Annotated in this window: 156 protein-coding genes (1 of these 156 cut by a window edge); 98 read left to right on the top strand and 58 right to left on the bottom strand. The window is 67.4% G+C overall.

Annotated features, from left to right (window positions below):
- Nucleotides 1-336: 336 nt before the first annotated feature.
- The 8 genes from rpmH (at nt 337) to K8P10_RS15360 (ending at nt 5,374) form a co-directional block, all read left to right on the top strand.
- Nucleotides 337-474 (top strand): 50S ribosomal protein L34, encoded by a 138-nt coding sequence (rpmH, locus tag K8P10_RS15395; RefSeq protein ID WP_208236312.1) that lies wholly within the window; start codon nt 337-339, stop codon nt 472-474.
- Between the two features lie 22 nt (nt 475-496).
- Nucleotides 497-871 (top strand): ribonuclease P protein component, encoded by a 375-nt coding sequence (gene rnpA / locus K8P10_RS15390; RefSeq protein ID WP_224779756.1) that lies wholly within the window; start codon nt 497-499, stop codon nt 869-871.
- Entirely contained in the window at nt 868-1,179 is a 312-nt protein-coding gene (gene yidD, locus K8P10_RS15385; protein ID WP_224779755.1) for a membrane protein insertion efficiency factor YidD, read from the top strand. The genes rnpA and yidD overlap by 4 nt, the downstream gene beginning before the upstream one ends.
- 5 nt (nt 1,180-1,184) lie before the next feature.
- The gene (gene yidC / locus K8P10_RS15380; protein ID WP_224779754.1) at nt 1,185-2,135 is read left to right on the top strand and encodes a membrane protein insertase YidC; all 951 of its coding nucleotides are present in this window, start codon (nt 1,185-1,187) and stop codon (nt 2,133-2,135) included.
- A 10-nt stretch (nt 2,136-2,145) separates the two neighbouring features.
- On the top strand, nt 2,146-2,646 hold the full coding sequence (locus K8P10_RS15375; protein WP_224779753.1) for a R3H domain-containing nucleic acid-binding protein: 501 nt from the start codon (nt 2,146-2,148) through the stop codon (nt 2,644-2,646).
- Between the two features lie 10 nt (nt 2,647-2,656).
- Complete coding sequence (gene rsmG, locus K8P10_RS15370; RefSeq protein WP_224779752.1) at nt 2,657-3,337, top strand: 16S rRNA (guanine(527)-N(7))-methyltransferase RsmG; 681 nt, start codon at nt 2,657-2,659, stop codon at nt 3,335-3,337.
- A gap of 94 nt (nt 3,338-3,431) precedes the next feature.
- Complete coding sequence (locus K8P10_RS15365) at nt 3,432-4,328, top strand: ParA family protein (protein WP_224779751.1); 897 nt, start codon at nt 3,432-3,434, stop codon at nt 4,326-4,328.
- A 2-nt stretch (nt 4,329-4,330) separates the two neighbouring features.
- Nucleotides 4,331-5,374 carry a ParB/RepB/Spo0J family partition protein gene (locus tag K8P10_RS15360; RefSeq protein WP_224779750.1) on the top strand — a complete coding sequence of 348 codons (1,044 nt, stop codon included), beginning with the start codon at nt 4,331-4,333 and terminating at the stop codon, nt 5,372-5,374.
- A 74-nt stretch (nt 5,375-5,448) separates the two neighbouring features.
- Here K8P10_RS15360 and trxA read toward each other — a convergent pair whose 3' ends face one another.
- Genes trxA through K8P10_RS15345 form a run of 3 tightly spaced genes read right to left on the bottom strand, consistent with a single transcriptional unit; the run spans nt 5,449 to nt 9,137 of the window.
- Nucleotides 5,449-5,772 carry a thioredoxin gene (gene trxA / locus K8P10_RS15355; RefSeq protein ID WP_224779749.1) on the bottom strand — a complete coding sequence of 108 codons (324 nt, stop codon included), beginning with the start codon at nt 5,770-5,772 and terminating at the stop codon, nt 5,449-5,451.
- 37 nt (nt 5,773-5,809) lie between these two features.
- A complete protein-coding gene (trxB, locus tag K8P10_RS15350; RefSeq protein WP_224779748.1) occupies nt 5,810-6,778 on the bottom strand; it encodes a thioredoxin-disulfide reductase in 969 nt (322 codons plus the stop codon).
- Nucleotides 6,779-6,836: 58 nt separating this feature from the next.
- On the bottom strand, nt 6,837-9,137 hold the full coding sequence (locus K8P10_RS15345; protein ID WP_224779747.1) for a DUF6049 family protein: 2,301 nt from the start codon (nt 9,135-9,137) through the stop codon (nt 6,837-6,839).
- A gap of 42 nt (nt 9,138-9,179) precedes the next feature.
- Here K8P10_RS15345 and K8P10_RS15340 point away from each other — a divergent pair, with 42 nt between their 5' ends.
- From K8P10_RS15340 to bcp, 3 genes are all read left to right on the top strand, one after another.
- A complete protein-coding gene (locus K8P10_RS15340) occupies nt 9,180-10,610 on the top strand; it encodes a CCA tRNA nucleotidyltransferase (protein WP_224779746.1) in 1,431 nt (476 codons plus the stop codon).
- Nucleotides 10,611-10,615: 5 nt separating this feature from the next.
- On the top strand, nt 10,616-11,377 hold the full coding sequence (locus K8P10_RS15335) for a PIG-L family deacetylase (protein ID WP_224779745.1): 762 nt from the start codon (nt 10,616-10,618) through the stop codon (nt 11,375-11,377).
- Nucleotides 11,378-11,503: 126 nt separating this feature from the next.
- Nucleotides 11,504-11,980 carry a thioredoxin-dependent thiol peroxidase gene (gene bcp, locus K8P10_RS15330; RefSeq protein WP_224779744.1) on the top strand — a complete coding sequence of 159 codons (477 nt, stop codon included), beginning with the start codon at nt 11,504-11,506 and terminating at the stop codon, nt 11,978-11,980.
- A gap of 12 nt (nt 11,981-11,992) precedes the next feature.
- Here the strand turns inward: bcp and K8P10_RS15325 are convergent, their stop codons facing one another.
- Nucleotides 11,993-12,760 (bottom strand): SDR family oxidoreductase, encoded by a 768-nt coding sequence (locus K8P10_RS15325; RefSeq protein ID WP_224779743.1) that lies wholly within the window; start codon nt 12,758-12,760, stop codon nt 11,993-11,995.
- A 160-nt stretch (nt 12,761-12,920) separates the two neighbouring features.
- Here K8P10_RS15325 and uraD point away from each other — a divergent pair, with 160 nt between their 5' ends.
- The 5 genes from uraD to aceE all read left to right on the top strand — a co-directional run bounded on the left by uraD (nt 12,921) and on the right by aceE (nt 19,173).
- Nucleotides 12,921-13,415: a 2-oxo-4-hydroxy-4-carboxy-5-ureidoimidazoline decarboxylase gene (gene uraD / locus K8P10_RS15320; RefSeq protein WP_224779742.1), complete on the top strand. Its 495-nt coding sequence runs from the start codon at nt 12,921-12,923 to the stop codon at nt 13,413-13,415.
- Nucleotides 13,412-13,738 (top strand): hydroxyisourate hydrolase, encoded by a 327-nt coding sequence (gene uraH / locus K8P10_RS15315; protein ID WP_224779741.1) that lies wholly within the window; start codon nt 13,412-13,414, stop codon nt 13,736-13,738. Before uraD ends, uraH begins: the two co-directional genes overlap by 4 nt.
- Nucleotides 13,739-13,742: 4 nt before the next feature.
- A complete protein-coding gene (gene pucL / locus K8P10_RS15310) occupies nt 13,743-14,663 on the top strand; it encodes a factor-independent urate hydroxylase (protein WP_224779740.1) in 921 nt (306 codons plus the stop codon).
- A gap of 127 nt (nt 14,664-14,790) precedes the next feature.
- Nucleotides 14,791-16,380, top strand: a complete 1,590-nt coding sequence (locus K8P10_RS15305; protein WP_224779739.1) for a nucleobase:cation symporter-2 family protein — start codon at nt 14,791-14,793, stop codon at nt 16,378-16,380.
- A gap of 48 nt (nt 16,381-16,428) precedes the next feature.
- Nucleotides 16,429-19,173 carry a pyruvate dehydrogenase (acetyl-transferring), homodimeric type gene (gene aceE / locus K8P10_RS15300; protein WP_224779738.1) on the top strand — a complete coding sequence of 915 codons (2,745 nt, stop codon included), beginning with the start codon at nt 16,429-16,431 and terminating at the stop codon, nt 19,171-19,173.
- Nucleotides 19,174-19,220: 47 nt separating this feature from the next.
- On the opposite strand, the gene K8P10_RS15295 is transcribed toward aceE, so the two are convergent.
- Nucleotides 19,221-19,988, bottom strand: coding sequence for a class I SAM-dependent methyltransferase (locus tag K8P10_RS15295; protein ID WP_224779737.1), 768 nt, complete (start codon nt 19,986-19,988; stop codon nt 19,221-19,223).
- 17 nt (nt 19,989-20,005) lie between these two features.
- The gene (locus tag K8P10_RS15290) at nt 20,006-20,770 is read right to left on the bottom strand and encodes an IclR family transcriptional regulator (RefSeq protein WP_224779736.1); all 765 of its coding nucleotides are present in this window, start codon (nt 20,768-20,770) and stop codon (nt 20,006-20,008) included.
- 254 nt (nt 20,771-21,024) lie between these two features.
- On the opposite strand from K8P10_RS15290, the gene K8P10_RS15285 reads away from it, so the two are divergent.
- From K8P10_RS15285 to rplI, 16 genes are all read left to right on the top strand, one after another.
- Nucleotides 21,025-22,446, top strand: coding sequence for an NAD-dependent malic enzyme (locus K8P10_RS15285; protein ID WP_224779735.1), 1,422 nt, complete (start codon nt 21,025-21,027; stop codon nt 22,444-22,446).
- Nucleotides 22,443-24,047 (top strand): malate synthase A, encoded by a 1,605-nt coding sequence (aceB, locus tag K8P10_RS15280; RefSeq protein ID WP_224779734.1) that lies wholly within the window; start codon nt 22,443-22,445, stop codon nt 24,045-24,047. Before K8P10_RS15285 ends, aceB begins: the two co-directional genes overlap by 4 nt.
- Before the next feature lie 5 nt (nt 24,048-24,052).
- Nucleotides 24,053-25,348 (top strand): aldolase, encoded by a 1,296-nt coding sequence (locus K8P10_RS15275; RefSeq protein WP_224779733.1) that lies wholly within the window; start codon nt 24,053-24,055, stop codon nt 25,346-25,348.
- A 6-nt stretch (nt 25,349-25,354) separates the two neighbouring features.
- On the top strand, nt 25,355-26,170 hold the full coding sequence (locus K8P10_RS15270; protein WP_224779732.1) for a bifunctional allantoicase/(S)-ureidoglycine aminohydrolase: 816 nt from the start codon (nt 25,355-25,357) through the stop codon (nt 26,168-26,170).
- Nucleotides 26,171-26,544: 374 nt separating this feature from the next.
- The gene (locus K8P10_RS15265; protein ID WP_224779731.1) at nt 26,545-27,330 is read left to right on the top strand and encodes a hydroxypyruvate isomerase family protein; all 786 of its coding nucleotides are present in this window, start codon (nt 26,545-26,547) and stop codon (nt 27,328-27,330) included.
- Nucleotides 27,331-27,372: 42 nt separating this feature from the next.
- The gene (locus K8P10_RS15260) at nt 27,373-28,257 is read left to right on the top strand and encodes a 2-hydroxy-3-oxopropionate reductase (protein WP_224779730.1); all 885 of its coding nucleotides are present in this window, start codon (nt 27,373-27,375) and stop codon (nt 28,255-28,257) included.
- A gap of 135 nt (nt 28,258-28,392) precedes the next feature.
- The gene (gene gcl, locus K8P10_RS15255; RefSeq protein ID WP_224779729.1) at nt 28,393-30,192 is read left to right on the top strand and encodes a glyoxylate carboligase; all 1,800 of its coding nucleotides are present in this window, start codon (nt 28,393-28,395) and stop codon (nt 30,190-30,192) included.
- A 21-nt stretch (nt 30,193-30,213) separates the two neighbouring features.
- Nucleotides 30,214-31,356 carry a glycerate kinase gene (locus K8P10_RS15250; RefSeq protein ID WP_224781313.1) on the top strand — a complete coding sequence of 381 codons (1,143 nt, stop codon included), beginning with the start codon at nt 30,214-30,216 and terminating at the stop codon, nt 31,354-31,356.
- 107 nt (nt 31,357-31,463) lie between these two features.
- Nucleotides 31,464-32,996 carry an NCS1 family nucleobase:cation symporter-1 gene (locus K8P10_RS15245; protein WP_224779728.1) on the top strand — a complete coding sequence of 511 codons (1,533 nt, stop codon included), beginning with the start codon at nt 31,464-31,466 and terminating at the stop codon, nt 32,994-32,996.
- 25 nt (nt 32,997-33,021) lie between these two features.
- Nucleotides 33,022-33,750, top strand: a complete 729-nt coding sequence (locus tag K8P10_RS15240; protein ID WP_224779727.1) for an aspartate/glutamate racemase family protein — start codon at nt 33,022-33,024, stop codon at nt 33,748-33,750.
- Between the two features lie 80 nt (nt 33,751-33,830).
- Nucleotides 33,831-35,231, top strand: coding sequence for an allantoinase AllB (gene allB / locus K8P10_RS15235; RefSeq protein ID WP_224779726.1), 1,401 nt, complete (start codon nt 33,831-33,833; stop codon nt 35,229-35,231).
- Nucleotides 35,232-35,319: 88 nt separating this feature from the next.
- Nucleotides 35,320-36,465 (top strand): alanine--glyoxylate aminotransferase family protein, encoded by a 1,146-nt coding sequence (locus K8P10_RS15230; protein ID WP_224779725.1) that lies wholly within the window; start codon nt 35,320-35,322, stop codon nt 36,463-36,465.
- Between the two features lie 166 nt (nt 36,466-36,631).
- A complete protein-coding gene (gene rpsF, locus K8P10_RS15225) occupies nt 36,632-36,994 on the top strand; it encodes a 30S ribosomal protein S6 (RefSeq protein ID WP_224779724.1) in 363 nt (120 codons plus the stop codon).
- A 3-nt stretch (nt 36,995-36,997) separates the two neighbouring features.
- A complete protein-coding gene (gene ssb, locus K8P10_RS15220) occupies nt 36,998-37,528 on the top strand; it encodes a single-stranded DNA-binding protein (RefSeq protein ID WP_224779723.1) in 531 nt (176 codons plus the stop codon).
- Between the two features lie 23 nt (nt 37,529-37,551).
- A complete protein-coding gene (rpsR, locus tag K8P10_RS15215; protein WP_188024779.1) occupies nt 37,552-37,812 on the top strand; it encodes a 30S ribosomal protein S18 in 261 nt (86 codons plus the stop codon).
- A 10-nt stretch (nt 37,813-37,822) separates the two neighbouring features.
- The gene (rplI, locus tag K8P10_RS15210) at nt 37,823-38,272 is read left to right on the top strand and encodes a 50S ribosomal protein L9 (RefSeq protein ID WP_224779722.1); all 450 of its coding nucleotides are present in this window, start codon (nt 37,823-37,825) and stop codon (nt 38,270-38,272) included.
- A 174-nt stretch (nt 38,273-38,446) separates the two neighbouring features.
- Here rplI and mgtE read toward each other — a convergent pair whose 3' ends face one another.
- Complete coding sequence (mgtE, locus tag K8P10_RS15205; protein ID WP_224779721.1) at nt 38,447-39,790, bottom strand: magnesium transporter; 1,344 nt, start codon at nt 39,788-39,790, stop codon at nt 38,447-38,449.
- Between the two features lie 334 nt (nt 39,791-40,124).
- Here mgtE and dnaB point away from each other — a divergent pair, with 334 nt between their 5' ends.
- From dnaB to K8P10_RS15190, 3 genes are all read left to right on the top strand, one after another.
- Nucleotides 40,125-41,501 (top strand): replicative DNA helicase, encoded by a 1,377-nt coding sequence (gene dnaB / locus K8P10_RS15200; protein WP_224779720.1) that lies wholly within the window; start codon nt 40,125-40,127, stop codon nt 41,499-41,501.
- 95 nt (nt 41,502-41,596) lie between these two features.
- Nucleotides 41,597-42,178, top strand: coding sequence for a hypothetical protein (locus tag K8P10_RS15195; RefSeq protein WP_224779719.1), 582 nt, complete (start codon nt 41,597-41,599; stop codon nt 42,176-42,178).
- 46 nt (nt 42,179-42,224) lie between these two features.
- Nucleotides 42,225-42,512: an ABC transporter ATP-binding protein gene (locus K8P10_RS15190; protein ID WP_224779718.1), complete on the top strand. Its 288-nt coding sequence runs from the start codon at nt 42,225-42,227 to the stop codon at nt 42,510-42,512.
- 57 nt (nt 42,513-42,569) lie between these two features.
- Here the strand turns inward: K8P10_RS15190 and purB are convergent, their stop codons facing one another.
- A complete protein-coding gene (gene purB / locus K8P10_RS15185) occupies nt 42,570-43,955 on the bottom strand; it encodes an adenylosuccinate lyase (protein ID WP_224779717.1) in 1,386 nt (461 codons plus the stop codon).
- Between the two features lie 115 nt (nt 43,956-44,070).
- Nucleotides 44,071-44,520: a phage holin family protein gene (locus tag K8P10_RS15180; protein ID WP_224779716.1), complete on the bottom strand. Its 450-nt coding sequence runs from the start codon at nt 44,518-44,520 to the stop codon at nt 44,071-44,073.
- 192 nt (nt 44,521-44,712) lie between these two features.
- Here K8P10_RS15180 and K8P10_RS15175 point away from each other — a divergent pair, with 192 nt between their 5' ends.
- Nucleotides 44,713-47,424 carry a YwaF family protein gene (locus tag K8P10_RS15175; protein WP_224779715.1) on the top strand — a complete coding sequence of 904 codons (2,712 nt, stop codon included), beginning with the start codon at nt 44,713-44,715 and terminating at the stop codon, nt 47,422-47,424.
- Nucleotides 47,425-47,472: 48 nt separating this feature from the next.
- Here the strand turns inward: K8P10_RS15175 and ehuA are convergent, their stop codons facing one another.
- The 4 genes from ehuA to ehuB all read right to left on the bottom strand — a co-directional run bounded on the left by ehuA (nt 47,473) and on the right by ehuB (nt 50,564).
- Nucleotides 47,473-48,210: an ectoine/hydroxyectoine ABC transporter ATP-binding protein EhuA gene (ehuA, locus tag K8P10_RS15170; protein ID WP_370632018.1), complete on the bottom strand. Its 738-nt coding sequence runs from the start codon at nt 48,208-48,210 to the stop codon at nt 47,473-47,475.
- A gap of 61 nt (nt 48,211-48,271) precedes the next feature.
- On the bottom strand, nt 48,272-48,931 hold the full coding sequence (gene ehuD, locus K8P10_RS15165; protein ID WP_224779714.1) for an ectoine/hydroxyectoine ABC transporter permease subunit EhuD: 660 nt from the start codon (nt 48,929-48,931) through the stop codon (nt 48,272-48,274).
- Complete coding sequence (gene ehuC, locus K8P10_RS15160; protein ID WP_224779713.1) at nt 48,928-49,653, bottom strand: ectoine/hydroxyectoine ABC transporter permease subunit EhuC; 726 nt, start codon at nt 49,651-49,653, stop codon at nt 48,928-48,930. The genes ehuD and ehuC overlap by 4 nt, the downstream gene beginning before the upstream one ends.
- A 17-nt stretch (nt 49,654-49,670) precedes the next feature.
- Complete coding sequence (gene ehuB / locus K8P10_RS15155; RefSeq protein WP_224779712.1) at nt 49,671-50,564, bottom strand: ectoine/hydroxyectoine ABC transporter substrate-binding protein EhuB; 894 nt, start codon at nt 50,562-50,564, stop codon at nt 49,671-49,673.
- Between the two features lie 291 nt (nt 50,565-50,855).
- Between ehuB and K8P10_RS15150 the strand changes: the two genes are divergently transcribed.
- The 11 genes from K8P10_RS15150 (at nt 50,856) to K8P10_RS15100 (ending at nt 63,472) form a co-directional block, all read left to right on the top strand.
- A complete protein-coding gene (locus K8P10_RS15150; RefSeq protein WP_224779711.1) occupies nt 50,856-51,944 on the top strand; it encodes a histidinol-phosphate transaminase in 1,089 nt (362 codons plus the stop codon).
- A 46-nt stretch (nt 51,945-51,990) separates the two neighbouring features.
- Entirely contained in the window at nt 51,991-53,184 is a 1,194-nt protein-coding gene (locus K8P10_RS15145) for a thiamine pyrophosphate-dependent enzyme (RefSeq protein ID WP_224779710.1), read from the top strand.
- Nucleotides 53,181-54,209: an alpha-ketoacid dehydrogenase subunit beta gene (locus K8P10_RS15140; protein ID WP_224779709.1), complete on the top strand. Its 1,029-nt coding sequence runs from the start codon at nt 53,181-53,183 to the stop codon at nt 54,207-54,209. The genes K8P10_RS15145 and K8P10_RS15140 overlap by 4 nt, the downstream gene beginning before the upstream one ends.
- 27 nt (nt 54,210-54,236) lie before the next feature.
- Nucleotides 54,237-55,604, top strand: coding sequence for a dihydrolipoamide acetyltransferase family protein (locus tag K8P10_RS15135; RefSeq protein WP_224779708.1), 1,368 nt, complete (start codon nt 54,237-54,239; stop codon nt 55,602-55,604).
- A 167-nt stretch (nt 55,605-55,771) separates the two neighbouring features.
- On the top strand, nt 55,772-56,641 hold the full coding sequence (rfbA, locus tag K8P10_RS15130) for a glucose-1-phosphate thymidylyltransferase RfbA (protein WP_224779707.1): 870 nt from the start codon (nt 55,772-55,774) through the stop codon (nt 56,639-56,641).
- Nucleotides 56,638-57,648, top strand: a complete 1,011-nt coding sequence (gene rfbB / locus K8P10_RS15125) for a dTDP-glucose 4,6-dehydratase (protein ID WP_224779706.1) — start codon at nt 56,638-56,640, stop codon at nt 57,646-57,648. Before rfbA ends, rfbB begins: the two co-directional genes overlap by 4 nt.
- Complete coding sequence (locus K8P10_RS15120) at nt 57,645-59,087, top strand: bifunctional dTDP-4-dehydrorhamnose 3,5-epimerase family protein/NAD(P)-dependent oxidoreductase (RefSeq protein WP_224779705.1); 1,443 nt, start codon at nt 57,645-57,647, stop codon at nt 59,085-59,087. The genes rfbB and K8P10_RS15120 overlap by 4 nt, the downstream gene beginning before the upstream one ends.
- A gap of 6 nt (nt 59,088-59,093) precedes the next feature.
- Nucleotides 59,094-60,245, top strand: coding sequence for a DUF1972 domain-containing protein (locus K8P10_RS15115; RefSeq protein WP_224779704.1), 1,152 nt, complete (start codon nt 59,094-59,096; stop codon nt 60,243-60,245).
- Entirely contained in the window at nt 60,242-61,351 is a 1,110-nt protein-coding gene (locus tag K8P10_RS15110; protein WP_224779703.1) for a Gfo/Idh/MocA family protein, read from the top strand. Before K8P10_RS15115 ends, K8P10_RS15110 begins: the two co-directional genes overlap by 4 nt.
- A 10-nt stretch (nt 61,352-61,361) precedes the next feature.
- The gene (locus K8P10_RS15105) at nt 61,362-62,264 is read left to right on the top strand and encodes a hypothetical protein (protein ID WP_224779702.1); all 903 of its coding nucleotides are present in this window, start codon (nt 61,362-61,364) and stop codon (nt 62,262-62,264) included.
- The gene (locus K8P10_RS15100) at nt 62,264-63,472 is read left to right on the top strand and encodes a glycosyltransferase (protein ID WP_224779701.1); all 1,209 of its coding nucleotides are present in this window, start codon (nt 62,264-62,266) and stop codon (nt 63,470-63,472) included. The genes K8P10_RS15105 and K8P10_RS15100 overlap by 1 nt, the downstream gene beginning before the upstream one ends.
- On the opposite strand, the gene K8P10_RS15095 is transcribed toward K8P10_RS15100, so the two are convergent.
- Nucleotides 63,432-64,049 carry a hypothetical protein gene (locus K8P10_RS15095; protein WP_224779700.1) on the bottom strand — a complete coding sequence of 206 codons (618 nt, stop codon included), beginning with the start codon at nt 64,047-64,049 and terminating at the stop codon, nt 63,432-63,434. The two genes, K8P10_RS15100 and K8P10_RS15095, sit on opposite strands and share 41 nt — an antisense overlap.
- Nucleotides 64,046-65,254, bottom strand: coding sequence for a Coenzyme F420 hydrogenase/dehydrogenase, beta subunit C-terminal domain (locus K8P10_RS15090; protein WP_224779699.1), 1,209 nt, complete (start codon nt 65,252-65,254; stop codon nt 64,046-64,048). The genes K8P10_RS15095 and K8P10_RS15090 overlap by 4 nt, the downstream gene beginning before the upstream one ends.
- Nucleotides 65,255-65,370: 116 nt before the next feature.
- On the opposite strand from K8P10_RS15090, the gene K8P10_RS15085 reads away from it, so the two are divergent.
- Together K8P10_RS15085 and K8P10_RS15080 are read left to right on the top strand one after the other, a co-directional pair.
- The gene (locus K8P10_RS15085) at nt 65,371-65,940 is read left to right on the top strand and encodes a DapH/DapD/GlmU-related protein (RefSeq protein WP_224779698.1); all 570 of its coding nucleotides are present in this window, start codon (nt 65,371-65,373) and stop codon (nt 65,938-65,940) included.
- 465 nt (nt 65,941-66,405) lie between these two features.
- Complete coding sequence (locus K8P10_RS15080; protein WP_224781311.1) at nt 66,406-68,001, top strand: glycosyltransferase; 1,596 nt, start codon at nt 66,406-66,408, stop codon at nt 67,999-68,001.
- Here K8P10_RS15080 and K8P10_RS15075 read toward each other — a convergent pair.
- A complete protein-coding gene (locus tag K8P10_RS15075; protein ID WP_224779697.1) occupies nt 67,935-68,597 on the bottom strand; it encodes a CatA-like O-acetyltransferase in 663 nt (220 codons plus the stop codon). The two genes, K8P10_RS15080 and K8P10_RS15075, sit on opposite strands and share 67 nt — an antisense overlap.
- 4 nt (nt 68,598-68,601) lie before the next feature.
- On the bottom strand, nt 68,602-69,240 hold the full coding sequence (locus K8P10_RS15070; protein WP_224779696.1) for a TetR/AcrR family transcriptional regulator: 639 nt from the start codon (nt 69,238-69,240) through the stop codon (nt 68,602-68,604).
- Between the two features lie 57 nt (nt 69,241-69,297).
- Between K8P10_RS15070 and K8P10_RS15065 the strand changes: the two genes are divergently transcribed.
- A complete protein-coding gene (locus K8P10_RS15065) occupies nt 69,298-70,716 on the top strand; it encodes an MFS transporter (RefSeq protein ID WP_224779695.1) in 1,419 nt (472 codons plus the stop codon).
- Between the two features lie 55 nt (nt 70,717-70,771).
- Here the strand turns inward: K8P10_RS15065 and K8P10_RS15060 are convergent, their stop codons facing one another.
- The 3 genes from K8P10_RS15060 to K8P10_RS15050 are packed head-to-tail and all read right to left on the bottom strand — an operon-like array spanning nt 70,772 to nt 72,080.
- Nucleotides 70,772-71,326 (bottom strand): N-acetyltransferase, encoded by a 555-nt coding sequence (locus tag K8P10_RS15060; protein ID WP_224779694.1) that lies wholly within the window; start codon nt 71,324-71,326, stop codon nt 70,772-70,774.
- Nucleotides 71,323-71,658 carry a transcriptional regulator gene (locus K8P10_RS15055; protein WP_224781310.1) on the bottom strand — a complete coding sequence of 112 codons (336 nt, stop codon included), beginning with the start codon at nt 71,656-71,658 and terminating at the stop codon, nt 71,323-71,325. The genes K8P10_RS15060 and K8P10_RS15055 overlap by 4 nt, the downstream gene beginning before the upstream one ends.
- On the bottom strand, nt 71,655-72,080 hold the full coding sequence (locus K8P10_RS15050) for a hypothetical protein (RefSeq protein ID WP_224779693.1): 426 nt from the start codon (nt 72,078-72,080) through the stop codon (nt 71,655-71,657). The genes K8P10_RS15055 and K8P10_RS15050 overlap by 4 nt, the downstream gene beginning before the upstream one ends.
- 289 nt (nt 72,081-72,369) lie before the next feature.
- Between K8P10_RS15050 and K8P10_RS15045 the strand changes: the two genes are divergently transcribed.
- From K8P10_RS15045 to K8P10_RS15035, 3 genes are read left to right on the top strand one after another with little or no spacing between them, the layout of a single operon-like run.
- Nucleotides 72,370-73,398 (top strand): ABC transporter substrate-binding protein, encoded by a 1,029-nt coding sequence (locus K8P10_RS15045; RefSeq protein WP_224779692.1) that lies wholly within the window; start codon nt 72,370-72,372, stop codon nt 73,396-73,398.
- Complete coding sequence (locus K8P10_RS15040; RefSeq protein ID WP_224781309.1) at nt 73,388-74,446, top strand: iron chelate uptake ABC transporter family permease subunit; 1,059 nt, start codon at nt 73,388-73,390, stop codon at nt 74,444-74,446. Before K8P10_RS15045 ends, K8P10_RS15040 begins: the two co-directional genes overlap by 11 nt.
- Nucleotides 74,436-75,194, top strand: a complete 759-nt coding sequence (locus K8P10_RS15035) for an ABC transporter ATP-binding protein (protein WP_224779691.1) — start codon at nt 74,436-74,438, stop codon at nt 75,192-75,194. The genes K8P10_RS15040 and K8P10_RS15035 overlap by 11 nt, the downstream gene beginning before the upstream one ends.
- Before the next feature lie 56 nt (nt 75,195-75,250).
- Here the strand turns inward: K8P10_RS15035 and K8P10_RS15030 are convergent, their stop codons facing one another.
- The 12 genes from K8P10_RS15030 to K8P10_RS14975 all read right to left on the bottom strand — a co-directional run bounded on the left by K8P10_RS15030 (nt 75,251) and on the right by K8P10_RS14975 (nt 92,480).
- Nucleotides 75,251-75,859, bottom strand: coding sequence for an HAD family phosphatase (locus K8P10_RS15030; protein WP_224779690.1), 609 nt, complete (start codon nt 75,857-75,859; stop codon nt 75,251-75,253).
- Nucleotides 75,807-76,961: a mandelate racemase/muconate lactonizing enzyme family protein gene (locus K8P10_RS15025; RefSeq protein ID WP_224779689.1), complete on the bottom strand. Its 1,155-nt coding sequence runs from the start codon at nt 76,959-76,961 to the stop codon at nt 75,807-75,809. Before K8P10_RS15025 ends, K8P10_RS15030 begins: the two co-directional genes overlap by 53 nt.
- Nucleotides 76,962-77,069: 108 nt before the next feature.
- Nucleotides 77,070-77,762 carry a GntR family transcriptional regulator gene (locus K8P10_RS15020; RefSeq protein ID WP_224779688.1) on the bottom strand — a complete coding sequence of 231 codons (693 nt, stop codon included), beginning with the start codon at nt 77,760-77,762 and terminating at the stop codon, nt 77,070-77,072.
- 251 nt (nt 77,763-78,013) lie between these two features.
- Nucleotides 78,014-79,048: a hypothetical protein gene (locus tag K8P10_RS15015; protein WP_224779687.1), complete on the bottom strand. Its 1,035-nt coding sequence runs from the start codon at nt 79,046-79,048 to the stop codon at nt 78,014-78,016.
- A 66-nt stretch (nt 79,049-79,114) separates the two neighbouring features.
- Nucleotides 79,115-80,575 carry a lipopolysaccharide biosynthesis protein gene (locus K8P10_RS15010; RefSeq protein ID WP_224779686.1) on the bottom strand — a complete coding sequence of 487 codons (1,461 nt, stop codon included), beginning with the start codon at nt 80,573-80,575 and terminating at the stop codon, nt 79,115-79,117.
- 2 nt (nt 80,576-80,577) lie between these two features.
- A complete protein-coding gene (locus tag K8P10_RS15005; protein ID WP_224779685.1) occupies nt 80,578-81,660 on the bottom strand; it encodes a polysaccharide pyruvyl transferase family protein in 1,083 nt (360 codons plus the stop codon).
- A 13-nt stretch (nt 81,661-81,673) separates the two neighbouring features.
- Nucleotides 81,674-83,098 (bottom strand): polysaccharide biosynthesis tyrosine autokinase, encoded by a 1,425-nt coding sequence (locus K8P10_RS15000; protein ID WP_224779684.1) that lies wholly within the window; start codon nt 83,096-83,098, stop codon nt 81,674-81,676.
- On the bottom strand, nt 83,095-84,405 hold the full coding sequence (locus tag K8P10_RS14995; RefSeq protein ID WP_224779683.1) for a hypothetical protein: 1,311 nt from the start codon (nt 84,403-84,405) through the stop codon (nt 83,095-83,097). Before K8P10_RS14995 ends, K8P10_RS15000 begins: the two co-directional genes overlap by 4 nt.
- A gap of 2 nt (nt 84,406-84,407) precedes the next feature.
- Nucleotides 84,408-89,357 carry a PKD domain-containing protein gene (locus K8P10_RS14990; RefSeq protein ID WP_224779682.1) on the bottom strand — a complete coding sequence of 1,650 codons (4,950 nt, stop codon included), beginning with the start codon at nt 89,355-89,357 and terminating at the stop codon, nt 84,408-84,410.
- A 15-nt stretch (nt 89,358-89,372) separates the two neighbouring features.
- Nucleotides 89,373-89,942 carry a DUF4352 domain-containing protein gene (locus K8P10_RS14985; RefSeq protein ID WP_224779681.1) on the bottom strand — a complete coding sequence of 190 codons (570 nt, stop codon included), beginning with the start codon at nt 89,940-89,942 and terminating at the stop codon, nt 89,373-89,375.
- Nucleotides 89,943-90,075: 133 nt separating this feature from the next.
- A complete protein-coding gene (locus K8P10_RS14980; RefSeq protein ID WP_224779680.1) occupies nt 90,076-91,023 on the bottom strand; it encodes a glycosyltransferase family 2 protein in 948 nt (315 codons plus the stop codon).
- On the bottom strand, nt 91,020-92,480 hold the full coding sequence (locus K8P10_RS14975; RefSeq protein ID WP_224779679.1) for a hypothetical protein: 1,461 nt from the start codon (nt 92,478-92,480) through the stop codon (nt 91,020-91,022). Before K8P10_RS14975 ends, K8P10_RS14980 begins: the two co-directional genes overlap by 4 nt.
- An 89-nt stretch (nt 92,481-92,569) precedes the next feature.
- Here K8P10_RS14975 and K8P10_RS14970 point away from each other — a divergent pair, with 89 nt between their 5' ends.
- From K8P10_RS14970 to K8P10_RS14950, 5 genes are all read left to right on the top strand, one after another.
- Nucleotides 92,570-93,310 (top strand): CDP-alcohol phosphatidyltransferase family protein, encoded by a 741-nt coding sequence (locus tag K8P10_RS14970; protein WP_224779678.1) that lies wholly within the window; start codon nt 92,570-92,572, stop codon nt 93,308-93,310.
- Nucleotides 93,303-94,256, top strand: a complete 954-nt coding sequence (locus tag K8P10_RS14965) for a glycosyltransferase family 2 protein (protein ID WP_224779677.1) — start codon at nt 93,303-93,305, stop codon at nt 94,254-94,256. The genes K8P10_RS14970 and K8P10_RS14965 overlap by 8 nt, the downstream gene beginning before the upstream one ends.
- Nucleotides 94,253-95,305, top strand: a complete 1,053-nt coding sequence (locus K8P10_RS14960; RefSeq protein WP_224779676.1) for a glycosyl transferase — start codon at nt 94,253-94,255, stop codon at nt 95,303-95,305. Before K8P10_RS14965 ends, K8P10_RS14960 begins: the two co-directional genes overlap by 4 nt.
- Before the next feature lie 229 nt (nt 95,306-95,534).
- Nucleotides 95,535-96,236: a hypothetical protein gene (locus tag K8P10_RS14955; RefSeq protein WP_224779675.1), complete on the top strand. Its 702-nt coding sequence runs from the start codon at nt 95,535-95,537 to the stop codon at nt 96,234-96,236.
- A complete protein-coding gene (locus tag K8P10_RS14950) occupies nt 96,233-98,128 on the top strand; it encodes a YhgE/Pip family protein (RefSeq protein WP_224779674.1) in 1,896 nt (631 codons plus the stop codon). Before K8P10_RS14955 ends, K8P10_RS14950 begins: the two co-directional genes overlap by 4 nt.
- Here K8P10_RS14950 and K8P10_RS14945 read toward each other — a convergent pair.
- Entirely contained in the window at nt 98,118-98,690 is a 573-nt protein-coding gene (locus K8P10_RS14945; RefSeq protein WP_224779673.1) for an NAD(P)H-dependent oxidoreductase, read from the bottom strand. The two genes, K8P10_RS14950 and K8P10_RS14945, sit on opposite strands and share 11 nt — an antisense overlap.
- Before the next feature lie 80 nt (nt 98,691-98,770).
- On the opposite strand from K8P10_RS14945, the gene K8P10_RS14940 reads away from it, so the two are divergent.
- Nucleotides 98,771-99,358, top strand: a complete 588-nt coding sequence (locus K8P10_RS14940; protein WP_224779672.1) for a TetR/AcrR family transcriptional regulator — start codon at nt 98,771-98,773, stop codon at nt 99,356-99,358.
- 30 nt (nt 99,359-99,388) lie between these two features.
- Here K8P10_RS14940 and K8P10_RS14935 read toward each other — a convergent pair whose 3' ends face one another.
- The 4 genes from K8P10_RS14935 to K8P10_RS14920 form a co-directional block, all read right to left on the bottom strand.
- Nucleotides 99,389-100,351, bottom strand: coding sequence for a sugar-binding transcriptional regulator (locus tag K8P10_RS14935; RefSeq protein ID WP_224779671.1), 963 nt, complete (start codon nt 100,349-100,351; stop codon nt 99,389-99,391).
- Between the two features lie 241 nt (nt 100,352-100,592).
- Nucleotides 100,593-101,123, bottom strand: a complete 531-nt coding sequence (locus tag K8P10_RS14930) for a GNAT family N-acetyltransferase (RefSeq protein WP_224779670.1) — start codon at nt 101,121-101,123, stop codon at nt 100,593-100,595.
- Nucleotides 101,124-101,157: 34 nt separating this feature from the next.
- Nucleotides 101,158-101,571: a metalloregulator ArsR/SmtB family transcription factor gene (locus K8P10_RS14925; RefSeq protein WP_224779669.1), complete on the bottom strand. Its 414-nt coding sequence runs from the start codon at nt 101,569-101,571 to the stop codon at nt 101,158-101,160.
- Nucleotides 101,564-102,811 carry an MFS transporter gene (locus K8P10_RS14920; RefSeq protein ID WP_224779668.1) on the bottom strand — a complete coding sequence of 416 codons (1,248 nt, stop codon included), beginning with the start codon at nt 102,809-102,811 and terminating at the stop codon, nt 101,564-101,566. The genes K8P10_RS14925 and K8P10_RS14920 overlap by 8 nt, the downstream gene beginning before the upstream one ends.
- Before the next feature lie 66 nt (nt 102,812-102,877).
- Here K8P10_RS14920 and K8P10_RS14915 point away from each other — a divergent pair, with 66 nt between their 5' ends.
- Complete coding sequence (locus K8P10_RS14915; protein ID WP_224779667.1) at nt 102,878-103,609, top strand: GntR family transcriptional regulator; 732 nt, start codon at nt 102,878-102,880, stop codon at nt 103,607-103,609.
- A 23-nt stretch (nt 103,610-103,632) separates the two neighbouring features.
- Here the strand turns inward: K8P10_RS14915 and K8P10_RS14910 are convergent, their stop codons facing one another.
- Together K8P10_RS14910 and K8P10_RS14905 are read right to left on the bottom strand one after the other, a co-directional pair.
- Nucleotides 103,633-104,502: a helix-turn-helix domain-containing protein gene (locus K8P10_RS14910; RefSeq protein WP_224779666.1), complete on the bottom strand. Its 870-nt coding sequence runs from the start codon at nt 104,500-104,502 to the stop codon at nt 103,633-103,635.
- Nucleotides 104,503-104,595: 93 nt separating this feature from the next.
- On the bottom strand, nt 104,596-105,450 hold the full coding sequence (locus K8P10_RS14905) for an SDR family oxidoreductase (protein ID WP_224779665.1): 855 nt from the start codon (nt 105,448-105,450) through the stop codon (nt 104,596-104,598).
- Nucleotides 105,451-105,660: 210 nt separating this feature from the next.
- Here K8P10_RS14905 and K8P10_RS14900 point away from each other — a divergent pair, with 210 nt between their 5' ends.
- Nucleotides 105,661-107,079, top strand: coding sequence for an amino acid permease (locus K8P10_RS14900; protein WP_224779664.1), 1,419 nt, complete (start codon nt 105,661-105,663; stop codon nt 107,077-107,079).
- Here the strand turns inward: K8P10_RS14900 and K8P10_RS14895 are convergent.
- Nucleotides 107,046-108,530, bottom strand: coding sequence for an NAD-dependent succinate-semialdehyde dehydrogenase (locus K8P10_RS14895; RefSeq protein WP_224779663.1), 1,485 nt, complete (start codon nt 108,528-108,530; stop codon nt 107,046-107,048). The genes K8P10_RS14900 and K8P10_RS14895 overlap by 34 nt on opposite strands.
- Entirely contained in the window at nt 108,527-109,813 is a 1,287-nt protein-coding gene (locus K8P10_RS14890) for an aspartate aminotransferase family protein (RefSeq protein WP_224779662.1), read from the bottom strand. Before K8P10_RS14890 ends, K8P10_RS14895 begins: the two co-directional genes overlap by 4 nt.
- 148 nt (nt 109,814-109,961) lie before the next feature.
- On the opposite strand from K8P10_RS14890, the gene K8P10_RS14885 reads away from it, so the two are divergent.
- From K8P10_RS14885 to K8P10_RS14820, 14 genes are all read left to right on the top strand, one after another.
- Nucleotides 109,962-111,032, top strand: coding sequence for an isocitrate/isopropylmalate dehydrogenase family protein (locus tag K8P10_RS14885; protein ID WP_224779661.1), 1,071 nt, complete (start codon nt 109,962-109,964; stop codon nt 111,030-111,032).
- 132 nt (nt 111,033-111,164) lie between these two features.
- Nucleotides 111,165-112,817: an ABC transporter ATP-binding protein gene (locus K8P10_RS14880; RefSeq protein ID WP_224779660.1), complete on the top strand. Its 1,653-nt coding sequence runs from the start codon at nt 111,165-111,167 to the stop codon at nt 112,815-112,817.
- The gene (locus K8P10_RS14875; protein ID WP_224779659.1) at nt 112,814-114,709 is read left to right on the top strand and encodes an ABC transporter permease subunit; all 1,896 of its coding nucleotides are present in this window, start codon (nt 112,814-112,816) and stop codon (nt 114,707-114,709) included. The genes K8P10_RS14880 and K8P10_RS14875 overlap by 4 nt, the downstream gene beginning before the upstream one ends.
- 77 nt (nt 114,710-114,786) lie before the next feature.
- On the top strand, nt 114,787-115,461 hold the full coding sequence (locus K8P10_RS14870) for an HAD-IA family hydrolase (protein ID WP_224779658.1): 675 nt from the start codon (nt 114,787-114,789) through the stop codon (nt 115,459-115,461).
- Between the two features lie 55 nt (nt 115,462-115,516).
- Complete coding sequence (locus tag K8P10_RS14865) at nt 115,517-117,028, top strand: ABC transporter substrate-binding protein (protein ID WP_224779657.1); 1,512 nt, start codon at nt 115,517-115,519, stop codon at nt 117,026-117,028.
- A gap of 98 nt (nt 117,029-117,126) precedes the next feature.
- Nucleotides 117,127-118,404 carry an FAD-binding oxidoreductase gene (locus K8P10_RS14860; RefSeq protein ID WP_224781308.1) on the top strand — a complete coding sequence of 426 codons (1,278 nt, stop codon included), beginning with the start codon at nt 117,127-117,129 and terminating at the stop codon, nt 118,402-118,404.
- A gap of 44 nt (nt 118,405-118,448) precedes the next feature.
- Nucleotides 118,449-119,939: an aldehyde dehydrogenase family protein gene (locus K8P10_RS14855; RefSeq protein WP_224779656.1), complete on the top strand. Its 1,491-nt coding sequence runs from the start codon at nt 118,449-118,451 to the stop codon at nt 119,937-119,939.
- A 7-nt stretch (nt 119,940-119,946) separates the two neighbouring features.
- A complete protein-coding gene (locus K8P10_RS14850) occupies nt 119,947-121,056 on the top strand; it encodes an alanine racemase (protein WP_224779655.1) in 1,110 nt (369 codons plus the stop codon).
- Between the two features lie 49 nt (nt 121,057-121,105).
- Nucleotides 121,106-121,582, top strand: coding sequence for a RidA family protein (locus K8P10_RS14845; protein ID WP_224779654.1), 477 nt, complete (start codon nt 121,106-121,108; stop codon nt 121,580-121,582).
- Nucleotides 121,579-122,316, top strand: a complete 738-nt coding sequence (locus tag K8P10_RS14840) for an SDR family NAD(P)-dependent oxidoreductase (RefSeq protein WP_224779653.1) — start codon at nt 121,579-121,581, stop codon at nt 122,314-122,316. The genes K8P10_RS14845 and K8P10_RS14840 overlap by 4 nt, the downstream gene beginning before the upstream one ends.
- A 45-nt stretch (nt 122,317-122,361) precedes the next feature.
- Nucleotides 122,362-123,366, top strand: a complete 1,005-nt coding sequence (locus K8P10_RS14835; RefSeq protein ID WP_224779652.1) for an iron-siderophore ABC transporter substrate-binding protein — start codon at nt 122,362-122,364, stop codon at nt 123,364-123,366.
- Nucleotides 123,367-123,488: 122 nt separating this feature from the next.
- Nucleotides 123,489-124,997, top strand: a complete 1,509-nt coding sequence (locus K8P10_RS14830; RefSeq protein WP_370631903.1) for an ABC transporter transmembrane domain-containing protein — start codon at nt 123,489-123,491, stop codon at nt 124,995-124,997.
- A complete protein-coding gene (locus K8P10_RS14825) occupies nt 124,994-126,745 on the top strand; it encodes an ABC transporter ATP-binding protein (protein WP_224779651.1) in 1,752 nt (583 codons plus the stop codon). Before K8P10_RS14830 ends, K8P10_RS14825 begins: the two co-directional genes overlap by 4 nt.
- Nucleotides 126,746-126,756: 11 nt before the next feature.
- The gene (locus K8P10_RS14820; protein WP_224779650.1) at nt 126,757-127,518 is read left to right on the top strand and encodes an SDR family NAD(P)-dependent oxidoreductase; all 762 of its coding nucleotides are present in this window, start codon (nt 126,757-126,759) and stop codon (nt 127,516-127,518) included.
- Nucleotides 127,519-127,550: 32 nt separating this feature from the next.
- On the opposite strand, the gene K8P10_RS14815 is transcribed toward K8P10_RS14820, so the two are convergent.
- Nucleotides 127,551-128,060 (bottom strand): MarR family winged helix-turn-helix transcriptional regulator, encoded by a 510-nt coding sequence (locus K8P10_RS14815; protein WP_224779649.1) that lies wholly within the window; start codon nt 128,058-128,060, stop codon nt 127,551-127,553.
- Between the two features lie 111 nt (nt 128,061-128,171).
- On the opposite strand from K8P10_RS14815, the gene K8P10_RS14810 reads away from it, so the two are divergent.
- The gene (locus tag K8P10_RS14810; protein WP_224779648.1) at nt 128,172-128,618 is read left to right on the top strand and encodes a DoxX family protein; all 447 of its coding nucleotides are present in this window, start codon (nt 128,172-128,174) and stop codon (nt 128,616-128,618) included.
- A 60-nt stretch (nt 128,619-128,678) separates the two neighbouring features.
- Here K8P10_RS14810 and K8P10_RS14805 read toward each other — a convergent pair whose 3' ends face one another.
- The 5 genes from K8P10_RS14805 to K8P10_RS14785 form a co-directional block, all read right to left on the bottom strand.
- Nucleotides 128,679-129,389, bottom strand: coding sequence for a GntR family transcriptional regulator (locus K8P10_RS14805; protein ID WP_224779647.1), 711 nt, complete (start codon nt 129,387-129,389; stop codon nt 128,679-128,681).
- A 95-nt stretch (nt 129,390-129,484) separates the two neighbouring features.
- Nucleotides 129,485-130,516 (bottom strand): cation diffusion facilitator family transporter, encoded by a 1,032-nt coding sequence (locus tag K8P10_RS14800; RefSeq protein ID WP_224779646.1) that lies wholly within the window; start codon nt 130,514-130,516, stop codon nt 129,485-129,487.
- A 214-nt stretch (nt 130,517-130,730) separates the two neighbouring features.
- The gene (locus tag K8P10_RS14795) at nt 130,731-132,050 is read right to left on the bottom strand and encodes an MFS transporter (protein ID WP_224779645.1); all 1,320 of its coding nucleotides are present in this window, start codon (nt 132,048-132,050) and stop codon (nt 130,731-130,733) included.
- 35 nt (nt 132,051-132,085) lie between these two features.
- Nucleotides 132,086-132,943, bottom strand: a complete 858-nt coding sequence (locus K8P10_RS14790) for an N-acyl homoserine lactonase family protein (protein ID WP_224779644.1) — start codon at nt 132,941-132,943, stop codon at nt 132,086-132,088.
- A gap of 12 nt (nt 132,944-132,955) precedes the next feature.
- On the bottom strand, nt 132,956-134,380 hold the full coding sequence (locus K8P10_RS14785) for an aldehyde dehydrogenase (RefSeq protein WP_224779643.1): 1,425 nt from the start codon (nt 134,378-134,380) through the stop codon (nt 132,956-132,958).
- Between the two features lie 50 nt (nt 134,381-134,430).
- Here K8P10_RS14785 and K8P10_RS14780 point away from each other — a divergent pair, with 50 nt between their 5' ends.
- Both K8P10_RS14780 and K8P10_RS14775 read left to right on the top strand, forming a co-directional pair.
- Nucleotides 134,431-135,414: an NAD(P)-dependent oxidoreductase gene (locus K8P10_RS14780; RefSeq protein ID WP_224779642.1), complete on the top strand. Its 984-nt coding sequence runs from the start codon at nt 134,431-134,433 to the stop codon at nt 135,412-135,414.
- Nucleotides 135,415-135,452: 38 nt separating this feature from the next.
- Complete coding sequence (locus K8P10_RS14775) at nt 135,453-136,160, top strand: GntR family transcriptional regulator (protein ID WP_224779641.1); 708 nt, start codon at nt 135,453-135,455, stop codon at nt 136,158-136,160.
- A gap of 71 nt (nt 136,161-136,231) precedes the next feature.
- Here K8P10_RS14775 and K8P10_RS14770 read toward each other — a convergent pair whose 3' ends face one another.
- The 5 genes from K8P10_RS14770 to K8P10_RS14750 form a co-directional block, all read right to left on the bottom strand.
- Nucleotides 136,232-136,498 (bottom strand): YHS domain-containing protein, encoded by a 267-nt coding sequence (locus K8P10_RS14770; protein ID WP_224779640.1) that lies wholly within the window; start codon nt 136,496-136,498, stop codon nt 136,232-136,234.
- Between the two features lie 36 nt (nt 136,499-136,534).
- Nucleotides 136,535-138,865: a cation-translocating P-type ATPase gene (locus K8P10_RS14765; RefSeq protein ID WP_224779639.1), complete on the bottom strand. Its 2,331-nt coding sequence runs from the start codon at nt 138,863-138,865 to the stop codon at nt 136,535-136,537.
- A 31-nt stretch (nt 138,866-138,896) separates the two neighbouring features.
- The gene (locus tag K8P10_RS14760; protein ID WP_224779638.1) at nt 138,897-139,871 is read right to left on the bottom strand and encodes a heavy-metal-associated domain-containing protein; all 975 of its coding nucleotides are present in this window, start codon (nt 139,869-139,871) and stop codon (nt 138,897-138,899) included.
- 8 nt (nt 139,872-139,879) lie between these two features.
- Complete coding sequence (locus K8P10_RS14755) at nt 139,880-140,095, bottom strand: heavy-metal-associated domain-containing protein (RefSeq protein WP_224779637.1); 216 nt, start codon at nt 140,093-140,095, stop codon at nt 139,880-139,882.
- A 198-nt stretch (nt 140,096-140,293) separates the two neighbouring features.
- Complete coding sequence (locus tag K8P10_RS14750; RefSeq protein ID WP_224779636.1) at nt 140,294-141,046, bottom strand: SDR family NAD(P)-dependent oxidoreductase; 753 nt, start codon at nt 141,044-141,046, stop codon at nt 140,294-140,296.
- A 193-nt stretch (nt 141,047-141,239) separates the two neighbouring features.
- Between K8P10_RS14750 and K8P10_RS14745 the strand changes: the two genes are divergently transcribed.
- The 6 genes from K8P10_RS14745 (at nt 141,240) to K8P10_RS14720 (ending at nt 147,658) form a co-directional block, all read left to right on the top strand.
- A complete protein-coding gene (locus tag K8P10_RS14745; protein ID WP_224779635.1) occupies nt 141,240-141,878 on the top strand; it encodes a GntR family transcriptional regulator in 639 nt (212 codons plus the stop codon).
- The gene (locus K8P10_RS14740) at nt 141,875-143,422 is read left to right on the top strand and encodes an MmgE/PrpD family protein (protein WP_224779634.1); all 1,548 of its coding nucleotides are present in this window, start codon (nt 141,875-141,877) and stop codon (nt 143,420-143,422) included. Before K8P10_RS14745 ends, K8P10_RS14740 begins: the two co-directional genes overlap by 4 nt.
- The gene (gene prpB / locus K8P10_RS14735) at nt 143,422-144,333 is read left to right on the top strand and encodes a methylisocitrate lyase (protein WP_224779633.1); all 912 of its coding nucleotides are present in this window, start codon (nt 143,422-143,424) and stop codon (nt 144,331-144,333) included. The genes K8P10_RS14740 and prpB overlap by 1 nt, the downstream gene beginning before the upstream one ends.
- A gap of 43 nt (nt 144,334-144,376) precedes the next feature.
- Entirely contained in the window at nt 144,377-145,510 is a 1,134-nt protein-coding gene (locus K8P10_RS14730) for a bifunctional 2-methylcitrate synthase/citrate synthase (protein WP_224779632.1), read from the top strand.
- Nucleotides 145,511-145,638: 128 nt separating this feature from the next.
- Entirely contained in the window at nt 145,639-146,304 is a 666-nt protein-coding gene (locus K8P10_RS14725; protein WP_224779631.1) for a GntR family transcriptional regulator, read from the top strand.
- Nucleotides 146,305-146,392: 88 nt separating this feature from the next.
- Nucleotides 146,393-147,658, top strand: coding sequence for a glycosyltransferase (locus K8P10_RS14720; RefSeq protein ID WP_224779630.1), 1,266 nt, complete (start codon nt 146,393-146,395; stop codon nt 147,656-147,658).
- On the opposite strand, the gene K8P10_RS14715 is transcribed toward K8P10_RS14720, so the two are convergent.
- Nucleotides 147,622-149,091 (bottom strand): amidase, encoded by a 1,470-nt coding sequence (locus K8P10_RS14715; RefSeq protein WP_224779629.1) that lies wholly within the window; start codon nt 149,089-149,091, stop codon nt 147,622-147,624. The two genes, K8P10_RS14720 and K8P10_RS14715, sit on opposite strands and share 37 nt — an antisense overlap.
- 167 nt (nt 149,092-149,258) lie before the next feature.
- Between K8P10_RS14715 and K8P10_RS14710 the strand changes: the two genes are divergently transcribed.
- Together K8P10_RS14710 and K8P10_RS14705 are read left to right on the top strand one after the other, a co-directional pair.
- Nucleotides 149,259-149,879, top strand: coding sequence for a hypothetical protein (locus tag K8P10_RS14710; RefSeq protein WP_224779628.1), 621 nt, complete (start codon nt 149,259-149,261; stop codon nt 149,877-149,879).
- Nucleotides 149,876-150,316, top strand: coding sequence for a hypothetical protein (locus K8P10_RS14705; protein ID WP_224779627.1), 441 nt, complete (start codon nt 149,876-149,878; stop codon nt 150,314-150,316). The genes K8P10_RS14710 and K8P10_RS14705 overlap by 4 nt, the downstream gene beginning before the upstream one ends.
- Before the next feature lie 49 nt (nt 150,317-150,365).
- Here the strand turns inward: K8P10_RS14705 and K8P10_RS14700 are convergent, their stop codons facing one another.
- Nucleotides 150,366-151,055 carry a response regulator transcription factor gene (locus tag K8P10_RS14700; RefSeq protein ID WP_224779626.1) on the bottom strand — a complete coding sequence of 230 codons (690 nt, stop codon included), beginning with the start codon at nt 151,053-151,055 and terminating at the stop codon, nt 150,366-150,368.
- A 149-nt stretch (nt 151,056-151,204) separates the two neighbouring features.
- Between K8P10_RS14700 and K8P10_RS14695 the strand changes: the two genes are divergently transcribed.
- The 12 genes from K8P10_RS14695 to K8P10_RS14640 all read left to right on the top strand — a co-directional run bounded on the left by K8P10_RS14695 (nt 151,205) and on the right by K8P10_RS14640 (nt 161,561).
- Entirely contained in the window at nt 151,205-152,377 is a 1,173-nt protein-coding gene (locus K8P10_RS14695) for a metal ABC transporter substrate-binding protein (RefSeq protein ID WP_224779625.1), read from the top strand.
- Between the two features lie 10 nt (nt 152,378-152,387).
- Nucleotides 152,388-153,176, top strand: a complete 789-nt coding sequence (locus K8P10_RS14690; protein ID WP_224779624.1) for a metal ABC transporter ATP-binding protein — start codon at nt 152,388-152,390, stop codon at nt 153,174-153,176.
- A gap of 2 nt (nt 153,177-153,178) precedes the next feature.
- Nucleotides 153,179-154,051: a metal ABC transporter permease gene (locus K8P10_RS14685; protein ID WP_224779623.1), complete on the top strand. Its 873-nt coding sequence runs from the start codon at nt 153,179-153,181 to the stop codon at nt 154,049-154,051.
- The gene (locus K8P10_RS14680; protein WP_224779622.1) at nt 154,048-154,908 is read left to right on the top strand and encodes a metal ABC transporter permease; all 861 of its coding nucleotides are present in this window, start codon (nt 154,048-154,050) and stop codon (nt 154,906-154,908) included. Before K8P10_RS14685 ends, K8P10_RS14680 begins: the two co-directional genes overlap by 4 nt.
- Nucleotides 154,905-155,318 carry a Fur family transcriptional regulator gene (locus K8P10_RS14675; protein ID WP_224779621.1) on the top strand — a complete coding sequence of 138 codons (414 nt, stop codon included), beginning with the start codon at nt 154,905-154,907 and terminating at the stop codon, nt 155,316-155,318. Before K8P10_RS14680 ends, K8P10_RS14675 begins: the two co-directional genes overlap by 4 nt.
- Before the next feature lie 115 nt (nt 155,319-155,433).
- Entirely contained in the window at nt 155,434-156,210 is a 777-nt protein-coding gene (locus tag K8P10_RS14670) for an amino acid ABC transporter ATP-binding protein (protein ID WP_224779620.1), read from the top strand.
- Between the two features lie 56 nt (nt 156,211-156,266).
- Nucleotides 156,267-157,127 carry a glutamate ABC transporter substrate-binding protein gene (locus tag K8P10_RS14665; RefSeq protein WP_224779619.1) on the top strand — a complete coding sequence of 287 codons (861 nt, stop codon included), beginning with the start codon at nt 156,267-156,269 and terminating at the stop codon, nt 157,125-157,127.
- A gap of 66 nt (nt 157,128-157,193) precedes the next feature.
- The gene (locus K8P10_RS14660; protein WP_224779618.1) at nt 157,194-157,844 is read left to right on the top strand and encodes an amino acid ABC transporter permease; all 651 of its coding nucleotides are present in this window, start codon (nt 157,194-157,196) and stop codon (nt 157,842-157,844) included.
- The gene (locus tag K8P10_RS14655) at nt 157,841-158,671 is read left to right on the top strand and encodes an amino acid ABC transporter permease (protein WP_224779617.1); all 831 of its coding nucleotides are present in this window, start codon (nt 157,841-157,843) and stop codon (nt 158,669-158,671) included. Before K8P10_RS14660 ends, K8P10_RS14655 begins: the two co-directional genes overlap by 4 nt.
- A 17-nt stretch (nt 158,672-158,688) precedes the next feature.
- Nucleotides 158,689-159,801, top strand: coding sequence for a pyridoxal-phosphate dependent enzyme (locus K8P10_RS14650; RefSeq protein ID WP_224779616.1), 1,113 nt, complete (start codon nt 158,689-158,691; stop codon nt 159,799-159,801).
- Nucleotides 159,802-159,858: 57 nt separating this feature from the next.
- Entirely contained in the window at nt 159,859-160,626 is a 768-nt protein-coding gene (locus K8P10_RS14645) for an SDR family NAD(P)-dependent oxidoreductase (RefSeq protein WP_224779615.1), read from the top strand.
- Complete coding sequence (locus K8P10_RS14640) at nt 160,623-161,561, top strand: 2-hydroxyacid dehydrogenase (protein ID WP_224779614.1); 939 nt, start codon at nt 160,623-160,625, stop codon at nt 161,559-161,561. The genes K8P10_RS14645 and K8P10_RS14640 overlap by 4 nt, the downstream gene beginning before the upstream one ends.
- A gap of 9 nt (nt 161,562-161,570) precedes the next feature.
- Here K8P10_RS14640 and K8P10_RS14635 read toward each other — a convergent pair whose 3' ends face one another.
- The 4 genes in view from K8P10_RS14635 to murQ are tightly spaced (at most 1 nt apart) and all read right to left on the bottom strand, a layout consistent with a single transcriptional unit that may run on beyond the window.
- Nucleotides 161,571-164,363, bottom strand: a complete 2,793-nt coding sequence (locus K8P10_RS14635) for an FAD-binding and (Fe-S)-binding domain-containing protein (RefSeq protein WP_224779613.1) — start codon at nt 164,361-164,363, stop codon at nt 161,571-161,573.
- Complete coding sequence (locus K8P10_RS14630) at nt 164,360-165,292, bottom strand: N-acetylglucosamine-6-phosphate deacetylase (protein WP_224779612.1); 933 nt, start codon at nt 165,290-165,292, stop codon at nt 164,360-164,362. The genes K8P10_RS14635 and K8P10_RS14630 overlap by 4 nt, the downstream gene beginning before the upstream one ends.
- Entirely contained in the window at nt 165,259-166,059 is an 801-nt protein-coding gene (gene nagB, locus K8P10_RS14625; RefSeq protein ID WP_224779611.1) for a glucosamine-6-phosphate deaminase, read from the bottom strand. Before nagB ends, K8P10_RS14630 begins: the two co-directional genes overlap by 34 nt.
- Nucleotide 166,060: 1 nt before the next feature.
- A protein-coding gene (gene murQ, locus K8P10_RS14620; RefSeq protein ID WP_224779610.1) for an N-acetylmuramic acid 6-phosphate etherase crosses the window boundary here: on the bottom strand, nt 166,061-166,903 show its 3' portion. Its footprint extends 90 nt past the window's final position; 843 of the gene's 933 nt are visible here — the last part of the coding sequence; its start codon lies off the right edge, out of view — the gene reads right to left on this strand; the stop codon is at nt 166,061-166,063.

Here is a 166,903-nt window from a genome sequence, read left to right as displayed (position 1 = left end):
ATATCGTGGTCAGAAATCCCGCGAGCGTTGGGATGTCCGGTTGCGGACACCTCGTCATGCCCACGCTACTCAGAGTTTTCTCCACAGACAAACGCGAGAACGCGGATGAACCATCCGGACCGCTGGCCGGGAGGGTGGACCGCGTGCTCGGGCGGGTCGAATGGGTGAGATGTTTCACACTCGCACGTGGAAGCGATCGGGATTCTTTTGACGGACAGGACATTTGCGCTTAAAGTAGATATCTTGTAGAGGCGGGCCCACTATTGGCCTGCCCGCATCCGACTTCCTCTGCGCCTCGAGCACTGGGGATCCATCCCACAAGTCACGGAGTTCACTATGAGCAAGCGTACGTTCCAGCCCAACAACCGCCGCCGCGCGAAGGTCCACGGCTTCCGTGCGCGCATGCGCACCCGTGCGGGTCGCGCCATCGTTTCGGCTCGGCGAGGCAAGGGCCGCGCCAAGCTCACCGCGTAATTCCTCTCCTTCCTGGTGACTCATGCCTGCACGGCAGCATCGCATCACCCGGGGGGACGACTATCGGCGCGTCTCTCGCGCCGGCTGCCGCGTGGGTGGTGCGACATGCACCACCCACGCGGTTTTGCGTGCCGGGCAAGAACCGGCCCGTTTCGGCTTCATCATTTCTCGGGCGGTAGGGAACGCCGTGACCCGGAACCTTGTGAGAAGACGCATGAAGACCATTGTGGAACGGCGACTTCACGAGGGGTTCCGCGGGAGCGACATCGTCTTTCGTGCCCACCCGGCCTCGGCGGAGGCATCGTTCGCGCAACTCGAACGCGAGATGAACCGTGCTCTCGATCGGGTCGAGCGCTGGCAGGGCGAAGCTGCCCAGCACGAAGGGCCGGAGACATGATGAGGCGCATCGTCTCCGGTATCTGGCTCGCGCCGAGAAATCTCTCGATCGCGATCATGCACGCGTATCGCTTCGCGATCTCGCCGCTCTACGGGCAGGTGTGCAGGTATCATCCATCATGTTCCCGGTACGCTCTGGAGGCGTACCAGCAGCACGGATTCGTCCGGGCTTCGGCGCTGACACTGTGGCGACTGCTGCGGTGCAATCCGTGGAGCCAGGGCGGCATTGACGATGTACCGGCGCCTCGGCGGCGGCTTACGACCACGAACTCCCGCGGATTCGTCCGCGCAATCGACCGAAAGGCCTGATCCCGGTGGACTTCATCGAAACACTCCTCTGGCCGCTCCGCTGGCTCGTCGAGCTGGTGCTGTGGGTATGGCACATGCTGTTCACCTCGGTGGGCATGGACACCGACGGCGGGGTGACCTGGGTTCTTGCGATCATCGGCCTCGTGGTCGTCGTGCGTTCGGCGCTGATCCCCGTCACCGTACGGCAGATCAAGTCTCAGAGGCGCATGATGGAAATCGCGCCGGAGATGAAGAAGATCCAGGCGAAGTACAAGGGCAAGAGCGACCAGTTCTCCCGCGAGGCCATGAGTCGCGAGACCATGGCGATGTACAAGAAGCACGGGACGAACCCGTTTGCGTCGTGTCTGCCGATCCTGATCCAGATGCCGATCTTCTTCTCGCTCTTCTACGTCCTCCGCGGCGCTTCTGAGGGTCGCGCGGGCATCGGATTCATGGATGCCGCCCTGACCGAGAGCTTCAACCACGCCTCGATCTTCGGCGCACCGCTCGCGCTCAACTTCAGCGGCGCTCTCGAGCAGGGGCAGTGGACGGTCGTCATTCTGCTCGGCATCATCGTGGTCCTCATGATCGCCTCGCAGTTCTTCACGCAGCTCCAGATCATGTCGAAGAACGTCTCGGACGAGACGAAGAACTCGCCGATGTACCGGCAGCAGAAGATTCTCCTCTACATCATCCCCTTCGCCTTCCTCTTCTCGGGCTACATGTTCCCGCTCGCGCTCAACATCTACTGGTTCACCTCGAACCTGTGGACGATGGCTCAGCAGTTCATCGTCATCCGCAATATGCCGACTCCGGGCAGCGATGCGTGGCGCGCGCGCCAGGAGCGACTGCGCGCCAAGGGCAAGCTCGACGAAGAGCAGGAGGCCGAGATGGATCGTATCAACGGCAAGAAGACGAGTGAGGGCCAGCGGCAGCAGCCGGTCAGTGCCAAGCGCTCGAAAAAGAAGAAAAAGTGAGGCGGCCGCGATGACCGATAGCGCAGCGAACCAGCAGCTCCGAGAGGACCCCTCGATCGAGGAACTTGAGGGCGAGGGCGATTACGCGGCCGACTACATCGAGGGCCTCCTCGACATCGCCGACCTCGACGGTGACATCGATATCAACGTCGCCTCGGGTCGCGTCTATCTCGCGGTCAACGGAGGCGGGCAGGATCTCGACCGCTTGGCGAACCCCGAGACCGTGCAGGCGATGCAGGATCTTACTCGGCTCGCCGCACAGGCCAAGACGGGTCGCTTCTCGCGCCTGATCCTCGATATCGCGGGATCGCGAGAGGCCCGTGCCGGCGAGCTCAAGGGGCTCGTCGATGCCGCGGTGGCCCAGATCGCCGCCGGACGTACCGAAGTCGCCCTCGAGCCGATGTCGTCGTACGAGCGCAAGCTGGTGCACGACGAGGTCGCCGAACGCGGGTACCGTTCGGAGTCCCGCGGTGAGGGACGGGAGCGTCGCCTCGTCATCACGGCCGCCTGAGGAGTTTCACGTGAAACAGGACGGCACTGCCGGGCCCGAGATCGAGCCCGAGCCAGCTGAGGCGATCGATCTGGCGGGCGACCGGATCGATGTGCTCCGCAGATTTGCCGAGGACCTCGGCACGCGCGGTGAGCTGCTCGGCCTCATCGGTCCGCAGGAGGCCGAGCGGCTGTGGTCGCGCCACCTGCTGAACTGCGCCGTGCTGGCTCCGCTGATCGCTCCGGATGCTCGGGTCGCCGATATCGGCACCGGCGGTGGACTGCCGGGTCTCGTGCTGGCGATCCTGCGCCCCGATGCGCAGTTCCGACTCATCGAACCCATGGAACGTCGGTGCGCATGGCTGACGGAGCAGATCGACGCGCTGGGTCTCGAGAACGCCGAGGTCCTGCGAGGACGTGCTGAGGAGTACCACGGTGCCTTCGAGGTCGATCTGGTCACCGCCAGAGCTGTGACGGCGCTGCGCAAACTCGTTCCGCTGACCGCTCCCCTGCTCCGCGATGGCGGTGAGATGCTCTTCTTGAAGGGCGTATCCGTCGAGTCCGAGATCGACGCAGCAGCGAAGACGCTCCGCAAGCATCGTGTCACCGAAATCGAGGTTCGCGAACTCGGCGTCGGGCAACTCGCCGAGACGACACGGGCATTCCGTGGCGTCGTGCAGCGCTCCGCCCGGGCGGCGGATCCGGTCGGATAGGTTCCTGTCGGGGGCAGGCCGTAAAGTAGTACCGGTTGCACCTGCTGAGCTGCACCACACGACCCTCGATCTCGCGACAGGAGTGCATGAGCGCATGAGCGGAGCCGGCAAATCGCTGGTCGGCGATCACCTCGCCGACAAGGTGCGTCGTCGCCGTCGTCTCGAGGAGATCACGTCGAGCCTGCCTGAACAGACCCGGGTGATCACGGTGTCGAACCAGAAGGGCGGCGTCGGCAAGACAACGACGACCGTGAACCTCGCTTCAGCACTCGCGCGGCGAGGCGCGAACGTGCTCGTCATCGACCTGGATCCTCAGGGGAACGCGTCGACGGCGCTGGGCGTAATGCATCGCCCGGAGGTGACGAGCGTTTACGAAGTACTGCTCGGTGACAGCGGCATCGAAGACGCGATCCAGCCGACCACAGACCACGAGCGTCTCTTCTGCGTCCCCTCGACCATCAACCTCGCCGGTGCAGAGATCGAACTGGTATCGCTCGTGGCGCGCGAGCAGCGCCTACGTACGGCCCTGGAGCAGTACCTGCGCGAGGCCGAGCATCACTTCCACTACGTGTTCATCGACTGCCCACCGTCACTCGGGCTGCTCACCGTCAACGCGTTCGTGGCGGCACGCGAAGTGTTGATCCCGATCCAGTGTGAGTATTACGCGCTCGAGGGGCTCAGCCAGCTGCTCGGCAATATTCGACTCATCCAGAAGCATCTCAATCCGGAGCTGGTCGTTTCGACGATTCTGCTGACGATGTACGACGCGAGGACGAACCTCGCGAACGAGGTGGCGGAGGAGGTGCGGTCGCACTTCCCCTCCGAGGTCATGGACGCCGTGATCCCGCGCTCCGTCAGGATCTCAGAAGCTCCCAGTTACGGGCAGACCGTGCACGCCTACGATCGCGCCTCGATCGGCGCACTCGCGTATCTCGAAGCGGCGGCTGAGCTCGCGGAACGCTCGAAACCCCTCACCCACGAAGGAGCATAACGGTGGCGACGAAGAAGCGCGGCGGTCTCGGACGCGGTATCGGGGCACTCATCCCCCAGGGCTCGCAGACCGAGGACCGGCCGGTGGATGTGTTCTTCCCGCAGCGGGAGCAGGCGAACGCCGCCGATGACGCGCCGGTCGCGACCACCGGCGCCGCAGCTCAGGTAGTGGGCGACACCGTCGGAGCACCGGCTCCGGCCGTCGATGGAGCCGAGGATCTGCAGGAGGTCCCCGGCGCCACGCTGACCCGACTGCGGGTCGACGACATCGTGCCCAACCGTGTGCAGCCCCGTACCGAGTTCGATGAGGAAGCGCTCGAGGAGCTCACCCACAGCGTCCGCGAGTTCGGGGTGTTCCAGCCGATCGTCGTGCGTCCGATCGATCCCGTGCCGGCCGACGGCGAGCCGCGGTACGAGCTCATCATGGGCGAGCGCCGGCTCCGCGCATCGAAGCGCGCCGAGCTCGAGACCATTCCGGCGATCGTGCGCAGTACCGCGGACGAGAATATGCTGCGCGACGCACTGCTCGAGAACCTGCACCGTGCAGAACTGAATCCGCTCGAAGAAGCGTCGGCGTACCAGCAGCTGCTCGCCGACTTCGGGATCACGCAGGAGCAGCTCGCCGAGCGGATCGGTCGGTCGCGCCCGCAGATCTCCAACACCATCCGGCTCCTTCGTTTGCCGGAGGCCGTGCAGGCACGCGTTGCCGCAGGGGTGCTCACGGCTGGCCACGCGCGTGCCATCCTCTCGCTCGATGGCGATGCCGAGGGCATGCAGACGCTCGCCGACAAGATCGTCAACCAGGGGCTCTCAGTCCGTGCTGCGGAAGCCGCCGCGGGTGAGACCCCGAAGCGCAAGTCCCCCAAGGCGCGGGCCGGCGGTGTGCAGGCACAGCTCGCCGACATCGCAGAGCGACTGGGTGACCGCTTCGATACCCGGGTGGCGGTGAAGCTCGGCGCGAAGAAGGGGCAGGTCATCATCGACTTCGCGACGATCGGCGACCTGAAGCGCATTCTCGGTGAGCTCGGGGATTCGGGCTTCAACTGATCCCTCCCCAGACAGCAGTGGGCCCCGCACGCATTCGCGTGCGGGGCCCACTGCGTTCACAGAGCGGTCAACGATCAAATGATGCCGCTGAGACGCTCCTCGATGGCGGGCTTCGGCATGGCGCCGATGATCTCACGGACCTCTTCGCCGTCCTTGAAGACCTTCATCGCGGGGATGGAGGTGATCCGGTACTGCGCGGCGAGGTTCGGCTGCTCATCGACGTTGACCTTCGCGATGCGGATGTTGCCCTCGTGCTCGGACGCGATCTGGTCGAGCACGGGCGCGACGGCGCGGCACGGGCCGCACCACTCGGCCCAGAAATCGACGAGCACGGGCACGTCGCTCTGCAGGACCTCCGAGGCGAAGGTGGATTCGGTGACGGTGATGGCTGCGGACATGCTGCCTCCTTACGGTTGAACGGTTGGGATCGGTGGGTCAGACGGCCGCGGGCGCGGTCACCTCGGTGTCGGCGGACACGGTGGTCGGCCGGGCTGCGAGGTAGTGTTCGGCGTCGAGCGCCGCGGTGGTGCCGGACGCTGCAGCGGTGATCGCCTGCCGGTAGGTGGGGTCGACCACGTCGCCGGCGGCGAAGACGCCGGGAAGCGAGGTGCGCGAGCTGCGACCGTCGACGGCGATGGTGCCGTCGCTCGTCAGTTCCAGCTGGCCGTGGACCAGGTGGACGCGGGGGTCGTTGCCGACGGCGACGAAGAGGCCCTCGAGTGCGAGCTCGCGCTCGCTGCCGTCGACCGTGCTGCGGAGCGTCACACCGGTGACCTCGGTCTCACCGTGGATCGCGGCGACCTCGGAATCCCAGATGAACTCGATCTTGTCGTTCTCGAACGCGCGCTGCTGCATGATCTTCGAGGCGCGGAGCGTATCGCGACGGTGGATCACGTAGACCTTCGTGGCGAAACGGGTGAGGAACGTGGCCTCCTCCATGGCAGAGTCGCCTCCCCCGACCACGGCGATGGTCTTCTCCTTGAAGAAGAACCCGTCGCACGTCGCGCACCACGACAGGCCGTGACCCGACAACCGGTCCTCCTCGGGAAGGCCGAGCTTGCGGTACGCCGAGCCGGTGGCGAAGATCACGGTGCTCGCCTCGTAGACGGTGCCGTCGCTGGCGGTGACCCGCTTGACGTCGCCGTCGAGCTCGACGGATGCGACGTCGTCGTACACGACCTCGGTGCCGAATCGCTCCGCCTGCTGCTGCATCTTCATCATGAGCTCCGGGCCCTGGATGCCCTCGGGGAAGCCGGGGAAGTTCTCGACCTCGGTCGTGTTCATCAGCTCGCCCCCCGGTTCCACCTGGCTCGCGAAGAGCACGGGCGCCAGTTCTGCGCGCGCCGCGTAGATGGCCGCCGTGTACCCGGCGGGCCCCGAACCGATGATGATGATCTGCTGCATGAGACTCCCTGAAGCGTAGGCGTGTCGAGCGGCTCCGCCCGATGAGGTGTAACCCATCTTAGGTGCGCGGTATTCCCTCGCCCTGAGCGGCCTCGTCGTCGGTCGCGTGCCCACGCCCGTGGCGCCGCACGCTGCGCCAGATCCCGAAACCGAGGAGGAGCGCCGCGAGCGTCCCGACGGTGATCAGTGCGATCCGCTCGACCGCCGCGCGGATGCTCAGCGGCTGTCCCCCCGAGTAGAAGACCTCTGTGCCTGCACGGTCGGCAAGCTCGATCATGAGGGCCGACTCTCCGGAGGAGACGCGCGCTCGCACGGGAACGAGCACCGTCTGATTGCCCTCGGCGGGAACGAGCGTCGGTTCGATCTCGCGCTCGGGCGCCGACACCGCGGCGGATGCGGGAGTGACGGTGCCGCTGACCTCGGCGTCGAACGGCAGCGAATTGTGGATCTGGAGCGGAACGCGTGAGGAGGCTCCGAGGAGCTGCGTGTGCTCGGAGCTGATCACGTGGACGCCCTGGAGGAGCTCCCGGTCGCGGGCCTGGAACCGCTCCGCCACCTGATCGAAGCCGCTGTCCGCGGGGGCGTAGCGGGTGGCGAACAGGGGAAGCAGCCTGGCCCGCTGGTAGCCCGCCAGATAGTCGGGGTGCACGAGCAGATCGCCGAGGCGTGTGATCTCCGGTTCGCGTCCCAGGGCGGCCTGCAGAAGTTCCGCGCGCGGCTCCAGAGTGGTGCCGGCGCTGAGCGTACTCGTGCCAGCGGGCTGATCCTCCACTGCCGCAGAGGTGACCCAGCTGATCCCCATGAGGTCCTCGATCACGGCCGCGGCGTCATCTGCGTCGCCGACTGCCGCGCGGTCGAGACCGATCACAATGTTGGCGGCGTCCCCGTTCGTGGTGAATGCCAGGAGCGACGCCGCCGTCGCCAAACCGGCCGCGCGATCGGCTGCTGACTCCTCGCGAATGCCCCTGGCGAGTGCCGCATCAGCGCGTGCGTCGGTGACCACCGCGTCGAGCCCCGCGAGACGACTGCGAGGACCCCCCGACTGCACCACGTTCGCGGAGTTCACCACCACCCGTTCCATGCCGGATGAGGTGACCAGATCGAGCGTGCGCTCGTCGACCTCGCCCGGCGCGGGCCAGGCGGTGGACACAGTGTCGTCCCAGGCGAGCAGCTCCTCCTGCGACGGAGCGTTATGCGGGACATCCTCGGAGACGTCGGCGCCATCGGCGTCTCCTGCCGAGTCCGCGGTCCCCGAATCCTCGGACTCGGCAGCGCTGTCGCTCTCCGCGGCGGCTTTGCTTTCCTCACTGGGATCGGGAGTCTCGGTGGACGGCTCGGTCGTGTCGGCGTTACCCGCTGCGTCCTCCGCTCCCCCCGTCGAGGGAGTGCCGTCGCCCGCCTCGGCGAACGTGCCGTGCCGCGTGACATAGGAGAGGTCCCCGGGCTCCAAGAGCTCATCGAGCCCCAGTGCGGCTTGTGCTGCGGGATCGGCATCCCCGAACTGCAGTGAGAACGTGTCGAGCGACGTCGTCTCCAGTCGGCGCAGCAGTTCAGCCGCGACCTCCGGTGCACGGTCGCCGTAGGCGCGGATGCCTGCGGTCAGCCGAGGGTCGATCGCGAGTGTCGCGTGATGGGCTTCGGCGACGTCGAGCAGTTCGGAGAGGCGAGCCGCGGTGTTGGACAGCTGGGCGCGCGTGGGCATGGCACCGGTCTCGCTCGTCAGTACCAGGGGGATGATGAAACTGACGGTCGCCTGCTTGCTGCTGCCCGGGCCGCGCCAGACGATCGATGAGAGGCCAGGCGCGGGTGTCGGGGCGGTCGTCCGGTCCTCACGCGAGTCGTCAGGTGCGGGGGTGAGTGACGCCTGGATCCGGTACACCCCGGCGTCTGTCTCGACGTCCAGTGGAAAGTCGGATCGGGGCACCGACACCGTGATGCTCTGTTCTCCCTCGGCTTCGGTCGCACCGACCTCGGCCGAAGCGACCTGCAGCGTCTCCTCCGGGAAATCCTCCTCCAGGTCCGCGGGAGCGCTCGCCCGTTCCTCCGCGAGTTCGAGATCGAGTTGGCCGGCTGCCAGTGGCTCAGTGCCCGGGTTGCGGATCAGCACGGTGAACGCGAAGTCGGTGTCCGCTGCGGCGAAGACCGGCTCTGCCGGGGCCACGATCACCTCGGGGTCCGGTGCGAGATCCGGATCCGCCTGCTCGGTCTCCACGGGCTGCTCCGCGTCGTCCGGTGCTGCGGCGGACGCCGGAAGAACGCTCCATCCCGACGCGAGGAGTACGACCGCCAGTGCCCCCGCCGCCGCGGCGCGCACTCGGTCGCGCACCGTGGTTCCTCGGGAGAGCAGGGAGCGGCGCATACGATTCAGTGTAGGAGGCGGTGCGGCCAGTAGGCTGGAAGGATGCGACCTCTCGCTGAATCGATGCGTGCCCTGAGCGATATCGCGGCCTCCGAGCCCGTGCGCACCCTGGCGGCCGCGTTCCATGCCGCGGGACACGAGTTCGCGCTCGTCGGCGGACCGGTGCGCGACGCGTTGCTCGGGCGCCGGGTGACCGACCTCGACTTCACGACGTCGGCTCGGCCGGAGGAGACGGAGCGCGTGCTCGCCGGTGTGAGCGCGAAGATCTGGCACGTCGGCCAGGCATACGGGACGATCGCGGCCCGGGTCGCCGGTGAGACCGTCGAAGTGACGACGTACCGGGCCGAGACCTACCGGGACGACTCGCGGAAGCCCGAGGTGACCTTCGGGGAGACCATCGAAGACGATCTCGTGCGCCGCGACTTCTCCATCAATGCCATGGCGCTGCTGCTGCCCGAGATGAAACTCGTCGATGTCTCGGGCGGCGTCGAGGATTTGCTCGCCGGGCTCATCCGGACGCCGGGGGCGCCGGAGGCCTCGTTCTCCGACGACCCGCTCAGGATTCTGCGCGCCGCCCGTTTCGCAGGTCAACTGGGGTTCACGGTCTCCGATGAGACACGCGCAGCCATGAGCGACCTCGCCGACCGTCTCGACATCGTCTCCGCCGAGCGGATCAGGGACGAAATCGTAAAGCTGCTCGGCGCCGACGACCCGGTTCCGGGAATCCGATTGCTCGTCGACGCGGGGGTGGCCAGACGCTTTCTGCCGGAGCTCACGGAGCTCGTGTCGGCGCAGGACGAGCTCGGCAGACACAAGGACGTCTACGAGCACAGCCTCACGGTGCTCAGCCAGGCGATCGAGCTCGAGCAGCAGCGCAGCCCGGCGAGCGACGCTGCTCCGGACATCGTGCTCCGCCTCGCCGCACTGCTGCACGACATCGGAAAACCGGCGACGCGGCGGTTCGAGCGCGGCGGCGTGACGTTCCACCACCACGATGTGGTCGGAGCGAAGCTCGCCCGCAAGCGCCTGCGCGAGCTGCGCTTCGACAACGCGACGGTCAAGTCAGTCTCTCGCCTGATCGAGCTGCACCTCCGCTTCTTCGGGTACAGCGATCAGCAGTGGACCGACGCAGCGGTGCGGCGCTATGTGCGCGACGCCGGGGAGGTGCTCGACCAGCTCCACATCCTTACCCGCGCCGATGTCACGACCCGCAACCGGCGCAAGGCCGAGCGGCTCGAGCACGCCTATGACGACATCGAACGCCGGATCGCGGAGCTCGCGGAGGCCGAAGAGCTCGCCGCGGTCCGCCCGGATCTCGACGGGGAGCGGATCATGGAGATCCTCGGCATACCGCCTGGTCCCCTCGTCGGAAAGGCCTACAAGTATCTGCTCGAGGTTCGCCTCGACGAGGGGCCCCTCGACGAGCCGGAGGCGACCCGACGACTGCTGGACTGGTTCGCGAAGGAGAAGTGAGAGCGATGACCGAGGATCCGAAGACCTGGTTCGCGGGTGTTCCGCGTGTACTCTTCGTTCACGCCCACCCCGATGATGAGACGATCATCACGGGCGGCACGCTCGCGGCGCTCGCCGCAGCCGGCCAGGAGCCGTTGCTGGTGACGCTGTCTCGCGGCGAGCAGGGAGAGGTCGTCCCGGGGACGACGGAGGCGACCGACCCGCAGGGCCTCGCTGCCCACCGGATGACCGAGCTCGCGGCAGCGCTCGCCGCTCTGGGCGTCGAGCGGCACGTCTTCCTCGGAGCAGGCCCCGCACGGGCGGAGGGCCTCCCGCCGCGCATCTACGAGGACTCGGGGATGTCGTGGGGAGCTGACGGGCGGGCGACGGCGGCCCCGGAGGCGGACGACGAGGCGTTGACGGCAGCGCCCGTCATGGAGGTGCTGAACGACCTCGTGGCCGCTGCGCACGACGCCGGAGCCGGTGCGATCGTGAGTTACGACCACGGTGGTGGGTACGGACACCCGGATCACGTGCTCGCGCATCGTGCGGCCCGTGCGGTCGCGCACGCCCTCGAGGTTCCTTTCTGGGAAGCGGTGCCCCTCGATGCCGCGGCCGACGACGGCTCAGTGGAACGGTACGACATTTCGCCCTGGCTCGATCGGAAGGTCGCCGCCCTGCGCGCGCACGCGTCGCAGGTGACGGTGGACGGTGACGCCCTCGTGCACGTCGGGGGGCAGCGGCAGCCCATCGACACGGTGGAGGCGTTCAGGCGGCTCGAAGCCTGACGGAGCGCGGTGCGTTGCGTCTCGGCGATCGGAGAGATACGGTGTATTTCAGTCAACAGAAGAACTCTTCCATGATGCGAAATATGGAGGGTTGAGTGGGGCGTGCGCCTCGGAAAGGCGTCGAAGATGAGCCAGATCGGTCCGGAACTGCAGCCGGGGGACACGCCCCCCGCTTTCTCGCTGAGCGACGCGGAGGGGCGGTCGGTGTCCTCTGCCGATCTCGCCGGTCGTCAGACCATTGTCTACTTCTATCCCGCCGCGTTCACCCCAGGGTGTACCACTGAGGCCTGCGACTTTCGGGATAATCTGGGGTCGCTCGAGGGTGCGGGCTACGACGTCATCGGGATCTCCGGAGACGATCAGGAGACGCTGGCCCGATTCGCGGAGGAGGACGCCCTCGACTTCACGCTGCTGAGCGACCCCGACCACGCTGTGGCGCAGGCCTGGGGTGCCTGGGGTGAGAAGGTCGTCGGTGGCGAGACCCGTATCGGCGCGCTGCGCTCAACCTTCGTGCTCGACGCCGACGGGCGGGTACGGAGCGCCGAGTATCGTGTGGACGCGGCCGGGCACGTCGGGCGATTGCGCGACCAGCTCGGAGTGTGAGCGACCGGAGCCCTACCCCCTCCCGTCGTACGGCATCCCTGTCGCGGTGATGACCAGCTCGTGGACCGCGGTGGACGCCGGCAGCTCGGCGACGTCGACGACCATGCGCGCGGCATGCTCAGGCGGGAACACGGGTTCGGCTCGGAACGAGCCGTCCGGCTGCGCCGCCCCGGTCCCGGCGCCGATGCCCGAGAGTAACTCGGTCTCGGCGTTGCCGATGTCGATCTGTGTGGCGGTGATGCCGAACGGGCGCCCATCGAGCGCGATGGACCTGGTGATGCCGGTCACGGCGTGCTTGCTCGCCGTGTATGCGACCGAGCGCGGGCGGGGTCGTCGGGCGGAGACCGAACCGTTGTTGATGATGCGGCCTCCACCTGGCTGCTGTTCGCGCATGATCCGGAAGGCCGATGCGGCGCACACGAGTGTGCCGGTCACGTTCACGTCGAGCGTGCGCGCCCACTCGTCGAAGTCGACCTCGTCTACGCGGCCAGAGGGACCGAACGAGCCTGCGTTGTTGAAGAGCACGTCGATCCGGCCGAACTCTTCTCCGATCTGCTGGAACACCGTGTCGACGTCGGCGGGCCGTGTGACGTCGACCGGCAGCACGAGCGTCGGGGCTCCCGCGGCCTCCGCCGTCCGTCGGAGCGGATCGTCTCTTCGTCCGAGGAGTGCCAGCGCCCAGCCGCGCCGCGCGAACTCGAGGGCGGTCGCCCGACCGATGCCCGATCCGGCTCCGGTCACGACGGCCACGCGCCGATCTGTCCACTGCAGGTCATTCATGGGTGCCCCTCCGAAGTTCACGATGGCGCGGCGTCTGCCTCACACGCAGCGTATCGAAACCCGCAGTCCTTCGGGGTTGAAAAATCCTCGGGGACGTGATTCACTCAATAACCACAACCTGGAATTTCATTTCCGGAATGTGAAAACCGAAAGGTCAGCAATGTCGCTCGAATCCTTCAACGCGCAATCCCCGGATGCCGCAGCCGCGGTCATCCGACCCTGCGCGGACATCGACCGGTGGGTCGACGCCATCGTCGCATCGCGCCCCTACGCCTCCGTCGCCGATGCGCTCGCGCTCGCCGACCGCGAGGCACGCACCTGGACGGCAGAGGACGTCGACGCCGCTCTCGCTCTCCACCCTCGCATCGGCGAGCGCGCGGGCGGCGACTCCGCCGAGGCGGCACTCTCGCGCAACGAGCAGTCGAGTGTCGGCGCTGACGAGGCCGCGGCGCAAGCGCTGCTGGACGGGAACCGGGCATACGAGGATCGGTTCGGTCGGGTCTTCCTCATCCGTGCCGCCGGGCGATCCGCTTCCGAGATCCTCGCCGAACTCCGTCGTCGCCTCAACAACGACTCGGAGACCGAGTCCGCCGAGGTCGCGCAGCAGCTCCGTGAGATCGCCCTGCTCAGACTGGAAGGAATCCTGACCGCATGAGTCACATCACCACGCACATTCTCGATGCGTCGCTCGGCCGGCCTGCCGCCGACGTCCGGGTACTGCTCGAGACGGGAGCTGGCGACGCCGTCGCCGAGGGCCGCACGAACAGCGACGGCCGCGTCGGTGAGCTCGGCCCCGAACGGCTCGATCCCGGCCACTACCGTCTGCGCTTCGAGGTCGCCGAGTACTTCGCCGCCAGCGGCACGCCGACCTTCTACCCGGTCGTCACGATCGACTTCACGGTCGCTGACGCCGAGCAGCACTACCACGTTCCCCTACTCATCAGTCCGTTCGCCTACTCAACCTACCGAGGGAGCTAATCCTATGACGAGCAACGTTCAGTCCGAGACCAAGGTCGTTCTCGGTGACAACCAGTACGGCAAGGCCGAGAACCACGTCGTACGTGTCACCAAGAACGGCGACCGCCACTCGATCGAAGACCTGACGGTCGTATCGCAGTTGCACGGCGACTTCGACTCGGCCTACTACGACGGCAACAACGAGCACGTGGTCGCCACCGACACGCAGAAGAACACGGTGTTCGCGTTCGCGAAGGACGGCATCGGGTCGCCAGAAGACTTCCTGCTCCGTCTCGGCCAGCACTTTGTGGACGATTTCGACTGGGTGTCAGGCGGCCGCTGGGGCGCCCGCCAGGTGACCTGGGAGCGCATCGCCGTGAACGGCGAGGGTCACGACCACTCGTTCTTCCGCGGCGGTTCGGGCGGAGAGACCCGCACCGCCATCGTGAAGATCGACGGTGGTCAGCATCATGTGGTGGCCGGGCTGGAGGATCTCTCGGTCCTCAAGACCACGGAGTCCGGGTTCGTCGGATACCCCCGTGATCAGTACACGACGCTCCCCGAGACGACCGATCGCATCCTCGCGACGAGCGTGACCGCCCGGTGGCTCTACAACACCACCGACGTCGACTTCAACGCTACGTACGAGTCGGTCAAGCGGGTGATGCTCGAGACCTTCACGAATCACTATTCGCGAGCGCTGCAGGAGACGCAGTACCTGATGGGCAAGGCGGTCATCGAGGCGCACCCCGAGATCGACGAGATCAAGTTCTCGATGCCGAACCTGCACCACTTCGTCGTGGATCTCGAGCCGTTCGGCCTGGAGAACCCGAACGAGGTCTTCTGGGCGGCGCACAGCCCCTACGGGCTCATCGAGGGCACGCTCCGCCGCGACGGTCTCGGCGACACCGACGCGATCTGGAAGGGCATTCCCGCCTTCGTGTGAGTGCTGACGCCGACAACGGCGCCCTCTCCCATCCCGAGGTCCCCGAGCCCGAGCGCTCGGGGACCTCATCGGGGCTGCGCAGTGCGCGCCCGTTACACATCTGAGCCACGCAGACGAGGAGGTCGCGATGAGCAAGAGCACAGCAGACAAGGGGTCCTTCCCGGGGACCATCGACGTCCAAGGAGAACCCGAGAACGAGAAGCTGGGCGTCGGTAAGTCCTTCGCCTACGGTCTGCAGCACGTTCTCACCATGTACGGCGGGATCATCGCCCCGCCCATCATCGTCGGCAATGCGATCGGCGCTGATCCCGACGCCATCGCACTGCTCATCGCCTCGTGCCTGTTCATCGGCGGTCTCGCCACGATCCTGCAGAGCGTGGGCATTCCGTTCTTCGGATCGAAGCTGCCCCTCGTGCAGGGCACCTCCTTCGCCTCGGTCGCGACGATGACCGCCATCGTCGCAGGCGACGGCACCATCAATGAGATCTTCGGCGCCGTGCTCGCAGCCTCCGTCATGGGCTTCTTGATCACGCCGTTCTTCGCCCAGATCATCCGCTTCTTCCCGCCGGTCGTCACCGGCATCGTCATCACCGCGATCGGCCTGTCCCTGATCCCGGTCGCCGGGAACTGGATCATGGGCGGCAACGCCGCTGCGCCCGACTACGGGTCGGTGCAGGGCGTCGGGCTGGCAGGGCTCACCCTGCTCGTCGTCATCATCCTCAGCAAGGTGGGCAGCGGCATGGTGTCGCGCCTCGCGATCCTCTTCGGACTCGTCATTGGCACCGTGATCGCCATCCCGATGGGGCTCGCCGACTTCTCGGGCGTCTTCAGCGGCCAGATCTTCGCGATCCCGACACCCTTCGCCTTCGGGTGGCCCGAGTTCCACGTCGCCTCGATCATCTCCATGTTCATCGTGGTGCTGGTGATCCTCACCGAGACCGCGGCAGACATCCTCGCCGTCGGTGAGATCACCGGTTCCAAGGTGAACTCGCGACGCATCGCCAACGGCCTGCGCGCCGACATGGTGTCGAGCATGGTCTCCCCCATCTTCAACTCATTTACGCAGTCCGCCTTCGCCCAGAACGTCGGCCTCGTCGCGATCACCGGCGTGAAGAGCCGGTTCGTCGTCGCCGCGGGCGGCGTTATCCTCGTGGTCCTCGGCGCACTGCCGGTCCTCGGACGGGTCGCGGGTGCGATCCCGATGCCGGTGCTCGGCGGGGCGGGCATCGTCCTCTTCGGCACCGTCGCCGCGTCCGGAATCCGCACCCTCTCCAAGGTGTCGTACAAGGACAACATGAACCTGGTGATCGTCGCGACGTCGCTCGCGTTCGGGCTCCTGCCGGTCGTCAAGACCGACATCTACTCGCAGTTCCCGACCTGGTTCGACACCATCTTCCACTCGGGCATCTCGTCGGCCGCGATCATGGCGATCCTGCTGAACATCATCTTCAACGAGCTGAAGTTCGGGGGCGGCCGCAACAAGAACGCGTTCGTCGCCAGTCCTCCGCGCATGGTGCGCGAGGACGAGGTGCAGTCGCTCGAGGACGGAGACACCTTCGTCGGAGGCAAGCTCTACTCGAAGGAGGGGGCTGAGATCCCGATCGTGCGCGTCAACGAGACCGGGACCGAAACCACCTCGCTGCACATCCCGACCGCTGACAAGGTCCGCCCCAATACGCGGAACGTCAGGCTCCCCTGGGGGCGGCGCGGCAACTGAGCCGACCCCATCCACGCACACCTACGCACGCATGAAACGGATTCACCAGTGAACGCACCCTTCGACTCCTCCGCTCCAGGCACCCGACAGACCACCGACACGGATCCGCAGGAGACCGCGGAGTGGGTGGAGTCGATCGAGGGCGTGCTCACGTCGGGCGGACCAGGGCGGGCCTCCGCGCTGCTCGCCCGCATGCGGGAGCGGATCGAGGAGTCCGGGGGGATCTCCGGCCCCTCGGATCCCTCCTCGATCGTGACGGACTACGTCAACACCATCCCGGCCTCGGCCGACGCCAGGTATCCGGGCGACGAAGCGGCCGAGCGCCGGTACCGGGCGTGGATCCGGTGGAACGCCGCCGTCATGGTGCATCGGGCACAGCACCCGTCGGTGGGCGGGGTCGGCGGGCACATCGCCACCTACGCCGGTGCGGCGACGATCTACGAGACCGGCTTCAATCACTTCTTCCGCGGGAAAAACCACCCGGGCGGGGGCGACCACGTCTATTTCCAGGGACATGCCTCACCCGGCATGTACGCTCGATCGTTCGTCGAGGGGCGTCTGACCGAGGACCACCTCGACGGCTTCCGTCAGGAGAAGTCGCGAGCCGGGCATGGTCTGCCGAGCTACCCGCACCCGCGTTTGCTGCCCGAGTACTGGGAGTTCCCGACGGTGTCGATGGGCATCGGCCCGATGAACGCCATCTACCAGGCGCAGGCGAACCGCTACCTCCAGGCGCGCGGCATCAAGGACACCTCCGATCAGCACGTCTGGGCGTTCCTCGGCGATGGCGAGATGGATGAGCCTGAATCGCGCGGCATGCTCCAGCTCGCCGCGAACGACGGACTCGACAACCTGACTTTCGTGATCAACTGCAACCTGCAGCGCCTCGACGGGCCGGTGCGCGGCAACGCGAAGATCATGCAGGAGCTCGAGGGCTTCTTCCGGGGCGCCGGATGGAACGTCATCAAGGTCGTGTGGGGCCGTGAGTGGGACGACCTGCTCGCCCGCGATCACGACCGCGCGCTCGTCGACCTCATGAACAGCACGCCGGACGGCGACTTCCAGACCTACAAGGCGGAGTCTGGCGCGTTCGTGCGCGACCACTTCTTCGGTCGGGATCCCCGCACCGCGAAGCTCGTCGAGGACTACACCGATGACCAAATTTGGAACCTGCGCCGGGGCGGCCACGACTACCGCAAGATGTTCTCCGCGTACCAGGCGGCGATGGCGCACCGCGGACAGCCCACCGTGATCCTCGTGAAGACGGTGAAGGGCTACAAGCTCGGTCCGAGTTTCGAGGGCCGCATGGCGTCGCACCAGATGAAGAAGATGACGCTGCAGGATCTCACGGAGTTCCGCGACCTGCTGCGCATCCCGATCTCCGACGCCGAACTCGGCAAGGACGTCTACCGGCCGCCCTATTACCGGCCTGAAGCAGGATCAGCCGAACTCGAGTACATGCTCGAGCGGCGCCGCGCACTCGGCGGAGCCGTACCCGAGCGACGGTCGAAGTACACCCAGATCGAGCTGCCGGACGCGAAGGCGTACGAGCTCGCGAAGAAGGGTTCTGGTGCGCAGCAGGCGGCCACCACCATGGCGTTCGCCCGCATCCTCCGCGAGATCCTGCGCGACAAGAACATGGGGCACCGGGTCGTCCCGATCATTCCCGACGAGGCGCGCACGTTCGGCATGGACGCCTACTTCCCGACCGCGAAGATCTACAACCCCAAGGGTCACACGTACATGTCGGTGGACCGAGAGCTGCTCCTCGCCTACAAGGAGTCCGCGACGGGTCAGATCCTGCACGTCGGCATCAACGAAGCGGGTGCCGTGGCGGCGTTCACCGCAGCGGGCACCTCGTACGCCACGCACGGCGAACCGCTCATCCCCGTGTACGTCTTCTACTCGATGTTCGGGTTCCAGCGAACGGGCGACTCCTTCTGGGCGGCCGCCGACCAGATGACCCGAGGCTTCGTGATCGGCGCGACAGCGGGGCGCACCACGCTCATGGGCGAGGGTTTGCAGCACGGCGACGGTCACTCACCGCTGCTGGCATCGACGAACCCCGCCGTGGTGTCATACGACCCGGCGTACGGGTACGAGCTCGCGCACATCGTGCGCTCCGGCTTCGAGCGCATGTACGGCGGGGAGCACCCTGATCCGAACGTCATGTACTACCTCACGGTCTACAACGAGCCGATCTCGCAGCCCGCGGAGCCCGAGGGCGTCGACGTGGAGGGGATCCTCCGCGGTATGCACCGCGTGGCGCAGGCCGGTGGCGGCTCGATTCCAGCCCAGGTGCTCGCTTCGGGGGTCGCGGTGCCGTGGGCGATCGAAGCGCAGCGCATCCTCGCCGAGGAGTGGGATGTGGCGGCGGACGTCTGGTCGGTCACCTCATGGAGCGAGCTGCGCCGCGAAGCGCTCGACGCCGACGAGGCTGTGCTGCACGAGCGCGCACCGCGCGAGCCCTACGTGACGCAGCGGTTGCGGGAGAGCAGCGGCGGTCCGGTTGTCGCGGTGAGCGATTACATGCGGGCGGTGCAGGATCAGATCGCCCAGTTCGTGCCGCAGCGGTTCCTGTCGCTCGGCGCCGACGGGTTCGGCTTCTCGGACACCCGTGCTGCGGCGCGACGCTTCTTCCGGATCGACGTGGAGTCGATCGTGGTGCGCACGCTGGAGGCGCTCGCGCTCGACGGCGTGATCGCGGCGGATGTGCCGGCGCGTGCGGCCGAGCAGTATCGTCTGCAGGATGTCAACGCCGGCCACACGGGGAATTCGGGCGGCGACGCTTAAGGGAACGCAGCGCGTTCCCGGCGTCGCCGGAGGAAGCCGGTCCGCGTTCAGCGGGCCGGCTTCCTGGCTTCGATGAGCTGCCGGGTGGAGTGCGCGACGAACGGCCCCGTGCGGGTGATCCGCTCGTGGAGTTCTCTGAGGCGATCGCGGTAGCGTTCGACGGAGAAGTCGGGTACCCACCAGATCACTTTGCGGAGCAGGTAGACGACGGCGGCGACGTCGTGGAGTTCGATCCGCAGCCTGGCGGTCTGCACGTCGATGATCTCGAGTCCGGCCGCCTGAGCCTCAGCGGTTTCGGCGCCGACGTCGCGGAGTTTCCGGGCTTCCGGTTGGGGGCCGAGGAAGAACTCGATGAGTTCGAAGGCGCTGGCTGCGCCGATGTGCTGGGCGAGGTAGGTGCCTCCTGGCTGGAGTACGCGGGCGATCTCGCCCCACCAGATCGTTGCAGGGTGGCGGCTGGATACCAGATCGAAGGTGTCCGAGGCGAAGGGGAGCGGTGGCTCGTCGGTATCTGCGACGACGGTGACACCGCGCGGGTGGAGCAGGCGCGTGGCGCGCGCCACGTTCGGCGGCCAGGCTTCGGTGGCGACGGCGATGGGAGGGAACCGCGGCGCCTCAGCGAGGACTTCGCCGCCTCCGGTCTGCAGGTCGAGTGAGGCCGTAGCCTCGGCGAGTCGTCCGGCCAGCAGGCGTGCGTACCCCCAGGGTGGGCGTTCCTCGGTGGCGCGGCCGTCGAGCCAGGAGAAATCCCAGCCTGTGGTGTCGGCCGCCGACCCGAACGCGAAGAGGTCCTCGAAGGTCGCGTCCGCTCTCATGGGTGTGGGAGGGTGCCTCAGCGGGCGCCGCTGCTGCGGAGTTCCTGCCCGACGCTGGCGGCGATGCTCTGGAGCAGCGGTACGGCCCGGAGGCCGAATGCTTCGTCCACGCGCGAGGTGGGGCCCGAGACGGAGATCGCGGTGGGGGTGGGGGCATTGGGAACGGGGACAGCGAAGCAGCGCACCCCGATCTCCTGCTCGTTGTCATCGATGGCGTACCCGCGTTCCCGGATGCGCTGGAGGTCGGCGAGGAGTTCGTCGACGTCGCCGATGCTCTTGTCGGTCGCGCGCGGCATGCCGGCGCGACTCATGATGCCGCGCACCGTCTCGTCGTCGAGCTGGGAGAGGATCGCCTTGCCGACGCCGGTGTTGTGCATGGGGGCGCGGCGCCCGACCTCCGTGAACATGCGCATGGTGTGCGGTGAGGGCACCTGCGCGATGTAGAGCACCCGGTCGCCCTCGCGGACCGCCATGTTCGCCGATTCGGCGAGTTCGGCGACGAGCGAGGTGAGTTGAGGTTTCGCGTAGGCGCCGAGCTGCGTGCTCGCTCCGTCGCCGAGGCGGATGAGCCTCGGCCCGAGCGCGTACCTGCGGTTGGCGAGTTGGCGCACGTATCCGCGCCCGACGAGCGTCCGGAGGAGGCGGTGAATGGTGGGGAGCGGCAGCTGAGACTGCTCGGCGAGTTCGCTGAGGGTGAGTGATCCGCCTGCCTCGGTGATGGCCTCGAGCAGGTCGAAGACCCGCTCGACGGATTGGACTCCACCGCTCGACTGCTCTGCCATGTGCTCCCTCTCAGATGATTCGTGTGCCGATACGACCCTGTGTCTTGCCCGTCGTCCGTGACGGATGCACCAGTGTGTAGTGTCTCACGCACGAGCCGTCGCCGTGGTGCCTACTGCAGGGTTGTTGCGTCTCACGGGACCTCGTCCTAGTATGATTTCATAAAATAGAAGAAAACATCCACAAAGCGGAAAAGTTGGTCACCGAGGCTCAGCTCACCGCCCCCGTTCGTTCCAGTCGATCAAGGAGGATCACCATGGCAGCTCCGAGTCCCGGATACTCAGTCACCATTCGTCTCAAGACCCCAGCGGGCTTCAGCGTCACCAGCGAGGTCGTCGCAGCCGCGGGCCAGGCGGACGCTCAGATCACGGCGGTGGATGTCGTCGAGTCGCATCCGGACAGCATGGTGATCGACATCACCGCGAACACCTCGTCCCCCGATCACGTCGAGCAGGTCACGTCAGCGGTCAGCGAGGTGCCGGGCGTCGAGGTCGAGCACGTCAGCGACCGCACCTTCCTCATGCACCTCGGCGGCAAGCTCGAGGTCGTGCCGAAGTTGGAGCTGCGCAACCGCGACGACCTCTCCCGCGCCTACACTCCCGGCGTCGCCCGGGTGTCGAAGGCGATCGCCGAGGACAAGGGCCTGGCGCGCAACCTCACGGTGAAGCGGAACACGATCGCGGTCGTGAGCGACGGATCGGCCGTCCTCGGCCTGGGCAACATCGGCCCGGAGGCCGCACTCCCGGTCATGGAGGGCAAGGCGGCGCTCTTCAAGCAGTTCGCCGACGTCGACGCCTGGCCGGTCTGCCTGGACACCCAGGACAGCGACGAGATCGTCATGATCGTGAAGGCTCTCGCGCCCGTCTACGGCGGCGTGAACCTTGAGGACATCGCGGCCCCACGCTGCTTCGAGATCGAGGCGCGCCTCCGCGAGGAGCTCGACATCCCGGTCTTCCACGACGATCAGCACGGCACCGCAATCGTCGTGCTCGCCGCGCTGAACAACGCGCTCCGCGTCGTCGGCAAGAAGATCGAGGACATCCGGGTCGCCATCTCCGGTGTCGGCGCCGCGGGCAACGCGATCATCCAGCTGCTCCAGGCATCCGGTGTCTCCCACATCGTGGCCGCGGGCCGCGCCGGGATCGTCGCCCGCGATCACGAGCACTCCGACCCGCACCGGAAGTGGATCGCCGAGCACACCAACCCGGAGAACCTCACCGGTTCGCTCTCCGACGCCGTGCGCGGAGCAGACGTCTTCATCGGCGTCTCGGCACCGAACGTGCTCACCGAGGCCGATGTCGAGAGCATGGCCGATCAGGCGATCGTCTTCGCGCTCGCGAACCCCGACCCCGAGATCGATCCCGCCCTCGCCGCGAAGCACGCGGCGGTGGTCGCAACGGGCCGCAGCGACTTCCCGAACCAGATCAACAACGTCCTCGCGTTCCCCGGAGTCTTCCGCGGTCTGCTCGACGCCGGCGTCTCCGACGTCACCGACGAGATGCTCGTCGCCTCGGCCGACGCGATCAGCGGGAACGTCTCGGACGAACAGCTCAACTCGAGTTACATCATCCCCAGCGTCTTCGACCGCGATGTCGCCCGCGATGTCGCCGAGGCGATCGTCGCCGTAGCTCAGCGCAACGGCTCCGCAGACACCCCCGCAGAAAGGAACGCGCGATGACCATCGAGGTCTCCGACCACGCACCCACCTCCCGATCCGCGGAGATCCTCACCCCCGAGGCGCTCGCGTTCGTCGAGCAGCTTCACGAGCGGTTCGCCGGTCGTGTGCCCGACCTGCTCGAGCGTCGCGCGGAGCGCCGCGAGGAGTTGGCGCGCAACCCGAAGCTCGACTTCCTCCCCGAGACAGCTGAGATCCGGGCGGGCGATTGGAAGGTGCCGGAGCCGCCAGCCGCGCTGGCCGATCGCCGGGTCGAGATCACGGGGCCCGCCAGCCCGACGAAGATGGCCATCAACGCCCTCAACTCGGGCGCGAAGGTCTGGCTTGCCGACCTCGAGGACGCCTCGACGCCGAGCTGGTTCAACGTCATCGACGCGATCACGAATCTGAGCGATGCCGCACGCGGCGACCTCTCCTTCACCTCGCCAGAGGGCAAGGAGTACCGTCTGCGGACCGACGCGCCCTTGGCGCTCGTGGTCGTGCGCCCCCGAGGCTGGCACCTGCCCGAGAACCACGTCACGGTCAACGGCGAGACCGCCGTCGGCGCGCTCGTCGATTTCGGGCTGCACTTCTTCCATAACGCCAAGGTGCTCTCCGAGAAGGGCGAGGGACCGTTCTACTACCTGCCCAAGATGGAGAGCCATCTCGAGGCGCGCCTCTGGAACGACATCTTCACGTTCGCGGAGGAGGCGCTGGAGATCCCCGAGGGGACGGTCCGGGCCACCATGCTGATCGAGACGATCACGGCGGCCTTCGAGATGGACGAAATGCTCTACGAGCTCCGCCCCCACGCCTCAGGCCTGAACGCCGGCCGCTGGGACTACCTGTTCAGCATCATCAAGAACTTCCGCGACGCCGGCGACTCGTTCGAGCTGCCGGACCGCGCGCAGGTCGCGATGACCGCGCCTTTCATGCGCGCGTACACCGAGCTGCTGGTGCAGACCTGCCACAAGCGCGGAGCATTCGCGATGGGCGGCATGGCGGCCGTGATCCCGAACCGGCGCGAGCCCGAGGTGACGGAGCAGGCGTTCCAGAAAGTGCGCGACGACAAGTCCCGCGAGGCGAACGACGGGTTCGACGGCTCCTGGGTCGCCCACCCCGACCTCGTCCCGGTGTGCAAGGAGATCTTCGACGGCGTCCTCGGCGACAAGCCGAACCAGATCGATCGCCAGCGCCCCGACGTCGACGTCCAGGCGGAAGACCTCATCGACATCTCCTCGCTGCAGGGGACCGCGACGATGGCGGGCCTCCGCACTAACCTCTATGTCGCGGTGGCCTACACGGCCGTCTGGCTGAGCGGCAACGGAGCGGTGGCGATCCATAACCTCATGGAGGACGCCGCGACCGCGGAGATCTCGCGCTCGCAGGTGTGGCAGCAGCTGCGCAACGGCACGGTGCTCGACTCGGGAGAGACCGTGACCCGCGAGCTCGTGGAGAGCGTGCTCGAGGAGGAGCTCGACCGTCTTCGCGGCGAGGTTGCGGTGGACGCCTATGAGCGCTTCTACGCTCCGGCAGGCGAGCTCGTGCACGATATCGTGCTGAGCGAGGAGTACACCGACTTCCTCACGCTGCCGGCGTACGAGCTGCTGACGAAGCAGCGGTGATCCGCGTGACGGAGACTTCGCAGACCTCACTCGCGGCCGCCGATTTCGCGGCGGCCGCCGAAGCCCTCGCACCCACCGACCGCCTCCTGGCGACCTCGTACCCCGGGGACTCGGGGAGCCGGCAGCCGATCCACACGGTGTACGTGGCGGGTGATCGCTACGCCCCTGGTCTCGCCCGCGAGTGGGGGGACGCCGCGCTCGCCGCGGTCGACGGCGTAGGCGGGATCGAGCGTCTCGTTGCAGAGCTCGGGATCGCCGATGCCGATCGCACGATCGTCGCCGAGCGGGTGCTGGTCAAGCTCGGCAGCGAGCCAATCGAAGACCTGCGGATCGACTTCGAGGACGGGTTCGGCGATCGCGGTGACGCGGCCGAGGACGCCGCGGTTGTCGCGGCTGCCGAGGCGCTCGCCGACGACCTCGCTGCGGGAACCGCTCCCCCGTTCGTCGGGATCAGGTTCAAGTGCTTCGAGGCGGATACGCGTGAGCGCGGCATCCGCACGCTCGACCTCTTCCTCACGACGCTCGTGTCGCGCACCGGTGCCGCCGGACTGCCCGAAGGCCTCGTGCTCACCCTGCCCAAGGTGACCACCGTCGCGCAGGTCGAGGTGATGGTGGGGCTGCTCGAACGCCTCGAGGGCGCACTCGAGCTGGCTCAGGGCCGCCTCGGCTTCGAGGTGCAGGTCGAGACCCCGCAGCTGATCATCGGAGCCGGAGGGACGATTCCGGTGGCGGAGCTGCTGCACCGCGGCGCTGGCCGGATTACGGGCCTGCACTACGGCACGTACGACTACTCGGCCTCGCTCGGGATCGCGGCGGCCCAGCAGTCCATGGAGCATCCGGCCGCCGATTTCGCGAAGCAGGTCATGCAGGTCGCCGTCGCAGGCACCGGTGTGCGCCTCTCCGACGGATCGACGAACGTCGTCCCCGCCGGTGACGAGGCGAGCACCATCGCCGTGTGGCAGCTGCACGGCCGTCTCGTGCGCCGATCGCTCGAGCGCGCCTACTACCAGGGCTGGGATCTGCACCCGGCCCACCTGCCGAGCCGGTTCGCGGCCAGCTACGCGTTCTTCCGTGACGGCGTCGAACAGGTCGCCACGCGACTGAGGAACTACGTCGAGCAGAACACCGACGGATTCCTCGACGAGCCGGCCACGGCTCGTGCCCTCGCCGGGTTCCTGGCGAGGGGCGTGCAGTCCGGCGCCGTGAGCTCGGAAGAGCTGGCGGATCGCGTCGGCATCGGCGAGTCAGAGCTCGTCGCGCTCGCCTACCCGCGGCGCGACACCCCCGCAACGAAGGAATGAGGATCGATGTCGACACCCACATACGCCACGATTGACCCGACGCTCCCCCCGCAGACCGACGCGCTCGGTTCCGCGGCGATCGTCACCGAGGCCTACACCGTCATCCCGAACTCGGTGATGCGAGACATCGTCGCCAGCGTGTTCCCGGAGTGGGAGCAGACGCGTGGATGGATCCTGAACCGTCCCGTGTCCGGCGGTGCGACGACGTTCGCCCAGATGATCATGGAGGTCCAGCCGGGCGGGGGTTCGGACGCTCCTGAACCTCAGGTCGAGGTCGAGGGCTTCCTGTTCGTGCTGAGCGGCGAGTTCTCGGTCACGGTCGACGGCACCGAGCACGCGCTCGTCGAGGGCGGATACGCGTTCATCCCGGCAGGCACCGCGTGGTCGGTGCGCAACACGGGCTCGGTTCCAGGGCAGTTCCACTGGTTCCGCAAGCGGTACGAGCCGGTCGCGGGCCTCACGCCCCGGCCGCTCGCCGGCAACGAGCGCGACATCGAGGCCGGAGCCATGGCGGGAACGGACGGCAAGTGGGCGACCACGCGCTTCTTCGACCCCGAGGATCTCGCCTACGACATGCACGTCACGGTGGTGACGTTCGAACCGGGCGCGAAGATCCCGTTCCTCGAGACGCACGTCATGGAGCACGGCATCTACGTGCTCGAGGGCAACGCCGTCTACCGGCTCAACGACGACTGGGTCGAGCTGCAGCCGGGTGACTACTTCTCGCTGCGCGCCTTCTGTCCGCAGGCGTGCTACGCGGGAGGACCGGGCAAGTTCCGGTACCTCCTGTACAAGGACGTGAACCGCCAGATCGCGCTGTAGCGCGTGAGTGTACGAGGGCCCGGGACCGTGGAGACGCGGCCCCGGGCCCTCGTCGTGCGCGGGGTGCCCCTGCGCGAGCCCGTGCTCTCGCGCCCTCCCGCCGCGCCCGTCGCGCCCGTCGCGCCCGCGTGTCGTCTTCGCCGAGTGAACGCAGTTCGTTGTGTTTTTCCCTGAAGTGGAACGATTTGCGTTCACTCGGGGGCGGGAAGGGGGTGCGGTGCGGGAAGGGCGCCCTGGCGTGTGAAGGGTCCTGCGGGGGAGCGGGTTGACACTTCCGCGCAGCCGGGGTTACGCTTCTTTCACACAACAGAACTTGTCTTCCGCATCGTGAAAGTCAAGCCAGTGCCATCGAACCGCGAAAGTGAGGTCGTCCAATGTCGTACACCGTCAACGCGTCCATCCTGCTCACCGATCTCCCGCTCCTCGAGCGCCCCGCCGCGGCCAAGGCCGCAGGCTTCGAGGCCGTGGAGTTCTGGTGGCCCTTCGCCACCGCAACGCCGGCGAGCGACGAGGTCGACGCGTTCGTGGCCGCGATCCAGAACGCCGGAGTCCGCCTCACCGGGCTCAATCTCTTCGCGGGCGACATGCCGGCCGGCGATCGCGGCGTCCTCTCGAACCCAGAGCGCAGCGGCGAGTTCCGCGACAACCTCGACGTCGTCACGCAGATCGGCGAGCGCCTCGGCACACCGGCCTTCAACGCGCTCTACGGCAAGCGGATCGACGGCGTCACGCCTGAGGAGCAGGACGCACTCGGTGCCGAGAACCTGGCGCTCGCCGCAGACGCCGTCGCCCGCATCGGCGGCACGGTGCTCGTGGAGCCGGTCTCTGGCGCCCCCGAGTACCCGCTCAAGACCGCGCAGGACGCGCTGGACGTGATCGCCCGGGTGGGCCGCGACAACGTGAAACTGCTGGCGGACTTCTACCACCTCGCCGTCAACGGCGATGACGTCGCCGCCGTCATCGAAGCCCACGCCGCAGAGTTCGGCCACATCCAGATCGCCGACGATCCCGGTCGCGGTGAGCCAGGCACCGGCCAGCTCCCGCTCCAGCAGTGGATCGACCGCAGCCGCGAGCTCGGGTACGACGGGGTCATCGGCCTCGAGTACAAGCAGTCGCAGGACGATCCGTTCGCTTGGCTCCAGGCCGCGGCCCGCGCCTAACCCCTCTCAGACTCTCTTCGCATCACACCAGAAAGGCCCTCAATGTCGAACATCGCCTTCATCGGACTCGGAATCATGGGACTCCCCATGTCGATCAACCTCGTCAAGGCCGGTCACACCGTCGTCGGTTACAACCGCAGTAGCGCCAAGGTCGAGAAGCTCGTCGCCGAGGGCGGCCAGGGCGCCTCGACGGTGGCAGAGGCCGTCGCCGATGCGGACATCGTCGTCACCATGGTTCCCGACTCCCCCGACGTCGAGGCCGTGGTGTCGGGGGAGGACGGCGTCTTCGCGAACGCGAAGCCCGGTGCCCTCTGGATCGACTTCTCCTCCATCCGTCCCGACGTGGCCTCGCGCCTCTCATCCGAGGCCGTCGAGGCCGGTCTGCGTCCCCTCGACGCGCCCGTGTCAGGCGGCGAGCCGGGTGCCATCGACGGCGTGCTGTCGATCATGGTCGGCGGCGAGGCTGAGGACTTCGCTGCAGCGGAGGAGGTGCTGAACGTCGTCGGCAAGACGATCGTGCACGTCGGCCCCTCGGGCGCCGGCCAGACCGTGAAGGCCGCGAATCAGCTCATCGTCGCCGTGAACATCCAGGCGCTGGCCGAGGCGGTGACCTTCCTCGAGGCCTACGGCGTCGACACCGATGCGGCGCTGCGCGTGCTCGGCGGTGGCCTCGCCGGCTCGAAGGTCCTCGATCAGAAGGGGCAGAAGATGCTCGATCGCAACTTCGATCCCGGCTTCCGCCTCGCACTGCACAACAAGGATCTCGGCATCGTGACCGCCGCGGCGCGCGAGGCCGGGGTGGTCGTGCCCCTCGGCTCCGCCGTCGCCCAGCTCGTGTCCGCCCTCGTCGCCCGCGGCGACGGTGCGCTCGACCACTCGGGCCTCTTCAAACTCGCCGGCGAGCTCTCCGGACGCTCGAACGGCTAACCCCAGCTCGAGGGTCGGACCGGGCGTTATTACTCACACCCTGCCTGGCCGACCCTCGGATCACCCATCGCGGGCGTCCCCCGCACGCGGAGCGAAGAACGACCTTCCCTCCGTCAGAAATAAAGGAGTTTCACCATGGCAAAGATGCGTGCCGTCGACGCGGCAGTGCTGATCCTGGAGAAGGAGGGCGCCACGCAGGCGTTCGGCCTCCCCGGTGCGGCGATCAACCCGTTCTACTCGGCGATGCGAGCGCACGGGGGCATCAAGCACGTGCTCGCCCGCCACGTCGAGGGTGCTTCGCACATGGCCGAGGGATACACCCGTGCAGAGGCGGGCAACATCGGCATCTGCATCGGCACCTCAGGTCCTGCGGGCACCGACATGATCACGGGCCTCTACTCGGCATCTGCCGATTCGATCCCGATCCTCTGCATCACCGGTCAGGCGCCCGTCGCGAAGCTCGACAAGGAGGACTTCCAGGCCGTCGACATCGCCTCTATCGCGAAGCCGGTCACGAAGCTCGCGAAGACGGTGCTCGAGGCCGGCCAGGTGCCTGGCATCTTCCAGCAGGCGTTCCAGCTCATGCGTTCGGGCCGCCCTGGCCCGGTGCTCATCGACCTGCCGATCGACGTGCAGCAGACGGAGATCGAGTTCGACATCGACCTCTACGAGCCGCTCCCCCTCGCGAAGCCCGAGGCGAGTCGTGCGCAGATCGACAGCGTGCTCGCCATGCTCGACGCAGCCGAGAAGCCGGTGCTCATCGCGGGCGGCGGGATCCTCAACGCCGATGCGGCGGACGAGTTCGTGGAGCTCGCTGAAACGCTGGGCGTGCCGGTGATCCCGACCCTGATGGGCTGGGGCGTGATCCCCGACGACCACCGCCTGATGGCCGGTATGGTCGGGCTGCAGACGCAGCACCGCTACGGCAATGAGAACCTGCTCGCCAGCGACCTGGTCATCGGCGTCGGCAACCGCTGGGCGAACCGCCACACCGGCTCCCTCGACGTCTACACCCGCGGCCGCAAGTTCGTGCACATCGATATCGAGCCCACGCAGATCGGGCGCGTGTTCGCTCCGGATCTCGGCATCGTCTCCGACGCGGGCGCCGCCATTCGCGGCCTGCTGGAAGCCGTTCGTGAGCGCCAGAGCGCCGGAACGCTGCCGGATCGCGCCGCCTGGGTCGACGAAACGCAGCAGCGCAAGGGCTCGCTGCAGCGCAAGACGAACTTCGACAATGTGCCGATCAAGCCGCAGCGCGTCTACCAGGAGATGAACCGCGCGTTCGGCCGCGACACGAGGTACGTGACGACGATCGGTCTCTCGCAGATCGCCGGCGCCCAGATGCTCCACGTCTACCGGCCCCGTCACTGGATCAACTGCGGCCAGGCCGGTCCGCTCGGCTGGACGCTTCCCGCAGCGCTCGGCGTCGTCGCCGCCGACCCGAGCACGCCCGTCGTCGCGCTCTCCGGGGACTACGACTTCCAGTTCATGATCGAGGAGCTCGCGGTGGGTGCGCAGTTCAAGCTCCCGTACATCCACGTCGTGGTCAACAACTCTTATCTCGGGCTCATCCGCCAGGCGCAGCGGAACTTCGAGATGGATTACCACGTGTCCCTCGCCTTCGACAACGTCAACAGCCCCGAGACCGAGGGCTACGGAGTCGATCACATCAAGGTTGCCGAGGGGCTCGGGTGCAAGGCGATCCGGGTGCGCGAGGTCGAGGATCTCCACGCCGCGTTCATCCGCGCGAAAGACCTCATGAGCCAGTTCCAGGTGCCCGTGGTCGTCGAGGTCATCCTCGAGCGGATCACGAACATCGCCATGAGCGGGGCCGGGATCGATGCGATCAACGAGTTCGAGGATCTCGCAACGGGTCCGGACGATGCGCCCACGGCGACGATCCCGCTGCAGCCCGCCGCGGTGCCGGCCGGCTAGCGACGGAGTAACGTGACTGCCATGCGCATCGTCATCGCTCCGGACAAGTTCAAGGGCTCCCTCACGGCGCAGGAGGTCGGGGACCACATCGGCATCGGGGTCAGGGCCGCGTGCGCCGACCCCGATATCACGGTGGTCCCGATGGCGGACGGCGGCGAGGGCACCCTCGACGCGGCGCTGGCGAATGGGTTCTCTCGCGTCGAGGTAGATGCCACCGGGCCGCTGGGCGCGCCCGTGCGCGCAGCGATCGCGGTGCGGGGCGACGAGGCGGTCGTCGAAATGGCGGCCGCCTCCGGCCTCGCGCTCGTCGACGAGGGGGAGCGTGATGCGCTGGCCGCTAGTTCCCGCGGCACGGGCGAGCTGATCCGGGCGGCGCTCGACGCCGGGGCTGGTCGGGTCGTGCTGGCCATCGGCGGCAGCGCCTCGACGGACGGCGGCGCCGGCATGCTGGCGGCCCTCGGGGCCCGCCTGCTCGACGCGGACGGCCAGGAGGTCGCAGACGGCGGAGCTGCGCTCGCCGATGTCGTCGAGGTCGATCTCTCCGGTCTCGACGAGCGGATCGCGTCGACGAGCTTTCAGCTCGCCAGCGATGTCGACCACACGCTCCTCGGACCGCGTGGCGCGGCGTGCGTCTTCGCCCCCCAGAAGGGTGCGTCACCCGCGCAGGTGCTCCAGCTCGAGCGCGCGCTGACCGCGTTCGCGCGGGCGCTGCGCGAGGCCACGGGCGGGGAGGACTTCGCGCCGCACGCGGGTGCGGGCGCCGCGGGGGGTGTCGGCTTCGCCGCCCTCGCCGTGCTGGGTGCCGAGCGACTCCCCGGCGTGGATGTCGTGGTCGACTTCACCCGGCTGCGGGCACATCTCGCGGGCGCCGACCTCGCGATCACCGGAGAGGGATCCTTCGATGAGCAGAGCCTCGGGGGGAAGACGCCGATGGGCGTGCTCGCCGCGGCGACCTCCCTCGGCGTGCCGACAGCCGTGGTCTGCGGACGCTCCCTCTTGACGGATGAGGCGTGGCGGGACGCTGGATTCGTCGGCTGCTTCGCGACGGCGGATCGTGCGCCCGACGCCGAAACGAGCATGCGCGAGACCGGCCCACTGTTGCAGGCGATCGGCGCGGAACTCGTCCGTCGTTGGCGCGCCGGAGAGTTCGCTGGAAGCGCTTGACAGCCCCGCCGGCATATGGTGAACTCATTCCCATCTCGTGGAATGTAGTTTCCGCAATGTGAAACAACGAGAATTTTCTGACGAAGATGTCATCCCAAGGAGTACCCATGTCGCAGGACGAAGTCGTCCACGTTCCGAGCCGCGCGTCGGAGGGTCTGATTGACCCGGCACCGTCAGCAGTGTTCGCCATCAACGCGGGGATCAGCCCTCGGCTGTACAACCGCGACCTGGCGCCGACAACGCGCACGGGTCGCACCTGGAGCGCCTACAGCATCTTCACCCTCTGGGCCAACGACGTGCACAGCCTTGGGAACTACGTCTGGGCCATCGGTCTCTTCTCGCTCGGCATGAGCGGGGGCGCCATTCTCGGCGCGCTCGCCTTCGGCGCGCTCTTCCTGTTCCTCCTCCTCACGCTCTCGGGTTACATGGGCGAGAAGACGGGCGTCCCGTTCCCGGTGATGAGCCGCATCTCCTTCGGCGTCTACGGCGCCCAGATCCCCGGTCTCCTCCGTGGCGCGGTCGCGATCGCGTGGTTCGGCATCCAGACCTACCTCGCCTCGCAGGTGCTCCAGGTCGTCATCATCGCCATCGCCCCCTCGGCCGCCGGCATGCAGGAGGGGTCGTTCCTCGGCCTGTCGTCCCTCGGATGGATCAGCTTCCTGGCGCTCTGGGTCGTGCAGACGATCATCGTCAGCTACGGCATGGAGATGATCCGCAAGTACGAGGCCTTCGCTGGGCCCGTCATCCTCTTCACCTTCGTCTCGCTCGCGATCTGGGTGTTCGTACAGGCCGACTTCAGCATCGCCTGGAACAACGGGAACCCCCTGACGGGGGCCGAACTCTGGCTGGGTATGCTCGGCGCCGCGTCCGCCTGGGTCGCGATCTACGGCACCTTCGTCCTGAACTTCTGCGACTTCACACGCGGGGCGATGTCGAAGAAGTCCATCGTCCGCGGTAACTTCTGGGGCATCCCGGTGAACATGCTGTTCTTCGGCCTCGTCGTCCTTGCACTCGCCGGCGGCTCATTCAAGATCAACGGCGTCGCGATCGCCTCCCCCGCCGACGTCGTCGCGGCGCTGCCGAACACCGTGCTCCTCGTCCTCGCGTCGCTCGCCCTCATCGTCCTCACCATCGCGGTGAACCTGATGGCCAACTTTGTGGCCCCCACCTACGCGCTCACGAACCTGTTCCCCCGCCACCTGAACTTCCGTCGGGCCGCACTGATCTCGGCCGTCATCGGCCTCGTGATCCTGCCGTGGAACATGTACAACTCCCCCGTCGTCATCGGCATCTTCCTCAACGGCCTCGGCGCCCTGCTCGGGCCGCTGTTCGGCATCATCATGGTCGACTACTGGCTCATCAAGAAGCAGCGGATCAACGTGCTCGATCTCTACACCGAGAACAACCGGGGCGAGTACCACTACCGGAAGGGGTTCAACCCCCGCGCCGTTGCGGCCCTCGCGATCTCAGGATCGCTCGCGCTGATCCTGACTTTCGTGCCGATCTTCCACGTCATCAGCTCCTTCTCCTGGTTCATCGCCGCCATCCTGGGAGCCCTGACCTACGGCGTACTCGCGGATCGCCGCGGCCCGTTCACCGATGTGGAGGGCGAGGAGATCGCCGTCGCACCGACCCACTGACCCCACGAGAAGGACACACGAGACCATGCGCATTCTGGTTGCGAACGTCAACACCACCGAATCCATGACCGACGGAATCGCCGAGGCAGCGCGCGCCGTCGCCTCCCCCGGCACCGAGATCGTCGGGATCACGCCGGCGTTCGGCGCCGAATCGTGCGAGGGCAACTTCGAGAGCTACCTCGCCGCGATCGCGGTGATGGACGCGATCCAGCGGTACGAGGGCGAGTACGACGCCGTGATTCAGGCGGGCTACGGCGAGCACGGTCGCGAGGGGCTGCAGGAGCTGCTCACCGTTCCGGTCGTCGACATCACCGAAGCCGCCGCGTCGACGGCGATGTACCTCGGCCGCAGCTACTCGGTGGTCACGACGCTTGACCGCACGGTACCGCTCATCGAGGACCGCCTCCTGCTGGCGGGGATGATGGAGCGCTGCGCCTCCGTGCGGTCCTCCGGGCTCGGGGTGTTGGAGCTCGAGGAGGATCCCGAGCGCGCCGTCGAGGCCATCGTCGCCGAGGCGGAACGGGCCGTCCACGACGACCGCGCCGAGGTGATCGTGCTCGGCTGCGGCGGCATGGCGGAGCTCAAGAACCGCGTCGTCGAGCGCTGCGGCGTTCCCGTGGTCGATGGAGTGCAGGCCGCGGTAGCGGTCGCGGAGGGTCTGGTGCAGCTCGGCCTCACGACCTCGAAGTCGCGCACCTACGCACCGCCTCGGCCGAAGCGGGTCACCGGGTTCCCGGTGCCGCGCGCATCCTGACCCGACCGACGCAGCCACCGCCCTGGAGCGGCGGAGCAGACTGAACACCGAGCACACCCCACATCGAGGAGAGGCGAATCATGGCAGAGGAACAGGCAGAGCAGGGCGGCGGGCACTCCGGAGGCACCGGAGCCGAGGGGAGCGAGCGCTTCGATCTCGTTATCCGCGGTGAGCGAGTGCTCACCACGTCCGGGATCCGCGCCCGCGAGGTCGGGGTGCGCGACGGCGTGGTCGTCGCACTGCAGCCGCTCGGGAACGGCCTCGAGGGTGATCGCGTGGTGGAGCTCGCGGACGACGAGACCCTGATCCCCGGCTTGGTGGACACCCACGTGCACGTCAACGAGCCTGGCCGCACCGAGTGGGAGGGGTTCGCCTCGGCGACGAGGGCCGCCGCCAAGGGCGGCGTCACGACCATCCTGGACATGCCGCTCAACAGCATCCCGCCGACCATCGATGTCGCCGCCCTCGAGGAGAAGCGGGACGCGGCGCGCGAGCAGGCCTTCGTCGACGTGGGCTTCTGGGGCGGTGCCGTGCCGGGGAACACCGGTGAGCTCCGCGGCCTGCACGACGCAGGGGTCTTCGGATTCAAATGCTTCCTGCTCCACTCAGGCGTCGACGAGTTCCCTCCGCTCGACGCCGCCGAGATGGAGACGGACATGCGCGAGCTGCAGACCTACGACTCCATGCTCATCGTGCACGCGGAGGATTCGCGCGCCATCGACCGTGCTCCGTCGCCCGAGGGGGACGTCTACGAGCGGTTCCTGCACTCGCGCCCGCGGGGCGCTGAGAACCTGGCGATCGCCGAGGTGATCGAGCGGGCGCGCTGGACCGGCGCGCGCGCCCATATCCTCCACCTCTCATCCTCCGACGCGCTCGCCATGATCCGTACGGCGAAGCGCGACGGTGTGCGGCTGACGGTGGAGACCTGCCCGCACTACCTGACACTCACTGCCGAGGAGGTGCCGACGGGCGGGACCGCGTACAAGTGCTGCCCGCCGATCCGCGAAGCCTCCAACCGCGAACTGCTCTGGGAGGGGCTCGCCGACGGCACCATCGACTACATCGCGAGCGACCACTCCCCCTCGACCCTCGACCTCAAGGATCTCGAGAACGGCGACTTCGCGGTCGCGTGGGGCGGCGTCTCCTCACTGCAGCTCGAGCTGCCGGTGATCTGGACCGAGGCCCGCAGGCGCGGGTTCTCGCTCGAGCAGGTCGTGTCGTGGATGGCGGAGAAGCCCGCCGACAACGTGGGTCTCACCGGCAAGGGACGCATCGCGCTCGGCGGCGACGCCGACTTCTCGGTGTTCGCCGCGGACGACGCCTTCGTCGTCGACGTCTCACACCTCGAGCACAAGAATCCGATCACCCCCTACGCCGGCCGTGCACTGTCGGGCGTCGTGCGACGCACCTACCTGCACGGCGAGGAGATCGACGGCGAGACGCCGACCGGTCGCCTGCTCCGCCGAGGCATGGTCGAGTAACGAGTCCGCTCTGCACGCGGCCCGCGCTTCCTGCGGGGCGCGTGCAGAGCGATGCGATGATAGGGGTTGACGGGGAAGGAGCACGCACATGACCGAGACCCACGAGACCCTGCCGCACGACGACGTCGATCCCGGAGGGCTCCTCGAGTACTCCGTGGTCTTCACCGACCGATCCCTGAACCACATGTCCCAGCGCTTTATCGGGGTGATGCAGGAGATCACCGATGTGTTGCTCGGCACCTACGACGCCGTCGGGGCGGCGATCGTTCCCGGCGGTGGGAGCTATGCGATGGAGGCCGTCGCACGGCAGATCGCGTCGGGGCGGCGCTGTCTCGTGGTGCGGAACGGCCTGTTCTCGTACCGGTGGTCGCAGATCCTGGAGGCGGGCTCCATCGCCGATACCGTGACCGTCTGCTCGGCAAGGCCGGCAGCGGACGGAGACCGCGCGCCGTGGTCGCCAGCCCCCATCAACGAGATCGTGGCGACGATCCGGAGCGAGCGACCCGAGGTCGTCTTCGCGCCCCACGTCGAAACCGCAGCCGGCATCCAGCTGCCTGACGCTGCGATCAGCGCGATCGCCGATGCGGTGCACGAGGTCGGCGGGCTCTTCGTGCTCGACTGCATCGCCTCGGGGGCGCAGTGGGTCTCGATGGAGGCGCTCGGCGTCGACGTGCTCATCAGCGCCCCGCAGAAGGGCTGGAGCGGCTCCCCCTGCGCCGGGTACGTGATGCTCGGACCCGCGGGTCGCGCAGCGGTCGAGTCGACGACCTCCACCAGCTTCGCGGCGGATCTGCGCAAGTGGCTCTTCATCGCCGACGAGTACCGGGAAGGGCGGGCGCCGTACCACGCGACGATGCCGACCGACGCGCTCGCGCACAACGCCGCGCTCATGCGCGAAGCGGTCGACCGGGGCCTCGAGGCGCTGCGCGACGCGCAGACTGAGCTGGGCGGGCGGGTGCGCGCACTCCTCGCAGAGCGAGGCTTTCCGTCGGTCGCCGCTGCGGAGTTCGCTGCCCCGAGCGTCGTGGTCGTGCACACGGATGACGCCGCACTGAAATCGGGCGCAGCCTTCAGGGAGGCCGGCGTGCAGATCGCCGCTGGCGTGCCACTCCACTGCGGCGAACCCGAGAGCTTCTCCACATTCCGCATCGGGCTCTTCGGACTCGACAAGCTGGCCGACATCGACGGCACCGTCGACCGCCTGCGCGCCGCGCTCGACGCCATCGGGAGCTGACGCACGCGGGCGGCCTCGATCCTGCCGCCCTGAATCCACGCGAGAGTGCTAAGCTGTACAGGTTGTCTGTGCGCACTGCACCCTGCAGTCCGCCAGGCACGATGCACAAGTACCCTCCTGCCACGGAAATCCCGTGGCCGCGAAGTCCGAAGGAGGTGGGTCAATAATGCATCCGTACGAACTCATGGTTATCCTCGATCCCGGTATCGACGAGCGCACCGTGGCCCCCAGCATGGAGAAGTTCCTCGGCGTCATCCGCAACGCGGGCGGCGAGATCGAGAACATCGACATCTGGGGCAAGCGCCGTCTGGCCTACGAGATCAAGAAGCAGTCCGAGGGCATCTACGTCGTCGTGAACTTCACCGCGACCTCCGAGGCGACCGACGAGCTCGATCGTCAGCTCGGTCTGAGCGAGGCCGTGCTCCGCACCAAGGTGCTCCGCAACGATGAGCTCATCGCGCAGCGCGCCGAGCAGAAGCAGCGCGACGAGGCCAAGGCCGCCCGCGCAGCAGCGAAGCAGAGCGCCTAGCTCATGGCCGGCGAGCCGCTCATCACCGTCGTCGGTAACCTCGTTGCCGACCCCGAGCCGCGTGTCAGCCAGGCTGGCAAGTCGTGGGTGACGTTCCGCATCGCCTCGACTCCCCGTGTGCGCGACCGCCAATCGGGCGACTGGTCGGACGGCGAAGCGCTGTTCCTCGGCTGCCGCGCATTCGGCGAGTACGCCGATAACATCGCCGCGTCGCTGACGAAGGGCATGCGCGTTATCGTGCAGGGCCGTCTGACGCAGCGCAGCTACACCGACAACCAGGGCCAGCAGCGCACCTCTCTCGACCTCGAGGTCGAAGAGGTCGGGCCCTCGCTCCGCTGGTCGACCGCACAGGTCAGCCGCGGGCAGTCGCGCGGCCAGGGCGGCGGATTCGGCGGCGGTCAGCCGGCCGGTCAGCCGAACTGGGGCCAGTCCGCAGCACCGCAGCAGCAGCAGAGCAACCCCTGGACCAACTCGGGCCAGCAGGGCGGCGGCAGCGACTTCGGTGGCGGCTTCGACGACGATCAACCTTTCTAAGACTCAGGAGAAAAGACCACATCATGGCAGGCAAGTCCAGCGGCGCAGGCCGCAAGCCGGGCCGGGGCAAGAACGCAAAGCCCGTAGCGCCCGCAAAGAAGCAGACCGTCGGCGTCATCGATTACAAGGATGTCGCGACGCTGCGCAAGTTCGTCTCTGAGCGCGGGAAGATCCGCGCGCGCCGCATCACTGGCGTTTCCGTGCAGGAGCAGCGACTGATCGCGAAGGCCGTGAAGAACGCCCGCGAGATGGCGCTCCTCCCCTACGCCGGTTCCGGCCGCTAAGGAGAGCATCATGGCGAAAGTAATTCTCACGAATGAGGTTCAGGGCCTCGGGTCCGCGGGTGACGTGGTCGAGGTCAAGAACGGCTACGCGCGCAACTACCTGGTTCCGCAGGGCTACGGCGTCCACTGGACCCGTGGCGGCGAGGCTCAGGTCGCGCAGCTCCGTGCAGCTCGCGACGCCCGCGCACTCGCGTCCGCCGAGGACGCCCGCGCGCTGAAGACGAAGCTCGAAGAGGGCAAGATCCGCCTGTTCGCGAAGTCGGGCGCCGAGGGGCGTCTCTTCGGCGCGATCCGTCCGGCGAACGTCGCGGCAGCGGTCTCCGAGGCCGGCCTCGGCGAGATCGATAAGCGCAAGGTCACGCTCCCGGCGATCAAGTCGACCGGCGAGTACCGCGCGACGATCCACCTGCACGAGGGTGTCGACGCGGAGATTACGCTGCAGATCATCGCACAGCGCTGATCGACTCGGATCACAGAACGGGGCGGCCCCTTCGGGAGCCGCCCCGTTCTGTTTTCCACAGATGCTTGAACCTTTGGGATAACTCCTCGCACGTACGACAACGATGTAATTACGCGATGTGTTTCCCCAGTTCACGGCGTTATTCGCCGAAAGTACTAAACTGTGGATAACTATTCACAGTTGCAGCACGCTGCGGGCGATCAGGAAGTACAGGATAAGCCCTGTCGCGTCAACGAACGTCGTAATGAACGGGTTCGAGAAGACGGCCGGATCGACGCGTATCGCACGCGCTGCCAGGGGCATGATGCCGCCGACGGCAGCCGCCGTCGTGCAGATCGCGAGCAGGGTCGCACCGATGATGAACCCGATGGCGGGGGAGTAGATGAGCCCAGCGACGGCGAACCCCAGCGCTCCCAGCAGAAGACCCAGGAGGGCTCCTGCGCGGAGTTCGCGGCTCAGGACCCGCAGGATGTCGCGCGGGCGCACGTCGTCGAGCGCAAGCGCTCGCGTGACGGTGGTGGCGGCCTGGTTTCCCGTGTTCCCTCCCGTGCCGATGAGGAGCGGGACGAAGAGCGCCAGTACCGTCACCTGCGCGAGAGTGTCTTCGAATACCTCGAGCACATGCACCGTGAGTGTGGCTCCGACCGCCAGCACCAGTAGCCAGACGATGCGCGAGCGCACGAGGGCCGTGACGGGCGTCGCGAGGTAGGGGCGCCTGAGTGGCTCCACGCCGCCCTGTCGCGCCGCATCCTCGGTCTCCGACTCCTCGATGATCTTCACGGCGTCGTCGATCGTGAGCATGCCGACCAGGCGATCCTCGCTGTCGACGATCGGCAGCGCGAGGAATCCCCGCTCGGTGCACAGGCGGGCCGCGGACTCTGCGGGGTGCGCGACGGTGGCGGTGACGACCTCCTCCATGAGGTGCGCGATGGGGGTGTCTTCTGAGGCTCCGATCAGGTCGCGCAGGCTCACGACGCCGATCACGCGCCGGCCGTCCGCGATGACGGGGATCGTGTAGACCGTCTCCGCCTCGTCGAGGCGATCGCGCACCCTGGCGAGCGTCTGCGCCACGGAGAGCTCGGCCCGTGTGCTGACGTACTCCGGGGTCATCCGGCGGCCCACAGAGGCCTGCGGGTAGCCGAGCATCGACGCGGTGAGCTCGCGGTCGCCGGCCGGGAGGTCGCGCATCAGGCGGGTCGCGAGCACGGCGGGCACTTCGTCGAGCAGCCACACGCGATCGTCGGGATCGAGGTCCGCGAACATCCGGGTCACCTCGGAGTCCTGCAGGCCCTCGAGCAGCTCGCCCTGCAGCGCCGGCGGAAGCTCCTCGAAGAGGTCCAGCGCGCGCTGCTTCTCGAGCAGTCGGTACAGGACCGCACGTGGCTTCTGCTCGAATCGTTCGAAGAGCGCCACGAGGTCGGCGACGCTGAGCGGTGTCAGCTCCTGGGTCGCCGCAGCGAGATCCTGACGGTTCAACTGATCGCGGATGGTATCGATGAGATCAGGGCTGAGAGACACACGTGACCATACCAATTCGGCGTGGTCATTGTCCACAGGAGCGCCACGCGGCAAGCCTCAAGCTTCACCTGAGGGTTGAATAACTTCAGACGCTGGGGATGAGAAAACCCCAGATCCGAGGCTCAAAAAAAGTCTAGACAGAATCCTATTCCACAGGTTATCCCCAGATCTGTGGAAAAGGTTCGGGGTTCTCACGGTCGTTATCCACCGAGTTATCCACAAGGGGAGAACAGGCCGTTTGGCCTCCGTGATAGAGGGGCCTACCGTGAGTGTCTGAGGTGTGGTGTTCACTATCACCGACCACCTCCGTCGCCCATAGAAGAGGAGTCCGTGCGTGTCGATCGCTCACCTGGGAATTCCCGACTCACGCTCCGACGAGTCGCAGTACGGCAACGAGCGCACGCCGCCGTATGATCTGCTCGCCGAGCAGAGCGCGCTCGGCGGCATGCTGCTGTCGAAGGATGCCGTCGCCGACGTGACGGGCATCCTGCGCGGCCCCGACTTCTACGTGCCGAAGCACGAGGTGATCTACGAGGCGGTCCTCGCGCTCTACGCTCGCGGCGAGCCGACCGACGCCATCACCGTCACCGACCAGCTCACCAAGATGGGGGATCTGCAGCGGGCAGGTGGAGCCGAATACCTGCACACGATCACGAGCATCGTGCCGACCGCCGCGAACGCGAGCTTCTACGCGGAGATCGTCGCAGAGAAGGCGCTGCTCCGCCGCCTCGTGGAGGCTGGAACGCGAATTGTGCAGATGGGCTACGCAGGTGAGGGCGAGGCGGTCGATCTCGTCAACAGCGCGCAGTCCGAGATCTACGGCGTCACCGGTGCCGATCAGGCGAACGACTACGTGCCGCTCTCCGACGCGGTGACTGCCGCGATCGAGGAGATCGAGAAGGCGAAGATGTCCGAGGGCGGCATGATGGGCGTCCCCACCGGCTTCGCCGAGCTCGACGAGAAGACCAACGGATTCGCCCCCGGCCAGATGATCATCGTCGCGGCTCGACCCGCAATGGGCAAGTCGACGCTCGCCCTCGACATCGCTCGCTCCGGGTCCGTCGGGGCGGGAGCGACCACCGTCTTCTTCTCGCTCGAGATGGGCCGAGCCGAGATCGCGATGCGACTGCTCGCGGCCGAGGCAAGCATCCCGATGCAGACCCTCCGCAAGGGGGCGCTCGACCAGCGCGACTTCACCAAGCTCGCGGCGACGCAGGCGCGCATCAACGAGGCGCCGCTGTTCATTGACGACAGCCCGAACCTCACGCTGGTCGAGATCCGCGCGAAGTGCCGTCGCCTGAAGCAGCGCCACAACCTCAAGATGGTCGTCATCGACTACCTGCAGCTCCTGTCCAGCGGCAAGCGCGTCGAAAGCCGTCAGCAGGAGGTCAGCGAGTTCTCGCGTGCGCTCAAGCTCCTGTCGAAGGAGCTCGAGGTGCCCGTCGTGGCGCTGTCGCAGCTCAACCGTGCCTCCGAGCAGCGCTCCGACAAGATGCCGGCGATCAGCGACCTGCGCGAGTCGGGTTCGCTGGAGCAGGACGCCGACATGGTGATCCTGCTGCACCGCGAGTCCTCGTACGAGAAGGACAACCCGCGCGCGGGTGAGGCCGACCTCATCCTTGCCAAGCAGCGTAACGGCCCGACGGGCACCGTGACCGTCGCCTTCCAGGGTCACTACTCCCGGTTCCAGGACATGCCGAGCGGGCTGTAAGCGGACTTGGCGCAGACCGTCTGACCCTGTGCGCATCGGGCGCATCATCAGCGGCGAGGCGGTAGACTCGAGGGGTGCCACGAAAGGGGTTGAACGTGACTGCGGTGACCGGATCCGACGAGACGCGTTCCGCGACCCCGGAGGCCGGTTCGCGTGCGGCGGCCCTCGTGCGCGTCGGCGTGCTCGCGGTGGCTGGCCTCGGTATCACGTTCACCGCAACACTTCACGAGCAGCTGACGTTCGATCGACTCGTTGTCGCCCTGACGTTCGCCGCCCTCGCCGCCTCGCACGTGTTCATCTGGACCGCGACCGCCCGTTCGGCGCGCACGTCCGCGAGATTGCTGCTCGCCGTCGTCTCGCTCGTCGCGGCGATCGCGATGCTGTTCGTCGGCGCTCCCATCGCGTTCGCGCTGGTGCTCGCCGCTTGGGCGCTCATCAGCGGCCTGCTCGAGTTCATCGGGGGCGCGCTCGGCGGGGCAGCGAAGCAGGACGCCACGCTCATGGGGGCCACCGGAGTCCTGCTCGCGGTGCTCGCTCTGCTGTTCCGCGACGACCAGGTCGCGGCCCTCGGTTTCTTCGGTGCGTACGCCATCGTCGGAGCCGTATTCCTCGGCATCTCGGCATTCGACGGGAAGCGGCGCCCCGCGTCAGGCGCGGCCCCCGTGCCGGGCAACTGACGCCGCCACTGACGCTCACCTCCCACCACGACGGAGACACCACACCATGACGGAATCCCCTCAGCCCGACGGCACGGACCCCGTGACGCCCTCGCGTCGCGACCGCCTCCGACCGCTCGAACTGATCGGGTTCTCCCTCGTGCTCGCGGTGTTCGCCGCTCTCGTCGTGCTGATGGTGACGCGCAACTGGACCCTCACCGGCATCGCCGCGGGCGTCGCGTTCATCGTCAGCGTGATGATGGTCGCCCTGGTGGGTCTCGGTAAATCGCCGAGCGAAGAGGACCGGAAGGCTCGCGAAGACCTTCAGGGTCCCGACGGCACGCACTACCACTGACGTACCCTTCGGTCGCCGCCCGCGAGTCTGCAGGCGGGCGACGACCGCGCAGGCGCGTCAGCGCTGCAGGTAGTCCAGCAGGTCCGCCGCCGAGCCAACGTAGGTGGCCGGAGTGAGTGCGAGCAGCCGCGCCTTGGCCGCGTCACCGATCTCGAGGCCCTCGACGAACTCGATGAGATCGGCCTGGCCGATCCGGCGCCCGCGCGTGAGCTCCTTCAGCGCTGCGTAGGGATCGGAGATGCTCGAGCGGCCTGCGGTCACCTCGGCGCGGATCACCGTCTGGATCGCCTCGCCGAGCACCTCCCAGTTCGCGTCGAGGTCCGCAGCCAGCACCTCGGGTGCCGCATCGATCTGCCCGAGCCCCTTGAGGATGTTGTCGAGCGCGAGCACCGAGTGCCCGAAGCCGACGCCGATGTTCCGCTGCGCCGACGAGTCCGTGAGGTCGCGCTGCCAGCGGCTCGTCACGAGGGTGGCTGCGAGCGAGTCGAGGATCGCGTTCGAGAGCTCCAGGTTCGCCTCGGCGTTCTCGAAGCGGATCGGGTTCACCTTGTGCGGCATCGTCGACGAGCCTGTCGCACCGGCGACGGGGATCTGCCGGAAGTAGCCGATGGAGATGTAGCTCCAGATATCGGTGGCGAGGTTGTGGAGGATCCGGTTGACGTGCGCGACTCGCGAGTACAGTTCCGCCTGCCAGTCGTGCGATTCGATCTGCGTCGTGAGCGGGTTCCAGTCGAGCCCGAGGCCCTCGACGAACTCCTGGGACACCGCGGCCCAGTCGGTGTCGGGGTCGGCGGCGAGATGCGCGGCGAACGTGCCCGTGGCGCCCGAGAACTTGCCGAGGTACTCGACGTCGTCGATCTGGTGCAGCTGGCGCTCGAGTCGGTGGACGAAGACCGCGAGTTCCTTGCCGAGCGTGGTCGGCGTGGCGGGCTGGCCGTGCGTGCGGCTCATCATCGGCAGTTCGCGGTACTGCTCGGCCTGGCGCGCGAGTTCGGCGATCACGGAGTTGAACTTCGGGCGCCAGACCTGCTCGACGGCGTCCTTGACCGTGAGTGCGTAGGAGAGGTTATTGATGTCCTCGCTCGTGCAGCAGACGTGGGTGAGTTCCGCCAGGCGACCGAGGTCCATCTCGTCGAGCTTGCCGCGCACGAGATACTCGACGGCCTTGACGTCGTGCTGAGTCGTGCGCTCCGTCTCGGCGAGCTGGTCAATCTCGGCCTGGCCGAAGTTCGACGCCCACTTGCGGAGAGTCGCCGTCTCATCCTCCGACAGGGGCGTCCCGCCGAGCAGCGAGTGCTCCGTGAGGTAGATGAGCCACTCGACCTCGACGTGCACGCGAGCCTTGTTCAGCCCCGCCTCCGAGAGGAACTCGCCGAGACCCGACACTGCCGCCTGGTAGCGACCGTCGAGAGGGCTGATGGGCTGCGGGGGGAGAGAGGTCATACGTGTGCTCCGGTCGATGCGAGGGCGGGGGAGAGGTCGCCGTGCGCTCGGCGCCCTCACCATCTTCCCATGGAACGCGGCGGACCCGCGGGTTGCTTGCTGGCCGTCCGTCCGCCTAGCGGTCCTTCTTCTTGCCCGTGCCGAGCAGTCCGTTCACGATCGCCGAGAGAATGCCGAGCACGATGGCCGCCAGCACGCCCCACCAGAATCCATCGACGCGCAGACCGAACCCGGCGAGTGTCGAGAGCGCGGACACCGCGAGCAGCATGAGCCCGTTGATCAGCAGGCCGAACAGGCCGAGGGTGATGATGCGCAGGGGGATCGAGACGAACCGCACCACGCGACCCAGTGTGCCGTCGACGACTCCGAAGACGAGCGCGACGAGAACGAGGGTGATGAGGTACGCGGCGGTCGTCTCCGTCTCACCGGACGCCTCGCTCAGCGTCGGCAGGCGCGATGCTCCGAACGGCTCGATCCAGATGCCGTGCTCACCCGGTCCGCCCACGATGAGCGTGGTGAGCCAGAAAGCGAAGGCACTGACGAGAACACGGATGACGGATCGCATGCCCCCAGTCTCCCATGCCGTCCCGGGAGGCGATATAGACCGCGGTGTGCTGCCTGGGCGTGGCCGCGAATTCGTCAGCGCAACAGGTGATTGTTAGGATTCGGGCTGAGCTGAAAGCAAGCTGAGTGCGCATCGGCATCGACGTGGCCGTCGAAGGACCGTGCGCTGAGGGAAACTGAGGGGACGCAGGAGATGAACCACCGCGAATCGGGCGACGCGCCTGACGGTACGCCGGAGCAGCCGGTGTCGGAGCGCTCACCTGAGCAGCTCCCATCCGATCGGCAGGCTCAGGATGAGGGGGCAACCGCGGAGTGGGCCGCGACAACCGAGCTCCCCGCTGACGAGTGGGCCGCGACCACTCAGCTGCCCGAGGCCGACACGGCAGCGGACTCTGAGTCGCCGACCGAGGCGTTGCCCGCGACGGACGCTGGCCCACTCCCGGGCGGGACGACTGCGCCGCCTCCCGGACCGGGTGCCCCTCCCGCCGCAGTCTGGGGCGCGCAGGGCAACGGGGCCGACGAGCCTGGCCCCGCAACCCCGACGCCCCCGTCGCCCACCGGAGGCTATGTCCGGGCCGTCTTCGGGCCGCAGGGCCTTGTGACCACGGCGTGGATCGTGGCGGTGCCGCTCGTGCTCGGTCTCGTTTCGGCAGCGTGCCTGCTGGGTGCTCTCGGCGCGACGACGGGGGAGATGCCCGACTTCGCCACGGCCGCCGCGGCGATTCTCGTCGCCCTCGGTCTCGTGCTCGGTGGCGGAGTGAGTGCGCGCGGCGATATCGACGCCGGCTTCTTCTCCGCGAGCGGCTCGGCCGCGATCACGGTGTTCGCCCTCGGCACGCTCGTCGCGGTGAGCGCGACGACGGTGCTGGTCGCGAAGCTCCGTGCCCGGCGCGAGGCCGCAGGCCCTTCGACTGTCGCGGAGCTCGCGCGCGCCGCCATTGAGGCTGGCTTCGCGGGGATCCTGATTCTGCTGCTGACGCTCTTCGCGTCACTCGGCGATGCCGCCGGTCTGTCGGGTCTCGTGATCAGATCGCGGGCGCCACTGGCCCTCCTGGTGGTGTTCCTCGTAGTGGGCGTCACGCTTTTCCTCACGCGGGAATCCGCGCGGCGTCGTGCACTGGGGCTGCCCGATGGGCGCTGGGCACGCCCGTTCCGAGAAGCCGTGCGCTACTTCGGTGTTCAGTTCGCTCTGTTCGGGCTGGTCGCGCTCGTCGGCGCAGTGGTCATCGCAGTGCGGGCGGAGAGCATCGGCGCATTCTTCGCACACCTGCCGTTCCTCGGCAACGTGGCCGGGATCGCCGCAGCTCTCGGCCACCTCGGGGGCGTCACCGCTGCGAGCGGCTTCACGGGGACGGAGATGGGGCTCGCCTGGGATCTCCTGGGTTGGCACAGCGCCTGGCTCATTGCGGCAGCGGTCATCGGCATCGTCGTCGGTGCGGTCTTCGTCGGAGCGCGACGCCCGTATGCGACCCATCCCCAGATGCGCCGTCCTGACTGGAAACGCATCTGGCAGCTGCCCCTCGTCGTGTTTGCGATCTGGTGCGTGTTGGCCCTCGGCGTCCTCGGGGCGCGGGCGAGCGGCCAGCTCTCGAGCATGATGGATCTCGTCGGAGCAGGATCGGTGGGACTCGCCTGGTACGTGCCGTTCGCGATGGCGATCGCCGCCGCCGCGACCTCGCTGCTCGCAGAGTTCGCCCCGCTCTGGCTCGCCCGGGTGAACCCGGCTTGGGCCGCCGCGCTCGCGGCACCCGTCGCCGGCGTGCCGTTCGCGTCCGCTGAGACGGTGCCGCAAGCGACGGCGCCTCACACGACGCCTGGCCAGGGGTTCGCGCCCCCGGCAGGTTTCGCTGCGGCTGCCCCGGGCGCGGCCCCGGCCGGGCCGGCGCCAGCGCCTCAACCGATGTCGCGCAAGGCGAAGGGCACCCTCATCGCGGTGCTCGCGTCGGTGGTGGGGGTCGGCGTTCTGATCGGCGCGACCGCGATCACAGTCGCCGTGCTGAACGGGCAGCGTGATCCCGCGACTGCGGTGGAGGACTACCTCTCACTCCTCGAGGACGGAAAGGCCGAGGCGGCCACCGAGCTCGTCGATCCCGGCCTGCAGAACGCGGACCGCGAACTGCTGACCGACGAGGTCATGGCCGGAGCGATCCACCGCATCGAGGTGGTCGACGTCACGACCGAGAACCGCTCCGAAGGGACGGCTACGGTCACCGCGACGCTGTCGCTCGACGGAGAACGGTTCGAGCACACCTTCCCGGTCGTCGAAGGGGACAAGGAACTTCTCTTCCTGGACACCTGGGAGCTTCGCGAGCCGCTCCTGGTGCCGGTGACGCTCGAGTCGGACGGTGCCGAGACGATCACGGTCGGCGACGCCGAGGTGCAGCTCGAATCAAGCGGCGACTCCGGCTTCTGGGGCGGCAGCTACCCGACCCGCGAGCTCATGGTCTACCCAGGCGTCTATCCGGTCGGCGGCGTCGAGAACGAGTTCGTCACGACGTCGGAGGAAGAGCTGCGCGCGCTTCCCGGCAACGGCGAGTGGGCGAGCGTGGCGGTCGAGAGTGCACCGAACGAGGCGTTCGAGGCAGCGATCCTGGAGCAGGTGCAGGCGCGCATCACCCAGTGCACCGAGGTGCCGACCAACATGGATGATGAGTGCCCCTACCTGACGCAGGATGACGACCTCGATGAGCTCACGGTGGTGTCGCAGGCCGAGGGGTTCGACGAGATCTCGCTGACGGACTTCGTGGCGAGTGAGGCCGAGATCGCCGTGCGAGCGAATCCTTCCACGTTCGACGAGGATCCCGACCTGGAGGAGACCTCGTTCACCGCATCGGGCGAGATCGAGATCATCGACGGCAAGCCCACGGTCACCGAGATCAGCCTCGGAGGCGGCTTCTGGTGGTGAGTCGTGGGGGTGCGGCGCTCGCCGCCGCGCCCCCACAACTCCGCCCGGTCAGAGGACGGCGGCGAGGAAGTCCTTCGTGCGCTGCTCGATCGGGTTGCTGAAGAGCTGATCGGGTTCGCCCTCCTCGACGATGCGGCCGCCGTCGAACATGAGGACCCGGTTCGAGACGTCGCGGGCGAACTGCATCTCGTGGGTGACGATGAGCATGGTGACGTCGGTCTCCTCGGCGATGGTGCGGAGGATGTTCAGCACTTCGCCGACCACCTCGGGATCGAGGGCGCTGGTGACCTCGTCGAGGAGCAGGATCTCGGGATCCATGGCGAGGGCTCGCGCGATGGCGATGCGCTGCTGCTGGCCGCCCGAGAGCTGGGAGGGGTGGGCGTTCGCCTTCTCGGGGAGTCCGACCTTCTCGAGCAGTTCGTGGGCGCGGCGCTTAGCGTCGGCCTTCGGTACGCCGAGCACGTGGACGGGACCTTCGATGATGTTCTCGAGCACCGTCATGTTCGGGAAGAGGTTGAACTGCTGGAAGACCATGCCGATCCGCTTGCGGGTGGCGGTCCGATCCTTCTCTTTCACCGCGACGCGCTTCCCGTCGCGCTCGACGTGGGTGAGCGGTCGCCCGTCGATGAGGATGTACCCCTCGTTCGCCTCCTCGAGCGTCATGACGAGGCGCAGGATCGTGGTCTTCCCAGACCCGCTGGGACCGATCAGGGTGACGCGGTCGCCCTTGCGGACCGCGAAGTTCAGGTCGTCGAGCACGACGTGGTCGCCGAAGCGCTTCTGCACGTGCTCGAACCGGATCGCGGGCGTCGTGCCGTCGGGGATCTCGATGGCACCGGTGTGCGTGTCAGGTCTGGTAGGCAAGTCGCTTCTCCAATTTCCCGATGAGGAGTGAGGTGGGGTAGCTGGCGAGCAGGAAGATGACGCCGGCGATGGTGATCGCCTCGAGGTAGCGGAAGTGCTGGCCGCCGAACAGCTGGGCGGCGCGCACGAGCTCCGTCACCGTGATCGCCATGAGGAACGGTGTGTCCTTGAACATCGCGATGACGTAGTTGCCGAGCGACGGGATCGTCGCGCGCAGCGCCTGTGGAATGATGACGGCGACCCAGGTGCGCTGCTTCGACATGCTGAGCGCCGTCGTCGCCTCCCACTGACCCTGCGGCACCGAGTCGATGCCGGCGCGGTAGCTCTCCGCCATATAGGTGGCGTAGTGGATGCCGAAGATCACGATGCCCATGGTGAGCGGCGAGACGCTCGTGAAGAGGTAGTAGGCGAACAGCAGCTGCACGACGATCGGCGTCATGCGGATGAAGTTCACGATGAAGGCGAGGATGCCCGAGAAGGGCTGGGGGAGGCTGCGACGCGCGATCGCGATGACGAGGCCGAGTACGGCGGCGATGGCGCTGCCGACGACCGTGACGAGCAGCGTCACCTTCACGAAGGCCTGCAGCAGGATCGGCAGGGCGTCGAGAGCGTAGTCCCAGTTCCAGAGTCCGTCGTTGTTCATCCGAGCTGGCCCGCCCCCTTCGAGTCGGGCGCCGGCGCCGCGAGCGCCTTGCGCATGGATCCGCCCTGCCCGAGCCGGTGCTTCGCGCGGATCTCGAGCGCGCTCATGCCGAGGTGGAGGACGTAGGCGATGATGAAGTACAGGATCAACCCCAGCGAGTAGGCGAAGAACACATCGGTGTCGATCCGGAGCTTGTCGAGCGACGCCGTGAGGTCGAACATCGTGATGAAGCTCACGATCGCCGTGCCCTTGAGGAGGAGGATCAGGAGGTTGTCGAGTGAGGGCAGCATGAGGGCCCACGCCTGCGGGAAGATGACGCGACGCATCCGGTGCACGGGGGACATGCTGAGGGCGACGGTCGCCTCCCACTGCCCGCGCGGCACCGAGTTCAGCGACCCGCGGACCACCTCAGCGCCATAAGCGCCGTAGTTCAGACCGAGGCCGAGGATCCCGACCAGGATCGGCGACAGCTCGACCCCGAATAGCGGCAGCACGAAGAACAGGAAGAACAGCTGGACGACGAGCGAAGTGCCGCGGAAGAACTCGATGACGAACCGGGCGAGTCCGCGGATCAGGATCTTCTGGGCGCGGGCCATGAGGCCGAGCACGATCGCTACGACGAGCGCGAGCGCGGCGCCGCCGAGGGTGAGGGTCAGGGTGATCCCCATCCCCTCGAGGATCCTCGGCAGCGCTCGCGCGAGCGCCTCAAAATTCTCGGTCACGCGACGCGGTTCCGCCGTTAGCCGAGTTCACCCGAGCAGAGCTGCTCGGTGGTGAGGTCGGCCGGAGGCAGGTTCTCCGCCGTGAAGCCGAAGTCCTCGACGAGGTCGAGGTAGGACTGCTCATCGCTCGTGATGGTGGCGAGCTGCTCGTTGTACGCCTCGAGGAGCTCGGTGTCGTCCTGGCGGAACACGGTCGCGCCTGCGCCGATCTGCTCGACGCCGTCGATGACCTGGACGTAGGGCTCGGTCGCCTCGACATCGTCCATGCCCTCCGTCATCCAGTTGAGCGAAACGCCCGTGAGCGCGAACGCGTCGGCGCGCCCGCTCTGGACGGCCTCGATGCCCGACTGGGTGTCGTCGACGGTGATGGTGTTCGAGATGCCGAGATCCTGGGCGTAACCCTCCTCGATCGCTCCAGACTGCACGGCGAGGGTGACGTCGTCGTTCTGCGCCAGGACGTCATCGAGGGTCTCGAGCCCCTCGGGGTTTCCGGCGGGAACCGTGAGCGCCGTGGTGTACATGATCTCCGGGTCGCTGAATGCGGCCTGCTCGCAGCGCTCGGGGAGGATCGACATCCCGGCGCTGATCGCGTCGAAGCGTCCGGCGTTCAGGCCGGGGATCAGCGAGTTCCAGTCGACCTCCTGCACCTCGATGTTGTCGACGCCGAGGCCGGAGAAGATCTGCTCGTGCATGGCGATGGTGGCACCCGTGGGCTCCCCGTCGTCGCCGACCCAGGAGTACGGCCGCTCCTCGGCGATCGCGAGTGTGACAGTGCCCTCGTCCTGGATCTTCTCGAGGGTGTTGCCCGAGGCCTCATCGCCTCCTCCGCCGCCTGAGCATGCGGTCAGCCCCAGTGCTGCGACGCCGGCGACGGCCAGGGCGATCCTCGTGTGCGTGCGTGTTGCGGTCATTACGTGCCTGTCTTCCTCATCGTCGTGGTGCGGCGGTGGACTCAGTGGAGCGCTCGCCGGACCCGCTGCGGTGCGAACGGACGCCACGATACGGAACGGGTGCTGCCGAGTAAAGGCACTTGCGGCCCCAACCCCCGGTTCAGTTGTGCAATCGTTACTCGGCGGGCGGCTCTTATCAAAAAGGCCGATGGGAGGCCAGAAATGCTCGCAGGTGCGTGTCGCGGAACAGGGATCCCACCATGTGAAACCCGTGGGGGCGAGGGGAGGCCCGGGTGGGTAGACTGGAACACCATGAGCGTTCACGAAGACGTGCCCGTCCGGATGCGAGCCGATGTCCTGTCGGTCCCCGCCTATCGGCAGGGTGCCGCCCCGACCCGTCCCGGCTACAAACTCTCGAGTAACGAGAACCCGTTCGATCCGCTGCCCAGCGTGCTCGCGGCGATCCAGGGGCGTTCAGACATCAACCGCTACGCGGCCGCCGCGATGCCCGACCTCCGCGAGTCGATCGCCGCCAAATTCGGGGTGACCGCCGACCGCGTCCACCTGGCAGCGGGATCGGTCGCGATCCTCTACCAACTCGTCCACGCCGCCGCGACGACGGGGGACGAGTACCTGCACGCCTGGCCGAGCTTCGAGGCGTACCCGTCGCTCGGACTCGCCTCAGGGGCGAGCGCCGTGCGCGTGCCACTCACCGGGGCGGCCGAGCACGACCTCGACGCCATGGCCGATGCCATCACCGACCGCACCCGCGTGATCCTCGTCTGCTCGCCCAACAACCCGACCGGGCCGGCGGTGCGCCGGGCGGACTTCGACCGCTTCATGGCGCGGGTCCCCGCGACGACGCTCGTCGTACTCGACGAGGCGTACCGCGAGTTCGTGACCGACCCCGAGGCAGTGCGCGGCGAGGACGTGCTCGCCGAGTACCCGAACCTCGTGGTGCTCCGCACGTTCTCGAAGGCCTACGGCCTCGCCGGGCTCCGCATCGGCTACGCCGTCGGGCACCCCGCGATCCTGTCCGCCGCCGCCACCACGGCGATCCCGCTCTCCGTCACCGGCCTCGCCGATGTCGCAGCGCGCGCCTCACTCACCCCCGAAGCGCAGGCCGAGCACGACCAGCGGATCACCGAGATCGTGACCAGGCGCGACGCGCTCGTCGCCGGACTCGCGGACCTCGGGGTGCGCGTGCCGCAGGCCCAGGGCAACTTCATCTGGATCCCCGAGGGGGAGCGGGGCATCGACACGGCAGCGCTCGCTGCAGCGTTCTCGGAGAGCGGGACGCTGGTGCGCCCGTTCCCCGGCGAAGGTGTGCGCATCTCGGTCGGAGAGCGCGAGAGCGTCGACGAGGTGCTGCGTATCGTGGGGGCGTTCCTGGGCGAGTGAGCGCATATCCCGGCATCGCGATGACCCCCGATTACACTGGGTCGAGATGACCGAGCAGTTCATACCCCCCGCACCGCAGGCCGACGGCGACCCCGAGCCCGTCCGGTTCCTCGACGACGCCGGCGCGTACGCTCCCTCCGCGACGGCGGCGGAGTTCGCCCAGGAGTTGGACGCGGCGACCGAGGACGATCTGCGGCAGTGGTATCGCGACATGGTGATGACGCGGGCGTTCGACACCGAGTGCACGCACTTGCAGCGGCAGGGTCAGCTCGCGCTGTGGGTGCCGAGCGTGGGGCAGGAGGGCTGCCAGGTCGGCCTCGCCCGCGCCGCCGAACCTCAGGACCACATCTTCCCCGCGTACCGCGAGCACCTCGTCGCTCACGTCCGTGGAGTGAACCTGCTGGACGTCGCGGCGCAGTTCCGCGGTCTGACGCACGGCGGGTGGGACGTCACCGATCCCGCGCACGGCAACTTCCACCTCTACACGCTCGTGCTCGGGGCGCAGACGCAGCACGCGACCGGGTACGCGCTCAGCCAGGTGCTCGATGCGAAGCGTCGCGCGGGAAGCACATCACTCGATGCCGGTGAGCCCGCCATCGAGACAGGTGATGCGACCATGGTGTTCTACGGCGACGGAACGACGAGCCAGGGCGACGCTAACGAGTCGCTGATCTTCGCCGCCAGCTACCAGACCCCCGAGGTCTTCGTCGTGCAGAACAACCGCTGGGCGATCTCGGTTCCCGTGACCAGGCAGTCGCGCACCCCCCTGTACCGGCGTGCGCTCGGCTTCGGCATGCGCAGCGTGCAGATCGACGGCAACGACCCGCTCGCCGCGTTCGCGGTGGGGCGACGCTTCCTCCGCGAGGCCCGCACCGGCGGTGGGCCGGGCTACATCGAGGCGCTCACGTACCGGATCGGTGCGCACACCACGAGCGACGACCCGACGCGGTACCGCGAGGCGGGCGAGCTCGAGGAGTGGCAGCTGCGTGACCCGATCGCGCGATTCGAGGGCTACCTGCGTTCGCTCGGCGTCGAGGACGCCTTCTTCGAGGAGACCCGTGCGTGGGCGACCGCCGAGGCGCGGACGATCCGCGACGGGATCCTCACGCTTCCCGAGCCCGAGGCCGACTCGATGTTCGCCCACGTCTACTCCGAGCCCCACCCGCGCATCGAGGAGCAGCGCGAGTGGCTCGCCCGCTACGAGTCGTCGTTCGCCGAGACGGATGGAGAGCGCGCATGAGCGTGATCGCCGAGACCGAGGCGCCAGCGGGCGTCACGACCCTGACCGAGCGCACCACACTGCCGCTCGCGCGCGCCATCAACGAGGGCTTGCGTGCGGCGATGGCCGACGACGACCGCGTCATCCTCATGGGGGAGGACATCGGCCCGCTCGGAGGCGTCTTCCGGGTGACCGATAAGCTCCAGGCCGATTTCGGATCGGCTCGAGTGCTCGACACCCCGCTCGCCGAGGCCGGCATTGTCGGAAGCGCCATCGGCCTCGCGATGAACGGGTACCGCCCCGTGCTCGAGATCCAGTTCGACGGCTTCATCTTCCCGGCTTTCAACCAGATCGTGACGCAGCTCGCGAAGATCACGAGCCGTCACGACGGCACCCTCTCGATGCCGATCGTGATCCGCGTGCCATACGGCGGGCACATCGGCGCCGTCGAGCACCATCAGGAGAGCCCCGAGGCGTACTTCGCGCACACGCCGGGTCTGCGGGTCGTCGCACCCTCGACGCCGAACGACGCCTACTGGATGATCCAGCAGGCGATCGCCTCGCCCGATCCGGTGCTGTTCTTCGAGCCGAAGGCGAAGTACTGGCAGAAGGGCGAGGTGGATCCCTCTGCCCCGTCCGCGCCCCTGCACGCGACCCGTGTCGCGCGCGAGGGCACCGACGTCACCGTCGTCGGCCACGGCGCCATGGTGACGACGCTGCTCCAGGCGGCGGAGGTCGCGCAGTCGGAGGGGGTGAGCCTCGAGGTCGTCGACCTGCGGAGCGTCTCGCCGATCGACTACGAGCCGTTACTCGCGTCCGTCCGGAAGACGGGGCGTGTGGTCGTGGCGCAGGAGGCGCAGGGCGGTGCGAGCGTCGGCGGTGAGATCGCGGCGCACATCGGTGAGCACGCGTTCTACTCGCTGCAGGCACCGGTGCTCCGCGTCTCCGGGTACGACGTGCCCTTCCCGCCGGCAAAGCTCGAGGGCGTCTATCTGCCCGACGCTGATCGTGTGCTCGAGGCCGTCGACCGCACCATGCACTACTGAGACAGAATCCAGCACCGAGGAGCATCGATGACCGACATGACGTTCCCCCTTCCCGACGTCGGGGAGGGGCTCACCGAAGCGGAGATCGTCACGTGGCACGTCGCCCCGGGTGACGCCGTCGAGCTCAACCAGGTGATCTGCGAGATCGAGACCGCGAAGTCGCTCGTGGAGCTCCCCTCGCCCTTCACGGGGACCGTGACCGAACTCATCGCCGCCGTGGGCGAGACGGTGCCGGTGGGGGAGCCGATCCTGCGCGTGCGCACCGGTGAAGACGGCGAACCCGACGTGCGCGACGGTGCCGGGGCGGTCGGCGAGGTCGGAGACGATGCCGCGGCCGCCGCGGGCGACGCCGAGACCCGCGAGGCCGTCGCCGACGCCACCGCGAGCGTCACCCGCGAATCCGAGGACGAGGGCGGAGCCGTGCTCGTCGGTTACGGCACAGCCGGATCGGTCAAGAGCCGCCGCCGTCGCGGAGGCGAGCCGCTGCTCACGGGATCGCCGATCCATCAGGCGCCGATCCCGGTCGCCGAGGCCACCCCGATCATTGCGAAGCCGCCGATCCGCAAGCTCGCGAAGGATCTCGGCGTCGACCTCAGTGCGGTGAACGGCTCGGGTATCGCCGGGGAGATCCTGCGCGACGACGTCGTGCGCGGTGCGACGCAGGCGAGCCTCTTCCGCAACATCTCGACGCCCGAGGCGTCGCCTGCGCGTGAAGAGCGCGTGCCGCTCAAGGGCATGCGCAAGCAGATCGCGAAGGCGATGGTCGAGAGCGCGTTCGAAGCACCGCACGTGAGCGTCTTCACGGACGTCGATGCCACCCGCACCATGGAGTTCGTCAAGCGGCTGAAGAGCTCGCCCGACTTCGCGGGCGTCAAGGTTTCGCCGCTCCTCATCTTCGCGAAGGCGATGCTGTGGGCCGTGCGCCGCAGTCCCGAGGTGAACTCGACGTTCACCGAGACCGAGATCATCCGCCACCACTTCGTGAACCTCGGCATCGCGGCGGCGACCCCCCGCGGCCTCGTCGTGCCGAACATCAAGGACGCGCAGGATCTCAGCCTGCTCGACCTCGCCCGCGCGATCGAGCAGCTCACGATCACCGCCCGCGATGGACGCACCCAGCCCGCCGAGATGCAGCACGGCACGATCACGATCACGAACATCGGAGTGTTCGGCATGGACTTCGGCACGCCGATCCTGAACCCCGGCGAGTGCGGCATCATGGCGATGGGCACGATCCGCGAGAAGCCGTGGGTCGTCGACGGCGAGGTGCGCCCCCGTATGGTGACGACGGTGGGCGGCTCGTTCGACCACCGCATCGTGGACGGGGACGTCGTGTCTCGCTTCGTCGCCGACGTCGCGTCGGTGCTCGAGGAGCCCGCGCTGCTGCTCGACTAGAGGCGTGGAGAGCCTCCCGAAGGGCGGAAAATCCGGCTACGTGGGATTTGCGTAACTCCCGATTCGGCGCGCAGCGCTCGTGAGACGATCAGATCGCTCGGTTCATCGACGACCGGGCATCAGGGGTCTTGATCGGTGAACACCGGTCTCACGAATTGGGGTACGACGTGCGCGGCATTGTTCTCGCCGGTGGTTCCGGCACGCGCTTGTGGCCGATCACGCGCGGCATCTCGAAGCAGCTCATGCCCGTGTACGACAAGCCGATGGTGTTCTACCCGCTGAGCACGCTCATGGCCGCGGGGATCCGCGAGGTGCTCGTCATCACGACCCCCGAGTACCACGCCCAGTTCCGGGCACTGCTCGGCGACGGGTCGGCGTGGGGCATGCGGCTGGAGTACGCCGTGCAGCCGTCACCCGAGGGCCTGGCGCAGGCCTTCGTCATCGGGGAGGACTTCTTGGACGGGGACGACGCTGCGCTCGTGCTCGGCGACAACCTCTTCCACGGCAGCGGCCTGGGTACGGCTCTGCAGGAGCACGCCGACATCGACGGGGCGCGGATCTTCGCCTATCACGTGGCGAACCCCCGCGCGTACGGCGTCGTCGAGTTCGACGAGGCCGGCCGGGCGCTCTCGATCGAGGAGAAGCCGGAGCGTCCGAAGAGCAACTACGCCGTGCCAGGACTGTACTTCTACGACAACGACGTCGTCGAGATCGCGAAGGGCATCACGCCGAGCGAACGGGGGGAACTCGAGATCTCCGCCGTGAACGAGCACTATCTGCGGGCAGGGAAGCTGCAGGTGCAGGTGCTCGACCGCGGCACGGCGTGGCTCGACACCGGCACCTTCGAGTCGATGATGCAGGCCGCGGATTACGTGCGCGTCATCGAGGAGCGGCAGGGCCTGAAGATCGGGTGCGTCGAGGAGCTCGCGTGGCGCAACGGATGGATCGACGACGCCCAGCTCGCCGATCTGGCCGCTCCGCTCGTGAAGAGCGGATACGGCAACTACCTCCTCCGGCTTCTGAGGGACGCCCGATGAGTGGGCAGCGGTTCCTCGTGACGGGCGGGGCAGGGTTCATCGGCTCCAACTTCGTGCACTACCTCATGGAGCACACTGATGCCACGGTGACGGTTCTCGACAAGTTCACCTACGCGGGCAACGCGGCATCGTTGGACGGTCTCCCGGCGCATCGCGTGCGCGTCGTGCGGGGAGACATCTGCGACACGGAACTCGTCGATGAGCTGGTCAGCGGAGCTGATGTCGTCGTGCACTACGCCGCAGAATCGCACAACGACAACTCGTTGCGCGATCCGCAGCCGTTCGTGGAGACCAACCTCGGCGGGACATTCGCGCTGCTCGAGGCCGTACGCCGGCACGATCGGCGCTACCACCACATCTCGACCGACGAGGTCTACGGCGACCTCGAACTCGACGACCCTGCTCGGTTCACCGAGCGGACGCCCTACCGCCCGTCGTCGCCGTACTCCTCGACGAAGGCGGGGAGCGATCTGCTCGTGCGGGCGTGGGTCCGCTCCTTCGGCGTCAGGGCCACCATCTCGAACTGCTCGAACAACTACGGGCCCAGGCAGCACGTCGAGAAATTCATTCCCCGGCAGATCACGAATGTGCTCTGCGGCGAGCGGCCCCGGCTCTACGGCGACGGACGCAATGTGCGGGACTGGATCCACGCCGACGATCACTCGTCGGCGGTGCTGCGCATCATCGAGGCAGGGAGGATCGGCGAGACCTATCTCATCGGGGCGGACGGTGAACGGGACAACCGATCGGTGCTCGAGCTGATCCTCACGACGATGGGGGAGCGGATCGACGCCTACGACCGGGTCCCCGACCGGGCGGGGCACGACCTCCGCTACGCGATCGACGGGACGAAGCTCAAGGAGGAGCTCGGGTGGCGGCCGGTGATGAGCGACTTCGAGCGAGGGATCCGCGCGACCGTCGACTGGTATCGCGACCACGAGAACTGGTGGCGGCCCCAGAAGGCGACGACCGAGGCGCAGTATCGGGAGCGGGAGCTGCAGCGATGAACGCCGGTCAGACACCTCGGAAGCTCGCGCTCCGCGAGACCGCCATCCCCGGGCTGCGGATCGTGGACCTCCCCGTGCACGGCGACAATCGCGGCTGGTTCAAGGAGAACTGGCAGCGGGAGAAGATGGTGGCGCTCGGCCTGCCCGACTTCGGGCCCGTGCAGAACAACATCTCCTTCAATGCGATGCGCGGAACCACCCGTGGCATCCACGCCGAACCGTGGGACAAGTACGTGTCGGTCGCGGCGGGGCGGATCTTCGGGGCATGGGTAGACCTGCGGGAGGGGGACTCGTTCGGTACGGTCGTGACCGCAGAGCTCGACCCGTCGACCGCAGTCTTCGTGCCGCGGGGGGTCGGCAACGCCTACCAGACGCTGGAGGACGGCACCGCGTACGTCTATCTCGTGAACGAGCACTGGAGCGCGGAGGCGCAGGCGGCGTACACGTTCGTGAATCTTGCGGACGAGACCGCAGGGATCGCCTGGCCGATCCCACTGGAGCACACTGAGCGCTCCGTGCGCGACCTCGGGCACCCCCGACTCGGCGAGGTCACGCCGATGCGACCGAGGCGCACGCTCGTGCTCGGTGCCGACGGTCAACTCGGTCGCGCGCTGCAGAGCGAGATGCCCGACGCCGACTTCGCGGGGCGCTCCCGCATCGATCTGCGCGACCCGGCGACGCTCGACGCGGTGCGCTGGAGCGACTACGACACCGTGATCAACGCCGCCGCCTACACGGCGGTCGACGCGGCTGAAACCCCGGAGGGCCGCGCCGAGTGCTGGGCCGTGAACGTGACGGGTCTGGCCGAACTCGTCGCGCTGACGGCCCGTCACCGCCTGACCCTCGTGCACGTCTCGAGCGACTACGTGTTCGACGGGATGAAGAGCGGACCGTACGCGGAGACCGACCCGGTCGCGCCGCTCGGGGTCTACGGGCAGACGAAGGCCGCCGGGGAATCGCTCGTCGGGCTGCTCGCCGACCACTACATCGTGCGCACGAGCTGGGTGGTCGGGGACGGCGACAACTTCGTCAGCACGATGGCGAAGCTCGCCGAGTGCGGAGTCGATCCCTCCGTCGTCGACGATCAGGTGGGCCGACTCACCTTCGCCGCGGACCTCGCCGCCGCGATCCGGTATCTCCTCGGTGCGCGTCCGGCCAGGGGGATCTATCAGGTCACCGGGTCAGGGGCGCCCAGCAGCTGGGCAGACATCGCCCGGAGCGTCTTCGCACTGCTCGGACACGACCCGGCGAGGGTCACCGGTGTCTCGACCGAGTACTACTTCGGTGGCAAGCAGGCCGCTCCCAGGCCGCGGAACAGCCTGCTGTCGCTCGACCGGATCAGCGCGACCGGGTTCGCGCCGCGCGACGCCGCGGACTCGCTGGCGGACTACCTCGAACCGCTCATCGCCGCACCGGCTGGCACCGGACAGGAAGGCTGAACCATCGTGGCTCCCACCGTACGCATACTCGGCACCCACGGCGTTCCCGCAGCCTACGGCGGTTTCGAGACGGCAGCCGAGAACATCGGATTCCATTTGCGCGACCAGGGATGGAACGTCGTGGTCTACTGCCAGCTGCCGGGGCGCGGACCCACTGAGATCGACGAGTGGCAGGGCGTGCAACGAGTGCTGATCCGAGAACCGCGCGACGGTTGGCGCGGCACGTCGGCGTTCGATCTGACATCGATCAGGCACGCCATGCGGGCGCATCGACCGGGAGATGTCTGGCTGACGTTCGGCTACAACACAGGGCTGTACGACATCGTGCCGAGGCTCCGCGGGATCCCGAACGTCATCAACATGGACGGCATGGAGTGGACCAGGCGGCGCTGGGGGGTGGTGAAGCAGGCGATCCTGCTCGCGAACGAGCGCATCGCCGGCTGCGTCGGCGACGTGCTCATCGCCGATCACCCCGTCATCGCGTCCTACCTCCGCCGCCATTTCGGCCGCCGTCGCGTGCAGACCATCACGTACGGAGCGCACGCGGTGCACGAGGCGGGGACGGGCCCGGTGGAGGAGCTGGGGCTCACGCCGGGGGAGTACGGCATCGTGGTGTGCCGGCCGATCCCCGAGAACTCGGTGCTCGAGATCGTGACGGCGTGGTCGCGGAAGCGGCGGGGGATGCCCCTCGTCGTGGTCGGCCCGTTCGGCGACGAAGATCCCTACCATGTCGCGGTGAAGGCCGCCGCGTCCGACGAGGTGCGGTTCCCCGGAGCCGTCTTCGAACCGGAGCGCACCCGCTCCCTGCGGTTCCACGCCGCCGCGTACCTGCACGGGCACACCGTCGGGGGCACGAACCCGTCACTCGTCGAGGCGATGGCCGCGGGCAACCCGGTGATCGCGCACGGCAACGCCTACAACCGCTGGGTGGCGGGCCCCGAGAACGCCTACTTCACCGACGCCGACGATCTCTCGACACTCCTCGACGAGCTGCTCCCGGACGCGGAGTTGCGCCGGACGATGGGCGAGGCGAGCCGCGCCAGGCACCTCGAGGAGTTCACCTGGGAGAGCATCGGCGACCAGTACGAACGGGCGCTCCACGCCGCCATCGGCAGGCACCCGGCATACGCGCGACACGCGAAGGAGGCGATCTCATGATCGATGTGGCAGTAGTGGGGCTCGGGAAGATGGGGCTCTCCCACCTGGCGATGGTGCGCGCGCACCCCGAGGTCAATCTCGTCGGAGTCTGTGACGCCACCGGCTATCTGCTCGACCTCCTTGCGAAGTACACAGGCGTCGCGACCTACAAGGATCTCACCCGGATGCTGGATGAGGCGAAGCCCCAGGCGATCATCGTCGCGACCCCGACGCACCTCCACGCCGGCATGATCCGTGCAGCCCTCGAGCGGGGGATCGACGTGTTCTGCGAGAAGCCGCTCGTCATCGATCCCGCTGAGAGCGCCGAGATCGCTGCGCTCGCCGCATCGCGCCGCATAGTCACGCAGGTGGGGTACCACAACAGGTTCGTCGGCGCGTTCCGAGAGGTGAAGCGGCTGCTCGAGCTCGGCGCCATCGGCACCGTGAGCACCGCGCTCGCCGAGGCGTACGGGCCCGTCGTGCTGAAGCCAGCCGGCCGCACCTGGCGCAGTCAGCGCGCCACGGGCGGCGGGTGCCTCTACGACTATGCTGCGCACCCCCTCGATCTGCTCTCGTGGTACCTCGGGCAACCCGAGTCGGTGAGCGGCAGTCAGCTCACGAGCATCTTCTCGGCGCAGATCGACGATGCGGTCGCCAGTACTCTGCACTACTCGAAGGGCACCGCGCAGGTCGTCGCCAACTGGTCGGACGAGTCGCAGCGCAAGATGACGACGAAGATCTCCCTCTGGGGTCCGCACGGCCGCATCTTCGCCGACCGGCAGGAGGTGCAGGTCTATCTCAGGGAGACCGCGCCCATCCCCGAGGGGTACCGCGCCGGGTGGAACGTCAGGTACACCACGGATCTCACCGAGACACCGTGGTTCTACCTGAGGGGTGAGGAGTACAGCGCCCAGCTCGATCACTTCGTGCGGCGAGTGCGAGACCGGGAGGTGACCGGGATGAACGACTTCCCGTCGGCCGCCCTCACCGACCGGGTCATTTCGATGATCGGCGAGGACGCCGTCCGCGAGGACGCGCGCCTCGCGACGGACCGGGTGCCCGTTGCGGCGCCGGTACGGCGGGGACGATTCGCGTCGGCGTTCAGCGCGCTGCGCGGGGAGAGGTGAGGACAGGATCATGAGCGCTCTGACGACGCAGACGATGGATCGGTTGCTGTTCGGCGACAACCAGTTCTTCGGCGTGAACCACATGTCCGAGGAGAAGGCCCGTGCGCAGCAGATGCGATTCCAGGATCTGGACTCGATCATGCAGGTGATCGACGGTGCCTACGACGAGGGGGTGCGCACGTTCATGTGTACCACCCACGACCGGATCTCGGAGATCGCCGATCGCGTGCGGGCAGCGCCCGAGCGGTATGCGGGCCTCCAGTTCTTCCCGTGCATGCCATACGCCCACAAGTACGCGAACGCGGTGACGGAGGACGGCTTTCTCGGTGCCGTGCGGAAGTTCCTGCCGGACGACGGCCTGCTCGACAGCGTGATGCGCGGCACGTCCTCGTTCGCGAAGAAGGACATCGAGGGGGTCACCACGCTGCTCATCGATGCGGAGCTCAAGATGTTCTCCGGACTCTCGACACCGGTGATCTGGCTGCAGAACGTCGTCGTCGACCTGCTCTCGGGCCTCGGGTTCACCGAGGCTCTGCGCATCTTCGCCGACTACGTGCGCGATCGCTACGGGGCGGAACCGGGGTTCATCACGATGAACCTCCCGAGACTACTCGATGACCTCGACAGTGTTGGTGTGGAGAACCCGATCGTGTGCGCGAACATCAACAAGCTCGGGTTCCGCATGTCGGGAGGAGTTGACGGGTACCTCGACGCGATGCGCGTGCGTCCGTTCCGCGCCGTCGCCATGTCCGTATTCGCGAGCGGTGCGATCCCGCCGCGCGAAGCCATCGAGTGGGTCTGCGGGTTGCCGAATCTCGAATCGATCGTGTTCGGCGCCTCCAGCCGCGAGCACATCGCGTCCACGGTGCACCTCGTCGAGGAGTACTGGCCGCTGCTGTCGGCGAGGGAGTGATGCGCCCCCCGCCGGGCGATGGGCCGGCGACCGTGCTCATCGCGAACCCGTCTGCCGATCTCTACGGCTCGGACCGCATGGTGCTGGAAGCGGCCCACGCCCTGATCGGCAGTGGTTATCGCGTGGTGGTCACCTGTTCGGTCGAGGGGCCGCTGATCCGCGCAATGCGGGATGCGGGGGCCGAGGTGCGCGTCCTCGCGGTGCCGGTGATCCGGAAGAGCATGCTACGACCGCGCGGAATGCTCGGACTCATCCGACGCATCGTGGTCGACCTGCCGCGGATGCGCCGGCTCATCGCCGAAGTCCGGCCCAGGTTCGTGCTGGAGAACACGCTGACGATCCCGTTCTGGACGCTCGCGGCCCGTACCCGCCGGGTGCCGGTCATCGTCTACGTCCACGAGGCCGAGGCTTCGCTCCATCCCGGGGCGCGCGCGCTGCTCAGGGCACCCCTCCGATGGGCGAGCGGTGCGATCTACAACTCCGAGACGAGCCGGAAGGCGTCGCGCGCCCCCGCCCTCGAACGGATGCGGCGGGCCGCAACCGTGGTCAACGGCGTCGCTGCCCCGGCTGAGGCGCCGCCGCCGCGGCAGGACATCGTCGGACCCCTGCGCGTGGTGTACGTCGGGCGTCTCTCGCCGCGAAAGGGCGTCGACGTCGTCGTGGACGCGGCAGGACTGATGCGCGAGCGCGACCTCGACATCGCAGTCGACCTCGTCGGCGACGTCTTCCCCGGGTACGAATGGTACGAGGAGGAGCTTCGGCGTCGAGCCGAGGAGGTCGGGTGCGGTGACCGGGTCCGCTTCATCGGCTTCCGACCGAGCGTCTGGCCGGAGCTCGCCGCAGCCGACGTCGCCGTCGTGCCCTCACGTGCCGACGAGTCGTTCGGCAATGTGGTCGTCGAGGCGCTGCTCAGCGGCCGACCGGTCATCGTCGCCGACCACTCGGGGCTCCGCGAGGCATCGGCAGGGTTCTCCTCGGCGATCCGGATCCCCGTCGACGACGCTGCGGCGCTCGCGATCGCTCTCGAGAACGTGATCACGAGGTGGCAGACCATGCGGGTGGCAGCGCTTGCAGATGCGGAGCTCGCTCGGAAGCGCCATGATCCCTCGGCATTCCGGGCGCGGTTCGTCGAGGTCGCGGAGGGAATGGTCCCCGCGCGGCGGCCGGTCACTCTCCCGAACCGGTCGCAGCCAGCAACTGGGCGGTGAACTCTTCTGTCTCCAGGCGGACCCGTTTGAGCGTAGCCCGGTGGGGGCCTCGCCTCCGGTGGTGATCGTCGGGGATATCGAGCGGGTGGCTTGACGCGGCAGCCCCGAACCATCTGTGCTCGCGCTGGGGGCGGGGGAAGACGAGCATGCCGCGTTGCGCGTCCAAACTCTGGGCGTAGTCACTGATGGACGCGTCGAAGTCGGTAGCTCCGTTCCGCTCCGCCGCCACGATCCGTCCGAGGAGCACGGCCTCCGGCAGCGTGAAGACGCGCGAACGCAGTTCAGGATCGCGCTTGGCGAGCACCGCGCGTTCGGCGCGCGAAGCCACGATCACGAGATCCGACTGAATGGCCGCCTCGTCGACGAGAGCCGAGTGGTGCTGCTCCGCGAGAGACTTCGACCGGGGGTCGCGCACCTCCGACCGGGCGATCTCGCACATGCGAGCGCCGGTGCGAGCAGACACCCCCGCACTCGATACCGACCAGTCGGGGTGACCTGCGGTACCGAGGAACGTGTAGTGCATGAGCGGTGAACGGCAGACGTTGGCCGCGCACACGAAGAGAATCGAACCCGTCATTCGTGCCTCCTGTGTTGCGCTGCCCTGAGCCGTCGAAGCGTTCCGCGCAGCGTGCGCAGCGCGAGACGCGGGTGCTCGGCTGAGAGGCGGAAGAGGCGGAAACCCCGGTATCGGGGCACGGCCCGCCCGCCGAGTCGCGCGCCCCAGAGTCGGGCGGCGAGGTATTGCCGCCGGGAGGTCTGGAGGGGCTGGGCACCCGCGAGCTGCTCCGGATCGAGTGGACGCAGTCCGATCACCCCTGCGGCCTGCGCGGCGCGAATGATCGCGAGGCCCCGCTCGGTCCGCGCGATGAGCGCGCTCCGCCCCTCTCGCTCGCCGAACGTCGGATACCCCCGGTCGTCCGTTTCCCACGAGTCGGCGGCGGCGATGTCTGCCGACTCGCCGACCCCGTCCGGGCAGATCTTGCAGCGCCACTGCGTGGTCGGCCCCAGTGCGCGACCCCAGGAACTGTCGTAGTCGGTGCTCACCTCGCCGCCGGCCGACACAGCGGTGAAGCGTCCTGGCCAACCGCGGCCCCGGTACCAGAGGTCGGTGATGCCGTCGGGCTCCGGGCCGCCGAGATCGCGTACGAGCTGTTCCGTCGCGTGCTGGCTCGGGGTGCCGGCGCAGAAGAAGGAGAGGAGGATCGGCGCATCGCCGCCCGTCCCGGTCATGGCGCGCACGGCGGCAACCTCGCAGGGCTTGGCGGTGATGGCGTGCGCGGGATCGGACGTCGCGAGCTGCCCGACGGCGACAGGTGCGTAGCGCGATCCGGCTGAAGCGAGGGCCTCCTCCTTCGACATGATGCGAACGGGGACCGTGCGCACGGGTCGTGCAGTGTCTGGGGCGGCGGTCGAGACCTGCGTCGCGAGCCCCGACTCGAGCAGCCACCCCTGGATCGCGGTGAGCGCTCCTCCGCTGCTCGCCCGGTGCCGGATCTCGGGATCCACGGCCCACGCCTCCCACACGGCGAAGTACGATCCGAGCAGCGGGTGCCGCAAGCTTCTTGCGGGCCGCTGGGCGGCTACCTGCCGGCCGGGGCAGACGCGCGAGAAAGACTTGGCGGCGCCATCCGTCTCGTCGAGTGGGCCTGTGGGGGCGGGCCGCACGTAACCGGCGTCGTCGAGTTCCATGACGAGTCCGCGGTCGAGGGTCGTGCACACTCCGCAGCCCGAGCACGCGTCGGCGGCCAGCACCTTCGCCACCTGCTCTCGGACCGTTTTCACTGCGTCGTCTCCCCTGCGTCGGGAGCCCGTTCTCCCTCCCTGCCACCCTATCGCGTGCGGCGGGTCCTCCCGCACGATTCCGCGGGAGTGAGCCCCGTCCGGAGTACACTGACGCCATGTCGCGACTTCGATCCTGGTGGCCCGGCCTGTGGCGCAACATCGTGCTCAACACGGTCGTCAGCTCGTCGCTGGTGCCGGTTCCGCTCCGGTGGAGATTGCTGCGAGCCTACGGGGCCGACGTCGCCCCCTGCACCATCTCGCCAGGGGTGTGGATCGGAAGTCGGCGTCTCACCGTCGGAGCGGGGGCGTTCATCAATACGGGGTGCATGTTCTCGACGCACGCTCCGATCACGATCGGCCCGCGCGCGTACTTGGCGATGCGCGTCACGGTCAGCACATCGACGCACGAGGTGGGGCCGAGCGGGGCCCGTGCCGGGGCCCTCGTGACGGCCCCGGTGACGATCGGAGCGGGCTGCTGGATCGGCGCGAACGTGACGATCCTGCCCGGAGTCACGATCGGTGACGGGACCATCGTCGCGGCCGGTGCCGTGCTGACCCGCGACTGCGAACCCAATGCGCTGTACGGCGGCGTGCCGGCGGAGAAGAAACGGGATCTGCCGGTCGCGAGCGCCACTCCGGCACGAACATCACCACGCTCTGACTCACGGCGAGGTGCACGCGCGTAGGCGCGAGCAGCCTGACCGTCTTGAACGCGAACGGGCTTTGAGTTCTCCCGCATCCCGTACGAGCGATGAGCGAGCCGCAAACGGGCGATGTCCGCGCGGTCGTAGGGTGACTTGTTCGTTCAGCGGTGTGAGGTCGAGGCCCTTCTCCTTGGTCAGGGCTTGCAGCTTCTCCTCGCGGAGTTCGTACCCCACCGATCGGAGCCCGAGTCGCTTGCAGAGAGGGTAGGGCTGTTTCAGTCCCTCGATCATTGGCTCGGGTGATTCCAAGATGCCGGAGTACCGGTCGTCGGTGATCATTCCGGGAATGCCCCACAGATCGGCAGCAGCTTCCGCATCGTACTGCGTCGCAAGAGTCCGTGAGGGACCGCGCCGGAAACGATCGTTATCGGTGCGGAATCAACCAGGGGCATGATGGGTGCATAACACGCTCGATGACGCGATCCCCGGAGGTGACCTGTGAAAGTCATGCTGCTGACCGCGGGATCACGAGGTGACGTAGAACCGTTCATCGCTCTCGCCGCTGCGGTCACTGCTCGCGGAGATCAGGTGCAGGTTGCCGCGCCTGAGCACTCCGGCGTAGCCGCAGATGGGGTTGATCTCGTGAGCCTTGGCGTGGATTACTCTGCGGTGATTGAATCGCAAGGGGTTTCTCCGATTGCTGCGATGCGTTCGTACCGTACGACGGTGCAGCCTCTGATGCGGGGCGTCATCATGGGCGCAGTAGAGACCGCCCTCGCCTTTCGCCCAGACGTCATCGTGGCGCATCCGAGGATTCTCTCGGCGCCGTTGATAGCTGAGGCGCTCGACATCCCGTTTGTTCTCGCTGAACTCGTGCCCACAATGACACCCACGCGGGAGTTCCCTGCTGTCGGAACGGTGTCACGAAACCTCGGCCCCCTCAATTGGCTGACCTACCTCAGCGCCTCGGCCGCGTCGTCACTATTTCGTGGACCATTGAAGGAGGCGAGACGTGCGCTTGGACTCCGCAATGACCAGTTGGCGGGGTCACCCGCCGCAACTCTGATACCTGTCAGTCCGGAGCTGCTTCACCGCCCGCATGACTGGCCCCAGCGCGTGCACCTCACCGGACCTTGGTCAAGGCCGACCGCATCCACAGAACTCGATCCGGCGATCGCCGAGTTTATCGATGACGGGCCGTTCATCTACGCAGGGTTCGGCTCAATGGCTCAGGGTGACGCGGCAGCTCGTGGCCGCGCCCTGGTCACTGCCGCCCGCCGCCGCGGACAACGCCTGCTGATCGCCAAGGGACTTGGCGGCACCGCTCTCGCTCGGGAAGAGCAAGAGCCCACCGCAGCCCAGGCGCGAACCTGGACGGATAGTGAGCTGCGCACCAGGTACGGGATCGACACAGATCAGCTCGACGCCGACCCGGACCGGGTACGCGAGCACCTGGCCCGCATGGAGGCCGAACGCAGCGAACAGCTCGCAGCTCAGGAGCGCCAGCGGGAAGCTGCGGAACGTGAAGAGGCGGCCCGCCTGATGACCGAGAGCGAACGACTCGACGTTGAATCCGGTCGCGCGGCGGCCGCGACGACCCACGGGCCCGACCCCGAGGATCGCGCACAGGCGACCGCTGAGGCGGAGCGATTGAGTCACCGTCCCGAGGCGACTCGGGACGACAGCGGACTCGCTTACGACTCGGCGGAGCGCCGCATCCCGTCCGCCTCGGAACTCGAACGCCAGGGCCACAATGAGCGGCACATCGAGACGAGGATGCGCGCCGACGTCGCTCAGGGACACCCTGCCACTGACGCCGTGAAGCAGCAGAAAGCCACGAAGGCACGCAAGGGCAGGCTAACGCAGAACTCGAGCCGACAGGCACATTTCAACCGAACAAAATTTCATGTGTGGTCGCAGCTATCGTTCCACGACAAGGTCGGCGAGTCCGCAAATTCAGCAGCGCCAGTTCATGATGTGACACGAAACGTAGGGGACGTGCCCCATCTTTCCCCGACGCGTTTCTGCGTCTGTCGTTATGCCTCCAGCCATGAGGGGTCATCGAGGAGATCCCGAAGCTCAGTGACCAGTCGTGCGGTATGAAACCCGTCCGCCGCAGCGTGATGCACTTGGATGGCCAGGGGGAGGAGCGTGCGATCGTCGCGTTCAACGTATCGACCGAGGGTGAAGATCGGAGCGAGATGGTTCGCTTTCGGGTCGACGTTGATGGTGAAGCCGGTGAAGTTGGTCCATGGCAAGCTCGACACGTCGAATGCGTTGCGTGGCGGCGGCCCCTGCGGAAACAGGTCAGTGGCAGACGCGTACTTTGCGATGACGTGCGTAGCGGCGTCGTGGAAGGTGGGGAAGTCTGAGTCGTAGGGGACCCAGACACTGGCGAACGTCTCCCGTGAAGCATCGAACACCGTGAACGAGGGATGCACTGTCGACCAGACGGCCGGACGGTGGGAATCGGTGAGTGCCATCTTGAACTCGTCGTGCCGGTTGACCACGTGGGCAATGGCCCATATCTGGGCGACGTATGTTCGCCGCCCGGATGAGCGCACGGCGTCGACGAAGTTCGTCACATCGAGTTCGACGGTTATCGCGTAGGTGCATGGTACAACGTTGAGGTAGTGCTCGAAGTGTTGACGGCGGGGCCATGCGGTGAGGTCGATGTCGATGAGGTCCGTTTTGTCCACGACGCTAGTCCTTCTGTTTTGGTGACCATTGCTCATGATGTCCTCGCCACTGTTCGGTCGCAACCCCGGAAAGTACTGCAGTAACAACTTCTTCGGCGAGCCCGTCGTGGAGCGGGAGATGGCCGAAGAGTGCGCGATAGTACGCGGGTGCGCCGAGGAGGTCGAGGACAAGTTCGATGTCGGCATCTGGCCGGATTTCCCCACGGTCGATGCCACGTCGCAGGGCACGTGCGGAAGTCTCTCGCCGAGGATGGAAGAGCTTCGTGAAGAACTCCTCACGAAGAGCGGGATCGTTATCGAGATCCGCGACCAGTGCCGGGAGTACTTTGCCGAGATTGCCGTCGTTGAAGCCTTGCGACAAGGTGTTGATGCCCTGGATGAGGTCGCAGTGAGTGCAACCGGTGTCGGGCGTCGGCGCTGATCCCAAACGAGACAGCAGAGCGTCGACGACGAGGTGTTGTTTGGAACGCCACCGTCTCCGTAGAGCCGGTTTGTTCGTGCCGGCCTGCGTCGCAACTGCTTCCAATGTGAGTTGTGAATACCCGCTCTGCTCGAGGACCGCTAATGCGGCGGACCGGATCGCGAGGTCGATGCGAGGGTCGCGGGGGCGCCCCCTTCCCTGCTCGCCAATTTCACTATCCATGTTTCGACCCTAGTATATTTATATTGTTTCGCCACGGAACATAAATAGGAGTGCACGATGTCTACACGAACCCCCCGGGGTCGCTCACCTTTCGGAAACGAGTCCGCTCAATCGCCGGGAGTGTTTGGCCGGGAGTATCGAGCCCTGACGATTGGGATTCTGCTTTCGGTGGCAGTGGTCGCTTTCGAGTCTCTCGGTGTGGCGACGATTCTTCCGGTTGTCGCGAGAGAACTCGACGGGATGGGCGCGTTCGGTTGGGGGCTCGCCGCACTCATGTTGGCGAATGTTCTGGGAACGGTAGTTGCGGGGCGCTCCGCCGATCGTCGTGGACCTGTTCCGGCGATGTGGGCCGGGGTAACAGCGTTTGTTCTGGGCTGCGCGGTCAGCGGGTTAGCTGGTTCATGGCCGCTATTCATTGCGGGTCGAGTGCTGCAGGGAGGGGGAGTGGGCGCGCTCATGGTGCTCGCATACACCGTGATTGGCTTGTCCTACCCCGAAAAGCTACGTTCACGGATGTACGCACTGCTCTCCTCCGCCTGGACGATTCCCGCGCTTATCGGACCTTCTGTGGCGGGGATACTTTCCGATGCTGTCGGATGGCGATGGGTCTTCGGGATGGTCATCCCCCTCACCGCAATCGCCAGCCTCCTCACGGCGCCGGGACTTCAGCGAGTCACTTGTTCTCCGGTGAGAGAGGTCTCAGAAACACACACCGTCAAACCTCAAAGGTGGTGGAGAGGCCACGTGGTGAGCGCTATTCAGCTCGCCGCCGGAAGCGCGCTCCTCCTACAGGCCTTGCTCTTCGAGCGACCCCTGCTCATGCTTATCGGCATCGGAGTCGGAGTCGCTCTCGCGGTGCCAGCGCTGCGGAGAGTGACCCCTTCTGGCACTCTGACTGCACGATCGGGCTTGGGAGCTGGTGTCGTTATTCGCGCTCTCCTCTGTGGCGCATACTTTGGTGCGGAAGCTTTTCTCCCTCTGGGGCTTCAAGAGGTGCGAGGACTGAACGCCACGGTTGCCGGCCTCGGGCTTTCTGTCGGCGCGCTGACCTGGGTGGCTGGTTCACTGATTCAAGCTCGGTGGGACGCATCGCAGGCCAGCCGGCCTCGGAGTGTCGTCATCGGATCTCTCGTCCTTCTCCTCGGAACCACGGGGATCGCCGCCGCCATGAGTTCAACCGTGCCCTGGTGGTTCGCAATCGTGGGCTGGGCGATCGGCGGTCTGGGGATGGGCATCGCATTCAATGCGTCAACCACCGAAACGCTTTCACTCGCTGCACCCAAAGAGCAGGGGCAGGTCAGTAGCGCACTACAGCTCGCACAGACCCTGGCTACAGCGCTCATCGCCGGCCTGGGGGGCGCCGCGATTGCTCATGTCGCTTCGGAGCTCTTGCACGTCGCTCTGCTCGCTGTTCTCAGCGTCACGGGAATGCTCGCCTTCTTCAGCGCCTTGCTCGCGCGACGCGTCACCGACTGACATGGACATTGCGCGGCCTCTCGAAAACCCACCCGCTGTCAACGGTCCTTGCGATCTACAGCAGGGCGATCATTGTCCACACCGGCGGCCGACCTGGCTGAGTGGCCTCGCGAACGACCTTGAAGCCGAACCGCTCATAGAGCCTGACGTTTCGGTGATCAGACGTTTCGAGTGAGACGATTGAACCCCCTGCTGCGCGAACCGCTTCGAGGCCGAAGTCCAAGAGCGCAGAGGCTCGGCCTTTGCCCTGGTGTTCCGGGCTGACTCCGAGCGTTTCCAGGCTCCATGCATTCGGGGGAGATTTCGATGACGCGACCCGGTCGATTCGATCTCCGTGAAGATCAACGATCCGTTCTACGGTCTTAGAATCAGGCTCAGGTGCCGAGGGTGGAATCAGGGCAATGACTCCGTCGCGTGTGCTGGTCACCCCGACGATGCCGTGCTGATGGGCATAGTCGAGATACAGCTTTTGAAGCTCGAGGAGACGTGAACGGTAGTCGGTGTCTGGGATGACGTATCTCGTCCACGCGTAGTCCTCGAACGCAGCCGCGAGCGTTCGTGCGGCAGTATCGATATCGGACGTGTCTGCACGCACAATCTGAGTGGTCATTCTGTCTGCTCTCCTGGGGTGTGGGGGTGCTTGCTCGTGCCGGTACTCACGATGGCCTGCAAGGTGGTGAGGTGTTGCGCGAAGGCTTGTCGTCCCGCGGGGGTGATCGCGACCCAGGTTTTGGTGCGTCGCCCTGAGGGCTCCTTGCGCACAGACACGAGGCTGGCTGACTCAAGAGCAGTCAGGGCTTGCGAGAGAGCGGAATCTGACACCTCGAGCAGGTCGGCGAGGAATCGAAAGTCCACGTCCTCAAGGTTCGCGAGCGCTGCGAGGAGTGAGAACCTCACGGGGGAGTGGATGAGCGTATCGATTTCCTTACGGGGGTGGTTCATCGACGTGAGCTCACGAATAGGCATGCAAGCATCGGAGTGATCGCGACAACACCGGCCAACACCCACCACCATGGCGACGACATGTTGAGAAGCTGGAGGGCGGGATCGAACATCAGTGTGTACAGAGCGAACCACGTAGCCACCGCAATTCCCATATTGCGCAGTCCATACCGAGGGAGCGTCTGTCGGTAGAGGCAAGCGATCATCCAGATCGAAATCGTCGCCACCATCAGAGGTGCGAACGCCTGCCAGTACGGCACCTCGGCGACATCGATCGCCAGAGTAAAGGCGAATGCGTATGCAGCCTGGAGAACGATGAACACTCGAAACCATCTGGTAGCTCGACGGGCCTTTCGTGCGGCCTGGGTGCTGGAGAGCACCATCGTCTCCGCGTCTTCAAGAGGAATAGAGTTCGTGGTCATGAAATAACTTTAGCACTCATAAAGCGAACCACGTCAACCGAAATATTCTCGGCATAAGAACTTCGTTTTCAGCGGTGCTCTCGCAACAAGCCGAGGGCCCCGGGTTGGAAAACTGAAGCCGACTCTCGCGCCTCCAGGTGACTCGGAAGGCGGTGCCGAGTTTCCGCCCGAAGAGGGCCGGGGTTTGTGGGCCTACTGAGGTAAGGGTATCCTCATCAAGGTTCATCGGATGTTTGGGTTGGGAGTAGCTGTGCGAGGAAACGGATCGGCACGAGCGGGGGTGTGGGGAGTGACTGCACTGCTGCTCCTCACCGTGAGTGGATGCGGAGCCTCGGAACCGGTCGAAGCTGCTACCGACCAGTCTGGCGGCGAAGGCACAACGGCGTATCCGCTCACGATCGAGAACTGCGGACGAGACATCGTGTTCGAGCAGGCGCCGCAGCGCACGGCCTCACTCGATCAGAATTCGACGGAGATCCTCCTCTCTCTGGGACTCGAGGATCGACTTGTGGGCACAGCGTCCTGGACCGACCCGGTGCTCCCCACTCTCGAGGCTGCGAACGCCGATGTCCCGCGACTGGCTGATGATGCACCGACCTACGAGGTGCTCCTCGGTGCCGATCCCGATTTCGTCACTGCTTCGTTCGGCCGCCATTTCGCCGAGGAAGGAGGGGTCGCATCACGCGATCGGCTCGATGAGACGGGGATCGCGACGTACCTCTCACCGACCGACTGTGAGAACGATCGCAGTATCAATGGGGGTGGAACCCGGACGAAAGCGTTGACGGTCGATGCGCTCATGCAGGAAATTCGTGACCTCGCTGCGATCTATGACGTCCCCCAACGAGGAGAGGCACTCGTGGACGAACTCGAGGGTCGCGCCGACGCGGCGATTGAGGGGACTGCGCTCGACGGAAAGAGCGTGGCGTTCTGGTTCGCTGATACCCGGACGCCCTACGTCGCCGGCGGTCTCGGGTCGGCTCAGATCCTCGCCGACCTCACCGGTATGGAGAATGTCTACGCAGACCTCAACGATGACTGGCCCGCGACCACCTGGGAGGCGGTAGTCGATCGGGACCCGGACATCATCGTGCTCGGTGACCTGCAGCGGGACCGCTTCCCCGGCGACCGACTGGAGGACAAGCAGCAGTTCCTCGAAGGCGATGCGCTCACGCGCACGCTCCGTGCCGTCGATGACGGGTGTTTCATCGCACTGCACGGCGCCGAGATGAATCCCTCGATCCGCTACGTCGAGGGACTCGAGAAGATTCGCGATTGGTCTGAAGGATCGCGCGCCTGTGCTGCGGATGCGGACTGACACCCGCACCGGGCGTGCGGGTGCGCCGCGCATCGCATGGGTGATCGGTCTGTGGGGTGCGGGGATCGCGGTCTTCCTGTTCTCCGTCGCGGGGGCGGTCACCTTGGGTCCCGCCGATGTGTCACTGGTCAACGTGCGCGACGTGGTGACGAACCATCTGGGTTTGACCGAGATCGCCGTGCGGGTGTCCGAGGATGCCATCGTCTGGCAGGAGCGTCTCCCGCGCGCGCTCGTCGCCGCGTCGTGCGGGATCGGTCTCGGCCTCTGCGGCGCGATCCTGCAGTCCCTGCTGCGCAATCCGCTCGCGGACCCCTTCATTCTCGGCGTTTCATCCGGTGCGTCGACCGGGGCGGTCGCGGTGGGTGTTCTCGGTCTCGGTGGGAGTGCGTTGGGCCTCTCCGGTGGCGCCTTCATTGGTGCTCTCGGCGCATTCGGTCTGGTGCTTCTCTTGGCGAAGTACACCAGTGCGGGATCGAGCAGCGTTGTGCTCGCAGGTGTTGCAAGCACTCAACTGTTCTCAGCTCTGACTTCGCTCGTCATCTTTGCCTTTGCAGATTCCGATGCGACGCGCGGCGTGATGTTCTGGATGCTGGGATCGCTCGAGGGAATGCGGTGGAGCGACGTCGCGCTGACGGGGGCCGCGGCAGCGGTCGCAACGGTGGTCGCCCTCCTGTACATCCGGTCGCTCGACGCTTTCGCGTTCGGTGAGGACGTGGCGTCCTCGCTCGGGATTCATGTCACCCGCACCCGGTTGATCCTGCTCGTGATGACTGCGCTCCTGACCGCCACTCTCGTGAGCGTGACCGGAGCCATCGGGTTTGTCGGGCTCGTGCTCCCACATGCGGCGCGACTCATCTTCGGACAACGGCACTCGCGGGTGCTTCCGGCCACTATCGTGCTCGGAGCGATATTCATGGTGTGGGTGGACGCAGGTTCCCGTGTCGCGTTCGCGCCCACACCGTTGCCGGTCGGTGTGGGTACGGCCCTCGTCGGCGTGCCGGTGTTCGTGCTGCTGCTCGTGAGGAAGGGGCGTGCCCATGTCACTTGAAGCCCGCCGCGTCTCGTGGAGACGAGGCGGAACGCTCGTGGTCGACGGTGTCTCGCTCCGGCCGAACGCGGGAGAGACGATCGGGCTGTTGGGCCCGAACGGGTCGGGAAAATCTTCGCTGCTGCGCCTGATGCAGGGAGTTGCTCGACCGGACGATGGGGCGGTCCTGCTGGATGGGATTGAACTCGCCAGTTGGGGGCGGCGCGCAGTGGCGCAACGCGTGGCTACGGTCACGCAGCACGCGGAGACCGACACCGACATCACAGTTCGTGACGTGGTTCGACTCGGTCGGACGCCGCATCGGTCACCCTGGGGAGCGGCCTCAGAGCGCGACGAACGCGCAGTGGACCGAGCGCTTGAACGTGTCGAGCTCGAGGACCGAGCAGACCGATTCTGGCGATCTCTGTCGGGCGGGGAGCGCCAGCGTGCGCATATCGCTCGGGCTCTCGCTCAAGAACCGCGCGAGTTGCTGCTCGACGAACCGACGAATCACCTCGATATTCGGCACCAACTCGACCTCATGCGATTGATCAGCGAACTCGAGGTCACGACCGTGATCGCGATCCATGACTTGAATCTCGCGGCAATGTACTGCGACACGGTGATGGTGCTGGACCGGGGAAGAGCTGTCGCGGCTGGTACGCCGGCCAAGGTGCTGACTCCCGGCCTGATTCAAGAGATCTATGGTGTCGCAGCTGAGGTCTCATCGCTTGCTGATGGACAACCGCATATTCGCTTCCTTGCGTGAAGTCTGCCGTCCGACCCTCACGGCGCAGTCGCGCCATCTCCGCGGTTGCACCGTTTTCAGTGGTGCACTCGCAGCGTCATCATCCCTGCCGCACGTGCAGCAGCCATACCAATGTCGCTGTCTTCGACGACGAGACAGTCGTGCGGTTCGATGCCGAGATGGGTTGCTGCCCGAAGAAAAAGATCGGGGGCCGGCTTGGGGTGCGCCACCTCATCCGCGGCAATCGACGGAACGCCAAGCAATTCGGGCAGGGCGATCTCAATCGTTCGATCCACCCGCTCTCGTCGACTGTTGCTCGCGATCGCCACTGGTGCCCCTGCCGTTCTCAACTGGCACGCGAGCGCATATGTGCGCGCCAGGGGACGCAGTGCCTTTCGGAAGCATGCCTCTAAGCGGCCCCAATACATCGAGTGGATCTGTTCGGCGGAGATCCCGGTGCGATGCTCCATCATCCGCACTCTCGCGTCCACAGTCGCACCTACGGGTCCTGCCGTCGGGAGCGCGGTGCCCAGTTCGCGGGCGAGTTCATCCCAGGTGCGCGCGCAGTGCGGTTCTGAATCGACGAGCGTTCCATCGAGATCGAAGATGACGGCGACCTGACGGGGCAGTAAGTCAGCGTTCATGAGGCGATGAGGCGAAGTCTGCAAACTGCGGCCGGGTCCCATATCTCTCCAGTGTTTCGCGCTGGAGGGTGATGCCCAGGCCGGGAGCTGTCGGGACGTCAAGAAGTCCGTCGGGTGTGAGCTCCCATCCGTGTTCGGTGAGCGCGTCGACGTACGCGGAACCGGTCTTGTACTCGACGAAATCGGTCATGGCCAGTGCTGAAGCGAGATGCAGGTCGGCCGCGAGTCCTACCGCGGTGTTCCATCCGTGCGGGATGAGTTTCATTCCTCGGTCCTCAGCGGACCAACCGATGCGCCGTGATTCGCTCAGGCCACCACCTTTCGTGGTGTCCGGTTGCACAATGTCAAAGGCTCGATGCGCGAGGAATGGCGCGAATGACTGTCGACGGGTCAGTACTTCGCCTCCGCTGATCGGCACTGTCGAATGTGCGCGGAGCTCGGCGAATCCCTCGAGGTCGTCGGGAGGGAGGGGTTCTTCGAACCAGGCCACTCCGTAGTCGTCGAGCATGCGCGATGTTCGCTTGGCCCAGTTCACGGTGCCGGGGAAGAATGCCTCCGAACCGCCGGCGTCGACTGCGAGGACGCTATTCCCCACGGCCGCTCGTGCCGCCACGACTGTGCGTTCGTCGGTGGAAGGGTCGACACGACCGAACTTCCCCCACCCGATCTTGAATGCTGTGAATCCCGCATCGACGAGAGTGGCGAGGGTGTCCGTCATCGGGCCGACCTCATCGATGAGCACTGACGCATAGGGGCGCACCTGTTCGCGGTACCGTCCCCCCAGGAGTACCGACACGGGTTGCCCGGTCGACTGGCCGAAGATGTCCCAGAGAGCGATATCGATCGCGCTTGCAGCGTGCGTCAGTGTGCCGCCGCGTCCCATCCAAAAAGAAACCTGGTGCAGGGTTTCGCTCAGCTGGGAAACCTGACGGGGATCGCGACCGATGAGGTGCGGTTCGAGGAGCTCGAGCGCGCCGGTGACGAGGCGCTCGCTCGTGAAAGCGCTGCCGATCCCCACCTCGCCAGTATCGGTGTGGACCGCTACCAGGGTGTGGACCACGTCATCTGGCTGCAGCTCGTGTGTCCACCCGCCCTCGGGCGTCGCTCCTCGGAGTCCGCAGGTGTCGATTCTGGTGATCTGCATCGGTGCCCTTCGTTCAGCGCAGGCGTTCGGTGGTGAGTTCGTCATTGCGACCCTAGTCGATTGTCGACAATGATTCAAATGTGTGGTTCACTTCGGGCGGAAGGATCGCTACGCGTCGCTGGTCTCATCGACCGTGCCTGCCGGGTCACGGTCGTCACTGAAGTGGGTGCGGATATGTGCAGCAACTGCATCCCGGAGGAGGGCGGAGTCTGCGCTTCGCAGAGCATGCACGAGGAAGCGGTGCTGCTGAGCGACCGCTGATGCGTCACGGTACAAGCCGGCGTCGCGGTGGAAGTAGGCGCGTACGCGGGGCTGAATCGAGTTCCAGATCTGTAAGCAATGAGGCTGTTCCGACCGTTGCATGATGAACTCATGGAAGCGGACATCGACGTCGGCGAGTGCCTGGAGGTCCCGGTCCCGCGCTGCATCATCCATAGCACTGATGAGGGAGTCGAGATGGGCGTGGTCCTCATCGGTCAGGCGAGGCATAGCCTTTTCGAACGCGAACTGCTCGAGTGTGATCCTCACCGGCACTAACACGTTGTCGATTTCGTCCTGGGAGACGCCGAGTACCTCAGTGCCCCGGTACGGGTGGGAAACGACGAGCCCCTCCTGCTCCAGCTGCCTCAACGCTTCGCGAACCGGTGCGCGGCTGGTGCCGAGCTGCTCGGCGAGGGCGGACTCGGTGAGACGCTGACCGGGTTGGAGCGCGCCCGAGATGACGGCCTGTCGGAGCGTCTCGGCCACCGCATGACGACGCGAAGCAGAAGAGATCGCAGGCAATACGGGAGGCGACTGCATGGATGCAGCGTAGCAAAATAGAGGGGGCCGTTGACTCTTCGGTTATCCGACAACGGGGGAATCGCCCGCGTGCGCTAGGCACGGGGTTGAGGCCGCGAGACGCGGTCGGCGATGAGTTCGACGTTGAACTCTGATGCACAGAGCGCTCCGTGGCTGGCGATCCGCTCCTCTAGCAAACCTAAATGCGAATGGTGAGAGTAATCATCGTGGAGGGCTCGATCCCGCCAGTCCGTGAAGTCTGCATTCACTAGTCAGAGTAGAAGATGAGTGGATTCGATCAGGAACTCGGAGTTGTCTTTCACATCTCGCCACAGAAAACCATAGGCCCGCAACCACTCGGCAAAAAGGTCGGCAAGGTCCTCAACGGCATGCCGCACTTGATAGGTGTAGCCTTTTTCTGCGGGCTGAGGTAGGTTTCGAAGTATCTGTTCGAACTTGAGCCAATGCGGTTCTACCATCAATGACCAGGCATCCGTCACGGTCTCTTCGTCGCTGAACGGAGTTCCCATAGCAATTCCAGCGACACGGCGCGCGGCAGCGACATTACCAAGAGCCTTCCATGGATGCTGCACTGCAGCGACGATATCTTGTGCGAGAAGGCCCACATCGAGATGACTCTGATAGTCGACCATGGCTATGCGAGTCATGGCGTTACGGGCGGCATCGAGTTCAACAATAGGCAAGGTTGTTTCAAACGGCTCCCGGTACTGTTCGGGAACACCCAATTCGGCGCGATACTCGTCGATGACAGTATCTGCCAGGCTTAAGAATGTTCCTCTAGCCCACCCCACCCCCTCAAGAGAGACAGATTTCTCGCCAGCCTGACTCATTGCTGCATGCTGTGCTTCGTGCAGAACTGTTCGTTTCACGTGGAGTTCGCGCCATTCTGCGCTCTCTTCTAGCCACCTCGCGTGTTCGATACTGCCAGCCTCGCGCGCAGCCTCTGGAAGTTCAAACAAACCTGCGGGGAGCACGATATGTATATCCTCACCAACGTTAAGTGTCTTTGCGGCCAATATTCCCGCACCTCGTTCGTCATCGAACGAGTTCCGATACTGCCCCATTGGTAGCCGGCTCTTTATGGACTCAACCAGATTGCCTGCGAGGACAAGGAAAACCTTGTTTGGCTCTGGAACCACACCACCTATCGCGGCACAGCACGCAAGCATGAGTGGAGTCGGCATCGATTTCTCGGGGTCCATCCCTAGTCGCGCAATCTCGATGCCCTCAACGGTGAAGCCCGATAACGGTGTGTCCTCAGTCCTTGAGCCGAACTCTGCATTCATGTACGTATCTTCGCAGAAGGAGGGCTTCCACTAGCTGGCGCTCCTCAGGCCTTTTGTCGCCCCGCCCTACCGGCGCAGCATGAGCCGACCGAAGCCCGTGAGCGTGCGTACATCGCGGTGGAGTGGGGGGATGAGCACAAGCAGACCCGCGGTCGCCGCCGCCGCCGCGAGCCCGGTCACGAGAGCAACCCAGGCCCCCGCGACGGGCATGGCGGCTGTGGACGCTGCCCACGCGGCGAGCGCGGTGACGGTGGAGGCGGACAGCATGCGGAGCGCACCGCCGTAGAGCGGTCGCACCGGGAGGGTCGTGATCCGGGACAACCAGAAGATCGATACCGGCCACGCGATCGCGGGAGCGAGCGCGAACCCGATGCCGACTCCGATCACGCCGAAGAACGAGCCGGCGATGATGCACACGGCGCGAAGGGCGGTCGACACGAGGGAGTACCGCAGCAGTTGGCGGCTGAGACCCCGGGACACGTAGACCCAGTACCCGACGAAGGAGAGCGTCGTCAGTGCACCAGCGATCGCGAAGCACCGCAGGAGCGGAACTGCCGCCTCCCACTGCGGGCCGAGCATGATCGTGACCACGGGATCCGCCATCCCGCAGACCAGGAGCAGCGGGAGGCCCAGCGAGTACCCGAGTGCGAGCTGCCCCGCCGTGACGAAGTGGTCGAATCGCTCACGATGCTCCTGTGCCCGCGACAGCACGGGGAGCGCAACGTTGGTCAGAGGGGAGCGAATCTGGTTGAGCGGCGTCATGATGATCTGGAAAGCGCGGTTGTAGAGGCCGAGCGATGTGGTGCCGAACTTCGCGGCCACCACGATGGTGTCGATCTGGGCGGCCCCGTAGGTGATGAGGCCGGTGACGACGAGGTGCCAGCCGAAGGCGACGAGACCGCGCACGTCGTGCTGCCGCGAGTACCTTCCCGGGAGCCACCGGCCGAACCACACCAGCGTGACGAGCAGGATCGCCGCAGCCGCCAGCTGCTGGACCACCAGCGCCCAGTATCCGGCGCCGAGCAGTGCTGCCACGACGGCACCCCCGAGCGCGAAAGCAGCGGAGACGATGTCGGCGACTGCGAGTGCGCGGAACTGCAGTGCGCGCATGAGCTGCGCACGGTACTGCGTGGCGAGCCCGTTCACGACGAAGACGATGGACAGCACCTGGAGGATGCCGAGAAGATCCGACTGTCCCGTCAGCCACGAGACCGGCCACGCGGCGAGGAACGCGATGCCGGCCAGCCCGGCACCGAGACCCGTGTTGATCCAGAAGAGATTGTCGCGCTGACCGTTCGTCAGGATCGGTGCCTGCACCGATGCCGAAGTGAGGCCGAAATCGCGGAAGATCTCGCCGACTCCGACGACGACGAGGGCGATGGCGAGCAACCCGTAATCATGCGGCGAGAGAAGCCGGGCGAGAATCACCACGGAGAGGAGCTGAAGCAGGATCCTCGCCAGCTGGGCGCCCATGGTGAACAGCGCCCCGCGAGCGGCCGAGTGGGCGAGTTCGTCCGTCATGGTCATCGCTATCGCCCCGACAGGAGTGCCGCGACCGCGGGGCGCAGGTGGTCGATCCGAGAGCGGCCCGCGGCCTGCACCTCGACGGCGCGCTCGGCGAATCCGTACGAACGGGTCGCGGCGAGTACGGCCCGGCTGGTGGTCATGGCGTCCTCGATGTCGACGACGTGCTCCCACCCCAGCTCCGAGAGGAGAGGTCTGAACTTCCGGGAGTACGCCATCGCGATGGCCGGGGTTCCGGTGGAGAGTGCATTGAGGCAGGCGTGCATGCGCGCACCGATCACGACTCTGGCGCTCGCGAGCGTACGACGCGCCTCGTCGAGATCGACGGGAACGACCAGATCGAGGTCTCCTTCGTACTCGGCGTGGAGCTCGCGCGACGCATCGATGTCGCTGTCCGCGGCGTCCGAGGCGAGTACGTGCGGCATGAGCGCGATGGAACGGCCGTCGGCACGCAGGCCGGCGATCACGAGCCGCACTGCTCGCTGATACTCCACATGATCGACGTGGGGGTTCTGCTGCCAGAGGAGGCCGGAGACATTGAGTACCACGTCGTGGGGCACGCCGATCTCCGGCGGATCGATCGCGAAGACCAGGTCCGTCGTCGTGGCGTCTACGGGCCGACCGAGACGCGCCGCAGCATCCGCGCTCCGCGGGTCTCGAGCGAAGACGAGACTGGATCGCTTCAGGGAACGTGCGGCGAGTGCACGGGCCGTGCGCTTGCCGAACGGGCCGATGGTCTGCGGAGCCATGATGCACCTCGCGCCGGCCTGAGCGGCGAACTCGTGGATGAGTGACATCGTGAGGTGCCGGTCCATGCCGTAGATGTCGGCGAAGCTGTCGCCTGAGCGCGTGTCCCAGAAGACATCGAACGAGGACAGCCACTCCATCATCGGCGAGCCGGGGAGCACGCGCTGCTTCAGCAGAGAGCGAGGAGACCACGGGACGGCCGAGGGGCGCGACCCGTAGTTGAGCACCTCGAACTCGACTCCGTCGTGCACCGACGAGATGAGGTCGATCGACCCACGGCCGAGGACGCGAACGCCGAGGTTGGGGGAGACGTCGTCAGCCCAGGCGATGAGGATGCGCATGTTGCCTCGATCCTCAGACCCGCACGCGAGCGGCTCGGCGTGCCGACCTGCCGACGTGCGTGGACGAGGGGCGAGTCGCTTCGACGTAGTACCCGTCGGCGTTGCGACGCTGACGGGCCTTGTTGAGCACCGCGCCGGCGATGCGGCCGCCCGCGGTCTCGAAGCTGGTCACGGCGTGCGCGAGCTGCGACTGGCGCGTGCGCCCGGCGTCGACGACGAGGACGGCTCCGTCGACGAGCGGGGAGGTCAGGTTCGCGTCGGCGACGCTCAGGATGGGCGGCGAGTCGATGATGATGTAGTCGTACTGCGGGGTGACCGCGTCGATCAACTGTCTCATCGCCTCCGATGCCAGCATCTCCGATGGATTCGGCGGGATGGTTCCCGCCGGGAGCAGGTCGAGCGTGGTGCCTTTCCGTTCGATCCGCGCCTGTTCGAAGGACGCATCGCCGAGGAGCACGGAGGTGAGGCCCACTGCCCCCTCTACTCCGAAGAGGTCGGCGATCCGCGGCTTCCGGAAGTCGGCGTCGATGAGCAGTACTCGGCTCCGCGCTTCAGCGAGCGTCAGGGCGAAGTTCGCGCTGAACGTCGACTTGCCCTCACGCTCGGAGGTGGAGGTGACCATGATGCGCTGGAGACGCTCGGAGACCCCGGCGTAGGTGAGCGCGGATCGGACTCGCCTGAACTCCTCCGATGCCCGGCCGAGCGGCTCCTGAGCCACGAGCAGCCCGACGCCGCGCTTGCCGCCGGGGACGCGCGAGATGGAGCCGAGCACCGGGAGCGGCACGGCGGCCTTGAGCGCCGCGGCATTCGGCATGCGCGTATCGAGTACGCCGTAGACGAGTGCTGCCGCGATCCCGGTGAGAAAGCCGACGGCGGTCGCGAGGATGGTATCCCGAGGTTTGTTCGGTGAGACCTGGAAACGTGGACTCTCAGCCGCGTCGACGATCGAAGCCGTGATCGACGGGGCTCCTTCGGCGCTGCGAGGCGAGACCTCCTGCACAGCGTCCGCGAGCTGCTCGGCAATGGCGTTTGCGATCTGCGCTGCGCGATCGGGGGCACCGGCCGCGGCCTGAACGCTCAGGATCACCGTGTTGGTCGGACTCATGACCTCGACGTGCTTGGCGAGTTCGTGGGCATCGACATCGAGCCCCAGATCCTCGATCACCGGGTCGAGTACGCGAGACGACGTGGCGAGCTGCGCGTAGGACTGCATCTGGTTCTGGGCGTAAGTGGTGCCCTGATTGAGGTCCGTCCCACTGCTCCCCTGATTGATGGACACGAAGAGTGTTGCCGTCGACTGAAATACCGGGGTGGCGAGCAGCGAGAACGTGACGCCGAGGATCCCTCCGATCGCGGTAAAGATGACGACGATGTACCACCGCTTCTTCAGCGATGCCCAGATCGTCCCCAACGTCCATGCGGATGTGCTGTCGGTCACCGTGAACCTCCCCTGGTCGGTGCTGGTAGAAGAGCCGGCGACGTGAGTCGCTCGGCGAAGTGGGATGCCTGCGGGATTCCTCCCGGCTCGGGCTGTCGCCGTGCAGCCATGTTCAGCGACACCGCCAGACCCACCGTGAACCAGAAGAACGTCGAGTACTGCGTGATGAACGCGACCGCGAACAGGCCGGGAATCTGCGCCGCGATAGCGATGCTTGCGGCGTTCGCGCCGCCGCGCCTGACGATGGGAAGGATGGTGCACAGGAGCACGACGATGAGCAAGAGGGTGGGCGCCCAGCCGACACGCATCGCCGTCACCAGGAGCGCGTTGTCGATCGAGCGAGCGAACGAGCCGAGATAGTCGCCGTTGACCGTGAGTCCTGTAATGTCGGGCGCCGCACCGACCGGTCGGAGCACCTGCAGGACCGAGAAGAGATCGAGGCGGTAGTCGGCGCTGCCGCCGGCCTCGGTGCCGGCCTCGAGGAAGACACGGCCGATGAACGGCACGATGACGGCCGCCGCGACGATGCCCGCGGCGGCGGTGAGCAACCGTGCTCCACGGGAGAGGGCGGGGAGCACGAGTACCGAGAGCGCCACCGTGATCACGAAGGTGACCAGGCCGATCCGGCTCAGGGTCATGACGATCGCCGCAGCGATCACAACGAGGAGGGCGAGCTTGACGAGTATGCGCCACTTCGTCGCCAGCAGGAACGCGGTGGCGAGGGAGAGCGACGCGCCGAGGGCGATCGAGTGGCCGAACGCGCCTTCGGCGCGAATCAGTCCGCCGCGGGGCTGCAGGGGCGCCCACACACTGGCGAGACTGTCCGAACCGAAGGTGACGAGTGCGAAGAGGTTGGTCCCCGTGAACGCCTCGACGAGCGCCAGGGCCGCGGCGGCGCCCGCGATGACGGCGATCGCGCGGAACAGGAACTCCTGGCTTACCCGGGTGAGTACGAGGCGGCCCCACAGGTACGGGATGAGCCACTCGGTGACGGCGCTGACGGCCCCGGCGAGCGACGTCATCCCGAGCGCATACTGGGCGATCACGAGGACGAAGAATGCGGCCATGAATCCGTCGGCGGGGGAGAGTTCGATGGAGCCCGAGCAGGTCACGATCGCCAGAATCGTGACCAGGGTGATCGCCGACCAGAACGGCCCCACGCTCACGCCGACCCAAATCGGTACGAAGCAGAGTACGAGGAGCCACACCACGACCGTGACCCGGGGTGCGGCGCGGAGCACGAGCACCGCGGTCACCGCTGCGGCGAGACCGCCGAGTGCGATGAGAGCAGTGCTCGTGTCTCCCATGATCAGCCGATCTTCGAGACGACGAAGTTGTCGAAGGTGATCGCGGTCGGTGCGGTCGAAGAACTGGTGCGGCTCGCGCGGAGGCCGACCGGCCCAGCGGTCTGCAGTCCGGGTTCGGCGTCCTGCGCGGTGAGCTGCCAGTTGGCAGGCTCAGTGCCGCCGCTCTTCCACAGCTTCGCCCTGAGCTGCGTCGTGTCCGTTCCTGTGACCTCCACCTTGAGGGTGAACGTGTCACCTGCGCTGTAGGTCAGGCCGGAGAGCGTGGAGGTCTGCAGCACCGTGGACCCTCGCTGGGCGACGAGCCACACGGTGCCGTTCGGGCGCAGCCAGGCGTGCACCAGGTAGGTTCCCGCGGCACCTGCATCCCTCGCGACCACACCGGCGTAGACCGCCCCGCTGTCCGATGCGGCATCGGAGGAGAGATCAACCTGGGCCGTGTACTCGCGCAGCGGCGTCTGCGCGAGCGTCCCGAGCCGGGTGCTGCCGACGCCGAGGTTCAGGCGGGCCTTCCCTCCTGAGACCGAGGCCGCAGCGGTTCCCCCGGAGATTGTCCAGGGGCCGCCCACTTCGGCAGTGCCCCACGAGGCGGTCGCGGTGCGTTCGAAGGCGTCCTTGAGAAGCGGTCCGGCGACCGGTGGTTCGGTGACGGTGACCTGTTTCGCGGTGGAGTGGGTGGCGCCCTGGTTGTCGGTGACGGTGAGGGTGACGTCGTAGTCGCCGGCTGCGGTGTAGGCGTGGGTCGCGGTCTTGCCTGATCCGGCTGCGGTGTTGTCGCCCCAGTCCCAGCGGTAGGAGGCGATGGTGCCGTCGGCGTCGGTCGAGGTGCTGCCGTCGACGGAGACGGTGAGGCCGGTCGCCGAGGTGGTGAACCCGGCCACGGGAGGCACATTCGCGGGTGGCGGGGTAACGGTGACCTTTTTGGCGGTGGAGTGGGTGGCGCCCTGGTTGTCGGTGACGGTGAGGGTGACGTCGTAGTCGCCGGCTGCGGTGTAGGCGTGGGTCGCGGTCTTGCCTGATCCGGCTGCGGTGTTGTCGCCCCAGTCCCAGCGGTAGGAGGCGATGGTGCCGTCGGCGTCGGTCGAGGTGCTGCCGTCGACGGAGACGGTGAGGCCGGTCGCCGAGGTGGTGAACCCGGCCACGGGAGGCACATTCGGCGGGGGCGCGTTCAGATCGCGAACGGTCACCCGGTCGAACGACACCGGTCCGACCGCGGTCGCCGACCCGGCGAGGTTGTAGCGCACGGACGCGTATCCCGCCTGCTGCAGTGCGGCCGTCGTATCGGTCGTGCTGAGCTGCCAGTTCTGCGGCTCGGTGCCGCCGCGGGGCCAGATCTTCGCGCGGAGCGTGGTCGGGCTCGAGCCGGTGACCTGTGTCTTGACGGTGAATTCGTCACCCTGCTTCCAGCTGAGCCCCGAGACGGCCTGGGTGCCGATGACGGTCGTGCCCTGCTGAGCGACCAGCCAGACGGTGCCGTTGTTCCTATGCCACGCGCTGACGGAGTAGCCGGCACTCGCGTTCTGCCTGAGCGTGGCTCCGACATAGCCGGACCCCGTGCTCGGCCCGTAGCCCATGCGGTACTCGAGCGTCGTCTCGGAGTCCTTCACCGACAGGTTCTGCAGGGCCATCTGACGCGTGCTGCCCGGGGAGAGTGCGAGCACTCCGTGCGTCCCGTTCGTCGACGCAACGTTCCCGGATCCGAGCATGGCCGTCCAGAGACCACCGGTCGGTGCCTGACCCCATCCGCTCGAGACCACACGATCGAAGTCGTCCTGAGCTGCGTAGCGCGTCGACTCGACCGTGACCTCACGGCTGATCTCAGCGCTGGAGCCGAGGCTGTCTGTCGCTGTCAGCGTGATCTCGTAGGTGCCGTCCTCCGCGTAGGCATGGGAGGCCCTGGCTCCGGTCGAGGTGGGCGAATCGTCGCCCCAGTTCCATGAGTAGGAGAGCGTCGCTCCGTCCGAAGCGGTCGTTCCACTCGCGTCGGTCGAAACGGTCAGCCCGGCTGCGGAGGACTCGAAAGCGGGAACCGGCGCGGCGTGCGTCACCGTCACCTGGTGTGTCTCGCTCGCCGTACCGCCGCGGTTGTCGGTGACCTTCAGGGTGACCGGATACGTGCCCGCCGCTGCGTAGGCGTGCGATGCGAGGGCGTCAGAACCCGCCGGGGTGTCGTCGCCCCAGTCCCATGAGTAGGAGGCGATCGAGCCATCGGCGTCGCTCGACGCGGTGCCGTCGACGGTCGCGGTCAGTCCCTGCGCCGTCGTCGAGAACGCGGCGGTCGGGGGAGTGTTCGGTGCCTGCACCGTCACGGCCCGTTGCGTCGAGCCGACGAGTCCGCGGTCGTCGCGGACCGTGAGCGTGGCCGTGAAGGTTCCGGATCGCGGATAGTCGTGCGTGGTCGTCGGCGTGGGCCGTGACACGACCGGTGACCCGTCGCCGAAGTCCCAGGCGTACTCGGTGAGGCTGCCGCCCTCCGCCACGGTGGAAGCGGAACCGTCGAAGCCGACAGCGAGGTCCTCGGCCGTCGCGGTGAAGCTCGCCGTCGGTGCCTGTCGCCCCGTGCCGATGGCGTAGTGGGTCGAGATCTGGGCGGAACTCAGGGCCGTCGGGTAGACCGCGACCTCGTCGATCGCTCCGGAGAACCAGTCCGAGCTTGGGCGGTCGGGCCAGCTGCCGAGGTTGTCCCCTCCGACGCGCCAGTACCCGCTGAAGCCCTCACCGTTCGTGACGCTCGGATCCGCCGCGACGAGCTGGCCGTCGACGTAGAGCTTCATGCCGTCCGCACCGAGTGAGGAGGCCGCCTGGTGCCATTTGCCATCGTTGTAGCGCGACGCCGAGGTCACGACCTTCGTGGATCCGGGGTAGACCCCGAAGTTCAGGCGACCGTCGTTGCGCATGTAGATGTGTCGGTCGTAAGAAGAAGATGACCCGCTCTGCGCGTTCCCGTACCCGATGAGCTTGCCGCCGCGGGTCGAGGAGGTCTTGAACCAGAGTTCCGTCGTGAACTCGGTGGGCGTCGCCGGGCGAGACGATGACGACACTCGGCCGTTCGTCGTCCCGTTGAAGTTCGAGAATCCAGTGGCCGATCCCTGGACCGCGCCGGGCTGCTCGGCCTGCACTCCGGTTCCGAAGGCGGGCGGATTGGTGCCCGCCCAGTCGGCGCTGCTGTCGCCCAGCGGGTAATAGAGGTCTGCGCCGTCGTCGATGACCGCGCTCGTGTAGGCCGTGGCGGGTTCGGAGCTCGCCGTCGCGGTCACCGGTTCGCTCGTGACGGTGTTGCCATCGCCGTCCTTGACCGTGATGCGGTAGGTATAGGACTGTCCGGCCTGTACCGACGAGTCGGTGAGGCGTATGGAGGGCACGTTCCACCACCCGTTCGACTTCTTGACGGTGTCGATCACGCCGTTGCGACCGCTCCGCGTCAGTTCGTAGGTGAGATCGCGGTCGTCTCGATCCCAGGTTCCGGCGATCGACAGGCGGATGCGCCCGGGGATCACCGTCGACGCGCTCGGCGCGCCCCAGTTGCCGGTCGTCCGGATGCGCGGCCCGTCCTTGGCGCCGGTCGAGGGTTTGGTGGAGAACCGCACGATGCCCTCGTATCGCCCCTGGTTGACTCCGGGAAACTCGCCGGCGACCGAGATGACATCACCGGCACCCGTGATCGAGAGGCCGGCCTGACCCATGCCGGTGCGTGAGGCGTCGCCGGTGTAGAAGTCCGGGTACCACGCGTACGCCGAGGGTGCGGCTTCGCCCTGCCAGTCCTTGTACGTGGCGCCGGCAGCCGGCTGCCTGCCGAGGGTGCCGCCCACCTCGGCGGTCATCGCGTGGATGTACTTGTGCTCGCGCGGGTTCTGCTCGGGCCACAGGTTCATGGTGCTGCAGGCGTGGGTGTGCGTCGTCGAGTAGACCACCTTGCCCGTCGAGTAGACCCCGTAGTGGTCGCCGAGGCAGTCGGCGATCCACTTCGTGCCTCCTGAGGAGGAGTTCAGCGCCACAATGCCCTCGAGGTTGCCGGTAGCCGCGTCGGCGTAGACCCAGCCGGTGCCGTAGACCGCGGAGGCGTCGGCATTCAGGCCGTAGATCCCTGCCTTGCCTTTGGTGCTGCCAGAACCCCAGCCGTTCTTGACCTTCTCGGTGCCGGCCCAGGTCTCGTTGATCTGGCCGGTGGAGCGCTCGAACGAGACTAGCCCCCGCCACTTCCCGTTCCCGTCGACGTCCGAGAAGCGTCCGCCGTAGACGACGTGGGTGCCGTCGGGGTCCAGGACCATCGCATCGACCTGCTGATCCGTCTGCGAGTCCCAGTCGGCACGGAGCGCGCCGTTCGCGGCGGCGAACGCTGCGACGTTCTTGCGGGCTGTCCCGTTCGCCTGAGTGAAGAGACCGCCGACATAGACGGCGTCGGCGTCGGCCGCGAGCGCGTATACGCCCGAGCCGCCGATGGAGGCATTGAACCCGGGGAGCAGCTCCCCGGTGCGCGCGTCGAGGGCGGCGAAGTTGTAGCGCGTCTGGTCGTTCACCTTGCTGAAAGATCCGCCGATGTAGACACGGCTGCCGTCTGGGGAGGTGGCGACGGCCTTCACCACACCCTCGACTTTGGGCGCGAACGGCAGGAGGCCGCCGGAGTTGATGTCGAACGCGAGCACATTCGATCGCGGGGTCAGCGAGGTGCCGGGTGCCGCGAGGGCGGCGCGGGCGTTGTCGAACTTGCCGACCGCGTAGACCGTGGTGCCCGAAGTGGCCTGCGCCCACACGTATCCGCCGTCGATCTGCACCGTCGGCAGCGGGTCGCTGGTGGCGACGTTCTCATCGCGCTGCAGGAGCGGCGGCGGTGACGGTAGCGGATCAGCGGCCGAGGCCGGCGCAGTGCCGACGCCGAAAACGATCGCTCCCGCGAGCAGCGCCGTGCTCGTGAGCGTCGCGAGGACGGCTCGCAGGCCGCGTCCACCAGATGACATGGGGTACTCCATTGTTCAGGGCGTGTGTCCGGCGAACTGCGCGACGGGTTCTCCCGCCGCGTAGTTCACGGTGACCGTGATGTCCCGGTTTGCGGCCGGTTCGAGGATGAAGAGGTAGCTGCCGGACGCGCTGTCACCGGGGTCCAGTGCTCCGGTCAGCGGACTTCCCCCTCCGGCGTTCGTGGGGATGCCGTGCTCTCCGTCGTCCGCCTCGAGCGTGACGACGGCGGAGTCGACGCTCTGCGGTTCTGATGACGCGTTGGTGACGGTCACTGCGACTTCCACTGCTTCGCCTGCCATGTCTCCCGGCGTCTCGGCCTCGACTGACGTGGTGGCGATGGAGTCGAGCGTGACGGTCACCTGCGTATCGAGCTCGATCTCCTCGTCGCTCTCACCCTCGATCACGGGGAGCTCAGGGGCGGCCGTCGGACCGAGCTCGCCTGCGGTCGGTTCCGGCTGGTTCGCCGCGGCGTCAGAGTTCGCTGAATCGGCCTGCCCGACGCACCCTGAGGTACCGATGATCGCTGCGAACGCGATCGCGACTGAGAGCCACGCACGCGTCCCCTTGCCCCTGTTGCTCGACATGGCGCCGTCCTACTGCTTGGCGGTCGACGCGGTCGAGCTCCCCGTCTCGCTGCGATGACCGATAACGCATGGTAGAAGCGGGATTTCCTGGTGGGCAACGACTTTCAGTAATTGTCACTGACCCCGAAAACGGTCAGTGGTTCGCGCGCGTGGAGTGCGCTCTCCAGATTCGGATTCCAGCGAGACTGCCGGTGATCGCGGGCCACAGCGAACGGCGCGGGCGCGCGAACTGTCGGCGCCCGCCCTGCAGGAGAATACGGTAGGAGACGCGGGGCGTCGCGCGCACCCAGCGCCGACCCGTCGGGCGGGGCAGGAACTTCGCCGCATACAGGAGCCGATTCCGGGTGTTGTAGTAGTAGTAGATCGGCGACTTCGCCCGCTCTTCGCTCGCGACGCGGTGGGTTGTGCCCTCGTCGTGCACCGCCGTGAGCTCGGGGTCCACGCGCACGGTGCCTCCGGCGAGCACGACGCGGCGAGAGAGGTCGACATCCTCCCAGTAGAGGAAATACTCCTCGTCGAATCCCCCCAGGCGCTGCCAGAGGTCTGCGCTCAGCATGCAGCACGCGCCGCTCACCCAGGTGTGAATGAGACCGGGGTCGGCGTCTGCCGGCCGTCGGCTCGTTGCACGCATCTCGCCACGCTCCAGATGGAGGTCGACTTCTGCCGAGTAGAGGCGGCCGTCCGGCCGCAGCACGGTCGGAGCGAGCTGGAGAAGCGGATCCGCGCGCACCTGTTTCTGCATCCTGTGGATCGTGGCTCTCGTCAGCCAGGCATCGGGATTGAGGAGGAGGAGTTCGGTGGCGCCCCGGGCGATCGCGAGCTCAGCACCACGATTGTTGCCACCGCCGAAGCCCTCGTTGGTGGGCAGCGGCACGAGGGTCCACCCGTAGCCGGCGCAGACCTCCTCGATCTCCTCGCGTTCGGCGGCGGAGCTGAAGTTGTCGACCACGATGACCTGGCCGGGAAAATCCTCACCGAGGGAGCGCACGAGATTCGCTTCGACCACCTCGTGCGAACCGTAGTTCACCACGAGTACGGCAACGTGGGCGAGAGCCTCCGCGTCGCGGGCCGGCCGGCTCATGAGCGCGACCGCCGGAACCGGGGCGAGAGCCGGGAGCCGTCGATCGTCTCGATGCCCCCCGCGAAGTTCAGGGTGTGCAGTCTCGAGCCGCTCCATCCGTCTCCGGGCCGGTACTGCGCGATGACCCGCTGCTCGAATCCGTCGTCGTCGAGACGGGTGATCTCCGCGACCGCCATGGCGGCGCCGTACCCGCCGCGGCAGTCCTGCACGGGTCGAAGCAGTCGGCCCCCTTCGGGTATCACGTGCCCGGCTGGCCTGGCGCTTCCGATGTCGACCAGCACGGGATTGTGCGCGTGCGGCGTCCACGGCCCCCAGAGTTCGGGTGCCGACCAGAGGCAGAGGCTGTCCGAGAGCGAACCGCCGAAGTCGACGGTCGCGGTCATCCACCACTTGCCGGCGTGCTGAAACGGGGTCGCGTCGCTCGCTGCGACGCCTTCCAGCAACACGCTGTGCCGTTCCCACTTCCACGGGAACTCCACGGAGCGGTAGAGCTCGATGGTGCGTGCGTTCGAGGTCTCCGGAATCATCCAGACTTCACCGGCGTGGGCGAGCACGCACGGGTACGAGAGGTGGACGTCGTGGGTGAGGACGGGCACGGGCGTGCCCTCCGGACCCTCGGATCCCATCGGTACGGCGGAGATGACTGCTCGTTGCCGGCGGTGGTCGAAGTCTTCGACGAAGAGCACCGTCTGATCCTCGTGCGCGAATGGAAACGGGTCGGCGTAGAAGTGCAGGCCGTCATCGGGGAGGTCGTGCCAACCCGACGAGGGGAGTGCGGGCGCCGTGATCGAACCTGGCCCGGTACTGCGACGCCAGCCGACCCGCCAGTGCGGTGCGCGGTAGGCGAAACGGTAGGCGACCCGGATCGTGCGCCCGAGAACCCGTCGCACGGCGAGTTCGGCGTACGACCGCGGGCGCCGCGCGGCGGTGCGATCCTGCAGGGGAGCCGAGAACGGCGAACCGGTGATCGCCCCGAGGACCAGGGTGGCGACGCCCGCGCCGAGGTCGGGAAGCGCTGTCGCGAGCAGACCCGGTGTCTCGCTGCCCGGTCGTCCGGTGGCGCGTACGCTCCCGGCCGTGTCGACCACCGTGACCACCGGCAGCGTGCCGGACCTGAGCGCGTCGGCAGCGGCCTCCTCACCGGGTGTCCCGTCGTACAGTACGCGCCAGTGACGCTCCCCGGGGGTCGAGGTGAGATCGAGCACGATGTCAGCGCCGGAGGCTGACGAAGTGTCCGTCGATGCGGTGAGACGGCCCCTGGCCATGCCGCCGGGTGGCAGGTGGTGCAGCAACCGCTCGAGGGCGAGCAGTCGGCTCAAACGGCGGGACGCCCGGGAGGGTGGATCAGACAGCAGACGGACCGCGACCTCGCAGTCGGGCAGGTCTCGGAGTCGACGCACGAGTTCCTCGTGCCAGCGGCGCTGCTGAGCCGCGCCCAGCAGCATCTCGATTCGCATTCGTCTCCTTCAACGCCATGCCCTGCCCCGACTATACTCAATCCATCTCGGCGCGGTGCCGGGCGGTCGATGACGACGGCGGAGGTGAGATGCGAGCGGTCAGCGGATCAGAGAACGGCTACCGGGCCGCGCTCGACCGCCTGCGTGCCGCGCAGAAACCGTCAGCCGGAACCCCGCTCTATTCGCGACTCGTGAACCGTCCCCTCGGTCGCAGATTCGCTGCGTTCGCGTACGTGCGGGGTGGGACCCCGAATGGGGTGACGTTCGTGAGCGCCGCGTGCACGTTCTCCGCGATCGCGCTGGTCGCGCTCCTGCCGCCCGCCTGGTGGCTCGGGGTGATCGTCAGCGTGCTCCTCGTGCTCGGGTACGCCCTCGATTCTGCCGACGGACAGCTCGCGAGGCTGCGCGGCGGGGGCAGTGTGCAGGGCGAGTGGCTCGACCACACGGTGGACGCGGCCAAGGTCCTCACCATTCACGTCGCGATTCTCGTCTCCGCATATCGTTTCTTCGATCTTCCGGCCGTCTGGCTGCTCGTGCCGATCGTGTATCTCGTCGTCGATAGCCTGCTGTTCTTCGGCATGATGGAGCGCGACCTGCTCCTCCGCACGGTGCCGAGCGGCGCGGGTGCACCTCCCGCTTCGTCGGGGATCGTCCGGGCGATCTTGATCCTCCCCTCCGACTACGGGCTGTTCTGCCTGATCTTCCTGCTCCTCGGGTTCCCGCCGGCCTTCTTCGCCGTCTACACCGTCATGCTCGTCTGCAACTCGCTCTTCCTCGCGCTCGCACTCGCGAAGTGGTACCGCCAGCTGGGCGGGATCGCCCATGGGTAACCTTCATGGGCTGCCCTCAGTCGTCATCGCGATACCGACGTTCCGCAGACCGGACCGGCTCGCCGACCTGCTCGAGGGACTGCCCAGACGTATCGCTGAGGCCGAGGCGCTTGCCGCTTGCCGAGTGCTCATCGTCGATAACGACCCCGAGGGATCAGCGGAGGCGGTCGCGCATACGGCAGGTGCCGCTGATGCGCTCGCACTGACCTACGTTCGGGAGGACACGCCGGGTATCGCCGCGGCGCGAAGTCGCGCGCTCGCGGAGTCCGCGACCGACGACCTGCTCGCGTTCATCGACGACGACGAGGTACCGAGGGAGGGGTGGCTCTCTGCGCTCCTCGAGACGCACGCGGGCACTGGCGCTTCCGCCGTCATGGGCAGGGTCGTCACTCGGTTCCCCGACGATGTGGACCCGTGGGTACTCGCCGGAGGATACTTCCAACGACCATCCAGGGAAACAGGCACCCGCTTGCCGATTGCGGCGACCGGCAATTTGCTGCTCGACCTGCGCGTCATTCGGCGGCTGGGACTCGATTTCGACGACAGGCTCGGCCTCGCCGGCGGCGAGGACAGCGTCTTCACCCGTGAACTGGTGCGTAGGGGAGGCACCATCGTCTGGTGCCAGGAATCCGTAGCGGTAGATCACATCGAGCCGGACCGGCTCACCCGCGATGCCCTGCTCAGGCGGGCATTCGCCCACGGAAATGTGGAGGCGCGCATCCGGCTCGCCGAGGTCGACGGTGCGGGGAGACGGGTGCGCTGGGGCGTTCGCTCCCGCGTCTTCCTCCGGGGCCTCGCACGCGTGGTTCTCGGCTCGGCGCGCACGGCCGCGGGCCGAGTGACCCGCAATCTCGCCCACGACGCCCGCGGACGACGAACATCGCACCGCGGCGCAGGGATGCTCTCCGCCGCCAGAGGAACCACATTCGAGGAGTACCGACGATGAGCGCCACTGCCGAGACGCCGCGCACCCAGGGAAGCACCACCCCCGTCCTCCGTGTCATGCAGTCGCTCGGCACGCCGAGGCCGACCACGAACCCGTACAACAAGATGCTCGACGAGGCCCTTGGCCGGACTGACGGGATCGAGCATCTGCGCTTCACCTGGGCCGGGGCGCTGTTCGGCAGATACGACGCGTTCCACTGGCACTGGCCCGAGGTGAAGCTGCACGGGAGCACCTGGTGGAAGTCCGTCGTGCTCTCGATGCTCACGATCCTGCTCTTCCTGAGGCACGCCCTCTCGCGACGCATAGCCGTGGTGCGCACCGTCCACAATATCGAGCTCCCCGACGACAATGCGGCGAGACTCTGGATCCTGCGACGTATCGATGCGCACACCGACTACCGGATCGTGCTGAACACCACGACGGCTCTGCCGGAGGGAACGCCCCACAGCCTCATTCTGCACGGTCACTACCGGGACTGGTACGCGCCCTACCCGCATGCCGAGCGGGTGCCCGGGAGGCTCAGCACCTTCGGTGGGATCCGCAGATACAAGGGCATGGAGACGTTCATCGATGCCTATCGAACGGCCGTCGAGCTCGAGCCGACTCTCACCATTCGAGGCGGCGGCAGACCGACGACGCCCGAGCTCGGTGCCGAGCTCTCGGCGCGCGCAGCGGATCTTCCGGGAGTCACCCTGCACCTCGACTTCTTGAGCGACGCCGAGCTCGTCGAGGTCGTGACCTCGGCGGAACTCACGGTGCTGGCCTACCGGTTCATGCACAATTCAGGCAGCGTGCTCGCGGCGCTATCGCTCGATCGACCGGTCCTCGTGCCTCGGAACGCCGCGAATGCGGCGCTCGCCGCCGAGGTCGGGGCGGAGTGGGTCATCATGTACGACGACGAGCTCGACGGTGCGCAGTTGCTCGAAGCGTGGCGGGCTGCCGCTCGCCTCCAGGGGCGCCCTGACCTCTCCCGTCGCGAATGGGGGGACGCTGGTTCGGCGCACGCTGCCGCCTTCCGCGAGGCGGTGCGGGTGAAACGCTCAGGCTGAGTGTTCCGGCCCGACCCGTGTGCGACCCGGTTCTGATGGAAATACCTGATGAGGCTGAGGAGGTGACCCGAGTCATGCGGAGTCCACAACCGATTTGCCGAATGCGTGCCGCAGGCGGATACTGGTGGGCGCCTCGTCGGCGATCTCACGGATGCACCCGTGCCCCGACGCGGAACGGACATGCGGATCGCGCGAAGCGGCGTCGGCGTTCCGCGGAGAGGGAGAGCCGATGCGTGTGCGCGCAACCGCGGTGAGCAAGGGGCCGAAGGGCCGGGCGTTGCCACCCACCGATATCGTCCTGCGATCGGGGACTGCGGTCTTCGTGGAGACGGAGACGGCGCAGCGGCCGACGGTGCTCGGGCTCATCGTGACGGGGCGGATGAAGCCGGACGCTGGCGAGGTCACGCTCGACGGCGTCGAGGATCGGCGGGGCCTGAGGCGGTCGCTCGCCCTGGTCGACGCGCCGGACGTCAGCGAGCCGCACGGCGATGTGCGGCTCGGGGAGGTTGTCGCGGAGGAGCTCATGTTCGCGGGTTTGCCGAACGGCCCGTTCGCGGTGCGTCGCGAACTGGACCGGCTCGATGCCACGGAGCACGGGCGGACGCCGATGGCCGATGTAGCGCCGGGACTCCGCATCCGCGCACTCAGCGAACTCGCTCTGAAGCGGCCGGGCGTCGAGGGCATCGTGCTCGTGTCGCCTGACCGGCACGGCGGCGACCCCGAGGAGTGGTGGACCATCGCCTGCGAGCTCGCAGATCAGGGACCCGCCGTGCTCGTGATCGCCGGCAAGGCGGCACGCGCGGCGATCGAGGCCCAGCCTTCGGGGTGGGGGACTGGTGAAGTGATGCCGCTGCTCGCCGAGCACGCCGCGTTGGGTGAGCTCGCCGCTGGGCAAGGACAGGTCGAGCAGACCGGGGAGGACGCCCGATGAAGATCCCGCAGCTGATTCGCGCCGAGTTCGCGCGGCTCTGGGCGACGCCCATGGCCAGGCTCGCGTTCGTCGCGCTCATGTGCGTGCCGCTCCTGTACGGCGGCCTGTACCTCTGGGCCAATCAGGATCCGTACGCGCGCCTGGACCAGGTGCCGGTGGCCCTCGTCGTCGCCGACGAAGGGGTCCAACACGGGAACGAGGTGCGCTCGATCGGCGACGACGTCGCCGAAAACCTCATCGACGACGGCAGCTTCGACTGGCACCGCGTCAGTGAAGCGAATGCTGAACAGGGTGTCGAAGGCGGCGCCTACGACTTCTCGGTCACGATCCCGAAAGACTTCACGGCGGCGCTCGAGTCCTCGCAGACCGACGACCCGCACCAGGCGGAGGTGATCCTCACCACCAATGATGCGAACAGCTACTTGGCGTCCACGATCGGTGAGCAGGCGGTGAAGCAGATTCGCGAGCAGGTCGTCCGCTCCGTGAACCAGGAGGCCGCGAAGACGATGCTCGACGGGATCGCCGAGATCCGTGTCTCGCTGGTCGATGCTCGCGATGGCGCGTCGCAGTTGGCAGACGGCGCCGCGACGGCGAAGGACGGTGCGCACCAGCTCGCGGCGGGTGCCACGCAGGCCCACGACGGCGCCTCGGAACTGGCGAGTGGTCTCGGTACGCTCCGCGAGGGTACGAGCGGTCTCCCGGCGCAGACCGAGCAGCTGGCGAACGGCGCTGCCCAGGTCGCCCAGGGCAACGCAGAAGTGGCTCAACTCGGGCGCGAGGTCGCCGGGGCGAGCCAGCAGGCGACGAACCGTCTCGCCGCAGACCGGGAGGCGGTCCTGAGCGACCTCCGCGACGCGGGTGTGGACGCCGACGTGGTCGATCAGGTCGCGGATCGCCTCACCCAGGCGGGCGCGGTCGTCGGCGACGCCAACACCCGTGTGCAGGGGGCGAGCCAGCAGTTGGACACCCTCGCCTCGGGGTCCCAGCAGGTGGCCGATGGGTCCCGGACGCTCGCGAATGCCACGCCACAGCTCGCCGCCGGGATCGCGAGCGCTTCGGACGGTGCGAATCAGCTCGAATCGGGGCTCGGAGAGCTCGAGAGCGGGGCGAACACGCTCGATTCCGGGCTCGGGGAGCTGCAGCAGGGCATCGGGCAATTGCGCGACGGGCTCTCCGACGGTGTCGACCAGCTGCCCGACAGCAGTGCGGAGCTTCGCAAGGAGCAGGCCGCGAACATCGCGAATCCTGTGGATCTGCAGACGTCGAAAGTGACTTCGGCCGGTACCTACGGAGCCGGACTCGCGCCGTTCTTCGTGAGCTTGGCGGCGTGGATCGGTATCTACGCCCTGTTCCTCATCTTGAAACCGGTCTCGCGTCGCGCCATGACGGCGCTGCACGCTCCCGTGCGCGTGGCGGTCGCCGGGTGGGCGACGCCGGCGTTGCTCGGCGCCGTGCAGATGGCGGCCCTGTTCGGGATCGTGGCCGGCACGCTCGGTTTCCAAGTCGTCCACCCCTGGCCGGCCTACGGGCTCATGGCGCTCGCCTCGATCACGTTCGCGGCGATCATCCTCGCCCTGAACGTGTGGTTCGGAAGCGTGGGGCAGTTCCTCGGCCTGGTGTTGATGGTGGTTCAACTGGTGACCGCCGGAGGTACGTTCCCGTGGCAGACGCTCCCGGCTCCCCTCGCCGCGCTGCACCACTATCTGCCGATGTCGTTCGCCGTCGATGGACTGCGCCAGCTCATGTACGGGGGCGATGTCGGAGCGGCCGGACAGGATGCACTCAAGCTGCTCCTCGTGCTGGTCGCCGCGATTCTCGTGTCGATCATCGGGGTCTCGCGCACCATGCGGTCGCGTACGCTGAAGGATCTGCAGCCGAGCCTTATCGGGTAGTCGGGCGCTCCGCTCGTGCGAGGCGCTCAACCGTGCGGAGCCACTCTGTCCGCTGTTGCGGTGAGGAGGATTTTACCGGTGCGAACCGGGTGACTCGCACTGGGGCGATGCCGCAGAAGCGTAGCGTGCCGTGCGTGAGCGAGCGCAGCCGTGTGTCCGGCATGAGCGGTTGGAGTGCTCGAGGAGTGTCGGAGGTGGCGAAGACGCGCGCCGTGCGTCCACCGAGGAGGCCCTCCGGGAGGCCACGCTTCGAGTACTGGTACTCCTCGTGCGGAAGAAGCGCTCGATCGAGGAATCCCTTCAGGAGAGCGGGGGTCGACCGCCACCACACCGGCGTCGCGATGACCAGGTGTTCGGCTGCTCGGATCGCGGCGCGCGCGTCGGCCAGGTCGGGTTCGATGGGCATGCGTTGGCGATACCCGTGACGCATGTGGAGGTCGAACTGCAAGTCGCGCAGTGAGATGAGGCGTGCATCCGTCGCATGGGTCGCATAGGTGCGGGCGATGCCTGCGGTCAGGCTCTCCGGGTTGGGGTGGGCATCGATGATGAGCGAAGTGGGCATCGGTTCTCCGGTGGGTTCTTATTTGATCTTGACACTGTCAATTATCTGGGCAGTGCCAAGATAGGCGTAGAATCTGGTCTGTGTCAAGATCGGATCGCGCTTACCACAAGGGCAATCTCGACGCGGTCCTCGAAGAGGCCGCGCTGGAGTTGCTCGCGGAGGAGGGGACGGCCGCGCTCAGTCTGCGCGCTGTGGCTCGTCGGGCCGGCGTCAGTCACAACGCGCCGTATCACCACTTCGGTGATCGGCAGGGGCTCATGAAAGCCGTAGCGGCGCGGGGCCTGCGTGCCTTGCTCTCGGTCATGGTGGCCGCTCGCGACGCTGAGGCAGCTCCGAAGGCGCGTCTGCTCGCCGCGAGTTTCGCCTACGTCGATTTCGCCCGTGACCATCGTCCACTCTTCGACATCATCTTCGATCCCGAGATCTGCGACCCACGGGAGCCCAACGCCATCACGGGCCCCCTCGTGGAGGCGAATGATCGGTTTCTCGCCGAGACCGTCCTTGCCGCACTTCCGGCCGGCACCTCAGAGGGCGTAATCGACGCGACCGTGGGGGCCGTGTGGGCGGCCGTGCACGGTATGGCGGTCCTCGTGGCGGCGCACCACCTGGAGCCGGCGGTGGTGAGGCCGGGACTTGCCGCCCTGTTGGAGACGCGCTTCGTCGACTGAGGATCGGCGTCGGGCGTGGGCGCGCCTGGATTACGCGAGGGGCGCCATTCGGGTAGCGAGGATCGCGCGAGCGGTCGGCTCATCGGTGACGATGGATGAGAGGAGGCCCGAGCGGAGCGCCGCGTGGAGTGCCGGCGCTTTCGCCTCGCCCCAGGCGACGACGATGGTGGCTCCGATTCCCGCCAGACGTGCGGGGTCGAGCCCGACGAGCCTGGGATGCAGCGACGTCGGCACCAGCCGTCCTCTCGCGTCGAGGTAGTGGCCGAGGAGACGCGCGACGGCTCCACCGCGTCTCGCCTCCTCGTCGATGCCTGTCTTCACGTGGTTCTGCAGGAGGTACGGCGCGTTCGCGAGGCGATGCATCGACCCCACGCCGACGAGCGCGAGATCGGCGCGGGCGGCGAGTTCCAGTGCGGCGACCACCTCCGGGTCTCCCCGTGCGCGGAGCGCTGATGGCGCATCGGGCAGCACCATTGGTACGGAGAAGCTCCGGTGGACGCCGGCGATCCGGTCGGCGAGTGCGCGGCAGAGGGCGCTGCTGTCGGCACCGGGTCGTTCCACGTGGAACACTGCTCCGGTCATGGGCGTGACGCAGCAGGATCGCTGCTCGAGGCGGGGCATCGCCTCGACGACGGCCGCCACGGCGGCGCCGTGCGCGAGGCTGACGAGCGTGTGCGATGCCAGACGTTCCGCCACCGCGCGAGCGGCGAGCGGTCCGACGGCCGAGGGGCCGCTCGCGCCGCAGGCGACTACCGCCGCCGCGAGCCCGAACCGTTGCTTCAGGCGCGCTTCGAGTTCGAGGGTCTGCTCGAGGGGGTGCGAAATCGAGAACCGGATGATCCCGCGTTCGCGCGCTTCGGTGAGCAGACGCGAAATGGTGGCGCGAGAGTAACCGACCTCGGAGCCGATGGTCCACTGGTCGGCGCCGTCGAGGTAGTAGCGCCGGGAGACGCGCAGCAGAAGTCGCACGCGCTCGCGGGAACCGCTGAACATCTGTGCAACCTCCCGCGCCCGTGCGTCACCGTGCCGGTGAGATCGCGGTGTGCGGGCTGTGTGCCCGGTTGTGCGATCCACACCTGAACATATGTGCAAACAGTGTATTGCAAACACTGGACGAGCACGGGACACTCGAATCGAGTCGGCTCGAGGAGACGTCCGCACGTGTCGGCTCACTCCGGGTTCGGGCCCGCCACTCCCCCTCGTCGCGGCCCGAACCCGGACCTCCCGAGCCCCCTCAGGTGACGGCCGGGTCGTCCGCCAATCGCTGGAACATGAGGTGATCCTCCCAGGAGCCGGCGATCTGCAAGTACCGCGGAGCGTAGCCGTACTCGGAGAACCTGTTTCGTTCGAGCACACGACGGGATGCGGTGTTGTCGGGCATCACTTCTGCCTGAACCCGATGCAACCCGATTTCGGTGAACGCGTGGTCCACCGCGGCAGCCACAGCGAAGGTCGCGAGACCGCGCCCTCGCGAGGCTCGCGTCAGCCAGTAGCCCACGCTGCAGCTCTGGAACGGTCCGCGCACGATGCCGTTCAGGGTCACTCTGCCGACGACCCGCTCCTCATCGTTGAGCATCACGAACGGAACGACCTCGCCCCGCTCATGCTGCTCAAGCAGTGCCCTGATCTCGGCCTGCTGCCCCGGCGCGGTGAAATATGCGTCGGCCCGAATCGGTTCCCAGGGAAGGAGGAACTCCCGATCCCGAGCGAGGAGCGAGGCGAGCGTCTCGGCGTCAGCGGGCTCGATCAGGCGGATACGGGTCATGCAGTGCAGTCTGCCAGAGGCGCTGGGCTCCGCCCTAAGCGTTCGCCGTTGCGAGCTGCGCCATGGCCCGCACCGCAGCCCCGTCGGGCACGGCGCTGTGGTGCGGAGGGTCGGCGAAGAGCGCGTGCTCGGTGTGCTGCAGCAGGTTCGCGACCAAGTCGGAGACGTGCTCGCCGCCGAGACGATAGTGGATCGAAGTGCCCTCGCGCCGCGTGAGCACGAGGTTGCCGCCCTTCAGTTTGGCGAGGTGCTGCGATACGGCAGGCACGGGGCGTTCGAGCCGCTCGGCGATCTCGCCGACCGCGAGTTCTCCGCCGCTCGCGAGGAGCGCGAGAATGCCGAGGCGCGTCCGGTCCGCGAGCAATTGGAGGACACCGGCCGCGTGCTCGAGTTCTTCGGCACTCGGTTGTCGCGGTGCCGGCGGATGCTCGGCGTCCGGTCTACCCATGGTGCACCTCCGTGCGCTCGACGTTGTTCACCGGGCCGCGTGAGCAGCTGGGCCAGGATCGGAGCGCCCCGACGAGTGCCGCGGCCGCGATGATCGCGAGGACCAGAGAGATGGGCCCGATACCGATGATGGTACCGCCCCACCCTGCAAGTGGGTAGGTGATGAGCCACCACCCGTGGGCGAGGGAGAACTGCGCTGCGAACACATCGGGCAGGTCGTGGTCGGAGATGTGGTCGCGAATGACGCGGCCCATCGGCGCGAGCGTCGCAGAGTACCCGAGACCGAGCGCGAACCAGAGCACGCTCACCGCGGGAATCGCCCAACTCTCAGGGGTGAGGGCGATGAGGGGCCACAGCGCCGGTGTGATCACGATCATGAGCGTGAGGCCGGAGACCATGTAGCGGCGGACGCCGACGCGAGCGATGAGGGTGGGCATCAGCACGGCCGACGTCATGCAGCCGAGGCCGAATGCGGCGAGCACGGAGGCGGACTGGGGTTCGCTGCCGCCGAGTTCGCCGCGGACCATCGGAACGGTGAGTACCTGAATGATGGCCCCGACGGCGGCCAGCGCGAGGTGGAGCAGGAGGATCCCGCGCAGGATCGGCATGCGGAACATCATGCGGCTCCCGCGTGTGAGCTGCTGTCGGAACGGGGGGCGCTCCTCGGCGGGTGGTCGGGGCAGGGCGACCGAGAGGATGAGCGTGGCCGAGGCGGCGAAGCCGACGGCCGTGCCGAAGAACAGCGCGGATGAGGGCATCGCGAGGAGGAGGAGGCCCGCGAGCGCCGGGGAGGCGAGCGTCTCGAGGTCGTAGGCGAGTCGGGAGAGGGCGAGCGCTCCGGTGTAGGCGTTCCGATCGGTGACGACGGTGGGAATCGCGGCCTGGAACGTGGGCGTGAACAGGGCGGATGCCGCCTGCAGTACGAAGATCAGCGCGTAGGCCTGAGCGAGCCCGTCGATGAACGGGAGAGCTGCGGCGACTCCGCAGCGGAGAATGTCGGTGCCGATGAGCAAGCGGCGCGCGCCGATGCGGGCCGCAATAACCGGCGCGAGCGGACCGACGACGAGGTACGTGCACATCTTGATCGCCATGATCGTGCCCAGTACCGCGGATGCCTCGCCCCCGGCGAGGTCGAAGGCGAGGAAGCCGATCGCGATGGTGGCGAGCCCCGTGCCGACGAGTGCGACGATGTGCGCGGCGAAGAGGCGCCGGAAGGTGGGGTACCGCAGTGCGAGGAACATGCACCCAGTATTTGCGTGGTTGCGCAAATATGCAAGAGAAGCGTGAAAAGTGATACTCTGCACACGATGGGTGCGCAGACTCCGGAGGTGACGGGGCACCCGCAGGCGAATCGTCGCGCGGGGGCCGCCCCCGCCGTGCCCGGCCTGGCGCTCACCAGGGTGAGCGCGGCAGAGCAGGTGGCCGAGCTGCTCACGACGCAGATCCTCGAGGGGGTGCTGGGGGCCGGGGAACGATTGCGCGAGAGTGCGCTCGCGACGCAGCTCGGGATCTCGCGGAACTCCGTCCGCGAAGGGATCCGCCTCCTCGAGCAGAGTCGCCTCGTGCGCTACGAGATGCACCGCGGTGCGGTCGTTGCGACGCCCTCGGTGGAAGAGCTCGACGACCTCTACGTGACGCGGAAGCGGTTGGAGGGCGCCGCTGCCGCGGTGACCCCCGATGCCGAGCAGCTCGCTGCGCTGCACCGCGCGTTCGACCACTTCATCGTCGTCGCGGAGCGCGGACAGGCCCGCGAGATCGTCGCCGCCGACCTCGCTTTCCATGCGGAGATGGTCTCACTGCTCGGGAGTCGGCGGATCGACGAGTTCTACGCCGGGGTCTCGACCGAGATGGGCTACTACCTCATGCTGCTCTCCTACGTCGACCACGAGCACGAGCGCCCGTGGGAGACGCTCGTGCCGCATCACCGGGAGCTGCTCGACGCGCTCGGGAGCGGGCGCCCGGAGGTCGCGCGTGCCGCGATCGAGCAGCACCTCGACGAGAATCACGCGAGGATCCGGCAGATTCTGCTCGACGCCTGAGGTGTGGGCCCCGTCGGCTCATGTCATGCTCGAGTCTGCGCTGTTGCGAACGTCGAGCGCATGTGATCCTTCAGATGGGTCAAGGCTTCGTGCGAAGAACTTCCGCGTGCAGCCGTGTAGAGGTAGAGCACTTGAGAGACGTCCCCTGGAAGCGCCAGGGTCTCGAACTCGACATCGAGACGCCCCAAGGCGGGATGGTTGAGACGCTTCGTGCCGTGGGTGCGCTGGTGCACCTTGTGCGCTGACCACCAACGCCGGAATTCGGGACTGGCGAGCGAGAGCTCTCCGACGAGCTGTTGAGTTTCCGTGCTCTCCGGCATGTCGGCCGCGTCGAAGCGTAACGCCTCCACCGCGTTGCGCGCCTGCGTGCTCCAGTCGAGGAAGAGCGCGCGTGCCGCATCGTCGAGGAACATCCAGCGAGCGTAGTTGCGATGCTTCGCGGGCATCGAGTCGAAGTCAGCGAACAGCGCGCGGGCCAGCGGGTTCGACGCGAGAATGTCGGTTCGACGACCGAGAATCAGTGCCGGCTGAGATTCGAACGATGAGAGGAGTTGGTGCAGGCCGGGTCTCACGCGCTGCACCGTCGGCCGAGCGTCACCACTCGCGACTTCGCCGGGCTGGAGGAGTGTTCGGAGGTAGGTGCTTCCCGCGTGGTCGAGATCGAGAGCCCGGATCAGTGCATCGAGGACTTGGTGCGACGGGGTGATGTTGCGGCCCTGCTCCAACCGGGTGTAGTAATCCGTGGATACGCCCGCCAGCAACGCCACTTCCTCGCGCCGAAGTCCGGGAACCCGACGGATTCGACTGTCGGGGAGCAGGCCCGCAGTATCGGGGCTTCGTCTTGCGCGGGCGCGGCGAAGAAACTCGCCCAGCTCCCGATGCCGATCGCTCATGCGAACCATTCTCTCGCGCTTCAGGGCCGGGTGGAACCCGCCCGCTCGCTGGTTGTTGGCGTGCATATCGACGCGCCAACAACCAGCGAATATTTAACGCGCGTAGTCCGTGGTGTGCGCGAGTTCACGTGCGGCGAGAACCTCGGCTTTGAGCGCATCTGCTTTGCTCTCGGCCAAGCTGGAGGAGTCTGAACCGAGTTGCTGACGCAGCGGCCCGCCCGCTCCATGAGCGATGGTGACGAGTGCGGCAGCAGCGCGGTCAGGATCCCCTGGCTGTGTTCCGGGCATCGCCTGGTGCGTGACGATCATCTCCCGAATGCCCGGGTACGCGTCGAAGGCGCTGGAGGTGAGCGCGAGTGAATCATCGGTCAGGAACGAGGTGTTGAAGTAGCCGGGTTCGACGATCGTGACGTCGATGCCGAAATCGACGACCTCTGCGGCCAAGGACTCCGACAATCCTTCGATGGCGAACTTCGCTGCGCTGTAGAGGCCCCATCCCGGGAACGCCACGAGTCCGACGATCGAGGAGATGTTCACGATGTGGCCACTCCGTGCGGCACGCATGTGCGGCAGGACCGATCGGATCACATTCCAGGTGCCGATCAGCTGCACGTCGAACATCGTGCGAATGTCCTCGTTGCTCGTCTCCTCTACGGCGCCCAGGATGCCGTAACCAGCATTGTTGACCACGACGTCGATATGACCGAAACGATCGTATGCCTTTGCGACCGCTGCGCTCACCTGTTCCTCATCTGTGAGTGGCGCTTCAAAGCACAGCAGGTGCGTCGTGTCAGTGTCGCCGAGACCGGCGAGAAGCCGGTCGGAGGAACGCGTGGTTGCCGCAACGTAATCACCGCGGCCGAGCAGATGCGTGATGAGTGCCATGCCGAGTCCGCGGGAAGCCCCGGTGACGAACCATACGGCAGGACGGTCAGTGGGATAGGTCATGAATTCCTCCAAGCTGTTGGAATTCCATCCTCATCCGCTTCGAACTCCCCGCGCGCTCGACCTCTGGCCCCGCTGCGCCTAGGACTCTGAGACCCATGATGATTGCCACGCGCACTCGACGGGCATAATATAAATGGCAGCATCGGCGAGGTCGGTGCCGCTCACGCGCGAGAGCCGACGTGCGGAGCGCTCCCCATCAGAAGGATGAAGATGTCCATCGAACCGTCGCCCCGCGCGCTCGCGCACACCCTCCGAGCCAGGCATTTGTCGATGATCGCGCTGGGCGGGGTGATCGGAGCGGGGCTGCTCGTGGCCTCCAGCGGAGCGATCGTGTCCGCCGGGCCCGCCGTCGTGCTCGCCTATGCCGGAGGCGGGCTCCTCGTCGTACTGGTCATGCGGATGCTCGGTGAAATGGCCTCGGTGTCGCCGGAGACCGGATCCTTCTCGAGCTACGCGAGTCGCTTCATCGGACACTGGGCCGGCACGGCGGTCGGGTGGCTGTACTGGTGGTTCTGGAGCGTGGCGGTCGGCATCGAGGCCACCGCGGCGGCCGTGATCATCTCGGAATGGGTACCCGCGCTGCCTCAGTGGGTGTGTGCGCTCGCGCTCACCGTGCTCTTCCTCGTCATCAACCTCGTCTCCGTCGGATCGTTCGGAGAGTTCGAGTTCTGGTTCTCATCGATCAAGGTGGGCACGATCGTGGCGTTCCTCATCGTCGGGGTGCTGCTGATCGCCGGGGTCATCCCCAATGGAACCGCGTCGCTCGGCAATCTCGTCGGCGAGGGTGCCGGGGGATTCATGCCGCACGGCATCGGTGGCGTGCTCGCCGCCTTCCTGCCCGTCGTGTTCTCCATGTTCGGTGCCGAGGTCGCGACGATCGCCGCGGGCGAGTCGATGCATCCCCGCGATGCCGTGCGGAAGGCCGTGAACTCGGTCGTCGCGCGGATCCTGCTGTTCTACATCGGCTCGATGCTCGTCGTCGTGACGGTGCTGCCGTGGGATCGGATCCAAGCTGGGGTGAGCCCCTTCGTCTCGGTACTCGACGCCGCAGGATTCGCGTGGGCCGGGACCGCCATGAACGTCATCGTGGTGACCGCGCTCCTCTCGACGCTGAACGCCGCCCTCTACAGCTCCTCTCGCATGGTGTTCTCCCTCGCGCAGCGCGGCGGGGCGCCCCGGAGCATGACCCGGGTGTCGCGGCGGGGTGCCCCGTCCGCGGCGATCCTCTTCTCAGCCGTGATCGGACTCGTCTGCGTCGTCCTGAACTACACCGCCCCCGACGCGGTCTTCTCGTTCCTCGTGAACTCCACGGGTGGACTGGTGATCGTGATCTGGGCCGTCATCGCCGTCTCCCAGCTGCGCAGCCGGAGGATCCTCGCCGGGCAGGGGATCGACGCCGCGGCTCAGGAAGGGGTGAGCCGCATGTGGGGATTCCCAGTGCTCAACTGGGTCGTGATCGCCGCGCTCGCCGGACTGCTCATCTCCATGTTCTTCGCCGGAGGGCAGCGACTCGTCGAGGTGACGACGAGCGCGATCGTCACCGCGCTCGCCGTCACCGTCGGTCTCGTACTGCAGCGACGCCGGGCAGTCCCGGATCAGCTCGTCGAGGAGCGCCGCGCCAGGTTGTAGAACCGGATCTCCTGGTACTCCTCGAGTCCCTCGGAACTGCCCTCGCGTCCGAGCCCCGAGGCCTTCGTCCCGCCGAAGGGCGCCGCGACGTTCGACACGATCCCCTGGTTGATGCCGACCATGCCGGCGTCGAGGCGGTCGGCGACGTCGAAGGCACGGTCGATGTTCTCGCTGAACACGTAGCTCGCGAGCCCGAACGGGGTCGAGTTCGCGCGGGCGATCCCGTCCTCCTCGTCGGAGAAGCGGGCGATCGACGCGATCGGTCCGAAAATCTCGGTCTGTGCGATCTCGGCGCTCTCGGGCACGCGGTCGAGCACCGTCGCCTCGAAGAAGTGCCCGGCGCCATCGGGGGCCGAACCGCCGAGTCGCAGGTCGGCGCCCTGGGCGACGGCGTCCTCGACGAGACGGGTGAACCCGTTCACGGCGCGGTCGTCGATCACCGGCCCGAGGGTCACGCCCTCGGCGAGTCCGTTGCCGAGCACCGCGGCGCGCATGCGCTCGGTGAAGCCCTCGACGAAGGCGTCGGCGATGCCGTCCTGCACGAGGATGCGGTTAGCCGCCACGCAGGACTGGCCGCCGTTCCGCAGCTTCGCGACGACGGCACCCTCGACGGCGCGCTCGAGATCGGCGTCGTCGAAGACGAGGAGCGGGGCATTGCCACCGAGCTCCATGGAGCTCTTGATGACGTGCTTCGCCGCCTGCCCGAGCAGCACGCTGCCGACGCCGGTCGACCCGGTGAACGACACCTTGCGCACTCGAGAGTCTGCCATCAGCGCTTCACTGAACGCACCGGCGCGCGTCGTCGTCACGACCTGCACGAGCTCCTCGGGCACTCCGGCCTCGACGAAGATCTCGGCCACGACGAGCGTGGTGAGCGGCGTGAGTGCCGCGGGTTTCACGACCGACCCGCAGCCCACGGCGATGGCGGGCGCGATTTTGCGGGTCGCCATTGCCATCGGGAAGTTCCACGGCGTGATGAGGAGCGCCGTGCCGATCGGTCCACGCGAGGTCAGGATCGTCGACCCTCCCACGGGGTTCTCGCGGTAGTTGCCCGCCGGGCGCAGTGCCTCCTCGGCGTACCAGCGGACGTAGTCGGCGGCGTACTGCACCTCGCCCAGGGCTTCGGCGAGCGGTTTGCCCATCTCGCGGGTGATGACGGCGGCCAGGCGATCCCGCTGCTCGATGAGCAGGCCGTAGGCGCGGTGGAGCACGTCGGAGCGGTGACGCGCCGTCGTCCTGGCCCACGCGGCGCCGGCGCGGTCGGCGCGCTCGAGGGCGATGAGCGCGTCGTCGGTCGAGTGGTCCGGTGGTGTGGCGATGACCCGCTCGGTGGCTGGGTCGCGCACCTCGAAGGTGTCGGTGGTGCCGAGACCGAGTCGGTCGAGCGTCACGCTCGCAAGTGCCTCGTCGGTGCGGCGGAGGAGATCCTGATCGATCGACTGCTCGTTCATCGTGCCACCGCCAGTTCCGGTGCGGGCGCACCGCTCGTAACGTCCAATGCATGGCCGACCGCCGCGACGATCCCCCTGACCTCTGCGTCAGTGCTGGTGAACGGCGGACTGATCTGCACCACGTTCCCGCGCAGAGGGCGCGCGATCCATCCCTGCTCGACCATGGCGTCGGTGACGCGCTCGGCGGAGTGCTCGGGCCGGAGCTCGATGCCGCCGAGGAAGCCCGCGACCCGGGTCGCGGCCACGCGCGGATCTGCGGCGATGCCAGCGAGCTCGTGCGCGAGGACGCCCTCCAGAGTGCGGACGCGCCCGAGGAGCCCGTCGCGCTCGATGATCTCGAGGTTCTTCAGCGCGAGTGCGGCGGAAGTGGCGTGACCCGAGTAGGTGGTGCCGTGGCGGTACATCGGGGCGTCGTCAGCGTAGAACGGCTCCCAGACCTCGGGGGCCACGATGATGCCGCCGACCGCCGAGTAGCCCGACGAGATGCCCTTCGCCATCGTGATGATGTCGGGTCGGATCCCGTAGCGCTCCGAGGCGAACCAGGCGCCCGTGCGCCCGAAGCCGGTGATGACCTCGTCGGCGATGAAGAGGATGTCGTGCTCGTCCGCGATGCGCTGCAGCCCCTCGAGATACCCGGGAGTCGGCGGAATCACTCCGCCGGTCCCCTGAATGGGCTCGGCGATGATCGCGGCGATGCGGTCGGGCCCGATCTCGGCGACCTGCGCGCGGACTCGGTCGATGTCTGCAGTGTCGATGCGCGCCGTCTCGGGGACGAGCGAATCCGTGCCGTAGCCTTCGCGGTTGAAGTCGAGGCCGGCGACGCTCGTGCCGTACGCGTGCAGGCCGTGGTAGGCGAGGTCTCGGCTCAGGACGATCGTCTTCTCGTGCCGACCGCGCAGCTGCCAGTAGCGCCTGGCGAGCTTCAGGGCGACATCGATGGAGTCGGATCCGCCGCTGTTGAGGATCACCTTGGCGTCGTCGATCGGTGCGAGGTCGCTGACGCGTTCCGCGAGTTCGACTGCGCGGTCGTTCAGGTACCTCCCGAAGACGTGGTACGTCTCGAGCGTGCGCATCTGCTCGGCTGCGACCTCGGCCATCTCGGCTCTGCCGTGACCGATATTCGCGTGCCACAGTCCTGCGGTGCCATCGAAGAGCCGTTGTCCCTCGCTGGTGAAGACGTAGTTCCCCTCGCCGCGAGTGATGACGAGCTGGCGTCCGAGCACTGAGGGCATGTGGGCTTGGGCGCTCCAGAGTGCGGGTCCGGTGCGGGCGGGTGCGGTCACGATGATCAGATCTCCTTCGGTCCGAGAGGCCGGAAATCGGCCAGTGCGTCTGATTGTAGGGCAATGCTATGATCTGCGATAGAGCCAGGTCGGTGCGGACCCCGCGACGGCCTCGGCGCACACGGATAACTGCGATGAAGGAGGACGGATGCGCACGCATGCCGTATCAGTGCTGGCCGGCGACGGAATCGGTCCGGAGGTGATGCCCGAGGCGATGGCGGTGCTCGACGATGCCGTCGCGCCGCACGGTATCCGGTTCGAATGGCGCGAACACCCGTGGGGGAGCGACTACTACCGTCGCCACGGCCGGATGATGCCGACGGACGCCATCGAGACGATGGCGGAAACCGACGCCGTCTTTCTCGGGGCGGTCGGCGACCCGGCGGTCTCGGATGTCGAGACGCTCTGGGGCATGCTCATTCCGATCAGGCGCGAGTTCGATCAGTACGTGAATCTCCGCCCGGTGCGCTCGTTCCGCGGGATCGCCTCCTCGCTGGCCGGCGATCCGGAGATCGACCTCGTGATCGTGCGCGAGAACGTCGAGGGAGAGTACTCGGAGGTCGGCGGACGGGCGTACCGAGGCACCCCGTACGAGGCCGCCTACCAGCAGGCCCTGTTCACTCGGTTCGGCGTCGAGCGCGTCGCGCGATTCGCCGTCGAGCGCGCACGCGAACGGAGCGGGCGGATCGTCTCGGCGACGAAGTCGAACGGCATCATCCACACCATGCCTTTCTGGGACGAGGTCGTCGCCGAAGTGGTGGCGCACGCCGACGCGAACCTGCAGCTCGAATCGGTTCTCATCGACGCGCTCGCCGCGCGCATGGTGCGCTCGCCGCAAAGCCTCGACGTCATCGTCGCCTCAAACCTCTTCGGGGACATTCTCTCCGACCTCGCGGCCGGGGCTGTGGGGTCGATCGGGATCGCGCCGAGTGCGAACCTCAACCCCGAGCGGAGGTACCCCTCCATGTTCGAACCGGTGCACGGGTCTGCTCCGGACATTGCCGGCCGGGGCGTCGCAAACCCGATCGGTCAGATCTGGGCCGGCGCCATGATGCTGCGGCATTTCGGTTATTGCGAGATCGCCGAGCAGGTGGAGTCGGCGTTCACCGGGGTGATCGAAGCTGGGATCGTGACCCCTGACCTCGGGGGATCGTCCACGACCGTCGAGGTGGGTTCGGCCGTGCGTGCACGGCTGGCCGATCAGGGTGGAGCGAGCTGAGGTGCATGTTACGAAAGCGAGTCTCGTCCATTTCGTAATTGTTGGATTGTTGACAATCCTCATAGAACGTGTTTATTCTCGCTTCAACACGAGCACCGCAGCCGTGGGTTCACGAATTTTCCGGGAGGGCGCATGCACAGCCTCGAGGTGACGGATCTGAAGATCTCGATCGGAGGCCGCACGATCGTGAACGGCATCTCGTTCGCCGTCGGCCAGGGCCAGCGGGTCTGCCTGCTCGGTCAGTCGGGTTCGGGGAAGTCGCTCACCGCAGCCGCCGTACTCGGCCGCCTCCCCGCCAACGCCGTGACGGAGGGCAGTATCAAGATCAACGGCGTCGAGGTGCTCGGGCGTCCGGCGTCGAAGCGCCCGGACGAGGCCCGGGTGGCCATGGTCTTCCAGGACTCCGCCGTCGCACTGAACCCGCTCGTCCGCATTCGCGAGCAGCTCGTCGAACCGCTGCGGCGGCATCGAGGACTGTCGCGTCAGGACGCCCTCGCCGCCGCCGTGGAGCTGGCCGACTCCGTCGGGCTGCCCGACCCCGAGCACCTCATCAGTCGGTTCTCCGCAGAGCTCTCCGGCGGCCAGCGTCAGCGCGTCTGCATCGCACTCGCGCTCGCCTGCAACACCCGCCTCATGGTCGCGGACGAACCGACGACGGCGCTCGACGTCGTCACGCAGGCCAAGGTGCTGAACGTGCTGAAGCGCTACACGGCAGGTCAGAACACGCCCGCGCTGCTCTTCATCACCCACGACTTCGCCGTCGCATCGGAACTGTGCAGCGACTCCGTCGTGCTCAAGGACGGAGAGATCGTCGAGCAGGGGCAGATCCACTCGATCTTCGCGAACCCCGAGAAGCCGTACACGCGCGAGCTCATCCGGGCGGCGCGGTCCGCGACGATCGAACCCTACATCGAACGGTTTCGCGCCGAGTGCGCGGCAGGGACGCCGTGCGCTCCCGAGCCGCGGAAGGCGTTCTACGACATCGGCGAGGTCAGCCGGGAGTACCGGATGCCGAGGAAGCGCCTGTTCGCGCCCCGTGAGATGAAACCGGCGCTGCACCCGACGAGTCTCACCATCGGCGCTGGAGAGCGCGTCGGCATCGTCGGGGTGAGCGGTTCAGGAAAGACGACGCTCCTGCGGCTCATGCTCGCGCTCGAGGAGACGGACACCGGTGCCGTGACCTGCCAGGGCAAGACGGTGCACCCCGCCGATGTGCGTCACCTCCGGTGGTACCGGCGTCGCGTGCAGTACGTCCCGCAGGATCCTGCGAGCACGCTCGACCCGCTGATGACGGTGCAGGCGCTGGTCAGGGAACCGCTCGTTCGGCTCAACGTCGCGGGCGACCATGACGCCATGGTGCACGAGGCCCTCGACTCGGTGGGACTCGACCAGAAGTTCCTCAAGCGGCGGGCAAACGAGCTCTCAGGTGGGCAGGCTCAGCGCCTCGCCATCGCACGGGCGATCGCGACGCGACCCGACTTCCTGCTGGCAGACGAACCCGTCAGCGGCCTCGATCTCCCGATGCGCGAGTCGATCGTCCGGCTCATGCGCAGCGTCTCCGAAGAGCGCGGCACCGGCATTGCCGTCGTCTCGCACGACCTGGCGATGGTCGCGAGCCTGTGCGAGCGCACCATCGTCATGCACGCGGGCGAAGTGGTCGAGGATCGGCCAACCGCAGAACTCCTCTCGGAGCCGCGGCACCCGCGTACCCGGGAGCTGCGGGACGCGATCCCGACCCTGCATGTTCTCCCTGCAGACCTCACCACCGAAAGGAGGACGGCATGACGCTCTCGACCCAGGCCGTCCCGGCCATGCGGCGCGCGCAGCGCCGCACCTCCCTCTCCAGTACTTCGCGGGCCGCCATCATCTCGACGGTGTCGCGCATCGTCACGATCCTCGGCGTGATCTTCCTCCTCGGCATCCTGCCGATCCTCTCGGGCCGCGATATCGCGATGTCGGTCTTCCGGTCGCGCTACGCCGAGGGCGAGGCCTCGCCCGAGGCGCTCGAGTCCATCCGGGATGAACTCGGACTCGACGGAGGCGCGCTGGGCGCGTTCTTCGCCTGGCTCGGCAACGCCGTGCAGGGTGACTTCGGCGTCTCATGGGCGACGCGGAAGCCGGTACTGCCCGATATGCTCTCCGCACTCGGCGCCTCGCTCACGCTCATGATCGCCGCCCTCGTGGTGGCGCTCATCCTCGGATCCCTGCTCACCATCCCCACGTTCCGCCGTGGCCTGAACGGACGCTCCGACCGCACCGGCGGCGGTCTCGCGGCCGCCTTCACCGCGCTCCCCGAGTTCCTGCTCGCGTCGGTGCTGCTCGTCGTCTTCGCCGTCTGGCTCGGGTGGTTCCCGCCGTTCGGATGGCGGGGCGTGCACTACCTTGTACTCCCGGCGCTCTCCATGGGTCTGCCCGCCGGCGGCTTCCTCGGCCGCCTGATGTCCGACGCGCTCGCGAGTACCTTCAGCGAGCGCTGGGTCGCCACCTGGCAGGTCGCCGGCTACTCGCGGACCCGCATCGTCTTCGCGGCGATCCGGCGCACGCTTCCGGGCGTCACCGCTCCCATGTCCCTGATCCTCGTCGGCATCACGGCAGGCGCCGTAGTCGTCGAGCAGGTGTACGCGATTCCCGGCATCGGCCGAGCCACGCTCGCCGCAGCACAGTCCCAGGATCTCCCGAGCCTGCAGGCCGGAGTGATCCTCCTCATGCTCCTGGCCGTGGTACTCGGAATCTTTGCCACCGGAGTGCGGCGCATTCTCCTCGGCCCGGCGCTCCGCTCGAACTCGCTCCCGGCCGCAGTGCCGAAGACGCCCAGCTCGAAGTGGGCGCTGGTGCTGCCTGCCGCGATGCTGCTCATCCTCGTCGTCATGTTGCTCTCTGGTCTGCCGCGCGATCCGTTCTCGCTCGATTACACCCGTCTGCAGCCGCCGAGCTGGGAGGTGCCGCTCGGCACCGATGCCAACGGTCGCGACGTGCTGGCCCGTATTTCGCACGGTGCAATGTCGACCATCGGATTGGGTGCGATCGTGGCCGCGATCTGCCTGGCGATCGGTCTCTTCATCGGCATGTTCCCGAACCTCGGCGCCGGCCCTATCGAGGTCACCAACGCCGCGCCGCCGATCATCGCCGGACTCATCGTGGCTGCCGTCCTGGGGCCCTCGTCGTTCGGCGCGGCACTCGCGGTCACGGTCGTCAGTTGGGCGCCCCTCGCCGCACACACGGCGGCTCTCGTCTCCGAGGTGAAAGCGCAACCCCACGTGAAGATCGCCCCGGTGCTCGGTGTCGGCAACGTTCGACTCATGCTCCGCTACGTGCTGCCGAGCGTCGTCGGTCCCGTCTTCCGGCACGCCTGTCTTCGTCTCCCTGGCATCTGCCTGGCCCTGGCCGCGCTCGGATTCCTGGGACTCGGGCCGCAGCCACCCCAACCGGACTGGGGCTTGGTGCTCGCCGAGGGCCTCCCCTATGTCGAACGGGCGCCTCTGGTAGTGCTCGTACCGGCCGGTGCGCTGGTGATCCTCTCGATCTTCGCCGTATCGCTGTCGAGCTTGAGCTTCGACTTTCGGAACAACCGCACCCGCCTCGGGCGCCGCCGGAACCGTCTCGCCGGCACCGGCGACCCCACGACGTCGACCCTGCAGACCGTTGCGGCGGTCGATCCCGAAGCGGTGGGCCGCTGATCACTTCCGGTCCTCCATCGCGCACACTTCCCCCCAACGTTTCACTCTCCCGCTCACCCCTCCCCGAAAGGAACACCGTGGCCCTCGAACTGCCCCGCCCGAAGTACATCTCCTTCGACATCATCGGCACACTGATCTACTTCGAAATGCGCAAAACCGTCGAGCCGATCGTCGCCGACCGACTCTCGGCCGATGATCTCGAGGCGTTCTTCGACATGTTCAGCTTCGTCCGGTACGACGAGATCCTGGAGTACCGCCCCTACGACGAGGTGCTCGAGCGGTCGTACCGCCGCGTCTGCGAGCGCTTCGGGCTCGAGGTCGCGGACGCCGACGTCGCGGCGATCCAGCGCGACGTGATGACGTGGGGCGCGCACCCCGATGTCGCGGAGCCGCTCGCGAAGATGGCCGAGCACTTCCCGCTCGTCGCCCTGTCGAACGCGGATAATCGCCACCTCGATGCGTTCATCCCGAGGCTCGGCGCGCCGTTCCACGCCGTCTTCACCGCTGAGCAGACCGGAGCCTACAAGCCGCGCATCCAGGCGTTCGACTACATGCTCGACCAGCTCGACGCTCGCCCGGAGGACTTCCTCCACATCTCCTCGCATCAGCACTACGACCACATCCCGATGGAGAAGCTGGGCTTTACGAACAAGGTCTTCTTCGACCGCGGATACGACCCTGATCTCCCGTACTACGGCGCGGTCCGAGTGACGTCGCTCGACGAGGTCAACCGTGCTCTCGGCATCGCCTGAGCACTGAACTTCCCTCCCCCCCCCCTCCCCTCACCTGACCTTCGAAAGGCACACCATGAACACCAAATTCGGTCGCAGAGTCGCGACCGCCTGTGCGTTGACTGCCGGAGGAGCACTCGTGCTCACCGGTTGCTTCAGCGGTGGCAGCGGAGGTGGCGCGAGTTCAGACGACGCGCGCATCTCGGTTGCGATGCTGCAGCCGCCGAACGCCGGTATGAGCCCGTTCAGCGACGACATCGGCAAGCTCACACGCCTCAGCATCGCCGAGACGCTCGTGAACCTCAACGAAGACCTCGAGATCGAGCCGATGCTCGCCACGGAGTGGGAGCAGACGGACGACACGACCTGGGTCTTCACCCTGCGTGAGAACGTGGTGTTCCAGGACGGAACGCCGTTCACCGCGGAGACGGTGAAGAACTCGCTGGACAAGGCCGTCGCGGCCGCGCCCCCGCCCCGCGCGCTGAACGGCGTCGAGATCTCGACCGAGGTGACGGGCGAGCACGAGATTACGATCACGACCGACGCGCCCGACGCGCTCATTCCGAACCGGCTCGCGAGCGGTCAGCTCTCGATGTTCGCAGAATCGGCCTACGGCGATGACGGCACGGTGAATCCGGCAGGCACGGGTACCGGTCCTTTCGTGCTCACCGAGTTGAACGGCACGACCACCGCGACGCTCGATCGCTTCGAGGACTACTGGGACGACCCCGCGATCCTCGCGGGGATCGACGTGTCGTTCGTGCCGGACGGTGCGGCACGTGCTGCGGCGATCCGATCGGGAGAGGCCGATGTGGCCGAGACGATCCCGGTCTCCCAGGTCAGCCTCCTCGAAGAGGATCAGGTGCACGAGGTCGAGATGCCCCGGACGACGATGCTGGCGCTGAACAACTCGGACGGTCCGTTCGCCGACCCTGCGGTCCGCGCCGCGGCACGGAAAGCGATCGACGCCTCGGGCATCATCGATTCGGTCTATGAGGGTCAGGCGGACTTCTCCGGCGGCCTCCTCGGGCCCGCGATTCCCTGGGCGGCTGACCTCCGCGGAGACGTCGCGAGCGACGTGGAACCCGCCAAGGTAGACGGCGTGCCGATCACGATCGCGACCTACTCGGACCGAGCAGAGAACCCGGAGATCCTGGTGCAGCTCGAGAGTCAGCTCGAAGCCGCGGGATTCGAGGTCACGCAGGATGTGCGCGAGTACATCAGCATGGAGACCGAGATGCTTGATGGATCATTCGATGCCGTCGTGTACTCGCGCGGCACACTGCTCGACACCGGTGACCCGCTGTCGTTCCTCGCGGCTGACTTCAGCTGCGAGGGCGGCTACAACATGGCCCAGCTGTGCGACGAGAACGTTGACGCGATCATCGAGCGCGGGTCCCAGGCGGAGGCCGGGCCGGAGCGGCAGGAAGCCACCATGGACGCCGAGACCGCGATTCTCAGGCAGAACGCGGTGATCCCCATCGTGAACGAGCGCGTGGTGCAGGCCGAGACCGGCACGTTCGTGGACATCGTTCGCGACCCGCTCGAGCGCCGCCTGATCTCCACCGAAACGAAACCGGCTGAGTGATCCCTCGTCGGCGCCGCGGGCACTCCGCGGCGCCGACGATCCCTCCCCGAACCTCGCTACACCCACCCCCGACGAAACCGGAGCACCCGATCGTGAAGATGCACTCCTACTGGCTCGATACCGCGACGCCGAGCGGAGATTACACCCAGACCGAGATTCCGAAGGAGGTCGATGTGGCCGTCGTCGGCGGCGGCTTCACCGGGCTTTCGACGGCCTATCACGCGGCGAAGGCCGGGAAGTCTGTCGCGCTCCTCGAGGCACGGGACGTCATGTGGGGCGCTTCCGGACGGAACGGCGGCATGGCGACCACCGGTCTTGCGGTCGGATTCCGCGACGCGATCAAGCGGTACGGAGAGCAGCGCGCGATCGGCTACTTCCGCGAGTACAACGAGGCGATCGATCTCATCGAGAACTTCGTCAGAGAGCATGACCTCGACGTCGACTACGAGCGCTCGGGCAAGATGACGCTCGCCTACAAGGAGTCGCACTGGGCGGGCCTGCAGCAGTCGGCCGAAACGTTGAAGCGTCTCGTGGACCAGCCGGTGCAGCTCGTCGATCGGGAGAACATCCGCAGCGAGATCGGGTCGGACGTCTACTACGGGGCGATGGTCGATCCGCTCGGTGCCGGCATGCACGTCGGCAAGTTCGGACACGAACTCGCTCGGCTCGCCGTCGAGGCCGGGGCGACGATCCACGAGCGCGCCGAGGTTACCGACGTTCGCCGCATCGGGAACAGCACGATCCACGACCTCACCACCAGCCGAGGAACCGTCAGGGCCGGCAAGGTCGTCGTCGGAACGAGTGGATACACCGGTAAGCCGTTCGGGTGGATGCAGCGACGGGTGATCCCGGTCGGCAGCTTCATCGTCGTCACCGAGCCGCTGCCGCAGGACCTCGTTGACGAGCTCCTGCCGAATCGGCGAATGGCGTCCGACAGCAAGAACTTCATCTACTACTTCCGCATCACGCCGGACAACCGACTGCTGTTCGGCGGACGCGCTCGATTCGCGCTCTCCGACCCGTCGCAGGACCGTGAGAGCGGAGAGATTCTGAAGAAGGCCATGCACTACGTCTTCCCCCAGACGCGCGATGCTCGCATCGACTACATGTGGGGCGGGCTGGTCGACATCTCGATGGATCAGATGGTGCACGCGGGAGAGCACGACGGCCTGTTCTATTCGCTGAACTACTCCGGTCACGGGGTGCAGATGGCGAACTACATGGGCAAGGTCATGGCCGAAGTCGTGGACGGGAATCCGCACGCGAACATCTGGCGCGACCTCAAGAACCCGTGGATCCCCGGGTACTTCGGGCACCCATGGCTCCACCTCCGGGTTGGCGGTGCCTACTTCGGTTTGCAGGACAAGCTGAGCTGACCCGGTCGGGTCGACATTACGACGAGAACGAGGAGGCGAGCACGATGAGTCCGTGCGCGTGCGCAACAGCGGCCCCGCAGAGAGCGGGCGCCGACCCGGGCCTGGATGCGCTGGGAATCCCCGGCGGCGGTTTCGTGGCCGGGAACTGGATCACCGAGGAGCTGTCGCTCGCGGTCACCGACCCCGAAGACGACGGCGTGGTCGCCCAGGTGTACGTGGGGGACGAGGTCGACGTCGAGGACGCCGTCGCCGGCGTCGTGCGGAGCTTCCATGACGATGCGTGGGAGTTGTGGGAGCGGCGCGAGACGCTCGAGCGTGCGGCGCGGCTGCTCCGCGACGAAGCGGATCGTATCGCCGCCATTATCGCGGCCGAGAGCAGCAAGACGATCACGGAGGCGACGCGTGAGACCGCGCGCGCGGCGGAGACGCTGCGCCTGTCGGCGGACTCGGCGCATCTGCTCGAGGGAGAGACGCTGCCGTTCGCTGACACGCCTCGCGGGGTGGGTCGTATGGGGTGGAATCGCCGGTCCGCGCTCGGTGTCATTGCGGCCATCACCCCGTTCAACGATCCACTGAACCTTGTGGCGCACAAGGTCGGACCCGCGCTCCTCGCCGGCAACGCCGTCGTGCTGAAGCCGGCGCAAACGACGCCGCTCTCGGCGCTGGCGCTGCAGGACATCCTGCTCCGCGCAGGCATGCCCCCTGGCCGAATGTCGGTGCTGGTGTGCACGCGTGCGGCCGGAACGGCGCTCGTCAGCGACCCTCGTGTCGCAGCGGTCTCGTTCACCGGCGGCCCGGCGACGGGCGATGCCCTCGCTCGTGCCGCTGGAGCGCGGAAAGTGCTCATGGAACTCGGTGGGAACAACGCTGTCGTGGTCTGCGAGGACGGAGACGTTCCCGCGGCTGCCGCCGGTATCGTCGACGGCGCATTCGGCGTCGCGGGCCAGAACTGCCTGTCGGTGCAACGCGTCTACGTGCACGAGAGTCGCTACGCCGAGCTCGAGCGCCTGATCGTTGACGGAACGGAGCGCTTGATCGTCGGCTCGAAGCGCGATACCGCGACCGACGTGGGCCCGCTGATCAGCCAGCGCGAAGCGGAGCGCGTGGAAACCTGGGTGGACGAGGCGGTCGCCTCGGGCGCACGCCTGCTCACCGGTGGTGAGCGCACCGGCGCGTTCTACGCGCCCACGGTGCTGACCGAGGTGCCGGACGAGGCCCGCGTGCTGCGTGACGAGGTCTTCGGGCCCGTGGTGTCGCTGGTGCCGTACGTCGACCTGGACGACGCGTTGGCGCGCGTCAACGACACTGATTTCGGCCTGCATGCCGGGGTCTTCACGGAGTCGGTGAACACGGCGATGTACGCCGCTGAGCGCCTCAGGGTCGGCAGCGTCCTCATCAACGACACCAGCGACTTCCGGATCGACGCCATGCCGTTCGGCGGGTCGAAGCGTTCCGGCGTCGGACGCGAGGGCGTCGCGAGCGCCGTCCTCGAGATGAGCGAGCCGAAGAACATCATCGTCAATCGATTGGGATAACACGCAGATGACCACAGACCTCTTCACCTCAGTACTCCGCACGATCGAGCCCGAGATCAGCACGCCCGCCCCGGTGGTGCTCATCGACGTGGTGCGCGAGAACATCGCCCGCATGCAGGCGTTCGCCGACACGCACGGCAAGCGTTTGCGTCCTCACGTGAAGACGCACAAGAGCGTGCGGCTCGGTCGGATGCAACGGGAGGCGGGCGCGGTTGGTCTCACCGCTGGCAACCTCAGCGAAGCCGAGATCTTCGCGGCGGACGGCTGCTCGGACATCTTCTTGGCCTACCCGATCTGGGCGGTCGGCTCGAAGGCGGAGCGTCTCCGTCGGCTCGCCGGGATCACTGAGCTCAGCGTCGGTGTCGAGAGCGAGGCTGCTGTGGACGCTTTGGCGACCGCGATGGGCGACGACGCCGGGCAGCTCGGCGTGGTCGTCGAGATCGATTGCGGGGCGGGACGTTCCGGGGTGGAGCCGTCAGCCGCGGGTGACCTCGCGGCGCACGCGAGATCCCGTGGGCTGCGCCCGCTCGGCATCTTCACCTACCCCGGACACGGGGGCACCGTCGGCGCCAGAGAAGGCGCGGCCCAGGATCAGGCCGTCGCGCTGCGCGCTGCCGTCGAGTCATTTGCGCCGCACGGAATTCCGGTCTCCGTCGTCAGCGCGGGATCGACCCCGACCGCTGAGCTCTGCACCGATCCCGTGATCACCGAAATTCGTCCGGGCGAGTACATCTTCAACGATCACGACAACGTACGGATCGGGGACTGCCGTCCCGAGCAGATCGGCCTGTTCGTAGCTTCGACGGTCGTCAGCGACCAGGGGCACGAGCACGTGATCGTCGATGCGGGCACGAAGGCCCTCGCGCGCGAGGGGAATCCGGATCGAGGCTTCGGCAACGTTCCCAGCGTGGACGGGGTCCTCTCCAAGCTCAACGAGTACCACGGATTTCTCGCGCTCCCCGAGGGCGGGACCCGACCGGCGGTCGGAGCGACGGTTCCCATTGTTCCCAACCATGTGTGCCCCGTCGTGAACAGCTTCGAGGAACTGATCATCACCGATCGGACGGGCGCGCTCATCGACCGTTGGCCGGTCGATGCCCAAGGCCAGCTCAACTGACGATGCCGCGTTCGCGCATCGTCGCACTCACCGTGAAAGGACCCAGCACATGAACGCAAGCCAGTCAGAGACCCCGCAGCAGATTCTCGAGCGACTGGGACTCGCGCTTCCACCCGTGGACGACGATCCCCACTACACCAACGCCCGAGAGTCCGCAGGCGGTCAGATCTTCATCTCCGGGCAGCTCCCGTACCGCGACGGCGTCCTCCCGATGAGCGGACGTGTCGGCGCGGAGGTGAGCGTTGACGAGGCTCGAGATTTGATGCTCCAGGCGACGCTGAACGGTCTCGCGGTCGCCGCCCACGCCACCGGCGGCCTCGATCGGGTGCGGATGATCCAGATGCTCGCCTTCGTGAACGCTGTCGACGGGTTCGAGCAGCAGTCACGCGTTGCCGACGCGGGTAGCAACCTGCTGACGGACGTTCTCGGTGATGACGGCCGGCACGCTCGCACCGCGATCGGCGTCGCGAGCCTGCCGCGCAACAGTGCGGTCGAGGTGCAGTTCATCTGCGAGGCGAGGCGGTGACCTGGCCAGGTGCCCGAGTCGTCATCACCGGCGCGACAAGTGGGATCGGCGTTGCGGTGGCGAACCGGTTCCGGGAGGCCGGGGCGAGTTTGGTGTTGACCGGGCGCCGGCCCGAGGAGCCCGACGGGTGTCGTGATGCGGACGTCTATCTTGCAGGTGATCTCGCCGACGAGGGGTTCGTGGCGAGCCTGATCGCACGCGCGGTCGAGGAGTTCGGCGAGATCGACGCGCTCGTGCTCTGCCACGGACTGCAGGGTGATGGAGCCTTGGAGGAGATGCCGCTCCAGCGCGCCGCAGCGCTGCTCGAAGCGAACGTGCTGACCGTCTTCTCCGTCGTGCAGCGCGCGATCCCGCATATCCGTGAGGGCGGGGGGTCGATCGTGTGCGTGAGTTCGAGGTTCGGACTCGTCGGAACGCCAGGCCAGGTGATGTACTCGGCCGCCAAGGGCGGCCTGGCGATGTTCGCGCGCGGGGCGGCGATCGAACTCGCCGCCCGAGGAATCAGGGTGAATGTCGCCGCTCCGGGTCTGACGCTCACCCCGCGGATCGCCGAGGGATTCGGTCGGAAGCCCGACCCTGCGGCGTATACGGCCACTCGCGCCGCCTCGATTCCGTTGGGGCGGCTGGCCGAACCGGCCGAGATCGCCGAGCCCGTTTTCTTTCTCGCCTCGCCGGCGGCTTCGTACATCACGGGAGCCGTGCTTCCGATCGATGGAGGCTTCACTGCCGCGTGAACACCCTCGCGGACTTCATCAGATCTAAGGTAGGCTCGCCTTACTATGATGAAACTGGGTCGATCTCGTGCCATTCTGCCCGTTGCCGTCGTGGCGGGGCTCCTACTCACCGGGTGCGCATCAGGCGGTGGCAAGGCTCCGGCGGAGACCGCTGCGGAATCGCCTGGCACGTTCCCGCAGACGGTCAGCACCGCATTCGGTGACGTCACGATCGACGCCGCACCGCAGCGGGTCGTCGCGCTCGGCTGGTCCGACGCCGAGACGGCGCTCGCCCTCGGCGTGCAGCCGGTCGGGGCGTCGGACTGGATCGAAGCGGGAGGCGACGAGGGCGTTGGACCGTGGGCGGCGGGACTCTACGACCAGGCTCCGGAACTCATCGAAACGCTCGAACCCTCCTACGAGATGATTGCGGCACTGGAACCCGACCTCATTCTCGATGTGAAGGGCAGCGGCGATCCCGATCGGTACGAGCGTCTTTCGGAGATCGCTACGACCGTCGGCGTTCCCGAGGGAGGCGAGAGTTACCTCACGACGGTCGAGGAGCAGGTCGGCACGATCGCGACGGCACTGGGGGTGCCGGAGCGCGGTGACGAGCTGCTCGCCGAGGTCGATGCGGCGTTCGACACGGTCGCAAAGGAGCACCCCGATTGGCAGGGGAGAACGGTCTCGAGCGTCGCGAAGACGAGCGAGGGGTGGGGTGCGTACCTCGAAGGCGGCGGCCGTCTTGAGCTGCTGAACCGGCTCGGGTTCGAGCAGAACCCCGAGATCGCGGCTGCGCCCGCGAACTCCGGCGGGTTCTCCGTCGATGTCTCGGGCGAGAACCTGGGACTCATCGACGCCGACCTCATCGTCGCTTCGCCCATATACCTCGACACGACCGCGATCACCGATGACCCGCAGTGGAAGCAGCTGCCGGCGGTCGAGGACGGCCGGGCGATCGTGCTCGAGGGAGAGGTCGCGAAGGCGTTCTCCGCGAACTCGCCGCTCGCGTCGATCTACGTCGCCGAGCAGCTCACCCCGATGATTGAGGACGCGCTGCCGGCCGACTGACGGTAGTATCCGCTCAGCGCTCCATCCATCTGCTCCACTCCCGAGGCCCGGAGGTCACCATCGCACGCCAGCACTCCGGCGTCCGCCTGCGCCGGCGCACGCTCCGACGTCAGCGACCGCGTGTGGTGGGGGCGTCGCTCTGCCTGATCGGGCATCAGTCCTGCGAAGCGCTCGTGCCCGTCGCGATCGGCCTGGCGATCGATACCGCGGTCACGAGGAGCAGCCCGTCGCTCCTGCTGCTCTGCCTCGCGGGGTTCATCCTGCTCTTCGCCGTGCTCATCACCTGCTATCGCTGGTTCGCGCGGTTCGGCGAGGGTGCGGTGATCGATGAGAGCCACGCGCTGCGCACCGAACTCGCCGCCAGGGTCATGGCGCCTGACGGGCCTCGTCGGCGACACGGCGAACTCCTGTCGATCGCCTCATCCGATGCCGACCAGTCGGCGCGGAGCATCATCTGGCTCTCCGGCCTCTGCGGCGCGGGCGCGGCGCTCGCCGTCAGCTGCGGCGTGCTGCTCACCATCGACCTCATGCTTGGCGCGGTGCTCATCGGCACGGCACTGGTTGTGACGGTCGCCCTCAACCTCGTCTCCCCGCTCATCTCGCACCGCGTCGCCGACCAGCAGCGGACCCTCGCCCAAGCATCAGCGCTCGCGACCGACCTCGTCACGGGTCTCCGGGTGCTCCACGGCCTCGGCGCCCAGGAGAATGCCACCGAGCGGTACCGGGCGGTGAGCCGGTCGGTCGAGACAGCGGGGATCCGAGCCGGTACCGCGAAGTCCCTCCAGCTCGGTGCCAGCGTGCTCGCCGGCACCATCGTGCTCGTCGTCTCGGTCGCATTCGCGGGGCTCCTCGCACTCGACGGCGCCATCAGCGTCGGAGCGTTCGTCGCAGCGGTCGGCGCGGCGCAGTTCATCTCGGAACCGCTCACCTCCATCGGGTTCTACCTGCAGATCGGGGCATCGGCGAAGACGAGCGCCGCCAGGGTCGATGCCGTGCTCAGCGGCGAGGCTGGCGCGCAAGAATCCGAGCCCGGCAGGGCGCCGCGCGCGATCGAGGTGCCGGCAGGGGCATTCATCGGGATCGTCGCCGACCCCGCAGAGGTCGAGCGGATCCCGAGCGAGCTCGTTCTGCCGGCGGGGGCCGGGGTGCACATCGAGCCCCATCGTGCCGACCTCTTCGCCGGCTCCATCGCCGATAATCTCGCGCTCGGCGGCATGGCTGGCGACCCGTCGCGGGCGGTCGACGCCGCAGGCGCACGGGAGTTCGTCGAGGCGCAGCCTGCCGGCGTCGACGAGCACGTGCGCGACCGCGGACTCAGCCTGTCCGGCGGTCAGCGGCAGCGACTTGCACTCGCCCGCGCACTGCACACGGACCCCGACGTGCTCGTACTCATCGAGCCGACCACCGCCGTCGACGCCATGACCGAGGAGTCGATCGCCGCGGGCATCCGCGCGCTCAGGCATGAGACTGACGGGCCGGTCCGCACGACGGTCGTGATCACCAGCAGTCCCGTCATGCTCGCCCACACCGATCGGGTGGTCCTCGCCGTCGGCGACGGCGAGCCGATCCACGGCCCGCACCACCACCTGCTCGCGCAGCACGAGGGCTACCGAGAGAGGATCCTCGGATGACCGCGGCACCTCCGCACGCTCGACTGCCGCTCGCCACCGTACGGGGGGTGCGCCGCGCCATCGGCCGCTACGTCCGCAGACAGCGCGCCCTCGCGATTCTCACGATCGCGCTCGCCGCAGCGGCGGCGCTCGCGGGCCTCGTCGCACCCTGGGCCGTCGGGCTGATCGTCGACGTCGTGCTCGGCGGCGGCGATCGCACCCGGGTGCTGGTGCTCGTCGCGTGGGTGGCGGGCGCCGGCGTGCTGAGCGCTGCGCTGCGCACGGTGAGCGCCGCACTCGTCGCCCGCATCGGCCAGCGCGTGCTCGCGCGCATGCGGGAGGACGTCATGGGTGCGGCGCTGCGCCTCCCGTCCGCGCGGATCGAGAGTGCGGGGCGCGGAGACCTCCTGAGTCGAGTGGGCGACGATGTCGCCGTGGTCGGCGGGGTGGTCGCGGGTCTGCTGGCACCGTGGGTGGGAGCGGCACTCACCGTGGTGCTGACGATGGTCGGTTTGTTCGCGCTCGATCCCTGGCTCGCCCTCGCCGGGCTGACGTCGATCCCGGTGTACGTTCTGGCGCTCCGCTGGTATCTTCCCCGTGCCGCACCGCGGTACAGCGCCGAGCGCGCGGCATTCGGCGACCGCGCCGAAGCGCTTGTCTCCTCGCTCGAGGGCATGCCGACGCTCCGCGCGTACGGCGCCGAAGCGCAGCAGCTCGCCACCATCACCGACGCATCGGATCGCGCACGTCGCCTCTCGCGCGATGTCCTCTGGTTCGCGAGCGGTTGGGGCAAGTGGATGAACCTCGCCGAGCTCGTCGGGCTGGGCGCGATCATTGCGACCGGGTTCATGCTCGTATCGACCGACCTGGTCACCGTCGGCGCGGTGACAGCGGCCGCGCTGTACTTCCACCGGCTTTTCAACCCCCTCGGGCTCATCATCTTCAGCTTCGACGACGTGCAGTCGGCGTACGCGAGCCTGCAGCGCATCGTCGGAGTCATCGAGATCCGCCGGGCCGAAGAATCAGATGCCCCTGGTGAGCACCTGCGAGGGACCCTCACGGGGCGCGGCCTCACCCACCGGTACGACACCCACGCGGCACTGAGAGACGTCTCTATCAAGGTCGACGCCGGTGAGCAGGTCGCGCTCGTCGGGGCGAGCGGCGCAGGCAAGTCCACCCTCGCCGTGATCCTGGCCGGCCTCGCCGACCCGAGCGAGGGATCGGTCACCCTGGACGGAGTGCCGATCGAACGTCTCGCCCGGATCCACCCGAGACCGGTAGTGCTGGTGTCGCAGGAGGCTCACATCTTCGCCGGTCCGCTCGTCGAAGACCTGCGCATGGCCAGAGCGGACGCGAGCGACGCAGACATCGCTGCGGCGCTGCAGCTCGTCGGAGCCGATTGGGTGGGCGGCCTCCCCGACGGCATCCGCACCGTCGTCGGCGAGCTTGGCCACCGGCTCACGCCCGAGCAGTCCGCGCAGGTGGCGCTCGCGCGTGCGGCGCTGGCCGATCCGGCAGTGGTGATCCTCGACGAGGCCACGGCAGAGTCCGGCAGCCGGGGCGCACGGAGGCTGGAGCGCGCGGCAGAGGCGATCCTGCAGGATCGCACCGCCGTGGTCGTGGCCCATCGCCTCAGGCAAGCCCAATCCGCCGATCGGGTGCTGGTAATGGACGACGGCCGCATCACCGAGTCAGGTACCCACGACGAACTCGTCGCACAGGCCGGTGCGTACGCGAGACTCTGGGCGGCGTACCGGTCAGGCGGGTAACATCGGGGAGTATGGCAGGACGACACTCCGACCAGAACTCCACGCGCCCGCTCCGGGTCGTCATCACCGGAGCCTCGAGCGGAATCGGCGAAGCCGTGGCCGAACGCTTCCGCTGGGACGGCGCGCAGCTGCTGCTCACCGGGCGCCGTGAGGCGGAGCCCGCTGGCATGCGCGAGGGCGAGCAGTATCTCTCGGGGGACCTCGGGGATGAGACGTTCGCGCAGTCGGTGATCGCCAGCGCCGTCGACGTGTTCGGTGAGATCGACGCGCTGGTGCTCTGCCACGGGCTCCAGGCAGACGGGGCGCTGGAGGAGATGGAGGTCAGCACGGCGGCGCAGGTGCTCGACGCCAATCTGCTCAGTGTCTTCTCGCTGGTCAAGTACGCGATTCCGCACATGCGCGAGCCGGGTGGCTCGATCGTCTGCGTGAGCTCGCGGCTCGGCATCGCGGGCATTCCGAACGAGGTCATGTACACCGCAGCGAAGGGCGGGCTCATCATGTTCGCCAAGGGGGCCGCCGTGGAGCTCGCGCCCCGCGGCATCCGCGTCAATGTCGCAGCGCCCGGCCTCACCCTGACTCCAACGATCACGGACGGATTCGAGCGCCAGGAGGACCCGGAGGCGCACGCCGCCCGCAAGGCGGCGACGATCCCCCTGGGCCGTTTGGCGACCCCCGAGGAGGTTGCCGAACCGATCTTCTTCCTCGCCGCCCCGGCGTCGTCGTACGTCACCGGGGCGGTTCTGCCGATCGACGGCGGGTACACGGCCGCGTAGCGCGGGCCCGGGTAGCGGGGCCGCTGGGGCGCTCACGGGGTGAGCGGTTCTCCGGAGTCGTGCTGTTCCACGATGGGCCTGAGCGCACCGTGCGGGTCGAGGCGCCCGAGGATCCGCTCGGAGATGTCGTGGAGCTCGTCGACCTGTTCGGGGGTCAGCGCGTCGAGCACGAGCTCCCGGACCTCCCTGACGTGACCCGGAGCGGTCTCGACCACGTGCTGCATCCCCGCTTCGGTCAGGTGGGCGAGCGTCGATCGGGAGCGACCAGGCGCCGGTGCGCGGCGGAGCAGGCCGCGCTCCTCGAGCCGGTGCACGACGTGCGAGAGACGCGGCAGTGTCGAGTTCGTGAGCCGGGCAAGGTCGGACATGCGCATCGAGTGGTCCGCCGTCTCCGAGAGGAGGGAGAGCACGCGGTAATCGAAGTGCGTGACCCCCGCGTCACGCCGCAGCTGCGCATCGAGAGCCCCGGGCAGGAGTTCGAGCACCGAAGCCAGACGCACCCACGCGGAGAGTTCGCGAGGAGAGAGCCAGGGAGTCGTCATGCCATCATTCTGCCCCATGGTGCGGTCGTTCCCAGGAACGACCGGTACCGTCGACGTTGTCGCTACAACCTACAGTGACGTGAACCGCAGACCGCCCCACGAAAGGCTCGTATGACGCTGCTCAACCCCTCCGCCCGCACTCCCGTCCTCCGCGACGTCGCACTGCTCGTCGCGCGCGTCGCGCTCGGGGTGATCCTCATCGCTCACGGATGGCAGAAATTCAGCGAGTGGACGATCGCCGGCACTCAAGAGTCGTTCGCAGGCATGGGTATTCCCCTGCCGCAGGTGAGCGCAGTCTTCGTCGCGGGGGCCGAACTCGTCGGGGGAGCGGCGCTCGTCATCGGACTCCTGACCCCGATCGCCGCGCTCGTGAACCTGATCGCCCAGGTCGGGGCCATCGTGCTCGTGCACGCCTCGGCCGGAGTCTTCGTCGACGACGGAGGTTTCGAGCTGGTGCTCGCGATCGCGGCCGGCCTGTTCGTGCTGCTGCTCGCCGGCGGCGGACGCTTCAGCGTCGACCGGTTGTTCAGCCGCTCAGTCGCGTCGCGCGGCAAGTGAGGCACTGTTCGGGGGAGAGGGTGCCTCGAGCGTCTCTCCCCTGAACAGTGTTTCGCGTGCCTACTCCTCGGGTCGGCCGTGCCGGAGCGAGCCGTCCTCGTCGTGCGTGTGCAACTCGTAGTCGTCGAGCGACAGATGATTGTGGAGGGCGAGGTGCACCGCCTCCATGTCGCCCGAGCGCAGCTTCTCGACGATGTCGAGGTGGCTCGGCACGACACGGTCGCGGGTGGCCGTGCTGAAGCCCGACCACTGCGCCATGCAGATGAGTGCCTCAGTGGCGAGGGTCGAATACGCTCGCACCAGTCGCCGATTCCGTCCGTGCTCGACGAGGGTGGTGTGGAACTGCAGATCGAGGCGGCGGAGGTGGTCCCACTGCTCGGCGGCGAGGGCCTCACCCATCTCGGTCGTCACGGCGGTCAGCTCGTCGGCGATGCGGTCGCGCTCGGCCTCGTCGAGCTTCGTGACGATTTCGGCTGCCGCGCACTCGATGACCTCGCGGGCCTCGTAGATCTCAGCGACGTCGCGGTCCGTGATCTCACGGACGAAGACACCGCGGTTGGGCAGGCCGATCAGCAGGCCCTCCTGGACCAGGCGGTGGAGCGCCTCCCGTACCGGCCCCCGCGAGACGCGGAGCTGGCTCGCCACCTGAGCCTCGTTGATCTGATCGCCCGGTTTGAACGCGCCGTCGATGATGCGCTCTCGAAGCTGATCGGAGATGATGACCGCAGTCGGCCGGTGCTCAAGGGCTGAGAGTGCCTGCACTCCACTCATTGCGCCTCCTCAGGATGCGTGCGGAGTCCCGAATTCGAGGCTCTCGTAGGATTGTAAGCAATCTTCGGCGAGAACGCCAACGAGTGTGACGTCGTCTACGGGTGCACCGTTGACTCGTGCGCCGCGTGGTGCGCGGGTTCGAGCTGGATCGTGCAGTGGCTCGTGTCGAAGTGCTCACTGAGGCAGGCGTGCAGCTCGTCGAGGATCTCGTCGTAGCGACCCCAGTCAAGCGTCTCCTCGTCGATGACGACGTGCGCGGACATCGCGTTGACACCCGAGGTGATTGTCCAGGCGTGAAGGTCGTGGACCACTTCCACACCGGGCACCGAGAGCATGTGCTCACGCGTCTGATCGAGGTCGACGTCCTTCGGAGTGCTCTCGAGCAGGATCCGCACCACGTCGCGCAGCAGGCTGTACGCGCGGGGCGCGATGAGGAGTGCGATGGCGAACGCCGCGATCTGGTCCACCCAGTTCCACCCGGTGAAGAGGATGATGAAACCGGCGACGATGACGGCGACCGAGCCCAGCAGGTCCCCGAGCACCTCGAGGTACGCGCCGCGGATGTTGATGCTCTCCTTCTGCCCCGACTGCAGGATGAGCAGAGACACCAGGTTCGCGACGGCGCCGATGATGGCGGCGATGAGCATCGGACCGGTCTCGATCTCCACCTCGCTGCCGATGCGCTGAATCGCGGTGTACACGATCACGATGCAGATCACGCTGAGGATGATGCCGTTGATCATGGCGGCGAGCACCTCGACGCGCATGAGGCCGTACGTGCGCTTGGAGGTGGCGGGGAGCGCGGCGATGAAGGTGGCGATGAGGGCGATGAGCACGCCGGTCGCGTCCGTCAGCATGTGTCCGGCATCTGCCAGCAGGGCGAGCGAACCCGAGATGAACGCGCCGATGACCTGCACGATGAAGATCGTCGCCGTGATGCTGAGCACGATGATCAGCTTCTTGCGGTGCTTGCCGCCAGCAGTCGCGTGACCCTCGAGGCCGTGATCGTGGCTGTGGCCGTGCCCACCGGCTTCGGCGGCCTCGGGGCGGGCGGGGTGCCCGTCACTGAACTCGGCGCCGTGCGTGTGGTCGTGACCGTGGTCGTCGTGGTGTCCGTGCGTTGCCATGGCATCAGACTACCAGGATTGTAAATTGTTGACAATCCTTCGATATGAGATTCCAGGTCTTAGTATCGGGCTCTATGTCTCGACCTGGCGTCTGGGATCCGCTGTGCGTGGATGCGGGCCCGCACCGCACGCAAGGAGGCCCGGATCCCCGCAAGGGGACCCGGGCCTCCGCAAAGCGGTGCCGCGCTACAGTGCGGTACCGCTTTCTCGGCGCCTAGCCGGCTACCGTCGTCGCGCCTTCGGTGACCGTCAGTACCTGGCGCTTGCGAATCGTTCGCGCTGCGAGGACTCCGGCGATGGTCGTCACGATCGACATGAGGACCATGTATCCCGGGATCAGCCAGCCGTAACTCGGTGAAGTGAGCATCGACGTGAAGATCAGTGGCGTGAAGCCCCCGACCACGCCTCCGAGCGAGAAGGCGAGTGACACTCCCGTGTAACGGACGTCAGTCGTGAAGAGGTCCGCGAACATAGTCGAGAGCAGCGCGTAGGTCAGCGGATGCACGAGCGACATGACGAGCACCATGATCGCAAGCAGCACGAATTTGTTGCCGGGGTTCGCGATGAGCAGGTGCACCATCGGGAATGCGACGATCGCCAGAAGGACAGCGCCGACGACGAAGACTCTGCCCTGGCCGTATCGATCTCCGAGGTGTCCGGCGATCGGCATGGTGACCAGCTCCAGAGATGCTCCGAGCACGACCGCCCACAGCAGGAAACTGCTCTCAAAACCGAGGTTGTTCACGCCGAACGTCAGGATGAACGTGGCGAGGAAGTAGAAGAACATGAAGGGTGCGAGAGTGAGCGCGACGCCGCCGAGCACCTGGATCGGCGCATGGCGAAGGGTCGCGAACAGGGGGATCTTCTTCTCGTCACCGGTCTCCTTCACCTGAGCGAACTCGGGGGATTCTTCGACCTTGAGACGGATGAAGAGGCCGATCAAGACGAGCACTGCACTCAGCAGGAAGGGGACGCGCCATCCCCACTGTAGGAAAGCGTCCCCGGGCAGCCCGCTGAAGATCGCGATCACGAGTGTGGAGAGGACGAGGCCCGCCGGGGATCCGACTTGAACCAGGGCGCCCGCAAGGCTCTTCCGGCCGACCGGTGCGTGCTCCACTGCCATCAGCATGGCACCGCCCCATTCGCCCCCAACGCAGAAACCTTGGATCAAGCGCATCGCGACCAGGAGAACGGGTGCCCAGACCCCGATCTGGTCGTAGGTGGGGAGGCAACCGATCAGAAAGGTTGCGACTCCCATGCCGGTCAGGCTGTAGATCAGCATGCGCTTGCGGCCGATGCGGTCGCCGAAGTGACCGAAGACGATTGCTCCGACCGGGCGTGCGAGGAATCCGACTGCGAACGTCGCGAATGCTGCGATCGTTCCCACGAGGGGTTCTTCGGCAGAGAAGAACAGCGCTCCGAGTACCAGGGCGGATGCGGTGCCGTAGACGTAGAAGTCGTACCACTCGATGATGGTGCCGATGACGCTCGAGACGGTGACTTTACGGTCGAGCTTGCGGGATTGGATCTGCATTGATCCGGGTCCTTTCTGATGAGTGTGTTGGAATGTTAGGCAATGCGCCACACGCGACCGTCGAAACGAGGGTCGTTGGTGAGCGCAGGGGTGAATTCTTCTCTTGCGACTGGATCGTGGCCGGCGACGATAATCCCGGTTTTCCCGGATCGGGTGATGGAGAGTCGACGCACCTCTTCGAAGGCATCGAACATGTCGGGCACGTGGTGCGCGATCGAGAAGGGCCGATCGGTCTCGATGTTCTCCTTGAAGTGGCTCGCATCCGAGGCGAGGACGACGGTCGAATCATCATCGAGGGTCACGGTGACGACCTGCATGCCCGGGGTGTGGCCCCCGACGAGATGTGCCGCGACCCCAGGAACGATCGTGTCGACACCGTTGCTCTGGTGCACTCGCCCTTCGTGGTTCACCCGAACGAAGTGCACGATGTCGTCGATCTCGACGATGTGCTGGTAGGGGCCGCGATGGGCGTGACGTCCCGTCCAGAACGCAAGTTCCTGCTCCTGGACGTGGACCCGTGCCTGGGGGAGCTGGGAGGCATATCCGGTGTGATCGTAGTGGAGGTGCGTGATGACGAGATCAGTGATCGCTTCCGGCGGATAGCCCAGTGCTTCGGCGACTTCGAGCGGCGAGCCGAGATGGATCCGGCCGGGTCGCTTGGAGGCGGTCTCCGGAGTGAAGCCCGCATCGATCAGGATCGCGTGACTGCCTCCCGTGACGAGCCACACGAAGTAGTCGATCGGCATGCTGTCGGTTCCGCAGGCGTCGAATCCGTAGAAGTGTTCTCCGCGAACCGCGCTCGGGCGCGTGGCGTATCGGATGAGATACACCGCCTCGGGAGTCCACGTTTCGGGGAGCGCACCTGATGCGCTCATGCTGTTTCGAGACGTCATTTCACGTTCTCCCTACTGCTTCGGAAGGGTGTGATGGGTCACGATGGCTTTCACTTGGGTGTAGCCGATCAGTGCCTCGAACCCCTTTTCGCGCCCGTGACCCGAATGCTTGTACCCCCCGAACGGGATCTCCATGCCCGCGCCGATGAAGCCGTTGATCTGCACCTGACCCGCGTGTATCTCTCGGGAGAACCGGCTCGCCACTCGCAGATCGTTCGTGAAGACGGCTGCTGCGAGACCGTAGTCGCTGTCGTTCGCGATCTCCAGGGCGTCCGCTGCGCTGTCGAACGGGATGATGCACTGGACCGGTCCGAACACTTCGGTACGTGCGATCTCCGAGGCGGAATGCACGCGCAAGACGGTCGGGGCCGCGAACGTCCCTGCGCTGAGGCCGGGCGCTCCAGGCGCTGCGGCGGACCCGATCAGGAGTTCCGCCCCGCTCTCGATCGCCCGTTGCACCAGTTCGAGCACCCGGTCGCGTTGCGACGCGGTGATGAGTGGACCGACGTCGTGCCCGTCCACGCCCGGCCCCACCGTCAGCTTGCGAACATTGTCCAGTACCAGCTGCGTGAACTCTGCTTCCACGTCGCGATGAACGAGGAAGCGAGTCAGTGCCGAGCACGACTGCCCGGAGTTTCGAATGAGCGCGTTCGTAGCTGCCTGCGCGGCGACGGGCAGGTCGGCGTCGGGGAAGACGATAGCGGGGGACTTGCCCCCGAGCTCGAGGTTGGTGGCGACCAGGTTGTCCGCGGCGGACTTGGAGACCGTGCGTCCGGTGCGAACTGACCCCGTGAACGTGAGGTGGTCGATACGCGGGTGGCCTGCAAGGGCCGCGCCCGCGGTTGCGCCGTCGCCGATGATGAGGTTGAAGACCCCGGCGGGAAGGGCTTCTCGAACGAGTTCGGCGAAGAATATCGAGGAGAGTGGTGCGAGCTCCGAGGGCTTCACCACCACGGTGTTTCCAACGGCCAGAGAGGGGGCTACGCCGCGCGTCAGCTGGCTGATGGGGGCGTTCCACGGGGTAATGTGGCCGATCACCCCGAACGGTTCGCGCTCGGTACGTACTTCGAGATGGGGCTTCGAGGGGATCACGTCACCGAAGAGATGCGATGCGGCCTCGGCGTAGAAGCGGAAGTACTGCTCGGCCATCGCGACGTCCGTTTCGGACTGGGCGAGGGGTTTTCCCGTATCTAGAGTCTCGATGAGTGCGAGTTCGCGACCGTTCGCAGCGATGAGGTCTGCGATGTGGCGCATCGCTCTCGCCCTACGGGGAAGACCGTCGCTCCACCACCCGGAAAAGGCGTCTTGAGCGGCGAGGACCGCTCGGTCCACGTCGCCCGCGTCCGCGTCGTTGATCACCGCGAGAACTGCGCCCGTAGCCGGGTCGGTGACCTCTCGCTCGGGCCCCGTAGTCGGCTCCCACGAACCGTTGATCATGTTGCCGTGAGGAAGGGCTCGATCGCCCAAAATAAAAACTTCATTGTTGAATGCACCTTGCATGCAAGATAATCTACTGGGTAGACACTGATCGTGCAATCACGAGTTCGAGAGAGAAAAGTTCAAAGGAGATGAAGGTGTCCCAACCGAACGATGGAACAGTAGGAATTGTCGGACTCGGCAACATGGGGCTTGCGATAGCCGAGCGGCTCGCGCAAGACTTCCCGGTCTTGGGGGTCGACCTCTCGGCCGAGAGAAGAGATGCTGCTCAGCAGGCCGGCATCGAGGCGACCGGTGAGATCTCGGACCTCACGCGGCGCTGCGAAACGGTGCTCATGTCGCTCCCCGCACCGGCGGCGTCCGCTGCAGTCGCGCGACAGATCGCCGCGGCTCCCGGAGTGGTGAGCACCGTGCTCGAGACGAGTACAGTCACGCCCTCGGACCTGCTCTCGACCCGGGGGATCTTCGCCGGAGCGGGAATCGAACTCCTGGATGCGGCAATCCTGTCCGGCGTCGCGCAGATGCGATCCGGAACGGCTGGGCTGGTGCTCGCAGGTGATGCGGCGCGTATCGCGCAGGTTCAACCCCTGCTCGACGCGATCACTCCGAAACAGACGATCCTGGGTGCGTCCGGCGCCGGCATGGCGGCGAAGGTCATCAACAACGCCGTGGCTCACGTGGTGATGGTGATCTTGACGGAGGCGCTCGCGCTGTCGAAGAGCGCCGATCTTGACCCCGAGGCCATCATCTCGATCCTCGCTGCGCCTGACGGTGGTCTGATGCGGCCGCTCACCCACCGGATCGCGGAGCGCGTGCGGGAAGGAGATTACGAGGGCGGCATGTCGCTGGAGGCGGCGCGAAAGGACAGCACGCTCGCGGTTCGGATGGCCATGGACGCCGGGCTCCCCACCCCGACGATCTCCGCCGCTCATGGGATCTACGAAATGGCGATGTCCATGGGGTGGTCGCGAGAAGACTACGCCGCTCTCGCTAAACTATGGGAGCAGTGGGGCGATACGAGCTTCGTCAAGTAGCCCGCACCTTTGCGTGGGGCATCCGAGAAAGAGAGATGATGCCCGATTCGGATCACCACCTCGCGGCCGGGCAGCCCGATCTGACGCGGTATCGGAGGAGCGACCGCAAGCGGGGAAGCGCGGTCGCGGATACCACGCGCGCACTGCGAGAGGCGATCTTCGATCGCGTGCTCCCGCCCGGACAGTGGTTGCGCGAGGAGTCGCTCGCCGAGACGCTGGGGATCTCGCGCACCCCACTCAGGGAGGCGCTCAATCGGATCGAAGAAGAGGGTCTGATCGTTCGAGAACCCGGGCAGGGGGCTCGCGTCACCGTTCTGACGAGCGAGGACATGGTGGTGGTCTATCAGGTACGAGGCAGTCTGGAGTCGCTCGCGGCATCGATGGCTGCCAAGAATGCTCCTCTCGAGGATCGTGAGCGACTCGCCGAGCTCGATGGGCTCATGAGCGAGGCGGCCGAAGCCGGGAGAAACTCTGACTTCCACGACCTCAATATCGAGTTCCACCGCACGCTCGGCGAGTCCGCGACGAATTTCTATCTGCGAAGAATGCTCGGAACCGTGGAAACGGCTATCCGGCTCTTCGGAACGCGCACGTACACCGTGGAGCGCATGCGCGAGATCGTCGGTGAGCATCGACGGATTACGGAGGCGATCGTCGCTCAAGACGCCGAGGCCGCAGCCGCGGCAAGTGTCGATCATGCAGACCGTGCGCGGCGAGCAACCCTCGAGCGCCTCCTGGAATCCTGAGCACACGCACCGCACGCACGTAGGCCCGGATCCCCGCAATGGGACCCGGGCCTACGCGAACGAACGCCGCGCTACAGTGCGGAGACGTACTTCTCGGGATCGGCGTCGAACAGCGGTCCGCACGCGGCGCAGCAGAGGTAGTACCGCTGCCCGTTGTAGTCGCGGACGAGGCCCTGCGCTTCCGCATCTGCCTTCGCGATATAGCTACCGCGCATCACGGGGCATTCGGCGACGGAGTCGTCGGTCGCGGTGACGGCAGGGCCGTGTCCGCCGCAGGAGGAGGCCTGCGCAGGGGCCGCCTCGGTCTTCTCGGTGTCGTGTGAGTGCTCACCGCACATGGGGTTCCTTTCATCGGAGGGTGGGGGATCTACAGGTCAGGCGGCGACGCGCGCTGGCGACGACGCGGGTGCGGAGGCGGCAGTCGGCTCCGAGTCGAGCGCGCGGCTCCGGAACGACCGGAGACGCAGGCTGTTGCCGACGACGAAGACGCTCGAGAACGCCATTGCCGCCCCGGCGAGCATCGGATTGAGCAGGCCGAACGCCGCCAGCGGGATCGCCGCGGTGTTGTAGGCGAACGCCCAGAACAGGTTGCCCTTGATGGTGCCGAGCGTGCGGCGCGAGAGGCGGATTGCGTCGGCCGCACTCCGCAGGTCGCCCCGCACAAGGGTGAGGTCTGACGCTTCGATGGCCGCATCGGTACCGGTGCCCATGGCGAGTCCGAGGTCGGCCTGCGCGAGCGCTGCGGCATCGTTCACGCCGTCGCCCACCATGGCGACGCTCTTGCCCTCGCTCTGCAGCTGCACGATGACATCGGCTTTGTCGCTCGGCATGACCTCGGCGATGACGCGCTCGATGCCGACCTCTGCGGCGATGCGCTGCGCGACCGTCGTGTTGTCGCCGGTGAGCAGGATCGGCTCCAGGCCGAGTTCGCGGAACTGTCGGATCGCCTCGGGGCTCGTCGGCTTCACACGGTCGGCGATGACGAGCAGCCCGCGGAGACGACCGTCCCAGGCGACGAGGACGGCGGTCTGGCCGCGATCCTCTGCCGCCTCCTGGGCGCGCTGGATCTCGGGATCGATCGTGATCGACCAGTCCTCGAGCAGCGTCCTCCGCCCGACGAGCACGGCCTGCCCTTCGACGATGCCGGTGACGCCCTTGCCCTCCACGTTCTGGAAGTTCTCGACCTCGGGGAGCACGATGTCCAGCTCGTCCACGGCGCCCTTTGCCACGGCCTGAGCGATGGGGTGCTCGGAGGCGTCCTCAATGGCTCCGGCGATGCGGAGGAGCTCGGCGCGATCCTGACCCGAAGTGGCGACGGCGTCGATCAGGGTCATCTTGCCGGTGGTGACCGTGCCGGTCTTGTCGAGCACGATGGTGTCGATCCGCCGCGTGGATTCCAGGACCTCGGGTCCCTTGATGAGAATCCCGAGCTGCGCGCCGCGCCCCGTGCCGACGAGCAGCGCCGTGGGCGTGGCGAGGCCGAGGGCGCAGGGGCAGGCGATGATGAGTACGGACACCGCGGCGGTGAACGCCGAGGCGGCAGGGAACCCCGCGCCGAGGAAGCCGCCGAGCGAGATGACGGCGATGATGATCGCGATCGGCACGAAGATGCCGGAGACGCGGTCGGCGAGGCGCTGCACCTCTGCCTTCCCCGACTGGGCGTCCTCGACGAGCTTCGCCATCTGTGCGAGCTGCGTGTCGCCGCCGACACGCGTCGCGCGGACCACGAGGCGGCCGCTCGCGTTGACCGTCGCCCCGGTGACGGCGTCACCCGGGCCGGCCTCGACCGGCACCGATTCGCCGGTCAGCATCGAGGCGTCGATGGCGGAGTGGCCCGAGACGATCACGCCGTCCGTCGCGATCTTTTCACCGGGACGCACTACGAACTCATCGCCGACCGAGAGCTCGTCGATCGGGATCCGGATCTCGGCGCCGTTCCTCATGACCGCGACGTCCTTCGCGCCGAGCTCGAGGAGCGCGCGGAGCGCGGCGCCCGCCTGACGCTTCGACCGCTTCTCGAAGTAGCGGCCGGCGAGAATGAACATGGTCACGCCCGCTGCGACCTCGAGGTAGATGTTCGCGGCACCGTCGGTCGGCGAGATGGAGATCTCGAACGGGTGGGTCATGCCGGTCACGCCTGCCGTGCCGAAGAAGAGGGCGTACAGCGACCACAGGAAGGCAGCGGTAGTGCCGACGGAGACGAGCGTGTCCATCGTCGCCGTGCCGTGACGCAGGTTCATCGCGGCGGCACGGTGGAATGGCCACGCCGCCCAGACGATGACCGGAGCCGCGAGTGCGAGCGACAGCCACTGCCAGTAGTCGAACTGCAGGGGCGGAGCCATGGCCATCGCGATGACCGGAACCGACAGGATGATCGAGCCGATGAGGCGCTGCCTGAGGGCGATGAGCTCGTGATCGGGCTCCTCCGCGTCGCTTGTCTCATCCGCTGCGCGGGCCGCCTTCGGCAGCTCAGCGGTGTACCCGGTCTTCTCGACCTCGGCGATGAGCAGCTGCGCGTCATACCCGGCGGGGGTCTGCACGCGCGCCTTTTCCGTGGCGTAGTTCACGGTCGCCTCGATGCCCTCGAGCTTGTTCAGCTTCTTCTCGATGCGCATGGCGCACGAGGCGCAGGTCATGCCGCCGATCTGGAGTTCGACGTGCTCACCAGCGGTATCGGTCGCCGAGTGCGTCTGCGGTGTGGACATGATGCCCTTCCTTCTGGTGCCGCGGGTGGAATCAGTGGTCGTCGCCGTGATCGCCGCCGGAGCTGGCGTCGTCGTGGTCCTCGTCCGCCGGGGAGTCGCTCGCTGCGGCGTCGACGACGAACGATGCGGTGCGCACCTCTCCGTCGACCTGGAAGTCGAAGTACAGGAGGTACAGGCCCGGAGTGGGCGCCTCGGTGGCGAACTCGACTTCGGGGCCCGAGCGATCGCCGCTCTGCGGTTCCTCGCCCTCCGGATGCACGTGGAGATATTCGAGGTCGCCATCACGCAGCGCGACGAGGTGCCCGAACGCGCCGAGGTAGGGCTCCAGGGAGGTCACCGGCTCTCCGTCGCGAGCGACCGTGAGGGTCAGTGTCGATCCCGCGCCTGCGGTGAGGTCGCCCTCGAGGGTGACGTCGTACCCGTCGACCTTCGACTCGAGACGCGTCTCGTGGACATCGGCTGGCGTGAACTCGCCGCCGACGTTCAGGGTACGAGTGAGGGTGAGCGCTTCCTCTGCGTCGCCCGGCTGGAAGTCGGCGAAGACGCGGTAGCTGCCCGCCTCGTCCCACTCCCACGGCACCGACCAGACGCCATCGGCGTCGATCTCGGGGTGCACGTGGCGGAACTGCTCGCCGTCCGTGCGTACGACGATGAGGTGCAGATCCTTCTCGTGGGACTCGGTGTACTCGGTGAGCGGCGCTCCCTCGGCATCGAGGATCGAGAAGCTCAGCTCGCCAGACTCGCCGACCTCGTGAGGGGCGGAGACGGGGCCGAGAACGAATCCATCGGCTTCGAGCGTCACCCCACGCGGGGCCTCCGCGGATGCTCCGGCATTCCCTGCGGACTCGGCCTCCGCACCGTGTCCTCCGTGGCTTCCCTCGTCGGCTGCCTGCATGCGCGCTTCAACCGCGGTCGGCGGGACGACAACGCTCGCGATGAAGAATGCCGCGACGAAGGCGACGACGAGACCGAGGCCGTAGAGGCCGAGACGAACCGGAGTCTTCATGGTGATCCCTAGGCGCGCTGGGCGTCGTAGCCCGCCTCTTCGACAGCCGCGAGCACGGCGGCGTCGTCCGCGGGAGTATCGGAGCCGGTGGTGACGACGAGCTTGCCCGTCGAGGAGCTGACGTCGATGTCGGTGACGTCGGCGATCTGGCCGACCTCTCCTCGAATCGCCGTCTCGCAGTGGCCGCAGCTCATGCCGGTGACCTGGTACTCGGTGGTGGCCATGGGTTCCTCCTGTCGTCGTGACTTATACCCCTGAGGGGTACCTGTATCCAGCACTCTATACCCATGAGGGGTATCCGGCGCAAGTGGCTGCGCTCAGTCGGCTCGCTCTTGTCGCCGCGTCGAGATTGCGAAAAGTCCGGCTTCGCAGGTGATGAAGCCGGACTTTTCGCAATCTCGGTGAGGGGAGAGAGGGGTGGGCTATGGAGCCGTGTAGCCCCCGTCGACCAGGTGGTAGCTGCCGGTGACGAAGGACGCGGCGTCGCTCGCGAGGAACGCGATGAGGTGGGCAACCTCTTCAGCGCGGCCGAGGCGGCCGATCGGGTGCTTGGCGATCAGTCCCTGCTTCGCCGCTTCCGGGGCCTTCGCGAGGAGTGGGGTGTCGATGTAGCCGGGACCGACCGAGTTGACGCGGACTCCCGTCGTCGCGTACTCGATGGCCGCGGTCTTCGTGAGACCGACAACCGCGTGCTTCGTCGAGACGTACGCGGGTGAACCTGCCGTACCGACACTGCCGAGGATCGACGCCACGTTCACCACCGCTCCGCCTCCGTTCGCCGACATGGCGTTGACCTGCGCGCGCGTTCCGCGGAAGACGGCGTTGAGGTTGATGCCGACGACCTTCTCCCAGTCGGCGTCCGTGTAGTCGCCGGTCGATGCCACCGCGCCGCCGATGCCCGCGTTGTTGACGCCGATGCGCAGCGGCGCCAGTTGCTCCGCGGCGCGCACGGTCTCTTCGACCACCTCGGTCGCCGAGGCGTCGCCGACGACTGCGACGGCGGTGCCTCCAGCCGCTTCGATTTCGGAGACCACCGACTGGGCGGCCGACTCGTCGAGATCCTGCACCACCACCTTCGCGCCGTTCGCCGCCAGGAGCAGCGCGGTCGCGCGTCCGATTCCTGACCCTGCCCCGGTGACGATCGCTGAGCGGTCTGCGACATCGTATGTTGCCATGGAGTGATCCTTTCGATCGAGGGCCCCGACGGGGCCGGTGCGCTCGTCACGCTACGCCCCGATGTTGAGTGCTTGCTTGGCGCGGGGTCCCTGCCGTATGTATACATAGATTGCCACTCGCGCAACCAGACTGGTAATTCACGCTTATTGTGTATACAGTGGCTGACATGGGCGTCAGTCGAGAGAGTGCGGCATGAGGGCGAGCGATCGTGCCTACGGTGCACTGCTCGACGAGATCCAGAGCGGTGCGCTCTCTCCGGGCACCGTGCTCGGCGAGGTCGAGCAGTCCGCGCGTCTCGGCGTGAGTCGCACGCCGCTGCGAGAGGCCCTGCGCCGGCTCATCGCCGACGGTCTGGTCGTGCAGCAGTCGCCGCGCGTGCTCGTGGTCTCCGGCTTCGATGTCGCCGACATTCGGGCCCTCTTCGAAGCGCGGCGGGCGTTCGAGGAGAGCGCTGCGCGTCTCGCCGCGGCCCGGGGTGACCACGCTGAGTTTCGCAGTCTCGCGGATGCGTTCGGCGACGCGGATCTGGGCGACGACGCCGCAGTGGACGCCTACTACGCGCTCATCTCCCGCTTCGATGCGGCCGTCGACGCGGCGGTCGACAATCCGTATCTCACCTCCGCGCTCCGCACTGTCCGCACGCACCTGGCGCGGGCGCGACGGCTCGCCCGCGACAACGACGCGAGGCTGCGCGCCTCCGTCTCCGAACACCGACTCATCGCCGCCGCGATCGCCGACGGCGACGCGGACCTCGCGGCGCACGCCACGCACGTCCACCTCCACCACGCGCTCGGCGCGATCCTCGCCTCTCTGCCGGAAGGAACCTCATGACCGTCACCCATCACGTTCGCGTCTATCGAAGCGACGAGGCACTGGCCCGCGAGGATCAGCTCGCCTGGAAGATCGCGGAGGTAGCGACCGATGACGTCGCCCTCGACCGCGACGTCGTCGAGATGATCATCAATCGCATCATCGACAACGCATCCGTCGCCGCCGCATCGCTGACCCGAGCCCCGATCGTGGCTGCCCGCGCGCAGGCGCTCGCCCACCCGGTATCCCGCGGCGGAAGTGGATCGACGGTCTTCGGCCTCGACGGCGACGCGCACGCGGAGAGTGACCCGACGCTCGCGAGCCCCGAGTGGGCGGCGTGGGCGAACGGGGTGGCGGTGCGCGAGCTCGACTACCACGACACCTTCCTCGCGGCGGAGTACTCGCACCCCGGCGACAACATCCCGCCGATCCTTGCGGTTGCTCAGCACGTCGGCGCCGATGGCAGCGCGCTCCTGCGCGGCATCGCGACCGGGTACGAGATCCAGATGGATCTCGTGCGAGCGATCTGCCTGCACCGTCACAAGATCGACCACGTCGCCCACCTCGGCCCGTCGGCTGCGGCAGGCATCGGCACCCTGCTGGGCCTCGATACCGAGACGATCTTCCAGGCCGTGGGGCAGGCGCTGCACACGACGACCGCGACCCGGCAGAGCCGCAAGGGCGAGATCTCGACCTGGAAGGCGCACGCGCCGGCGTTCGCCGGCAAGCTCGCGGTCGAGGCCGTCGACCGGGCCATGCGCGGGCAGACGTCGCCGAGTCCCATCTACGAGGGCGAGGACGGGGTGATCGCCTGGATGCTCGACGGCAAGGATGCGGCGTACGACGTGCCGCTGCCGGGTCGCGGTGAGGCGAAGCGGGCGATCCTCGATTCCTACACGAAGGAGCACTCGGCCGAGTACCAGGCGCAGGCCTGGATCGATCTCGCCCGCAAGCTCCACGGAGAGCGCCCGGAGCTCGCCGATCCGGCGAACGTGCAGAGCATCGTGCTGCACACCAGCCACCACACGCACTACGTGATCGGATCGGGCGCGAACGACCCCCAGAAGTACGATCCGTCTGCCTCCCGCGAGACGCTCGACCACTCGATTCCCTACATCTTCGCGGTGGCGCTGCAGGACGGCGGCTGGCACCACGTCGACTCGTACACGCCTGAGCGCGCGGGTCGCGCCGACACCGTCGAGCTGTGGCACAAGATCACGACAGCCGAGGACGCCGAGTGGACCCGTAGGTACCACTCCGAGGACCCGGACCAGAAGGCTTTCGGCGGCCGCGTCGAGATCACGCTCGCGAACGGTGAGCGCATCGTCGACGAGATCGCCGTCGCCGACGCCCACCCGCTCGGCGCGCGACCGTTCGCGCGCGAGCAGTACATTCGCAAGTTCAGGATCCTGGCCGAACCCGTGCTGGAGTCGGACGAGATCGAGCGCTTCCTCGATCTCGTGCAGCGCCTGCCCGAGCTCACCGCAGCCGAGGTGCGCGAGCTCAACATCGTGGCCCGGCCCGGATTGCTCGACCCCGCCGCCGCACCGAAGGGGCTCTTCTGATGCTGTACGCGCAGACCACGCCGGAGGCGAAGCGCCGAGCATTCCGCGAGCGGCTCGCGAGCGGCGAGCTGCTCCGCATGCCAGGAGCGTTTAACCCCCTCTCTGCGCGTCTCATCGAGCAGAAGGGCTTCGACGGGGTCTACGTGTCGGGTGCCGTTCTCGCGGCAGACCTCGGCCTCCCCGACATCGGCCTGACCACGCTCACGGAGGTGGCCGGGCGCGGAGCGCAGATCGCGCGCATGACGGACCTGCCGACGCTGATCGACGCCGACACCGGGTTCGGGGAACCGATGAACGTGGCGCGCACGATCCAGGAGCTCGAGAACGCTGGCCTCGCCGGCTGCCACATCGAGGACCAGGTCAATCCGAAGCGGTGCGGGCACCTCGATGGCAAGACCGTCGTCGATGAGTCGACGGCGGCGCAGCGGATCCGTGCGGCGGTCGATGCCCGGCGCGACGAGAACTTCCTCGTCATGGCGCGGACCGACATCCGGGCGACCCAGGACGGGGCGGCAGGACTGCGTGCGGCGACCGATCGCGCGAAGGCGCTCGTCGACGCGGGCGCCGATGCGATCTTCCCCGAGGCCATGCGCACACTCGACGAGTTCGCCGCGATGCGGGACGCCGTCGATGTCCCGCTGCTCGCCAACATGACGGAGTTCGGCAAGAGCGAACTGTTCACGGCGCAGCAGCTCGCCGAAGTGGGGATGAATCTCGTCATCTGGCCCGTTTCGATGCTCCGCATCTCGATGGGGGCGACGGGGCGCGCCCTCGACGAGCTGAACGCGTCGGGTAGCCTGACAAACAACCTCGACGAGATGCAGCACCGCGCCGACCTCTACGATCTCGTCGACTACCAGGCGTACAACCATTTTGACACTGACGTGTTCAACTTCACGGTCGCGCGATAGCGTGACCTCCAGCACAGCGACCCCACCGAGCAAAGGAGCCACCATGGCGGATGCGGACATCAAGAAGGGTCTCGTCGGCGTCGTCGTCGACGTGACCGCGATCTCGAAGGTGAACCCGGAGACCAACAGTCTCCTGTATCGCGGGTACCCCGTGCAGGAGCTCGCGGATACGCAGTCCTTCGAGGCGGTGGCGCATCTGCTGTGGAATGGCGAGTTGCCGAACCCGGGCGAGCTGTCGGCGCTCCGCGGCGAAGAGCGGAAGCATCGTGCGCTCGATCCCGAGGTGCGAGCGGCGATCGATCTCCTGCCGCTCGACGCGCACCCGATGGACGAGGTGCGCACGGCGGTCAGCGTGATCGGTGCGCGGAGTCTCGCCGGATCCGGCTCAGTGCTGGATGCTTCCGGCACCCCGGAGGAGAACCTTTCGCGCAGTGTCGAGCTCTTCGCCGCGCTCCCCGCCATCGTCGCGTACGGCCAGCGCCGGCGCCGCGGTGAGGACGCGATCGAGCCGCGCGACGACCTCGACTACTCGGCGAACTTCCTCTGGATGGTGTTCGGCCGCGAACCCGCCGAGGTCGAGGTCGATGCATTCAACCGATCGATGATCTTGTACGCGGAGCACTCGTTCAACGCGTCGACGTTCACGGCACGCGTCATCACGTCGACCCTCTCCGACCTCTACTCGGCGGTGACGGGCGCGATCGGAGCGCTGAAGGGACCGCTGCACGGCGGTGCGAACGAGGCGGTCATGCACATCCTCGACGAGATCGGCAGCGCCGACAATGTGCAGGCCTGGCTCGACCGAGCTCTATCCGAGAAGCGCAAGATCATGGGCTTCGGTCACCGGGTCTACAAGAACGGCGACTCGCGGGTGCCCACGATGCAGGCCGCCCTCGACCGTCTCGTGGAGCACTACGACCGTGCCGACGTGGGCGATCTGGCCGCTGCGCTGGAGCGCGAGTTCGTCGAGCGGAAGGGCATCTACCCGAACCTCGACTTCCCTTCCGGGCCGGCATACCACCTCCTCGGATTCGACACCGTCACCTTCACGCCGCTCTTCATCGCGGCCCGCATCACCGGGTGGACGGCGCACATCATGGAGCAGGCCGCGTCGAACGCGCTGATCCGCCCGCTGTCGGAGTACAACGGAGCCGACGAGCGGCACATCGAGAGCTGAGAACCCGGCGCCCTCCCGCGGTTCCCACGTCGTGGCCGGTCAGACTGGCAAAATAGAGTATTCTTACTCTCGGTTGACCGGCCGCCGGGAGTCGCTGCGGGCCGGGGAAGCGCTCGAGGGGACGACTGATGCGGAGACGGCAGCTCAGCGATGAGGTCGCGTCGCATCTGCGGCAGGCCATCATGTCAGGAGTGCTGGCGCCGGGCAGTTCGGTGCGGGCTGAGGCCGTGGGCGAAGAGCTCGAGGTCTCGGCAACCCCCGTTCGGGAGGCGCTGCAGGCGCTCCGCGTCGAGGGGTTCCTGGAGCTCGTGCCCCGCAAAGGGTTCACGGTGGCGCCGCTCGACGCGGATCACATTCGTGACATCTTCGAGGCGCACGCGCTCATCGCCGGGGAGCTCGCAGCGCGCGCAGCTGAGCGCGCCGACGAGGCGACGGTGGAAGAGCTGCGGTCCGTCCACCGAGAACTGATGGACAGCGTCGCCGCGGGTGAGCGGGACGTGCTCGAGCGGAAGAATCACGAGTTCCATGCGGCGGTCTACCTCGCGGCGAGGTCCGAACGACTGAGCTGGGCGCTCGGTAACTTCGTTCGATACGTGCCTCGCGCCTTCTTCACGCAGATCGACGGCTGGGCCGAGTCGACCGCTCACGCGCATACGTCGGTGCTCGAGGCGATCATCGCTCGGGATCCCGGCGCGGCACGCGCTGCGATGGGCGCGCACATTCGTAAGTCGGGTGAGCAGCTCGCCGAGTACTTCGAGAGCAGGCCGCAGCCGGAGTCGCGCGAGAGCGCCTGACCCGAGGCGGGCATCGCGGGAGTGCGAGCCGACCCCTGTCGGAGCCGCCGGTTGGCGCGCTCGCGCGCGACGCCGTAACGTCGTACGGGTGACTGATCAGCTCGCGTCGGCAGACGCGCACGAACCCGCCATGCGGATCGCTTTTGTCGTCCTGCACACCTCACCGCTCGATGAGCCGGGCACGAAGGATGCCGGGGGCATGAACGTGGTGGTGGTGCACCAGGCGGCGGAGCTCGCTCGGCTGGGGCACGAGGTCGAGCTGATCACGCGCCGCAGCTCGCCCGACCTTCCCGAGACCGTGGAACTCTCGAGCGGGGTGACGGTGCGGCATCTCGATGTCGGGCCGCCGCGGCTGCTCGCGAAGGGCGACCATGAGGCGCTGATGGAGGAGTTCGGGGTCGCGCTCGCCGACCATCTGAGGGAGCAGCCGTGCGATGTGCTGCACGCTGAGCACTGGTTCTCGGGGATCGCGGCGCTACCCGCCTCCCGTGAACTCGGCATTCCGCTCGTGCAGAGCTATCACAGCATCGCGGCCGACCCGCATTCACCGCTGACGGAGGGCGAGCGCCCCGAGTCTCCCGGGCGGCTGGCGGGGGAGAAGCGCCTCGCGGGCGAGGTGGACCTCGTCGTCGCGGTGAGCGAGGCCGAGCGCGCGACGATCCTCGGGCGGCTCGGTGCCGACCCTGACCGGGTGCGAGTGGTGCCGCTCGGCGTCGACACGCGCATGTTCCGACCCTGCGAGCCGGGGGAGTGCGCCGAGCGCCGCGAGTGGCTCGACCGCGGCGGCCGGCCCGAGGTGCTCGTCGCGGGTCGGCTGCACCCGCTGAAGGGCGTCGATCTGGCGGTCCGCGCGGTTGCCGCGATCCCCGAGGATCGGCGGCCTGTGCTGCGGGTCATCGGTGTGCCGCCGCCCGACGGCGACGACTACGCGAGGAGTCTGCACGAGCTCGTCGCGGAATCGGGCATGCTCTCGACCGTGGCGTTCGACGGCGCGCTTCGTCGGCAGGATCTGGCAGAGCGTCTCCGGCGGACGACGCTCGTGCTGATGCCCTCCCACTCCGAAACGTTCGGCCTCGTCGCGCTCGAGGGCGAGGCGTCGGGTATCCCGGTCATCGCCCGGTCCGTCGGCGGTCTGCGCGAGTCGGTGGTGGACGGCGAGACGGGCCTCCTGCTGACCGGTGACGATCCGGAAGTCTGGGCGGCGGCGATCGAGCGTCTGCTTGCGGACGAGGAGCTGGCCACGCGCATGGGGAAGGCCGCCCGCCGGTTCGCGTTGACCCGCAACTGGCGTGCGTCGGCGCGGAAGCTCGTGGGCGTCTACCGCGATCTGCTGGTGTCGTCGGCGGGCAGGTAGCGCGCCGGCGGTTCTGCGGTCAGCTGTTCCGCGAGCTGCAGGAGCGTCGCTTCGCTCCCGTGGCGTCCGACCAGCTGCACGCCGAACGATAGCCCGTCGGGGGTGTCGAGCATCGGGACCGCCACTGCGGGCAGCCCGGAGACGTTCACGATGGAGGTGCAGGGGGCCCACTCGCACTGCAACCGGTAGTCGTCGTCGGGTGAGCGCGACAGGAACGCACCGATCTCGGGCGGGCGCATCGCGAGACCCGGCATGAGTACGACGTCGAAGGCGCCCCACTGCTGGCGCACGTCCGCAGCGAGACGGGTGATGCGCGCGCCCGCTTCCCGGTGCTGCGCCGTCGATCGAGCCAGGGCGCGTTCGCGGAAGCTGCGGGTGAGGGGCATGAGGCGTTCTGCCGCCCCGGGATCGTCGCCGAGGTCGAGCAGCGAGAGGCCGGCAGTCCACACATCGGTGAAGAGTTCGGGGTAGGCCGGGTCGTAGCGGATCTCCGCCGCGTCGACGTGGTGTCGCGTTTCGAGGCGACGGTGCGCTGCATCGAGCGCCGCGAGCGCTTCCGCGGAGAACGGGGTCGGGTAGGCGCTCTCGAACGGCGTGGACGTGCTCACGCCGATGCTGAGTCCGCGAAGGCGGTCGGCGGAGCGGACCGCTGCGAGCGTTCGCTCCGCCGTGTCGCCTCGCATGGCGTCGAAGAGCAGGGCCGCGTCGCGCGCCGACCGTGCGAGCGGGCCGGAGACTCCGAGCTTCGGGGCGCCGAACGAGTCTCGATGCCCGCGCAGCACGTCCGTCGGAATCGTTCCCAGGCCGGGTTTCAGGCCGATCAGTCCGCAGGCGAGCGCGGGGATCCGGATCGACCCACCGCCGTCGCTCGCCGGAGCTGCGGAGAGGATCCCTGCGGCGACGGCGGCCGCGCTGCCGCCCGAGGAGCCGCCCGCCGTCAACCGGGGATCGCGGGGGTTGCGCGCGGGGTCGGCGATCCGGTTCTCCGAGTAGCCGGTGAGCCCGAACTCGGGCACCTGCGTCTTGCCGATGGAGATCGCCCCGGATCGGCGCAGCTGCTGGACGCCGGGATCGTCCGCTGCGGCGACGGTGTGAGGCAGCGCGGCACTGCCGCGGGTGGTGGGCGCGCCGGCGACATCGACGAGGTCCTTGTGCGCCAGGGGGACGCCGTGCAGCGGGGGCAAGGATCGATGCTCACCGCGAGCGTGCGCAACGTCGAACGTGGCGCTGCGCCACTGCGCGTCCGCGTGCTCGGCCTCCGCGAGTGCCTGCTCGGCGGTCAGGGTCACGAATGCGCCGAGGTCGGTGCGGTCGACGGCCCGCTGCAGCGCTGCCTCCGTCGCTGCTCGGGCGGAGACGTCTCCGGTGAGGATCGCGTCGCGCAGTGCGAGGAGCGGGTCCCGTGCGCTGTCGAGGTCTGCGAAGTCGCCCATCTGCTCAGCCTATCGGCGCTGTCCCGCCTCGGCAGCGGGCCCCGGTAGGCCCCGAAATTGCGACGAAAGATTACCTGAAGTGAGCGATGTGGAGGCCGGTGCTGTGCCATTACCTTTCAGGCATCGGGGATTCATGAAGGTCTCCGCGTGCTGAGAGGAAGAGATCCGTGTCGATTTCGAATGGGGCTGTCAGGGTGCTTGCTGCGCTTGTAGCAGCAGTGACGCTCACGTTGGCCGGACAAGCGAGTGCGTTCGCTGCGAGCCGCGCAGATGCTGGCGATATTTCAGGGCGTTCGACATCTTGGTTGAATGAAGAGCCGGAACAGACAGGTCCGGGGAGAGGTGCAGTGCAGTTCAGCCTTTCTCCGAATCACCACGTCAACTGCATGCTGTACAAGTTCCCACGACACCCCATCAAATCCTTCACATTTAAGGCGCAAGGGCGTTTCAGCGGAAAACTAAAAATGCTCTGTGGGACGGATTCCGGCTCCGGATATCGCCATATCAACTACAAGCACAAAGCGCAGTGGATCAAAAAGATGAATTTCCATCCAGGGCAGAGGGAGTCAAACTGGGATCAGTTCATGTTTGGGGCGACTCAGAGCACTCTCGATAAGCCTGTCAAGGTTACCGCGAAGAAGGGAAGCAAACTTGCTTTCGGAGGACGTGTGATTCAGAAGAAGATCGTGCGAGGCAAGGTGGTCAAACAGACAACCTGGGACACATGCGTCATCGTTTCGAAAAACCAGAAGACGATCATTACGTCCTACGTGGGGAAGTGCAAATGAGCGGGCACGGTCGGTACGAATCCTCGCACGGAGACGAGGTCTTCTTCGCGACGTCGTTCAGCGGACACACGTCTCGGGGGAACGGGGAGGACGCATCTGCCGTGCGTCAGCGTCGTCGAGTGTGGCTGTCCAGTGAGTACGGGACGGGTGTCCCCATCTGGGATGACGACGGCCTGTGTGATGCCGACGGCCTGATCTCAAAAACGCTGGAGCAAGAGATCGTCGCGTGGAGCGAGACGTTTGATGAGCTCTACGACCCGGAATCCGGTTGGCCGAATATTGCGATGCTCCGGGCACATTACGCGACAGCGCTCCGCCTGCATCAACGATTGGCTGCTGAACTGGCTGACGGATGGGAAGTCGGCTTCAGGTTCTGGGAGCGCAACGTGAGAGGTGTCGAGGTTCCGCCGGCGAGCATTGCGGCGGAGTCCTCCTGAGGGCGCAATCGGCTTCGCGCGGGAATGGTGCCACCCATGGCGAGTGTGATCAGGCGACGAAGAGGCGTTGCTCGATCGCGCGCAGGATCAGCTGAGATCGGTTTTTGGCCTGGAACTTCGCGCGGAGATTGTAGGCGTGGGACTTCACGGTCCACACGGACAGTCCGGTCATGGCGGCGATGCGCTCGTCAGTGTGACCCTGGCAGATGCGGGTGAGGATCTCACGCTCACGAGGCGAGACCGATACCGCGGAGCGATACTCACGCAGCCGCGAATCCCCACGCACCAGCACAGCCTCCGTGTCGATGCGTGAGATCTCCGACGTGCGTCCCGAGGCGGCAAGGAGCACGATCTGACGGAGTGTGTGTTCGGCCACCGACTTGTGGACTACTGCGGCCGCCCCTGCGCGCAGTGCTCCCGCGACGCGTTCCCCGAGCTCAGTGGTCGTCAGGACGAGGATGGTGGCGCTCGAGTAATACCGAAGCATCTCCGAGATCAGCTCGATCGCCGAGACCGGTCCGGGGATATTGAGAGCCATGACGACGGCATTCGGGCGAGCAGAGATCAGGGTCTCGAGGGCATCGGCGCCCGTGTGCGCCGGAGGGAGCAGAGTGAGAGATGAACTCCCCGCTAGTGCCGCAGTGATCGCACGCGAGGCCCAGGGGTCGTGATCGACGACCAGGACCCTGTTCGGCGCAGGGTCGGCCGAGCGCGGGTGAGGCGACCTCGACCGTGACATAGATCCACCGATCACGAAACAGTAATTACCAGAACGAAGTGTATCATTCATGAGGCATACCGGGATTTTGAGATCGCGAGCACACTCGAGTTCTTGCGAACGATTCTCATCAGCATTAGAGTGGTCAAGTTCCTCGTAGAAAGAGCTCCATGTCGCACTTCTCTGACGCGCTGCGCAGCGCGCACTCCTCGCTCACCGCTCCTTCCGCCTCCGGCCGCACCGGCCGCGGGCGCATCGTCACCGGCTCAGCCGTCGCGCTCGCCGCGGCGCTCGGGCTGGCGGGGTGCGCCTCGACGGGCTCGAGCGGCGACGAGACGGGGGACGGGCTCCGGGTGGTGACCACGACGACGCAGCTCACCGACTTCGCGCAGGAGATCGGCGGAGACGACATCGCGCTGACCGGCCTGCTGCCGGCGGGCGGTTCGGCACACCACTACGATCCGTCGCCCGATGACCTGCTCGCTCTGGGGCAAGCGGACGTGCTCATCGTGAACGGTGCGGGGCTCGAAACGTTCGTCGATGACGCGGTCGAGGCCTCCGGCTTCGACGGGACCATCGTCGATGCGAGTCAGGGCGTCGACCTCGCCGAAGCCGAGAAGATCACGACCGAAGCCGAGCATGAAGCCGGCGAGTCCCACGACCATGCCGAGGAGGGCGACGACCACGGTCATGATCACGACCACGCCGAGGAGGGTGAGGACGGGCATGATCACGCGGATGAGGGTGACGAGCACGATCACGACCACGGCCCGGTCAACCCGCACCTGTGGACCTCGCCCGAGTACGCGAAGGGCATGGCGACCGAGGTGATGGACGGACTCGTCGAGGCGGATCCCGATCACGCCGACGACTACACCTCTCGGGGTGATGCGTACACCGCGAAGCTCGATGAGCTCGACGCGTGGGTCGCGCAGGAGATGGCGAAGGTCCCCGAGGCGGATCGCATCATGGTCAGCGGGCACGACTCGCTCCGCTACTACCTGCACGACTACGACATCGCGTTCGCTGGGTCGATCCTGCCGTCGTTCGAGGACAACGCCGAGCCGAGTGCCGCGGAGATCGATGCGCTGGTCCACGAGATCCAGGAGCGCGGGGTGAAGGCCGTCTTCGTCGAGTCGTCGATGAACCCGAAGCTCGCCGAGACCATCGCGCAGGAGGCGGGCGTCGAGGTCGTCGACAGCGATGCGATCTACGCCGACTCCCTGGGCGCCGAGGACACCGACGCGGCGACGTATATCGGTGCGACCGTGCACAACACGAAGCTGATGCTCGACGCGTGGGGTGTCACGCCGGACGAGGTTCCGGCGGACCTCGAGTCGTAGAATGGCGGCTATGCCAGCCGCCCCAGCCCTCGCGCTCCACGATGCCGCGTTCGGCTACCAGGGGGTCACCAGAGTCGAGCATCTGACGGGAGATCTGCCCGCCGGAAGCGCGGTGGCGCTGATCGGCCCGAATGGATCGGGCAAGTCGACGCTGCTCCGCGGCATTCTCGGCCTCGCCGAGCTCACGGGCGGAGCAGTCGAGGTGCTCGGTACCTCGCCGCGGCAGGCGAGGCGATGGGTCGGATCGCTGCCGCAGGCCGACGGTCGCGACACGACGCTGCCCATCACGCTGCGCCAGGTCGTGACCATGGGGCTGTACCGTTCACTCGGCCCAGTGCGACCCGTCGGGGCGGCCGGCCGGCGTGCTGTGGAGCAGGCGCTCGAACGTGTGGGGCTCGCCGAGTTCGCGGCGCGCCGCTTCGGGGAGCTCTCGGGCGGACAGCAGCAGCGCGGCATTCTCGCGCGCGCGCTCGTCGCCGACCCTCGGCTGCTCCTCCTGGACGAGCCGTTCAACGGCCTCGATCGCGAGAACCGCGAGGTGCTGCTGGCGCTCGTGAACGAGCTGCGTGACGAGGGGCGCACGATCATCGTGTCGACCCACGACCTCGAGATCGCCAAGCGCGCGTGCACCCACGTTCTGCTGCTCGCGAGCGGCCACACGCCGAACCAGCCCGGCCACCCGGCGGCGTTCGGATCCCTCGATGAGGCGCTCACGCTGGAGGCGGTGGCGCACGCGTTCCAGGACACGACCGTCGAGCTCGACCATCACACGGTCACGACATCACGGGAACTCGAGTAGGCGTGGACGCCTCGCTCCTCGAGATCTTCGCACTGCCGTTCATGAGCCGCGCGCTCATCACGGTGGCGGTGCTCGCCGTTGCGGCGGGCGTGGTCGGTCTCTGCATCAGCTTTCGCGAACTCGAGTTCGTGAGCGACGGTCTTGTGCACGCCGTCTTCCCAGGACTCGTGGTCGGGTCAGCGCTCGGCGGCGTCGCCGGGGTGCTGCCGGGCGCGGTGGTCGCAGCGCTGCTCGCGGCACTGCTGTTCACGGTGCTCGAGTGGCGCGGCGGCGTGAGTTCGGACGCCGCGATCGCGGTCGTGCTCACCGGCATGTTCAGCCTCGGCGTCGTGATCGTGTCGCGGCAGGACGGGTACGTCTCCCAGCTACAGGAGTTGCTGTTCGGCCGATTGCTGACGGTCACGTCGACGCAACTGTGGCAGATCGTGGCGGTGGCCGCCCTGGCGCTCGTGATCATCGCGCTCACCTGGCGGGCTCAGCTCTTCCGCGCGTTCGACCCTGAGGGGTTCGCCGCCGCCGGCAACCGTCCTCTGGCGACGGATTTGTGGCTCGGCGCTGCGGTCGCGCTGCTCGTCGTCGCCGGCGTGCAGGCGCTCGGCGTCCTGATGGTGATCGCTCTGCTCACGGTGCCGATGGCGACGGCGAGGCTCGTCTCACGCCGGTTCGCCCTGCTCGTGCCGATCGCGATCGGGGTCCCGCTCGTCGCCGGTGCGACCGGCTTGTGGCTCGCCTTCGACTGGTCAGTGGTTGCTGGAGTCGCTGTGTCGCCCGGGGCGATCATCGTGCTTGTGCTCGTGGCGCTCTACGGTGTGGCCGTGGTCGCCGGCCTGGTGCGCGGAAAGATCGCGGGGGTCAGAGCGGGTGAGCGCGCATGAGCTACTTCGCGCTCGCCACGCTCGAGATCGCGCTGCTCGGGCTGCTTTCGGGCCTCGCCGGCACGCTGATCGTGCTGCGGCGACGCTCTTTCTTCGCGGTGGCGCTGAGCCACGCGACGTTCCCGGGTGGCGTCGTCTTCGCTGTACTCGGCTGGAACCTGCTGCTCGGGCAGGCGCTCTTCGCGGGGGTGCTCGTGGCGCTCATGACGCTGCTCTCGCGGGTGCCCGGCCAGGGGAGACAGGTGGCGAGCGGCATCGTGCTCGCGTTCGGGTTCGCGCTCGGAACACTGCTCTCCAGCATCCACGCGGGGATCGGCGTGCCCGTCGAGGCACTGCTCGTGGGCTCGCCGCTCGGCGTCTCCACGGCGGATGTGGCCGCGACGGGGGCGGTGCTCGTCTGCGGGTTGATCCTCTGCACCCTGTGGTGGCGGCGAATCCTGCTCCACACCTTCGACGCCGTAGGCTTCCGGGCCAGCGGATTCCGCGAGTGGCCCGTCGAGCTCGTCGTGACCGCCGTGATCGCGGCCTCCGTGGTGGTGGCCATGCCGGCGGTGGGCGCGATCCTCGGCGTCGCGATCCTCATCGGCCCTGCGGCGGCCGCCCGAGCGGTCGCGCCGAGCGTCGGGTGGATCCCCCCGATCGCCGCGGTGCTCGGTGTCGCATCGGGCGTCATCGGCCTGTGGGCATCCCGCGCGTTCGATATCGCAGCGGGTGGATCTGTCGGCCTCGCCGTCACCCTCGTCTTCCTCCTCGCGCTCGCCGTGCGCGCGCTTCGCTACGGTGGTACTGTGCTCGCGAGACGGCGGGGCGATGGGCCCGCGCCGCGTCGGGCGACGACGGAGGTTCGAGCAGGATGAGCGCACCGCAGCGGAACACGTGGCAGCGCGAGGCGGTGCGCGCGGCGCTCGCCGAGGCACGCGGGTTCGTGAGCGCCCAGCAGCTGCACCAGACCCTGCGCGACCACGGGACCACGATCGGTCTCGCGACCGTCTATCGGGCGCTCAGCGGACTCAGCGAATCGGGAGAGGCAGACTCCCTGCAGTCGCCCGAGGGCGAGAACCTGTTCCGCTCTTGCGTCATGGAGGGCCACCACCACCACCTCATCTGCCGGCGCTGCGGTGACACTCGCGAGCTGCAGGCCGAGGCCGTGGAGGAGTGGACGCAGAGGGTCGCTGCTGAGCAGGGTTTCGCCGAGATCGAGCACGTGGTCGACCTCTTCGGCGTCTGCGAACGATGCCAGCGTCTGCAGGCGGCCGCGGATTCCTGACACCCGTCCACAGGAATGAGACGACCTCGGTGCCACGAGTCCGGATGATGACGGGCAGGTAACGACTTCGTCGCGGAGTTCCACACAGGCGGCTCTCAGCAATAGGATTCTGCTCATGGCAGAGACGACAGTGGTGCGGGTACCCCGCGACAACCGGGAGCCCCTCGTGGTGATCGACGAGGTGAACAAGCACTACGGCGACCTGCACGTGCTGAACAACATCAACACGAGCGTGGCTCGCGGCGAGGTCGTCGTGGTGCTCGGACCGTCCGGTTCGGGCAAATCGACGCTGTGCCGCGCGATCAACCGCCTCGAGACGATCGACTCGGGCACCATCACGATCGACGAGAAGCCGCTCCCCGAGGAGGGGAAGGCGCTGGCCACGCTCCGCGCCGACGTCGGCATGGTGTTCCAGCAGTTCAATCTCTTCGCCCACAAGACGATCCTCGAGAACGTGACGCTCGGCCCGATGAAGGTACGCGGACTCAGCAAGAAGGACGCCGAGGAGAAGGCGATGCGGTTGCTCGACCGCGTCGGCATCGCGAACCAGGCGAAGAAGTTCCCCTCGCAGCTCTCCGGTGGGCAGCAGCAGCGCGCCGCGATCGCGCGTTCGCTCGCGATGGACCCGAAGTTGATCCTGCTCGACGAACCCACCTCGGCTCTCGATCCCGAGATGATCAACGAGGTGCTCGATGTGATGATCGGCCTCGCCAACGAGGGCATGACCATGGTCGCCGTGACGCACGAGATGGGCTTCGCCCGGCGGGCGGCCGACCGCATTCTCTTCATGGCCGACGGCCAGATCGTCGAGGAGGCGACTCCCGAGCAGTTCTTCACCGACCCCCAGACGTCTCGGGCGAAGGACTTCCTGTCGAAGATCCTCGGTCACTGACCGACTCCAGACCGACCATCCGGCCTCGCCGGAACACCAGAGAAAGGCAAGGACCCATGCGAATCCACAAGTACGCAGCAGTGTTCGCTGCGGCCGGGGCCCTCACGCTCGCGGGCTGCGCAGGCGGAGGCGGCGGTGAGGATCCGGCACCGGCCGAGGACGCCGAGTTCGAGGCGGGCACGACGATGGCCAGCCTCAACGAGGCCGGTTCCATCACGATCGGCACGAAGTTCGACCAGCCGCTGTTCGGCCTGATGGGCCCGAGCGGGGAGCCCGAGGGCTTCGACGTCGAGATCGGCAAGATCATCGCAGCGGATCTCGGCATCGAGGCCGGGAACATCGACTGGGTCGAGACGGTGTCAGCCAACCGGGAGCCGTTCATCGAGAACGGCCAGGTCGACATCGTCATCGCGACGTACACGATCAACGACGAGCGCAAGGAAGTTGTCTCGTTCGCCGGCCCCTACTACGAGGCGGGGCAGGATCTGCTCGTGCTCGAGGGTAACCCCGACGGCATCGAGGGCATCGAAGACGTCAAGGGCGAGAAGGTCTGCTCGGCGACCGGTTCGACCTCGGCGGACAACCTCCGCGCCGAGGGCGTCGAGGTGCTCGAGACGGACACCTACTCGAACTGCCTCGAGCCGCTGCGCTCGGGCGAGGTCGTTGCGGTCTCGACCGACAACGTGATCCTCGCGGGCCTCGCCGACCAGAACGAGGGCGAGTTCGAGGTCATCGAGAACCCGTTCACCTCCGAGCCCTACGGCATCGGACTGGCGCTCGATGACACCGAGTTCCGCAACTTCATCAACGACACGCTGGAGGCCTCCTACGAGGACGGCCGCTGGGCTGAGGCATGGGAGAACACGGCCGGCGCCGTTCTGAGCACGCCGGAACCCCCGGCAGTCGACCGCTACTGATTCAGACGGGCGGCGGGGGACCACCCTCGCCGCCCGATCCGATCCAACCGAGAGGATCAGCGCACCGTGGAAGTGCTGTTCGACAATATGGGCGCCGTGCTCTCAGGGTTCCTGATGACACTGCGGCTCCTCATCTTCGGGGGACTCGGGGCCATGGCGATCGGCCTCGTCGTCGCGACGATGCGCATCTCGCCCGTGGGCTCCCTCCGCATGTTCGCGACGGCCTACACCGAGCTCGTCCGGAACATCCCGCTCACGCTGCTGCTGTTCTTCATGACGTTCGTCCTGCCGCTCATCGTTGCCGAGCGGCCACCGTACGTCATTCTCGCGACGATCGGGCTCGCGATCTACACGTCGCCCTTCGTCGCAGAGGCACTGCGCTCCGGCATCAACGGAGTTCCGGTCGGACAGGCCGAGGCCGCCCGCTCGATCGGGCTCACCTTCGGCCAGACGCTGACGCTGATCGTGCTCCCGCAGGCGCTGCGCATGGTCATTCCTCCGCTCATCAACGTGTTCATCGCGCTGACGAAGAACACGTCGGTGGCCGGCGGGTTCTTCGTGACCGAGTTGTTCCTCACGGCGCGCACGCTCACGAACCAGTACGGCAGTGCGGTGATCGCGATCCTCGCCGGAGTGGCGGTCTTCTACCTCGTGATCACGGTGCCGCTCGGCCTCATCGCCGGACAGATCGAGAAGAAGGTGCGGGTGCTGCGATGAGTCAAGCGACAGTCCTCTACGACGCCCCGGGCCCGAAGGCCCGCCGGCGTTCACTGATCATCTCCATCGTCGGCACGCTTGCCCTCGTCGGTCTGCTCGCCTGGGTGGTGTGGACGCTCGGTCAGCCCCGCATTGCGGCGAACGGCAACGAGACGCCTGGTTCGTGGGACGCCTCGCGATGGGACATCGTAGCTGATCCCGTGTTTTGGGAGACGGTGGCCCGGGGAGCGTGGAACACGGTGCGCGCCGCCGCGACCGCCATGGTGGGCGCGATGCTCATCGGCGTCCTCTTCGCATTCGGCCGACTCGCCGACTCAAAGTTGATCCGCATTCCCACCACGGTCATCCTCGAGTTTTTCCGCGGCATGCCCGTGCTGCTCATGATGCTCTTCATCCTGCTCGTCGCGGCGAGCGGAGCATTCTGGGCCGTGGTCATCGCACTCGCGGTCTACAACGGCGCGATCATCGGCGAGGCGCTGCGCGCCGGCATCGTCTCCCTCGGCAAGGGTCAGCGGGAGGCCGGGCTCTCCATCGGGCTGACACCGGTGCGGACGAGACTGCTCATCGAGTTCCCTCAGGCATTCACGCAGATGCTGCCCGTCATCATCGCGCAGATGGTGGTGCTGCTGAAGGACACCTCGCTCGGCTACATCGTGGCCTATCCCGAGCTAGCTCGATCCGTCGCCAACATGGGCAACTACTACGGCAACCGCTATATGCTGACGCTCTGGATCGTGGGCGTCTCGGTGTACCTCGTCATCAACCTGCTCGTCTCCTGGATCGGACGTCGCACGCACCGTATGGCGGCGAAGCGCAGCACTCGCTGAGTTCGTATATGGAGGCAGTGGGAGACGCAGGCGCCGCCCCCGTGTACCGGGATCCGGTCACGGGGGCGGAGTTTCCGATCAGCGAGCCGAGGTGGCGGTCAGACGACGGGAACCCGCTCATGATCTCCGCCGGGCCGGGGATCGAGCGAGATCAGATCGACCTGACCGATCGGAGCCTGTGGCGATATCGAGCGGCGCTGCCCGTCGCGGTCGCCGAGCCGGTGTCGCTCGGCGAGGGCTGCACGCCCCTCGTACCGCGCGAACTCGCTGGTGGTCTGGCCCACTGCAAGCTCGAGTGGTTCAGCCCGACCGGCAGCTTCAAGGATCGCGGGGCGAGCGTCATGGTGTCGGTGCTGCGCGAACAGGGCGTGACCTCCCTCATCGAGGACAGCTCGGGCAACGGCGGCGCGGCGATCGCGGCGTACGGGGCCGCCGCGGGAATGGACGTGACGGTGTTCGCGCCGGCGAGCACCTCGCCAGCGAAGCTCGCCCAGGCGCGAGCATATGGCGCGACGATTGAACTCGTTCCGGGGCCGCGTGAGGCGTCGCAGCAGGCGGCGATCGACGCTGCGGGTGGTGGGCCGAGGTATGCGAGCCACAACTGGCAGGCCCTCTTCCTGGAGGGCACGAAGACTCTCGCCTACGAGATCTGGGAGGATTTCGGTTTCGAGGCTCCCGACCATGTCGTCGTACCGGTCGGTGCCGGGAGCAGCCTGCTCGGCTGCGCCCTCGGGTTCGCCGAACTCTTCCGTGCCGGCCACATCGCCCGGATGCCGAGTCTCCACGCTGCGCAACCGCTGAACTGCTCTCCGGTTGACGCGGCCTTCCACGGCGAGGCGGACCGGCCGGTCGCGCCGACGGTCGCCGAGGGGACGGCGATCCGGAATCCGCTGCGACTCGCTCAGATCCTCGCGGCGGTCCGCGATACCGGCGGGTGCACGATCGCCATCGCCGAGCCGGAGATCCTCGCAGCCAGGGCTGCGCTGGCCGCGCAGGGGCTGTTCGTCGAACCGACGAGCGCGACGGCCGCAGCGGCCTTCACGCACCTGCGTGGCCGCGGCATGATCCAACCGGGGGAGACGGCGGTCGTCGTGCTGACGGGAAGCGGACTGAAGTCACCCGCACCGTGATCCTCGTTCGGCGTCTGAGAGGATGATGGCTTCAGACAGAGGAGAGAGCGGGAGCGCATGCGCGGACTGAACGGGAAGCTCGTGGCGATCACCGGTGCCGCTGGCGCGATCGGTCGCGCGACCGCGCAGCGGTTCATCGAGGAGGGTGCTCGGGTCATCGCCCTCGACATCGACGGGGCAGCGCTCGAGTCGCTGCGCGAGGAGCTGCCTGGCCTCGCCGGATCGGGCCGCCTCGATGTCTCAGACCCCGAGAGCGTGACGGCGGCGTTCGAGACCGTGGAACGGGAGCACGGTGCCCTCGAGGTGCTCATCAACAACGCCGGAGTGAATGCCAGGCACCCGTTCACCGATATTCCGTTCGCCGACTGGCGCAGAGTGATGAGCGTGAATGTCGACGGCGCCTTTCTCGTCGCGCAGGCCGCCGCGCGACAGATGCGCGCCACCCGTCGCGGCGTGATCCTGCACACCGCCTCGACGAACGGCCTCGTCGGTTATCGGGACCACGCCATCTACAGCTCGGGCAAGGCGGCCGTGATCGAGATGTCCCGCGCCATGGCGCTCGACCTCGCTCCCGAGATCCGGGTGAACGCCGTGTGCCCCGGGTATGTGCAGACGCCGCTCATGACGGCGGGGGCGGAGCAGGCCGCGAGCATCCCGCTTCGTCGCTTCGGTCTTCCGGAGGAGGTTGCCGCGCTCTTCGCCTTCCTCGCCTCCGACGATGCCGCGTTCATCACGGGGCAGGAGTTCGTGATCGACGGAGGGGAGATCGCAGGGGGCATGCTCAGCGGGTTCGGCGCGGCGGCGACCTCTAGACTCGAACCATGAGTGAACTCGTGGTCTCATTGCCGAGCGCCGAACTTCGACGAGCCGTCGGCGACGTGGACGGTGTCACGTTCGTCGACTGGGATATGCAGGGCGATGCCCCGCGTGAACGGGTCGACATCGTCGTGCCGCCCTACATGTACGGCACGTCCCCGCTCGCGCAGCTCAGCGGTGTCGATGTGCGCCTCGTCCAGTGGCAGTCGATCGGCATCGACGGTGTCGCCGACGCCCTGCCCGTGGACGTGCCGTTCGCCAACGCGGCCACGGTGCACGAAACCTCGACAGCCGAGCTCGCGCTCGCGCTGACGCTCGCGGCCCAGCGGGGCATCCCGCGGTTCGTTCGCGACGCGGCAACCGGCACCTGGCGCAACGAATCACTGCTGAGTCTCGCCGATCGGAAGGTGCTGCTCGTCGGGTACGGCGGTGTCTCGCAGGCCATCGAGGCCAGACTCGAGGGGTTCGAGGTCTCGCTCACCCGCGTCGCACGCTCCGCTCGCCAGGCGGAGAACCTCGCCGGCGCAGCGGTCCCCGTGCACGGTATCGATGAGCTGCCCGCCCTGCTCGCCGAGGTTGAGGTCGTCATCGTCGCGGTACCGCTGACGGACGACACGCGTGGCCTCTTCGACGCCGAAGCGCTCGCCGCCATGCCGGACGGGGCGCTGCTCGTGAACGTGGCTCGCGGAGCGGTCGTGGACACCGGCGCCCTCGTCGCCGAGCTGCAGGCCGGGCGACTTCGGGCTGCGGTCGACGTGACCGACCCGGAGCCGTTGCCCGCGGACCACCCGCTGTGGTCGTGCGAGAACGCGCTGATCAGTCCGCACGTCGGCGGCGCGTCGTCGGCGATGGTGCCGCGGATGGCGCGCCTGATCCGGCGCCAGATCGCCCACCTGCAGTCAGGGGAACGCCCCGAGAACATCGTGCTCGGCAGCTGGGAGTAGCGATCGGTTTCAGCGGGCCGCTGCCGCCAGCAACTCGATGATGTGGCGGTAGCTCTCGCCGGTCGCGCGGGTCATGCCGAGCTCGCAGGTGCGATTGCACGAGGCATGCGCTGTCGCACCGAGCCCGCGAACTTCGGCTGCTTCAGCGGCGGTCGCCGACGCGGTGAGTTCTGGGTGGAGCATGCCGCGGTCGCCCGCGAACGCGCAGCACCCCCAGGCGTCGGGTACGGTGACGTGGTGCGCGACCGCTGAGGCGAGGGTGCGCAAGTCGTCGTCGATCCCGATTTGCCGCGACGAGCATGTCGGGTGCAGTGCGAGGGACTCGATCTGCGGCTCAAGGTTCACGCGCGGCAGGATCACCCGGGCGGTGAACGCCACAATGTCCTCCACCCGGACCGACGGCCCGAGCAGGTGGGCGAAGCCCTCGGTGCAGCTGCTCGCGTCGCTCACGACGGGCAGATCCGACCCTGCGAGGGCAGTGCTGACGCGGGCGACGGTGCTACGCCGATTGATCTCCGCGCCCCCGGTGTACCCCTTGGACGACCACGGCGTCCCGCAGCAGATGCCGTCCACACCATCGGGCACGATCATGCGGAGGCCCGCCAGTTCGAGCAGCTGCACGAATCCGTCCATGACGCCTCCGCCCTCCCCTGCCGGACCGAACATGCTGTTCACGCACGCCGGCACGTAGACGCCGACCGGGTCTCCGCCTCCCGAGCCCACGACCCGACCCAGCGAGCGACGCGACGGGCCGCCAGACGGAAGGTCTGATGAGTAGAGCGGGATCGTGTCGCTGCCGAGAGTGCGTCGTGCGACCTCGGTCGTTCCCCGCACGAGCGGTGCGGGGAGGTGACCGGCCGCCGTCAGCGCGGCCGCACCGGCACGCGTCACGGGTCCCCACGCGCGTGCTGCGCCGCTCCACGCGGCGGCGAGCGGCGGAGCCGCAGATTCTTGCCGGAGCCGCCTCACGAGCGCGCCCGTGTTGATGCCGACCGGGCACGCCGTCTGGCACATGCCATCGACCGCGCAGGTCTGCACCCCGTCGTAATCGAAGTCGCGCTCGAGAGCGTCGGCGAGGGCATCGTCGCCACGCAGGCGAGCAGATGCCGTTGCGCGGAGCGCGACGATGCGCTGCCGCGGGGTGAGGGTGAGGTCGCGGCTCGGGCAGACGGGCTCGCAGTAGCCGCACTCGACGCAACGGTCCACCTCGGACTCCACCGCTGGGTTGAGCTTGATGTGGCGCATGTGCGCATCGGGGTCGTCATCGAGGATAACCCCGGGGTTCAGCACGCCAGCGGGGTCGATCAGTCGTTTGATCTCCCACATCACGTCGGTGAGTTCGTCGCCGTACTGACGGCGGACGTAGGGCGCCATCGCACGCCCCGTACCGTGCTCGGCCTTGAGGTTCCCTCCGGCGGTGAGCACCAGGTCGACCAGTTGCTCGGTGAAGCCGTGGTACCTGCTGAGTGCCTCATCGCCGGCGAACCGGTCGGTGAGCATGAAGTGGATGTTGCCGTCTTTGGCGTGGCCGAAGATCACGGAGTCGGCGTATCCGAATCTGGAGAAGAGGTCCTGGAGGGACCCGCAGGTGTCTGCGAGGCGGGCGGTGGGGACAACGATGTCTTCGAGGAGCGCGGTTGTTCCGCTCGGCCGCGCGCCGGCCACCGAGGCGTAGAGCCCTTTCCTGAACGACCAGGCACGGTGTCTGGCGTCACGGTCAGCGCTCAGCGACGGTGGTTCGAGGAGCGGTTGTGCGGCGAGCAGCCCGGCACCGTTGCGGGTCTGCTCCGCGAGTTCCGTGGCGTCGTCGGCGCGGTATTCGACGAGCAGTGCCGCGTGCTCCTCCGGAGCGAAGCCGCTGATCTCGGCGGGGGCTCCGGGGAGACGCTGGCCGACTCGGATGGAGGTGGCGTCCATCAGCTCGAGCGTCGCAGCGCCGGAGTCGACGAGCTCGGGGAGTGCTCGCGTCGCGGCGTCGAGGGTGGGGAACACGACGAGACCGGTGCTCGTGAGCGATGCCACGGGGACGGTGCGGAACGTCGCCTGCGCGACGAAGGCCAGCGTGCCCTCGGACCCGATGATGAGGCGCTGCAGGATCTCCACCGGTGCGTCGCAGTCGAGCAGGGCGTTCACGCCGTACCCCATGGTGTTCTTCAGTGCGAATCGCTCGCGAATGATGCGTACTGACTCCGGGTTGGCACGCACGCGGCGCTTGAGCCGATCGAGGCCAGCGTGAAGCTCTGGTTCGCATGCCCTGAGGCGCGCATCCGCGTCCGGTTCAGCGGTGTCGATGCGCGTGCCGGAGGGCAGCACCAGCACCATCGACTCGAGGGTGCGATAGGTGTTGTGCTCGGTGCCGCAGGCCATGCCGCTCGAGTTGTTGGCGATGACCCCGCCGACGGTGCAGGCGGACTCGCTGGCCGGGTCGGGCCCGAGCCGGCGACCGTGTCTGTATAGGCGCGCGTTCACCTGAGCGATCGTGACGCCGGATGCGACGCGCACACGCTGCCCGTCGTCCAGGATCTCGATGTCGCGGAAGCGCTGCCGTACATCGACGATGATGCCCTCGCCCGAAGCCTGACCCGACAAGCTGGTGCCGCCCGACCGGAACGTTACCGGCCGACGGGTCTCCGTGGCGACGCGCAGAATCCGGCCGACCTCGTCCGCCGTCTCCGCGATCACCACCGCTTCGGGAGTCAGCAGGTAATGAGAAGCATCGCCCGCATACGCTGCCACATCGAGTGCTCGGGTGCGCAGTCGAGCGGGGTCGGCGAGGGCGTCGGCGAGTGCTGATCCTGTCATGAGGGTTCTCCTCCGTTGTGCGTGATCCCGATCGCCCTGGCCGGGGTCGATGTCGCGGCCGCGAGCGCCTCAGACCGTGGCACACCGGCATCGATGGAGTTCTGCACTGCGCGGTCCAGGGTGAGCGTCGATCCGGCGAGCGTCTCGGTGCCGGTGAGTACCGGGCGGCCTGCGGAGACGTCGACGTCGAGGTTCCCGAGCCGGTAGGTGCCATCGCCGAGGCCCGTCGCCGACATGGCGTCGGTGACCAGTGCGATGCGCCCTGGTGCGGCGGCGAAGAGCGTGCGCACGACGACGGGGGCGACGTGCAGTCCATCGGCGATGACCTCGAGCGTCACGTGGTCGCGCGCGAGCGCAGCGCCGACCGGGCCGGGGGCACGATGCCCGAGTCCCGGCATAGCGTTGAAAGCGTGGGTGAGCACGCTGGCGCCGTGGTCGAAGGCTTCGCTAGCGGTGTCGAGGTCGGCTTCGGTGTGCCCGACGGCGACGGTCACACCCGCGGCGCTGAACCGTTCGATCGCATCGAGGGCGCCAGGAAGCTCGGGAGCGATCGTCACGAGGCGCAGCAGCCCTCCGCCGGCCTCGATCAGCGCTTCGACCGTTGCGGGCGTCGGCGCCTCGAGCGCCGATGGATCGTGCGCTCCGCAGCGCGACGAGGCCAGGAATGGCCCCTCGAGGTGCACGCCGAACGCTTCTGGCAGCCCTGGGATCAAGGTGCTCAGGGTATGCAGCCTGCGCGCGAGCTTGGCGGGAGGCGCGCTGACGAGGCTGAGCAGCATTCGCTCGGTGCCGTGAGCCCGGTGGTGCGCGAGGGCGGCGGTGATCCCACTGGCATCGGCGGTATCGAAGTCGAACCCTGCGGCCCCGTGGCAGTGCAGGTCGATGCCGCCGGCGATCATGCCAGGCCGCCGGGTTCGATGCGCTGCCACTCGGGTTTGTTCGCCGCGGTGTGGCGATAGTAGTCGATGAGCTGGAGTTCGGATGCGGCCGTTTCATCGACGATCACCGTCGCGTGACGGTGGAGCTGCAACGCGGACCCCGGCACGAATGCGGTGAGCGGCCCTTCGACGGCTGCGGCGATCGCCGCAGCCTTGCGCGGACCCTGGGCGACGAGCAACAGGCGGCGCGCGTCGAGAATTGTGCCGAGGCCCTGCGTGAGACAGTGCATCGGCACCTCTTGCCCCTGGGGAAAAAACCGGGCGTTGTCGGTGCGGGTCTGCGGCGCGAGCGTTTTCACTCGGGTACGTGAGGCGAATGATGAGGTCGGCTCGTTGAATCCGATGTGTCCGTTCGCACCGATGCCGAGGATCTGCACGTCGATGCCGCCGGCCGTCGCGATCGCGGTCTCGTAGGTCTCTGCCGCTGCCTCGAGATCGGTGGCGGTGCCGTCGGGCACCTGCACGCGCGCCGGATCGAAGCCCAGCGGACGCACGACATCACGGTCGATGGTCGTTCGATATGACTGGGGATCGTCGGAGGCGAGTCCAACGTACTCGTCGAGGGCGAACCCGCGCGCCCGGGCGAAGGAGACCTCGCCGGTATCGACGCGACGCCTGAGGTCAGCGTAGACGCCCTGCGGGCTGCTACCGGTTGCGAGTCCGATGGTCGCCTCGGGGTGTGCGGAGACCAACGACGCGATCTGAGTTGCCGCGATGCGCGCCACGTCGGCGGCGGTGGGGAGCAAGATGACTTCCATTTCAGCCTTCCCGCGCCAGGGTCAGTGCCTCGCGGACGGCGCCGCCGGAGCTGCCCAGCAGCTCGGCGGCGCGCGCGGCTTCGCAGTCGGCGAGGATCATGACGATAGCCGTCTTCGCGTGCAGGCCCGCCGCATCGAGAGCGGCCGCGGCGCGCTCGTCCGTGGCGCCGGTCGCCTCCACCACGATGCGGCGCGCGCGGTCCTTGAGCTTCACATTGGTGGGGCGCACATCGACCATGAGATTCTCGTAGACCTTTCCCGTGCGGATCATACTGCCGGTGGAGATCATGTTGCAGACGAGCTTCTGGGCTGTGCCTGCCTTGAGGCGCGTGGAGCCCGTGAGTACCTCGGGCCCGGTCAGCACTTCGATCGCGATATCCGCATCCGCGCTGATCGCTGCGGAGGGCGTGCACGATACCGCCACGGTCGCGGCGCCGACCGAGCGGGCGTGCCGCAGGCCGCCGAGCACGTACGGCGTGCGGCCGCTCGCCGCGAGGCCCACCACGACATCGTTGCTCGTCACCCCGTGCGCCACCAGATCGGCGACACCCCGATCCTCTTCGTCCTCTGCGCCCTCCACGGCGCGGACGAAGGCCATCTCGCCGCCCGCGATGAGCCCGAGCACCTCGGAGGGGTCGGTGCCGAAGGTCGGCGGGCACTCGACGGCGTCAAGCAGTCCGATCCGGCCGCTCGTACCCGCGCCGAGGTAGATGAGCCGACCGTCTCGCGCTCGGGCTGCCGCGACCGCGTCGACGGCGCGCGCGATCTCGGGGAGCGCAGCTGCGACCGCGTCGGGCACGCGACGGTCCTCGTCGCTCATGAGGCGTAGGAGATCGACGGAGTC

The sequence above is a fragment of the Leucobacter sp. Psy1 genome (assembly GCF_020096995.1).
Taxonomy (GTDB): Bacteria; Actinomycetota; Actinomycetes; order Actinomycetales; family Microbacteriaceae; genus Leucobacter.
This window is presented reverse-complemented; position numbering and strand designations above follow the sequence as displayed.

Coding starts and splice junctions, on each gene's coding strand:
- rpmH (WP_208236312.1), top strand. CDS start 337: ATGAGCAAGCGTACGTTCCAGCCCAACAACCGCCGCCGCGCGAAGGTC.
- rnpA (WP_224779756.1), top strand. CDS start 497: ATGCCTGCACGGCAGCATCGCATCACCCGGGGGGACGACTATCGGCGC.
- yidD (WP_224779755.1), top strand. CDS start 868: ATGATGAGGCGCATCGTCTCCGGTATCTGGCTCGCGCCGAGAAATCTC.
- K8P10_RS15375 (WP_224779753.1), top strand. CDS start 2,146: ATGACCGATAGCGCAGCGAACCAGCAGCTCCGAGAGGACCCCTCGATC.
- K8P10_RS15365 (WP_224779751.1), top strand. CDS start 3,432: ATGAGCGGAGCCGGCAAATCGCTGGTCGGCGATCACCTCGCCGACAAG.
- trxA (WP_224779749.1), bottom strand. CDS start 5,772: ATGTCCGCAGCCATCACCGTCACCGAATCCACCTTCGCCTCGGAGGTC.
- trxB (WP_224779748.1), bottom strand. CDS start 6,778: ATGCAGCAGATCATCATCATCGGTTCGGGGCCCGCCGGGTACACGGCG.
- K8P10_RS15345 (WP_224779747.1), bottom strand. CDS start 9,137: ATGCGCCGCTCCCTGCTCTCCCGAGGAACCACGGTGCGCGACCGAGTG.
- K8P10_RS15340 (WP_224779746.1), top strand. CDS start 9,180: ATGCGACCTCTCGCTGAATCGATGCGTGCCCTGAGCGATATCGCGGCC.
- K8P10_RS15335 (WP_224779745.1), top strand. CDS start 10,616: ATGACCGAGGATCCGAAGACCTGGTTCGCGGGTGTTCCGCGTGTACTC.
- bcp (WP_224779744.1), top strand. CDS start 11,504: ATGAGCCAGATCGGTCCGGAACTGCAGCCGGGGGACACGCCCCCCGCT.
- K8P10_RS15325 (WP_224779743.1), bottom strand. CDS start 12,760: ATGAATGACCTGCAGTGGACAGATCGGCGCGTGGCCGTCGTGACCGGA.
- uraD (WP_224779742.1), top strand. CDS start 12,921: ATGTCGCTCGAATCCTTCAACGCGCAATCCCCGGATGCCGCAGCCGCG.
- uraH (WP_224779741.1), top strand. CDS start 13,412: ATGAGTCACATCACCACGCACATTCTCGATGCGTCGCTCGGCCGGCCT.
- pucL (WP_224779740.1), top strand. CDS start 13,743: ATGACGAGCAACGTTCAGTCCGAGACCAAGGTCGTTCTCGGTGACAAC.
- K8P10_RS15305 (WP_224779739.1), top strand. CDS start 14,791: ATGAGCAAGAGCACAGCAGACAAGGGGTCCTTCCCGGGGACCATCGAC.
- K8P10_RS15295 (WP_224779737.1), bottom strand. CDS start 19,988: ATGAGAGCGGACGCGACCTTCGAGGACCTCTTCGCGTTCGGGTCGGCG.
- K8P10_RS15290 (WP_224779736.1), bottom strand. CDS start 20,770: ATGGCAGAGCAGTCGAGCGGTGGAGTCCAATCCGTCGAGCGGGTCTTC.
- K8P10_RS15285 (WP_224779735.1), top strand. CDS start 21,025: ATGGCAGCTCCGAGTCCCGGATACTCAGTCACCATTCGTCTCAAGACC.
- aceB (WP_224779734.1), top strand. CDS start 22,443: ATGACCATCGAGGTCTCCGACCACGCACCCACCTCCCGATCCGCGGAG.
- K8P10_RS15270 (WP_224779732.1), top strand. CDS start 25,355: ATGTCGACACCCACATACGCCACGATTGACCCGACGCTCCCCCCGCAG.
- K8P10_RS15265 (WP_224779731.1), top strand. CDS start 26,545: ATGTCGTACACCGTCAACGCGTCCATCCTGCTCACCGATCTCCCGCTC.
- K8P10_RS15260 (WP_224779730.1), top strand. CDS start 27,373: ATGTCGAACATCGCCTTCATCGGACTCGGAATCATGGGACTCCCCATG.
- gcl (WP_224779729.1), top strand. CDS start 28,393: ATGGCAAAGATGCGTGCCGTCGACGCGGCAGTGCTGATCCTGGAGAAG.
- K8P10_RS15250 (WP_224781313.1), top strand. CDS start 30,214: ATGCGCATCGTCATCGCTCCGGACAAGTTCAAGGGCTCCCTCACGGCG.
- K8P10_RS15245 (WP_224779728.1), top strand. CDS start 31,464: ATGTCGCAGGACGAAGTCGTCCACGTTCCGAGCCGCGCGTCGGAGGGT.
- K8P10_RS15240 (WP_224779727.1), top strand. CDS start 33,022: ATGCGCATTCTGGTTGCGAACGTCAACACCACCGAATCCATGACCGAC.
- allB (WP_224779726.1), top strand. CDS start 33,831: ATGGCAGAGGAACAGGCAGAGCAGGGCGGCGGGCACTCCGGAGGCACC.
- K8P10_RS15230 (WP_224779725.1), top strand. CDS start 35,320: ATGACCGAGACCCACGAGACCCTGCCGCACGACGACGTCGATCCCGGA.
- rpsF (WP_224779724.1), top strand. CDS start 36,632: ATGCATCCGTACGAACTCATGGTTATCCTCGATCCCGGTATCGACGAG.
- ssb (WP_224779723.1), top strand. CDS start 36,998: ATGGCCGGCGAGCCGCTCATCACCGTCGTCGGTAACCTCGTTGCCGAC.
- rpsR (WP_188024779.1), top strand. CDS start 37,552: ATGGCAGGCAAGTCCAGCGGCGCAGGCCGCAAGCCGGGCCGGGGCAAG.
- rplI (WP_224779722.1), top strand. CDS start 37,823: ATGGCGAAAGTAATTCTCACGAATGAGGTTCAGGGCCTCGGGTCCGCG.
- K8P10_RS15190 (WP_224779718.1), top strand. CDS start 42,225: ATGACGGAATCCCCTCAGCCCGACGGCACGGACCCCGTGACGCCCTCG.
- purB (WP_224779717.1), bottom strand. CDS start 43,955: ATGACCTCTCTCCCCCCGCAGCCCATCAGCCCTCTCGACGGTCGCTAC.
- K8P10_RS15180 (WP_224779716.1), bottom strand. CDS start 44,520: ATGCGATCCGTCATCCGTGTTCTCGTCAGTGCCTTCGCTTTCTGGCTC.
- K8P10_RS15175 (WP_224779715.1), top strand. CDS start 44,713: ATGAACCACCGCGAATCGGGCGACGCGCCTGACGGTACGCCGGAGCAG.
- ehuD (WP_224779714.1), bottom strand. CDS start 48,931: ATGAACAACGACGGACTCTGGAACTGGGACTACGCTCTCGACGCCCTG.
- ehuB (WP_224779712.1), bottom strand. CDS start 50,564: ATGACCGCAACACGCACGCACACGAGGATCGCCCTGGCCGTCGCCGGC.
- K8P10_RS15150 (WP_224779711.1), top strand. CDS start 50,856: ATGAGCGTTCACGAAGACGTGCCCGTCCGGATGCGAGCCGATGTCCTG.
- K8P10_RS15145 (WP_224779710.1), top strand. CDS start 51,991: ATGACCGAGCAGTTCATACCCCCCGCACCGCAGGCCGACGGCGACCCC.
- K8P10_RS15140 (WP_224779709.1), top strand. CDS start 53,181: ATGAGCGTGATCGCCGAGACCGAGGCGCCAGCGGGCGTCACGACCCTG.
- K8P10_RS15135 (WP_224779708.1), top strand. CDS start 54,237: ATGACCGACATGACGTTCCCCCTTCCCGACGTCGGGGAGGGGCTCACC.
- rfbB (WP_224779706.1), top strand. CDS start 56,638: ATGAGTGGGCAGCGGTTCCTCGTGACGGGCGGGGCAGGGTTCATCGGC.
- K8P10_RS15120 (WP_224779705.1), top strand. CDS start 57,645: ATGAACGCCGGTCAGACACCTCGGAAGCTCGCGCTCCGCGAGACCGCC.
- K8P10_RS15110 (WP_224779703.1), top strand. CDS start 60,242: ATGATCGATGTGGCAGTAGTGGGGCTCGGGAAGATGGGGCTCTCCCAC.
- K8P10_RS15105 (WP_224779702.1), top strand. CDS start 61,362: ATGAGCGCTCTGACGACGCAGACGATGGATCGGTTGCTGTTCGGCGAC.
- K8P10_RS15100 (WP_224779701.1), top strand. CDS start 62,264: ATGCGCCCCCCGCCGGGCGATGGGCCGGCGACCGTGCTCATCGCGAAC.
- K8P10_RS15095 (WP_224779700.1), bottom strand. CDS start 64,049: ATGACGGGTTCGATTCTCTTCGTGTGCGCGGCCAACGTCTGCCGTTCA.
- K8P10_RS15085 (WP_224779698.1), top strand. CDS start 65,371: ATGTCGCGACTTCGATCCTGGTGGCCCGGCCTGTGGCGCAACATCGTG.
- K8P10_RS15080 (WP_224781311.1), top strand. CDS start 66,406: ATGCTGCTGACCGCGGGATCACGAGGTGACGTAGAACCGTTCATCGCT.
- K8P10_RS15070 (WP_224779696.1), bottom strand. CDS start 69,240: ATGGATAGTGAAATTGGCGAGCAGGGAAGGGGGCGCCCCCGCGACCCT.
- K8P10_RS15065 (WP_224779695.1), top strand. CDS start 69,298: ATGTCTACACGAACCCCCCGGGGTCGCTCACCTTTCGGAAACGAGTCC.
- K8P10_RS15060 (WP_224779694.1), bottom strand. CDS start 71,326: ATGACCACTCAGATTGTGCGTGCAGACACGTCCGATATCGATACTGCC.
- K8P10_RS15055 (WP_224781310.1), bottom strand. CDS start 71,658: ATGAACCACCCCCGTAAGGAAATCGATACGCTCATCCACTCCCCCGTG.
- K8P10_RS15050 (WP_224779693.1), bottom strand. CDS start 72,080: ATGACCACGAACTCTATTCCTCTTGAAGACGCGGAGACGATGGTGCTC.
- K8P10_RS15040 (WP_224781309.1), top strand. CDS start 73,388: ATGCGGACTGACACCCGCACCGGGCGTGCGGGTGCGCCGCGCATCGCA.
- K8P10_RS15035 (WP_224779691.1), top strand. CDS start 74,436: ATGTCACTTGAAGCCCGCCGCGTCTCGTGGAGACGAGGCGGAACGCTC.
- K8P10_RS15030 (WP_224779690.1), bottom strand. CDS start 75,859: ATGGGACCCGGCCGCAGTTTGCAGACTTCGCCTCATCGCCTCATGAAC.
- K8P10_RS15025 (WP_224779689.1), bottom strand. CDS start 76,961: ATGCAGATCACCAGAATCGACACCTGCGGACTCCGAGGAGCGACGCCC.
- K8P10_RS15020 (WP_224779688.1), bottom strand. CDS start 77,762: ATGCAGTCGCCTCCCGTATTGCCTGCGATCTCTTCTGCTTCGCGTCGT.
- K8P10_RS15015 (WP_224779687.1), bottom strand. CDS start 79,048: ATGAATGCAGAGTTCGGCTCAAGGACTGAGGACACACCGTTATCGGGC.
- K8P10_RS15010 (WP_224779686.1), bottom strand. CDS start 80,575: ATGACCATGACGGACGAACTCGCCCACTCGGCCGCTCGCGGGGCGCTG.
- K8P10_RS15005 (WP_224779685.1), bottom strand. CDS start 81,660: ATGCGCATCCTCATCGCCTGGGCTGACGACGTCTCCCCCAACCTCGGC.
- K8P10_RS14995 (WP_224779683.1), bottom strand. CDS start 84,405: ATGGGAGACACGAGCACTGCTCTCATCGCACTCGGCGGTCTCGCCGCA.
- K8P10_RS14990 (WP_224779682.1), bottom strand. CDS start 89,357: ATGTCATCTGGTGGACGCGGCCTGCGAGCCGTCCTCGCGACGCTCACG.
- K8P10_RS14985 (WP_224779681.1), bottom strand. CDS start 89,942: ATGTCGAGCAACAGGGGCAAGGGGACGCGTGCGTGGCTCTCAGTCGCG.
- K8P10_RS14980 (WP_224779680.1), bottom strand. CDS start 91,023: ATGAGCCGGCCGGCCCGCGACGCGGAGGCTCTCGCCCACGTTGCCGTA.
- K8P10_RS14975 (WP_224779679.1), bottom strand. CDS start 92,480: ATGCGAATCGAGATGCTGCTGGGCGCGGCTCAGCAGCGCCGCTGGCAC.
- K8P10_RS14970 (WP_224779678.1), top strand. CDS start 92,570: ATGCGAGCGGTCAGCGGATCAGAGAACGGCTACCGGGCCGCGCTCGAC.
- K8P10_RS14965 (WP_224779677.1), top strand. CDS start 93,303: ATGGGTAACCTTCATGGGCTGCCCTCAGTCGTCATCGCGATACCGACG.
- K8P10_RS14960 (WP_224779676.1), top strand. CDS start 94,253: ATGAGCGCCACTGCCGAGACGCCGCGCACCCAGGGAAGCACCACCCCC.
- K8P10_RS14955 (WP_224779675.1), top strand. CDS start 95,535: ATGCGTGTGCGCGCAACCGCGGTGAGCAAGGGGCCGAAGGGCCGGGCG.
- K8P10_RS14950 (WP_224779674.1), top strand. CDS start 96,233: ATGAAGATCCCGCAGCTGATTCGCGCCGAGTTCGCGCGGCTCTGGGCG.
- K8P10_RS14945 (WP_224779673.1), bottom strand. CDS start 98,690: ATGCCCACTTCGCTCATCATCGATGCCCACCCCAACCCGGAGAGCCTG.
- K8P10_RS14935 (WP_224779671.1), bottom strand. CDS start 100,351: ATGTTCAGCGGTTCCCGCGAGCGCGTGCGACTTCTGCTGCGCGTCTCC.
- K8P10_RS14930 (WP_224779670.1), bottom strand. CDS start 101,123: ATGACCCGTATCCGCCTGATCGAGCCCGCTGACGCCGAGACGCTCGCC.
- K8P10_RS14925 (WP_224779669.1), bottom strand. CDS start 101,571: ATGGGTAGACCGGACGCCGAGCATCCGCCGGCACCGCGACAACCGAGT.
- K8P10_RS14920 (WP_224779668.1), bottom strand. CDS start 102,811: ATGTTCCTCGCACTGCGGTACCCCACCTTCCGGCGCCTCTTCGCCGCG.
- K8P10_RS14915 (WP_224779667.1), top strand. CDS start 102,878: ATGGGTGCGCAGACTCCGGAGGTGACGGGGCACCCGCAGGCGAATCGT.
- K8P10_RS14910 (WP_224779666.1), bottom strand. CDS start 104,502: ATGAGCGATCGGCATCGGGAGCTGGGCGAGTTTCTTCGCCGCGCCCGC.
- K8P10_RS14905 (WP_224779665.1), bottom strand. CDS start 105,450: ATGACCTATCCCACTGACCGTCCTGCCGTATGGTTCGTCACCGGGGCT.
- K8P10_RS14900 (WP_224779664.1), top strand. CDS start 105,661: ATGTCCATCGAACCGTCGCCCCGCGCGCTCGCGCACACCCTCCGAGCC.
- K8P10_RS14895 (WP_224779663.1), bottom strand. CDS start 108,530: ATGAACGAGCAGTCGATCGATCAGGATCTCCTCCGCCGCACCGACGAG.
- K8P10_RS14885 (WP_224779661.1), top strand. CDS start 109,962: ATGCGCACGCATGCCGTATCAGTGCTGGCCGGCGACGGAATCGGTCCG.
- K8P10_RS14880 (WP_224779660.1), top strand. CDS start 111,165: ATGCACAGCCTCGAGGTGACGGATCTGAAGATCTCGATCGGAGGCCGC.
- K8P10_RS14875 (WP_224779659.1), top strand. CDS start 112,814: ATGACGCTCTCGACCCAGGCCGTCCCGGCCATGCGGCGCGCGCAGCGC.
- K8P10_RS14865 (WP_224779657.1), top strand. CDS start 115,517: ATGAACACCAAATTCGGTCGCAGAGTCGCGACCGCCTGTGCGTTGACT.
- K8P10_RS14860 (WP_224781308.1), top strand. CDS start 117,127: ATGCACTCCTACTGGCTCGATACCGCGACGCCGAGCGGAGATTACACC.
- K8P10_RS14855 (WP_224779656.1), top strand. CDS start 118,449: ATGAGTCCGTGCGCGTGCGCAACAGCGGCCCCGCAGAGAGCGGGCGCC.
- K8P10_RS14850 (WP_224779655.1), top strand. CDS start 119,947: ATGACCACAGACCTCTTCACCTCAGTACTCCGCACGATCGAGCCCGAG.
- K8P10_RS14845 (WP_224779654.1), top strand. CDS start 121,106: ATGAACGCAAGCCAGTCAGAGACCCCGCAGCAGATTCTCGAGCGACTG.
- K8P10_RS14835 (WP_224779652.1), top strand. CDS start 122,362: ATGATGAAACTGGGTCGATCTCGTGCCATTCTGCCCGTTGCCGTCGTG.
- K8P10_RS14825 (WP_224779651.1), top strand. CDS start 124,994: ATGACCGCGGCACCTCCGCACGCTCGACTGCCGCTCGCCACCGTACGG.
- K8P10_RS14820 (WP_224779650.1), top strand. CDS start 126,757: ATGGCAGGACGACACTCCGACCAGAACTCCACGCGCCCGCTCCGGGTC.
- K8P10_RS14815 (WP_224779649.1), bottom strand. CDS start 128,060: ATGACGACTCCCTGGCTCTCTCCTCGCGAACTCTCCGCGTGGGTGCGT.
- K8P10_RS14810 (WP_224779648.1), top strand. CDS start 128,172: ATGACGCTGCTCAACCCCTCCGCCCGCACTCCCGTCCTCCGCGACGTC.
- K8P10_RS14805 (WP_224779647.1), bottom strand. CDS start 129,389: ATGAGTGGAGTGCAGGCACTCTCAGCCCTTGAGCACCGGCCGACTGCG.
- K8P10_RS14800 (WP_224779646.1), bottom strand. CDS start 130,516: ATGGCAACGCACGGACACCACGACGACCACGGTCACGACCACACGCAC.
- K8P10_RS14795 (WP_224779645.1), bottom strand. CDS start 132,050: ATGCAGATCCAATCCCGCAAGCTCGACCGTAAAGTCACCGTCTCGAGC.
- K8P10_RS14790 (WP_224779644.1), bottom strand. CDS start 132,943: ATGACGTCTCGAAACAGCATGAGCGCATCAGGTGCGCTCCCCGAAACG.
- K8P10_RS14785 (WP_224779643.1), bottom strand. CDS start 134,380: ATGATCAACGGTTCGTGGGAGCCGACTACGGGGCCCGAGCGAGAGGTC.
- K8P10_RS14780 (WP_224779642.1), top strand. CDS start 134,431: ATGCACCTTGCATGCAAGATAATCTACTGGGTAGACACTGATCGTGCA.
- K8P10_RS14775 (WP_224779641.1), top strand. CDS start 135,453: ATGCCCGATTCGGATCACCACCTCGCGGCCGGGCAGCCCGATCTGACG.
- K8P10_RS14770 (WP_224779640.1), bottom strand. CDS start 136,498: ATGTGCGGTGAGCACTCACACGACACCGAGAAGACCGAGGCGGCCCCT.
- K8P10_RS14765 (WP_224779639.1), bottom strand. CDS start 138,865: ATGTCCACACCGCAGACGCACTCGGCGACCGATACCGCTGGTGAGCAC.
- K8P10_RS14760 (WP_224779638.1), bottom strand. CDS start 139,871: ATGAAGACTCCGGTTCGTCTCGGCCTCTACGGCCTCGGTCTCGTCGTC.
- K8P10_RS14755 (WP_224779637.1), bottom strand. CDS start 140,095: ATGGCCACCACCGAGTACCAGGTCACCGGCATGAGCTGCGGCCACTGC.
- K8P10_RS14750 (WP_224779636.1), bottom strand. CDS start 141,046: ATGGCAACATACGATGTCGCAGACCGCTCAGCGATCGTCACCGGGGCA.
- K8P10_RS14745 (WP_224779635.1), top strand. CDS start 141,240: ATGAGGGCGAGCGATCGTGCCTACGGTGCACTGCTCGACGAGATCCAG.
- K8P10_RS14740 (WP_224779634.1), top strand. CDS start 141,875: ATGACCGTCACCCATCACGTTCGCGTCTATCGAAGCGACGAGGCACTG.
- prpB (WP_224779633.1), top strand. CDS start 143,422: ATGCTGTACGCGCAGACCACGCCGGAGGCGAAGCGCCGAGCATTCCGC.
- K8P10_RS14730 (WP_224779632.1), top strand. CDS start 144,377: ATGGCGGATGCGGACATCAAGAAGGGTCTCGTCGGCGTCGTCGTCGAC.
- K8P10_RS14725 (WP_224779631.1), top strand. CDS start 145,639: ATGCGGAGACGGCAGCTCAGCGATGAGGTCGCGTCGCATCTGCGGCAG.
- K8P10_RS14715 (WP_224779629.1), bottom strand. CDS start 149,091: ATGGGCGACTTCGCAGACCTCGACAGCGCACGGGACCCGCTCCTCGCA.
- K8P10_RS14705 (WP_224779627.1), top strand. CDS start 149,876: ATGAGCGGGCACGGTCGGTACGAATCCTCGCACGGAGACGAGGTCTTC.
- K8P10_RS14700 (WP_224779626.1), bottom strand. CDS start 151,055: ATGTCACGGTCGAGGTCGCCTCACCCGCGCTCGGCCGACCCTGCGCCG.
- K8P10_RS14695 (WP_224779625.1), top strand. CDS start 151,205: ATGTCGCACTTCTCTGACGCGCTGCGCAGCGCGCACTCCTCGCTCACC.
- K8P10_RS14690 (WP_224779624.1), top strand. CDS start 152,388: ATGCCAGCCGCCCCAGCCCTCGCGCTCCACGATGCCGCGTTCGGCTAC.
- K8P10_RS14680 (WP_224779622.1), top strand. CDS start 154,048: ATGAGCTACTTCGCGCTCGCCACGCTCGAGATCGCGCTGCTCGGGCTG.
- K8P10_RS14675 (WP_224779621.1), top strand. CDS start 154,905: ATGAGCGCACCGCAGCGGAACACGTGGCAGCGCGAGGCGGTGCGCGCG.
- K8P10_RS14670 (WP_224779620.1), top strand. CDS start 155,434: ATGGCAGAGACGACAGTGGTGCGGGTACCCCGCGACAACCGGGAGCCC.
- K8P10_RS14665 (WP_224779619.1), top strand. CDS start 156,267: ATGCGAATCCACAAGTACGCAGCAGTGTTCGCTGCGGCCGGGGCCCTC.
- K8P10_RS14655 (WP_224779617.1), top strand. CDS start 157,841: ATGAGTCAAGCGACAGTCCTCTACGACGCCCCGGGCCCGAAGGCCCGC.
- K8P10_RS14645 (WP_224779615.1), top strand. CDS start 159,859: ATGCGCGGACTGAACGGGAAGCTCGTGGCGATCACCGGTGCCGCTGGC.
- K8P10_RS14640 (WP_224779614.1), top strand. CDS start 160,623: ATGAGTGAACTCGTGGTCTCATTGCCGAGCGCCGAACTTCGACGAGCC.
- K8P10_RS14635 (WP_224779613.1), bottom strand. CDS start 164,363: ATGACAGGATCAGCACTCGCCGACGCCCTCGCCGACCCCGCTCGACTG.
- nagB (WP_224779611.1), bottom strand. CDS start 166,059: ATGGAAGTCATCTTGCTCCCCACCGCCGCCGACGTGGCGCGCATCGCG.